At 28.5% G+C, this 230,686-nt stretch carries 232 protein-coding genes, 2 tRNA genes, 1 other RNA gene, 2 pseudogenes, 1 CRISPR repeat array, 3 riboswitches and 1 other annotated feature (2 of these 242 only partly in view); of the genes and pseudogenes, 173 read left to right on the top strand and 64 right to left on the bottom strand.

All coding sequences use genetic code 11. The features are described from left to right. Positions 1-830: the 3' portion of an FAD:protein FMN transferase gene (locus JFY71_RS03975; RefSeq protein ID WP_243661753.1), read on the top strand. The gene continues 256 nt to the left of window position 1, outside the view; 830 of the gene's 1,086 nt are visible here — the last part of the coding sequence; its start codon lies beyond the left edge, outside the window; it ends in the stop codon at positions 828-830. A 2-nt stretch (positions 831-832) separates the two neighbouring features. Here the strand turns inward: JFY71_RS03975 and JFY71_RS03970 are convergent, their stop codons facing one another. The 3 genes from JFY71_RS03970 to treR form a co-directional block, all read right to left on the bottom strand. Further along, positions 833-2,494, bottom strand: coding sequence for an alpha,alpha-phosphotrehalase (locus JFY71_RS03970; RefSeq protein ID WP_243661752.1), 1,662 nt, complete (start codon positions 2,492-2,494; stop codon positions 833-835). A gap of 12 nt (positions 2,495-2,506) precedes the next feature. Then, complete coding sequence (gene treP / locus JFY71_RS03965; RefSeq protein WP_243661751.1) at positions 2,507-3,973, bottom strand: PTS system trehalose-specific EIIBC component; 1,467 nt, start codon at positions 3,971-3,973, stop codon at positions 2,507-2,509. A gap of 141 nt (positions 3,974-4,114) precedes the next feature. Continuing rightward, the gene (treR, locus tag JFY71_RS03960; RefSeq protein ID WP_243661750.1) at positions 4,115-4,822 is read right to left on the bottom strand and encodes a trehalose operon repressor; all 708 of its coding nucleotides are present in this window, start codon (positions 4,820-4,822) and stop codon (positions 4,115-4,117) included. A 380-nt stretch (positions 4,823-5,202) separates the two neighbouring features. After that, a CRISPR array of direct repeats spans positions 5,203-7,196; the repeat unit is 30 nt; unit sequence GTTTTAATAGAACTACAGTAGAATGTAAAT. A 129-nt stretch (positions 7,197-7,325) separates the two neighbouring features. Between treR and JFY71_RS03955 the strand changes: the two genes are divergently transcribed. After that, positions 7,326-7,493 (top strand): hypothetical protein, encoded by a 168-nt coding sequence (locus JFY71_RS03955; RefSeq protein ID WP_243661749.1) that lies wholly within the window; start codon positions 7,326-7,328, stop codon positions 7,491-7,493. A 517-nt stretch (positions 7,494-8,010) separates the two neighbouring features. Continuing rightward, entirely contained in the window at positions 8,011-8,325 is a 315-nt protein-coding gene (locus tag JFY71_RS03950; protein WP_243661748.1) for an NAD(P)H-dependent oxidoreductase, read from the top strand. A 462-nt stretch (positions 8,326-8,787) separates the two neighbouring features. Here the strand turns inward: JFY71_RS03950 and grdD are convergent, their stop codons facing one another. The 8 genes and pseudogenes from grdD to JFY71_RS03910 all read right to left on the bottom strand — a co-directional run bounded on the left by grdD (position 8,788) and on the right by JFY71_RS03910 (position 16,440). Further along, positions 8,788-9,927, bottom strand: a complete 1,140-nt coding sequence (gene grdD, locus JFY71_RS03945) for a glycine/sarcosine/betaine reductase complex component C subunit alpha (protein WP_243661747.1) — start codon at positions 9,925-9,927, stop codon at positions 8,788-8,790. A gap of 10 nt (positions 9,928-9,937) precedes the next feature. Next, positions 9,938-11,470, bottom strand: coding sequence for a glycine/sarcosine/betaine reductase complex component C subunit beta (grdC, locus tag JFY71_RS03940; RefSeq protein ID WP_243661746.1), 1,533 nt, complete (start codon positions 11,468-11,470; stop codon positions 9,938-9,940). A 55-nt stretch (positions 11,471-11,525) separates the two neighbouring features. Beyond that, complete coding sequence (gene grdB / locus JFY71_RS03935) at positions 11,526-12,836, bottom strand: glycine reductase complex selenoprotein B (RefSeq protein ID WP_243661745.1); 1,311 nt, start codon at positions 12,834-12,836, stop codon at positions 11,526-11,528. 32 nt (positions 12,837-12,868) lie between these two features. Beyond that, positions 12,869-13,339: a glycine/sarcosine/betaine reductase complex selenoprotein A gene (gene grdA / locus JFY71_RS03930; RefSeq protein WP_243661744.1), complete on the bottom strand. Its 471-nt coding sequence runs from the start codon at positions 13,337-13,339 to the stop codon at positions 12,869-12,871. A gap of 27 nt (positions 13,340-13,366) precedes the next feature. Beyond that, a complete protein-coding gene (locus JFY71_RS03925; RefSeq protein ID WP_243661743.1) occupies positions 13,367-14,653 on the bottom strand; it encodes a glycine/sarcosine/betaine reductase component B subunit in 1,287 nt (428 codons plus the stop codon). Between the two features lie 54 nt (positions 14,654-14,707). After that, the gene (trxA, locus tag JFY71_RS03920; protein ID WP_243661742.1) at positions 14,708-15,028 is read right to left on the bottom strand and encodes a thioredoxin TrxA; all 321 of its coding nucleotides are present in this window, start codon (positions 15,026-15,028) and stop codon (positions 14,708-14,710) included. Between the two features lie 12 nt (positions 15,029-15,040). Beyond that, positions 15,041-15,969: pseudogene (trxB, locus tag JFY71_RS03915) on the bottom strand (thioredoxin-disulfide reductase). 102 nt (positions 15,970-16,071) lie between these two features. After that, positions 16,072-16,440 carry a GrdX family protein gene (locus tag JFY71_RS03910; RefSeq protein ID WP_243661741.1) on the bottom strand — a complete coding sequence of 123 codons (369 nt, stop codon included), beginning with the start codon at positions 16,438-16,440 and terminating at the stop codon, positions 16,072-16,074. Between the two features lie 71 nt (positions 16,441-16,511). After that, positions 16,512-16,613: riboswitch (glycine riboswitch) on the bottom strand. Positions 16,614-16,957: 344 nt separating this feature from the next. On the opposite strand from JFY71_RS03910, the gene selA reads away from it, so the two are divergent. From selA to JFY71_RS03890, 4 genes are all read left to right on the top strand, one after another. Continuing rightward, positions 16,958-18,361 (top strand): L-seryl-tRNA(Sec) selenium transferase, encoded by a 1,404-nt coding sequence (selA, locus tag JFY71_RS03905; protein WP_243661740.1) that lies wholly within the window; start codon positions 16,958-16,960, stop codon positions 18,359-18,361. A 10-nt stretch (positions 18,362-18,371) separates the two neighbouring features. Then, positions 18,372-20,252 carry a selenocysteine-specific translation elongation factor gene (gene selB, locus JFY71_RS03900; RefSeq protein WP_243661739.1) on the top strand — a complete coding sequence of 627 codons (1,881 nt, stop codon included), beginning with the start codon at positions 18,372-18,374 and terminating at the stop codon, positions 20,250-20,252. Positions 20,253-20,398: 146 nt separating this feature from the next. Continuing rightward, positions 20,399-20,495, top strand: a tRNA-Sec gene (locus JFY71_RS03895). 224 nt (positions 20,496-20,719) lie between these two features. Continuing rightward, positions 20,720-22,141: an alanine/glycine:cation symporter family protein gene (locus JFY71_RS03890; protein ID WP_243661738.1), complete on the top strand. Its 1,422-nt coding sequence runs from the start codon at positions 20,720-20,722 to the stop codon at positions 22,139-22,141. 25 nt (positions 22,142-22,166) lie between these two features. Here the strand turns inward: JFY71_RS03890 and fumC are convergent, their stop codons facing one another. Together fumC and mgtE are read right to left on the bottom strand one after the other, a co-directional pair. Continuing rightward, the gene (gene fumC, locus JFY71_RS03885) at positions 22,167-23,531 is read right to left on the bottom strand and encodes a class II fumarate hydratase (protein WP_243661737.1); all 1,365 of its coding nucleotides are present in this window, start codon (positions 23,529-23,531) and stop codon (positions 22,167-22,169) included. 215 nt (positions 23,532-23,746) lie between these two features. Then, positions 23,747-25,102, bottom strand: a complete 1,356-nt coding sequence (mgtE, locus tag JFY71_RS03880; RefSeq protein WP_243661736.1) for a magnesium transporter — start codon at positions 25,100-25,102, stop codon at positions 23,747-23,749. Between the two features lie 299 nt (positions 25,103-25,401). Further along, positions 25,402-25,561: riboswitch (M-box (ykoK) riboswitch) on the bottom strand. A gap of 63 nt (positions 25,562-25,624) precedes the next feature. On the opposite strand from mgtE, the gene JFY71_RS03875 reads away from it, so the two are divergent. Then, entirely contained in the window at positions 25,625-25,885 is a 261-nt protein-coding gene (locus JFY71_RS03875; protein WP_338041880.1) for a class I SAM-dependent methyltransferase, read from the top strand. Positions 25,886-26,241: 356 nt separating this feature from the next. Then, positions 26,242-27,240 (top strand): GNAT family N-acetyltransferase, encoded by a 999-nt coding sequence (locus JFY71_RS03870; protein WP_243661735.1) that lies wholly within the window; start codon positions 26,242-26,244, stop codon positions 27,238-27,240. Between the two features lie 76 nt (positions 27,241-27,316). On the opposite strand, the gene JFY71_RS03865 is transcribed toward JFY71_RS03870, so the two are convergent. After that, positions 27,317-30,751, bottom strand: a complete 3,435-nt coding sequence (locus JFY71_RS03865; protein WP_243661734.1) for a pyruvate carboxylase — start codon at positions 30,749-30,751, stop codon at positions 27,317-27,319. Between the two features lie 400 nt (positions 30,752-31,151). Between JFY71_RS03865 and JFY71_RS03860 the strand changes: the two genes are divergently transcribed. Then, positions 31,152-32,354 (top strand): CapA family protein, encoded by a 1,203-nt coding sequence (locus JFY71_RS03860; RefSeq protein WP_243661733.1) that lies wholly within the window; start codon positions 31,152-31,154, stop codon positions 32,352-32,354. Between the two features lie 51 nt (positions 32,355-32,405). Here the strand turns inward: JFY71_RS03860 and JFY71_RS03855 are convergent, their stop codons facing one another. Together JFY71_RS03855 and JFY71_RS03850 are read right to left on the bottom strand one after the other, a co-directional pair. Continuing rightward, positions 32,406-33,026 carry a hypothetical protein gene (locus JFY71_RS03855; protein WP_243661732.1) on the bottom strand — a complete coding sequence of 207 codons (621 nt, stop codon included), beginning with the start codon at positions 33,024-33,026 and terminating at the stop codon, positions 32,406-32,408. Between the two features lie 68 nt (positions 33,027-33,094). Further along, complete coding sequence (locus tag JFY71_RS03850) at positions 33,095-34,426, bottom strand: MATE family efflux transporter (RefSeq protein ID WP_243661731.1); 1,332 nt, start codon at positions 34,424-34,426, stop codon at positions 33,095-33,097. A 411-nt stretch (positions 34,427-34,837) separates the two neighbouring features. Between JFY71_RS03850 and JFY71_RS03845 the strand changes: the two genes are divergently transcribed. The 14 genes and pseudogenes from JFY71_RS03845 to JFY71_RS03775 all read left to right on the top strand — a co-directional run bounded on the left by JFY71_RS03845 (position 34,838) and on the right by JFY71_RS03775 (position 47,492). After that, complete coding sequence (locus tag JFY71_RS03845; RefSeq protein WP_243661730.1) at positions 34,838-35,473, top strand: GTP pyrophosphokinase; 636 nt, start codon at positions 34,838-34,840, stop codon at positions 35,471-35,473. A gap of 1 nt (position 35,474) precedes the next feature. Next, on the top strand, positions 35,475-36,152 hold the full coding sequence (locus JFY71_RS03840) for a response regulator transcription factor (protein WP_243661729.1): 678 nt from the start codon (positions 35,475-35,477) through the stop codon (positions 36,150-36,152). Continuing rightward, complete coding sequence (locus JFY71_RS03835) at positions 36,142-37,377, top strand: sensor histidine kinase (protein WP_243661728.1); 1,236 nt, start codon at positions 36,142-36,144, stop codon at positions 37,375-37,377. The genes JFY71_RS03840 and JFY71_RS03835 overlap by 11 nt, the downstream gene beginning before the upstream one ends. A 132-nt stretch (positions 37,378-37,509) precedes the next feature. Continuing rightward, on the top strand, positions 37,510-39,087 hold the full coding sequence (locus JFY71_RS03830; RefSeq protein ID WP_243661727.1) for an NAD(P)/FAD-dependent oxidoreductase: 1,578 nt from the start codon (positions 37,510-37,512) through the stop codon (positions 39,085-39,087). Positions 39,088-39,177: 90 nt separating this feature from the next. After that, positions 39,178-39,795, top strand: coding sequence for an NUDIX hydrolase N-terminal domain-containing protein (locus tag JFY71_RS03825; RefSeq protein WP_243661726.1), 618 nt, complete (start codon positions 39,178-39,180; stop codon positions 39,793-39,795). 14 nt (positions 39,796-39,809) lie between these two features. Then, positions 39,810-40,427 (top strand): NUDIX domain-containing protein, encoded by a 618-nt coding sequence (locus JFY71_RS03820; RefSeq protein ID WP_243661725.1) that lies wholly within the window; start codon positions 39,810-39,812, stop codon positions 40,425-40,427. A gap of 9 nt (positions 40,428-40,436) precedes the next feature. After that, positions 40,437-41,261, top strand: coding sequence for an HAD family hydrolase (locus tag JFY71_RS03815; protein ID WP_243661724.1), 825 nt, complete (start codon positions 40,437-40,439; stop codon positions 41,259-41,261). 78 nt (positions 41,262-41,339) lie between these two features. Continuing rightward, positions 41,340-41,837 (top strand): hypothetical protein, encoded by a 498-nt coding sequence (locus JFY71_RS03810; RefSeq protein ID WP_243661723.1) that lies wholly within the window; start codon positions 41,340-41,342, stop codon positions 41,835-41,837. Between the two features lie 146 nt (positions 41,838-41,983). Next, positions 41,984-43,000 carry an ABC transporter substrate-binding protein gene (locus JFY71_RS03805; RefSeq protein WP_243661722.1) on the top strand — a complete coding sequence of 339 codons (1,017 nt, stop codon included), beginning with the start codon at positions 41,984-41,986 and terminating at the stop codon, positions 42,998-43,000. 62 nt (positions 43,001-43,062) lie between these two features. Next, positions 43,063-43,764: an ABC transporter permease gene (locus JFY71_RS03800; protein ID WP_243661721.1), complete on the top strand. Its 702-nt coding sequence runs from the start codon at positions 43,063-43,065 to the stop codon at positions 43,762-43,764. Continuing rightward, a complete protein-coding gene (locus tag JFY71_RS03795; RefSeq protein ID WP_243661720.1) occupies positions 43,761-44,333 on the top strand; it encodes an ATP-binding cassette domain-containing protein in 573 nt (190 codons plus the stop codon). The genes JFY71_RS03800 and JFY71_RS03795 overlap by 4 nt, the downstream gene beginning before the upstream one ends. 74 nt (positions 44,334-44,407) lie before the next feature. Further along, positions 44,408-45,249: pseudogene (modD, locus tag JFY71_RS12160) on the top strand (ModD protein). Between the two features lie 467 nt (positions 45,250-45,716). Next, the gene (locus tag JFY71_RS03780; protein WP_243661717.1) at positions 45,717-46,490 is read left to right on the top strand and encodes an SDR family NAD(P)-dependent oxidoreductase; all 774 of its coding nucleotides are present in this window, start codon (positions 45,717-45,719) and stop codon (positions 46,488-46,490) included. A gap of 243 nt (positions 46,491-46,733) precedes the next feature. Further along, the gene (locus JFY71_RS03775; RefSeq protein WP_243661716.1) at positions 46,734-47,492 is read left to right on the top strand and encodes an SDR family NAD(P)-dependent oxidoreductase; all 759 of its coding nucleotides are present in this window, start codon (positions 46,734-46,736) and stop codon (positions 47,490-47,492) included. 19 nt (positions 47,493-47,511) lie between these two features. On the opposite strand, the gene JFY71_RS03770 is transcribed toward JFY71_RS03775, so the two are convergent. The 3 genes from JFY71_RS03770 to ilvN form a co-directional block, all read right to left on the bottom strand. Continuing rightward, positions 47,512-47,976: a hypothetical protein gene (locus tag JFY71_RS03770; protein ID WP_243661715.1), complete on the bottom strand. Its 465-nt coding sequence runs from the start codon at positions 47,974-47,976 to the stop codon at positions 47,512-47,514. A gap of 132 nt (positions 47,977-48,108) precedes the next feature. After that, positions 48,109-49,794, bottom strand: coding sequence for a biosynthetic-type acetolactate synthase large subunit (ilvB, locus tag JFY71_RS03765; protein WP_243661714.1), 1,686 nt, complete (start codon positions 49,792-49,794; stop codon positions 48,109-48,111). Beyond that, positions 49,791-50,294 carry an acetolactate synthase small subunit gene (gene ilvN, locus JFY71_RS03760; protein WP_243661713.1) on the bottom strand — a complete coding sequence of 168 codons (504 nt, stop codon included), beginning with the start codon at positions 50,292-50,294 and terminating at the stop codon, positions 49,791-49,793. The genes ilvB and ilvN overlap by 4 nt, the downstream gene beginning before the upstream one ends. Before the next feature lie 170 nt (positions 50,295-50,464). Between ilvN and JFY71_RS03755 the strand changes: the two genes are divergently transcribed. Further along, on the top strand, positions 50,465-51,091 hold the full coding sequence (locus JFY71_RS03755; protein ID WP_243661712.1) for a DUF1269 domain-containing protein: 627 nt from the start codon (positions 50,465-50,467) through the stop codon (positions 51,089-51,091). Positions 51,092-51,131: 40 nt separating this feature from the next. Here JFY71_RS03755 and JFY71_RS03750 read toward each other — a convergent pair whose 3' ends face one another. Then, positions 51,132-51,557, bottom strand: coding sequence for a deoxycytidylate deaminase (locus tag JFY71_RS03750; protein WP_243661711.1), 426 nt, complete (start codon positions 51,555-51,557; stop codon positions 51,132-51,134). 117 nt (positions 51,558-51,674) lie between these two features. Here JFY71_RS03750 and JFY71_RS03745 point away from each other — a divergent pair, with 117 nt between their 5' ends. Beyond that, on the top strand, positions 51,675-52,106 hold the full coding sequence (locus tag JFY71_RS03745; protein ID WP_243661710.1) for a lipoprotein: 432 nt from the start codon (positions 51,675-51,677) through the stop codon (positions 52,104-52,106). 20 nt (positions 52,107-52,126) lie between these two features. Here the strand turns inward: JFY71_RS03745 and JFY71_RS03740 are convergent, their stop codons facing one another. Next, positions 52,127-52,672 carry a CDP-alcohol phosphatidyltransferase family protein gene (locus tag JFY71_RS03740; RefSeq protein ID WP_243661709.1) on the bottom strand — a complete coding sequence of 182 codons (546 nt, stop codon included), beginning with the start codon at positions 52,670-52,672 and terminating at the stop codon, positions 52,127-52,129. Positions 52,673-52,680: 8 nt separating this feature from the next. After that, a complete protein-coding gene (locus JFY71_RS03735; RefSeq protein WP_243661708.1) occupies positions 52,681-54,102 on the bottom strand; it encodes a phospholipase D-like domain-containing protein in 1,422 nt (473 codons plus the stop codon). A 151-nt stretch (positions 54,103-54,253) separates the two neighbouring features. Between JFY71_RS03735 and JFY71_RS03730 the strand changes: the two genes are divergently transcribed. Further along, a complete protein-coding gene (locus JFY71_RS03730) occupies positions 54,254-55,063 on the top strand; it encodes an MBL fold metallo-hydrolase (protein WP_243661707.1) in 810 nt (269 codons plus the stop codon). Between the two features lie 299 nt (positions 55,064-55,362). Here JFY71_RS03730 and JFY71_RS03725 read toward each other — a convergent pair whose 3' ends face one another. Beyond that, the gene (locus tag JFY71_RS03725) at positions 55,363-55,713 is read right to left on the bottom strand and encodes a RidA family protein (RefSeq protein WP_243661706.1); all 351 of its coding nucleotides are present in this window, start codon (positions 55,711-55,713) and stop codon (positions 55,363-55,365) included. 151 nt (positions 55,714-55,864) lie between these two features. On the opposite strand from JFY71_RS03725, the gene JFY71_RS03720 reads away from it, so the two are divergent. Then, positions 55,865-56,497 (top strand): GIY-YIG domain-containing protein, encoded by a 633-nt coding sequence (locus JFY71_RS03720; RefSeq protein WP_243661705.1) that lies wholly within the window; start codon positions 55,865-55,867, stop codon positions 56,495-56,497. A 70-nt stretch (positions 56,498-56,567) separates the two neighbouring features. Here JFY71_RS03720 and JFY71_RS03715 read toward each other — a convergent pair whose 3' ends face one another. Continuing rightward, positions 56,568-57,512 (bottom strand): helix-turn-helix transcriptional regulator, encoded by a 945-nt coding sequence (locus JFY71_RS03715; RefSeq protein WP_243661704.1) that lies wholly within the window; start codon positions 57,510-57,512, stop codon positions 56,568-56,570. Between the two features lie 134 nt (positions 57,513-57,646). Between JFY71_RS03715 and JFY71_RS03710 the strand changes: the two genes are divergently transcribed. The 3 genes from JFY71_RS03710 (at position 57,647) to JFY71_RS03700 (ending at position 61,511) form a co-directional block, all read left to right on the top strand. After that, positions 57,647-59,863, top strand: a complete 2,217-nt coding sequence (locus JFY71_RS03710) for an ATP-binding cassette domain-containing protein (RefSeq protein WP_243661703.1) — start codon at positions 57,647-57,649, stop codon at positions 59,861-59,863. Positions 59,864-59,915: 52 nt separating this feature from the next. Next, on the top strand, positions 59,916-60,554 hold the full coding sequence (locus tag JFY71_RS03705; RefSeq protein ID WP_243661702.1) for a class I SAM-dependent methyltransferase: 639 nt from the start codon (positions 59,916-59,918) through the stop codon (positions 60,552-60,554). Positions 60,555-60,713: 159 nt separating this feature from the next. Continuing rightward, positions 60,714-61,511, top strand: coding sequence for a PGN_0703 family putative restriction endonuclease (locus JFY71_RS03700; RefSeq protein ID WP_243661701.1), 798 nt, complete (start codon positions 60,714-60,716; stop codon positions 61,509-61,511). A 45-nt stretch (positions 61,512-61,556) separates the two neighbouring features. Here JFY71_RS03700 and JFY71_RS03695 read toward each other — a convergent pair whose 3' ends face one another. The 5 genes from JFY71_RS03695 to JFY71_RS03675 are packed head-to-tail and all read right to left on the bottom strand — an operon-like array spanning position 61,557 to position 65,443. Beyond that, the gene (locus JFY71_RS03695; protein WP_243661700.1) at positions 61,557-62,651 is read right to left on the bottom strand and encodes an NADH:ubiquinone reductase (Na(+)-transporting) subunit F; all 1,095 of its coding nucleotides are present in this window, start codon (positions 62,649-62,651) and stop codon (positions 61,557-61,559) included. A gap of 9 nt (positions 62,652-62,660) precedes the next feature. Further along, entirely contained in the window at positions 62,661-63,245 is a 585-nt protein-coding gene (locus tag JFY71_RS03690) for an NADH:ubiquinone reductase (Na(+)-transporting) subunit E (RefSeq protein ID WP_243661699.1), read from the bottom strand. After that, positions 63,245-63,862 (bottom strand): NADH:ubiquinone reductase (Na(+)-transporting) subunit D, encoded by a 618-nt coding sequence (locus JFY71_RS03685; protein WP_243661698.1) that lies wholly within the window; start codon positions 63,860-63,862, stop codon positions 63,245-63,247. Before JFY71_RS03685 ends, JFY71_RS03690 begins: the two co-directional genes overlap by 1 nt. 1 nt (position 63,863) lies before the next feature. Further along, positions 63,864-64,472, bottom strand: a complete 609-nt coding sequence (locus JFY71_RS03680) for an RnfABCDGE type electron transport complex subunit G (RefSeq protein ID WP_243661697.1) — start codon at positions 64,470-64,472, stop codon at positions 63,864-63,866. Next, complete coding sequence (locus JFY71_RS03675; protein WP_243661696.1) at positions 64,472-65,443, bottom strand: RnfABCDGE type electron transport complex subunit D; 972 nt, start codon at positions 65,441-65,443, stop codon at positions 64,472-64,474. Before JFY71_RS03675 ends, JFY71_RS03680 begins: the two co-directional genes overlap by 1 nt. Positions 65,444-66,067: 624 nt before the next feature. Here JFY71_RS03675 and JFY71_RS03670 point away from each other — a divergent pair. Then, positions 66,068-66,277, top strand: coding sequence for a TOBE domain-containing protein (locus JFY71_RS03670; RefSeq protein WP_243661695.1), 210 nt, complete (start codon positions 66,068-66,070; stop codon positions 66,275-66,277). A 194-nt stretch (positions 66,278-66,471) separates the two neighbouring features. After that, on the top strand, positions 66,472-67,254 hold the full coding sequence (locus JFY71_RS03665) for a PGN_0703 family putative restriction endonuclease (RefSeq protein ID WP_243661694.1): 783 nt from the start codon (positions 66,472-66,474) through the stop codon (positions 67,252-67,254). A 38-nt stretch (positions 67,255-67,292) separates the two neighbouring features. Here JFY71_RS03665 and JFY71_RS03660 read toward each other — a convergent pair whose 3' ends face one another. After that, a complete protein-coding gene (locus tag JFY71_RS03660) occupies positions 67,293-68,114 on the bottom strand; it encodes a NifB/NifX family molybdenum-iron cluster-binding protein (protein ID WP_243661693.1) in 822 nt (273 codons plus the stop codon). A 355-nt stretch (positions 68,115-68,469) separates the two neighbouring features. Here JFY71_RS03660 and JFY71_RS03655 point away from each other — a divergent pair, with 355 nt between their 5' ends. From JFY71_RS03655 to JFY71_RS03625, 7 genes are all read left to right on the top strand, one after another. Beyond that, positions 68,470-69,588 carry an ATP-NAD kinase family protein gene (locus JFY71_RS03655; RefSeq protein WP_243661692.1) on the top strand — a complete coding sequence of 373 codons (1,119 nt, stop codon included), beginning with the start codon at positions 68,470-68,472 and terminating at the stop codon, positions 69,586-69,588. Positions 69,589-69,665: 77 nt separating this feature from the next. Further along, entirely contained in the window at positions 69,666-70,100 is a 435-nt protein-coding gene (locus JFY71_RS03650; RefSeq protein WP_243661691.1) for a hypothetical protein, read from the top strand. A 94-nt stretch (positions 70,101-70,194) separates the two neighbouring features. Beyond that, positions 70,195-70,917 (top strand): GntR family transcriptional regulator, encoded by a 723-nt coding sequence (locus JFY71_RS03645; RefSeq protein WP_243661690.1) that lies wholly within the window; start codon positions 70,195-70,197, stop codon positions 70,915-70,917. A 76-nt stretch (positions 70,918-70,993) separates the two neighbouring features. Next, positions 70,994-71,728 carry a sugar isomerase domain-containing protein gene (locus JFY71_RS03640; RefSeq protein WP_243661689.1) on the top strand — a complete coding sequence of 245 codons (735 nt, stop codon included), beginning with the start codon at positions 70,994-70,996 and terminating at the stop codon, positions 71,726-71,728. A 17-nt stretch (positions 71,729-71,745) separates the two neighbouring features. Continuing rightward, positions 71,746-72,027: a PTS sugar transporter subunit IIB gene (locus tag JFY71_RS03635; protein ID WP_243661688.1), complete on the top strand. Its 282-nt coding sequence runs from the start codon at positions 71,746-71,748 to the stop codon at positions 72,025-72,027. After that, on the top strand, positions 72,028-73,365 hold the full coding sequence (locus tag JFY71_RS03630; RefSeq protein ID WP_243661687.1) for a PTS ascorbate transporter subunit IIC: 1,338 nt from the start codon (positions 72,028-72,030) through the stop codon (positions 73,363-73,365). It abuts the gene before it with no gap. 9 nt (positions 73,366-73,374) lie between these two features. After that, complete coding sequence (locus JFY71_RS03625; protein WP_243661686.1) at positions 73,375-73,824, top strand: PTS sugar transporter subunit IIA; 450 nt, start codon at positions 73,375-73,377, stop codon at positions 73,822-73,824. 150 nt (positions 73,825-73,974) lie between these two features. On the opposite strand, the gene JFY71_RS03620 is transcribed toward JFY71_RS03625, so the two are convergent. Then, entirely contained in the window at positions 73,975-74,280 is a 306-nt protein-coding gene (locus JFY71_RS03620) for a rhodanese-like domain-containing protein (protein WP_243661685.1), read from the bottom strand. Between the two features lie 40 nt (positions 74,281-74,320). Next, a complete protein-coding gene (locus JFY71_RS03615) occupies positions 74,321-74,971 on the bottom strand; it encodes a GntR family transcriptional regulator (RefSeq protein WP_243661684.1) in 651 nt (216 codons plus the stop codon). Positions 74,972-75,141: 170 nt separating this feature from the next. Between JFY71_RS03615 and JFY71_RS03610 the strand changes: the two genes are divergently transcribed. Both JFY71_RS03610 and JFY71_RS03605 read left to right on the top strand, forming a co-directional pair. Next, on the top strand, positions 75,142-76,521 hold the full coding sequence (locus tag JFY71_RS03610) for a tyrosine phenol-lyase (protein ID WP_243661683.1): 1,380 nt from the start codon (positions 75,142-75,144) through the stop codon (positions 76,519-76,521). A gap of 130 nt (positions 76,522-76,651) precedes the next feature. Beyond that, complete coding sequence (locus tag JFY71_RS03605) at positions 76,652-77,152, top strand: GNAT family N-acetyltransferase (RefSeq protein ID WP_243661682.1); 501 nt, start codon at positions 76,652-76,654, stop codon at positions 77,150-77,152. 25 nt (positions 77,153-77,177) lie between these two features. Here the strand turns inward: JFY71_RS03605 and JFY71_RS03600 are convergent, their stop codons facing one another. Then, positions 77,178-78,260 carry a helix-turn-helix domain-containing protein gene (locus tag JFY71_RS03600; protein WP_243661681.1) on the bottom strand — a complete coding sequence of 361 codons (1,083 nt, stop codon included), beginning with the start codon at positions 78,258-78,260 and terminating at the stop codon, positions 77,178-77,180. Between the two features lie 188 nt (positions 78,261-78,448). Between JFY71_RS03600 and JFY71_RS03595 the strand changes: the two genes are divergently transcribed. The 24 genes from JFY71_RS03595 to JFY71_RS03475 all read left to right on the top strand — a co-directional run bounded on the left by JFY71_RS03595 (position 78,449) and on the right by JFY71_RS03475 (position 100,117). Continuing rightward, positions 78,449-79,252, top strand: a complete 804-nt coding sequence (locus JFY71_RS03595) for a class I SAM-dependent methyltransferase (RefSeq protein ID WP_243661680.1) — start codon at positions 78,449-78,451, stop codon at positions 79,250-79,252. A 31-nt stretch (positions 79,253-79,283) separates the two neighbouring features. Beyond that, complete coding sequence (locus JFY71_RS03590; RefSeq protein ID WP_243661679.1) at positions 79,284-79,964, top strand: TIGR00266 family protein; 681 nt, start codon at positions 79,284-79,286, stop codon at positions 79,962-79,964. 92 nt (positions 79,965-80,056) lie between these two features. Then, positions 80,057-81,268 (top strand): GspE/PulE family protein, encoded by a 1,212-nt coding sequence (locus JFY71_RS03585; RefSeq protein ID WP_243661678.1) that lies wholly within the window; start codon positions 80,057-80,059, stop codon positions 81,266-81,268. After that, a complete protein-coding gene (locus JFY71_RS03580) occupies positions 81,258-82,343 on the top strand; it encodes a type II secretion system F family protein (RefSeq protein ID WP_243661677.1) in 1,086 nt (361 codons plus the stop codon). Before JFY71_RS03585 ends, JFY71_RS03580 begins: the two co-directional genes overlap by 11 nt. A gap of 10 nt (positions 82,344-82,353) precedes the next feature. Beyond that, a complete protein-coding gene (locus JFY71_RS12085; RefSeq protein ID WP_275955191.1) occupies positions 82,354-82,725 on the top strand; it encodes a prepilin-type N-terminal cleavage/methylation domain-containing protein in 372 nt (123 codons plus the stop codon). Between the two features lies 1 nt (position 82,726). Further along, complete coding sequence (locus tag JFY71_RS03570) at positions 82,727-83,446, top strand: prepilin peptidase (RefSeq protein ID WP_243661676.1); 720 nt, start codon at positions 82,727-82,729, stop codon at positions 83,444-83,446. A gap of 18 nt (positions 83,447-83,464) precedes the next feature. Then, complete coding sequence (locus JFY71_RS03565; RefSeq protein ID WP_243661675.1) at positions 83,465-84,625, top strand: hypothetical protein; 1,161 nt, start codon at positions 83,465-83,467, stop codon at positions 84,623-84,625. 14 nt (positions 84,626-84,639) lie between these two features. Continuing rightward, the gene (locus tag JFY71_RS03560) at positions 84,640-85,065 is read left to right on the top strand and encodes a prepilin-type N-terminal cleavage/methylation domain-containing protein (RefSeq protein ID WP_243661674.1); all 426 of its coding nucleotides are present in this window, start codon (positions 84,640-84,642) and stop codon (positions 85,063-85,065) included. Next, positions 85,046-85,393 (top strand): type II secretion system protein, encoded by a 348-nt coding sequence (locus JFY71_RS03555; protein WP_243661673.1) that lies wholly within the window; start codon positions 85,046-85,048, stop codon positions 85,391-85,393. Before JFY71_RS03560 ends, JFY71_RS03555 begins: the two co-directional genes overlap by 20 nt. After that, positions 85,353-85,928 carry a PilW family protein gene (locus JFY71_RS03550; RefSeq protein WP_243661672.1) on the top strand — a complete coding sequence of 192 codons (576 nt, stop codon included), beginning with the start codon at positions 85,353-85,355 and terminating at the stop codon, positions 85,926-85,928. The genes JFY71_RS03555 and JFY71_RS03550 overlap by 41 nt, the downstream gene beginning before the upstream one ends. Then, on the top strand, positions 85,925-86,851 hold the full coding sequence (locus tag JFY71_RS03545; RefSeq protein ID WP_243661671.1) for a hypothetical protein: 927 nt from the start codon (positions 85,925-85,927) through the stop codon (positions 86,849-86,851). The genes JFY71_RS03550 and JFY71_RS03545 overlap by 4 nt, the downstream gene beginning before the upstream one ends. A 144-nt stretch (positions 86,852-86,995) precedes the next feature. Next, positions 86,996-88,006 (top strand): cell wall-binding repeat-containing protein, encoded by a 1,011-nt coding sequence (locus JFY71_RS03540; RefSeq protein WP_243661670.1) that lies wholly within the window; start codon positions 86,996-86,998, stop codon positions 88,004-88,006. Between the two features lie 170 nt (positions 88,007-88,176). Then, positions 88,177-89,271, top strand: a complete 1,095-nt coding sequence (locus JFY71_RS03535; protein WP_243661669.1) for an ABC transporter substrate-binding protein — start codon at positions 88,177-88,179, stop codon at positions 89,269-89,271. Then, positions 89,261-90,049 (top strand): alkaline phosphatase family protein, encoded by a 789-nt coding sequence (locus JFY71_RS03530; protein ID WP_243661668.1) that lies wholly within the window; start codon positions 89,261-89,263, stop codon positions 90,047-90,049. The genes JFY71_RS03535 and JFY71_RS03530 overlap by 11 nt, the downstream gene beginning before the upstream one ends. Before the next feature lie 15 nt (positions 90,050-90,064). Then, entirely contained in the window at positions 90,065-90,886 is an 822-nt protein-coding gene (locus JFY71_RS03525) for an ABC transporter permease (RefSeq protein WP_243661667.1), read from the top strand. After that, positions 90,870-91,727: an ABC transporter permease gene (locus JFY71_RS03520; RefSeq protein WP_243661666.1), complete on the top strand. Its 858-nt coding sequence runs from the start codon at positions 90,870-90,872 to the stop codon at positions 91,725-91,727. Before JFY71_RS03525 ends, JFY71_RS03520 begins: the two co-directional genes overlap by 17 nt. Next, positions 91,711-92,727 carry a heme ABC exporter ATP-binding protein CcmA gene (ccmA, locus tag JFY71_RS03515; protein WP_243661665.1) on the top strand — a complete coding sequence of 339 codons (1,017 nt, stop codon included), beginning with the start codon at positions 91,711-91,713 and terminating at the stop codon, positions 92,725-92,727. Before JFY71_RS03520 ends, ccmA begins: the two co-directional genes overlap by 17 nt. Before the next feature lie 122 nt (positions 92,728-92,849). After that, positions 92,850-93,800 (top strand): GTP 3',8-cyclase MoaA, encoded by a 951-nt coding sequence (moaA, locus tag JFY71_RS03510; RefSeq protein ID WP_243661664.1) that lies wholly within the window; start codon positions 92,850-92,852, stop codon positions 93,798-93,800. Then, positions 93,801-94,709 carry a cyclic pyranopterin monophosphate synthase MoaC gene (gene moaC, locus JFY71_RS12105; protein ID WP_338041869.1) on the top strand — a complete coding sequence of 303 codons (909 nt, stop codon included), beginning with the start codon at positions 93,801-93,803 and terminating at the stop codon, positions 94,707-94,709. It abuts the gene before it with no gap. Positions 94,710-94,885: 176 nt separating this feature from the next. Then, positions 94,886-96,193: an MATE family efflux transporter gene (locus JFY71_RS03495; protein WP_243661663.1), complete on the top strand. Its 1,308-nt coding sequence runs from the start codon at positions 94,886-94,888 to the stop codon at positions 96,191-96,193. A gap of 114 nt (positions 96,194-96,307) precedes the next feature. Further along, positions 96,308-97,837, top strand: a complete 1,530-nt coding sequence (locus JFY71_RS03490) for a YifB family Mg chelatase-like AAA ATPase (protein ID WP_243661662.1) — start codon at positions 96,308-96,310, stop codon at positions 97,835-97,837. A 141-nt stretch (positions 97,838-97,978) separates the two neighbouring features. After that, a complete protein-coding gene (locus JFY71_RS03485) occupies positions 97,979-98,473 on the top strand; it encodes a PTS sugar transporter subunit IIA (protein ID WP_243661661.1) in 495 nt (164 codons plus the stop codon). 4 nt (positions 98,474-98,477) lie between these two features. Then, complete coding sequence (locus JFY71_RS03480; RefSeq protein WP_243661660.1) at positions 98,478-99,428, top strand: D-2-hydroxyacid dehydrogenase; 951 nt, start codon at positions 98,478-98,480, stop codon at positions 99,426-99,428. Continuing rightward, positions 99,425-100,117: an aspartate/glutamate racemase family protein gene (locus JFY71_RS03475; RefSeq protein ID WP_243661659.1), complete on the top strand. Its 693-nt coding sequence runs from the start codon at positions 99,425-99,427 to the stop codon at positions 100,115-100,117. The genes JFY71_RS03480 and JFY71_RS03475 overlap by 4 nt, the downstream gene beginning before the upstream one ends. A gap of 71 nt (positions 100,118-100,188) precedes the next feature. Here JFY71_RS03475 and JFY71_RS03470 read toward each other — a convergent pair whose 3' ends face one another. Further along, positions 100,189-100,638 carry a GNAT family N-acetyltransferase gene (locus tag JFY71_RS03470; protein ID WP_243661658.1) on the bottom strand — a complete coding sequence of 150 codons (450 nt, stop codon included), beginning with the start codon at positions 100,636-100,638 and terminating at the stop codon, positions 100,189-100,191. Positions 100,639-100,894: 256 nt separating this feature from the next. On the opposite strand from JFY71_RS03470, the gene JFY71_RS03465 reads away from it, so the two are divergent. The 4 genes from JFY71_RS03465 to JFY71_RS03450 are packed head-to-tail and all read left to right on the top strand — an operon-like array spanning position 100,895 to position 103,323. Further along, positions 100,895-101,434 (top strand): QueT transporter family protein, encoded by a 540-nt coding sequence (locus JFY71_RS03465; protein WP_243661657.1) that lies wholly within the window; start codon positions 100,895-100,897, stop codon positions 101,432-101,434. A 29-nt stretch (positions 101,435-101,463) separates the two neighbouring features. Beyond that, on the top strand, positions 101,464-101,883 hold the full coding sequence (locus tag JFY71_RS03460; RefSeq protein ID WP_243661656.1) for a PPC domain-containing DNA-binding protein: 420 nt from the start codon (positions 101,464-101,466) through the stop codon (positions 101,881-101,883). After that, positions 101,883-102,596 (top strand): gamma-glutamyl-gamma-aminobutyrate hydrolase family protein, encoded by a 714-nt coding sequence (locus JFY71_RS03455; RefSeq protein ID WP_243661655.1) that lies wholly within the window; start codon positions 101,883-101,885, stop codon positions 102,594-102,596. The genes JFY71_RS03460 and JFY71_RS03455 overlap by 1 nt, the downstream gene beginning before the upstream one ends. Beyond that, on the top strand, positions 102,589-103,323 hold the full coding sequence (locus JFY71_RS03450; RefSeq protein WP_243661654.1) for a gamma-glutamyl-gamma-aminobutyrate hydrolase family protein: 735 nt from the start codon (positions 102,589-102,591) through the stop codon (positions 103,321-103,323). The genes JFY71_RS03455 and JFY71_RS03450 overlap by 8 nt, the downstream gene beginning before the upstream one ends. A gap of 381 nt (positions 103,324-103,704) precedes the next feature. Here the strand turns inward: JFY71_RS03450 and JFY71_RS03445 are convergent, their stop codons facing one another. Both JFY71_RS03445 and murC read right to left on the bottom strand, forming a co-directional pair. Further along, positions 103,705-104,733, bottom strand: coding sequence for a threonine aldolase family protein (locus JFY71_RS03445; RefSeq protein ID WP_243661653.1), 1,029 nt, complete (start codon positions 104,731-104,733; stop codon positions 103,705-103,707). 6 nt (positions 104,734-104,739) lie between these two features. Next, positions 104,740-106,128 (bottom strand): UDP-N-acetylmuramate--L-alanine ligase, encoded by a 1,389-nt coding sequence (gene murC / locus JFY71_RS03440; RefSeq protein ID WP_243661652.1) that lies wholly within the window; start codon positions 106,126-106,128, stop codon positions 104,740-104,742. A 140-nt stretch (positions 106,129-106,268) separates the two neighbouring features. On the opposite strand from murC, the gene glmU reads away from it, so the two are divergent. The 13 genes from glmU (at position 106,269) to JFY71_RS03380 (ending at position 119,316) form a co-directional block, all read left to right on the top strand. Continuing rightward, positions 106,269-107,657, top strand: a complete 1,389-nt coding sequence (glmU, locus tag JFY71_RS03435; RefSeq protein ID WP_243661651.1) for a bifunctional UDP-N-acetylglucosamine diphosphorylase/glucosamine-1-phosphate N-acetyltransferase GlmU — start codon at positions 106,269-106,271, stop codon at positions 107,655-107,657. A 5-nt stretch (positions 107,658-107,662) separates the two neighbouring features. Beyond that, entirely contained in the window at positions 107,663-108,244 is a 582-nt protein-coding gene (gene pth, locus JFY71_RS03430) for an aminoacyl-tRNA hydrolase (RefSeq protein ID WP_243661650.1), read from the top strand. A gap of 60 nt (positions 108,245-108,304) precedes the next feature. Further along, complete coding sequence (gene mfd / locus JFY71_RS03425; protein ID WP_243661649.1) at positions 108,305-111,823, top strand: transcription-repair coupling factor; 3,519 nt, start codon at positions 108,305-108,307, stop codon at positions 111,821-111,823. A gap of 10 nt (positions 111,824-111,833) precedes the next feature. Next, a complete protein-coding gene (locus JFY71_RS03420) occupies positions 111,834-113,132 on the top strand; it encodes a SurA N-terminal domain-containing protein (protein ID WP_243661648.1) in 1,299 nt (432 codons plus the stop codon). 142 nt (positions 113,133-113,274) lie between these two features. Further along, the gene (locus JFY71_RS03415; RefSeq protein ID WP_243661647.1) at positions 113,275-113,553 is read left to right on the top strand and encodes an HU family DNA-binding protein; all 279 of its coding nucleotides are present in this window, start codon (positions 113,275-113,277) and stop codon (positions 113,551-113,553) included. A 166-nt stretch (positions 113,554-113,719) separates the two neighbouring features. Next, the gene (locus JFY71_RS03410; protein WP_243661646.1) at positions 113,720-114,244 is read left to right on the top strand and encodes an LURP-one-related/scramblase family protein; all 525 of its coding nucleotides are present in this window, start codon (positions 113,720-113,722) and stop codon (positions 114,242-114,244) included. 188 nt (positions 114,245-114,432) lie between these two features. Beyond that, entirely contained in the window at positions 114,433-115,413 is a 981-nt protein-coding gene (locus JFY71_RS03405) for a FecCD family ABC transporter permease (RefSeq protein ID WP_243661645.1), read from the top strand. Continuing rightward, positions 115,414-116,193 (top strand): ABC transporter ATP-binding protein, encoded by a 780-nt coding sequence (locus JFY71_RS03400; protein ID WP_243661644.1) that lies wholly within the window; start codon positions 115,414-115,416, stop codon positions 116,191-116,193. Continuing rightward, positions 116,190-116,873: a methyltransferase domain-containing protein gene (locus JFY71_RS03395; RefSeq protein ID WP_243661643.1), complete on the top strand. Its 684-nt coding sequence runs from the start codon at positions 116,190-116,192 to the stop codon at positions 116,871-116,873. The genes JFY71_RS03400 and JFY71_RS03395 overlap by 4 nt, the downstream gene beginning before the upstream one ends. Before the next feature lie 6 nt (positions 116,874-116,879). Then, positions 116,880-117,425, top strand: coding sequence for an FmdE family protein (locus tag JFY71_RS03390; protein WP_243661642.1), 546 nt, complete (start codon positions 116,880-116,882; stop codon positions 117,423-117,425). Continuing rightward, positions 117,412-117,540 (top strand): DUF4213 domain-containing proteins, encoded by a 129-nt coding sequence (locus JFY71_RS12000; protein ID WP_263457748.1) that lies wholly within the window; start codon positions 117,412-117,414, stop codon positions 117,538-117,540. The genes JFY71_RS03390 and JFY71_RS12000 overlap by 14 nt, the downstream gene beginning before the upstream one ends. Before the next feature lie 3 nt (positions 117,541-117,543). Continuing rightward, positions 117,544-118,161, top strand: a complete 618-nt coding sequence (locus tag JFY71_RS03385) for a DUF364 domain-containing protein (RefSeq protein ID WP_243661641.1) — start codon at positions 117,544-117,546, stop codon at positions 118,159-118,161. Positions 118,162-118,164: 3 nt separating this feature from the next. Next, positions 118,165-119,316, top strand: coding sequence for an ABC transporter substrate-binding protein (locus JFY71_RS03380; RefSeq protein ID WP_243661640.1), 1,152 nt, complete (start codon positions 118,165-118,167; stop codon positions 119,314-119,316). 48 nt (positions 119,317-119,364) lie between these two features. Here JFY71_RS03380 and JFY71_RS03375 read toward each other — a convergent pair whose 3' ends face one another. Then, positions 119,365-120,042 (bottom strand): hypothetical protein, encoded by a 678-nt coding sequence (locus JFY71_RS03375; RefSeq protein ID WP_243661639.1) that lies wholly within the window; start codon positions 120,040-120,042, stop codon positions 119,365-119,367. Positions 120,043-120,195: 153 nt separating this feature from the next. Between JFY71_RS03375 and JFY71_RS03370 the strand changes: the two genes are divergently transcribed. Continuing rightward, positions 120,196-120,636: a DUF1307 domain-containing protein gene (locus JFY71_RS03370; RefSeq protein WP_243661638.1), complete on the top strand. Its 441-nt coding sequence runs from the start codon at positions 120,196-120,198 to the stop codon at positions 120,634-120,636. A gap of 41 nt (positions 120,637-120,677) precedes the next feature. On the opposite strand, the gene JFY71_RS03365 is transcribed toward JFY71_RS03370, so the two are convergent. Together JFY71_RS03365 and JFY71_RS03360 are read right to left on the bottom strand one after the other, a co-directional pair. Continuing rightward, a complete protein-coding gene (locus JFY71_RS03365) occupies positions 120,678-121,238 on the bottom strand; it encodes a chromate transporter (protein ID WP_243661637.1) in 561 nt (186 codons plus the stop codon). Next, complete coding sequence (locus JFY71_RS03360; RefSeq protein ID WP_243661636.1) at positions 121,228-121,806, bottom strand: chromate transporter; 579 nt, start codon at positions 121,804-121,806, stop codon at positions 121,228-121,230. The genes JFY71_RS03365 and JFY71_RS03360 overlap by 11 nt, the downstream gene beginning before the upstream one ends. A gap of 108 nt (positions 121,807-121,914) precedes the next feature. Between JFY71_RS03360 and JFY71_RS03355 the strand changes: the two genes are divergently transcribed. The 3 genes from JFY71_RS03355 to JFY71_RS12100 all read left to right on the top strand — a co-directional run bounded on the left by JFY71_RS03355 (position 121,915) and on the right by JFY71_RS12100 (position 125,014). Next, on the top strand, positions 121,915-122,784 hold the full coding sequence (locus JFY71_RS03355) for a LysR family transcriptional regulator (RefSeq protein ID WP_243661635.1): 870 nt from the start codon (positions 121,915-121,917) through the stop codon (positions 122,782-122,784). Between the two features lie 345 nt (positions 122,785-123,129). Beyond that, positions 123,130-124,803, top strand: coding sequence for a ribosomal protection-like ABC-F family protein (abc-f, locus tag JFY71_RS03350; protein ID WP_243661634.1), 1,674 nt, complete (start codon positions 123,130-123,132; stop codon positions 124,801-124,803). Continuing rightward, on the top strand, positions 124,787-125,014 hold the full coding sequence (locus JFY71_RS12100; RefSeq protein WP_338041879.1) for a hypothetical protein: 228 nt from the start codon (positions 124,787-124,789) through the stop codon (positions 125,012-125,014). The genes abc-f and JFY71_RS12100 overlap by 17 nt, the downstream gene beginning before the upstream one ends. A gap of 112 nt (positions 125,015-125,126) precedes the next feature. On the opposite strand, the gene JFY71_RS03340 is transcribed toward JFY71_RS12100, so the two are convergent. After that, positions 125,127-125,558 (bottom strand): Lrp/AsnC family transcriptional regulator, encoded by a 432-nt coding sequence (locus tag JFY71_RS03340; protein ID WP_243661633.1) that lies wholly within the window; start codon positions 125,556-125,558, stop codon positions 125,127-125,129. A gap of 159 nt (positions 125,559-125,717) precedes the next feature. On the opposite strand from JFY71_RS03340, the gene kynU reads away from it, so the two are divergent. The 12 genes from kynU to JFY71_RS03280 all read left to right on the top strand — a co-directional run bounded on the left by kynU (position 125,718) and on the right by JFY71_RS03280 (position 137,876). Continuing rightward, positions 125,718-127,001, top strand: a complete 1,284-nt coding sequence (kynU, locus tag JFY71_RS03335; protein WP_243661632.1) for a kynureninase — start codon at positions 125,718-125,720, stop codon at positions 126,999-127,001. 154 nt (positions 127,002-127,155) lie between these two features. Continuing rightward, positions 127,156-128,367, top strand: a complete 1,212-nt coding sequence (locus JFY71_RS03330) for a KamA family radical SAM protein (RefSeq protein WP_243661631.1) — start codon at positions 127,156-127,158, stop codon at positions 128,365-128,367. A 153-nt stretch (positions 128,368-128,520) separates the two neighbouring features. Further along, positions 128,521-129,318, top strand: a complete 798-nt coding sequence (locus JFY71_RS03325) for an ABC transporter ATP-binding protein (RefSeq protein WP_243661630.1) — start codon at positions 128,521-128,523, stop codon at positions 129,316-129,318. Next, the gene (locus JFY71_RS03320) at positions 129,293-131,428 is read left to right on the top strand and encodes an ABC transporter permease (RefSeq protein ID WP_243661629.1); all 2,136 of its coding nucleotides are present in this window, start codon (positions 129,293-129,295) and stop codon (positions 131,426-131,428) included. The genes JFY71_RS03325 and JFY71_RS03320 overlap by 26 nt, the downstream gene beginning before the upstream one ends. Further along, positions 131,425-132,111, top strand: coding sequence for a response regulator transcription factor (locus tag JFY71_RS03315; protein WP_243661628.1), 687 nt, complete (start codon positions 131,425-131,427; stop codon positions 132,109-132,111). Before JFY71_RS03320 ends, JFY71_RS03315 begins: the two co-directional genes overlap by 4 nt. Next, the gene (locus tag JFY71_RS03310; protein ID WP_243661627.1) at positions 132,098-133,120 is read left to right on the top strand and encodes a sensor histidine kinase; all 1,023 of its coding nucleotides are present in this window, start codon (positions 132,098-132,100) and stop codon (positions 133,118-133,120) included. Before JFY71_RS03315 ends, JFY71_RS03310 begins: the two co-directional genes overlap by 14 nt. Before the next feature lie 94 nt (positions 133,121-133,214). Next, positions 133,215-133,463: a hypothetical protein gene (locus JFY71_RS03305; protein ID WP_243661626.1), complete on the top strand. Its 249-nt coding sequence runs from the start codon at positions 133,215-133,217 to the stop codon at positions 133,461-133,463. 225 nt (positions 133,464-133,688) lie between these two features. Next, positions 133,689-134,531 (top strand): pirin family protein, encoded by an 843-nt coding sequence (locus tag JFY71_RS03300; protein WP_243661625.1) that lies wholly within the window; start codon positions 133,689-133,691, stop codon positions 134,529-134,531. A gap of 134 nt (positions 134,532-134,665) precedes the next feature. Continuing rightward, on the top strand, positions 134,666-135,832 hold the full coding sequence (locus tag JFY71_RS03295; RefSeq protein WP_243661624.1) for a YncE family protein: 1,167 nt from the start codon (positions 134,666-134,668) through the stop codon (positions 135,830-135,832). Next, complete coding sequence (locus JFY71_RS03290) at positions 135,825-136,628, top strand: hypothetical protein (RefSeq protein WP_243661623.1); 804 nt, start codon at positions 135,825-135,827, stop codon at positions 136,626-136,628. Before JFY71_RS03295 ends, JFY71_RS03290 begins: the two co-directional genes overlap by 8 nt. 204 nt (positions 136,629-136,832) lie before the next feature. After that, positions 136,833-137,333: a YcxB family protein gene (locus tag JFY71_RS03285; protein ID WP_243661622.1), complete on the top strand. Its 501-nt coding sequence runs from the start codon at positions 136,833-136,835 to the stop codon at positions 137,331-137,333. 36 nt (positions 137,334-137,369) lie between these two features. Then, complete coding sequence (locus JFY71_RS03280) at positions 137,370-137,876, top strand: YcxB family protein (protein ID WP_243661621.1); 507 nt, start codon at positions 137,370-137,372, stop codon at positions 137,874-137,876. A gap of 65 nt (positions 137,877-137,941) precedes the next feature. Here the strand turns inward: JFY71_RS03280 and JFY71_RS03275 are convergent, their stop codons facing one another. After that, positions 137,942-139,525, bottom strand: coding sequence for a cell wall-binding repeat-containing protein (locus JFY71_RS03275; protein ID WP_243661620.1), 1,584 nt, complete (start codon positions 139,523-139,525; stop codon positions 137,942-137,944). 155 nt (positions 139,526-139,680) lie between these two features. On the opposite strand from JFY71_RS03275, the gene JFY71_RS03270 reads away from it, so the two are divergent. Beyond that, on the top strand, positions 139,681-140,040 hold the full coding sequence (locus JFY71_RS03270) for an ArsR/SmtB family transcription factor (RefSeq protein ID WP_243661619.1): 360 nt from the start codon (positions 139,681-139,683) through the stop codon (positions 140,038-140,040). Between the two features lie 8 nt (positions 140,041-140,048). After that, on the top strand, positions 140,049-142,145 hold the full coding sequence (locus tag JFY71_RS03265) for a heavy metal translocating P-type ATPase (protein ID WP_243661618.1): 2,097 nt from the start codon (positions 140,049-140,051) through the stop codon (positions 142,143-142,145). A 69-nt stretch (positions 142,146-142,214) separates the two neighbouring features. Here the strand turns inward: JFY71_RS03265 and JFY71_RS03260 are convergent, their stop codons facing one another. Genes JFY71_RS03260 through JFY71_RS03250 form a run of 3 tightly spaced genes read right to left on the bottom strand, consistent with a single transcriptional unit; the run spans position 142,215 to position 145,035 of the window. Next, positions 142,215-142,826: a DUF3841 domain-containing protein gene (locus JFY71_RS03260; protein WP_243661617.1), complete on the bottom strand. Its 612-nt coding sequence runs from the start codon at positions 142,824-142,826 to the stop codon at positions 142,215-142,217. Between the two features lie 20 nt (positions 142,827-142,846). Further along, entirely contained in the window at positions 142,847-144,103 is a 1,257-nt protein-coding gene (locus tag JFY71_RS03255) for an ABC transporter permease (RefSeq protein ID WP_243661616.1), read from the bottom strand. Next, entirely contained in the window at positions 144,103-145,035 is a 933-nt protein-coding gene (locus tag JFY71_RS03250; RefSeq protein WP_243661615.1) for an ABC transporter ATP-binding protein, read from the bottom strand. The genes JFY71_RS03255 and JFY71_RS03250 overlap by 1 nt, the downstream gene beginning before the upstream one ends. Positions 145,036-145,164: 129 nt before the next feature. Here JFY71_RS03250 and rfbD point away from each other — a divergent pair, with 129 nt between their 5' ends. Together rfbD and JFY71_RS03240 are read left to right on the top strand one after the other, a co-directional pair. After that, a complete protein-coding gene (gene rfbD / locus JFY71_RS03245) occupies positions 145,165-146,004 on the top strand; it encodes a dTDP-4-dehydrorhamnose reductase (RefSeq protein ID WP_243661614.1) in 840 nt (279 codons plus the stop codon). Positions 146,005-146,013: 9 nt separating this feature from the next. Continuing rightward, a complete protein-coding gene (locus tag JFY71_RS03240; protein ID WP_243661613.1) occupies positions 146,014-147,273 on the top strand; it encodes a dicarboxylate/amino acid:cation symporter in 1,260 nt (419 codons plus the stop codon). A gap of 128 nt (positions 147,274-147,401) precedes the next feature. Here the strand turns inward: JFY71_RS03240 and JFY71_RS03235 are convergent, their stop codons facing one another. The 5 genes from JFY71_RS03235 to JFY71_RS03215 all read right to left on the bottom strand — a co-directional run bounded on the left by JFY71_RS03235 (position 147,402) and on the right by JFY71_RS03215 (position 152,843). Then, the gene (locus tag JFY71_RS03235; protein ID WP_243661612.1) at positions 147,402-148,073 is read right to left on the bottom strand and encodes a flavin reductase family protein; all 672 of its coding nucleotides are present in this window, start codon (positions 148,071-148,073) and stop codon (positions 147,402-147,404) included. 613 nt (positions 148,074-148,686) lie between these two features. Next, entirely contained in the window at positions 148,687-149,799 is a 1,113-nt protein-coding gene (ald, locus tag JFY71_RS03230) for an alanine dehydrogenase (RefSeq protein WP_243661611.1), read from the bottom strand. A gap of 153 nt (positions 149,800-149,952) precedes the next feature. Next, positions 149,953-150,387, bottom strand: a complete 435-nt coding sequence (locus tag JFY71_RS03225) for a DUF188 domain-containing protein (protein WP_243661610.1) — start codon at positions 150,385-150,387, stop codon at positions 149,953-149,955. Beyond that, entirely contained in the window at positions 150,384-151,763 is a 1,380-nt protein-coding gene (locus tag JFY71_RS03220; RefSeq protein ID WP_243661609.1) for a UDP-N-acetylmuramoyl-tripeptide--D-alanyl-D-alanine ligase, read from the bottom strand. The genes JFY71_RS03225 and JFY71_RS03220 overlap by 4 nt, the downstream gene beginning before the upstream one ends. A 3-nt stretch (positions 151,764-151,766) precedes the next feature. Then, positions 151,767-152,843, bottom strand: coding sequence for a D-alanine--D-alanine ligase family protein (locus JFY71_RS03215; protein ID WP_243661608.1), 1,077 nt, complete (start codon positions 152,841-152,843; stop codon positions 151,767-151,769). 234 nt (positions 152,844-153,077) lie between these two features. Between JFY71_RS03215 and JFY71_RS03210 the strand changes: the two genes are divergently transcribed. Beyond that, positions 153,078-155,438: a glycogen/starch/alpha-glucan phosphorylase gene (locus JFY71_RS03210; protein ID WP_243661607.1), complete on the top strand. Its 2,361-nt coding sequence runs from the start codon at positions 153,078-153,080 to the stop codon at positions 155,436-155,438. 31 nt (positions 155,439-155,469) lie between these two features. Here the strand turns inward: JFY71_RS03210 and JFY71_RS03205 are convergent, their stop codons facing one another. After that, positions 155,470-156,315 carry a putative ABC transporter permease gene (locus tag JFY71_RS03205; RefSeq protein WP_243661606.1) on the bottom strand — a complete coding sequence of 282 codons (846 nt, stop codon included), beginning with the start codon at positions 156,313-156,315 and terminating at the stop codon, positions 155,470-155,472. 109 nt (positions 156,316-156,424) lie between these two features. Between JFY71_RS03205 and corA the strand changes: the two genes are divergently transcribed. The 14 genes from corA to JFY71_RS03135 all read left to right on the top strand — a co-directional run bounded on the left by corA (position 156,425) and on the right by JFY71_RS03135 (position 168,939). Continuing rightward, complete coding sequence (gene corA, locus JFY71_RS03200; protein WP_243661605.1) at positions 156,425-157,414, top strand: magnesium/cobalt transporter CorA; 990 nt, start codon at positions 156,425-156,427, stop codon at positions 157,412-157,414. A gap of 59 nt (positions 157,415-157,473) precedes the next feature. Continuing rightward, on the top strand, positions 157,474-158,853 hold the full coding sequence (locus tag JFY71_RS03195) for an NAD(P)/FAD-dependent oxidoreductase (protein ID WP_243661604.1): 1,380 nt from the start codon (positions 157,474-157,476) through the stop codon (positions 158,851-158,853). 24 nt (positions 158,854-158,877) lie between these two features. Beyond that, the gene (locus tag JFY71_RS03190; protein ID WP_243661603.1) at positions 158,878-159,438 is read left to right on the top strand and encodes a hypothetical protein; all 561 of its coding nucleotides are present in this window, start codon (positions 158,878-158,880) and stop codon (positions 159,436-159,438) included. After that, positions 159,438-159,950, top strand: coding sequence for a dihydrofolate reductase (locus JFY71_RS03185; RefSeq protein WP_243661602.1), 513 nt, complete (start codon positions 159,438-159,440; stop codon positions 159,948-159,950). The genes JFY71_RS03190 and JFY71_RS03185 overlap by 1 nt, the downstream gene beginning before the upstream one ends. A gap of 122 nt (positions 159,951-160,072) precedes the next feature. Next, positions 160,073-161,182 carry a zinc ribbon domain-containing protein gene (locus JFY71_RS03180; protein WP_243661601.1) on the top strand — a complete coding sequence of 370 codons (1,110 nt, stop codon included), beginning with the start codon at positions 160,073-160,075 and terminating at the stop codon, positions 161,180-161,182. Between the two features lie 12 nt (positions 161,183-161,194). Beyond that, positions 161,195-162,106: a 1-phosphofructokinase family hexose kinase gene (locus JFY71_RS03175; RefSeq protein ID WP_243661600.1), complete on the top strand. Its 912-nt coding sequence runs from the start codon at positions 161,195-161,197 to the stop codon at positions 162,104-162,106. A 68-nt stretch (positions 162,107-162,174) separates the two neighbouring features. Further along, positions 162,175-163,008: an SH3 domain-containing protein gene (locus JFY71_RS03170; RefSeq protein ID WP_243661599.1), complete on the top strand. Its 834-nt coding sequence runs from the start codon at positions 162,175-162,177 to the stop codon at positions 163,006-163,008. A 161-nt stretch (positions 163,009-163,169) separates the two neighbouring features. After that, positions 163,170-164,048, top strand: a complete 879-nt coding sequence (locus JFY71_RS03165) for a substrate-binding domain-containing protein (RefSeq protein WP_243661598.1) — start codon at positions 163,170-163,172, stop codon at positions 164,046-164,048. A gap of 14 nt (positions 164,049-164,062) precedes the next feature. Next, positions 164,063-164,950, top strand: a complete 888-nt coding sequence (gene pstC, locus JFY71_RS03160) for a phosphate ABC transporter permease subunit PstC (RefSeq protein ID WP_243661597.1) — start codon at positions 164,063-164,065, stop codon at positions 164,948-164,950. Continuing rightward, positions 164,940-165,776: a phosphate ABC transporter permease PstA gene (pstA, locus tag JFY71_RS03155; protein WP_243661596.1), complete on the top strand. Its 837-nt coding sequence runs from the start codon at positions 164,940-164,942 to the stop codon at positions 165,774-165,776. Before pstC ends, pstA begins: the two co-directional genes overlap by 11 nt. Further along, positions 165,769-166,518, top strand: coding sequence for a phosphate ABC transporter ATP-binding protein PstB (pstB, locus tag JFY71_RS03150; RefSeq protein WP_243661595.1), 750 nt, complete (start codon positions 165,769-165,771; stop codon positions 166,516-166,518). Before pstA ends, pstB begins: the two co-directional genes overlap by 8 nt. Positions 166,519-166,529: 11 nt before the next feature. After that, entirely contained in the window at positions 166,530-167,177 is a 648-nt protein-coding gene (gene phoU / locus JFY71_RS03145) for a phosphate signaling complex protein PhoU (protein ID WP_243661594.1), read from the top strand. A 15-nt stretch (positions 167,178-167,192) separates the two neighbouring features. Beyond that, the gene (locus JFY71_RS03140) at positions 167,193-167,876 is read left to right on the top strand and encodes a response regulator transcription factor (RefSeq protein ID WP_243661593.1); all 684 of its coding nucleotides are present in this window, start codon (positions 167,193-167,195) and stop codon (positions 167,874-167,876) included. A 1-nt stretch (position 167,877) separates the two neighbouring features. Further along, the gene (locus JFY71_RS03135) at positions 167,878-168,939 is read left to right on the top strand and encodes a sensor histidine kinase (protein WP_243661592.1); all 1,062 of its coding nucleotides are present in this window, start codon (positions 167,878-167,880) and stop codon (positions 168,937-168,939) included. A 153-nt stretch (positions 168,940-169,092) separates the two neighbouring features. Here the strand turns inward: JFY71_RS03135 and JFY71_RS03130 are convergent, their stop codons facing one another. Together JFY71_RS03130 and JFY71_RS03125 are read right to left on the bottom strand one after the other, a co-directional pair. Then, entirely contained in the window at positions 169,093-170,394 is a 1,302-nt protein-coding gene (locus JFY71_RS03130) for an ISL3 family transposase (RefSeq protein ID WP_243660222.1), read from the bottom strand. 348 nt (positions 170,395-170,742) lie between these two features. Beyond that, the gene (locus JFY71_RS03125; RefSeq protein WP_243661591.1) at positions 170,743-171,258 is read right to left on the bottom strand and encodes a nitroreductase family protein; all 516 of its coding nucleotides are present in this window, start codon (positions 171,256-171,258) and stop codon (positions 170,743-170,745) included. Positions 171,259-171,385: 127 nt separating this feature from the next. Here JFY71_RS03125 and JFY71_RS03120 point away from each other — a divergent pair, with 127 nt between their 5' ends. The 3 genes from JFY71_RS03120 (at position 171,386) to JFY71_RS03110 (ending at position 175,156) form a co-directional block, all read left to right on the top strand. Next, on the top strand, positions 171,386-172,285 hold the full coding sequence (locus tag JFY71_RS03120) for a zinc-ribbon domain-containing protein (RefSeq protein WP_243661590.1): 900 nt from the start codon (positions 171,386-171,388) through the stop codon (positions 172,283-172,285). A 37-nt stretch (positions 172,286-172,322) separates the two neighbouring features. After that, positions 172,323-172,512: a binding site (T-box leader), on the top strand. 160 nt (positions 172,513-172,672) lie between these two features. Continuing rightward, positions 172,673-174,415: a proline--tRNA ligase gene (locus JFY71_RS03115; RefSeq protein WP_243661589.1), complete on the top strand. Its 1,743-nt coding sequence runs from the start codon at positions 172,673-172,675 to the stop codon at positions 174,413-174,415. After that, entirely contained in the window at positions 174,416-175,156 is a 741-nt protein-coding gene (locus JFY71_RS03110) for a nitroreductase family protein (protein WP_243661588.1), read from the top strand. It abuts the gene before it with no gap. Between the two features lie 41 nt (positions 175,157-175,197). On the opposite strand, the gene JFY71_RS03105 is transcribed toward JFY71_RS03110, so the two are convergent. Next, positions 175,198-176,556: an MATE family efflux transporter gene (locus tag JFY71_RS03105; RefSeq protein ID WP_243661587.1), complete on the bottom strand. Its 1,359-nt coding sequence runs from the start codon at positions 176,554-176,556 to the stop codon at positions 175,198-175,200. A gap of 1 nt (position 176,557) precedes the next feature. Continuing rightward, on the bottom strand, positions 176,558-177,001 hold the full coding sequence (locus JFY71_RS03100) for a MarR family winged helix-turn-helix transcriptional regulator (protein WP_243661586.1): 444 nt from the start codon (positions 176,999-177,001) through the stop codon (positions 176,558-176,560). 186 nt (positions 177,002-177,187) lie between these two features. Here JFY71_RS03100 and JFY71_RS03095 point away from each other — a divergent pair, with 186 nt between their 5' ends. From JFY71_RS03095 to JFY71_RS03080, 4 genes are all read left to right on the top strand, one after another. Continuing rightward, a complete protein-coding gene (locus JFY71_RS03095) occupies positions 177,188-177,865 on the top strand; it encodes a class I SAM-dependent methyltransferase (protein WP_243661585.1) in 678 nt (225 codons plus the stop codon). Further along, positions 177,838-178,086, top strand: coding sequence for a YkoF family thiamine/hydroxymethylpyrimidine-binding protein (locus JFY71_RS03090; RefSeq protein ID WP_243661584.1), 249 nt, complete (start codon positions 177,838-177,840; stop codon positions 178,084-178,086). Before JFY71_RS03095 ends, JFY71_RS03090 begins: the two co-directional genes overlap by 28 nt. Before the next feature lie 39 nt (positions 178,087-178,125). Beyond that, positions 178,126-178,788 (top strand): HD domain-containing protein, encoded by a 663-nt coding sequence (locus JFY71_RS03085; RefSeq protein ID WP_243661583.1) that lies wholly within the window; start codon positions 178,126-178,128, stop codon positions 178,786-178,788. A 322-nt stretch (positions 178,789-179,110) separates the two neighbouring features. Further along, positions 179,111-179,935: a DUF169 domain-containing protein gene (locus JFY71_RS03080; protein ID WP_243661582.1), complete on the top strand. Its 825-nt coding sequence runs from the start codon at positions 179,111-179,113 to the stop codon at positions 179,933-179,935. Positions 179,936-179,985: 50 nt separating this feature from the next. On the opposite strand, the gene JFY71_RS03075 is transcribed toward JFY71_RS03080, so the two are convergent. After that, positions 179,986-180,867, bottom strand: coding sequence for a LiaF transmembrane domain-containing protein (locus tag JFY71_RS03075; protein ID WP_243661581.1), 882 nt, complete (start codon positions 180,865-180,867; stop codon positions 179,986-179,988). Positions 180,868-181,062: 195 nt separating this feature from the next. Between JFY71_RS03075 and gltX the strand changes: the two genes are divergently transcribed. The 15 genes from gltX (at position 181,063) to JFY71_RS03000 (ending at position 192,253) form a co-directional block, all read left to right on the top strand. Then, on the top strand, positions 181,063-182,538 hold the full coding sequence (gltX, locus tag JFY71_RS03070) for a glutamate--tRNA ligase (RefSeq protein ID WP_243661580.1): 1,476 nt from the start codon (positions 181,063-181,065) through the stop codon (positions 182,536-182,538). Positions 182,539-182,615: 77 nt separating this feature from the next. Next, positions 182,616-183,131 (top strand): hypothetical protein, encoded by a 516-nt coding sequence (locus JFY71_RS03065; protein ID WP_243661579.1) that lies wholly within the window; start codon positions 182,616-182,618, stop codon positions 183,129-183,131. 591 nt (positions 183,132-183,722) lie between these two features. After that, positions 183,723-185,129, top strand: coding sequence for a cysteine--tRNA ligase (cysS, locus tag JFY71_RS03060; RefSeq protein WP_243661578.1), 1,407 nt, complete (start codon positions 183,723-183,725; stop codon positions 185,127-185,129). Positions 185,130-185,145: 16 nt separating this feature from the next. Beyond that, positions 185,146-185,508: an MmcQ/YjbR family DNA-binding protein gene (locus JFY71_RS03055; RefSeq protein WP_243661577.1), complete on the top strand. Its 363-nt coding sequence runs from the start codon at positions 185,146-185,148 to the stop codon at positions 185,506-185,508. A gap of 72 nt (positions 185,509-185,580) precedes the next feature. Next, complete coding sequence (gene thyA / locus JFY71_RS03050; protein WP_243661576.1) at positions 185,581-186,411, top strand: thymidylate synthase; 831 nt, start codon at positions 185,581-185,583, stop codon at positions 186,409-186,411. 67 nt (positions 186,412-186,478) lie between these two features. Next, positions 186,479-186,667, top strand: a complete 189-nt coding sequence (locus JFY71_RS03045) for a hypothetical protein (protein WP_243661575.1) — start codon at positions 186,479-186,481, stop codon at positions 186,665-186,667. A 47-nt stretch (positions 186,668-186,714) separates the two neighbouring features. Next, positions 186,715-187,182 carry a hypothetical protein gene (locus JFY71_RS03040; RefSeq protein WP_243661574.1) on the top strand — a complete coding sequence of 156 codons (468 nt, stop codon included), beginning with the start codon at positions 186,715-186,717 and terminating at the stop codon, positions 187,180-187,182. 483 nt (positions 187,183-187,665) lie between these two features. Then, positions 187,666-188,166: a dihydrofolate reductase gene (locus tag JFY71_RS03035; protein WP_243661573.1), complete on the top strand. Its 501-nt coding sequence runs from the start codon at positions 187,666-187,668 to the stop codon at positions 188,164-188,166. Continuing rightward, entirely contained in the window at positions 188,157-188,624 is a 468-nt protein-coding gene (locus JFY71_RS03030; RefSeq protein ID WP_243661572.1) for a hypothetical protein, read from the top strand. The genes JFY71_RS03035 and JFY71_RS03030 overlap by 10 nt, the downstream gene beginning before the upstream one ends. 12 nt (positions 188,625-188,636) lie before the next feature. Further along, positions 188,637-188,909 carry a GNAT family N-acetyltransferase gene (locus JFY71_RS03025; RefSeq protein ID WP_243661571.1) on the top strand — a complete coding sequence of 91 codons (273 nt, stop codon included), beginning with the start codon at positions 188,637-188,639 and terminating at the stop codon, positions 188,907-188,909. Positions 188,910-189,029: 120 nt separating this feature from the next. Further along, positions 189,030-189,380 (top strand): DUF2200 domain-containing protein, encoded by a 351-nt coding sequence (locus JFY71_RS03020; protein WP_243661570.1) that lies wholly within the window; start codon positions 189,030-189,032, stop codon positions 189,378-189,380. A 42-nt stretch (positions 189,381-189,422) separates the two neighbouring features. Further along, the gene (locus tag JFY71_RS03015) at positions 189,423-189,923 is read left to right on the top strand and encodes a dihydrofolate reductase (RefSeq protein ID WP_243661569.1); all 501 of its coding nucleotides are present in this window, start codon (positions 189,423-189,425) and stop codon (positions 189,921-189,923) included. Positions 189,924-190,338: 415 nt separating this feature from the next. Then, the gene (locus JFY71_RS03010; protein ID WP_243661568.1) at positions 190,339-191,397 is read left to right on the top strand and encodes a M42 family metallopeptidase; all 1,059 of its coding nucleotides are present in this window, start codon (positions 190,339-190,341) and stop codon (positions 191,395-191,397) included. Positions 191,398-191,454: 57 nt separating this feature from the next. Next, the gene (locus JFY71_RS03005; RefSeq protein ID WP_243661567.1) at positions 191,455-191,838 is read left to right on the top strand and encodes a hypothetical protein; all 384 of its coding nucleotides are present in this window, start codon (positions 191,455-191,457) and stop codon (positions 191,836-191,838) included. A gap of 46 nt (positions 191,839-191,884) precedes the next feature. Then, the gene (locus JFY71_RS03000; protein WP_243661566.1) at positions 191,885-192,253 is read left to right on the top strand and encodes a hypothetical protein; all 369 of its coding nucleotides are present in this window, start codon (positions 191,885-191,887) and stop codon (positions 192,251-192,253) included. A gap of 165 nt (positions 192,254-192,418) precedes the next feature. On the opposite strand, the gene ffs is transcribed toward JFY71_RS03000, so the two are convergent. The 5 genes from ffs to mnmH form a co-directional block, all read right to left on the bottom strand. Then, positions 192,419-192,684, bottom strand: an RNA gene (gene ffs / locus JFY71_RS02995) — signal recognition particle sRNA large type. Then, a tRNA-Ser gene (locus JFY71_RS02990) sits at positions 192,684-192,775 on the bottom strand. The genes ffs and JFY71_RS02990 overlap by 1 nt, the downstream gene beginning before the upstream one ends. A 237-nt stretch (positions 192,776-193,012) precedes the next feature. Beyond that, positions 193,013-193,957, bottom strand: coding sequence for a DUF4349 domain-containing protein (locus JFY71_RS02985; protein ID WP_243661565.1), 945 nt, complete (start codon positions 193,955-193,957; stop codon positions 193,013-193,015). Then, positions 193,950-194,477, bottom strand: coding sequence for an RNA polymerase sigma factor (locus JFY71_RS02980; protein WP_243661564.1), 528 nt, complete (start codon positions 194,475-194,477; stop codon positions 193,950-193,952). The genes JFY71_RS02985 and JFY71_RS02980 overlap by 8 nt, the downstream gene beginning before the upstream one ends. Before the next feature lie 218 nt (positions 194,478-194,695). Next, positions 194,696-195,721 carry a tRNA 2-selenouridine(34) synthase MnmH gene (gene mnmH / locus JFY71_RS02975; RefSeq protein WP_243661563.1) on the bottom strand — a complete coding sequence of 342 codons (1,026 nt, stop codon included), beginning with the start codon at positions 195,719-195,721 and terminating at the stop codon, positions 194,696-194,698. 356 nt (positions 195,722-196,077) lie between these two features. On the opposite strand from mnmH, the gene JFY71_RS02970 reads away from it, so the two are divergent. The 16 genes from JFY71_RS02970 (at position 196,078) to JFY71_RS02895 (ending at position 210,737) form a co-directional block, all read left to right on the top strand. Then, positions 196,078-196,779 (top strand): ABC transporter ATP-binding protein, encoded by a 702-nt coding sequence (locus JFY71_RS02970; RefSeq protein ID WP_243661562.1) that lies wholly within the window; start codon positions 196,078-196,080, stop codon positions 196,777-196,779. A 1-nt stretch (position 196,780) separates the two neighbouring features. Further along, positions 196,781-200,101, top strand: a complete 3,321-nt coding sequence (locus tag JFY71_RS02965; RefSeq protein ID WP_243661561.1) for an ABC transporter permease — start codon at positions 196,781-196,783, stop codon at positions 200,099-200,101. An 88-nt stretch (positions 200,102-200,189) separates the two neighbouring features. After that, positions 200,190-200,879, top strand: coding sequence for a VanZ family protein (locus JFY71_RS02960; protein ID WP_243661560.1), 690 nt, complete (start codon positions 200,190-200,192; stop codon positions 200,877-200,879). An 8-nt stretch (positions 200,880-200,887) separates the two neighbouring features. Continuing rightward, complete coding sequence (locus JFY71_RS02955; RefSeq protein WP_243661559.1) at positions 200,888-201,643, top strand: hypothetical protein; 756 nt, start codon at positions 200,888-200,890, stop codon at positions 201,641-201,643. Between the two features lie 62 nt (positions 201,644-201,705). Further along, positions 201,706-201,818: riboswitch (guanidine-I (ykkC/yxkD leader) on the top strand. A gap of 61 nt (positions 201,819-201,879) precedes the next feature. Next, on the top strand, positions 201,880-202,584 hold the full coding sequence (locus JFY71_RS02950) for a GAP family protein (protein ID WP_243661558.1): 705 nt from the start codon (positions 201,880-201,882) through the stop codon (positions 202,582-202,584). Positions 202,585-202,828: 244 nt separating this feature from the next. Beyond that, positions 202,829-203,095 (top strand): DUF1905 domain-containing protein, encoded by a 267-nt coding sequence (locus JFY71_RS02945; RefSeq protein ID WP_243661557.1) that lies wholly within the window; start codon positions 202,829-202,831, stop codon positions 203,093-203,095. 45 nt (positions 203,096-203,140) lie between these two features. Next, complete coding sequence (locus JFY71_RS02940) at positions 203,141-203,734, top strand: hypothetical protein (protein WP_243661556.1); 594 nt, start codon at positions 203,141-203,143, stop codon at positions 203,732-203,734. Between the two features lie 22 nt (positions 203,735-203,756). Beyond that, positions 203,757-205,784, top strand: coding sequence for a DUF2079 domain-containing protein (locus JFY71_RS02935; RefSeq protein ID WP_243661555.1), 2,028 nt, complete (start codon positions 203,757-203,759; stop codon positions 205,782-205,784). 108 nt (positions 205,785-205,892) lie between these two features. Next, complete coding sequence (locus JFY71_RS02930) at positions 205,893-206,267, top strand: GntR family transcriptional regulator (protein ID WP_243661554.1); 375 nt, start codon at positions 205,893-205,895, stop codon at positions 206,265-206,267. A gap of 1 nt (position 206,268) precedes the next feature. Then, a complete protein-coding gene (locus JFY71_RS02925) occupies positions 206,269-207,120 on the top strand; it encodes an ABC transporter ATP-binding protein (RefSeq protein WP_243661553.1) in 852 nt (283 codons plus the stop codon). A 14-nt stretch (positions 207,121-207,134) separates the two neighbouring features. Continuing rightward, complete coding sequence (locus JFY71_RS02920; RefSeq protein WP_243661552.1) at positions 207,135-207,767, top strand: ABC-2 transporter permease; 633 nt, start codon at positions 207,135-207,137, stop codon at positions 207,765-207,767. After that, complete coding sequence (locus JFY71_RS02915) at positions 207,768-208,403, top strand: ABC-2 transporter permease (protein WP_243661551.1); 636 nt, start codon at positions 207,768-207,770, stop codon at positions 208,401-208,403. Continuing rightward, positions 208,404-209,048 (top strand): ABC-2 transporter permease, encoded by a 645-nt coding sequence (locus JFY71_RS02910; protein ID WP_243661550.1) that lies wholly within the window; start codon positions 208,404-208,406, stop codon positions 209,046-209,048. It begins immediately after the preceding gene. Positions 209,049-209,059: 11 nt separating this feature from the next. Next, entirely contained in the window at positions 209,060-209,692 is a 633-nt protein-coding gene (locus JFY71_RS02905) for an ABC-2 transporter permease (protein WP_243661549.1), read from the top strand. Positions 209,693-209,703: 11 nt separating this feature from the next. Continuing rightward, positions 209,704-210,336: an ABC-2 transporter permease gene (locus tag JFY71_RS02900; RefSeq protein WP_243661548.1), complete on the top strand. Its 633-nt coding sequence runs from the start codon at positions 209,704-209,706 to the stop codon at positions 210,334-210,336. Between the two features lie 11 nt (positions 210,337-210,347). Continuing rightward, the gene (locus JFY71_RS02895; RefSeq protein ID WP_243661547.1) at positions 210,348-210,737 is read left to right on the top strand and encodes a hypothetical protein; all 390 of its coding nucleotides are present in this window, start codon (positions 210,348-210,350) and stop codon (positions 210,735-210,737) included. Between the two features lie 71 nt (positions 210,738-210,808). Here JFY71_RS02895 and JFY71_RS02890 read toward each other — a convergent pair whose 3' ends face one another. Further along, on the bottom strand, positions 210,809-211,057 hold the full coding sequence (locus JFY71_RS02890; protein ID WP_243661546.1) for a hypothetical protein: 249 nt from the start codon (positions 211,055-211,057) through the stop codon (positions 210,809-210,811). 194 nt (positions 211,058-211,251) lie between these two features. Here JFY71_RS02890 and JFY71_RS02885 point away from each other — a divergent pair, with 194 nt between their 5' ends. Beyond that, entirely contained in the window at positions 211,252-211,797 is a 546-nt protein-coding gene (locus JFY71_RS02885; RefSeq protein WP_243661545.1) for a sigma-70 family RNA polymerase sigma factor, read from the top strand. Continuing rightward, positions 211,790-213,115: a DUF4179 domain-containing protein gene (locus JFY71_RS02880; RefSeq protein WP_243661544.1), complete on the top strand. Its 1,326-nt coding sequence runs from the start codon at positions 211,790-211,792 to the stop codon at positions 213,113-213,115. The genes JFY71_RS02885 and JFY71_RS02880 overlap by 8 nt, the downstream gene beginning before the upstream one ends. A 16-nt stretch (positions 213,116-213,131) precedes the next feature. Here the strand turns inward: JFY71_RS02880 and JFY71_RS02875 are convergent, their stop codons facing one another. Beyond that, complete coding sequence (locus JFY71_RS02875) at positions 213,132-214,082, bottom strand: NAD(P)/FAD-dependent oxidoreductase (RefSeq protein WP_263457747.1); 951 nt, start codon at positions 214,080-214,082, stop codon at positions 213,132-213,134. Positions 214,083-214,262: 180 nt separating this feature from the next. Between JFY71_RS02875 and JFY71_RS02870 the strand changes: the two genes are divergently transcribed. The 3 genes from JFY71_RS02870 to JFY71_RS02860 all read left to right on the top strand — a co-directional run bounded on the left by JFY71_RS02870 (position 214,263) and on the right by JFY71_RS02860 (position 217,336). Continuing rightward, positions 214,263-214,931 carry a DsbA family oxidoreductase gene (locus JFY71_RS02870; RefSeq protein ID WP_243661542.1) on the top strand — a complete coding sequence of 223 codons (669 nt, stop codon included), beginning with the start codon at positions 214,263-214,265 and terminating at the stop codon, positions 214,929-214,931. Between the two features lie 125 nt (positions 214,932-215,056). Then, entirely contained in the window at positions 215,057-215,434 is a 378-nt protein-coding gene (locus JFY71_RS02865; protein ID WP_243661541.1) for an acyl-CoA thioesterase, read from the top strand. Between the two features lie 81 nt (positions 215,435-215,515). Continuing rightward, positions 215,516-217,336 carry an ABC transporter ATP-binding protein gene (locus JFY71_RS02860; RefSeq protein WP_243661540.1) on the top strand — a complete coding sequence of 607 codons (1,821 nt, stop codon included), beginning with the start codon at positions 215,516-215,518 and terminating at the stop codon, positions 217,334-217,336. A 59-nt stretch (positions 217,337-217,395) separates the two neighbouring features. Here the strand turns inward: JFY71_RS02860 and JFY71_RS02855 are convergent, their stop codons facing one another. Beyond that, entirely contained in the window at positions 217,396-218,304 is a 909-nt protein-coding gene (locus JFY71_RS02855) for a DUF975 family protein (RefSeq protein WP_243661539.1), read from the bottom strand. A gap of 161 nt (positions 218,305-218,465) precedes the next feature. Between JFY71_RS02855 and JFY71_RS02850 the strand changes: the two genes are divergently transcribed. From JFY71_RS02850 to JFY71_RS02815, 8 genes are all read left to right on the top strand, one after another. Then, positions 218,466-219,146, top strand: a complete 681-nt coding sequence (locus JFY71_RS02850; RefSeq protein WP_243661538.1) for a response regulator transcription factor — start codon at positions 218,466-218,468, stop codon at positions 219,144-219,146. After that, positions 219,133-220,695, top strand: coding sequence for a HAMP domain-containing sensor histidine kinase (locus JFY71_RS02845; protein WP_243661537.1), 1,563 nt, complete (start codon positions 219,133-219,135; stop codon positions 220,693-220,695). The genes JFY71_RS02850 and JFY71_RS02845 overlap by 14 nt, the downstream gene beginning before the upstream one ends. Before the next feature lie 53 nt (positions 220,696-220,748). Continuing rightward, a complete protein-coding gene (locus JFY71_RS02840) occupies positions 220,749-221,621 on the top strand; it encodes an ATP-binding cassette domain-containing protein (RefSeq protein ID WP_243661536.1) in 873 nt (290 codons plus the stop codon). Continuing rightward, positions 221,621-222,385: an ABC transporter permease gene (locus JFY71_RS02835; protein WP_243661535.1), complete on the top strand. Its 765-nt coding sequence runs from the start codon at positions 221,621-221,623 to the stop codon at positions 222,383-222,385. Before JFY71_RS02840 ends, JFY71_RS02835 begins: the two co-directional genes overlap by 1 nt. A gap of 199 nt (positions 222,386-222,584) precedes the next feature. Continuing rightward, on the top strand, positions 222,585-223,457 hold the full coding sequence (locus JFY71_RS02830) for an SH3 domain-containing protein (RefSeq protein ID WP_243661534.1): 873 nt from the start codon (positions 222,585-222,587) through the stop codon (positions 223,455-223,457). Positions 223,458-223,534: 77 nt separating this feature from the next. Beyond that, on the top strand, positions 223,535-224,299 hold the full coding sequence (locus JFY71_RS02825) for an EFR1 family ferrodoxin (RefSeq protein WP_243661533.1): 765 nt from the start codon (positions 223,535-223,537) through the stop codon (positions 224,297-224,299). Between the two features lie 302 nt (positions 224,300-224,601). Further along, positions 224,602-226,728, top strand: a complete 2,127-nt coding sequence (locus tag JFY71_RS02820; protein WP_243661532.1) for a cell wall-binding repeat-containing protein — start codon at positions 224,602-224,604, stop codon at positions 226,726-226,728. A gap of 123 nt (positions 226,729-226,851) precedes the next feature. Further along, positions 226,852-228,201 carry an aldehyde dehydrogenase family protein gene (locus JFY71_RS02815; RefSeq protein ID WP_243661531.1) on the top strand — a complete coding sequence of 450 codons (1,350 nt, stop codon included), beginning with the start codon at positions 226,852-226,854 and terminating at the stop codon, positions 228,199-228,201. On the opposite strand, the gene JFY71_RS02810 is transcribed toward JFY71_RS02815, so the two are convergent. Then, positions 228,182-228,466 (bottom strand): DUF1294 domain-containing protein, encoded by a 285-nt coding sequence (locus tag JFY71_RS02810; protein WP_243661530.1) that lies wholly within the window; start codon positions 228,464-228,466, stop codon positions 228,182-228,184. The genes JFY71_RS02815 and JFY71_RS02810 overlap by 20 nt on opposite strands. A gap of 200 nt (positions 228,467-228,666) precedes the next feature. Here JFY71_RS02810 and JFY71_RS02805 point away from each other — a divergent pair, with 200 nt between their 5' ends. The 4 genes in view from JFY71_RS02805 to JFY71_RS02790 are tightly spaced (at most 21 nt apart) and all read left to right on the top strand, a layout consistent with a single transcriptional unit that may run on beyond the window. Continuing rightward, on the top strand, positions 228,667-228,975 hold the full coding sequence (locus JFY71_RS02805) for a DUF6506 family protein (protein WP_243661529.1): 309 nt from the start codon (positions 228,667-228,669) through the stop codon (positions 228,973-228,975). Beyond that, positions 228,975-229,538, top strand: a complete 564-nt coding sequence (locus JFY71_RS02800) for a DNA-3-methyladenine glycosylase I (protein ID WP_243661528.1) — start codon at positions 228,975-228,977, stop codon at positions 229,536-229,538. Before JFY71_RS02805 ends, JFY71_RS02800 begins: the two co-directional genes overlap by 1 nt. An 11-nt stretch (positions 229,539-229,549) precedes the next feature. Then, positions 229,550-230,296 carry a glycerophosphodiester phosphodiesterase gene (locus tag JFY71_RS02795; protein ID WP_243661527.1) on the top strand — a complete coding sequence of 249 codons (747 nt, stop codon included), beginning with the start codon at positions 229,550-229,552 and terminating at the stop codon, positions 230,294-230,296. A 21-nt stretch (positions 230,297-230,317) separates the two neighbouring features. Continuing rightward, positions 230,318-230,686: the 5' portion of an Ntn hydrolase family protein gene (locus JFY71_RS02790; protein WP_243661526.1), read on the top strand. It continues 348 nt past the right edge of the window; only the first 369 of its 717 coding nucleotides appear in the window; it begins with the start codon at positions 230,318-230,320; its stop codon lies off the right edge, out of view.

The raw sequence follows: 230,686 nt of genomic DNA, 5'->3' as shown, positions 1-230,686 counted from the left end.
ACGATATGGCAGGAATAGAACCTGTAGAAGTCGATAGGGATATTATTGAATTATTGAAATTTTCTAAAAATATGACAGAAAAATATTCCTATAAAACAAATATTGCCTTTGGTCCGGTACTTAATATTTGGCATGAATATAGGGAAGAAGCCTTAGATGAAAATAATAAGGAAAAACCGGAGGTTCCAAACATAGAGGAATTAAAATCGGCTTCGCAACATACAGATATAAATAAAGTAATTATTAATGAAGAAAATAGCACAGTATTTCTAGAAGACGAAAAAATGTCTTTAGATATTGGTGCAACATCAAAAGGATATGCTTCCCAATTAGTTATGAACAAAGTTAGGGAGGCAGGTTGTAAATCAGCAATACTTTCAGCTGGTGGGAATGTAATTTCTATAGGTAAACCGATGGAAAAAGATAAGGATAAATGGGGAATAGGAATACAAAACCCTAATTCTGAAAAAGGGGATACAGGTAGCTCAATTATAGATATTGTATATGGAAATAATATATCCCTAGTAACTAGTGGAGACTATCAAAGATATTATGAAGTAGATGGGAAAATCTATAATCATATTATAGATCCCGATACATTAGTGCCTGGAGATTTATATAAATCTGTAACGGTTTTAGCAGAAGATAGTGGAGTAGCAGATTTTCTTTCAACAACCTTATTTCTACTTCCAATAGAAGAAGGAAAAGATTTAATAAAGGATATTGATAATGTTGAAGTTATATGGATTGACAAAAATGAAAAAAAACACATAACAGAAGGAATGAAAAATTATTTACAAAGTGAAGGAATAACAGCAAAAGAAGACTAAAACTAGTCTTCTTTTTCACTGTTAATATATGCAATTGATTCATAGGGTTTTAAAACCAATGGATTGGTAAATGTTTTGTCACCGTAATTACTAATTAGTATTTTAGAATTCTTATATTTTTCAAATATATTATTATTAAATTCATAGATTAGTTCTTCATTACTAAAATTATTAATACAGATTAATTCCTCATTGTCTAAATATCTTTCAAAAATAAATAATTTATCGATATCTGTATTTATTTCTCTATAGTTTCCATGAGAAATTAATTTTAAATTCCTTCTTAAACTTATTAATTTTTGGTAATGTTTAAATATGGAATTTGAACTTTCCCTATCTTTTTTAGCGTTAATTTCCAAATAATTCTCGTTAATTTTTATCCAAGGAGTTCCTCTTGTAAATCCGGAATTTTCTGTGTCATCCCAATGTATAGGAATTCGACCGTTATCACGAGAACGCCTTGAAAGAATATTTAAGGCTTCCTCTTTTGATTTTCCTTTTTCAAGTAAAATATTGTAATAATTTATACTTTCATAGTCTCTAAACTCCTCTATAGACTCAAAGTATCCATTAGTCATACCAAACTCCTCACCTTGAAATATATAAGGAGTACCTCTAAAAAGATGAATTATATTAGCTAGTAATTTAGCCGATTGAACTCTATATTCCTTGTCATTGGTAAATCGGGAAACTGCCCTTGGCTGGTCATGATTATTCCAAAACCAAGCACTCCAACCACCACGGTTTTGCATTTCAACTTGCCATGTAGAGAAAATTTCCTTTAGTGATTTATAATTTACAGGAGCAAGTTCCCATTTTTCACCATCCTTATAGTCTACTTTTAAATGATGAAAATTAAAGGCCATATTTAATTCTTTATTTTCCGGTTTTGTGTATTCTATACAATTAGCAATAGAAGTAGAGGACATTTCACCAACAGTAATCATATTTTCAATACCGGCCTTATATACAATTTCCTGTAAGTATTCATTTACCTTAGGACCGTCAGTGTAAAACCTTCGCCCATCACCTTGAAAATCATCTTCAAATATTTTTGGTTTAGAAATTAAATTAACAACATCAAATCTAAAACCTTTAACACCTTTATTTTTCCAAAACTTTAAAACATTTACAAGTTCGTCACGTAACTCTTCATTTTCCCAATTTAAATCCGCTTGGCCTTTATGAAAAAGATGAAGGTAGTATTTATCCAAAGATTCTACATATTCCCATGTAGGACCTCCAAATTTAGAAATCCAGTTAGTTGGTAGATTATTATTTTTTGCAGATTTAAAAAAATAATAATCTTGATATTTCTTATCGCCAGCTAATGCTTTTTGAAACCATTCATGGTGAATAGAACTATGATTAAATACCATATCTAACATTATTCCAATACCATAACTATCGGCTTTTTTTATAAGATTATCGAAGTCCTCCATAGAACCAAATCTTGGATCTACAGAGCAATAATCGTCTACATCGTATCCGTTATCATATTGGTGAGATTTAAAGAAGGGGGTAATCCAAATCATATCTACACCCAATTCTTTTATATAATCTAACTTTTGTTCTATTCCTTTTAAATCACCAATACCATCACCATTACTATCATAAAAGGATCTAGGATATATTTGATAAACTGTCATATTTTTAAAATTCATAAACAACTCCAATTATTTAACTTTATTTTTCTTTCCCCATAGGAAAGTTAAAATGAAAGGTACTACAATTGATACAATCATTGCTATTAAAAACTTAAGCATAAATTGAGTCTTAATAGATAAAATACCTGGTAAACCACCAACTCCAATAGAGTTAGCTTGAACTCCAAAACCAACGGAAATAACAGCTGCTATAGCAGAGCCTATCATACCACATATAAAAGGAGCTCTATATTTTAAGTTAACCCCAAATAAAGCAGGTTCAGTAACACCTAAATAAGCTGAAATAGTTGCAGGTATGGAAACTTGTTTTGCTTCTTCGTTTTTTCTTTGTAACACAACCATAGCAAGTACAGCAGAACCTTGTGCTATGTTGGATAAAGCAATCATTGGCCAAAGAATAGTACCACCAAAATCTGCAACAAGTTGGGTATCAATTGCATTTGTTGTATGATGTAGACCTGTAATAACAAGTGGTGCATATAAAAATCCAAATACAGCAGCAAATAACCATCTGAAATTAGAAGTTAAACCACCGTAAACTATTTTAGATATCCAATTACCTATAACCCATCCAATAGGTCCTAAAATTACATGGGCAAATATTACTGCCAAAAGTAGAGCGAACAATGGTACAAATATCATTGAAATAACTTCAGGTATGATCTTCTTAAAAAATCTTTCCAAATATACCAGTGTAAATCCTGCTAACATTGCTGGTATAACTTGAGCTTGATAGCCTATCATGTCGATTTGAAAGAAACCGAAGTTCCAAAATGGAATATCAGCAGCGGCAGTACCGGCTACAGAATAGGCATTTAAAAGTTGAGGAGAAACTAAAGTAAGACCTAGCACAATACCTAAAATTTGAGTAGTTCCCATTTTTCTAGTAATGGACCAAGTAATTCCTACAGGTAGGAAATGGAAAATAGCTTCACCAATTAACCATAGAAAATCATTTACGCCTGCCCAAAATTGAGAAACATCTACAATAGCATTATAAACTGGAGTACCGTCTTTTAAAGTTTGAGCAACTCCATCAACTACTTTTTGACCTAAGGATTCAAATCCAATTTCTCCTAAAATATTCCTAAAACCTAAAATTAATCCTCCGACAATTATTGCTGGGATAATAGGTGCAAATATTTCGGCTAAAGTTGAAGCGATTTTTTGAAAAATATTTTGATTTTTCTTGGCCTCCTCTTTTACAGCTTCCTTACTTACACCTTCAACGCCTGCAATAGAAACAAAATCATTATAAAAATTTGCAACATCATTACCAATAATAACTTGAAATTGTCCTGCCTGAGTAAAAGTACCCTTTACTGAAGGCAATGCTTCTATTTTTTCAGTATCGGCTTTTTCTGGATCGTTTAAAACAAATCTCATTCTAGTAACGCAGTGTGTAACAGCGCCTATATTTTCTTTTCCGCCAATAAACTCTAAAAGTTTTCGGCTATCTTCTAAATATTTTCCCATTTTCTACCTCCTAATATCCTATACGTACAAGTTTTGTTAAATAGAAGCTTATAAAACAAGATGTATTCCCGACACCTTATACGTATAAGTTTGTACTTAAGTTATATCATATTAATACTAAATTAGCAACTGTTTTCCCAATTATCTTTGTGCAAAATCAAAGAATTTAAACTTATCTGATCTATGTCTAGAGTAGGTAATTTGAAATAATATATTATCTTCCAGATAAGTGAAACTTTCAATATTTGCAATTAAAGTATCCTTCTTCAAATCTAAATATTTAAGATCTTCCTTAGTTGGCTTTTCTACAGTAATTGTTTTTTTGGCAAAATCTATTTTTAAACCAAGTTCATTTTCTAAATATTCATAAATTGAACCACCAGCAATTTCCTTATTTAAATTGCCAATATATTTTTCTAGAAAAAAGTCCTTATCTAATATTATTTTTTCATTATCAATTTCCCTAATACGTATAATTTCTAAAATTTTTTCCGATTTAGGAACATTAAACAAGTTATAAATATAATGGGATTTATTAACTATTTCAAACTTAACGACTTCTGTAGAAGCATTTAAATTTCTTTTCTTAACTAGTTCTTGAAAACTGGTTATTCTAGAAACTGGAAATTCATATTCCTTTCTATTTAAAACTGTAGATTTTTGACCTTGACTTTTTTGAATATACTTCCTTTCAGCAAGAACTGTCATAGCTTTTCTAACAGTATCTCGTGAGCAATTCCATTCTTTCATTAATTCATTTTCAGAAGGAAGAGTATCGCCGGGTAATATATTATTGTTGTCATAATCCTTAATAAAGGAATCGATTATTTTTTTGTATTTTGGAGTCATAAAATATCCTTTCAAAAATAATAGTATTATGTAAATATATTATTACAATAATTTAATAATTTCAAATTTAAATTAGAATTTAAATAATAGTAAGGAACAATAGTCTCATAAAAAAATAGGATTATATTTTGATTCAAGAGATGGGGAAAATCCATACTTATCTTATGAACTAGTTGAATTAAATATTAAAAGCAAATAAATGCCTACTGTCGACCTTGAATAATGCTAGGAAAACGGAAGATCGACAGTAAGGATAAAATAACATAATTAGCCATTCTTTATAAATGGAGTTTTCCTAAGAAGAAAAAATAGGATATAATGTATACATCGACAGAATACAGGACTATAAGCTTGTAAAATACAGGTGTAAAATAGCACCTGTTTTAATAGAACTACAGTAGAATGTAAATAGAGTTGATAGAGGGACAAGTACCTAAAAAAGCTGGTTTTAATAGAACTACAGTAGAATGTAAATATAGCTTCTGACTTTTTAATTCTTCCGTCTTCTTCAAGTTTTAATAGAACTACAGTAGAATGTAAATTTGAAATGGCGATAAGCTCATCATCTCTTATAGGTGTTTTAATAGAACTACAGTAGAATGTAAATGTCAAAAATTCTTAAATGAGTTAATGGAAAGAGGTTTGTTTTAATAGAACTACAGTAGAATGTAAATGAATTTATTTTAGCAAACAAAGAGCTAGGGAGGAAAGTTTTAATAGAACTACAGTAGAATGTAAATTTTTATCTTCTAAATCGTTGTCTATATAATAATCTGTTTTAATAGAACTACAGTAGAATGTAAATATCTTTGAATTTTGTGTTGCTATCTTCTGTGTAAACGTTTTAATAGAACTACAGTAGAATGTAAATTAGAAGATATAGAAAATATCGGTTATGAATTTAAAATAGTTTTAATAGAACTACAGTAGAATGTAAATATTGTCACGGAAAATCTTAACAAGGCAGTTGAAGAAAGTTTTAATAGAACTACAGTAGAATGTAAATTTAAAAGGTATAAAGTCTGATGTAAGTCCACTACAGTTTTAATAGAACTACAGTAGAATGTAAATGGGGCAGAATTGTTCGATACTGGTGGAGCTAGCGTAGTTTTAATAGAACTACAGTAGAATGTAAATATTTCTTTCCAGCCATCATTTTTTATTATTTTAGCTAAGTTTTAATAGAACTACAGTAGAATGTAAATAAATTAGCAAAAGCATTAGATTTCAAAATAGAAAAGTTTTAATAGAACTACAGTAGAATGTAAATAGAGCACATCATTTCAAAATGTAAGAGATGCTGTAGTTTTAATAGAACTACAGTAGAATGTAAATCTAATAAGGGTCAGATGTATCTAATAGGCTGTTTTGTTTTAATAGAACTACAGTAGAATGTAAATTCAGCTATTACAATATCACTGTCCTTGTAAGGACTTCCGTTTTAATAGAACTACAGTAGAATGTAAATGAAGATAAAATTAATAATATCGGAATTACTGATGAAGTTTTAATAGAACTACAGTAGAATGTAAATCCTTTTTCTCTAGCGTCAATAGATTTTTCAGACATGTTTTAATAGAACTACAGTAGAATGTAAATGTGGTAGATATAGGTTTAGATGATGATGTAAAACTACTGTTTTAATAGAACTACAGTAGAATGTAAATATTTTACAATCATTTTAAACTTACAATCATATCTAGTTTTAATAGAACTACAGTAGAATGTAAATTATCTCTATAGACGAATTCCACCGTTCATTTATTCGTTTTAATAGAACTACAGTAGAATGTAAATATATTTAATTTTCTAAAAATCAAATAATTATCACCGTTTTAATAGAACTACAGTAGAATGTAAATTGGAGCTTTGGGAATGAGTTAGAAACGTTGATAGGGTTTTAATAGAACTACAGTAGAATGTAAATAAAACAAAGACAGATTGAAAGAAGCATTAGGACTTAGTTTTAATAGAACTACAGTAGAATGTAAATTTTTTCTGCAGTCTTGGTTTTGTTTTTAAAGAAATGTTTTAATAGAACTACAGTAGAATGTAAATAGAAGATGATTACTTTGCAGGACTAGAATATGAAAAGTTTTAATAGAACTACAGTAGAATGTAAATCAAGAAGATACAACAGACTATTTATTTAAAAATGGGTTTTAATAGAACTACAGTAGAATGTAAATCAGAAACAAGCAGAGTTAGTGAAGAAAAGAAAAGAGGTTTTAATAGAACTACAGTAGAATGTAAATTACTATGTATATACTATATACATAGTTTTAATAGAACTACAGTAGAATATAAATGAGGATGTCATTTGATTTAACTGCGTCATTACTCTGTTTTAATAGAACTACAGTAGAATGTAAATATGTTTTCTATTATTTATAAAAGTTTTTTTGCGTCTAAATAAAAATACAAATATTAGTTATTGAATTTATAATAGAAAATATTGGGTATAATATAAATTGGAATAATAATATCAAATAAGGAGGATTTTATGGATACAAAAGATATTAAGGACAAAGCAAAAGATATAGGAGAAGAAGTAAAAGATAAGGCGAAAGATGCTGGAGAAAAAGTAAAGGATGCCGGGGAAAAAGTAAAAGACAAGGCAAAAGAAGTAGGAGAAGAAATAAAAGATAAAGCTAAGGACATAAAAAAATAAAATAAAGTCCTATTCTAGTTAGCGTAAAGGTGGATTAATTTCCACCTCTTTTTTTATGTAAACAACTAAATTAAGCCATAGTTTACTACTTACTTCCCAAAAAATCGCCTTGTAGGTCCATTTTGGAAGGATTGGCTTGATTTCAATGTTTGTAGCAATAAAATAGGGGATTTATTTATCCTCCTAGACTAAGGGAGAAGACTAAACATCTCTCTTGAACTCTTTTATTCTTTCTTCAATCAAAGCTTTTAATTTTTTAATAGTATCTAGATTTTAATAAATAATATATCTAAATTCGATCAGACAAATATTTAATTCGCTATTATTTGAAATCTTAAAAGCTGGGGAATAATATGAAGGTTTTAATAGCGCAATTTTTATTCTGTGGAAAATAGTTTAAAATCCAACTATAATGTAAAAATTTTTGATTTATAGAAAGAAGAGTCTGACCCTATATTATATTTTGATGAAAATAAAAAACGTAGAAACTTGGATAAAGATTTAGAAACTAAAAAGTATGAAGATGATATTTTATGGTGAATTATCTGTTTTTATAATCACTATAGTAAGTGGTATGCCAGCTATTTCAAAAGGATATATAGATAGAATATTTATTAATGAATTTGCCTATAGTTACAGGAAGATTTTCCCGATAGTCATTAAAAATAAATCTGCTTTTATTATTACTACTTATGATACTCCTATGTTATATGCTAAAATAGCACAACAAGATTATGGAATAATCTTAAAAAACAAGTTTTTAAAAATTTTAAGGAATATCACCAGTGAGAATTTACACAATGTCATTTTAAGAAATAAAAATATAGTATAAAAAAAATTTTCAAGAAATTCGAAAGTACAGTAGAAAATTTATATATAATAAGATTATTGGAAAGGGGAGTGTTTAAGGTTTTTTAAATTTTAAATTAGATATTAATGGTGGTAATTTAATTTCTTCCATTCTTTTTTTGGATATTAAATGTTCTGGTAAATAAAAAATCCAGCTGTTAAACTGTACTTAGTATTCAGGCAATTTTAATTCCGTCAAAAAAGAGTCCGAAAACAACCGAAAAATATCGACTTTGTTAATTTAAAATATTTAGGTAAATATCGTAAATCAGATACTTTGCAACTAAAAACGTAGGTTTTAAAATGATATGCTCTGTTTTAATGGAACTATAGTAGAATGTAAATTTATTTTGGCAAAATAAAACCCTAGACTATTTTTCATCCAGGGTTTGTTATTGAGGTATTTTAATGAATTGTTTGGATTTTTGTTTTTTGTTTATATTTTTTATAAGAAATCTTCGGTCTTTAAGATATCGGTAGCCTTATCTACATTTTTCTCGTTGACCATTACAATAGGACCTGTACATCCCATTCCACTTTCGGCATATATATTATTTTTCCAAAGTGCTGTTACTGCATCTTCTAAATCTAATATATCGATACCGGTTATAGAACCTGTAACTATTTCTTGTGGAGGAGCTTTCACATCCGCACTGTCCTCAACAACTTTTTTAGCAGTTAATGATTCTAAAACTTCTTTAAATTTATGAGAATTTACTTCCTTATATTCCTTTTCAGCAATTGTTTTAATATTTCCAATTACCAATTCAAAAGCGTATTTTATGGCATTTGCTATTACAGGGGCACCGGATGCTCTTGAAATAATCATTATAGTTCTATCGTAGCCTTCACCTATGCCGGGACCATATCCATAGCCTAGGGATTCGTAACTACCGCCTGTTGTAAATGCAGAGAACATTTTCATTAATATATTTCCTGTTAATGAATCCGTTACACATACATCAGGAACTCCTTGTAATAAATCATTGCCACGTAGTACTGCTCCTCCGTCACTTCTTGCGGATTCGCCATACTCAAATTTATATCCATTTGATTTTAAGTTGTTTAAAGCTTTTTCTACTTGTTTTGCACCATCAACATTTAATATTCCTACTGTTGGATTTTCACGACCTAATGCTTTTGCTACAGAAATACCAGCAATGGTATTTTTAACCATACCTTCAACTCTATTAGTTGAACTAGTGCCTGTAGTTGTCGCTATAAGCATTTCTTTGCCTACTCCAGGAGTTATTACTCTACCAATTGTAGAAACGCCAATAGGGAAGCTGTAGTGCATTGTAACACAAGCGTCTATATATTTTGAATCTAAAAGTTCTTCCATTTTATTATGGGCTTCTTCTTCTGTAGATACTTCTACTAATTCAAATTCTGTTTCTACTTTTGGACCAATAAGGATTATTTCATAGTTAATTGATTTAGCTAAATTAGCTGCTTCAAGCATATTGGTTAGACCATGTTCACTACCTAATATGGTTAAACCAATTTTAGGTTTTTTAGCAAATGAGCCACTTTCTATACCATCAGCTATTTCTAATAAGGCTTCTGCAATAATATTTTTTGACATATTATCACCTCTATTCTTGTAGCATATTTGATGCTAATTCTCTTAAGGACTCACCAATTATTTTTTTAATTTCTTCTTTAGATATACCTTGGTCATCTGATTCTTCTCCAGTATTTCTTTCACATATAAAAGATACACCATCGAATAAATTAGTCATTCTACCAAGGAATAAACTACCTTTTCCAACGAACATTACTCTATTTTTATCACCAGAAGTAAGGTCATCTATCATATATCCTATATAAGGTACTCCAGAAGGGATGTGTCCTTGTGTAGGAGCCCAGCCTGGTAATCCTTTTTCTTCGATTAAACTCTTTAATTGAGCTCTTTCAATATCTCCACGTTTTACTGCTAATGCTGCAATCATTTTATAGTTTGCTTCTGGTACATTACCAGCGCCTGCAGGAACGGTAATGTCCGGATTTTGCATTTCTACAGAATAGGTATCAACGTCTGTAATTTTTAAGTTTGCTCTATCTAGTCCTGTTGTAATTAATGAAGTCATTACTGCTTGTGGGGAAGAGCCTGTACCAACATTGTGTTTTCCTGTTAAATCTGTTCTAAATATAGGGCTAACACCATCATTTTCTGAAACTAGTATTGCAAAAGTTCCTAGAACATCTTCTAAAACAGGATGACCTTTTTTAACGTGATCCTTTGCATTCATTCCTAATTTAGCAGTAGATCCACCAGCTACAACTAATACATTTTTATATACTCCTGCTTTAACTAAAGCAGCTGCTTCTATTAAAGAATGGATAGGGGCAGCACAGAATCCTCTAGTGTCAGAGCCGGAAGCGTTAGTTAATTGAGCAACTTCAGCAATGGCTTTAGCAAAGTTACCGCCACCTCTTTGGTTAATATCTCCACAAGCTTCTTCGGAACATTCTACAACATAGTCTATTTCATCTTTATTAACAGATGTATTTCTTAATAGGGCAATTGTTGCTAATACTCCTGATGCTTTAACAACTAGGTTTTCAAACATAGTATGAGCATTTAAGTTAACGTCAACATCGTGAGCGGCTTTTACAATTCCTACTAATTTGCCATCATTATATAATCCTTCAGCTTTTTCTTCATCTAATAGATGTTTGTCTGCTTCTACGTCATATGGTTTTATTTTATTAAAAGCATCTATAAGTTCAGGATAATTTTCTTCAATTTTAGGTTTTATTTCATTAATAAACTCTTCAGTTAACTCTACTAATTCAAAGGAGTCACATATTTTCATTACAGCAATAAACTCATCTTGAGGAGTTATTTCGCCAAACTTACCTTTTCTTTGTCCTTTAAATTCTTTATCATGCCAAGGTAATTCATAATTATTTAGTTCTTCAGGTCTTAAGTTACCAATATATACCTGATTTGGTAAATAATTTACTACTTCTTCGTAGGTTCTTATATGCTTACCTACTTCTTTTAAAAAATCAGAATCCGGATTTACAACTCTTTCTGTTGAAGTTGTAGAACCATTTTGAATAATCATGTCTGGAGTATGAACTAATACATATCCAGCGTTTTTAATTACAGGAAACGACATATTTACCTCCATTCAATTATGGATTCTGCCTATGCAGAATCCATAATATTTTTTATTAACCTTCAAAAACTGTTTGATCTTCAACTTTAGTTTGTAAAGCTTTTAAAGCTTTTTCAACTAATTTTCTTCTTAAAGCTTTTTCCTCATCAAAATCCAAAGCAGGATTTCCTAATGGATGAGGGATAGCAACAGCAGGTACAATTCTATTAGCTCCTACTGTTAATGAAATAGGTACTACTGTACAAATGTGTACTACTGGAATACCTGTTGCTTCAATTTCTTTTACCATTGTTGCACCGCAACGTGTACAGGTACCTCACGTTGAAGTCAATATAACGGCATCTACGTTATCAGCAGCAAGTTTTTCTCCTATTTCATGTGCGTATGCTTTAGCACTAGCTACAGCTGTTCCATTACCTACAGTTGAATAGAAGTAGTCATATAATTTTCCAATTTTACCTTCTTTTTCTAAATCTCTTAAAACATCTACAGGTAAAACTCTATCTGGATCCTCGTTAGCATATACAGGGTCATGTCCACCGTGTGCAGTTTCGAATTCGCCTTCTTTTAAATCATCTATGCCAGCTATAGAATATTCTCCATATTTTGAAGCAGAAGAAGATTCAATTCTGTCTGGGTTACCAAAAGGTACTATACCACCTGAAGTAACTAAAGCTATTGTAATATTTGACAGATCAGCAATTTCAGGACTTGGTTCAACTCTATCGAAAGTAGGCATAGGGTATTCTGTTTCGTAATCTTCGCCTTTAATTTTCTTAACAAGCATATTTACAGCTCTTTCAGAACCACGTACATCACTAAAGTAGTTTACTCTGATTCCTCTTTCAATATAGCTTTCTTCCTTAGGTCCAAGAATTTCTTCTCCTAAAGCTAATTTCTTTCCTAATTTAGCCATTTTAGGTAGAGCTTTTCTCATACCAGCTGCTGAATTAGCAGTTTCTATTATGAAAAGATCCTTCTTAAACATATCAGCACCAGGATTTTCAACATACATTCCTGTAATTGCTGGAATATTTAATTCGTCTTCTACTAATTTTGTAATTGTTCCAGCTGCAACTCCGTAACGACCGGCATTAAAAGCTGGACCAGCGATAAAAAGATCAGGGTTGAAACTTTTTATCATTTCTAAAACTTCTTTACTTGCTGACTCTATATTTTCGTTAAAATAACTATCTCCACATACAACAGTAGCAACAACTTCGAAACCTTCACCTAGTTTAGATTCTAATTGTTTACTTACTGGAGGTAATTCTTCAGCAATGAAAGGCTTAGTGTCGGCTTTTTCTTCTCCACCAATTCCAGCGAAAAACTGGTTAATATAGTGCACGACTTTTTTATTCGCCATTTATCTATCCTCCTAAATAAGAAATTTAAATATTAGTTATTTGCTTCTTCTCTAATGTCATTCATTTCTTCAGCAATTTCGTCAACGTCTAGAACCATTTCCATCATACCGATTTGTTCATCATAAACAGTTGCATCAAATAATTCTTTTACTTCAGGTTCAACTACATGATATACCGCTAAACCTAACGCAACTCCAGCTAAAGGACCAGCAAATGTTGGGTCTCCTAACGTAACTGTTTCAGCTGCAAGACCTGCAGCTTCGGCTTCTGCTGCACCTAGTAAAACCACAAGATTTTCTGCACCATATTTGTCAGATGCATCCTTAACTCTCTTTTGATTTTCTAAGTCCATAGCGCCAGCGCTAGTTCAGACAAAACATTCAGTTGATGAGAAAACTACTTCTGTATTAGGAACTGTGTTAACACATTCTTCTATTGCAGGAGCAGGTATTCCATCACGGTCGCCTATTATGATTAATTTTTTATTTTCTAATAAACTCATGATATCCTCCTAAATTTTTAATATTTATTAATAAGTTTTTGCTGTTAAATAATGGTATCCTGTTTCATTTGTAGCACCTGTTATTGCTTGGATTTCCACTTCAATAGTTCCGTCTTCTCTAAGGGAACCTTGAGCACCACCAGCAATTACATCTACTACTTCTATATGACCAATAATCTTATCTAACTTTGGTAATACTACTATTTGGTTTGCGTTACCAGCTGTTACTACGGCATCAGCTTTTTCATCAGCGTCTGCTAATGATTGAGAAGCTCCGTTTTGTCCAGCATATTCGTCAGTTACTATAACTGTCTTTATACCTTTTTCTTCTATTTTCTTACAGTTCATTATTAAATCTGTATCTGGGTTTCCAAATCCTTCTTGAGAGATTATTACAGCATCTACTCCAAGGTATTCAACTAATTTAGAAGTCCAATTTGAAGATCTTTCCTTATCCATTAAATATACATTTTCATTTGTAATTACTACTCCTACAAAGTTGTAGTCCTTACCATGTCTTGCATATAGATCTTCAATTATACCGTTGTTTAAATGAACGTATGTTGGGTTCTTATCACAAGCAGATACACAGTTACCACTTACAATAGCTCCATCCATTACTTCAGTAGGGTATAGGATAGTAGGTACTATTTGTTTAGCGTCTACACCATATACATATGTGTCATGAAGTAAACCTTGAGTTTGTAACATATAAACATAAGCTACTTTTGGTAAATCAGGGTATTCTTGTAATTGGTCTAACAATGGTTTTGTTTCATAAACAGTTGTTTCTTCAGGAGTTAATTCTCTAGCTAATTCTCCAATATAAGCAGCTGCTTTGAAACCGATCATTCTAACTGCTTTTTCATGGTCATGTTGTTTTAATCCATCAACAGGTTCGCAAATAACAACTAAGTTATTTAATTGTGAGAAAGGAGTATATTTAGCACCTTCTCCAACCATGTCTATAATACCTTCTTGGAAACCAACTATTTTTCCAGTTGTAACAACAGCCATTCCTTTTAATGCATAGGTTTTTCCTTGACCAACAGTGTCAACTTTGTTTAAGATACCAGGAAATATTTGTCCAGGTCCTTCAACTTTAACCCTTGGTTCAATAACGTCTTTAACTGGGGTAATTCTAATACTTTCACCAGGTTTAGCAATATCAAAATCAATAGATTTAATATGCTCGTCTCCGCCAATGGCTTCTAATAATTCTTCCTTATTAACATAAAGAATGCCATTTTCGATTTTTGATGAATCAGCAAATTGTATATCCTTAATAAAAATTTTGCCTAATTCTAATCGCATTATACACCTCCGACTTTTTTATTAAATAATATAAAATACTGGGTATTTTATTTATTAGTTATAGTATTTAAGGATCATTGCTTCTATATTTTCTACAGTAGCATCATCTTTAGTGATTTCGTCAACTTTTTCTCCATCTTTATACATAAGCATAGTTGGTAAGCCTAAAACTTTTTGTTTTATTGCTAATCTTCTTGCTTTTGTAGTGTCAAGAGAACAGAATTTAATTTTATCTCCATATTTTTCAGCTAATTTATGAACATCTGGCATTAAAGCTTTACATGGTTCACAACCTTGGCTCCAAAAATCTACAAATACATAACCTTCAACATTTAATACTTCATCTTCAAAAGTTTTTTTATCTAGTTCTAACATAGTTCCTCCTTATTAAAAATTTTCGTTAATATATTTTTCAGCATTTACTGCGGCAATAGCACCATCAGCAGCTGCTGTTACTACCTGACGTAATGATTTTTCTCTAACATCTCCAGCTGCAAAAACACCGTCTACATTAGTTCTCATTTCTTCGTCTGTTACAACATAACCATTTCTTAAGTCTACTTTATCTTTAAATAATTCAGTTTGTGGATTAAATCCTATAAAGATGAAAACTCCCATAGTTCCATCATCTTCATCTGCGAAATATTCAGAAGTTTCTCCTGTTACAGTGTCTTTTAAAACTACAGATTCAAGGATTCCATCTCCTTTAATTTCAATAATTTCCTTATTTAACCACATTTCAATTTTGTCATTTGCTTTTGTATTTTCTATAACTGTATTACAAGCTTTGAAAGTATCTCTTCTATGAACAAGATAAACTTTTCTAGCGAATTTAGTTAAATAAATAGCTTCTTCTAAAGCGCTATCTCCACCACCAACAACAATTACTTCAAAATCTTCAAAGAAGTCTGCATCACATGTTGCACAGTAGGAAACTCCTTTACCGGTAAATTCTTTTTCTCCAGGGCAACCGATTTTTTTAGGAGAAGCACCTGTTGCAATTACAACTGTTTTTGCCTTATAGGTTTCGTTATCGCAAACTACTTCTTTAATTTTGCTTTCTAAATTTACCTCTTTAACATTTGCCATTTTAATTTCAGCACCAAACTTTTCAGCTTGTTCAGTAAATCTTTTAGTTAGGGAAGGACCAGTAGCGTTTTCAACTGAACCAGGATAGTTTTCAACTTCACTAGTACTTACTATTTGGCCACCCATTTTTTTTTCTCCAAAACTAGAGTTTTCATTTTTGCTCTAGCTCCGTACAAGCCAGCTGCTAATCCACCTGGACCAGCGCCAATGATTATTAAATCATAAATATTGTCCATACTTTTGTATTCCTCCTATATTTTTATATTTTTAAAAGTTAAATAATTATCATATATATTTAAAAATTTTTATAGATTTTACTTTGATTAATGCTATATTCTTGCTAAAGTGTTATCTATTAAATCTTTATCAACAACTTGAAAATCATCTAAGATAGATTCTGTCCATTTATAGTTTTTGTTCATTGCATAAAACTTACTTGCAGTAGCAATAGCTTCTTCAATTAATTCTAGAGAAGTGAAAGAAATAATTTTTCCTTCTTTTAAAATTAAAGTTCTGTATACAGTTTCATAAGGCTTCACACTTCCATATAATGGGTGGGTAAGAAGCTCGTATCCCTTGTGAATGTAGTCCCTTGCATTTTTTAATATACCCAAATAATCTGTATCTACAAATTCTACATTATATTTATTTGTATATTCTAGGTTATTAAATTTTGGGTTATTGGTTACTATTAACATAAAACACTCCTATATAAAACAAAAAACAGAAAGATAATTGCCTTATCTTTCTGTCGAAATCTCCAGATAGTAGTCCAATGCTGGTTCCTTTACCTGAGAATTTCAAATATTTCTTTGGCGAGAAATACTCTTGTCCCTTCGGTTTCGTAATACGAATCTCCCAACACCTTCAACCTATTTTCTTTTGTGCTATTATTTTATCATGGCTTTGATAAATAGTCAACAATGATGATTAGCATGTGATGAAAACTCTATCATATAGTAAATGAATCAAATGTTAAAACCTAGCCGTTATAAAGAAAATACAAACAAAACAACTTAGGAAAACGGTAACAAAAATGGTGTTTTTTATAGCTGTTTTTTAGGTTAAATTATAAAAAAGTGGAATATTTTTTTAACAATAAAAATATATTTATTAAACCACAAATATATTTAAATTTTAAATAAATTTCTTTTAAATATATTTACAGTTATAATATTATTAAATTGACAAATCATTATACAAAGGAGAAATAAGATGAATAAAAATGAATTATTTAGAAAAATACCATCTGTTGAAGAAATATTGATTTTAGAAGAAATTAACGAACTGGATTATCCAAGGGCTTTAAAAACAGAAGCAGCAAGGGAAGTATTAGCTAGTATAAGAAAAAAAATAGCTAATGTTAGAGATGAAGAATTATCTATTGTAGCAGAGGAAATAAATATAAATAGTATTATAAAAAACATCATAACTACTTTGGAAAAAGAATTTTCTTCCTCCTTGAAGAAAGTTATTAATGGAACAGGAACTATTTTACATACTAATTTAGGTAGGTCATTAATAAGCGAATCTATAAAAGATGAAATATGGAAAATAGCTTCAGGCTACTCTAATTTAGAATATGATTTAGATCTAGGGCAAAGAGGTTCGAGATATAGTCATGTAACCAAAATAATTAAACTACTTTTAAATGTTGAGGATGTTTTAGTAGTAAATAATAATGCAGCGGCAGTTTTACTTGTTTTAAGTACTTTTGCTAAAGATGAGGAAGTAATTGTTTCTAGAGGGGAGCTTGTAGAAGTAGGAGGAGCTTTTAGAATACCGTCAGTAATGGCTATGAGTGGAGCTAAATTAGTAGAAGTTGGTTCTACTAATAAAACAAGAATTTCCGACTACGAAGAAGCTATAACTGAAAATACAAAATTGTTGATGAAGGTTCATACAAGTAACTATAAGATGATAGGTTTTACAGAAGCTGTTTCAAATAAAGAATTGAAAAAATTAGGTGAAAAATATGACCTACCTGTAGTTGAAGACCTAGGTAGTGGTGTATATTTTGACTTAGAAGAATTTGGACTAAAACATGAGCCGACAATAAGGGAGTCAATTAACTCAGGAATAGATTTAGTAACATTTAGCGGCGATAAACTTTTAGGTGGACCTCAAGCAGGAGTCATAGTAGGTAAAAAAGAATATATAGATAAGATGAAAAAAAATCAATTATTAAGAGCTTTAAGGGTAGATAAAATAACATTAGCTTCCTTAGAGGCTACTTTGAAATTATATTTTGATGAAGAAAAAGCAAAGAAAGAAATTCCTGCAATGCGAATGATATCCTATACAGTTGAAGAATTAGAAGAAAAAGCAAAAAGGTTAAAAAGTATAATAGAGGAAAAAGAAGTTAATGTAGAACTTGAAATAAAGGATGAGTTTTCTACTGTTGGTGGTGGCTCTATGCCGGGAGAGGAATTTCCTACAAAGGTATTGACTATATCATCGGAAAAATATTCGGTTTCAAAAATAGAAGAAAAATTACGCTTATCAAAAAATCATATAATAGGCAGGGTAAAGGATAATAATTATATGTTGGATTTACGAACAATTCAAAATTCCGAATTTGAAATAATTGCAGAAGAAATAGAAAAAAATCTGAAATAATGGAGGGAATATGAAGAATATAATAGTAGGTACAGCTGGGCATATTGACCATGGTAAAACGACTTTAGTAAAAGCCTTAACCGGTAGGGAGACAGATACTCTATCGGAAGAAAAAGAAAGAGGCATATCCATTAATTTAGGTTTTACCTATTTAGATTTACCAAATGGAAACAGAGTAGGCATAGTAGACGTACCGGGACATGAAAAATTCATAAAGAACATGATGGCAGGTGCAACTGGCTTAGACCTTGTATTATTTATAATTGCAGCAGATGAGGGAGTAATGCCTCAAACTAAGGAACATTTGGATATTTTAACATATTTAAATATTAAAAAGGGAATAATAGTTCTAACTAAAAGCGATATGGTAGAGTTGGATTATTTGGAGCTAGTAAAAGAAGAAGTGCGTGATTTTATACAGGGAACTTTTTTAGAAGATGCAAAAATAATAGAGGTGGATTCAATATCTGGAAGGGGAATAGAAGACTTAAAAAAAATTCTTTCTGAGGAAAGTGAAAAAATTGAAGATAAGGAAAGTAATACTCCAGCTAGAATGAATATAGATAGGATTTTTCCGGTAAAGGGAATAGGTACTGTAATAACCGGCACTTTAATGGAGGGCCATGTAAGTAAAGGCGATGAACTTTTTATATATCCTATAGATGAGAAAATAAAAATAAAATCTGTTCAAGTTCACGGAAAAGATGTTGAAACGGCTTATGCAGGTCAAAGAACTGCCATGAACATTTCATCTATTAAAAAAATTAATGTGTCTCGAGGAGATGTTGTAGCAAAAGAAGGGTCGGTAATTACAACAAATATTATAGATACTAAAATAATCGTTTCAAAAAATAGGGACTTTTCAATAAAACATTGGACAAGATTAAGATTAGCTTTAGGTACTAGAGAAATCTTATGTAGGGCTGTTCCCTTAGAGAAAGAAGAAATTCTACCAGGGGAAGAAGGATTTATACAATTTAGATTAGAAGAACCCTTAGTTTGTAAAAACAGGGACAGATTTGTTTTAAGATCCTATTCTCCAGTTGAAACTATTGGCGGAGGCATTATTATAGATCCTTTAGCCAAGAAACGACACGTAGATGAGGCCTTAATTGAGGAATTAAAAATAAAGGAATCCGGGGATTTAGATAAAATAATTCTACAATATACAGAGTCTGAAAATGCTCTTGTATTATTAAAGGATATAGTTTCATATACCGGAGAAAATAAAGAACAAGTTCTTAATAAGTTAAATGAATTAATAGAAAATAATGAAATAATACTAGTAGATGAAAAATACATCAATAGTAATGTAGCCAATAAAATATTTGATAACATTAAGGAAATTATAGAAAAACACCATAAAGATTCGCCACTTTCCGGCGGATTAACAAAAGATGAATTAAAAACTAAGATTTATTATGATTTAAACTTAAAAGAACTGGAAAATATATTGGAACTGATGATTAAAAATGAAATATTACAAAAAAATAATGAATATTATGGCTTAAAAAACTTTAAAATTGGACTTAATAAAAAACAGGATAATCTTAGAAAAGAAATAATAAGGGAATTAAAAGAAAATTCTTTTGATAAAATAGAAGATTTAAAATCATTATCTAGAAAAGACAAAAATAGAGAACAAATCTTAAAATATATGATAGATAAGGATATAGTAATTTTTGGAAATAATAATATACTATTAAAAGAAGATTTTGAAAAAGCAAAAGAGCTATTAATAGACTATATTGAAAAAAATGGCAGTATTACAATTTCTCAATATAGGGATTTGTTAAAATCAAGCAGAAAAAATATTCTCCTATTGTTGGAATATTTTGACAATATGAAATTAACAAAAAGAGTAGATGATATTCGAGTTTTAGTAAAATAAAGATTAATAAATATAAGGTTAAAGGTAGGTAGAAAATAAGTTATTGAATTAATATATTTAAATAGTAAATAAATTATTAAAAAAACAAATATATATAATCTGTAATTGAAAACAAAAAGCTTTAATGGTACTATTAAATAGTACTTGGGGGTGAATGAGTGCTGGTGTGCTCTCTGGTCTTCAAAACCAGTATGAGGGGTTAGGAGCTTCTTGGGTGGGTTCGATTCCCACGCACTCCCGCCAAATTTTATTTTACAAAGTTAAAAATATACCTATGTGTATGTGTTACGAAAAGGATTTCCGGGTATAAATTAAAGAAGTTGTATGTGTTTGTAACAATTTATTCAAAATAATTTATTGGAAATATAAAAATTATTAAATATATCATAATAATTTTAATATTAGAGAAAGGGGGATAATAATACATATTTTCAATAATATTATAAAATTTAAAAAGGAGTAGTATAATGGATTTTATTTCTAAAATAACTGAATATTTACCAATAATAGTTAAATCAGTAAATGATGTCTTATGGGATAAGGTATTGATTTATGTACTACCAGTTGTAGGTTTGTGGTTTACAATATATTTAGGACTTCCACAGTTTAGAAGGTTAGGTGCAGCCTTTAAGCAGACATTTGGTGGACTATTTGATAAAGAAGCTAACGCTAAAAGAAAGGCTGCTGGAGAAATTTCATCCTTCCAAGCATTAGCAGTAGCAATAGCGGCACAGGTAGGTACAGGAAATGTTGCAGGAGTTGCAACAGCTATTGTTTCTGGGGGACCAGGAGCTATATTCTGGATGTGGTTAGCAGCTTTGTTTGGAATGGCAACTATTTTTGTAGAGGCAATACTAGCACAAAAATATCGTGAAAAAGATAAAAATGGAGAATTAGTAGGGGGACCAGCATATTATATAAGGAATGGTTTTAAACATAAGGGGCTAGCTAAGTTCTTGGCAGGATTTTTTGCCGTAGCAATAGTTTTAGCATTAGGATTTATAGGTAATATGGTTCAATCTAACTCTATTTCTACATCTGTAAATAGTGCTTTTAATGTACCTTTACTAGTTGCGGGTATAGCAATAGCTGTAATAGCAGGATTAGTTGTTATAGGTGGAATAAAGAGAATTGCAAATTTTGCTGAAATGGTAGTTCCAATTATGGCAGCGGTTTATATTATATTAGCTATAGTTATTATGATTAAATTTAGATCTCAAGTAGGTTCTGTATTTTCTTTGATTTTCACAGAAGCTTTTAGTACAAGAGCATTAGCTGGTGGAACGGCAGGAGTTGTAATGAAAGAAGCTATGAGATTTGGAGTTGCAAGAGGACTATTTTCCAATGAAGCTGGTATGGGTTCAACACCACAAGCCCATGCTACAGCTCATGTAAAACATCCTTTAGAACAAGGCTTAACTGCAATGATAGGAGTTATTATAGATACAGGTTTAGTTTGTACTGCAACAGCGTTGGTTATACTTGTAACAGGAGCAGTAGATTCAGGACTTGACGGTGCATTGGTAACGCAAGAAGCTTTTAATTTAGCTTTTGGTAAACCGGGACAAATGTTACTTTCAATTTGTTTAACTTTCTTTGCTTTTACTACAGTAATAGGTTGGTACTATTTTGGAGAAACCAATATTAAATATTTATTTGGTGAAAAAGGATTATGGCCATATAGAATTTTAGTTTTAATATTTATTATTGTTGGTTCATTACAAAAGATTGATGTAGTATGGAATATGGCAGATATGTTTAATGCTATAATGGTAATACCAAACTTAATAGGTATATTGGTGTTATCTCCAAAGGCTAGAGGAATTGTAAAAGATTATGATAGGTGTAAACAATTAGGAAAAATTGAATATCATTATGAATATGAATAAAAAAAAGAGCCAACTGGCTCTTTTTTTAAATCATATTTTCGGGTCTTACCCATAAGTCAAATTCCTCTTCAGTTAAATACCTTAATTCTAAAGCGGATTCTTTTAAAGTTAAATTATTTAAATGGGCATGTCTTGCTATATCTGCAGCCTTGTCGTATCCAATATGGGTATTTAAAGCTGTTACAAGCATAAGGGAATTATCTAAATTAGATTGAATTTTTTCTTTATTGGCTTTTATACCTACTAGACATTTTTCTCTAAAGGATTTAATTCCGTCTGCTAATAGTCTTACAGATTGTAAAAAATTATATATTATAACAGGCATATATACATTTAACTCAAAATTTCCTTGAGATGCACCAAAGCCTATGGTTACATCATTTCCTAAAACTTGGGCAACTACCATTGTTAATGCTTCTGCTTGGGTTGGATTTACTTTACCGGGCATTATTGAACTGCCAGGCTCGTTTTCAGGTATTGTTATTTCCCCTAATCCACTTCTTGGTCCGGAAGCTAACCATCTAACGTCGTTGGCGATTTTTAATAAATCTGCTGCCAAAGCTTTTAAAGCGCCGTGACAAAATACAATTTCATCCTTACTTGTTAGAGAATGAAATTTATTTTCTGCAGTTTTAAATTCTATTCCTGTTAAATTAGAAATTTCTTCTGCAACAATTACATCAAAGCCTTCAGGACAATTAATACCGGTACCAACAGCTGTGCCACCTAATGCAAGTTCATGCATACCTAGGACGCTTTTTTTAATATTATCAATAGATTTTTCAATCATAGCAGACCAAGCGCTAATTTCTTGTCCTAAGGTTAAAGGGGTAGCATCTTGTAAATGGGTTCTACCAATTTTAATAATGTTTCTATTTTCAATAGAAAGACCATAAAGTACATCTAAGGTTTTTTCTAGCTCAGGAATAAGATAATTTTCTACAGCAACAGTTCCGGCAATATGCATTGCAGTAGGGAATGTGTCATTTGAACTTTGAGATTTATTTACATCATCATTTGGATGAAGTATTTTTTTCCCTGCAAGTTCATTTCCTCTATTAGCTATAACTTCATTAATATTCATATTACTTTGTGTACCACTTCCTGTTTGCCATACGACAAGGGGGAAGTTATCATCTAAATTTCCTTCTAATATTTCATCTGAAGCCTTAGATATAAAATCTTTTTTTTCATCTGAAAGAATGCCTAATTTATTATTTGTAATAGCACAGGCCTTTTTTAAAATAGCAAAAGAGTCAATTATTTCTACCGGCATCTTTTCTGTTCCTATTTCAAAATTATTATAGCTTCTTTGAGTTTGAGCTCCCCAATATTTGTCTGCAGGAACCTTTAATTCACCCATACTATCCTTTTCAATTCTGTAATCCATGGAGTCACCATCCTATTATTTTTATAATATGTATAATTGGTTACATTAAATAAAAATCTAAATATTATTTAAGCACCAACTATATAAAAATATAATACATACTAGGAAAAATATCAAAAATACCATTATAGATTATTAGTTTAATATAGTTGCTCTTGAAATAAAAAAACAATTAAACTGTGAATATTCACAATGTTAATTGTTTTTTAATCTACTTAAGCTCCTAAAATTGTAATTGCTATATTTAAATATACTAAAATAGCTAAGGCATCTACTACAGTTGTAATTAATGGACTAGCCATAACAGCAGGGTCAAATCCTAATTTATCAGCTATTATAGGCAAAACAGAACCAACTGCTTTTGCGATTAGCACTGTAGAAAAAAGTGTCATACTAATAACTAAAGAAACTCTTGCACCGAGTTTATCAAGTAAGGTTAGTTTTGCAAAATTGAACACAGCTAATGTAAGACCGCAGGCAATAGCTACCCTAAATTCTTTCCACAGAACATAGAAGAAATCATGAAAATCTATTTCTTTTAAGGAAAGGCTTCTAATTATTGTAGAAGCAGATTGAGAGCCGGCGTTACCACCAGTATCGGTTATCATAGGAATAAATGCTGTTAAAACAACATATTTTGCTAAAGCATCTTCATATTTCATTATGATTAAACTTGTAAAAGTTGCTGAAAGAAGAAGAACCAATAACCATGGAAATCTATTTTTCCAAAGGGTAGTTACAGATAGTTGTTTATATGGTTTTTCAGAAGGGGTAACAGCTGACATGATTTCCATATCTTCGGTTGTTTCCTCTTTAATAATATCAATAACATCATCTACTGTTATAATTCCGACTAATCTATTTTCGCCATCGACTACAGGCATAGTAGTAATATCATATTTTGAGAACATATGAGCAACTTCTTCTCTGTCAACAGTTGTAGTTGTTTTAACAAAATCTTTTTTCATAATAGATGTTATAGGAACCTTAACATCGGCTAGAATAATATCTCTTAAAGATACTTCACCTATTAAATGTCTAGTTTCATCAATAACATAGCACATATCGATAGTTTCTTTATCGGAACCAACATCTCTTATATAGTCGATTGCATCATTTACAGTCATATTTGGTTTAAGGCGTAAATATTCTGTTGTCATTACAGAGCCGGCACTATCTTTAGGGTAGTTAAGCATAGTATTTATTATGGCCCTATCTTTAGGATTTGAATTTCGCAATACTTTCTTAACAAGATTTGATGGTAACTCTTCTATCATATCAACCTTGTCGTCCATTCTAATCTTATTAATAATTTCTTCAAGTTCTAAATTTGAAAATCCCTCAATTAATAATTTTTGTTGCTCAATATCCATTTCAGGAAAAACCTTAGCACCATTATCCTTAGTTAAGAGATTAAAACTCAAAGTTAAATTGGTTTTGTCGAGGGTGTCGAAAAAAGCGGCTATATCAAAAATATTCATACTATTGAGAATTTTTTTTACCTCAACTAGATTTTCCTCCTCTAGTAAACTTAACAATGCTTTTTCCATAAGGTTTAATTTTCTGTTCATTTATATTACCTCCGTTTTTAAATTTGATTCGAGTAATATAAGCTTTAATTAAGAATAAAGTTTTATTCTTAAGATCGATACTAATATATAGTTGAAACTAAATAAATATTAGTTGATTTTTTATAATAGTCTGATATCTTCAATATAGGATAAATAATTTAAAAATAAATACTGTAAATTTAACAGATAATATAAATCACTTTCAACTGATTATTTAGTTTGCTTGGAATTAAATAAATATTAATTTAATTCAAAAACATTAAAAAAACACACAGAAGGTGATCTGTGTGGTAAAAATTAATTTAGTACCGTTTGAGCTTTAGCTTCATAGGGCAGTGAAATTACATTAAACTATACCTTAATATTCGATATAGCTTGTTCAAACCATCTCATAGTGTCTCCACTATTTTGCGGCAGTAATCCATATCCCTAGGGTAGCCTTACCTACCGGATCATCTAAAACTATGATACATTATAGTTATAATGTTGTCAAAAAATTGAACTGAAAACAAAACTTAAAATATATTTGATTTTATAGTTGATGGAATTGAAAGTTTAGAAAATTTTAAAGCTAATTCATTAGATGGAGTAATATTATCAAATATGATGGATAATTTGTACCCAAAGGGTGTAGAATTGCTTTTAACGGAATGTTACAGACTATTAAAAAATAATAGAAGAATTTTAATAAATTTGAATCCGAATTTAATTGAAAAGGAAATAAAAGAAATGAATATTAAAGTTATGGGGGAAAATTTATTAGATAGTCGGTTTGTTCTATAAAATAATACGACAGATAGGTGGAAAGGGATATTGTCTGAGTATTATAGTATCAAGGACTATAAGGAAATTTATTATCCTGAATATAATTTAACAAACAGAATTTTTTTAGTTGAAAAAAATCTGTAGTATTTATGTTATAAAATGTTTAACATTTTACAGGGGAATTAATTTTTTAAATATAGATGAGTAGTTTTATTTAAAGAAAATAGTTTGGAATATAGATAATTTTAAGTATAAACTACTTCGCTTATAATGGAATATTGAAAGGAGTGATTTTTTATGAAAATAAAAGTATTTAGGAAAGCTAGAGTGATGGAGGTCCAACTATAAAATGGCCTCTAGTGTATAGGGGGGTAATGAAAGAAAACAATTTAGAAATAAAAATTATTAATTCTCGCGAAGAATTAGATTTGCTTTGGAATATGCGTGATGAGTACATGTATAGAGATATATTATCCAATGATAAAATTGGTTTAGAAATAACAGAAAAGGATCGTGAATGGTTGCTTTCGCCTGAATATAGGGACTATATGGAGAAACTTTTTTTTAGAAACATTAATAAAGCCTATCCAGTTTTACTAAAAAAAGAAAAGAAAGTCGTGGGGTTTTGCATATATTGTACTTATCATTCAGAAGATGGTAAATGTTTTATAGTTGAGTATTGCATCTTACCAAAATATAGAGGTAATAAATTAGGTACGGTTTTTTTTAACATGATTAAAGAAACTGAAGTTTTAAAAGGGGCAAAATACTTTGAACTTAATGTATCCAATAAAAGAAATATGAGTTTTTGGATGAAACAAGGTTTTAATTTTAAAGGAATAGATAAATATGGCTCAGTAATACTAACGACTGAAAAAGATAGTATATTATTATTCAATCTAGATGAAAATAATTGGCTTGATATTATATCTTTAAAATTATCAGAAGAACAATTGAGATATGTTTCTAGTCCTTTAGGTGTTTTAGCAAGGGGGTATATTTATAGAAAGTATAATCCCATTATCTTTGGAATTCAAAAAGGGAAAGAAACTATAGGGGTTTTGATGGTTCGAGATATATATGAAAGACCTGAATGTTATGAACTTCAGCAGTTTCTAATAGACATTAAGTATCAGAATAAAGGATATGGATACAAAGCTTTAAAATTAATTCTGGATTATCTTTATATAGAGCGAAAATATGATAAAGTAGAGGTTTGTGTAAAAAAAGATAATACAAATGCTATTAAACTTTATAAAAAAATTGATTTTATAGATACTGAATATGTTGATCCAAAGGTAGAGGATACTTATAATTTAGTATTTAATTTCAAAGATTTAGATAAGATAATTCAGGGAAATAAGGATTACTAAAGAATGTAACGGTAGTGTGAAAAGGCATTTATATTTAACAGTAAAAAAGTGTAGCAATTCTTGCTACACTTTTTAGCTATTCTAGTCTTAATAGTAATTGGCCAGCTTCTACCATTTCGTCATCTTTTACCGTTATGGATTCAACTTTCCCATCTACAGGAGAAACTATATTTGTTTCCATTTTCATTGCTTCTACAACAGCTAAAGGATCTCCAACTTTTATTTCGTCTCCTACTTTTACAAGGACTTTTAAAATTGTGCCCGGTATACTGGAGCCTATTTCTAATTCGTTGTTAGGATCAGCTAGTTGAGTATAGGCATTGGCAGCTGTTTTTTTACTGTCTTTGTCATATATTTTAATTTCTCTTCTATTTCCGTTTATTTCAAAGGCTAAAGTTACGTAACCTTCATCATCAGGTCGGCTCATTTCAACTAATTTTACAATTAGTGTTTTTCCTTCTTCTATTTCTACTTCTCTTGTTTGTCCAACATTAATTCCATGGAAGAATACTAAACTACTAACATGGGATAAAGATCCGTTTACTTTTAAATTGTCTAAATAATCTTCAAAAACTTTAGGATATAATGCATAGGCAAGTAAATCTTTTTCACTTGCATCTATTCCATATTTTTCGTCAAGATATTTTTTATTTGCTTCAAAATCTTCATCAGGAAGTAATTCTCCAGGACGGACAGTAATAGGCTCTTCACCTTTTAATACTATTTTTTGAATATCTTCAGGGAAGCCTCCTAATGGTTGTCCCATCATACCTTTAAAATATGTTACGACAGAATCCGGATAATCTAAATGACTTCCTTTTTCTACTATATTTTCAGGAGTTAAATCATTTTGAACCATAAATATAGCAAAGTCACCAACCATTTTTGATGATGGAGTAACCTTAACTATATCACCAACCATTTCGTTAACGTTTCTGTACATATCTTTAACTTCTTTAAATCTATGTCCTAATCCAAAACTTTCAACTTGAGGTTTTAGGTTGGAATATTGTCCACCAGGTATTTCATATTTATATATTTCAGTAGAGCCTGATTTTAAGCCGGATTCAAAATTAGCGTATATCGGTCTTACACTTTCCCAATATTTTGAGATAATTTCGGCATTATCTAAACTTATTCCCGTATTTCTTCTTGTGTTTTCTAATGCAGCTACAACGGAGTTTAAGGCAGGTTGACTTGTTAGCCCACTCATTGAGTTAAAAGCAGTATCTACAATATCCACTCCTACTTCTGCAGCCATAAGAACTGTAGCAACTCCATTGCCTGTAGTGTCATGGGTGTGGAGATGAATAGGAACAGAAACCTCGTTTTTCAATGCTTTTATAAGTTTAGCACTAGCATATGGTTTTAATAAACCGGACATATCTTTAATACCTATTATATGAGAACCGGCTTTTTCAAGTTCCTTTGCCATATCTACATAATATTGTAGTGAGTATTTATCTCTGGTTTCATCTAGTATGTCGCCAGTATAACAAATTGTACCTTCTAGTATTTTTCCGCTTTCAAGTACTTGATCCATTGCATATCTCATACCTTCTATCCAGTTTAAAGAGTCAAATACCCTAAAAATATCTATTCCATTTTTAGCAGATTCTTTAACGAATCTTTTAACTACATTGTCAGGATAATTTTTATATCCAACGGTGTTATTTCCTCTAAGCAACATTTGGAAAAGAATATTTGGAATATGTTTACGAAGTTCTTCCAGTCTTTTCCAAGGGTCTTCTTGTAGGAATCTATAGGCTACATCAAAAGTTGCACCGCCCCACATTTCAAGAGAAAATAAATCGCTCATATAGTTTGAAACAGCTGGAGCAACTTTTAACATATCTACTGTTCTAACTCTAGTTGCAAGTAGGGATTGGTGAGCATCTCTATAGGTAGTGTCAGTAAGAAGTACCTTTTGTTGTCCTTTAATCCAATCCAATAAACCATCTACTCCATTTAAATCAAATATTTGTTTAGTACCGGATTTAAAAGAAGAAGTGTCTAGGTCATCAAAATTAATAGGTATGTCAAATTCTCCATTAATTCTATTTTTATTGTTAACAACATTTTCACCAATAAAATTAAGAACTTTTAATTCTCTGTCATTTCTTGGTTTTACATCAAATAGTTGTGGATTGTTTTCTATAAAACCAGTATTACAAGTTCCTTGTTGAAACTGTTCAGAGTTTAACACATTTACTAAAAATGGTATATTGGTTTTTACTCCACTGATTTTTAGCTCTTTTAAAGCTCTTTTTGATTTGTTTATAGCATCTTTAAATGTTCTTGACTTAGAAGTCATTTTTACTAAAAGACTATCGTAAAATGGAGTAATTACAGAGCCAACATATCCATTTCCTACATCAAGTCTAACTCCAAAACCCGAGCCGGACCTATAAACATCAATCTTTCCAGTATCAGGTGCAAAATTGTTGGCAGGGTCTTCTGTAGTAACTCTACATTGTATTGAATACCCATTTAGAATAACGGAGTCTTGAGATTCAATTCCAATTTCTTCACTGTCTAGTCTATAGCCTTCAGCAATTAAAATTTGGGATTGTACTATATCTATACCTGTAACTAATTCAGATACTGTATGTTCAACTTGTATTCTTGGGTTAACTTCAATAAAATAATGATTTAAGTCAGAGTCTACTAAAAATTCAACAGTTCCTGCATTATAATATTTTACGCTGTTTGCAATTTTTAAAGCATCTTCGCAAATTCTTTCCCTAACTTCAATAGGTAAAGAGAAAGCTGGTGTAAATTCTATAATTTTTTGATGACGTCTTTGAATAGAACAATCTCTTTCATATAGATGTACAATATTTCCTTCCTTATCACCAAGGATTTGAACTTCTATATGTTTAGGTTTTTTTAAGTATTTCTCTATGAACATATCGTCAATTCCGAAAGCTTTTTTAGCTTCCGATTGAGCGTTTCTAAAAGCAGGAATTAAATCCTCCTCTTTTTCTACTATTCTCATACCTCTACCACCGCCACCGGCAGCAGCTTTTATCATAACAGGATAACCTGCTTCTTTAGCAAAGTCCAAAGCGTCTTGCTTAGTGCGTATAGGTTTGTCTACACCTGGAATAGTAGGGACCTTAGCTTTTTTAGCTACTATTTTTGATTTTATTTTATCTCCTAAACTATCTAAAACCTCATAACTAGGACCAATAAAAGTGATTCCGTTTTCCTCACACCTTCTAGCAAATTCTTTATTTTCAGACAAGAAGCCGTATCCAGGATGGATAGCATCTACTCCTTTACTCTTTGCTAGGGATATTATTTCATTCATATCTAAATAAGCTTCTAAAGGAGTTTTTCCAAATCCTACTTGATAAGACTCATCAGCTTTTGTTCTAAAAAGAGCTGTGTTATCTTCTTCAGAATAAATAGCTACAGATCTGATTCCTAGTTCTGAACAAGCCCTAAAAATTCTTATAGCAATTTCTCCTCTATTAGCGACTAATATTTTTTTAAATTTTCTAGCCATAAATTACTCCTTTCAATTTGATTAATTCTAAGTATTATATCATAGTAAAGTGACTTAGTGCAAGGGTAAATGGTATAATTATAAATAAATAATATTTTTCAAATAATTTTACAAAAAAATATAATTTCAACTTGAAAATTTATTTATAAATTGAAATTATTTAAGAGAAGTTTATTTGTATCATATTAAATACAAATACAGTAAAAAATTATAGAATAGTTAAAAGATATTCTATATAACTACATGTTTATATAACTATAGGTATAAACCTATACTATAAAAAACAACAGAATTCATATAATGGAATAATATAAATAAAAATTAATATTAATGCTTATAAATGAAAAAAATTTTAGAATAAGCTATACTATATATAATTAAAAGGAAAGAGGGAGTAGGAATGAAAAAATATTTTGTAAAAATAATGTATACATTATTTTTATTGTCGTTTTTAGTATCTTGTAATAGTAAAACAGAGGCTGTAAAAACAACTGAAATAGAAAATAAGGAAAAAGTTGAGTCAGAACAGGTTGAGTCAGAACAGGAAGATAGAATTGAAACTGTTAAAATAACTGCAACAGGTGACATTATGTACCATCCTGGAACATTTAATAGCAATGTAAATGCAGAAACAGGTAAATATGACTTTAGATTTTTCTATAATGATATGGAAAAGTATATACAAGCAGCGGATTTAATGATAGGTAATTATGAAACCACCAGTACTCCAACAAGGGAACTATCGGATTATCCTATGTTTAATACTCCGGAAAACTCCATAGAGGATTTAAAAAATGCAGGTTTTGACATATTGACTACGGCAAATAATCATTGTTTAGATTCAAGGGTACAAGGAATAATAGACACAATAGATGCCTTGGACAAATATGGAGTAAGACATACAGGAACCTGGAAAGAAGGAGAAAAGGATTATTTAATAGAAGAAGTAAATGGAATAAAAATAGGAGTATTAGCCTACACAGAAAGATTTAATGGAATGGAAGTAATACTAGCAGATAATGAAAAAGAAATGGTAAGTCCTTTAAATGAAGAACAAATAGAAAAGGATATAAAGGAATTAAAGTCTAAAGATGTGGATATAATATTGGTTTTTCCTCATTGGGGTGAGGAATATATGACAATGCCTACGGAAAAGCAAAAAGAATTAGGCCATAAAATATTAAATTGGGGAGCAGATATGGTTTTAGGAAGTCATCCTCATGTTGTTCAGCCAGTTGAAAAAGTAGAAGTAGACGGTAAGGACAAATACATAGTCTATTCTTTAGGAAATTCAATTTCAGGTCAAAGGAAAGAATTCTTGGGAATTGAAGGAGTAGAAGGTGGATTATTTGTAGAAATGGAGTTTACAAAGGACTTTAAAAACAAGACTACAGAAATTAAAAGTATTAATTTTGTACCAACTTATGTAAGAGATGACAGGAGTAGCGGAAAAATACAATATAAAACACAACCTATAGTTGAATATTTGGAAGGTGGAAGCTTAAGAGAAACTGTTTCCAGTGGAGAATTAAATGAGATTTTAAAACTTAGAACAAATATGATAAATGTTTTAGAATCAATGGAATATAAATTAGATTCATAAAAGAAAATTTTATAAAAAGGACCATATACTAGAATTGTATATGGTCTTTTACTATTTAGAAAAATTATCTATAAGATTATCCATTGAGCCTTCATTATCTGTAGTAAAAATAGCTATAAAGGCGTCATTACCCTTTACAAGAGCTATTTCTGTATAAAAAAGCTCTTCCTCTTCTAAATTCAATTTATATTTTGTTAAATTAGCAGGAATACCTTCTATTTCTATTTTTTCAACAGTAGTTTCCTCAGCTAAAGGATTAGATAGAATTTCTGTAAATTCCTCTAAGGTGATTTCACCGACAGTACTATCAAGCATTAACTGTATAGAGTTATAGTTTTCACTATTTTCAAAAACCAATGTAGAATCTAAATAAAGTGTCTTTTCCTCTTCAGTCATTTCTGAACTTAAAGCCTCATTGCCGTATTCTAACGTTTCAAGCACCTCTTCATCAGAATATTGTACATAATTTTCAGGAATGGTAAATTTCAATCCGCTTTCACCAATTAATACATCATTACCGTTAATTTCCAATACGGATTTTTCCACAGGTTCTATATTTTCTGTAGTTTTAGTTTCTTTTGTGTCCGTTGGTGGTAATGTTTCTTCATTGTTTTTAGCACATGAAGTTAATAATACAGTAAAAACAAGTAATAAACCTAATATTTTTTTCATTTTTAAATCTCCTATAATTTTATATAAATATATTACACTATTACATTAAAAAATAAAAGTAATATATATTATTCTAAAATCCTATTTTTATTTATTTTATAATATATGAAACCAAATAGATCTGCCAGCAACCAACCAATAGGTATTGAAATCCATATTCCAATAATTCCTATATTGGAAAAAGAAGATAGGAAATATGACAGGAATACACGAAGACCTAGAGATATAATAGTTAGTATTACAGCAATTCCCGGTTTGCTTATTCCTCTATAAAAACTATATAGAATAAATAAAATTCCTATTAATATATAAAAAGAGCCTTCTATTTTTAAATACTTACTTCCAATTGCTATTATTTCAACCTCACTGGACTTTACAAAAATTCTCATTAAAGAAGAAGAGAAGATAAAGACAATAAAGGATATGGCAATACAAAATAAACTGGAAATTAGTATTGACAGTTTAACTCCCTTTTTTATTCTACCAATTTCATTAGCTCCATAGTTTTGGGCAACATATGTAGACAGGGCATTTCCAAAATCCTGTACTGGCATATATGCAAAAGCATCTATTTTTACTGCTGCTGCAAAAGCAGCTGTAACTTGCAATCCAAAACTATTAACTAGTCCTTGAACCATTAATATTCCTAAATTCATAATAGATTGTTGAATACTTGTAAGTATAGAATTAGAAGCAATAAGTTTCAATAGTGGAAGGTCCAATCTAAAATGTTCTTTACCCGGCCTTAAACTCTTGTTTTTCTTAAAGAAGTAAATAACCGAACATAAGGCAGATATAAATTGTGCAATAATAGTTGCTAATGCTGCACCGGCAACTCCCAGTTGAAAAGGAATAACAAAAATAATATCTAAAACAATATTTGTTATTGCTGCAATTGCTAAAAATATTAATGGTGCTACTGCATTTCCTACACTTCTAAGAACTGCTGAAAAAAAGTTATATATAAAGGTAAACATTATTCCAATAAAAATTATTTTAAGATATATTTTTGTTTCATCAATAGCTTCTGCAGGAATATTCAGCAATATAATAATTTTATTTAACAATAGAAAAGCAAGTATATTTATTATAAGACTTAGGATTCCAATAAAAACAAAGGAATTGAAAATTCCAACTTTTAATGTATCTAATTTTCCCGCACCGTATAGTTGAGAAAACACTACACTACTACCCATACAAAATCCTAAGGTTATTGCTGTAATAAAAGTCATTAAAGCAAAAGAGGAACCTACAGCAGCTAAAGCAGTACCTCCAATAACTTTTCCAACTATTAAAGTATCAACAACATTGTATAATTGTTGTAGCATATTTCCTACAATCAAAGGTAGGCTAAATAATAATATGGCCTTTAGTTCGTTTCCTTTTGTTAAATTTCTCATATCTACACCTCCTTATTTATATAGAATACATCTCTTGTAATATATACAATATTACTAAAATCTAAAATTATTTAAAGAGATATTAATAGGTTAAATATTTTATGAAGTAATTTACTTTATAAAAATGGATTTGTAGCCTGTATTCTTTATTTACAAATTAGTTTTAATCTTTTACTTATGTTTTAATAATAACATAGATATTTCATAGGAAGATTTTAAAACTGTAGATTTTAAAACTGTAGTAATTAAAGAGAGTAGTAAAATTTTGTAAATGAAACTTGTTAATTTAGTTTAGATTCTTATTAACAATACCTTTATATTATTGTTTTCTGATTTGAAATAAATATAATTATTTAATAGATTAAGAAAAATTTAACTTTAATAATATATAATAAGTAGAGGAGGTTTAAGATGGAATTAGATTACATAAATAACGAAGAGTATTTGGATTTTTATAAAGAGAATTTACCCTATATAGAAAAAACGATGAAATCAATATATGAAATAATAAAAATTAGTGGAGAAGATTATTCTTCTTTTGAAGATAGAAACCCAGTTGAACACATAAAATATAGAGTCAAACACCCACAGAGTGCAAGGGAAAAATTAATTAAATTAGAATATGAGCCTACTTCCGATAACGCAATGAAATATTTACATGATATTTGTGGATTTAGAATTATTTGTACTTTTATTAGTGATGTTGAATTTATTGTAAAGAAGATAAAGGAAATTGAAGACGTTAAGATTGTTGTAGAAAAGGATTATATTAATAAGCCTAAAAGCAATGGTTATAGAAGTTATCATATAATAATAATGTTGCCTATTGAAATAGATGGAAATATTAAAAACATATATGTAGAGGCACAAATTAGAACAATTGCAATGGATTGTTGGGCCAGTTTGGAACATCAGTTAATGTATAAAAAAGATATACAAAACAAGGAACTATTTAAGGAAGAATTAAAAAAATGTGCAGATGAAATGGCTACAACGGACTTAAATTTAGAAACTATAATGTCTTTTATTAAAAATGAAGGAGCATAATATGAAGTTATTATATGCAGAGGATGAGAAGCAACTATCAAGGGCGATATCAACAATACTGGAATATAGTGGTTATGAAGTAGACAATGCCTTTGACGGTGAGGAAGCCTTAAATTTAGCAATAAATAATAATTATGATGTAATTATTTTAGATATTATGATGCCAAAGCTTGATGGCATCCAGGTACTTAAGGAGATTAGAAATAAAAATATCTCTACACCAATTATTATGGTAACAGCTAAAAGTGAAAATGAAGATAAAATAAACGGTTTAGATTCGGGAGCTGACGATTATTTGGCAAAACCTTTCCAAACAAATGAACTAATAGCCAGAATTAAAGCCTTAATAAGAAGAAATAATAAATTTATTGAAACATATAATTTTGGAGATGTTCTATATAATATTGCTGATAGTAAATTAGAGAAGGAAAACAAATCTTTAATTTTAAATAAAGAAGAGGTAAAAATTCTAAATAAATTTATTACAAATATAGATGGAAAAATTGAAATTGAGCAATTGCTTTCAACCTTAAAATATGAAAATAAAGAAGAAAATCATTCAAAGATTAGGCTATATATTGCATATATTAATAAAAAATTTCAAGAATTAGAATCGGATTTTGAAATTTATGGCGATATAGAGTATGGTTTTAAATTAGGAATAAAAAATGTACAATAGGTTACGAAGAAATTTTATTTTAATTACAACTATTGCTATTTTGTTTATTTTAGGTTTTACAATATCTACTATTAATATAGTTACTATAAATAGAACAAGAGAGCAAGCGGATAAGATGATTTCTTTTTTATATGATTATTATGAACTAATTGAAATTAAGGATTTAAGGAATATATCAGAAATATTAAATAGAAATGAAGATTTAGATACAACCTTGGATTCTGTGTATAGGCAGAGGTTTTTTTATGTAGAATACGATAAGGACAATAATGTAATAAGATCAAATACCGATAGAATAGTAACAAAAAACAAAGAGGAAGCTATAGAATTAGCCGATAGAGTTGTAAAGCGAAATAAAACAGAGGGTTATTATGATATTTACAGATACAATATAAAGAAAATTAAAGACGGGAAAATAGTAATATTTTTAGATATATTTGATGAATTACAGTCTCAAAGGTCAGTTCTTAGAACATCTATTTATATTGGAATACTACTTACTTCCTTAGGGTTGGTTATTGTGTCGGTATTTTCAAAGAAGGCACTTAAACCCTTTATTGACAATGAGGAAAGACAGAAGCATTTTATAGCAGATGCTAGCCATGAGCTTAAGACTCCAATTTCCATAATTTCTGCAAATACCGAAATGATAGAAATATTAAATGGTAGAAGTGAGTGGACTGAAAGCACTAAAAATCAACTGGCAAGAATGGATAAGTTGATTAAAAATTTTATAACACTATCAAAAACCGATGAAACTAGTCAAGATGCTATGGAAAAAATCAATTTATCAAAATTATTAGTTAATACCTGTAAGGACTTTAAAGGGCGGGCTGAAATTGTTGGAAAAACACTAAAGACAGAAATACAAGATGATATTATGATTTTAGCGGACTATGAACAAATACAACAAGTTGTTAATATTTTAATAGATAATGCTATAAAGTATTCACAGGATGACAATGTAATATTGGTAAATTTAAATCGAGTTCGAAAGACCGCTTCATTAAAAATAGGAAATAAAATTAAAAACTTTACTAAGGAAGATGAACAACAAATATTTAATAGATTTTACAGGGCCGATGAATCCCGTTCAAGGGATACAGGTGGTTTTGGACTTGGGCTTTCCATTGCCGGAAAAATAATAAAGGCTCATAATGGGAAAATTACAACAACATATAAAAATGATTGGCTGTTTTTCAATGTAGAGTTTCCAATAGCTTAAGAACAGAGAAATCTGTTCTTTTTTTATAATAGCGGTGGTTATAACAAAGAATAGAGAGTTTTTATAATTTAAAATAATATAATAGTAAAAATTGACAATTTACTTTAAGCTACATTAGCAATAGGAGAAAATATGATTATTATAAATAATATAAAATTAGGCATAGATGAAGATACTGGTAAAATTAAGGAAAAAATAAAGAAGAAATTAAAAATAAAATATGATGATTTTTCCTATGAGATTTATAGGAAATCAATAGATGCAAGAAAGAAAAACAATATTTTATTTGTCTATCAAGTATTGGTAGATATTGAATTATCGGAAAAAAGGCTTTTAAAATTAAAAGATAATGATGTAAAAATCTATGAAGAGAAGGTTTTTGAAATTAATCCTATAAAAAAATTTAAAAAAAGACCAATAGTTGTAGGACTTGGTCCTGCTGGATTATTTTGTGGATATATGCTGGCTAAAAATGGCTATAAACCAATTATTATTGAAAGAGGAAAAGATGTAGATAGTAGGGCTGATGATATTGAATATTTTTGGGAAACAGGCAAGCTCAACTATGAATCAAATGTTCAATTTGGTGAAGGGGGAGCCGGTACTTTCTCCGACGGTAAGTTAACAAGTAGATCTAATAATTTTAGAATTAGGGAAGTGCTTAAAACATTTGTAGAAAATGGCGCTCCTGAAGAAATTTTGATACTGCAAAAACCACATATTGGAACGGATTTATTAAGGGAAGTTGTAAAAAATATTAGGGAAAAAATTGTATCCTATGGTGGAAAAGTACATTTTGAAACAAAACTGGAAGATATTAAAATTGAAAATAAGAAGGTAGTAGGAATTAAAACAAGTAAAGGTGATTTTGAAACAGAGGACTTATTTTTAGCAATAGGTCATAGTGCTAGGGATACTTTTAAAATGATTTTAGATAGGGGAATAGAAATAGGAAACAAGGCATTTGCAGTAGGATTTAGAATAGAACATCCTCAAATATTAATAGATAAATCCCAATATGGAGAGTCTTTCGCATCACCTAAATTATCGGCAGCAGAGTATCAATTAACATATAAATCAAAGGAAGGCAGGGGAGTCTATACTTTTTGTATGTGTCCTGGCGGAAGGGTTATATCAGCATCTTCCTTTAAGGATGAATTATGTGTTAATGGAATGAGTTACCATGCCAGGGATTTGGAAAATGCAAATAGTGCAATTATAGCCAATGTTTCCGAAAGGGATTATGGAGAAGAATTACTTGCCGGAATGTATTTTCAAGAGGGAATGGAGAAAAAAGCCTATGAACTTGGTGGAGGTAAATATTTCGCCCCTGTTCAATTAATAAGGGATTATATAGATGAAGTTCCATCAAGGGAAATTGGAAAGGTAAAACCAAGCTATAAACCAGGTTATAAATTAACGGATTTAAATAGCATATATCCTAAAAATATAAATGAAGCAATTAAGGAAGCAATAATAAATTTAGATAAAAAATTAAAGGGATTTTCTCTGGAAGATGGAGTTTTAACGGGAGTAGAAACCAGGTCATCATCACCTATAAGAATATTAAGGGATAAAGAAAATTACCAGTCAATAAATACAAAGGGGCTTTATCCAATTGGAGAAGGAGCTGGTTATGCCGGTGGAATAATGAGTTCTGCAGTAGACGGAATAACAGCAGTGGAGAAAATTGTAGGGTCAGAAGATTAGAAGTATAAAAGTAGTTTATTTTTCTATATAATATAAAATTATTTATATGAGCTATATTATAATTTAAAGCATCGTTAAGAAAGGTAAGATATGAATAAATTTCAATGGTTAAACTGGGCTAATGAATTAAGGTCGTTAGCACTTTCAGGACTTTTTTATTGTAAAGATGAAAATTTATTAAAGGAATATGAAAAAATAAGGGATTTATCCTATGATATTATTGAAGGATACTCCAGCCATAGCTATGAGGAAATAGAAGAGTTTTTTTCTAAGGATGCTGGATATCAAACGCCTAAATTAGATAGTAGGGCAGCTGTATTTAATGAGAACAAAATTTTATTAGTACAGGAAAATAACGGCTTATGGACTTTACCTGGTGGCTGGGTAGAGCCGGATTTATCAATAAAGGAAAATATTATAAAAGAAGTGAAAGAGGAAGCGGGTCTTAGGGTTAAACCAACAAGATTAATTGCAATACAGGATAGGAAAAAACATAATAGACCAATTTATATATATGATTTATGTAGGTTTTTTGTTTTATGTGAATATATAAATGGAGAATTTGAGGAAAATGAAGAAACTATTAAAAGTGGATATTTCAAACTAGACAATCTTCCTCAATTAATGACAAGTAAGACAAATTACAAACAAATTGAAATGTGTTTTAATGCTTATAATAATTTAAGTTCAGATGTTTTATTTGACTAATAGGTGGTGTTTTAATGGGCAGTTTAAATTGGAATAAGGTTACAAAAGAGCTAGAAGATATTTATAAATATGGAGTTAATAGGACTAAAGATGTTTTTGATATAGACAGACTCAATAGAATAAGAGAAATATCAGAAGAAATAAAAAATTATAAAAACAAAGATGATTTTGAAAATATAGACAGATTATTCTTTACGAAAATAGGATATGAAACCCCTAAGCTAGATTGCAGAGCGGCTGTTTTTAAAGAAGATAAAATCCTACTTGTTCAAGAACTAAATAAGCTTTGGACAATGCCGGGAGGCTGGGTTGACCATAATCTTTCCTTAAGGGAGAATATTATTAAGGAAACAATGGAAGAGGCCGGAGTAGATGTAGAACCTGTAAGTATTATTTCTGTACAGGATAGAAAAAAACATAATGAACCGGAATATATTTATAATATTATAAAGGTATTTGTTTTATGTAAATTAAACGGGGGGAGATTTCAAAAAAATATTGAAACTTTAAAAAGTGGATATTTTGGAATTGATGAAATTCCTGAAATGTCAAGGGACAGAACAACAGTTGAACAGGTGAAAATGTGTTTTAAAGCTTACTATAATAAGGATTTTAAAGTGGAATTTGATTAGGAGTAAAAGATGAAATATAAATTAATAGCAAGTGATATGGATGAAACTTTTTTAAATGATAAAAGTGAAATTCCCAAAAATAATTTAGAAATAGTTAAATTATTAGATGAGGATTATGGAATAAAGTTTGTTCCGGCATCAGGAAGAGGGCAAAATTCCCTACAGAATGAAATCAAATGGTTAGGCTTCGATAAATTAGATGATGAATATATAATCGGGTTAAACGGTGCTGCAATAACTAAAGCAAAAGATGGAGAGATTTTATACTTTAAAGGTTTGGATTTTATAACAGCAGAGGAATTATTTAAGTATGGATTAAAAAAGGATGTTGGCATACAAGTTTATACTAACGATAATCTTTATGTATATAATATTAACGAAGATGAAGCTAGGTTAATGAAGGAAAAAGGTATAAAATGGCAAAGTATTCAAGAGAGTATAGATTTTTTAAAAAATCAAAATATTGCAAAAGTAATCTTCCAAAATACCAATATGGATTATTTAAAGGAAATAGTTAAAGACCTAGAAGGTAAAATTCGTTCTAAAGCAGGTTATACTTTTTCATCTAACAGATATTTGGAATTTAACTCACCAGAGGTAAACAAAGGAGAGGGAATTAGAAACCTATGTAAAATATTAGGAATTAATGTTGAAGAGGTTATAGCTATTGGTGATAACCATAATGACCTGGAAATGTTAAAAGTCGCAGGACTTTCTGTAGCAGTATCAAATGCTATTGATGAAATAAAAAATGTAGTGGATTATGTAGCAGATTCTAGTAATAATGATGGGGTATTAGAGGAGATTTACGAAAAGTTTATAAAAGCTAATTAGAAATTACTTAATTATATATGAATAATATGGTATAATAACCTTTGTATTTTAAACATTATAATCGATTTGGAGGAATAAATGAAGAAATTTTTTATAGTTATGGGAGCTTTAATTGTAGCCCTTTCTATATTCGGAATATGGGATACAGCTAAGACAAAAAAAGAAGACGCAGAAAGAGCTAAAATGACAAGTGTATTTTATGCAGATGTAGAAAAAATAGAAGAAGTAGAAGGAAAGAAAAAATTCACAATTGTTGGTATTGAAGGTGAAGCAGGCAGTGATGAAAAATTTGTAGGTAAAAAATATACTTTCACTGAAAATAAAGATACAAAAGCTTTAAATGAAAAAGGTGAAGAGGCAAAACTTGCAGATTTTAAAGAAGGTTCAAAAATAGTAATTCAACATATAGGAAAAATAAAAGAAGGGGATATAAATGAATTAACAGGAGAAGTGACTATAGCTCCATATAACCCTGCACCAGTTGATGCTACTGAACCTATAGCAGAAACATCACCAACGGATACAACAGGTGAAACTTCAACAGAAGCACCAACAGAAGCTACAGCAGCAGAATAAACTCAACAGCTATTAATGGAGTAATTTCCATAATAGCTGTTTTTTATTTGAAAGATTATATTTTTAAAAGTATAATGATAATATGCACACGAAAGTGTGTGATTTTTTTATAAGGCGATATATTCTTAAAAATATAAGGAGGAAAAATGAAATATTTAAAGAAAATAGCATTGCTTTTAATTTTATCGGTTTTATTGGTAGCTTGTAGTAATGGAGAAGATAAGGTAAAAAAAGAAACTGAAATTACTGAAGAAACAGTTGTAGAAGTTGAAAAAACAAAGGTTAAAGTTGGAACAATTAAAGGCTTTCCAGGAATAGGTATTGTGAATTTAATGAATGAAAATGAAAAGGGAAATACTAAAAATAACTATGATTTTATTATTGGAGGAGCACCGGACGAATTAAATGCAAAATTAATTTCCGGAGAATTGGACATAGCAACTATTCCTACTAATATGGCAGCAACGCTATATAACAAAACCAATGGCGAAATAGAAATATTAGCAGTTAATACTTTAGGAGTAATTAAGCTAGTATCAACAGATGAGTCAATAAAAACTCTTGATGACATTAAAGGTAAAGAGATTTCTGCTAGTGGTAAGGGAGCAATACCACAGTATACCCTTGAATATATTTTAAATAAAAAGGGAATAGATCCAAAAAATGATGTAAATATTACATATTATCCCGGTCATGAGGAAATATCCGGTTTACTTGCAGCTGATCAAGTGTCAATAGCAACCATTCCGGAGCCAACTTTAAGTAAAGTTATGGCAGAAAATGAAAATATAAAAATAGTATCGGATTTAACAGAGGAATGGAACAAAATCGAGGAGGATATTATATTATCTCAAGGGTGTACAGTAGTAAGTAAAAAATTTGCTGAAGAAAACAAGGAAGTTTTAAATAGCTTTGTAGAAGAATATAAAAACTCTTGTGAATTAGTCCATAGTGATTTGGAAAATACAGCAAAATATTGTGGAAAATTCAATATAGTTCCGGAAAAAATAGCATTGGAGGCAATACCAAAAAGCAATCAGGTTTATATTGACGGAGAAGAGATGAAAACAAAACTAAAGCCATTTTTTGAAATTCTCTTTGCTGCAAATCCAGAGTCTGTAGGTGGAAAATTACCATCTGATGATTTTTATTTTACTAAGTAAATATGAAAAAACTAATTAAAAATCTATTAATATTATTCTTTTGGATTTTTATTTGGGAAATTATGTATCTAGTAGTAAATAAACCTATTGTGCTACCGTCACCTAGAAATGTAATTACGAAATTACTGGAATTAATACAGGAAAAAAACTTTTATATTTCAGTATTAAATTCAGTTAAAAGCATAGGTTTTGGTTTTACAATAGCCTATATCTTAGGAGTTTTCTTTGCAGTATTAAATTTATTAATTCCTATAACAAAAGATATATTTTTACCTATTTTCAACATATTAAGAGTAACTCCCATAGCTTCTTTTATTATACTTGCCTTGGTGTTTATGAAAGTTGAAAAATTGCCAATATTGGTATCTGTTTTTATGGTATTGCCCTTAGTTTGGCGTAATGTAACAGAGGGATTTAAAGCCGTAAACTACAATTTAATTGAAATGTCAGAATTTTTTAAAGTAAGTAAAGTAAGTCAATTAAGAAATATCTACTTGCCACATTCCCTACCGTTTTTACTGGCGGCAGTTCATACAGGATTTGGCTATGCATGGAAATCTGTAATAACAGCAGAAGTCATGGCATCAGCAACTATGACAATAGGTAGCCATATAGCTGATGGAAAAATATATATCAATACAGATGAAATATTTGCTTGGACAATAGTTGTAATAATTATGAGTATATTAACAGAAAAAATAATATTGCTTTTAACTAGTATATATTCAAAGAAATCATATAAGGTAAAAGGAGATTCTAATTGATAGAATGTAAAAATATTTCAAAAGAATTTAATAAAAAAATACTCTTTAAAGATTTGAATTTTAAAATAGGTTCCAGAGGCATATATTCTATTATAGGACCTTCCGGTTGTGGAAAAACAACTTTAGCAAGAATAATAATGGGTTTAGAAGAATTAACATCAGGAGTAATAGAATATAGTAAAAAAATAAAATTTTCTACAGTTTTTCCGGAAAACAGATTAATTCCCAATTTAAATACTTTTCAAAATATTAATTATGTGGTAAATAATAAGAATAGAACTAGAGAATTATTAAAAACAATAGAAATGGAAAATGATGGTAACAAATATCCTAAGGAGCTTTCAAATGGAATGAAAAGGAGAGTTTCATTTGCTAGAGGATTTGGATATAAATCCGATTTATTTGTACTAGATGAACCCTTTAATGGATTGGATTTAAAGTTGAAAAATAAAATTATTGAATTATTAAAAGACGATTCTACAAAAAGAGCTATACTATTAATAGACCATGATATTGAAACTATAAGGAAAATATCAAAAGAAGTTTTAGAACTAGATAAATATAAATAAATTATAATAGTTACTGTTTTATAATATTAGAACAAGTAAAGGGTCATTAGTATTTTTATTTATTAGGAGGGAAAATGTTTTTTAAAAGAGAGGAACTGGAAAAATTTATTGAAGAAGATATACCATATTTTGATCTAACGAGTTTTTCTTTGGGAATAGAGGAAGGGGAAGCGAGAATTTCTTATTTTACAAGGGAAAACTGTATAGTTAGTGGAACTGAAGAAGTTAGGGGAGTATTTGAAATATTGGGAATAAAAACTGAAAATTTTGTTAAATCAGGTGTAGAAGTTGAAAAAGACTCTGAGTTAATATCGGGACTTGGAAATGTGAAGAATGTTCAGTATGCTTGGAAAGTTGGACAAAATCTTTTAGATAACAGTTGTGGAATAGCAAGTAAAACTAGAAAGTTGGTAAATTTACTTAAAAATAACGGGTTTAATATTCCTATATTAACAACTAGGAAGGTTTTTCCGGGAACAAAAAAACAGGTTACAAAAGCCATATTAATGGGAGGGGGGTTCCCCATAGAATGGGACTATCTGAAACAATACTTGTATTTGATCAACATAAGGAATTTTTAGGTGGAATAGAAAATTTTGTAAAAAAATTAGATATGGTAAAGCTAAAATGTTGTGAGAAGAAAATAGTAGTAGAGGTAAAGGACTTTGAAGAAGCTAAAATTCTTACAAGGGCAGGAATAGATGGATTACAGTTTGACAAGGTAAAAGCTTCGGAACTTACGAAATTAATAAAGGAGTTAAAATTAATTAATCCAAGTATAATAATTTTAGCAGCAGGAGGAATTAATGAAAATAATATATTGGAATATGCTCAAACCGGTGCAAATGGACTTGTAACAACGGCTATGTACCATGCAAAACCAATAGATATAGGAGTGAAAATAGAAAAAGTCTAGATTTTCTAGACTTTTTCTATTTGGATTTTTAATTTCTAAAATTCTTTTTTTTAATTTTCTTTTTTCAAAACTTCTATTTTATTTCTATCATCCATGGTAAGATGTTTATACTCTAAAGAGTAGACCTGACTCATAACATTCTCCTTCGTGTGTGTTTTTGTGATTATTAACATTTTACACGAATATCGGAATTTGTTATGAGTTTTTTTATTTTAGGTGTTGCATTTAATTTTACAATCTATCCCATATAAAACCTCTTAAAAACATAGCGAAATAAAACATGCAAAAAGTCAAGTATAGTTTACTTTAATGGTATTTAAAATTACACTTATAAAAAATATGAAAAAAAGAGAGTAAAACCTTTTCAAAAGTGATATAATTGGTTATAATATCTATAATAGGTAGTATGAAAACGTTAAATAGACGAATAAGTATTATCTATAAAAAAAGTGCATATTGGAGGAGTTATGAATTTTTTTGATTTTACAGATAAAGTTGCAGTAGTATTTGGAGCTTCTTCCGGAATAGGTAAGGCAGCAGCTTTAGGTTATGGTGATTCTGGAGCAAAGGTAGCTGTTTTAGCGAGAAGAAAAGAAAAACTTGATGACCTTGTTAAAGAAATGCATGATAAAGGTTATATAGCTACTGCATTCGAATGTGATGTTACAAGTGAAGACAGCATTAAAAATGCAGCAAAAGAAATAGTTGAGAAATATGGGAAAATAGATATTTTATTTAATAACGCAGGTATTGCTGTACCAGGCTCTATTGAAAATATTACTGTTGAGCAGTGGAATAAGTCAATGAATACAAATGTTAGAGGAGCTTATATGACTATGAAGTATTTGATTCCAGAGATGAAGAAAAATCATTATGGAAAAGTTATAAATACAGCTTCTGTAAATGCAGTATTATTTGATAAAAATGAAGATTTAGTTAGACATGCATATAATGTTTCAAAGTCAGCAATGGTAGGTTTAACAAAAGCAGCTGCGGCTACATATATGAAAGATGGTATTACTATTAATACTATTGGGCCGGGACTATTTGAAACCGAAATGACTGAGGGAACTCTATTTAAGCATGAGGGTTTTATGAAAGCTTATAATGCGTCAAATCCTGCAGGTAGACCGGGTAAAATGGAAGAATTAATTGGTACAATAATGTATCTGTCTTCAGATGCGTCAAATTACGTAACAGGACAATTAATTTTAGTAGATGGTGGAATTACATTAGTATAATATAATATAAGATAAAAATAGACATGATTTTCATGTCTATTTTCTGTAAAAGGATAATTTTAATATTACATTATTTTATGGGAAATGTTTTCTGTTTATATGTTCCCCTATATTTAAGTATAAATAGAATTTCTTGAAAAACATTTTCAAAACATTATTTATTGTATATAATGGTATTAATATAATAATAAATTAAAAGGATAATTTAATATTTGTTTAAATTATCTATACTAAGGAGGAAATATGAATTATTTTGATTTTAAAGACAAGGTTGCAGTAGTATTTGGGGCAGATTCAAGAATAGGAAAATTAGCAGCTTTAGGTTATGGAGATTGTGGAGCAAAGGTAGCTATTTTAGCTAAAAATAAAAGTGATTTAGATGATCTTTTTAAAGAGATGGGAGACAAGGGCTATATAGCAGCTGCCTTTGAATGTGATGTAACCGATGAGGAAAGTATTAAAAATTCAGCAAAGGAAATAGTTGAAAGATTTGGTAGAATAGATATTCTATTTAATAACTCTGGTGTAATTCAACACGGTTCTGTTGAAGAATTAACAGAAGAAGAATGGAATACCTCTATGAATGTAAATGTTAGATCTGCATATTTAGCTATGAAATATTTAGTTCCGGAAATGAAGAAAAACAATTATGGAAAAATCGTAAATACTTCATCAGCAAGTGCAATTTCATTTAGTAAAGATGATGTTTTAGTTAGACATGCCTATAATGTATCTAAGGCAGCAATGGTTGGTCTTACTAAAGCAACAGCAGCTACCTATATGAAGGACGGTATTACTGTAAATGCTATAGGATTGGGAATATTTGAAGATGAATTAAAAGAAGAAAAAGATTTAATTAAGAACTATCTTGCAAATAATCCTTCAGGACGTTTAGGAAAAATGGAAGAATTAATAGGTACAATTATGTACTTATCATCAGATGCATCAAATTATGTAACAGGGCAATTGCTACTAGTTGATGGTGGTGTTACATTAGTATAATATTTAAAGGAGAGTTTAATTACTCTCCTTTTTTTATTTTTGTTTCTTTAGTTATATCTTTAAATTTTAAAGACAACTCACTATCATTTTTATCTTCACCGTAGATATAATATACATGTCCGGGTTTGACAGTATAAATTGAAGTAATTTCATCTGTTTGCACAGATTTCTTTAAAGCATGAAGTTCTACATATTGGTATTTTAATTCCAACACATTTGTATATTCAAAAATATATCCTTTTGATTTATCGGGAATTTTTGTAAATACATCAAAATCATCTTTAATCATAGGAACAGGTATTTTTCCATTAATAGATAGTATATTTACATAGGCGTTTGAAAATAAATAACAAATTTTTTCATCTTCAATCTTAGATAGTCTCTTTCTTTCCTTATGTCTTTTATCGTATTTTGAATAAGCGTATATTGTAAGTATTGCAACAAAAGCAATAGATATAATATTCATAATATTTGAATCAGCCAAAACAACCTCCGTTATTTTTAGATATTTATTTTTTAGTCTATATAAATTATACATCATTATATAAAAAAAGATTAATAGTGTTACACTACTAATCTTTTATAAAAACAAAAATACTATTTTAGAAATTTCAACTTAATATAAAATCTCCTCTCCGTCAAAATAATCAAGCTTTTTCACACCTAGTCTTGCAGAAGCAACAGGATAAACTATTTCCGTTGTTTGGGTATTAACTTCTACCAATGTAAATTTTCCGTTATTTAAAGCCTTGTTAATTACATCATCTATTTGTGAAATATCATCTATTCTATAGGCTTCGGTATTAGGGTAGGATTTTACTAATTTGCAAAAATCCGGATTACATGTAAATTCTATACCACTATACCTTTTATTGCTGCCAAAATATTGTAATTGTCTTACTAAATTTAAGGATGAATTATTAAATAAAAATAATTTAATAGGTAAATTTTGCTCTAAGGCTGTGGCAATTTCGGCAAAATTCATTTGTAGAGAACCATCACCACAAATATTTATAACAGTGGCATCAGGGTTGGCTTTAGCTACTCCAATAGCAGCTGGTAGTCCATATCCCATTGTACCTAATCCACCAGAGGTAACAAAGCGGTCAGGCTTTGAAAATTTATAAAACTGAGCTGCAAACATTTGATGTTGTCCAACTTCAGTACAAATATAGGCTTCACCCTTAGTTAAGTTACATAATCTATCTATAACCATTGGTGGATTTATATTTTCTTTATTGTATTTCATTGGATATTTTTCATCTAGCTTTTTAATATCATTAATCCAGTTAGAATAATCTAATTTTTCAATAATTGGATTAAATTCATCTAGAAAATTTTTAATGTCTGAAACTACCGGGTAGTGAGTAGTGATGTTCTTTCCTAATTCAGCAGGGTCAATATCAACATGAACAATAGTTGCATTTTTAGCAAAATTATCTGTAAGCATAGTTGCTCTGTCATCGAACCTTGCTCCAAGACTAAGAATTAAATCACATTGGTTAATGGCATAATTTGAAGCTGCTGTGCCATGAAGTCCTAGCATGCCGAAATAATTTTCTAAATTATTATTAATAGCCGATTTACCCATTAGAGTAGTTAATATTGGAGCATTTACTTTTTCAAATAATTCTTCTAATTCTTTAAAACATTTTGAATAAACAGCGCCTCCTCCTATTAACAAAAGAGGTTTTTTAGACTTTTCTAAAATTTTTTTAATTCTTGCTACTTGTTTTATATTAGGGTAATAATTTGGATTATAGCCCATTAATTTTGGCTTAGTTGGTTCAACATATTCAAAGCTAGTTAATTGAATATCCTTAGGAATATCTATAAGAACAGGTCCCTTTCTACCTGTATTTGCTATATGAAAGGCATTTGCAAAAATTTGTGGAATTTCAGAAGCATCTTTTACTAAATAGCTATGTTTAACTATTGGTAAAGTTATTCCTGTAATGTCAACTTCCTGAAAGGCATCTGTTCCAACCATTGAAGTGGACACCTGTCCTGTTATAGCTATTAAGGGAACAGAATCCATAAACGCTGTAGCTATACCTGTTACTAAATTAGTAGCTCCAGGACCGGATGTTGCTAAACAAACTCCAACAGTATCCGAAGTACGGGAGTGACCACTGGCAGCATGGGCGGCAGATTGCTCTTCTCTTACTAATATATGCTCAATATCCGTATTTAAAAGTTCATCGTAAAGGGGAGTTACAGCTCCTCCAGGATAACCATAAATATATTTGATATTATTGTCTTCTAATGCTTTAATTACAGCTCTTGCACCGGTTATTTTCATTTAATGGATACCCCCTTACTTTTTTTAGCACCTCTCGATAATGCTATCATACCTGTTCTAACTATTTCCTGTATACCATATGGTTGTAAAGCCTTTTCCAAAGCGGAAATTTTGCTAGTTGTTCCTGTTGCTTCAATAACAAAGGAATTAACATTCATATCAATTACTTTAGAACGGAAAATATCTACAACTTGTAGAATTTCAGTTCTTGTGCTTTTACTAACATTTAACTTAATCAGTACCAGTTCTCTTTCAACAAATTCCTCATCAGTTAAATGGATGACTTTAATAACATCTATTAATTTATAGAGTTGCTTCTCTACTTGTTCAATCGTTTTCTCATCACCGTTTACAACAATGGTCATTCTAGATATTCCCGGAACATCCGTTTCACCAACTGCTAAACTTTTAATATTATATCCTCTTCTTGAGAAAAGACCAGAGACTCTTGTAAGTACACCGGCTTTGTTCTCTACAATAACAGAAATTGTATGTTCCATCTTATGTCCTCCTTTGATGAATAAAAAAATGTATTACTAGAAATAGTATTATATTAAAGTATAAAAGTCAATTGTATTTTTAATGAATTAGTATTTATTTGAGAAAAAACAATTATTGATAAACAAAATAGTTTAAAGGGTATAAAATTATTATAGAGGGGGGATACACTATGAAACAAAATGTAGATTTAATAAATTTTAAAAATAGTGAGGATGCTCATGAAGTATTTGACAAATTAAGTAATAACCCTATGAAAGATAATTATACAATTAATCAAATGGTTATAGTAAGTAAAAGTAACGGTAAAATAATTGTAGAAGATATTTATGATTCAGGCTTAGACACTAGAGATGATATGATAAAAGGAGGCCTAATAGGAGGCCTTGTTGGTATACTAAGCGGTCCAATAGGAATACTATTATTTAGTGGTTTAGGCGTTTTAATAGGAAATAGAATGGATATTGCAGATGCTACTAAGAATATGTCCTTAATAGAACAAGTGGGAATTTTAGTAAATGAAGATGAGGAAGCTATTATTCTTTTAATAGAAGAGGAAATAGATGGCATAGACAAAGAAATAGAAGAATATGACCATGTTCTAACAAGATTTAAAGCATCTGAAGTTCAGTATGAAGTTGAAGAAGCAAAAGAGCTTGAAAAACATTTAGAGAGGGAAACAAGATATAAAATAAGGGAACAAAGAACAGGTGAAAGAAAAGCCAAGGTTAAAAAATATAGGGAAAGAATTACAAAAGAATTTGATGAATTAAAGGAAAAAATAAAAAAGAGATTTTAAAAAAATATAAAAATCCAGAATTTCTGGATTTTTATATTTACTAAAACTTTAATTCAATATGTTCAATATTATTTTTTTCCAATAGTTCAATAGCGTAATCATCAATTCTATAACCGTTTAAATAGTATATTTTTGATATTCCGGCTTGGATTAATGCTTTAGTACAATTGAGACAAGGAAAATGAGTTACATAGCATTTACATCCTTTAACGGAAATACCTTCTTTAGCACAATACAGCAAAGCGTTCATTTCGGCATGTATTGTAGCTATACAATGGCCATCTCTCATAGTGTGACCAATTTCGTCACAATGAGGGTTTCCTGAAACGGATCCGTTGTAACCTGTAGAAACAATTCTATTATCCTTATTAACTAAAACACAGCCAACGTAAGCTCTGTCACAGGTGCCTCTTTCAGCAACACCTTTTGCTAAATTAATAAAATATTCATTCCAAGATTTTCTCATAAAATACCTCCAACAGTTAAAAATATTATATCATAGTATAAATATATATTTTATAGTTTCAGCAATATTATGACTATGTTATAATAAGTACAAGTAATAGAGTTAGAGGTGTGTTTTATGAAAAAGATTTTACTAATAATTTCATTTATATTTATTTTAACATCCTGTACTAGTGGGAGAAAAACTACAGTAATGGAATTGAATATGAATAATGAGAAATATAATGAGATTTTAGAATTTTTCAATTCAATAGATGAAAATGAAGAAATTAGCGGAATTATTAAAGGAGAAGAAAATTATACGTTAATATTTAATAATCCAAAATTTAAAATAGATAAAGTAAAGGTTGATTATTCAAGTGATTTAATGAAAATCAACTTACAAGGGGAGGACTCTGAAAAAGAACCTATAAAGATTTATAATATAATTCTAGGTGATGATTATAGAAAAAATATAGATACAGAATCTAAAAATCATTCTGTAGTCGTTGAAAGAAGTGGAAAAGAAATAAAAACTGTAATAATTGATGCATTAAATATGGAAGATTAAAAAAATGTAGACCTTAAAGTCTACATTTTTTTGTTTTTAGAATATATTTCCTTTTGTTTATTTATATATTCTGGAATATATAAAACTGCAGATATAATAGCAGTAACAGTTGCAATAAACAACAAGGAAACAACAATAAAGTTAGGCATATTTGGAATAAATAAAAGTAATATCATTACTGCATAATATACAAAAGTTGAAATTTTACCAAACCATTTTGCTCCTTCTAATTTAATTCCATTTTTCATTAAATATCCGCCAAGTACAAGCATTATCAGATCCTTTAAAATCATAATTATAAAAAAATATTGGTATTTTTTTATAGAAATAATCATTGTAATGGAAATTGCCGCTTGAGTTAATTTGTCAGCAATAGGATCTAAGATTTTTCCTAAATCAGTTATCCAATTAAATTTTCTAGCTAAATTCCCATCTAAAAAATCTGTAAAGCCGGATAATACTAAAATTAAACCTGCATTAGTTGTGTTACCCTTAAGCATTTGCCATACAAAAAAAGGAATTAAAAATATTCTAAATGTAGATAATATATTAGGTATATTTTTCATTTTTTCTCCTAAATTAAGAATTGAAAAGGACGCATAACTATAAATACTGTCCAAATTAAAAGTTTTTTATACTTAGGAACTTCCTCTAAGTTTACCGTATTTGAAACTTCATATTCATTATTATTGTCTAGTTTTAATGAATTATTTTTTAAATTATCAATATGATTTGTTAATTCAGATGCAAGGGGCTTGCTATCCACAACTAACATGGTTTCAGTATCTAGGTAAAAACTACGATCGTCCATATTACAAGAGCCTACAATAGCTAAATTATCATCAATTACAATGGATTTTCCGTGAATTGAATCTTTACTCTGATATTCATAAATAGATGCTCCTGTTTCAATAAATTTCTTTCTATGTCCGTAATAGTTAGAAAAAGCAGCTATATTAGGAGTAGAAGCTGGTGAATTTGTTTGCATTACTAAGGGTACATTATTTGAAACTTCCTTCATTACAGAAAGTAGGTCTTTATTTCCCGTAGCATAAGGTGTTTGTAAAATAACTGACTTCTTAGCCTTTAATGCTAATTCACGTAATTGATAAGCAACATGAGGTTCTTTTTTTGTCACATCTATTGGATTATAAATCAATGTAATTTTATTTGTTTCTACAGTTCTATTTAAAAAATCATCTAGGGTTTTTTCGAAAAACTTACTATTTGATTTTTTAAAAGTTTCAAATGAGTTTTCCAATAATGAAAGATGTTTATCTTTCCCACTATCTTTAATTAAAGATGTATGTTCAAAACTCCATAAACTGTCAAAGTAATTCTCTACCTGTTTAACAGCTGTTTCTTCTTCTTTAATATCCTTATTATAATGCCATATGAAAATTTCCCTATCATGGGTTATTGGTCCTTCAAATTCTTTCGGTGCAAAATGCCGTTCATCAATATTTCTACCTCCAAGTAATAGGAATTCATTATCGGCAATTATTATTTTATCATGTAATAATAATTGTAAATTCCATGGTTTAAGAGGATTTACAGGATTATAGACCCTACATTCTATGTTAGGATGGTCATTTAAAACATTTAAAAAATTCTTTGCATTTATTCCATAGAAATATGATTTTCCATCGAGAAGTAGTTTAACATTTACCCCTCTATTTGCTGCTTGCATAATTTCATCTAAAAAAGCCCTAGTGCTAAGACTATCCTTAATTTTATAGGTGGTAATATATAGGGATTTTTTTGCATTGCGAACCATTTCCATTCTAATATTAAGAGCATCGGTAGGTGTTTCGATAATTGTTGCTCTATCGGGACCAACTTCAGAATTTGTAAACTTGGTTTTTGAAAAAGCTTCCTTGTTTTCTGCACTAACCTCCTTTGTGAAAAAACAAGGTATAATTGAACCAATTATTAAGTATAAAATTATTAAAAACAAAATTATTAATAAATAATGTACTAATTTATTTAAAGACATATTATTTCCTTTCTTTCTTTAAATTATAACTATCTATTATTCAGCATTTTAACACATTCTAGGGAAAAATTATATAATGGCTTATTTTGTAATATAAATTTTTTTGTATTAATATATTATATAACAAGTCTTAATATAAATTGGAGGAAATATGAAATTAAGAGTTTTAGTAGATAATAATACATATATAAATCATTATTATTTAGGAGAGCCGGGAGCTAGTTACTATATGGAAATAGATAATGAAAAAATACTGTTAGATACAGGTTATTCAGGAATAGTAGTGGAAAATGCAAAGAAAATGGATGTTGATTTATCTCAATTAAATAAAATTATTATTTCCCATGGCCATGATGATCATACAAAGGGCCTTATGAAAATAATAGAAAAATTCAACACTTCGAATATGGAATTAATATCCCATCCGGATGCTTTTTATCCGAAAAGAGCTAGAGATGAGGACGTCGGTTCTCCTTTAAGCCGTAGTGATATTTCAAAAGAATTTAAGTATAATCCTTCAAAAGAACCTTTAAATGTAACGGAAAACTGTATATTTTTAGGTGAAATACCGGAATATTTTGATTTTGAAAAAAGAAGGGTTTTAGGGGAAAGAGAAGTAGATGAAAAACTAGAAGATGATTATATGATAGATGATTCTGCACTAGTATGTAAATTAAAAGATGGCATTTTTATAGTAACTGGCTGTTCCCATAGTGGAATTTGCAATATAGTAGAACATGCTAAAAAAATATGTAATGATGACAGAATACTAGGAATTATAGGAGGCTTTCATCTTTTTAAAACAGACGAAAGATTAAAGAAAACTATAGATTATTTTCTAGACAACAAGGTAAAAATGGTTTATCCTTGCCATTGTACTTCATTAGGAGTTAAAGCTGAAATCTTAAAAAAATTTGATTTTAATGAAGTAGGCGTAGGATTTAAATTGGAAATAGAATAATATTAAAGGAAATAACATAAGAGAAAAAATTCTGTTTTGTAGAAAAGATTGTAAATATAAAGGAACCTTGTAAAATCTACAAGGTCTTTTTATATATTACTAATATTATTTATATAAATTCTTATGCTTCTACTACAAAGGAGTTTATAAAAAGTTTCAAAAAATCACCCTATATTAATTTCTTTTATGATTAATTTCAATATAAGGTGACTTTTATTTATTCTAATTATTTTAGTGACTTTACTTCAATATTTTTAATTAAAACACACTTAAATATTAGATAAAATTTTTACTGTTTTCTAATCTACTGCAGCCGTTACTATTATTTCAACTAGTTCAGCCGGGTTATTTGCAGCTCCTTCTATACAGGCTCTTGCAGGTGCAGCTCCTTCTGCAACCCATTCATCCCAAGCCTTGTTCATTTCTTGGAATTTAGTTACGTCTTGCAAATAAATTGTTGCCATTAGTATTTTAGATTTGTCTGAACCTAAATCTGCTAATATTTCATCAATTTTTTCTAAGGTTTGTTTAGTTTGCTCGTAAAGATTAGAACTTGTGTCCTTTGCAGTTTGTCCTGTAATATAAGCTACACCATTGTGGACTGTAGCAACTGACCATCTATGACTTGTTTTGTATCTTTTAATTTCCATTTAATAATCCTCCTAAATTTTGTCTAGGATTATTGTATCAAAAGATAGGCTTATTTATAATAGTTTTTTTATTTAATATCGGTATTATATTTTTGTGTTTAAAGATTATATATTAATTACAATGTGAATATTAAGGGAGTGTTTTTGTTATATGGATAACTGTAAAGAAATACATAAAATAGTAAATAATATGAAAAGATTTTATTTTCCTTTTAATTTAGAGGAAATTCCAAAAAATGGAATATATATTCTTTTTGAAAAGGGGGAGAAAGCTCACAACGATTTGGATAGAATTGTGAGAGTAGGTACTCATACAGGAGAAAATCAACTTAGACCAAGAATTTCACAACATTTCATTAAAGAGAATAAGGATAGAAGTATTTTTAGAAAAAATATCGGAAGAGCCTTGCTCAATAAAGATAACAATGACTATCTTGAAGTTTGGGATAAAAAACTGGTAAAAAAAGTTGATAGAGAGAAATATGGACATTTAGTAGATAAAAATTATCAAGAGAAAATAGAAAAAAAGGTAACTGAATATATGAGGGCGAATTTTTCCTTTGTGGTTTTTGAAGTAGATAAAAAGGAAGATAGATTGCTTTATGAGTCAAGGCTGATTTCAGAAGTATCCAATTGTAAAGAGTGTAGGGCTACTGAAAATTGGCTTGGCAGATTTTCACCAAAGAAGAAAGTAGTTGAGTCTGGTATGTGGCTTGTCAATGAATTATATAAGGATAATTTCACAGATGAAGAATTTCAAGAGTTTAAGAAATACTTATTATAAAGCTACACATATTAAAATCTACAGTTGATATAAAGACCCTGTAAATTTTACAAGGTCTTTTAAAACCCCATTAATATTCTCCATATAAATCCTGTATTTCTTTAGCTTTTTCGTAAATATATTTTTTCATCTCCATTGGTTCTATAACAACGGCATTTCTAGAAAGCTTTATAAAAAAATCACTGAAAAATTCAATATCTTTTTTGTCAATCAATTCATCAATAAATCCAGTTTCACCATTATTCTCTATTTTGATATTTTCATTAGTATAGGGATTGTCTTGACAGGCACGAATTCCTATTTTGTTTAGCTTTACATAAAGACGAGTTGGTTCATCAAAGCTGTTAAAGTCAAAACTTTTTTCTACTAATCCATCTATATTTTCATATTCTTGATTTGTACTTGTAATATTTTCAACTCTATCTACTCGATAATGTTTGATTTTGTTTTCTTTTAGGTCAAGAGATGGCACATACCAAAAGCCATTTTCACTGTATAGACATATAAAGACAACCTTGTATTTTTTTACTCCTGATAATGTATCGTAATACATTTCAAATACATTCTTAGTTCCAGAGTATTTTAATAAATCTTTTAAATGGTTATTGGAAATATTCCTCTTTTTATTTTTTAAAAATAGTTTTGTCTTTAAGCTATCTACTGTTTTTTGACTGTCTTCTGGTAAGTTGAAATATAGTTTTCTTAAGACTGACTTTAAGTCTATTTCAAAAGGAAGAGAACTATAAAATGTTAGTGAATGGCTGGCAAAAAATACTGCAAATGCTTCATTTTCAGTTAAATTAACCGGTGGCAATAATTTTGTGGATAGTAATTTATAGCCACCATTATTTCCTTGCTTGGTATCATAATATACTCCCAAATCAGACAATTCAAGCATATCTCTATGAGCAGTTCGTACAGAAATATTAAATTCATCGGCAATTTCCTGTGCAGTAAATTCTTTTTTTGTATTTATGTATCGCTGAAGTTCAATTAATCGTCGAGATTTTTTCATTTAGTAACCTTCTTTCTCCTAAACATGACAATATATGACATGGTTAAATGATACACTTTATTTAATACTTTTACAAGGAGGCTATTAAATGAAACAGGAATATATAAAGGTTTTTGGTGCTAGAGAAAAAAAATTTGAAAAATATAACTGTTAAAATTCCAAAAAAGAAAATTACAGTCTTTACAGGTGTTTCCGGTTCCGGAAAAACATCTCTTGTTTTTGATACTATTGGCGCTGAGTCGCAACGTCAATTAAATGATACTTACAGTAGTTTTATTAGACATAGATTACCTCAGTACAGTCAACCAAATGTTGATAAGATAGAAAATCTACCGGTTTCTTTTGTTATAAATCAAAAGCGTTTAGGAGGAAATGCTCGTTCAACTGTAGGGACCGTTACAGATATTTATTCTCTTTTACGTTTGTTATTTTCTCGTATTGGAAAGCCTTTTGTTGGATATTCAGAGGTTTTCTCTTTTAATAATCCAAAGGGAATGTGTAAAAAATGTGAGGGTATTGGGAAAATAAATAATATTAATATCAATAAATTAATAGATTGGAACAAATCATTAAATGAGGGAGCTATTTTATTTCCGGGATTTGCTTTAAAAGGTTGGCGTATTTCCCGGTATCTTAATTCGGGTTTATTTGATAATAATAAAAAATTAAGGGATTTCAGCAGGGAGGAAATAAATCTGTTATTATATAAAAATAATTACAAGTTACCAAATCCCGGTTTAAAATATCCGAAAAATGGAATTTATGAAGGTCTTATTCCACGAATTGAAAGAAGTTTTTTAAAGGGAGAAAGCAAAGAGGCAAAGGTAAATAAAAAAGAGATTAATAAAATTGTTTCCAAGGATATTTGTCCTGTATGTAATGGTAAGCGACTTAAGAAAAATATTTTATCTTGTAAAATTAAAGGTTTAGATATTTCAGACTGTACTTTTATGGAAATAAACAAGCTACTTGATTTTATATCTTCAATTGATAGTCCTAAAGTCAAGTCGGTAATTGATGAAATTAAACAACAATTGGAACAATTAATTTCTGTAGGCTTGGAATATTTAAGTTTAAATAGAGAAACTTCAACTCTTTCAGGAGGAGAATCCCAAAGAATTAAAATGGTAAAGCAATTGGGAAGCAGCCTTTCAGATGTATTATATATTTTTGATGAACCAAGTATTGGACTACATCCCTATAATGTAGATAAAATTAATAATTTATTACAGTTGTTAAGGGATAAAGGAAATACTGTTTTAGTTGTTGAACATGATCCAGATGTTATAAAAATAGCAGACCATATTATAGATATGGGGCCCTTTGCAGGAAAAAAGGGTGGAGAAATAGTTTTTCAAGGAAATTATAGTGAATTACAAGGTGCAAATACTATTACGTCTAAAACTATTTTTCGTAAATTGGATTGTAAGAAAACTGTAAGAAAGGCTAAGGGTTATATTAATATAAAAAATGCGAATTTGCATAATTTAAAAAATATTAATGTTAAAATTCCTAAAGGAACTTTTACTGTTGTAACAGGAGTTGCAGGTTCCGGTAAAAGCAACCTTATTAATGGAGTTTTAATGAAACAATGCGATAATTGTATTAGTATAGATCAAAAAGGGGTGCATGGTTCAAAACGCTCAACAATTGCAACATACACAGGAATTTTTGATTTTATTCGAAAATTATTTTCGTCGGAAAACAAGGTAAAGGCCTCTATTTTTAGTTCTAATTCTGAAGGAGCTTGTCCTACTTGTAAAGGTTTAGGTAAAATTTATACAGACCTTGCTTTTATGGACATAGTAGTAACTGTATGTGATGTTTGCGAAGGAAAAAAATATAAGGAGTATGTTTTAAACTATAAGTTAAAAGGAAAAAATATTAATGAAGTTTTAAATATGACTATAGATGAGGCGAAAAACTTTTTTATTAATAGTGAAATTACATCAATGTTACAAAAATTACAAGATGTAGGTATTGGATATATTACTTTAGGACAAACATTGGACACTTTGTCCGGTGGAGAACTTCAAAGGATAAAATTAGCAAAAGAATTGGAAAAGAAGGGTAATTTATATATTTTAGATGAGCCAACAACCGGTCTTCATATATCTGATATTGAAAAATTGCAGAAGGTCTTAGATAATTTAGTAGACAAGGGTAATACAGTAATTGTTATAGAGCATAATATGGATATTATTGCTAAAGCTGACTGGATAATTGACATAGGTCCAAAAGCCGGTGAAGATGGAGGTGAAATAGTTTTTGAAGGTACTCCTTTAGAAATTATAAAATCAGAAAAATCTTTAACTGGGAAATATTTGAGAGAATATGTAAATAAAGAGTGAATACTTTAGATGGTATATAATAGAATAAATTATAAATAACAAAGAGGTAATTATGAGTACAAAGAATACATCTCAATTTAATATGTATGGTTACAAGGATCTTGTTACTAATGTTTTTAATAAAATTTACCCTGTTATTGCCAAGCAAGTTATAGAATATACTGAAATAAAAAAAGGAGTTTGTTTGGATATTGGCTCAGGAACCGGGGATTTAGGTGTTGAAATTGCTAAACTAACCAATATGACGGTGTACTTAATGGATATTAGTTTAGATGGGAAAAATATTGCCAATGAAAAAATCAAAAATGAAAACTTGGTAAATAGGGTAATACCAATAGTTGGAGATGTTCATAATATTCCTTTTAATAATAATTCTATAGATTTAATAGTAAGTCGTTCTTCTTACAGGTTTTGGAAGGACAAGACCAAGGCTTTTAAGGAAATATATAGGGTTTTAAGAAAAGGTGGCAAGGCATATATTGGTAAGGGGTACGGTAATGAGATTTTAAAGGAAGAAATAGAAAAAACTATGTTTAAAATAAATCCCCAAAAATGGTATCCTGGAAAAAAAGAAATGAATTTAGAAGAGTTTAAAGAGTATTTTTATAAGGCTTTAGAGGAAAACCAAATAGGCAAATATGATTTTATTAGTAACAAGTCAGGTAACTGGTTGGTAATAGAAAAAGAATAGATTAAGAGAACAGGTTTAATTACCTGTTTTTCTTGGGTATATTTATATATAAGAGAGCTGTTGTTTTTAAATAATTTGTTTTGGTTAATTCATCTATTTTTAGATTCCATAATAAGAAGGATTATTAAATATTATAGAGTAATATAGAGGAGGTATATTATGAAATATGATGAATTTAAGAAAAGAGTAACAAAGCACCTAGGTAAGTACATGGAAAAGAATTTAGGAATTGAAAAAAATGGATTGTTTAAAAATAAGGAATACGGTCATGTTCTCTCCGATGAGTTAGTAGCTGAAAATTTTATTGGCGAAACCTACCCACTATATGAGAAGTATTGCCCCAATAAAGAACTTCATGTATATTCTAATCATTTAAATTCTTCACAGGTTATGGGAATGAATTTCTTTTTACCACTACTTGAAAATAGGGATATATTAAATAGGGTAGTAGAAAAAATAATAAACAAGGAAGAAGGGACTTTAACAAACTTAGTAACTGTAGATTTTGAACATAGATGTGGGCAGGATGAAAAAACGGGAATTGATTTATTTTTAGAATATGCAAATGGAATAAGAGTATTTTTTGAAATGAAATACAGTGAAAATGGTTATGGAATTTTTTCAGGATTTAACAGGGATGAGGTATGGGAGACTAAATATTCTAATTTTGTTACAAACAGTCTTTACCTAAAAAATATTACAAAGGAAGAGTTTTTCTATGATTATCAAATAAATAGAAATATTGGAATGATAAATAGCTTAAATGACTATGCTGTCTTTATACTTCCTTATGAAAATGAAAGTTTAGTTAAGGAGATTACTAAATTTAACTACAATAATGTAAAAACGGTTGATTGGAACTATTTGGCATATTATGTTTATAATTTAGTTGCAGGTAAAAATAGAGAATTGGAAAATCATTATAGGGAATTTATTCTAAAGTATTTAGAATATTAATAGAAAAAGGATAGCGGCTGCTATCCTTTACCTATTTCTAATTATCTAAAATTCATCAAAGTAAATTTTATCATCCGGTATATTTTTCTTATTTAGTGATTCTACAATGGATTGTATCATTACAGGACTACCACATAGGTAGGCTGTATAATTTCCGGAATCCTGTAAATATTTATCTATTGAGTTTGTAACTCTGCCTCTGTCACCGACCCAGCTGGAATCTTCCGGAACTCTAGACAAGGTTGGCATAAATTTAAAGTCATATAATTCTTCTTCAAACATTTTCAACTCGTCTAATAAGAACAGGTCATCTTCTGTTCTAGCTCCAAAGTAAAATCTTGCTTTTCTTTTTATATCGTTATCCTTCATATGGTAAAGAATTGAACGTATTGGTGCAAATCCTGTTCCGGCAGCAACCATTACTATTTCACTGTCATCATCGTGGTAATAGAAATCGCCATAAGGACCGTTTAAATCAAGTTCAGTTCCTACTTCTACGAATTTGTGCATATAGGTTGTACATATTCCGCCGGTATATCCAATTAAAACCTCCAGATGATTTTCATCTTTTATGGATGATGCAACAGAATAGGCCCTGTAAACCTCTTCTGTATTACCTTCGTATTCTGGTGCTTTAATTTGTATATATTGACCGGGTTTGAAACTGATTTTTTCTCCTTCAGGTAATTGAAATCTGAATTTTTTAATTTTATCGGTCATTTTTTGAATATCTACAACTGTAACCTTATATTCTTTTACATTAAATAATTCTTCAGGTATTTCGATTTTTATATTTTCCTTTACCTTACATTGACAGGAAAGTCTTATATTGTCCTGTAATTCCTCTGGTGAAAGCCAAGGTTTTTCTGTTGCTAAAACCTGTCCTCCTCCTTCAAGAACTTTTACCTTACAATAACCACAAGAGCCTTTTCCACCACATGCTGAAGGTATAAAAATCTTTTCGTTTCGGAGTGTGTCCAGTAAACTGTTTCCTCCATCAACTGTATACTCTTTTTCGTCGTTTATAATTAAATTTACTTCTCCATAATCTGCAATATATTTGTCTGCAATGGTTAATATAATGGCGAAAAGAGCACACAAACCGGAAATTATTGCTGTTGTTGTTAAAACTGTACTCATTTTCTCCTCCTATGATATTTGTACTATACCAGAGAATCCTATAAATGCCATTGCCATTATTCCTGTTATTATAAGGGTTATTGGAGCTCCTCTAAGTCCTTCAGGTAATGCATTTTCATTTATTCTGGACCTTATTCCAGCCATAGAGATTATTGCAAGAGCCCATCCTAAACCTGACCCTATTGCAAAGCCAACTGTTTGTAAAAAGTTATATTGTCTTATAACCATAAATAAAGAAACTCCAAGAATTGCACAGTTAACTGTAATTAATGGTAAAAATATTCCTAGTGCATAATATAAATTTGGTATGTATCTTTCTAATACCATTTCCAAAAATTGCACAAAGGCAGCAATGGAAATTATAAATACTATAAATCTTAAGTATTCAATATTGAACATTACCATTAATTCGTATAGGAAATAATTTATTATTGTTGTTACCGTTATAACAAAAGTTACGGCTACTCCTAGCCCTGTAGCTGTTTCAACTTCTTTACTTACAGCAACAAAGGAGCACATTCCCAAGAAATTACTAAATATCATATTGCTTGTAAATATAGAAGCAAAGAATATTACTAATGGATGTATTGTCATTATTTTTTAGCTCCTTTCTTTTTATTTCGTATATTATAAGCTATCCACATAATTATAGGTAATATGAAGAAAGCTCCAGGTGGCATTACCATCATTGTCCAAGGAGTAAAGGATTGTGGAAGTATTCTTATTCCAAATAAAGAACCAAATCCTAGTAATTCCCTAACAAAAGCAACTAGTAAAAGTACAATTGTATAGCCAATTCCTGAAATAAAACCGTCTACAAAAGAAGGTATTGGTTTATTAGCTATGGCAAAGGCTTCTGCTCTACCCATTATTATACAGTTGGTAATTATTAAACCAACATAAGGTCCTAAAGTTTTACTCATTTCCGGCATATATGCTTTTAAGAAAATATCTACTATTATTACATAGAAGGATATTACAAATACCTGTACCATCATTCTTATATGTTTAGGTGTAATATTTCTCAACAAAGATATTGTTAGGGAAGAGAAGGCTGTTACTACAGCTAATGCTATTCCCATTACCAATGAATTCATAGCAAGATTAGTAACTGCAAGGGTTGAACAAAGCCCTATAACTTGTACTAAAACAGGATTATCATATAATAATGCATCGGAAATTATTTTTTTATAATTGGTTTTTCCTGCCATACTACACTTCCTTTCTTGTATTTATAAAGTTCATTATATCTTCGTTAATCATATTTGTAACAAAGGTAGATGTTTGAGTTGCACCTGTAATAGCATCAATATTTCCGCCAGGAGCAGGTTTGTTAATTACAATTTCTCCTGATGAAGAATCAGAAATATCGAGATTTCTAAATTGCTCTTTATATTCAGGTTCGGAAATCCTACCTCCTAGTCCAGGAGTTTCCTCTTGTTTAATAAATTCAATTCCTGTTACTGTTTTTAAATCTGATTTTATTCCAAGATATCCGTCAATACTACCCCAAAGTCCAGGTCCGTCAAAGGGAACTGCATAGGCAACGTTTTCACCGTTTTCTTCTTGGATATATAATTTTTTACCTTCATAATCTTCTTCTTTAATATTTTCATTAAAAATAGAATCTATTTCCTGAGGTGTTGCTTCTTCCGGCAAAATATTAAATACAGAAAGTATTTTTTCTTGTAATTCAATTTTTTGATTAAATTCAATTACCGGTAAAGATACTTCATTTATTACTGCCAAAAGAAATGTTAGTATTCCGGCTAAAAGAACCATAAAAACCACAGGAAAAATCATGCTTTTTTTCTTAGCCATTATACCACCGCCTCTTTTGATTTTTTATTAGCTTTTCTTTGTCTTACAACATAGTCAATTATTGGTGCAAAGGTGTTACCCATTAAAATGGCAAACATCATACCACCGGAGAATAGTGCAAAACCTCTAATTATTACAGTTACTATTCCTATAATAAGTCCATAAATCCACTTTCCAGGAACGGTTTTTGCAGCAGAAATAGGATCTGTTGCCATAAATACTGTACCAAGTAAAAAACCACCAAGTAACATTCCATAAATAGGGTTAGGTATTGTTTCTACTCCCATAAGATTTAAAATCCCAGATAAAACTGAAAAACCTAATACAGAACCTGCCATTATTTGCCAAGAAGCAACTTTTTTATAAATTAAGTAAATAGCAGCTAAAATTATTAGAACTTTTGAAGTTTCTCCAATAGCCCCTGAAACATTTCCTATTAATAAATCGGAAATATTTGTTAAAACACCTTCATTTCTAAAAGCTAACATTGGCGTAGCTGTTGATAAGGCATCGATATGAGGTAAGGTAAAAGCACCGAAACCTCCAGGTAATCCTTTAGCAGCTTCATTCCAAGCAATTGTTAATGGGTTTGGAAAATTAATATAGATAAAAACACGACCAACTAAGGCAGGATTAAAAATATTTTTACCAAAGCCACCAAAAACCATTTTTCCAAAGAATATTCCGAAAGCGATTCCTACTGCGGAAATCCAAAATGGTAACGATACCGGCAATGTCATAGTATAAAGAATACTGGTAATAATTACCGCTTCAGAGATTTTTTTCCTTTTATACAATTTAACTTCACACAAATATTCAATAACCATTGCAACAAATAAGTTTAATAATAGCAAGGCCAATACTCTCCATCCAAAATTATAAATAGAAAAAAGACTTATAATTATTAATGGAATTAATACTGTACGCATCATTTTTTGTTTAGTAAAGTATTTTTCATATAAATTTTTCATATTATTCACCTCCTAAATTAATATAAGTAAGTTAATTAATACTATTAGTAGAAAATATATTAATAATAACCATACCTACTTAAAATAATTGTATCATGATTATCATAAATGTTAAGATTTCAATAGGTTAAATTTTAAAATTCAAGTAATTAAAATAGTTAATAAAAGATGAAAAAATTTAAATTAAAGTAATTTTTTTATATTTTTATTAAAATTAAAGTTTAAAATCTATTTTAAATATAGAAAAATCAAATTAAATTTAAGTCTTTAATATAGATTCTTTAAAATACAATAAAGAAAAAGAAAGTAGGAAAGCTTTAAAAACCAATGTTATATGAAAGATAAGAATATTATTTTCAATTAGATTTTGGAAGATTGTTAATTACTGTAATAAAAAAATATATAAAAAAATAAATCTTAATTTTTTAATATAAAAATCTGCTTTTTAAATAAATGAGAAATTTTTACATTTTTGAAACAATTACAAAACTAATAAAATATTAATAATACTAGCTAAGGTCTATTATTAAATTAAAACTATTAAATTTAAGGAGGTGTAGGGTTTATAAAAAAATATTTGAGGTATGAAATATATGTATACTAAAGAAAGAGAGGAGAGATTTAATGAAGTTAAGTGCAAGAAATCAATTAAAGGGAAAAATAGTAGAAATAGAAAAAGGTGCCGTAAATGGAATTGTAAAAATTGATATTGGTGGGGGAAATATTGTTTCTTCAACAATTTCCATGAGTGCAATTAAGGAGCTAAATTTAGAAGTAGGAAAAGAAGCTTATGCTATTATTAAGGCAACTTCTGTTATGGTAGGAATTGATTAAAATAAAACTTATAAAGCAGTCTGAAGAAAAATTTCAGACTGCTTTTTTTCGTGGGAACACTTCTCTAGTGGTAAATAATATTTTTTTGTCTTATAATTATATAAGGTAGTAATTTTTGAATTTAATTTGGGGTAATAAAATATTTTGTTATTTTAAAATGTTTTATTTTGCTGCGTTAATAATTGGAGAATAATATGAGATATACAGAATTTAACAAGAGAGTTAAAAAACATCTAACAAACTATAAGAACAATGTTTTAAGAATTAAGGAAAATGGTTTATACAAGGGAGAAGAAAAAGGACATATTCTACCAGGGAAAGTAGAGAGTAATTTTTTAAGTGATACATATTCTCTGTATACAAAATACTGTAATGAAAATAGATTAAATACATATTCAAATCACTTAAATTCATCACAAATAATGTGCATGAACTTCTTTTTACCTTTATTTAATGAGGAAGAAATCTTTAATAGAATGATTTCGGAAATACTAGGGGTTAATCAAGAGGATTTAGGAAAAATCGTAGATATTTTCTGTAATGCTATGCATAATGAAAAGTATCAATTTGATATATATATAGAATATTCCGGTGGATATAAGGTATTTATTGAAACAAAATATAGTGAAGAAAATTTTAGAACTTTTCAAGGGAAAGACAAAGACCAAGCTTGGGAAGAAAGATACAAGGATTTATTAAATAGTAGTCTATATTTAAAGGATTTAGAAAAAGAAGTTTTTTATAAGGACTACCAAATTTATAGAAATATTGGTTTAATAAAAGATGAAAAGGATTATGTTATATTTTTGTATCCTTTTGATAATGAAAGAATAAGAAATAAATTAAAAGAATTCAAACTAGAGCAAGTTAGAGAAGTTGACTGGAATTCTATTACTTATGATGTATTAAAATTATTAAAGGATACGGACCTTGAAGAATATTATAAAGAATTTTCAATGAAATATTTAAATTATTAAAAAATAGTCCAACATATTTAAAGTTGGACTATTTTTCTTTATTTGTTGTTATTACAATTACGCATTCTTTCAGATCTTCTTTCATGACGATGTTCTTGGCGATTATCTTTTCTTTGATTATGTCCGTGACAACCTTCTTCACCATGTTGGTGTTTGTGGTTATGACATCCGCCTTCACCATGTTTATGTTGGTGATTATGTTCATGGTGATGGTTGCAATTCGCCTTGCCAGTTAAAGGAAGTTGTCCTTCTATAAAGGATTTAACCTGAGCATCTGCTTCGCCGGAAGCTCCAGAATAAATTGCAATTCCTGCTTCTTGTAATGCATTTACTGCACCACCGCCAATACCTCCACAAATTAAGGTATTAACCTTATTTTCTACTAGGAAATCAACTAAGGCACCATGACCACTTGCAGGTGTTTGTACGATTTCCTGTTTAATAATATTTCCATTTTCTATTTCGTATATTTTAAAATTAGGTGTTCTTCCAAAATGAGGAAAAACTTGGTTGTTTTCATAAGTTATAGCTACTTTCATTTTATTCATCCCTTCAATATTTTCTATTTCTGTACTATAATTTCCGCCTTTAATTATCAGTGGTAAGGATTCAACAATTGACCTTGAAACCTTTTTTCTTGCTGCTTGTAATAGAGTTTGAACTGTTTGTCGTGACACATCCATAGACTCTGAAGCTTCTTGTTGGGAAAGACCTAAATAATCTACAAGTCTTAAGCTTTCCCATTCCTCTAAATGTAAATGAATAATAGATTCAGAAGAAATTTCAAAATCCTCTACTGGACTTAACATAGTGTAACGAGGTTTTGCTCTTACAATTTTATTACTAATTTTTCTAGCCATAATCACCTCTTAGACTTTATTATTGGCATATGCTAATAATAATACCTTTATTGGTTTTTGTCAAGTAAATTTTCAATATTTGACTTTTGCAACATAAAAAAATTTCTTTATGTATATAATAGTAATACTAGATATAGATATTTTAGAAGAAATATTTATAAATATAGGTGTAGATATTTAATTTTGGGTATAATAATAAACTATGCTAGAAAAATAATTATAATATTATTTAATAGTTTAAAAATTGTATGTAAAAATAATATGGAACAAAAGAGGGTTTTAGCTGTTTTAGATTGTTAAAAAGATGTATAATTGTATTTAAATAGATTTTAGTAACATTACTATGGAGGGGAAAATGAAACTAGGTTTAATAATAAATCCTGTTGCAGGAATAGGTGGATCTGTTGGTTTAAAAGGCAGTGACGGTGAAGAAGTACAAAAACTTGCACTAGAAAAAGGGGGAACTTATCAAGCTAATAAAAAAGCTAAAATAGCTTTAAATCAAATTAAAGATTATATTGATAAAGTTACTTTTATTACAGGTTTTGGAGAAATGGGAGAAAATGCTTTAAAAGAATTAGGCTTTTCCTATAAGGTAGTTGGAGAAAATAAAGAAAAAACAACCTTTGAAGATACTGAAAATTTAGCAAAAGAAATGGTTAAAGAAAATATAGATTTACTTGTTTTTGCAGGTGGAGATGGTACAGCAAGAAATATATTTAATGCTGTTGAACTTTCTGTTCCATGTGTAGGTATTCCTGCAGGTGTTAAAATTCATTCTGCAGTATATGCAAATAATCCTAAAGATGCAGGTCTTGTTATTAAGGAATTTATAAAAAACCCTAAGGATTTAAAAATAGAAAACTCCGAAGTAATGGATATAGATGAAGATAAATTTAGGCAAAACATAGTAGAGGCTAAATTATATGGTTATTTACAAGTTCCTAGAATACAAAATTTAATGCAAGGTTCAAAATCGCCGGGAAGTTCAAGTGAAGATGAAATAGAGGGAATGTCAGCCGAAATAGAAGACCGTATAAAAGCCGGAAATGAAGATACTTGTTATATATTTGGGACAGGTGGTACAACCTATGCTATTTTAAAAGATTTAGGCTTTGAGGGAAGTTTACTAGGAGTAGATATTTTATATAAAAATGAACTTGTTATTAAAGACGGAACAGAAGGAGAAATCTATGATTTTATTAAGGACAAGGAAGTAAAATTAATAGTTACTGCAATTGGTGGTCAAGGACATATTTTTGGAAGAGGTAATCAACAACTTAGTCCAAGAGTATTAAGAAAAGTTGGAAAGGACAATATTTGGATAGTTGCCTCCCATAGTAAATTATATGGAATACCCGACAGCTTTTTAAGAATAGATACATCAGACGAAGAACTGGACAAGGAACTTTCAGGTTATTACAAGGTAATAATGGACTGGAAAAGAATAATAGTTTATAAAGCTCAAGGATAAAAGGGACCTTTTGGTCCTTTTTTTAATATTAAAAATGATATACTATAAATAATAAATACTAAAAGGGAGAAAATTATATGGAATATGTTTTTATTTACAGTATTGCTTTAATACTGGTATTAATTACAGAAATATCTAATTCTAAAATTGAAATACCAGGAAGAAGATTTAACCTTAAAAGAATAATTGCTTTTATTTTTCTAATGGGATTTACCTTAGTTATATATTATTTTTCAAGAGATGTTTATTTATTAATGCCAATTGCATTTATGGCTTCTGTAATTAGTTTCTTTAAAATTGGAATTAGAAAAGATGGAATACAGGGCTATAGTAGGGTGTTTTTAAAAGCAAAAAATATTTCTAAAGCTATTTTAAAATATGATAATAAAAATATTTATTTAGTTGCCTTGGGGAAAAAGGGGTCTGATGCTACATTAGAATTTAGTATAAAATATAAAGAAGAAGTTATTAACTGGTTTAAAAAACATAATATTGCTTTAGATATAAGATAAATTATAAGGGAATTAATATTGATTAGATATAAAACATATTGACAAATAAAACAAAAGGTTATATCATCATTATGAGTAGAAGAAAGGTGTAGGTATGGTGAACTTAAATTTAAAAATTCCAAGATATGCAAAAGTAGCAGCTGATATGGAAGAAAAGATAAATTCAGGAGTATGGGAGAAAGGTAGTATAATTCCATCAGAAAAAGAATTAGAAAAAATATATGGAGTTTCTCGCACAACTATAAGAAAAGCTGTTTCAGAATTAGAAAGCAATAATAAATTGAGAAAAGTACAAGGTAAAGGAACTTTTGTAACGTTAGGAAGTATTATACAAAATCTTAAACAAATATATGTTTTTTCAGAAGAAATGCGTAAATTGGGGAAAGTTACATCAACTGTTTTTGTAGGAATTGAGGTTATTAAAGATCCTAAGATTGCGAAAAAGTTGTCTTTAAATGAAAATGAAGAAATAATTGAATTAAAAAGATTACGGTGTGATGAAAGTGATGAGGCATTAATGTATGAAAGAACTTATTTTTCAAAATTAGAACATGAGTATTTGTTAAAAGTAGATTGGAACAGTAGACAACTATACAAATTTCTTGAAGAAGAAGCTAACATACATATAGATAGGGCAACTGAAAGGTTCAAAGCATGTTCTCTAACAGTTGATGAAGCAAAAAAATTAGGTGCAAAAGTGCAAGATTATGGGCTATTAATAAGAAGATTATCATATTCAAACAATAAAATTATTAGTTATTCTATAATCACGGCTAAAGGTGATAGTTTTGAATTTGAAGTAGAATTAAAAATATAAAATCTTACATAATAACATCATTACGACACGATGTTATTATGAGATATACAATTATAATATAATAGGGGATGATGTAATGTTAAATGAGAAGTATTTTGAAATTGTAAAGAAACAGCTAGAAAAACAGTATATTGAGGAAAAAGAATCTGTGGAAAAAGCGGCTGAAATATGTGCAGAATCTATAATGAATAATAGATTAATACATGCATATGGATGTGGGCACTCACAAATGTTTTCTATGGAAATTTTTTATAGAGCGGGTGGGTTGGTTCCTGTTAATGCTTTATTAATACCACACTTAGCTTTATTTCCAAAAGCGAAATTATCTACATTACAAGAAAGGATAGAGGGTTTTTCTGATGAATATTTAAAATTAGTTAATACAAATGAAAACGATTCAATAATAATAGTTTCAATTTCAGGAAGAAATGCTGCAGTAATTGATATGGCCTTAGCATGTAAGGAAAGAGATATTAAAGTTATAGCTTTAACTTCAAAGAACTTTTCTGAAGGTGTAGAATCCAGACATTCTAGTGGTAAAAAACTTTCAGATGTTGCAGATGTTGTAATCGATATAAAATGTGTAAAGGGTGATGCTGTGTTAGAGAAAGATGGGTTAGGGACAAAATTTTGTGGAACATCTACAGTGCTTGGAATGTTTACTATGCAAAGTATAATAGCAAGAACAGTAGAAATTTGTGTTGAAAATGGATTTAAGCCTCCTATATATGTGAGCTCAAACTTAGATGAAGGAGATGAAATTAATAAACAATATATTAAAAAATATTCTTCATTAATAGAAAATCTATAATTAATAAGGAGGAAAGTATGTTATATATAATTACAGTTTGTGGATTAGGAATGGGCTCAAGTTTAATTATGAAAATGACAGCTGAAACAGCGTTAAAAAATCTAGGATTAAAAGCAAATATTGAACATTGGGATATGGGGACAGTAAAAGGTAAGCCAAGAGATATACTAATAACAACTTATGAATTTAAAGATAATTTTAAAGATGAATCAGATGTTGTATTTGTTCATAATATTGTGGATGTAGAAGAAATGCAAGAAGGTATACAAAACATACTTGAGAAAAAAGGAGAAAAATAAATGTTGGATTTTTTGTTACAATTAATACAAACCCCTGCAATTATTCTTGCTATTGTCGCATTAATTGGATTAGTACTACAGAAGAAGAATGCCAGCGAGGTATTTTCAGGAACAATAAAAACTGCATTAGGTATGCTTATGCTATCAGCAGGTTCATCAATTATAGTGCAAGAGATATCACCTTTTGTAGACTTATTTCAAACAGTTTTTAATCTAGATGGATTTGCAACATCATCAGAAGCTGTTGTTGGAGCAATGCAGACAGCTATTCCAGTAATTGCAAGAACTTCTGCATTAATTATGGCAGTAGGATTTATTGTTAATGTAGTTTTAGCTAGAGTGACTCCATTAAAATACATATTTTTAACCGGGCATATGATGTGGATTTTATCAGTAACTATAGCTTATGGATTTTATATAAATGATTATAATGAATCTATAACAATTTTAGCAGGTTCAATTTTACAGGGAATGTTAATGGTTATTTTACCAGCAATAGCACAACCAATTGTTAAAAAAATTACAAAATCAGATAATATTGCTTATGGACACCTAACGACTGTTGGAGTAGTTGCATCTGCATATATAGGAGGTGCCTTAGGAAACAAGAATAAGGATGCTGAAGAAGTTGAGTTACCAAAATCATTAAGTTTTTTTAAAGATACATCTATATCAGTATCGATAGTGATGTTAATATTCTATTTGTTCATCATTATAAGTGCAGGTCCAAAAGTTGTTTCAGAAATGGCGGGTGAACAAAATTATATAGTATATGGAATTTTAAAAGCCTTAGGTTTTACTGTTGGAATTTTAGTGTTACTACAAGGTGTAAGATTGTTTTTAGGGGAATTAGTGCCTGCCTTTAAGGGTATATCAGATAAATTAGTACCGGGTGCAAGACCTGCTTTAGATGTTCCAGCTTTATTTGGATTTGCTCCAAATTCACTAATGATAGGTTTTATTTCCTCAGTAATTGGTATGTTAATAGCAATGTTAGTTTCATCTATAGTATTTAAAGCAGTACCATTGGTTTCTATAATAGGTGGATTTTTTACTGGAGGTATAGCAGGAATAATGGGGAATGCTACAGGTGGACGTAGAGGTGCTGTAATATCAGGATTTGTATATGGCTTTATATTAATTATTTTATCTGCATTTGTATATGGGATATTTGATTTTGGAGCTGTAGGTTCTACAGGTGTAGGACAAGATTGTATAGATGCTATGATATTGATGATTTTATTTAAACAACCAATAATTGGCATAGGTATAATAATTGCTTCCTTTATATTGTTAAGTATATTGGAGATTAAACGAAAGAAAAAAAACAATAAGTAGGAGAAATGAATGTTATCTTTAAAAAATATAGGTATAGAGGATGTAAGTATAAATATATATGCTAAAAACTGGGAGGATGCAATAGAAAAGGCATCTAAAAAAATGCTTGATAGGGGGGATATAACTAGAGAATATGTTACATCTATGATTAATAATGTAAGAAAATTTGGACCTTATATAGTTATGACAAAAAATGTTGCATTAGCACATGCTAGGCCAGAAGATGGAGCAAAGGTTACATCATTACATTTTTCAACTTTAATACCAGAAATAGAGTTTGGTAGCAAAGAAAATGATCCCGTTAAATTATTAATAGTATTATCTGCGAAAGATACAGATAGTCATATTAAATTATTGGCTGAATTATCAAAAATTTTAGCAAATTCAGAAGTAATAAAAATGTTAATAAATACAGATAGTGATGAAACTTTTGTTAAAATAATAAAAGATTATGTATAATTCTAAAGATTCAAATAGATAAGAATTTAATTTGTTTTAAATAGATTATAAAAGATATTCCTGAAGAATGTAAAGTAAAAGAATCTGTGAAATAGTTTTTCATGCACAAACTATTTCACAGATTCAATAATTATCTACCTCCCACTCTATTTAATCCGAAACTAATTCACCTTTCCAGGACATAATTCCACCATTTAAATTAATTGCTTTAAAATTCTTTGAATTACAAAGGAACTGACAAGCCCTACTAGACCTCATACCACTTTTACATATAATATAGTAAATTTCATCTTCTTTAAAATCCATACATTTCTCTTCAATATACTTTAAAGGAATATTAATTGAGTTTTTAATATGTCCTCTTTTAAATTCATTTTCATCTCTGACATCAATTATATTTATTTTTTTTTTTTCCATTAATAATTCTAAATCTAAAGCCGATATTGTATTGTCCATTTTGTCTCCTTAGGTTATTAATTTTCTAATAATTATAGAATTAATAGTATTTTTTAAATATTTCATCTGCATGATCATAATGTTTTTCTATAGATAACAATGTTTTATTTAAATTATTATCTATAAAATTTTCGGAAATTTCTTCATGGCATTCTAGAGATTGTTGCCTGTGAATAATTTTTGCTTCATTATTATAAATTGCATCTAAAGATCGTACAGCCATTTCAAATAAAACATTGTATTGGTTATATATTTTAATTAAAAATTCATTATTGGAATATTCAAAAAACAATTTGTGAAAACAATAGTCATAATAAAAATATTTGTCTGTATTTAAATATTCTTTTTGAATTTTCAAAAGCTCTATTAATTTCTTATCCAGTTCCTTTTTGTTTTTATGTTTTATAGACAGGGTAATAGACCCGGATGTAATTATTTGCATTAATTCATTAATTTCCTTTGTTTTATCGTAGTCTAAAGTTATTACTTCAGCACCGGCACGAGTAATTTTATAAATTAATCCATCTTGTTCTAATCTATTAATTGCATCTCTAATTGGACTGGAACTAACATCAAAACGTTCCTGTAAATCCTTGTTTACAAGAATAGAACCATTTTTTATTTTATTTGTAAAAATATCTTTTCTTATTGCTTCATATATTTGTTCATTTAAGCTAAGTTTATTAATCATATTTACTCCAATCCTTTATTATATAGAATTATAGCATTAGAGAAAATGCAAATCAATTAATTATAATATTAATATCTATTGATTATTTTAAATTTTATGATATTATAAGGACATAAGTATAATGCATTATGCATTAAAAAAGATTTTATAATTACATAGGAGGAATTTATATGGACTATTCAAAATATCCAGCAGAGCCGTTTAAAATTAAAATGGTTGAACCAGTGGCAGTTGTTGACAGAGAAGAAAGAGAAAGAGTGGCAAAAGAAGCAGGCTATAATACATTTTTAATACCTTCAAAAGATGTATATATTGATTTACTTACAGATAGTGGAACTAATGCTATGAGTGACAGACAATGGGCTGGTATGATGTTAGGAGATGAAGCCTATGCTGGAAGTAGAAATTTTGAGCATTTAGAAGAAACCGTTAAGGAACTACTAGGTGTAAAACATATTATTCCAACCCATCAAGGTAGAGGTGCTGAAAATATATTATCATCTATAGCAATTAAACCGGGACAATATGTTCCAGGAAATATGTACTTTACTACTACAAGATATCATCAAGAGCATAATGGTGGAATATTTGTAGATGTAATTAGAGATGAAGCCCATGATGCAGCAATAGATATTCCTTTTAAAGGGGATATAGATATAAGTAAATTAGAAAAGTTAATAGATGAAAAAGGTGCTGAAAACATTGCCTATGTTTGCCTAGCAGTAACAGTAAACCTAGCTGGTGGACAACCGGTGTCTATGAAAAACATGAGAGAAGTTTCAGAACTTTGTCATAAACATGGAATAAAAGTATTTTTTGATGCTACAAGATTTGCAGAAAACGCATATTTTATTAAAGAAAGAGAAGAAGGCTACGAAAATAAAACAATAAAAGAAATCGTTCACGAAATGTTTAGCTATTCAGATGGAGCTACAATGAGCGGGAAGAAAGATGGTATTGTAAATATTGGAGGGTTCCTAGCTTTAAACGATGAAGAATTATTTATGGATGCTAAAGAATTAGTAGTTGTTTATGAAGGTATGCCATCATATGGTGGAATGGCTGGAAGGGACATGGAAGCTTTAGCAATAGGCCTAAGAGAATCTATGCAGTATGAATATATAAGATACAGAGTTTTACAGGTAAGATATTTAGGCGAAAGATTAAAAGAAGCAGGTGTTCCTATTGTTGAGCCAGTAGGTGGTCATGCAGTTTTCTTAGATGCTAGAAGATTCTGTCCTCATTTAAGTCAGGAACAATTTCCGGCACAAGCCTTGGCAAATGAGTTATTTTTAGAATCCGGTGTAAGATCAATGGAAAGAGGAATTGTGTCTGCCGGTAGAGATATTAAGACCGGTGAAAACCATAAACCAAAATTGGAAACTGTTAGACTTACTATTCCAAGAAGGGTTTATACCTATAAACATATGGATGTTGTGGCTGATGCAGTAATTAAATTATACAATCATAAAGAAGATATAAGAGGCTTAAAATTTGTTTATGAGCCTAAACAATTAAGATTCTTTACTGCAAGGTTTGACTATATATAATATTATAAAAAAATAAAACAAAACACATTTCTAAGGAAAAATAAATTAACTTGGAAATGTGTTTTTTATTTGTGAAATTTTATATTCTTTTGCTGTATAATATTATTAAATATTATATAGGAGATTTAATATGTTAAGATATACAAATGCAAAGGATGTAGACAGTGTTTTAGAAATATATAAAATGGCTTCAGAATCGTTAAAAACTGATGGTGTAGACCAGTGGCAAAATGAAGGACCTAACAAATCCACTTTAATTAAGGATATGGAAATGGAATATTCCTATGTATTAGAGGAAAAGGGAGAAATAAAAGGTACGGCAGCTATTATTTTCGATGGAGAAAAAACCTACGATTTGATTTTTAATGGTAACTGGTTAAATGAAGAGGAGTATTGTACAATACACCGTTTTGCTGTAAATGTTAATTATAGACAAGAAGGCAATGCCGGAAAAATGTTAAGGAAAATTGAAAAAATATGCCTTTCAAAAGGTATTTATAATATTAGAATTGATACCCATGAAGATAATTTTAAAATGAGGAATTTTTTAGAGAAAAATGGATTTTTAGAATGTGGGAGAATTTTCCTAAGAAATGGTGATTTAAGAGTAGCCTACCAAAAGGTCTTATAAAATTTAAAAGGAAAAGAAAGTAGCCTTAATTGCTACTTTCCAGTTTTTCTAATTCCTCTTCATATTTATTTATTAATTCATCAAATTCTATACTATTTCTTAAAAAATCATATTCTTTTGAAGTTTTTAATTCATTTAACATGGCATTTAAAAATATATTCCTAAATTCCTTACTATTGTAATTCTCTTTTATCGGTATATTTTTATATAGTCTGGAGTTTTTGAAGTCGATGATTTCACTGCCTAAAGTAACTAAAGAGTTTAAATATTCTAAAGTTTTTTCAATGTTTTTTTCTTCCATTGCCAGTTCTAAAAAGCCTGATTTCATACAGCTATTTGGCATTTCCAAAAGCTCCATTAATTTATCAGCGAGTTTAGCAAAGTAATTTGCATCTTCCATGTTATTTTGTAAGGCGGAAATTTTCATTAGTGAAGAAATATACAATTGTAGATTCATGGCCGTGTAGTAGATTTTAGACTCCAGTGTTATTAAGGCCTTGTTATAGTTTTTTTGTTTTACATAGAGTTCAGTTTGTAATATTGTCTTATTAACTGAAGGGTTTTCAGTATGGAGTTTGTTTATTAATTCCTCAGCTTTTTCTAATTCATCATTGTCTATATATTTTGGAATTAACATTGCATATACTATTTCTCTAATTTGTATATCCTTACTATTAATTAGCTTATATAACAAATTATCCAGTTCTACTTCATATTTTTTGGAATTTTCATTAGGATAACTCATTAATGCACCTTTTAACATAAGTATTAAATTAAATAATAGTAGTTCACTATTAGGATATTCTGAAATTTTATCCATTGCCATTTCATAGCCCTTGTCAAATCCTTCCTTGTCAATTACTTGCATTATTTCATTTCCTAAAATGATAATTTCTTCTTCTGTTAAACTATCCTTAAAGGAAAGTAAGGTATTCATATCCACTCCAAGTAGTCTACCTAAGGCTGGAAGTAGGGTAATGTCAGGATGACTTATTCCACTTTCCCATTTATTTACTGCTGGAGTAGAAATATTTAAAATATTAGCTACTTGTTCTTGGGTAAGTCCTTTTTCTATTCTTTTACTTCTAATAATTTCATTAATTTTCATCTTGAACCTCCTAAAATCAAATAGCTATTTGTTAATATAATCTTATCAACGAAGAGAATCTTTTACAATTGAAATAAAATTAACTTTTAATATAATAATTTAACTAAAAGTTAACACATAGATAATAAAAATGAAATAGTATAGAATAGAGGTGTTTAAATAAGTTTTAGGGTAGGAGGAAATGGAAAATGGAAATGGATTTTGACAGTATTTGTAAAGTAGAGGATGAACAGGAAAAAATTAATAGGATATATGATGCTTTTGATGAGGATAAGAGACTAAGTAACAAGTCTGGAAGTATAGAATTTTTAACAACGGTAAAATACATAAAAAAATATTTAAAGTACTCTGATAATATTTTAGACCTAGGGGCAGGTACAGGTATTTATAGTCTTTATTTTAATAAACTTGGTCATGAAGTTACCGCTGTAGAATTAGTTGAAAAACATTGTAACATTATTAATGAAAAATCAAAGGAAAAAATAAAAGTCGTTAATTCAGATGCCTTATCCTATATGAAAACTCTACCAGACGATTCTATGGATATAATTTTTTGCTTTGGACCAATGTACCATATGGAAGATTATAATGAAAGATTAGAATTATTAAAGGAATGTAAAAGAGTAATAAAAGAAGAGGGGAAAATATTTATTTCCATTATTAATAACGACATGGTAAATATTACTGAAACCTTTATTTACAGAGGTCCAAGGCATTTAACAGAAGATAAATTTTACCAAAAGGATTTCAAGTTAAAGAACATTCCCTTTGTATTTCACACAATAGACGAATTTAAGGAAATGGTCTTAGATTCAAATCTTAAGCTTTTAAATATAATAGCACAGGATGGAGTTATGGAATTATTTGTAAATGAAATTAATGAATTTACTGAAGAAGAATTTAATAAATGGTTAGAATATCATTTTTATATTTGTAAAAAACCAGAAATGCAGGGAATTTCAAATCATAATCTATTTATTTGTGAAAAATAATATAAATATAAATTAAAAAAGGGAGAGTCTTATGGAATATGAAATTTTAGGTGATAATTTACCGGTAGTTGTATGTAATTTGGAAGATGGTGAAAGTGTAATTTCTGAAGGTGGTGGTATGAGCTGGATGTCACCTAATATGAAAATGGAAACAACTACTAGAGGGGGAGTTGGAAAAGCCTTTGGAAGAATGTTTTCCGGAGAAAAGATGTTTCAAAATAGATATACTGCTAAAAATGGTCCGGGAATGATAGCTTTTGCATCAAGTTTTCCAGGAAGTATTATGACATTTAATATTTCTCAAAATAAAGATATAATTGCACAAAAAAGAGCTTTTTTGGCTTGTGAAGAAGGAGTAGAACTTTCAGTGTTCTTTAACAAGAAAATATCTGGTGGATTTTTTGGCGGTGAGGGTTTTATAATGCAAAGACTTTCAGGTGAAGGATTGGCCTTTATTGAAATTGATGGTCATGCAATAGAATATACACTAGAAGAAGGACAATCTATTGTTGTAGATACAGGTCATTTAGCCACTATGGATTCAACCTGTAGTTTAGAGGTGAAATCCGTACCGGGAGTGAAAAATATTTTGTTTGGCGGAGAAGGTCTTTTTAATACAATTGTAACTGGACCAGGTAGAGTTATATTACAGTCTATGCCTTTAAGTAATATTGCAGGTGCAATAGGTTCTGTACTTCCTTCAAGTAATTAAATATTTAAAATAAAAACACAAAGCTTTCCTTTTATTGTGATAGTATTATATTAAAAGGCTTTTGTGTTTTTTACTTTTTATTAGGAGGAAAAATGTTTTCAAAAAAGATTTTAGAATCCAAAGAAGAAATTAATATTGTAGAAGAGATAAATGATTTAATAAACAATGCAATTAAACAAAATGCTTCAGATATACATATTGAACCTTTAAAGGATAAAGTTCGTATTAGATACAGGGTTGATGGAAAATTATTTACAACAAAAAGTTACGATTTAAAAGAAATATCTAAAATTACAACAAGAATTAAAATTATGTCAAAATTAAATGTAGCAGAAAAGAGAATTCCACAAGATGGAGGTTTTAAATACAGCCTTACTAACAGGGATGTTGATATTAGAGTATCTACTATTTTAACCATATATGGAGAAAAAATAGTTTTAAGGATTTTAAATAAAGATGAGGCTAATGTTAGTTTAGATAAATTAGGAATTAGTAAGGAGGATATATCTTTAATAAGAAATATTTCCAATGTAGAAAATGGATTAATCTATTTAACAGGGCCAACCGGTTGTGGTAAAAGCACGACATTATATTCTGTTATTAAAGAACTAAATAAAGAGGACATTAATATTATTACTGTAGAAGATCCTGTTGAATTTAAAATAGATGGGGTTAATCAAATTCAAATAAATGAAGCAGCAGGGATAGGTTTTTCAAATACTTTAAAGTCCATACTTCGTCAGGATCCGGAAATAATTCTAGTTGGAGAAACAAGGGATAGGGAAACTGCAGAAATATCTGTTAGGGCAGCTATAACAGGCCATAGGGTTTTTAGTACCTTACATACAAGTGATTCCTATTCAGCAATAATCAGGTTGTTAGATATGAATATAGATGACTATTTAATTAAAGCATCTTTAAAGGGAGTGTTATCTCAAAGGTTAATAAGAAATCTTTGTAATAACTGTAAAGAAAAAGTTTTAGTAACAGAAGAACAAAAGGAGATTTTGAAAAATATAGATAGAGTTGAAGTTCCTAAATATATTTATAAACCGGTTGGTTGTAGTAAATGTAATAATGGATACCTAGGAAGAAAAGCCGTAATGGAAATACTTCCAATAGATAGTGATTTTAGAAATATTATAAGAAAAAACATTGACTTAGATAAATTAAGAAACTTAGGAAGGGAAAAAAATATTAAAAATTTACTACAAAAAGCCCTAGTACATTTATATAATGGAACTACTTCTTTTGATGAATTAATGAATTTGTCATTAAATATGGAGTTTAAAAATGGAGATTAGCAAAATAAAGGAAATTTTAAACAAGCCAATTTACTTTTCTTTAAACAAAAGACATTTGTCAATATTTCTAAAACAATTTGCTGTACTTTTAACAAGTGGTATTACTCCGGATCAAGCTATTTATATTTTAAAGGACCAAAGGGAAATAAAGAGTTTAAATTACTCCTTAAATATTATTTATAATGATTTAAATAATGGTGATTACTTAAGTTTAGCTTTTTCTAAACATAAAATATTTGACGATTTTTTAATTACAATGATAAAAACAGGGGAAGAAAGTGGAAAGCTTTCTACAGTGTGTGATAAATTAGCAGAATATTATGAAAAAGAAGATGAAATATCAAAAAAGATTAGAGGAGCTTTAACCTATCCGCTTATTTTGTTTATTACTAGTATAATAGTGTTGTTTTTTGTTTTTAAATATGTAATGCCAACGTTTACAGCATTATTTGAAAGTAGTAATATGGCCTTACCATTTTTAACTAAGTTGTTAATTAAGATAAGTGAATTTATTAATAAAAATTTTATAATAATTATTATTGTTGCAGTATTAACAATAATTTTGTTTATTGTTGGTTTAAGGAAGAACAAAGCCTTTAAAAAAAGAATTGATTATATAAAAATAAAATTTCCAATTATAGGGAAAAATTATATAAAAATATTAACAGGAAGAATAGCAAGAGCCTTGTCTATTTCCTATTTAAGTGGAGTGGACTTTATAGAGTCTTTGGAAATTATTTCTTTAGGAACAGATAATCTTTATTTACAGGAAAAATTAGAAAATGCAATTTATGAAATAAAACAGGGTACAAGTATTAATGAGGCTTTTAATAATACTAATATTTTGCCACAATTGTTTAATTCTATGATTGAAGTAGGAGAGGAAACAGGACAGCTAGGTGAAATATTAGAAATAATATCAAAATATTATAAAAATGAGTCGGATTATGCAATAGATTCCTTGCTAAGAATTTTCGAACCAATAGTTATAATAGTAATGGCTTTATTTGTAGGGGCTATAGTTATATCCATAGCTGTACCGATGTTTGACATAATAAATAATTATAATTACTAGGAGGATTTTTGTGAATAGATTTAAAAATAAGAAGTTCAAAGGGTTTACATTAATAGAACTAATAGTAGTAATAGCAATACTTGCAATTTTAGCTGCAATAGCAATTCCAAAATACAAGGAATCAAGACAAAAAAGCCTTGTAACTGCTCACAATTCAAATGTAAGAATACTGGAGTCGGCTGCATTAAATTACATAGCAAATGATGGTGGCAAGGATGTAACTTGGGAAGGACCAGACAGTGCCAAGGAATACATTGCAGAATACCCTAAAGTTCCAAAGGGAATTAAAGGATTAGAGGGAAAAGGAGACAATTACTATATAGTAAAAATAACTGCTACTGGCGATGTTACAGTAGATCCTGGTAAAATAAAAGAAGAATAAGATGATGTTTGTTTTTTATTTTTTAATAGGTATAGTAGTAGGTTCTTTTATTAATGTTTTTATTGACAGAACAATAGCCGGAAGGTCTTTAATATACCCTCCATCAATTTGTGACAATTGTCATAAAAAATTAAAGGCATATAATTTAATACCTATTTTTAGTTATATATTTCAAGGGGGAAGATGTAGCTTTTGTAAAAATAAGATAAAAATACAGTATCCTATAATTGAAATTATTTGTGGTCTAATATATGTAATCATTATTTATTTAGTGGATAATTTTATATTAGGGATAGTTGTTTCTACGGTTATTTCCTTATTACTGGGTATGTCTATAATAGATATTAAAACGAAAAACATATACATTAAGCATTTAGTAATACTTTTTATCCTGTGTTTTGGAATGGGTTTTAGTAGATACTGGATAAAAATAGATATAGTAATAAAGTCTATTTTTTTAGTAATAACACTATTATTAGGTTATATTTTATCAATAAAAAACAAGGCAGGTTTTGGAGATTTTATTTTAATAGCCATTTTAACCACAAGTATGTACTTTAATGAAATATCGATTTTTTTCCTTAACATAGGAATAATAGGCTTAATAATAGGTGTAGTTTTAATTACAAAAAAGAAAAATCTGAAATATGAAATACCCTTTGTTCCAATTATTTCATTATCATATTTTTCTACTATATTGCTGGAGTTGTTAAAATTTTAAGAATAGGACGGAACTACAATGAGAAAATCCATTAAAATTCTATTAATAATTATAATTTCTGTTGGGTTATTGGTTTCATGTAAGTCAAAAGAAAAAGTAAAAACAGTAGAAAAAGAAGAATCAACAATAAAAGAAGGAAAAATAGAATATTCTGTATCAGAATATAAACTTCCTCTTATAGAAAACCGGGAAAGTTATGTATTTAAAGCCTTTAAAAACAAATTATATATTCTAGTAGATTATCCAACAACTGAAAGTGACGAGGAATTAAATTCAGATACCCGTATTAATGAAAACGAAAGGCTAATAATATATGACTTTCAAAATGAAACAGTTATAAGGACAATAGAACTAGAACGTAATATAAAAATTTTGGATTTAATAGTAGACAGTGGTGATATTTTTATTTCCTATGAAGTATTAAATTTTAAAGATGAAAATACGGTAAGAGAAACGACGGAATATAATCCTACGGATATAACTTCAAATACAATAAATAGATATAAAACCAAAAATAATATAGCAAGAATAGAAGAGGATGGAACATTTAAAATTATAGATGAAAATTATATAGATAGATACCGTTCAAAACTTGTAAAAATAAATGGCGATATTTATTATTCCTATGAAAATGAAGGTTATCTAGGAATAAGAAAAATAAAAGACGATAGGCCAGTAGATTTTTATCAATTTGAATATGAAGTAGATAATAATATCTATTCAAACACCAATAATATTTTTGCACTAGTCAATGAAAGCAAAGGTTCCTATTTCTATTCTATAGATGAAAATGGGGAAATAGAAAAAGCCTATATTGAAGGACAAGAGCAACTTTATGACTACAACTTTCTTGAAAATGGAATACTAGCATCCTATACAGATTTAAACGATGGGGAAAGAACTAAATTTATGTTTATAAATTTAAGAGATGAAAGAGCTAGGAAAAAAATATATGATAAGGAAATTCTCTATGGGTTTATTACTAATAATACCGACAATTGTCTAATGTTGGATACGGCTAGAAAACTACATTACTTGTATATAAAAGAGGATAGATTATATGAGGTCTTATTAGACGAGTTTAGTGGAAACCACCTACAATTATTAGAAAATGAAAGTACAAGATATGGCCTAATAGATACAGATAGAAATATTTATTTGGATATATATTTTGAATAAATTTAGGAAATACTATGAAAAAATTAAAAGGTTTTACTTTAATTGAATTATTAGCAGCCTTATTGTTGCTTGGTATAATTTTAGGAATTGGAGTAATTAAATTTGATTTTATAGGACAATACAAGGAAAAATTAGAAATAAATTCAATTGTAGATAGTCTAAACTTTGCAAGAAATAATGCAATTAATACTGGATACATTAATAAATTTAGTTTTAATAAAAATAGTGAAGCAATAAAAATATCATCAGATAAGGAAAAACATTTTATTTATTTTGAAAGATTGAACTATAATGGTGACGATATTACCATAGAATTCAGTTCTACGGGAGCGCCAAAAAAGGCAGCAACAATTTATTTTATAGGTAAAAACAAAATATATGAAATTACAGTAGAAGTTGCAACGGGGAAGGTGAATCTTAGTGAAGAAAAAAGAAAATAAGGGATTCACCTTGTTAGAGTGCATAGTTGGACTTGCTATAATTGGAATACTTGCTGCTTTTCTGTTACCGTCATTAGCAAATGCATTAAGCTTAGAAATAAAAACCGATAATGATAAAGAATTAATAAGCTATAGTAAACATATAATGGAAAGCATAAAATCCGATATTTACAATGAAAAAACTATAGGTATTACAAATGATTTAAAGAAAGAATTTAAATTTGAATATAGCATTAATAAAACTGAAAATTTAAATAAATTAAAATTAGATGTATGGAGAGTTGGAAATGAAGAGGATATTATTAGTTATGAAGTCCTTTTACCGTAAAAAACAAAAAGGATTTACCTTAATTGAATTAATAGTAGCCTTAGGAATATCTTCAATATTAATAATAGTAATTTCCTATATAATGGCAACATCGGGGAAAATAATGGAATCCAATATATCTAGAAATAAGCTAAACAATAATGGTGGCTATGCAATAGATTATATTGAAAAGGAAATAAGGCGAAGTATAAATATTTATAATATAGATGATTTTATAGCAAAACCTAAAGACAATAACCTGGGATTTTTACTAGAAGTAGTTCCTTACCAAGCAGAAAAAAATCCCTATCAATATATTTATTACTATTTAGATAAGGGAAATTTAATAAGATATTCAATAGGAATAGAAAATCCAATAGAAGAAGGAATAAAAAGTTCAAATATAGGTACAAATAAAATTGCAGAAAATATTGTAAGTATAAAGAAAACCTATTTTAATATTAACGAAAAATTTATACATTTAAATTTCCAATGTGAAAATAATGGAGTAAAGAAAGAGTATGAAAGTAGTATTTATGCAGGGTTAGGAATGTGAAAAGCAAGGGATATATATCGGTATTTGCCCTAGTAGTATCGATATTGGTGTTTACATTAATAACGGTAATTTTAGTAGGGGTGGATTTAGAAAATAATGTAAATAAAAACCAAAAGGATTATTATCAAAATTGTTTAATTTCAGAATCTATTGCAAATAAAATAAAGAGTAGCGAAGAATATAACAGTAAATTAAATGAAATATTTTCTAAAATAAAAAATACTGATAATAAAGAAACCATTAATGTAAATTATAATGAAATATTAAACGGAGGAAACATTACAGCAAATGTTTCAAACTACAAGGAAAATAAATTTATAATAAACTATAATTTGGAATATAAAAATACATATACCAGTTCAAGTATAACTTACTCATTAAAAGACAACCCTCTACTAAATGATGATGAGCTTATAGAAATACAAGAAGATGACGAAAACTATAAATTGTTACTAGATAATGATTTTGAAAAAATAGTAGGGGATATTGTTTTTTTCAAAAAAAGTAATGAAAGTTATTATATTGAGTTTTCAAAATATAATGAATTAGTAGAAGAGTACCAGAATAGTGAAGATGAAGAAGTAGATTTTAATAAATTATTAGTAGATAATGGAATAAAAATAGAAGAAGATAAATTGTATTTTATTAATGCAGACTTGGTAACAATAATTGGTAATGAAGACATTAATGTTTCAGCTGTATTTGTAAATAACAAATTAGAATCAGAAGGTGGAGTTGTAAATTTAAAGGGAATACTAATAAACAATAATGAAGATTCTAATAGTTTTAATGTAGAAGGTAAGGTGGTTGAAAATATAGACTTTAAAGGTCATGTAAAATATAATAAAAAAATCCTAGAAGAAATAATTAATCTATTAGAAATAGAAGAAGAATATATATGGGATAAATTTTGGATAATGTAAAACCCCCTTAGTTTGGAATTAAGGGAGTTTTTTGTTGATTTTATTTAAATTGTAACTATTATGTAATAATTTATTAACTATTTTGTAAATTACTTATCATTTATTTATACTACAATATTATTATAGGAATATGGGAGGTAGTATATGAAAAAGATTTTTGTTACATTGATTTTTACAACGGCTTTATTAATAACTTCATTAAATAGTCTTTCAAATGCAGATATTTTACAAGAAGGTGAGGATGGTTTAGATATTGTTAGAATAGCAGGGACTAATAGGTTTAACACCTCTGTAGAAATAAGTAAAAATACTTTTGAAAGTTCTAAATATGCAATAATAGCAAGTGGAGAAGGCTTTGCCGATGCATTAGTAGGTGGTACTTTAGCGGCACAAATAGATATTCCAATGTTATTAGTCGGTAGTTCGCCATTAAACGAAGAAGTAAAAAATGAATTGAAAAGATTAAAAGTTGAACATGTTTATATTTTAGGTGGAGAAGAAACCGTTCCTTTTATTATAGAAGAGAGTATAAAAGAGTTAGGAATAAACATAGAAAGACTAGCTGGAAAAAATAGGGTTGAAACAGCTGAAATAATTGGTGCTAAAAGAGAAGAATTAAAAGGAAGTACAGAATATATGACCCTATACGCAGGAATGGATGGAAATTATTTTGCTGATGCCTTAAGTGCAGGACCATTTCTAGGAGAATGGGCAAATGTTTATGGCATAGTAAAACTTATACCGAATATGAATAAGCAAAAACAAGATATGGATTTTATGCATGTTTTTGGTGGAATTAATAGTGTTCCGAAAGGTAAAGATGAAAATAGATTTGCAGGAAACACCAGATATGAAACTGCCGTTGATGTTGCAGAAAGTTATTATACTTTTTTAAGAATGGAAGTTGATACAGTAATAATTGTAAATGGTGAGGACTATCCGGATGCATTAGCGGCCTCATCAATTGCCGGAGTAAAAAATGCTCCAATACTTTTATCAAAGCCAAATAATTTGCCGGTAGCAGTAAAAAACTACATACAAAACGAGGATTTACATGATTATAAAAATATTAAAAATATTAAAAATATAATAATAATCGGAGGAGAAAATTCCATATCTACAAATGTAGAAAATGAATTGAGAAATTTAAAATAAAATAATTTGGTTTACAGTCTTGTTTTTAGCAAGGCTGTTTTTTTTATTGAATATTTAACATAACTTTAACATTATTTTATTTTTTTACTTCAATATAACATTAATTAAATATGAATTTAAAAAATTATAGTTAATCTTAAAGAAGTGAAAGAATGAAAGGGGAGAAGAAATTGAAAATAACAAAGAGATTTATTTCTATATTTTTAGTTTTCACAATGATGATAGGAGTTTTATCTGGTTGCTCAGATAATAAATCGAAGGCACAAAATGTTTCAGAGGACGATAGTTTAGAAACCATTATTGAAAAAGCAAAAAAAGAAAAAGAGCTAGCAAGTGTTGGAATGCCGGACACATGGGCTAATTGGGTAGGTACATGGGAAGATATTGAAGAAAAATATGGTATAAAACATTCCGATACTGATATGTCAAGTGCTGAAGAATTAGCAAAGTTTGAATCAGAAGGAAAAAATGGAACAGCAGATATAGGTGATGTTGGAATTAGCTTTGGTCCTATTGCTACAAATAAGGATTTAACTCTGCCTTATAAAACCAGCTATTGGGATGAAATACCGGACTGGGCTAAAGATGAAAAAGGTCATTGGCTTTTAAGTTATACAGGAACTATAGCTTTTATGATAGATAAAAATAATGTAAAAGATATACCTAGTTCCTGGGAAGAATTACTGGAAAGTGATTACAAAGTTGCCGTAGGAGATGTTACAAAGGCAAATCAAGCTCAATTTGCAGTTTTAGCTGCTGCAATTGCTAACGGTGGAGATGAAAAAAACATTAAACCGGGATTGGATTATTTTAGAAAAATAGCAGAAGAAGGCAGACTTTCTTCTGTAGATGCAAGTCTTGCAAATTTAGAAAAAGGTGAAATAGATATTGTAATAGTTTGGGATTTTAATGGACTTAATTACAAGGACCAACTTGATTCTGAAAGATTTGAAGTTTTAATTCCGTCCGATGGCTCAATTATTAGTGGATATACTACTTTAATTAATAAGTATGCTCCTCATCCTAATGCTGCTAAATTAGCTAGAGAATATATTTTATCAGACGAAGGACAAATAAATTTAGCTAAGGGATATGCAAGACCTATAAGAACAAATGTAAAGTTACCTGAAGATGTAGCAAGTAAGTTATTACCTGATTCTGAATATAAATCAGCAGAACCTGTAAAAAGTAATGAAGAATGGGATAAAACTTCTGTAGAATTACCTGAGCTATGGCAAAGTGAGGTTTTAAGCTATGCAAAATAAAAAGACAGGAAGGACTTTAATTCTTGTTATATTAGATGGATGTAGATACGATACTTCAATTGAACAAATGGGACTGTTAAATCACTATGTAGAAAATGGCTTGGCAACAAGGATAAAAGTAATATCTGAATTGCCAAGTAATTCCAGATCCTTGTATGAGGTATTAATGACAGGAGTACCGACTTATAAAAATAAAATTTTAACCAACGGTCACAATAGTTTATCTGGTGAAAAATCCATTTTCGAAAAAGTTAAGAACAATGGAGGAAGAACGGCTGCAGCAGCTTATTATTGGTATAGTGAATTATATAATGAAAGTCCATTTAATGAAAAAAAACATAGAATTCAATTAGATACTGAAAATCTAATTGAAAATGGTGTTTTTTATTATGAAGATAATTATCCGGATACACATTTATTTGCCGATGCAAATTTTTTATTACAGTATAAAAAACCGGATTTTTTATTAATACATTCTATGAATATTGATGATATTGGTCATAAATTCACATCGGACTCAAGGGAATACAAGGCTGTAATAAATAGGGCGGATTATATTATTGGACAGTATTTGAACAATTGGTTAGAGTTGGGTTATCAAGTAATGGTTACATCTGATCATGGTATGGATGAAAATGGACTTCATGGAGGTACACTAAATTCCCATAGAGAAGTACCCTTGTATATTTTTTCTAAGTACTATAGAAACAATGTTGATGAAATCAGTCAAATAGAAATAGCCGGACTAATAGAGAAGTTGTTACTATTACACCATTAGTAGAAAGGAAGTTTTATGAAGAAAAAAATTGGCTTATTGCCACTAATAATTATTATGATGGCATTTTTAATAATACCTTTAATAATAATGGTTATAAAAAGTTTTAAACTAGACGGAATAGAAGTTTTTTCTTTAGATAATTACAAGGAATTTTTCGCGAATAAATATTATTATGAATCCTTTATAAACAGTATGATTATAGGATTATTTTCAGCAGTCTTAGGTTTTATAGGAGCTTATATAATAAGTTATTCTCTACTGGGCTTGTCGTTTAGAACACAGGAAAAGATTATTACAATATCAAATTTAGCTGGAAATTTTGCAGGTATACCATTAGCATTTTCATTTATAATTTTACTTGGAAATGCCGGTGTACTAAAAATGATAATTCCATTATTAAAGAATTTTAATTTATATTCTTGGTGGGGACTTTCTTTAACTTATATGTATTTTCAAATACCATTGGGAATATTATTTTTGTATCCTAGTATGAGGGAAATAAAAAAGGAATGGAAGGAATCGGCCGATATACTAGGAGCTTCAAATTTCTATTATTGGAGAAAAGTAGTATTTCCATTTTTAAAACCAACAATGGTTAGTACCTTTATTATTTTACTGGCTAATGGTATAGGAACATATGAAACAGCTTATGCTTTAACAGGTAGCAACATAAATTTATTAACAATAAGAATATCTGCATTGGTAGCAGGAGACGTTTTTGCTAAGCCGAATATGGGTAGTGCATTAGCAACGATTTTTGGTGCTTTTATGGTTATAATTATGTGGCTTTCTCAGCGATATAATAGAAAGGAAGAAAATCTTGAAAAAGAATATTAGAAAAATACCATTAATAATTTTTGGGATTTATTTCATAATACCTATAATAGGTACATTTTTATATAGTACATCTACAAAATGGGATAATAGTATTTTACCAAAGGACTTTACCTTAAAATGGTTTTTAGAATTATTTAAAGATACTGCCTTTATTCAAGCAGTCGCAAGATCTTTTGTACTGGGACTTGTAACATCAATGGTGATTTTAATTATAATGATACCTACATTAATACTGGTACGATTATATTTTCCTAAAGTTGATAGGATTTTACAATCCATAGTTCTTCTTCCCTATGCCATACCGGGAGTAATACTTGTAACTGCTTTACTTGGAACATATAGTATGTTGAGTATTCCTATGTTTATTGTTTTAGTAGGAGCATTATTTATAACATTACTACCTATAACATATTTGGGAATTAATAATCAACTTAAATTAATTAATATAGGGGAAATGATAGATGCAGCATCAACATTAGGTGCATCTATGGTACAGATTGTAACAAAAATAATAATACCTAATATTAGATTAGGTACTACACTGGTGTTTTTAATGGTTTTTTCAGCATCTTTTGGAGAATATATGTTAACGAATTTACTTATAGGTGGAAGATTTGAAACTATAAGAATATATATGATGAGAAGAATGAATGAAAATGGACATTTAGCAAGTGCCGTAATGATACTATACTTTGTTTTTTTACTTATTGTAGCGATATTTGTATTTATTATTAATAATAAACAAAAGAAAAGATATATTGAAAAATCAAAAATTGAAGAAGTTAATAAACAAAAGCTATACGGAAGAAAAGAGGATTTAGAAAATGTATTTAACAGTTAAAAACCTAACATTATATTTTGGAAATAAAAAAATATTGGACTCTATTGATTTTCATGTTCAAAAAGGAGAAATTGTAACATTACTTGGACCTAGCGGTTGTGGAAAATCAACCTTACTTCGTACAATAGCAGGCTTGGAAAAGCAAGAAAAGGGGAAAATATTATTAGATGGAGAAGAAATAGACAGTATTCCAACTAAATATAGAAATATTGGATTTGTATTTCAACAATATGCATTATTTCCAAATATGACGGTCTTTGAAAATATAGCGTTTGGTTTAAGAGTTAAAAAACTATCTGAAAAGGAGATAGGGGATAAGGTTGATAATATATTGGAAATAGTACAATTAAAGGAGTTTTCCAACAGAAATATTCAGACCTTGTCAGGAGGTCAACAACAAAGGGTCGCCTTAGCTAGATCATTGGTAACAGAACCAAAAATACTATTATTAGATGAGCCCTTAAGTGCATTAGATGCAAAGATTAGAAAACAACTTCAAACGGATTTAAGAAGAATACAGAAGAAATTGAATATTACTATGATTTTTGTAACTCATGACCAAGAAGAGGCTATGGCCATAAGTGATAGGATTTTTGTATTAAATAAAGGGAAAATAATACAATCCTCAACACCAAACGAACTATATGCTTATCCAAAAAGTAACTTTATAGCAGAATTTATTGGCAGCTTTAATAGATTTAATTCTTCAGAATTAGAAATAAATAATTCCAATAGTCTTAAAGAAGAATATATTTACTATGTAAGACCGGAAATGATAGAATTAGAAAAATCAGAAAACTCAATTGAAATTAATGTTGAACTTGAAAAAGTAATAATTTTAGGAGCTATAAAAAGATATATATTTAAAAGTGAAAAAGGCAAGAGTTTAATTGTCGACAAAATAAACAATTATTCTAACAAAGAGGAAAAAATAGATAAAATATATATAAGCAAAGATTCAATTATTAGTATTCCTAAAGAGAAAAGACTGGTATCTTAAAATATAATAAAGATAGAAAAATATCTATCTTTATTATATTTTTTTATTGAGATTACAAAACAAATTTTATTAAAATATATGGGAAAATATACCGTTATGTTATAATAAAAATAGGTGATTAAATGAAAGATAATTTCGGTAGAGATATTAACTATTTAAGAATCTCTATTACAGATAAATGTAATTTAAGGTGTAAATACTGTATGCCGGAAAAAGGTATTCCTAAAGTAGAACATAAGGATGTTTTAACTATTGAAGAATATTTAAAAATAGTTGAGGTTTTTAAAAGACTAGGAATTACAAAAGTACGAATTACAGGTGGAGAACCTTTAGTAAAAAAAGGAGTTATAGATTTAATATCGGGCTGTAAAGAAATTGGTATTAAAGAAATCGCTATGACAACAAATGGAATTCTTTTAAAAGACAAAATAAAGGAATTAAAAGAAGCCGGATTAAGTAGAGTAAATATTAGTTTAGATTCCTTAGACCAAGAAAAATATTCACAAATAACAAGAGGTGGGAATTTACAAGATGTACTTGACTCTATAGAAGCTTGTAAAAAATATAACATTACTCCAATAAAAATAAATACGGTTATGATGAGAAATTTTAATTTAAATGAATTTAGGGATTTTGTTAATTTAACAATGGATAAGGATATTTCTGTAAGATTTATTGAGTTAATGCCAATAGGAGAAGCTATTAAATATAAGGACAACTTTATTTCAAATGAGGAATTATTAAAATTATATGATGATTTAATTCCAATTGAAAATAAGGACCTTTCCAGTCCTGCAAAATATTTCAAATTGCCAAATGCAAAAGGAAATGTTGGATTTATAAATCCTATGTCTTGCAAATTCTGTGGAAATTGTAATAGAGTGCGACTAACAAGTAAGGGTAAACTTTTAATGTGTTTACATTCAAATATATTTATTGATTTATTAGAGCCCTTAAGAAAAGGCGAAGATATAGAAAAAATAATAGTAAATGCAATACAGGAAAAACCGGAAAAACATCATCTTCTAGATGGAGAATATAATACAACAGATATGAACGAAATTGGAGGATAAATGGAATTAACACATTTTAATGAAGAAGGTAGGGCAAAAATGGTAGATGTTGGTAAAAAAGATGATACCAAAAGAGTTGCCACAGCTACCTGTACAGTTGTAATGAAAGAAGAAACCTTAAATAGAATAAAAGAAGGTCAAATAAAAAAAGGAGATGTATTGGCAGTTGCACAAGTCGGTGGAATAATGGCTGCTAAAAACACAGCGCAAACTATTCCAATGTGTCACAATATATTTCTTACAGGTGTAGATATAAATTTTAATTTAGGAAAAAATACCGTTGATATTTTTGCAACAGTAAAAACAGTAGGAAAAACCGGTGTTGAAATGGAAGCTTTAAATGCTTGTTCAACAACAGCCTTAACTATATATGATATGTGTAAAGCGATGGATAGGGGAATGAGAATAGAAAATATGAGATTACTAGAAAAAGAAGGCGGAAAGTCCGGCCATTTTATAGCAGACAATAAAGAAGGAATGGTACTAGATGTTAATATTAGTGAAACCAAGGGAGTAATAAAAATCCCTATAGAAGTAGGAGAATTGAAAGTTGACCATGGTCTTGTAGGTGATGCACATGCAGGAGATTGGCATAGACAAGTTAGTTTGTTAGCAGTTGAAAGTATAGACAAAATGAAAGCCATGGGACTACCGGATTTAAAAGACGGAGATTTTGCTGAAAACATTACAACAAAGGGACTAGTACTTCATGAGATTCCGGTTGGTACTGTATTTACAATGGGAACAGCTGTTTTAGAAGTAACCCAAATTGGCAAAAAATGCCATTCGGGTTGTGCAATAAAACAAAAGGTTGGAAATTGTATAATGCCAACAGAGGGAATATTTGCCAAAGTTTTAAAAAATGGACAAGTAAAAAAAGGCGATAGGATTAAAATAATAGAATTATAAAAACATATATTTTTAATTTGAACATAAGGAGCTTAAGGCTCCTTTTTGTTTTTCTTTTAATTGTTATAATTATAAGGAAAGACTATTAAAATTTGAAGAAAGGGGGAAATATTATGAAAAAAATAATTTATTCTTGGAGGAGTAATAGAAATTAGCCTTTAAGATATGGAGGATAAGTGATAAATAGGTCTAATAAATTTAAAATAATAAAAGAATTAAATACTTTTGCAGCACCACTAGTTATTAACAATTTATTTAATACATTAATTTCTATAGTTTTAGCTTCTATAGTAGGAAGAATTTCTATAAATGCTATATCTACTTATGGCATAGTTGATAATTTTATATATTCTCTAATAGGGGTATTAACAGTAGGAGTAATATCTTTTAATATATATGCTTCAAGAGTTATAGAAAAAGACTATAGTCAATTTCTAAATTGGTTTAAGTCCATCTTTATATTAAATTTTATAATAGGTGTTTTTGCATTAATTATAATATTTTTATTTAGTGAAAATATAATGAGATATATTTATGATTTTGAAGGTAGAGAATTAATAGTTGGAATAAAGTTCTTAAGAATAATGTCATTAACTATATTGTTAAATGCAATAATATTTTCCATGACTAATTTGTTAAAAGTTAGGAAAAAGACAAATGAGATATTGAAAATAGGAGTAGTATCATCTATTATTCAAGTAATATTATCATATATTTTTACTAAATACATATTTAGTGGAGATTATAAATTAACAGGAATAGCTTTAGCTTCAGTAATGTCATTAATATTAAATGTAACATATTATATTTATATATTATGGGATGATTTTAAATTAATAACAAATATTAAAAGTAGTAAAAAACTTATACTTATAAAATTAAGTATTCCTTTAGTATTCCAGGAGATTTTAGAAGGAGCCTTGTTTTCCGTTGTAATAATGGCATTAATAAAACGATCAGGAACTGATATACTTTCTGCGTATAACATAAACTATGTTATGGTAGGGGTATTTTTAACGCCAATGTATATGTATTGTAATGGGTTAATAGTTCTTATGGGGGAAGCTATAGGAAGAAAAGACAAGGAATCTGTAAGAAATTTGCCTAGAGTAGCAACATTTTTAACCTTGTTTTTTTATGTTATTCTAGCAGTCTTATTTTATATATTTAAGGATATAGTAGTTGCTTATTTTACTGATGAAATTGAACTAAAGGAGATTGTAAAAAACATTATGATTCCAGTATTTTTTCTAAGTGGATTCCAAATATTTTTTGAGATTTCAAAGTATTCCTTACAAGCTATAGGAAAAGAAAAAATCACCTTATATTCCACAGGGGTTATTAATATTTTTACTATTTTAATCTTGTTATTTATATATAATTCAAATATTTTTAATTTGTATACAATACTTTTGTTTGTGGCTTTTAATTATTTGAGTTTAGCAATTGTATTTAGAATATTATTTTTTAAAAGTTTAAAATAGATTATAAAATACATCCATCAATCCTAATATGGATGTATTTTTTATTTCCTAAAATAAAATAAGCTAAATTTGATATACTAGTAATAGATTAAATTAAATCAATTGAGGTATTTTATGTATTCAAAAATAATGACTTGTGTTTTAGAGGGACTTCAAGGTTATGCTATTGAAGTTGAAGCGGATATTGCAAGAGGACTTCAAGCTTTTAATATTGTAGGACTTCCTGATATTTCTATAAAAGAATCTAAGGAAAGAGTTCGTTCGGCTATTACAAATTCCGGCTATACTTTTCCAATTGGTAGAATAACTATTAATTTAGCTCCAGCTAATTTAAAAAAAGAAGGTTCTCAATTGGATATTTCCATAGCTGTTGCTATTCTAACTGCCTTTGGCGTAGTTTATAATGTACCAAGTAAAGACATTGCCTTTATTGGTGAGTTGTCTTTAGATGGAAGAATTATGAGCATTCAGGGTGCGTTACCTATGGCTATTTCCTTAAAGGAGCTAGGATTTAAAAAGGTCATAGTACCGGATGATAATAAGGAAGAATGTTCTTTAGTTAAGGGAATTGAAATTATTCCTGTAAAAAACTTAAAGGATTTAGTGGATTATTTAAATAACGAATTGAAAATAGAAAATTATAATGATGAAATTTTTACTTTGGAAAATTTAAATCCAAGTTACAATGTGGATTTTAGTGAAATAAAGGGGCAGGAAAAATTAAAGCGTGCAATGGAAATTGCTGCAGCCGGTGAACATAATTTAATTATGATAGGTCCACCAGGTGCAGGAAAGACCATGGCAGCAATGAGATTGCCAACTATTTTACCTCCTTTGAATTTTGAGGAAGCAATTGAATGTACTAAGATATATTCAGTTAGTGGTAATTTAAGAGAAAATAAATTAATTATGGAAAGACCTTTCAGGGCACCACATCATAGTAGTTCCTCTGTTGCAATTATTGGTGGCGGAAGAATTCCAATGCCGGGAGAAATTTCCTTAGCCCATAATGGAGCCTTGTTTTTAGATGAGTTACCTGAATTTAATAAAAGCACTATTGAAGTTTTAAGACAGCCTTTAGAGGAAAAAAATATTACTATTTCAAGAGCCAATGCAACACTAACCTATCCGGCTAATTTCATATTTATAGCCGGCATGAATCCATGTCCATGCGGATACTATGGAGACGAAACCCACGAATGTAATTGTACTTTACCACAAATACAAAAGTACCTAGCTAAGGTTAGTAGACCAATTCTCGATAGAATAGATATACATATAGAAGTTGAACCGGTAAAATTAGAAAAATTAACTTCTAATGAGGAAACGGAAAATTCTGAAAATATAAGAAATAGGGTAGTTAATGCTAGAAATATTCAGGCTAAAAGATATAGGAAAGAAAAAATAAAAACCAATGGTCAGATGAATAATAGGCTTATTAAGAAATATATTAAATTAAATAATGAATTAAATATTATTTTGGAAAAAGCCTACGATAAATATAAATTCTCTGCAAGAACTATTAATAAAATCCTCAAATTAAGTAGGACTATTGCAGATTTAGACAATAAAGATAATATTACTGCTAATCATTTACTGGAAGCTATTAGATACAGAACAGTAGACAGTAAATATTGGGGATAGTCTATATTATTTAACATCTAAGCGAGTATACTTTAAAAAAGAGGGAATATTATAAGAAAGGCACATAATATTCAATTATTAGCTGAGTAAAAAATCAATATAAATAAAAAATTATTAAAATGAAATATAAAGGAGAAAGCTATGTTTAAAAAATTATTTAAAAAAGATAAGGAATCAAAAACAGGGGAAATTTTTGCAATTCAATCAGGTGAAGTAGTAGCTGTAACAGAAGTTCCGGATGCTATGTTTGCACAAAAAATATTAGGTGATGGAGTAGGACTTATTCCAGAGGGAAATAGTATTTACAGTCCTGTATCAGGTACAGTTGATGTTGTGGCAAATACTTCCCATGCTGTTGGAATTAAAACTAACGACGGATTGGATGTTTTAGTTCATATTGGTTTGGAAACTGTAGGACTGGAAGGAAAAGGATTTGATGTAAAGGTTAAAGTTGGAGATAAGGTAAATGTAGGAGATTTACTAGCAGATGTAGACTTTGACTTTTTAAAGGAAAAAGGATTTGAAATTATAACTCCAATAATAATTACAAATATGGACGATATTAAGGAGCTTAAAATTAATACCGGAAAAGCAACAGCAAAAGAAACAGTAGTTATAGAATATACTAGAAATTAAGAAAATGAATATAGTAATATTAGATGGATATTTAGTAAATCCCGGAGATTTAAGCTGGTCAAATATTGAACAGTTAGGAAATTTAACCGTATATGACAGAACTCCAAAAGAACTTGTATCGGAGAGAATAAAAGATGCAGATATAGCTTTAATCAACAATACTTTTGTAGAAAAGGATTCAATTAAACAGGCTAAAAATTTGAAATATATTTCTATGTTAGCTACTGGATTTGACAATGTAGATACAGAGGAATGTAAAAAAAGAGGGATAGAAGTTTCAAATATTCCTTCTTATGGAACAGAAACAGTGGCTCAATTTACCTTTGCCCTATTACTGGAACTGTGTAACCATGTAAAAATACAAAGTGATTCGGTTTTAAAGGGAGAATGGACTAATAACGACAAATATGGTTATTGGTTAAAGGAACAGTATGAACTACATGGAAAAACAATGGGAATTATAGGCTATGGAAAAATAGGTAGAAAAGTTGGGGAAATAGCTAAGGCTTTTGGCATGAAAGTTTTAGCCTATAGAGGAGAAAATAAGGCTAAGAAATATGAAGAAGAAGTTTCTTTGGATTATTTATTGGAAAATTCCGATATTATTTCACTTCATTCAAATTTAAATGAAAAAAATAAAGGGATAATAAACAAAAACACTATAGCTAAAATGAAAAAGGGAGTAAAAATAATAAATGTAGCTAGAGGTGGACTAATAGTAGAAGAGGATTTAAAGGAGGCTTTAAATTCCGGTTATATTTCCGGAGCTGGAGTAGATGTAGTTTCTGAAGAGCCAATAAGAGAAAATAATCCACTTTTAAAAGCTAAAAATATAATTATTACTTCCCATATTGCCTGGACAACAAAAGAGGCAAGACAAAGAATTATAGATATGGCTACAGAAAACATAAAATCATTTCTAAATGGAAATACTATAAATGTGGTGAATAAATGAAAACCATAGGATTAATTGGCGGTATGAGTTGGGAAAGTACTACCTTGTACTATGAAATAATAAACAAGGTGGTTTCTGAAAAACTAGGAGGGCTACATTCTGCAAAAATCTTACTTTATTCTGTAGATTTTGCAGAAATTGAAGAACTTCAAAGAAAGGGGCAATGGAACAAATCTGCCGATATATTGGCTGAAATTGCTATGAACTTGGAAGTAGCAGGTGCAGATTTTATATTAATCTGTACAAATACCATGCATAAAGTAGCAGGTAAGGTTCAAGGAAAAATAAATATTCCAATTTTGCATATTGCTGAAGCAACAGTTGCAAAGTTAAAAGAAAACAAGATAAGTAAAGTATTATTACTTGGTACAAAATATACTATGACAGAAGATTTTTACAAGGGCAAATTAAAAGCAAAGGGCATTGATGTAGTAGTTCCAAATGAAGAGGATATTGAAATAGTCAATGAAATAATTTTCTCGGAATTATGCCTAGGAAAAATCAATGAAAAATCAAAGGAAAAATATATTAAAATAATAAATTCCTATAAGGACAGGGGAATTGAAGGCGTAATATTAGGCTGTACTGAAATTGGATTATTAATAAATCAAAATGATTTAGAAATTCCGGTTTTTGACACAACAATAATACATTGTGAACAAGCAGCTAATTATGCAACAATGAAATAAAAATATAAAAAAGTGCATTCAAAAATAGCCTTGAGTGCACTTTTATAATTAAATATATTTTAAATATTAAATTAGCCTTTTTTTACATATAAATTATCAATATTTAAATTTTTATCCCTATAATATAAATCTTTTCTTGGATGGTATCCTAAATTATCCCAAAATTTATTTCCAACAATATTATCACAAAAAGCAACTAAGGCAACTCCGTTAATATTTTTTGCTTTTAAAACATCTTCAAGATGTTTTATCATTTGGCGTCCTATGGCCCTTCCTTTGATTTTTTCTGAAATGGCAACATGATATAAATATGCTCTTTTCCCATCGAATCCACAAAGAACAGTTCCCTCAACCCTTCCATCTTCCTCATATACAATTGAAAGTTCAGGATTGTATTCTAAAAAGAACTTAATACCTTCAAAAGTGTCATCTAAACCTCTTAGTCCCATTCCAGGAGTATTTTGCCAAAGATTTGAAGCTTCAAAATAATCTTCAATAGTCATAGATCTAATAAAACCCATAAAATCACCTCATTACAATAGTTAAGAAAAATTATATAAAGTATATCATATAAAAGTTGAATATATAAATATAATATGGTATATTTTATTGGCATAAAGTGTTTCTTGGCACCCACTTTAAAAATCAAGATGTGATAGGGAACCTATCTCGTCTTTTGGCGAGTAGGTTTCCTATTATTTTTTTTATTAGATTAAGAGTCTAGTAAAATCTTTTTTTCTGGATGTCATAACACAATTCTATTTAGGAAGGTGTTTTATGAGTAAAAAATTTAATTCAAAATTTATTGTTCGACAAGGTGTAATTGCTGCCCTATATGTTTTAATGACAGTAGTTCCACCACTATCTAATCTTTCGTATGGACCTATACAACTTAGGTTGTCGGAGGCTTTAACATTACTTGCATTTTTTAATGGAGAATATATTTGGGGACTTACTATAGGTTGCTTATTTGCCAATATATTTAGTCCTTTCGGAGTTCTGGATATTGTTGTAGGAACTTTTGCTTCTTTTCTTGCAGCATATTTTATGAGTAAATGTAAAAATATTTGGCTTTCCAGTATTATTCCGGCAATTGCAAATATTTTAGTTGGAATTCAGCTATATTTTATTGGTGTTTCTAAGGCAGGGGTTTTAATTGTAACAGGTCAAATAATGGTATCCGAAATAATAGTTGTATCATTAATAGGCGTTCCTATATTTAAAATGTTAATTAAAAATAAAGTTTTAGTGGATTATTTAAAGTTAAACATTAAGAATAAAAACTTAACAATAAATTTTAAAAAAATGGGTAAATAACTTTAAGAGGATTTTAATTGGAGGATATTATGAAAACTACAAATTTAAAAACCCATTTAATTATAAGGTTGGAAAAGGGAGAAGAAATAGTTTCTAGTATTATTAAGGCCTGTGAAGAAAATAATATTAAACTTGGAATTTTAACAGGCATAGGAGCTATGAGTCATGTTGAAGTAGGATATTTTGATACGGATAAAAAGGAATATTTTTCCAATGAATATAATGGTCATCTGGAAATTCTTTCTTTAATGGGAAATATTACTACAAAAGATGAAAAATTATATCTTCATCCCCATGTTACTTTTTCAGATGAGGAAAACTTTGCTAAAGGCGGTCATTTAAATAAAGGTATTATATCAGCAACAGGTGAAATTATAATACAAATAATAGATGGTAGAGTTAACAGATTCTTTGATGAAGAAATAGGATTAAATTTAATGGAGCTATAATGAAAAAATATAAAATAGGAATAGTAGGGGGAGTAAATAGAGGAAGTTTTGCAAATCTCTTATATGCAAAGGAATCGTATATAAAGACAATAGTAGAAAATCAGCAAATTCCAATAATACTACCAATAACTAAAGATAAAAATATTATCGAATCGTTAATAAAAAAGGTTGATGGACTAATATTTCAAGGAGGAGTAAATATTTATCCCTTTCATTATGGAGAAAATCCTAAAACCGAAATATTAAATTTTGATTTAGACAGGGATTACTCGGAGTTTTCTTATTTGGAAATGGCTTTAAAATATAAAAAGCCGGTACTTGGAGTATCAAGAGGTTGTCAACTTATTAATGTTTTTTTTGGAGGAAGCTTAATACAAGATATTAGTAAAGAAATTCAAAAATCCATTTATCATATTGGGCGAGATTATTCTGAAACTAGGCACTATATTAATCTAAGGGACGGTAGCAAATTAAAGAAGGCCTATAATACAAATAGGACTGTTGTAGTTTCTTCCCATACCCAGGCAATAGATGTATTAGGCAAGGACTTAGTAGTATCTGCTAAAGCTGATGATGGTGTTGTAGAAGCTATTGAATATAAGGGCAATAGTTATTTAATGGGAGTTCAATTCAATATAGACAGAATGTTAAATGAAGAAAGTAAGTTGTTGTTTAATCAATTTATAGAAAGCGCAGGTATTCAAAATGAATAAGTTTATAGGAATACCATGTTGGTTGGAAAATAGGGGAAAATTTATAAGTCATGAAATCAATAATAATTTTTCCAAAATGGTACTTGATTCAGGGGGAATTCCAATAATTATTCCTCAAATTTATGATAAGTCATTTTTAGATGAGTATATTAATATGATAGATGCCTTAATATTAGTTGGTGGTTCTGATATTTCACCTTATCTTTATAAGGAAGGACCAAACAGATATTTGGAAAGTACCAGTCCAATAAGAGATGAAGTTGAAATATATCTATTGGAAAAAGCAGTTGAAAGAAAAATTCCTATATTTGGTATTTGTAGAGGAATGCAATTAATTAATATATTTTTTGGTGGAAATTTATATCAGGATATCTATTCCCAAAGAGAAGATGTATTTAACCATAGTGATAGAGAAAACAAAAATATTATTTATTATCACGATATAGAAATAAAAGAAAATAGTAGACTATATGATATTTTTGGCCCGTCATTAGTTGTAAATACCTTTCATCATCAGGCTATAAAAAAAGTAGCAAAGGACTTTAAGGTTACAGCGACTGCAGATGATGGAATAATAGAGGCAATAGAATATGAAAAGAATCAGTTTATTATGGGAATTCAATTCCATCCGGAATTTCCGGAACATAATAAAAATTTCTACAAACTTTTCGACTATTTTATAGGAAATATTAGCTCCTTAGCAAATAGTATCGATGAAGAAAAATAATAATATTTTGCGGTTTAAGTTAAGTAACTTGAGCCGCTTTTTCATTTTCAAAATCCTAATTCTTTCTTTATTAAAATAGCTTTCATGAATAAAAGTCTTTCGTTGAAGCAATACCAATAATATTTATATTAGCTCTACCAATGAAAACAAAATTTGTTACAGAGTCTACAGCTTTAATGGGTTTAAATTTATGACAAGACAAAATAGAGGATATAGGTACTGCAGAAAGTTCTTAAAATAATAATAACACCAACCTTAACTTCATTGTCTTCAGCAGAAGATTTAATATCCATAAAATATGAGTATCAGGATATTTTTTCCAATAAAAAATAGTGCTAGTGGATTTATTTCCATTAACACTATAAATTATAGAAGCGATTTTTATAATTTTTCTATTAGTTTATCAATATATTCTTCTTTTGTATTCCAACCGGTAGCAATTCTTATAACCTTTTGATTTTCATCGTATTGTGACATTGTTTCAAAAGCAAATTCCTTAGATAATTCATCTAACTTATCCTGACTCATAACTACAAAGGTTAGATTTGTAGGTGAGTTTATGGTTAATTTATATCCCCTTTCCACTAGAGCTTTTCGTAATTTTGTTGACAGATAATTAGCATGTTTAGCTAGTTTAAAATAGAGGTCGTCTTTAAATAATTCAGAAAATTGAATTCCTAAAAATCTTCCCTTAGCTAGTAAAGCCCCTCTTAGTTTTAAATTGTATTGAAAGTCAACTCTGAGTTCAGGGTTTATAACCACTAATGCTTCTCCATACATTGCACCTAATTTTGTTCCACCAATATAAAACATATCACAATGACTTGCAATAAATTCTAAATCTAAGTCATTATTTTCGGCTGAAAGTGCATAGCCTAATCTTGCACCATCAATATATAAAAATAGATTTAACTCTTTACAAACATTATAGAGTTCTTCTATTTCTTTTTTACTATAGATTGTACCAAATTCTGTTGAGTTGGAAATATATACCATTTTCGGTTGAACATCATGAATTTTTGACATTCCTTGAATATGATGGGCCTTAATCATGGCTTTTATATCGGAAGGTATAAGTTTTCCGTCATGATTAGGTAGTGTTAATATTTTATGACCACTATTTTCAACAGCTCCACATTCATGGGTGTTAATATGGCCTGTGTCTGCCGATATTACAGCTTGATAATGCATTAATGCTGCAGATATTGCTATGACATTTGTTTGAGTACCACCGGAAATAAAATATATATCTAAGTCCTGGTTATTGCATAAATCTTTAATTTGTTTTTTTGCTATTTCTGAAAATGAGTCAAATCCGTAAACTCCTGTTTGGTAGTCATTGGTTTTAATTAGTTTTTCTAGGATATTAGGATGAACACCATCAGAATAATCACAATTTAAATATATCATTATTTATCACTCCACTATCATTTTAGCTAGAACATCTGGGTTACCACAGCCTGTTGTTATAACAACATCTTGATTTTTAACTTCATTTTGTATATGGTCTTTAGCTTCTTCAAAGGTTTTTAAATAAATTGCATTAACTCCATTTTCTCTAAGTTTTTCGACAAGATCAACAGAGTGAATTGTCGGGTCAAATTTTTCTCTTGCAGCATAAATTTCTGTCACGATTACTTCGTCACAGTCGTAAAAAGAATTTGCGAAATCATTTAATAGATGTTTTGTTCGACTATAGGTATGTGGTTGAAAAACACATACGAGTTTTTCTTTTTTATGTTCTGCTAATGCTGACATAGTCGCCTTTATTTCTACAGGGTGATGACCATAGTCTGTCATTATTATTGCATCTTTATATTTTCCAATAACTTCCATACGCCTATGGAGATTTTTATATTCATACATACTTTCTTTTATTGTTTCCAAATCTATTCCAGATTCAAAGGAAGCAATAATTGCAGCTGCAGAGTTGTAAATATTGTATCGTCCTATTATATTTAGTGAGAAATGTTGAGTTCCAAAACCTTCTTTTTCACTAACTATATCAAAACTTGGATGACCTATTTCATCAAAGGAAATATTTTTTATATTGTAAACTGCCTTTTCATTTTCTATTCCAAAACTTAAAACTTCACCTTTAATATGATCTAAAAGTGGTAGACAATTTTCATCGTCAATATTTATAACGGCTTTGGAATTTTCATCTAAATTTTTCATATATCCTATAAAGGTACTAACAATATGATTTATATCTTTATAAAAATCTAAATGATCTTCGTCAATATTAAGTATTATGGCCATTGAAGGATAATAATTTAATATATTGGCTTTAAATTCACAAGCCTCAGTTAAAAGATAATCACTTTTTCCGCAATGAACATTTCCATCAATTTCATCTAATTTTCCTCCTAGAAGAATATTAGGATCGACTTCGGAGTTTACAAGAATTTTTGAAATCATACTTGTTGTTGTAGATTTTCCATGAGAACCGGACACTCCTATTGAGTATTTGTAGTTTCTCATAAGAGCTCCTAGGAAAACTCCTCTGGAAACACAGGGTACACCTGCATTTTTTGCAGCAATTAACTCTTCGTTGTCTGGAAGAATTGCATCTGTATATATAATTAAATCTGGGTTATTAATATTTTCTTTTTTTTGTCCTATGGATATTTTTATTCCTAATCCTCTTAAATGATCTAATGTATCTGAATCGTCTCTATCGGAACCTGACACATCAAAGTTATGAAATTTAAGTAATTCAGCAATTCCACTCATGCTTACTCCACCTATTCCAATAAAGTGAACTTTTTTTATATTTTTATCGTATAAATTAAAATTAAACATAGAAAGCCTCCTAAACATAAGTATTATATCATGCAAAGTTAATTACTACAAAAGAACTAAGAAATGAAAAAAGATAGACTTTAAAACTGGTTTTAATATAATATAAAGTAGTATAATTCTTACTAATATGGAGGAAAAAAATGAATATTTGTATAATTCTTGCAGCAGGCGAAGGAACTAGGATGAAATCTAAAAACTCTAAGGTTCTTCATAAGTTAATGAATAAGTCTATGATTGAATATGTACTTAATGCAAGTGATAGTGTTAATGTTGGGAAAAAAATTATTATTGCAGGTAAAAATAAAAATGATTTAGAAAATATTTTATCAGATACAGATGTTATTATAAAAGAGCAAAAGATTGGAAAGGAATATCCTTACGGAACAGGTTATGCCGTTAGTCTTGCTTTAGATGAAATAGATAATAATGATAATGTTTTAATTTTAACTGGAGATACTCCATTAATAAAGGGACAAACATTAAAGGAATTTATGGATTTTCATAATAAAAACAATAATATTGCTACGGTTTTAACGGCAAATATTGAAGATCCAACAGGATATGGTAGAATTATCAAGGACCATAATGGTAATTTAATAAAAATTGTTGAGCATAAGGATTGTACAGAAGAAGAATTGAAAATTAAGGAATTTAATTCAGGCTTTATTGTAATTAATGGAAAAGCTTTAAAAAATAGTATAAATAAATTGGACCAAGACAACATTCAAGGTGAAATGTACTTAACGGATATTTTTGAAATTATAAGGGAAGAAGGGGATAAAATCTCTACTTTTCTTATAGATGATGTAGAGGAAGTTTATGGAATTAATTCAAAGTTACAACTTTCCATTGCACAAGAAGTGTTAAGAAAGAGAATAAATTCCTATCATATGTCAAATGGAGTTATTATGGAAAATCCTAATAATATTTTTATTGAAGATTCTGTAATAATTGGTAAAGATTCAGAAATTAGATCAGGCGTTAGAATTACCGGTAATACTATAATCGGAGAAGATTGTTTAATTTATGGAGATACTGTAATAGATAATACTAAAATAGGAAATAATGTTACAATAAAGTCATCTACTATTGAAAATAGTGAAATAGGAGATGGTACAGATATAGGACCTTATGCACATATAAGACCAAATTCTAAATTAGGTAAAAATATTCATATCGGAAATTTTGTTGAAGTAAAAAATTCAAATATAGATAATGGAACTAAGGCAGGACATTTAGCTTATATAGGCGATGGTGATTTAGGTAAGGATGTGAATATTGCTTGTGGTGTTATATTTGCAAATTATGATGGTAAATTTAAACATAGGACAAGAATAGGAGATAATGCTTTTATAGGAAGTAATGTAAATTTAGTAGCACCTTTAACTGTTGAAAAAAAGGGTTATGTTGCAGCTGGATCTACAATTACAAAGGATGTAAGAGAGGGGGAACTCTCTGTTGAAAGAGCAGAACAAAGAAATATCTCCGGTTGGGTAAAGAAAAAAGAAGAAAGGGATAGTAGGAAGTAGATATTTTGAAATTAATAGTTGGACTGGGAAACCCTGGTAAAAAATACGAGGGAAATCGACATAATGTTGGCTTTATGGCTATTGATAAATTAGCAGAAGAAAACAACATTAGTATAAACAAAGCAAAATTTCATTCAATTTACGGTGAAGGAAGAATTAATTCTGAAAAAGTAATTCTTATGAAACCAGTAACATATATGAATAATTCAGGAATTGCAGTTATGGAATGTTCTAATTACTATAATATTCCAATAGATGATATTGTTGTAATTTGTGATGATATAGATATACCCTTTGGAACAATACGAATTAAGAAAAAAGGCTCTGCCGGTACTCACAATGGTTTAAAATCCATAATATACCATTTAAAAAATGATAATTTTCCAAGGATTAAAATATCCGTTGGAGAAAAAATACCACAGATGAGTTTAGCGGATTTTGTTCTAAGCAATTTTACTAAGGACGAAATTGTAGTATTGGAAAAGGAAATAGAGGATTCTGTTAAGGCAGCTGAATTGATAATTGGAAATAATATTGAAGAAGCTATGAACAGATTTAATGGAAAAAGTCATTTAGAAGTAAATTAAAAGTTGTAGCCCAGAGAAATCTGGGCTTGTTTAAGTTCCAATTAAGGAAGGAGGTGTAGAATGAACTACGTAACAGACCCAATTAAAAACCTGCAAGGATATAAGAATTTAAAGAAAGCAATAGATGATAAGATAAATTCAATTTATATGCATGGTTTAATAAAAGATAGTATGGGACATTTTTTATATTCTTTATATAATAACGAGAAAAGAAATATTTTAGTTGTTGTAGAAGATGATATATCTGCAAGAAAATTATATGAAAATATATTATCCTTTGACAAGGATATAGTTGAAATCTTTCCAAGTAGTGAGATAAATTATTATAATATTAGCAGTTTGGAAAAAAACAATGAAGATAGTCGTTTAAAGGTTATAAATAGATTATTCAATAAGGAAAAATTTATAACTGTTGCCAGTTCTAACGCATTACAAAGAAGAATTACCAGTAAATCCAATTTTAAAAAATTTAGTTTAAAAATCAATATTGATGATTTAATAGATCTTGAAGAAATTACTGAAACATTAACATATTTACAATATGAAAGAGTAAGTATGATAGAGGGGAAAGGTCAATTTGCCATTAGAGGTGGTATTTTAGATATTTATCCTATGCAAATGGACAATCCTGTAAGAATAGAGCTATTTGATGATGAAATAGACTCTATGAGATTATTTGACATAGCAACACAACGTTCTATTGAAAATATTCAAGATTTTTCCATATCTCCTTCAAGGGAGTTAATATTAAATGATAAACAAAGAAAAAAAATTATTGATGGACTTTGTAAAGATTTAGATAAAATAGAAAACAAGGCACTTTATGGTATAGACAAAGAAAATTTACTTAATAAGTTTTCTGGAATATTGGAATATTTAGAAAATAATTTGTTTATTTCCAATATGGATTTAGTTTCCCCTTATTTAGGAAAGGGAGACTTCAGTCTTTTAACTGATTATTTAAACAAGGATTCTATTATATTTATAGATGACATAGCTAAAGTCTATGATAGAAATAGTGAAATATCAGCAATGGCAGCAGAGGACCTAGCCTATAAAGAGGAAAAGGGAGAGGCTTTTGAACGACATGAAAAAATACTCCTACCTTTTAAGAGTGTTTTAGAGAATATAAAACCATTTACAGTAATAAATTCAACCTCTCTAATGAAGAAGACAAGGCTACTAAGTCCTAAAATAGAAGTAAAAATAGAATCGATGGAAGCGCCAAATTTTAATAGAAATTTGACGGTGTTAACAGAATATATAGAAAACAATATATATAATGGTTATAAGATAGTTGTATTTGCTGATTCTAAAGAAAAGGCAAAATTCTTAAGGGATTTGTTTGAAACAGAAGGAATAAATTCCGTTATTACCAAGGACTTTAATCATGAAATAAAAACAGGCCAAGTATTTATTATAGGTAGTTCATTGCCTTCTGGATTTGAATACAGAAATATAAAGTATTTATTTTTAACTCATAAAGAAATTTATGGCAAGGCAAAGCAACTTACAAAGAAACGAGTTAAGAAAAAAACTGCAAAGGATATTATAAATTATTCAGATTTAGTAATAGATGATTTTGTAGTTCACGAAAACCATGGAGTTGGTCAATATAAAGGCATTGAACAAATTGAAGTTCAAGGAATAAAAAAAGACTATATTATTATTCAATATAGGGGTAATGATAGATTATTTATTCCTACAGATCAAATGAACTTGGTTCAAAAATATATTGGTGGAGAGGCTGTTAAACCAAGGCTTAATAAATTAAGCGGCATTGAGTGGCAAAAAGCTAAACAGAAGGCTAAAAAATCCGTAGAGGTTATAGCAGAGGATTTAATAGAGCTATATGCTGAAAGATCTAAAATAAAGGGATTTAGTTTTTCAAAGGACACTGAATGGCAAAGGGAGTTTGAAAGTTCCTTTATATATGAGGAAACCCCTAGTCAAATTAGAAGTATTGAAGAAATTAAAAAGGACATGGAGTCGGAAAAACCAATGGACAGACTTCTTTGTGGTGACGTTGGTTATGGTAAGACAGAAGTAGCAATTAGAGCTGCTTTTAAAGCCATAATGGATGGTAAACAGGTAGCCTTTTTAGTGCCAACAACTATTTTAGCACAGCAACATTATAATACTATTTTAGAGCGTTTCAAGGATTATCCTATGAAAGTTGAGATGCTTTCAAGGTTTAGAACAGCAAAAGAACAAAAACAAATCCTAAAGGATTTAAATAGAGGCTTAATAGACATAGTAGTAGGAACACATAAAATACTTTCAAAAGATTTGGTTTTCAAAGATTTAGGCTTGCTTATAATTGATGAGGAACAACGTTTTGGAGTAAGACATAAAGAAAAACTAAAGGATTTAAAGAAAAACATAGATGTACTTACTCTATCAGCAACACCAATTCCAAGAACTTTACAAATGGGGCTAGTAGGAATTAGGGATATGTCTACTTTAGATGAACCACCAGAAGAAAGATTTCCTATAAATACCTATGTAATAGAATTTAATCCTCAAATTATTAAAGATGCAATAGAAAGAGAAATACTTAGAGGTGGACAAATATATTTTGTATATAACAAAATACACGATATTGATGAAGTAAGATTTAAACTTTTAGACTTAGTTCCAAATGCAAAAATTGCAATTGCTCATGGAAGAATGTCTGAAAGGGAATTAGAAAATGTAATGCTGGATTTTGGCGATGGAGAATATGATGTTTTACTTTGTACAACAATTATAGAAACAGGTCTTGATATTGCAAATGTAAACACTATGATTGTTTATGATGCAGATAAAATGGGACTTTCTCAACTTTATCAACTAAAGGGGAGAATTGGTAGAGGTGACAGAACCTCCTATGCCTATTTTACCTACGAACAAAATAAATCATTAACAGAAATTTCTGAAAAAAGACTTATGGCAATAAAGGATTTTACAGAGTTTGGCTCAGGATATAAAATAGCCATGAGAGATTTGGAACTTCGAGGAGCAGGAAATATTTTAGGAGAAGTTCAAAGTGGACATATTTCTGCTGTAGGTTATGATTTATATGTTAAACTATTAGAGGAAACTCTTGGAGAAATTCGAGGTGAAGCTCCAAAAGTAAAGGCATCTGAAGTTGAAATAGATATAAAAATAGATGCATATATTCCATCTAGCTATATTGAGGACTCTAATGAAAAAATTGATATGTATAAAAAGATTGCATCAATTGATACAGAAGAAGACTACGATGAAATAGTAGAGGAGTTAATAGATAGATTTGGTGACATACCAAAAATGGTACAAAACATAATGGATATATCATTAATGAAGTCCTATGCTTCAAAATGTAACTTTGAAAGAATTTTTGAAAAATCAGGTAATTTAGAAATAATATATAGTGACAAAAAAGAATTGGACTTTAAAGAGCTAGAATTTATAAGTGAAAATTATAATGGTGAAATGAACTTTGATTTATCTGACAAACCTATAATTTCAATAGAGTTTAAAGATAATAATCTAAAAAATATAATTGAGCTATTAAAAGTTATAATGACTTTTAAAATAAATAATGATAAAAATTAGGAGGATATTTTTGAAAAACAAGATAATAAAAATTGCAGCAGGGATAATGACGCTTTCATTAATTTTAACCGGTTGTGGTGGTTCCAAACCAAAAAATGCCATAGCTAAAGTTGGAGATAAGTATATAACAGCAGAAGATGTTAATACTAATTTTCAAGGGGCAGTATCACAGCAGATGATGTACACAGGTGTAAATCCATTTGATGAAAGTACAGAAGAAGGCAAGGAAGCAGCATTAAATCAAAGAAAAGAAATATTAGAAGGTTTGATTTTTAATGAAACAGCTTTAAAACTAGCAGAGAGTAAAAAAATAAATATAGAAGAAGAAGAAGTTGAAAAAGCTATTGACGACCAAGTAGAACAAGCTGGTGGAAAAGAAGCAGTAAATGAAATGTTAAAAGCTCAAGGCATGACAGAAGAAGAATTTAGGGAAGAAATGAAAGAATATTTCAATATTCAAATGACATTTTCTAAGTTGCAAGAAAAATTAGAAGAAGAATTAACTCCTTCAGATAAAGAAATAGATAAGAAATTAGAAGAAGATAAGGATAATTACCTACCGGTTTATAATGCAGACCATATTTTATATTCAACAAAAGATGATACAAATGAAACTATAACAGATGAAGCTGAAATAGCTAAAATAAAAGAAGAAGCTCAGGCTGTTTTAGAACAAGTTAATTCAGGTGAAGTTTCTTTCCAAGATAAATTTGATGAAATTAAAAATAAAAATGATGCATCAATGGAAAATCCTTCAGAAGAAGGAGAAGGGGAAATTGCAAAAACAGTAGGAAACACAGCTTTACTTGCACAACCATTAGGTGACTTTGGAGAAGAAGCAATGGTAGAAACATTTACAGAAGCTGTAAAGAAAATGGAACCGGAAACTATTAATTCTGAACTAGTTGAGACTGAATTTGGTTACCATATAATAAGATTAAATTCTAAAGCAACAGAAATTTCAGAAGCAAGTGAAGATTATCTAAAAAATGTTAAGGCACAAATATCTACAAATTTATTAAATGAAAAAATCAATGAAGAAATAGAAAAAGAAGAAAAAGCTTTAAAAATCAAATATTATGATAAAGATGGTAAAGAAGTAGATGATATGGAAAAAGCTTTAAAATCTTTTGACTTTAATAAAATAAGTGAGGAACAAGCAAAAGAAGCAGAAGAAAAAGCTAAGAAAAATGAAAAATCTACAGAAGCTAAAGAAGAGGAAAAATCAACAGAAAGTACTGAACAATCCTCTACTGAAAATACTGCAGAAACAACAGAATCAACAGAAAATACTGAGAAATCTGAGTAAAATATAACATATTTGTATTTATTGTAAATAAATTAGCGAAAAATACAAGAAAACCTTGAAACTTTAACATAAGTTAGATATAATCAATATCATGAATACGTGAAGTATTTAATTTTTACAATTTCAGGAGGATAATAAAATAATGAATAAATCAGAATTATTAAGTAAAATGTCAGAAAAAAGTAATCTTACTAAAGTAGAATCAGAAAGAGCATTAAATGCTTTTATAGAAACTGTTACAGAAACTTTAGCAGCAGGGGATAAGGTACAATTAGTTGGATTTGGTACTTTCGAATCAAGAGCTAGAAAAGCAAGAGAAGGAAGAAATCCAAGAAATCCAGAACAAAAAATACAAATACCTGCATCAAATGCACCAGTATTTAAAGCTGGAAAATCATTAAAAGAAGCGGTTAATAAATAATTTTACTATTATTAGGCAAGTCGAATATGACTTGTCTTTTTTTATGCCCAAATAGATATTAATGCAAATAAATTGACAGAGTCTATAAATTATATTTAGGGGATAAAATAATTAATTATACGTGATATAATTAAAACATATGAAGAATATGTTAAGGGGGTTTTTTATGAAATACAATATAAAAATTGATAAATACGTTAAAGATAGATTTAAAATATTTGATGAAGAAAATGAAGAACCGATTTATATAGGAGAAAAAGTCGGGGATTCTACTTCTTATTTTGATGCTTTTATAGGAGAAACTTTTTCCAAGGGAGCAAATTTTATTTTTTTTGATAAAGATAATAATGAAATATTAAAAGTAGAGAGAAATTTTTATGACCTTAATAAAGAGTATAAATTATTAAGAAATCAAGAGGACTTAGGAAGTATAAAATCTAAAGTAGAGGACAAGTTTATAGAAATAGATATTAAATTTCATAATTTTAATAAGCACATATCCTTTAATAAAGAAAACAAGGTATTTGAACTAGAAAATGTTGGAAAAATACAATCTTTAAAACAGGGCTTTAGAAATTATGAGGAAATGTCAATAGAAATTATTAATAAGGAATACGAAATATTGCTTATAGCTATAGCAGTATATATTTGGGATGTATTTATAAAAAATAAAACAGCATTTGTATTTTAGATTTAATTAAAAAACAATGGAAGGAAGAACTTTATATTGAACAAGGTATAGGGTTCTTTTTTTATTTCTTAAAAGTATTATAAATTGACATAGAAACTGGAAAAGGTTATACTAACATACACATAACGATTATATAGTTTGTTACATAGTAGGGAGGGATTATTATATCTAAAAGAGAAAAGAAAATAATGTATCTACTATTTATTTTTTTGATTATTTTAATAATAATATCCTTTACAATAGGAAGATATCCTATTTATCCTAAAGAATTATTTAAATATTTACTGTCGATTTTTAATGGAAATATAGAAAACATCCCATCGGAAATTATTACGATTATTACACAAATAAGAGCTCCTAGAATTATAGCTGCGGTTTTTGTTGGAGCAGCCTTATCAATAGCGGGTTCAAACTACCAAGCTTTATTTCAAAACCCAATGGTTTCACCTGACATTCTTGGAGCTAGTCAAGGTGCAGGATTTGGAGCAGCACTGGGGCTGTTTTTCACTTTAGGATATTCTACCACTTCCTTTTTAGCATTTAGTATGGGAATAATTGCTGTAACTATTACATATCTTGTAAGCTTAAAATTTAAAATAGATAGAATTCTAGGTTTGGTTTTATCGGGAATGACAATAGGTTCTATTTTTTCTGCCCTAATTAGCTTTATTAAATTAATTGCCGATACTGACAACACGCTACCTTCTATTACCTATTGGTTAATGGGGTCTTTAGCATCAACTAAAATAGGGGATTTAAAACTAATAATACCTCCAGTAACATTGGGAATAGTTATTTCTATGATATTAAAATGGAGGATGAACCTACTTACAATGGGAGAGGAAGAGGCTTTAACCATGGGTGTAAATGTAAAAGTAGTTAGATTATTGGTAGTTGTATCAACTACTTTAATGACTTCTGCTTGTGTTTCTATAACAGGAATGATTGGTTGGGTAGGGTTAATAATTCCACATTTTTCTAGAATATTAGTAGGAAATGATTATAGATTTGTTGTACCAACATCGGGTTTAGTAGGAGCGACTTTTTTATTGATTATAGATAATATTGCCAGAACTGTTGCTACTTCTGAAATACCAATTGGCATTTTAACATCTTTTATAGGTGCACCATTATTTTTATATTTAATTTTTAAGAAAGGTTACGATTAAATGTTAGAAATAAAGAATTTATCCTTTGCTTATAATGAAGAGTTAGTACTTGAAAATATTTCGTTTAAGGTAAAAGAAGGTACTGTTTTAGGTTTATTAGGAAAAAATGGAGCGGGTAAAACAACCTTATTTAAAATAATATTTGGTATGTTGAATATTACAAAGGGAGAGGTTTTAGTTGATAACATTGAAATTAACAAATTGAATCCTTTGGAAAGAGCAAAGTTAATTGCCTATATTCCTCAGTCCCATTATCCAACCTTTAACCATAGGGTACTTAATGTTGTAGAAATGGGAGCAAATACTAGGGCAAATAAATTTACAGGAGTAAGTAAAGAGGAAAAGTATAACGCCTACGAAAAACTAAAGCTACTTGGAATTTCTCATCTTGCCAATAGAGGTTATAAGGAGATTTCTGGTGGTGAAAGACAACTTGTTTTAGTTGCTAGAGCATTAATGCAGGACGCAAAAGTTCTTGTAATGGATGAACCAACATCTAATTTAGATTACGGCAATCAAATTTTAATATTAAACAAGTCCAAGGAATTAGCTAGCTTAGGATACACTATTATACAATCAACTCATCATCCCCAGTTTTCATATATGTTCTTTGATGAAGTATTAGTACTTCATAATAAGAGGATATTAATAAAAGGAAATCCTAAAGAAGTATTGACAGAGGGGGTTTTATCAAAAATATATAATATTAATCTCCATATAGAAAAGTTGAAATATAATGGCAGGGAAGAATTTATGTTAATACCGGAGTATAAAAAATGAGTTTTGCATGGACAGAAGAAAAAATAAAGCTTTATAAAAGAGCGTCGGAGTTTACTTTATTCAACAAAGGCTTGGCAAAAAAATTAATAGAAATAATAGGAAAAGAAAGAACCATTTACGATATTGGTTGTGGCTTATCATATTTAGCTATGAGTTTATCAGAATATTCTAAAAGAATATACTGTATAGACACCAGTAAAGAGGTTTTACAAAAGCTAAATAAAATAATACTAGAAAAAAATATTACTAATATAAAAACAATAAATACAGATTATAAAAAATTATTAAGCAAAAAGAAATTTGTTGATTGTATTATAGCAAGTCATTTTTTAGATATGCATAATAATCTAGAGTTTTTAACAAGTAGATGTAATACTTTAGTAATAATTAAAAATACAGGTAAAAGAAAAGGATTATATGATTTTAAAAAACAAAAAATAGAGGATGTTGAAATAATTTTACAGGATAGAAAAATAGATTATAAAAAATTTATTTACAATGGGGAGTTTGGTCAACCCTTAAAAAGTCTTAAAGAAGCTAAGGAATATTATAATTCATACAGTAGTATTAAAATAGACGAAAATAATATAAAAAGAAAATTAATAAACATAGACAATAAAAAATATCCTTATTACTTACCTAAGTATAAAAATATAGGAATAGTTGTAATAGGCAGGTGAATATTAGTGAATAATTTTTACGAAGATTTAAAAGAGGCTTCTAATTATCATGGTCATTTATGTTCTGGTCAAGTTCTAGGTGTAAGAATGGCACGTTTAGGACTTAAGCTATTGGAAATAGATAAGCCTAAAAACTATAAGGATCTAATTGTGTATATTGAAACCGACAGATGTTTAGCTGATGCAATTGGAACGGTAACAGGATGTAAGATAGGAAAAAGAACCTTAAAGGTCAAATCCTTTGGTAAAATGGCAGCAACTTTTTTTGATATTAGAACTAAGAAGTCCTTTAGGATTTATAAAAAATTTAATGAATATGCGAAAGAAGGAGAGGATATTGTAGAGTTTTTTAATAGATTTTCAGATAAAGACCTGTTTAATATTGAAGAAGTAAAGTTGAACATAAAAAAAGAAGACTTACCAGGACCTCCATGTAAAGTTGCAAAGTGTAGTATTTGTCATGAGGAAATATTAGACGGTAATGAAATAATAAAGGGAAATAGAACTATTTGTAAAGCATGTAATGGAGAACAATATTATGAGAAAATTTGATTTTTTTGATATTTATGATGAATTAATAGAAAATATTCCTTCTAATTTAATTGTAAGGGATTATTTTATAGGTAGACATTGGAGTTGGATTAAAAGCGATGAAAATCTTGGTTGAGGAATGACCATTAATATTGACTCAATAGAATATAGCTTTAATAAATCATTAATTGGAAAAGAGTTAAAAGATGTAGCTAAACTTATTAAATCCTGGAATTTTAGAGAAAGTTCATTAGGGCTTGCAGCAGTAAATACATATTATAATACTTTTAAAAAGGCAAAAGAAAACAATGTTGATTTTAGTAATAAAGATGCTTTTGATGTATACAGGGAAATAGTAAAAGGAAAGGATGTTTCTGTAATAGGACATTTTCCATTTTTAGAAAAACAAATAAAGGATATTTGTAATTTATATATAATTGAAAGAAATCCAAGAAAAGGAGATTATCCTGATTCAGCGTGTGAGTATTTACTACCTAAATCCGATTATGTATTTATAACTTCATCAACTATTGTAAATAAAACATTCCCACGATTAATTGAACTTAGTCAAGGCAAGAAGGTAATAATGGTTGGACCGAGTACGCCAATAACACCAATATTATTTAAATATGGCATAAGTGATTTGTCAGGCTTTATTGTAGAAAATAAAGATGGAGTAATTAATACGATAAACTCAGGACGTCATAGAGAGTTTTTCAAATATGGGAACATGGTTAGTTTAAAAAATAAGGAGTAAAATATGAAAAATTTTAGAAAAAAATTATCGTTATTATCGCTACTACTAGTGTTTGTTATTGCAGTAACAGCATGTAGTAATAATGGTGGAAATAAACCAACTAGTGAAATAAAGGAAACAGATAAAACAAAAGTCACAGAAGAAACCCAAAAAACAGATAGTTCATATTCTTTTAAATTTGCTGAAAAAGGTAAGGTAATAGACTCAATAGGTAGGGAGGTACAACTACCAGAGAAAATTACTAAAATTGCGGTAGCCGGTAATCCTGCTCAGATGATGATGTTTACAATAGCACCGGAAATGCTAGTTGGATGGGGAAGTGAACCATCAGAAAGCTTGAAGAAATATTTACCAGATGATTTAGTAAATTTACCTGTAATAGGAACCTTTTATGGTAAAAATGCCAGTATGAATTATGAAGAGATGATAAAGGCAGAGCCAGATGTAATAATTGATGTTGGTGAAGTTAAGGAATCTATGAAAGAGGATTTAGATGGCTTACAGGAGCAAACCAATATTCCAGTAATATTTGTAGAATGTATGTTAGAAAATACAGCAGATGCTTATAGAACCTTGGGGAAATTATTAGACAAAGAAGAAGGTACTAATGAACAAGCTGAATATATAGAAAAAACCTTAGAAGATGTAAAAGAAAAAAGAGAAACTATTAAGGATAAAATTACTGTCTACTACGGTAGAGGAGATTCCGGTTTACAAACTAACTCAGAAGGTAGTATTCATGCAGAGGTAATTAATTTTATTGGAGCTGAAAATGTTTATAAAGACGATTCTAAAAGTAGTCCAAGCTGGGAGGAAGTGTCAATGGAACAGATTGCTGTTTGGAATCCCAATATAATAATGTTTTTAAATGATAGTATTTATGATACAGTTGGAAATGATCCTGTTTGGAAGGATTTACAGGCTATTAAAGATAATAAATATTATGAAGCTCCAGGCGAACCATATGATTGGTTAGGTTCTCCACCAAATGCAAATAGGATTATAGGTATAAAGTGGTTAGGGAATTTAGTTTATCCAGATATTTATAAGTATGATATGGTAAAGGAAACAAAGGAATTTTATAAATTATTTTATCATTCAGATTTAACAGATGAACAGGTAAAAGAACTTTTAGCAAAGTCTACATTTAAATAGATGTCCTTTTTATAAAGAAGCTATACTCATATAGCTTCTTTTAAATTATTATAAGGATTTATTTTCAATAAAATTCATTAGGTTTTTCTTGGTTTCTATAGTTTGGACTATTATTTTAAAATCTCTATTTTCTTTGTCATTAAAATCATTTTTCCCATAAATATATAAATCATTTCCCTTTTCTTCAATATAATTAATATGAGAGTATTTAAAAATATATGTTTCTATAATAAAACCCTCTTCAAAAGTTCCTAAATTTACTGTATAAAGGTCAACTCCGGAAAAACCATCGCTTATTAGATATATATTTGTATTATTTCTAGTATAGGTTTCTACCATTGCTCCTAAAAACGTTGAAAGTCCAAGTATCATAATAAGAATTAAAGGAACTAATCCATACATTGGATACGTATGTAGTAAATCTATTAAATCACTTTCAAAATATATAGCAATAGGTATGAATATTATGAAGAAAATAGCTGATAAAAAATAGAGTATATTTTTTTTAGAATACATTTTAAAACTTTTTAATTGTTTTGATTTGCTATAGAATTTTACAATTCTTATAATATCATTAATGCAAGTTACAAGTATTATCCATGAAAATAGAGGAACAAGAATTTTATCTAAGGTAAAGCCTTTTAAAACTATACTTAAAACTGAAATAAGGGCTAAAAACACGCCTACAGTTAAAATTAATAATTTGTTGTTAAAATGTTTTTTCATATTAGCCTCCCGTATTTTATTATACTGGAGTTTCATATTTGCAAAAATTGCAGCATTAATTATTTTTATATTAATAAGTATAAATATAAAAAACAATTGTTATAAAAATATAAATATGCTAACATTAATTAGAATTAAAAAAAGGAGAAGTATATGAAAAAAATTAAAAAGGTACAACTACTTATTTTAGTATTTGCAGTCTTAATGACTCTAGTAGCCTGTGGTTCAAAAGGTGGTAAAGTTGTTTACGTAGGCGAACAAAATGGGGCAGAAAATATTATTACTATTGAATATGATGGAAAAGAAAATGTTCAAAAGATAATTTCAGAAACTGAAGGCGAATATAATGGTACTGAGATTGAAAAACAAATGGTAGAAGCCATGAAATCCGAATTTGAGAAAATTAAAGGCACTAAATTTAATGTAGACTATAAAGATAAAACGATGAAAGCGACCTTTACTATTGATATGCCGGTGTTTTTAAAGGAAAATGAAGATTCCGAATATAAGGCTTTAGCAGATAAAGATGGAAATGTCCCATTAAAAACAGTAAAAGAAAATTATGAAAATGCAGGATATAAAGAAAGAGAATAAGGCTATAAAAAACTATAATTCTAAATAGAGTTATAGTTTTTTTATGCATATACAAGCAAGCCTACAAAACCGGTTATAATCATCATAATTATAGGGCTTATTTTAAATTTTCTTATTATAAATAGTGAAATTACTGCAATTAATACTGCTATAACATCGATATTTTCAATAGAGGAAATAGCTCTAAAATCGGAGTTGTTAAAAAATGCTAGTAAAAGCATAGTAAAACCGGCAGACATTATTAATCCTAAAGATGAAGCTTTTAGGCTATTTAATACTTGGAAAACATATTGTGAACTCTTATATTTAGCAAAGAAATTATATAAAACAATGGAAATAATAATTCCACCTATAATTGAGCCGAAGGTAGCTACAATTGCACCAATTGGTCCTGAAATTTGCATTCCTACAAAGGTAGAACTATTAACAACTAAAGGGCCTGGTGTCATTTGAGAAATAGTAATAATATCTGTAAAGGTCTTTTCTGTAATCCAATGTTGTTGATTTACAACCTGTTCTTGTATTAAAGGCATAATAGCATAGCCGCCGCCAATACTAAAAGAACCTATTTTGAAAAAAATTAGAAATAATTTAAAAATCATTAACTTTTACCCCCTTCTTCATTTTGAAAAATAAGGTAAAAAAGCTAACAAGACAGCTTGAAACCAATACTAAAATTACGTTAATATTAAAAAATGCTGAAGCTACAAAAGACAAGGGTGCTAATATTTTTAATAGTCTAGAGTTTTCTTTAATAATGGATTTATACATATCTATTACTAAATCTATTATTAAGGCTATAACACAAGCTTGCATTCCCTTAAGTGCAGCATTAATATAAATATTATTTGAAAAAGCTACATACCATTTTGAAATTAATCCTAAAATTATTACAGGAGGAATAATACAACTAATAAGGGTTATTATTATTCCGGGAACTCCGGCAACTTTTTTTCCAGCTAAAATACTTAAATTCACAGCAATAGAGCCGGGGGATGATTGAGCAATAGCGGCCATTTCCATTAATTCATCTTCAGATATTAAATTTTTATCTTCCACAAAATACTTTTTAATCATTGGAACTACTACATATCCTCCTCCGAAGGTAAAGGAGCTAATAAAGAGGTTAACATATAGAAGCCATAGATAAAGTTTTAAATTTTTTTTCATAATACCACTCTCCAAATGTATGCTTCCTATTATAAATATTGTTTTATCATTTGTGAAATGATATTATACTAACAATAGTATGAATATAATTCATGACAAGGAGGAGCAATGGATTTAAAACAATGTATTATTTTTAGGGAAGTATCTAAAACTGAAAACTTCACACAAGCAGCTAATAATTTATATATAACTCAGTCAGCTGTTTCTCATTCTATGAAAAAACTAGAAGAAGAGGCCGAGACAAAACTTTTTGAAAGACTACACAAATCTGTAAAATTAACTAAAACCGGAGAAATATTTTTGGAGGAAATATTACCTATATTAGAAAGTGTAGAAAGATTAGAGTCCAGGATGAAAATATTAGAACAGGATACTCCATTACATATAGCTTGTTGTATAACTTTTTCTCAGAAAAAATTGCCTGAGTTAATTAAAAAGTTTAATATTTTATATCCTAACACAAAGGTAATTGTAAAAATACAAAAGGCAGAGTCTTCACTGGAATTATTAAGGCAGGGAAAAGTGGATTTAGCATTTATAGAAGGAAATATATTAGTAGATAATTTTGAAGTAAGACAAATATCATCCTATAAATTAATAGCCATTAGCTCAAATGATTACTATAGGAAGGGTAAAATCTCAATAGAAGAATTAATTAAAAAGGATTTACTATTAAGGGAAAAGGGGAGTTCTGTTAGGGATGAATTTGATGCAGCCCTTTCATTAAAAGGCTATAGGGTAAATCCGGTATGGGAATCTGTAAATACAGATTCATTAGTTGAAGGAGTAAAAAATGATCTAGGAATTTCTATTTTACCTAAAATTTTACTTTCAAATGAGTTGGAAAAAGGTCATATTAAGGAAATAGAAATAGAGGATTTTGAAATATTCAACAATATAAGTCTTGTATTAAATAAAAATAAATATAAAACGGATTCATTAAATAAATTTTTAGAATTAGTAGATTTAGATAGGTAAACTCGAAAAATCCTATTTGAAATTGATTTTAGCTTTTTATTTTGATATACTTGTATTATTATTAAGGAAAGGTAGAAAAATGGCGACTTTAGTTAATGTTAATTATGACAATTTATCTCAATTAATTAGAATTACAGGCTATGTAAAAATAGTTAAGGGGATAGGTGTGTCTAAAATTAAATTTAACTAACTAAAGTAAAATGATTTACCAATAATAATTTATATTAATAAATTAGCCTAGGTATATTTTACTTAGGCTTTTAATATCTATAGAAATATGTCTAGGCCTAAGTATGTTTTACTTAGGCTTTTTTATATATAATTTCAAATATAAGGAGAATTAAGATGATAGAAATATCTTTAAATAATATAGAGAAAAACTTTGGAATAAAAAACGTTCTAAAGGATTTGGATTTACAGATAAATAAAGGGGAAAAAATAGGAGTTGTAGGAGAAAATGGTTCAGGAAAAACAACTATATTTAAAATAATTTCAGGCTATGAATTCATTGACAAGGGAACGGTTTTTATTAGTAAAAATAGCAGAGTAGGATACTTAGAGCAGGTACCTAATTATTCATCAAATAGTACAGTAAGAGATATTTTAAATTTAGCCTTCAAAGAAGAAGAGAAAAAAAGAGAAGAACTTAGGCTACTGGAAAATAAAATGAAGGACTTAGATGGAGTAGAATTAGAAAAAATTCTTAAAGAATATGGAGAATTACAGGAGGAATTTGAATTAATAGGCGGCTATAATATAGAAGAAAAGTTAAGTAAAATAACAGTTGGTCTTGGAATAGACGAAAATATTATAAATTCAAAATTTAATACTTTAAGTGGAGGGGAAAAAACTACAGTATTACTTGGGAAAATATTATTAGAGTCTCCGGATATTTTATTATTAGATGAGCCAACAAATCATTTGGATATGGAGTCAATAGATTGGTTGGAAAACTATATTTCCAATTATAATGGAACTGTCATTACAATATCCCATGACAGATATTTTCTCGACAAGGTTGTTTCAAAAATAGTAGAAATATCCAACAAAAAAGCAAATATATTCTTCGGAAATTATACCTATTACTCAAAGGAAAAAGAAAGACTTTTTGAAGAGGAATTAAAGAAATTTGAAAATCAACAAAAAGAAATAAAATCCATGGAGGAATCCATAAAAAGAATGAAGGATTGGGCAGCTAGGGGAGACAATGAAAATATGTTTCGTAGAGCTTTTAGTATGGAAAAAAGGCTTAACAAAATGGAAGTTCTAGACAAACCTTCAAAGGAAAGCAATATAAGGTTAAATTTCGAAATTAAGGATAGGTCAGGAAAGGAAGTTTTAAATATTAGGGATATTTCTAAAAGCTATGGGAACAAGCTTCTTTTTCAAGATTTGAATATGAATATTAAATTTAAGGACAAGGTGTCCATAATAGGGAAAAATGGCACTGGTAAAACTACTATAATAAAAATGATTCTAGGTAAAGAAAAACAGGATAAGGGAGAAATCAAAATAGGTTCCAATGTTAAAATAGGTTATTTAGAACAAAATATTACATTTAAAGATGAAAACAAAAATATTTTAGATACCTTTAGATATGATTTCTTATTTTCAGAAGAAGAGGCTAGGAGAATTTTAGCTAAATTTTTATTTTATGGAGAAGATGTTTTCAAAAAGGTTAAAGATCTTTCAGGAGGAGAAAGGGCAAGACTTAGACTTTGTCAATTAATGCATAAGGAAATAAATACACTAATATTAGATGAGCCAACAAATCATTTAGATATTTTGAGCCGAGAGATGTTAGAGGATACTTTAATGGAATTTAAGGGAACTTTAATTTTTATTTCCCATGACAGATACTTTATAAATAAACTAGCCAATATAATTTATGAGCTATCAGATAAAAGATTTAAGCAATTTCTAGGAAATTATGATTATTATATTGAAAAAAAGACAGAAGAAAAAACAAGAGTAGAAAACATTGAAATAAAAGAAAAGAAAAATTTTTCTAAAAAATAATAAAAATATAAAAAAGAAAAAGAATCCTATAAAAATAAAATTAATAGAAGATGAAATCACTGTTTTTGATGAGAAAATTGAAAAAATAGAAGAAGAGATGGAATTATTTGCAAGGGATTTTGTAAAATTAAATGAATTATTAAATGAAAAGAGTAGTATTGAAGAAAAACTTAGTGAATTAATGGAAGAATGGATAAGGTTAAATGAGTAGTAGTATTATTTTAAGCTTGAACCTTAGTAATAAAGTCCATTTTTATTTATACAGTTAGCTAACACCTGCATTTGCAGGTGTTAGTTTTTATAGTGTTGTACTGGATTAGAAATTATAATAGATTATTATTTTTTATTTCATCTAAAATTAAATAGGTTTCAGCTTCACCATGTTTTTTTAATTCAAGTAGAATTTCTTCAAGTTCTTCAAGGTTTTTGCAATATCCTTTTAAAAAGTAGTTATATTTACCGGTTAAGGAATATATTTTGCTAATATTGGAATATTTTTCTAGATTTTTTGAAAAATCATCATAATGAATTTTCAAATCCTTTAAGGCAATGAAAAAGGGCAGGGAAAAACCTAATTTTTTAAAATCAATATTAATGGTATATTCCTTAATAATATTATTATCTTCTAATTTTTCAATTCTTTGTTTTACTGAAGGTTCTGACATATTTACTTCTTTAGAAATTTGCCTAATAGGTAAACGACTATTTTTTTCCAATAATTTTAATATTTTTATATCTGTAATATCTAAATTCATAAATTGCTCCTAAATATAATAACTAAATTTTATCATATTAAATAAAATAATAAATAAACTTTTATTTTAAAAGGAAAAGGACAAATAAGCTAATATTATATATGTATTTATTTTTTTAAAACCAATAGAATTAAAGTAAGAAGAAATAGGAGGTAGAAAATGGAATATAATTTTAAAGACGGATTGGATTTTGCCAAAGAATTAGATGAAAAGGATGATTTAAAAGAATATAGAAATCATTTTTATTTAAAGGAAGATGAAATTTACATGGATGGTAATTCCTTAGGTTTAGCTTCAAAAGAAGGGGAAAAGTCCTTACTTAAAATGCTTGATATTTGGAAAGAGGAAGCTATTAAAATTTGGAATATAGAAAATGGAAAATACCATCAATACTCTAAACATATAGCAAAAAAAATGGCTCCTTTAGTTGGGGCTAATGAAAATGAAGTTGTTATTACAGGAAGTACTACTTCCAATATTCATCAGGCAATAAGTACCTTTTATAAACCTACAAAGGAAAGATATAAAATATTAGTCGATGATTTAAATTTTGCCTCAGATAGATATGCAGTAGATAGTCAAATTAGAATTCACGGTTTAAAAGTGGAAGATGCTGTAAAAGTTGTAAAATCCGATGATGGAAAATATATTAACGAAGATAAGATTATAGAAGCAATGACAGAAGATGTTTCCTTAATACTATTACCAACTATTCTGTACAGATCATCACAAATATTGGATATGAAAAGATTAACAGAGGAGGCACATAAGCGTAATATCATTATAGGCTTTGACCTGTGTCATGCTATAGGAGCAATCGAAATAGACTTTTCAGACATAAAGCCGGATTTTGCAGTATGGTGTACCTATAAGTATTTATCAGGTGGACCAGGTTCTATTGCAGGCTTATATATAAACGAAAAACATTTTGAAAAACTACCGGGAATGGCCGGTTGGTATGGAAATAAGTTGGAAACACAATTTCAATTAAAACAAGAATTCGATCATCAAGAAGATGCTAGTGGATGGCAAATAGGTACCCCTTCTTTATTTTCTATGGCACCCTTAGATGGAGTACTAGATATTTTTAATGAAATAGGAATGAAAAAAATCAGGGAAAAATCTTTAAAGCTAACGGCTTATTTTATGTATTTAGTAGATAATAAATTAAGCAAATATGGATATAAAATCGACAACCCTCGAGAAGACAGAAAAAGAGGTGGACATATTTGCCTAACTCATAATAAGGCCTATCAAATAAGTGTTGCCTTAAGGGATTTAGGGGTAATTCCGGATTTTAGAGAACCAAATGTAATAAGAATAGCCCCTATTGCCTTATATAATACCTTCGAAGAGGTTTATAAGGTAGTAGAAATATTAGAAAAAATTGCTGCTGAAAAAATATATGAAGAGTACAGCGAAATTAGAAAAACAGTAATATAAATATTTTAAATCTATTAATAGGAAGAAGTTTTAATATTGTATAAAAACGTTTATGTTATAATATTATTGTGATTAGTTAAAGATATAAAAAACAAAACTATAGTACTTGTTTATTAAGGAAGTTGTAATTACTACTAGAAAGGGGAATACAACTATGGACTATAGAAAACATTTAAAAAGCACAATTAATGATTATTTAAATATTAAGGACAATATTAAAACAGGAATTGAAAGAAAAGAAGAAATAGAAAAAAACAAGAAGGTAATTTTAGAAAAACTCAATGGAAGAGAAGAGGATTGGAAAGATTACAAGTGGCAATTAAAAAATAGAATAGATAATGCAGAAAAATTAAAAAAAATATTTCCATTAACAGATGAAGAAATTAAAGAAGTAGACAAGGTAGCAAGTGTTTATAGATTTGCTATATCGCCTTATTATCTTTCACTTATTGACACTAAAGATTTTAAAGATCCAATAAAATTACAAGCCATACCATCAGGGAAAGAATTAATTGGCCATGGTGATTTAGACCCTATGGATGAAAAAGGAACAACACCGGTAGAAGGAATAACAAGAAGATACCCTGACAGATTAATTGTAAAGGTAACGAATCAATGTGGAATGTATTGTAGATTTTGCCAAAGAAGAAGGTTAATTGGAGAAACTGATCACCATATAGACAGAAACACATTAGAAAAAGATATTGAATATATTAGAAACAATGAAGAAATAAGGGATATATTGTTAACTGGTGGTGACGCTTTTATGTTGTCAGACAGTACAATAGAATGGCTTTTACAAGAGTTGCGTTCTATTCCTCATGTTGAAATTATACGTTTTGGAACAAGAACACCTGTTACTTTACCTCAAAGGGTAACAGATAATTTAGTTAATATTTTGAAAAAATATCATCCAATCTATGTAAACACGCACTTTAATTCACCGGCTGAAATAACAGAAGAATCCAAGGAGGCTTGTGAAAAACTGGCTAATGCAGGAATTCCTTTAGGAAATCAAATGGTTTTATTAAATGATGTAAATAATGACCCGATGGTTGTAAGAAAACTAAACCAGGCACTTTTAACTATTAGGGTAAAACCATATTATATCTTCCATACTAAACCAGTAAAAGGTACAGAACATTTTTGGTGTAAAGTAGAAGAAGGTTTAGATATTATGGAATCCTTAAGAGGAAGAACGTCAGGAATGGCAATTCCTACATATATTGTAAATGGTCCAGGTGGACTAGGAAAAACTCCGGTGTTGCCAAATTATTTACAATATATAGGTAGAGATAAGGCCTATTTTAGAAATTGGAATGGAGTTCCTTTTGAAATAGAAAATAAATTTGATGATATTGAATGATTATTTAGAAGATTATATAATAGGCCTAGGTTAATTAACGTTAATCTGAGAGATACCTAATTAGGTATCTCTTTTTTAATTCTTACATTCATTGTAACTGTTATTTTCTTAGTTTCGATTATAGAATAAAGATAATAGCAAATGGAGGTTATTATGAAAAATTTAAATAAATTACTTCAAATAAGGAATTTAAAGAAAGTCTATGGTAGTGGGCAGAATAGCACACATGCTTTACGAGGCATGAATTTAGATGTTATTCCAGGGGAGTTTCTAGGAATTATGGGGCCCAGTGGTTCAGGGAAGACGACTCTCCTCAACTGTGTCGCCACGATGATAAAGCCTACTTCCGGTGAAATTATATTAGATGAGATGGATATTACAAAGCTATGGGGAGATGAGTTGTCTAACTATAGAGGAAATAAAATCGGATACTTGTTTCAAGAATTTGAATTGCTGGATAATTTAACTTCTGAAGAAAATATTATTTTACCTCTATCTATCCACAATGAATCTCGTAAAAAGATGGATATGAAGTTAAAAAGAATAGCTGAACAATTAGATATTGTAGATATTTTAAAGAAATTTCCATCCCAGCTTTCAGGTGGCCAGAAACAAAGGGTAGCAGCATCTAGGGCCTTAATTACAAACCCGGCAATAGTCTTAGCCGATGAGCCTACAGGTTCTTTAGATAGTAAAAACGGTAGGATTTTAATGGAGAAGCTAAGCTATATTAATAAGGAGGAAGGGAGCAGTATTTTAATGGTAACTCATGATGCAAATGCGGCAAGTTACTGTTCAAGGATTTTATTTATACAAGATGGTTTGGTCTTTCATGAATTAAGAAGGGAAATTCCTGAGGAATCTCAGGAAAAATTTTATGAGAGAATTATAGATATAATGGGACAGTTAGGAGGAGGTAGTAAGAATGTTCTCACATTTAATAAAGGGTAATAGCAAAAGGCTAAGAAGGGAAAATAGAATATATTTTTCTACTTTAATTATAGCAATTATAGCCTTTTATATAATTTTATCTCTAGGAGAACAAAATGTGGTTAAATTTTTAAGGACCATGGAAACTGATGCTATTGAAAGGTTTCTTGCTATTATATCCGCCTTATACCTAGTATCCCTAGTAATAATGTTCTTTCTAACGTATTTTGCCAACAAACACCAGTTGGATAATAGGAAGAAGGAATTTGGCATCTATTTGATGATGGGTATGAAGAGGAGAAGATTATTCTCCATGATATTGTTGGAGAATTTAAGAAACGGCCTAATCGCATTGATTATAGGAATTCCCATATCAATTTTGATTACGGAGATGATAAGTCTAGCTAGCTCCAAATTGGTAGGGATGGGAATAGTAGGCTATAGCTTTAGCATATCCCTATCGGGACTTATGTTTACGATTATAGGTTTTATAATAATTCAATTATTGGCCTTGATCATATTGAGCTTTAAAATTATAGAAATGGAGCCCTATGTATTAATAAATGGGAAAAAGGAGGAGAATCAAAAAATATCCTCTAGGAAGAGTAGAGGTCTCAACTTTATTATAGGGATTATATTTCTAGGGATAGCCTACATTCTAGGGATGAATTTTTATAATCCAGAGTCAGGAAGTTTAGGAGGAGTTATTATATCCTATATATCCATTCTAGGTGTATTCTTCTTTGGAATATTGGGAGTGTTTTTGTTCTTCAAGGGATTTGGAGGATTTATGGGAAATTATATTAGGAGAAAATCCATGAATTCCTCGGGGTTATATATTTTTACAGGAAGGCAATTACAGGAGAATGTTCTAAAGGAATATGTTTCTATGGCAATATCATCCTTGTTAGTCCTAATATCAATACTGTGTTTTATATATGGGATATCCGTAATCTCTGGAAGAGAAACAGAACCAAAAAGAGTTGTCGACTTTACCTTTGAAGTATTGGAAGAAGAGAGCAAGTCAAAGCAAGAAGAACTCGAGAATATAATGAATGCAAAGGGGATAAAACCCTATATAAAGGATTATTATCCTATGAAGATAAGCAATATATCCTTTTCGTTACTGGTAGATGGTGCAGAGCAAGAGGATTTTATAGGAGAATACGAGCATAGCATAGATTGGTCTAATCCTTTGGAATTATTAAAAAAAGAGGAGGATTCTGTAGCCAAGGAGAATCTATTGGAATCTCTGAAGAATAATTATGTAGACCATGGAATATCCCTTGAAAGTTACAACGGATTATTGAAATCCATAGGACAGGATGAAATACTTCTTAAAGAAGATGAAATTGCAATTTTTGTAGGTCCGGTTGGAATAAATAGTAAGGAGATTTGGGAAAATATCCTAAAAGATAGTCCTACTATAAAAATAGATAATAGGGAATATAGATTGAAGCCAAAATTATTTACAGATAATGTAGTTGCAGATAGAAAGATAAATCTGATAACGGCACTAATACTTCCCGATAAATTGTACAATGAGTTGGTCCATAATCCGGACCATGTACCTTACTGGAATATGAATATAAGGGATGAAATAATAGAGGAAAAGGGATTGATGCAAGCAGTTATGGAAGTGGATAATATACTTAAAGATCACAATCTTGAATATGAATCCTTTCTTTCAAGCATAGGTCGCAGCTTGTTCTTTACGGTGGCAGGATCCTATACATCCCTATACTTGGGAATACTTTTTTTAATAGTAGCTAATACGGTTCTAGCCATTAAATTTTTAATGCAACAGGAAAATACTATAAATAGATATAAAATCGTATCCTACTTGGGAGCAAGTCGGGATATTTTAAAAAAATCCGCTAGAAAACAGATTTGGGTTTACTTTCTTATGGTTATAGGACTTGCTATAGTGAATTCCGTCTTTGGAACTATAACATTATTTGGAGATTTCTTCATGGATTCCAAGGAGATGAATATGGATAAAGTTATTATTATGGCGATAGTCACCGGAATACTCTTTATTATTTTAGAATTTTGTTATATAGTAATAATTCAAAGAAAAAGTGATAAAGAGGTGGAAAAGGCAGTAGACAATTTTGGGAGGCAGGCATGAACAGGATTGTTATAGTTGAAGATGATATTTTTCTACGGGATGAAATTGAGAATATTTTAATAAAACGGGGATACTCAGTAAAGAGTATCTCTTCTTTTCATAATATAGTCGAAGATATTGAAAGTGAATATCCGGACTTGGTAATATTGGATATAAATCTTCCGGGAATATCCGGTTTTGAAATTTGTAGAAAATTAAAGGCCAAAGGAATAGGGCCTATTCTAATTTTAACTTCAAGGGATTCCTTAGAGGATGAGTTACAAGGCTTGGATTTAGGAGGGGATGATTATTTAATAAAACCATGTCATCCAGACAGGTTGATTGCAAGGGCGAATAACTTGATTGAATTATATTCTAATATGAAGAGAGTATTGAAATTGGAGGATTTGAAGATAGAAGAAGATACAAATACTTTACACTATAAGGATAATTCCATAAATTTAACGGAAAATGAGAGTATTATTCTAAAGGAGTTAATAAAGATTTCTCCATCAGTTTTAACTAAGGAGGAATTGTACAAAATTCTCTGGGGAGGCTCAAAATATGTTGACGAAAATATAATTCAAGTCAATATAACAAGACTTAGAAGAACTTTGGAGAAAGTTGGGCTAAAAGATATAATTATAAATATTAGAGGTATAGGCTATAAATTGGAGTTGGAGAATAAATATGAAGATAAATAGGTTGTTTGAATCTATAAGGGATAATTTACTATGGATAACTATAATAGTCATAACAAATCTTTTTTTTATATTCCTTGGCTGGATATCCTATCCGGAAAATTTTGTTGAATTGGTCTATGTAATGATATTATTTTCAATAATAGTAATGGGAATAGTATTTGTTGTTATATTAATGAATAAGAAGAAGGTTGAAGAATATTATTTTCAAATGTTGTTGAATCCGTCAGAAGAAAATGAAAGAAAGTTGTTGAATCTTTCTCCTAAAAGTGAATGGCATAGGATAATAGAATTAGGAAGTAGATTGAGGGAATATAGGGATAAGGTAGAAAAATCTAAAGAAGATTTAGAGGGTTTTAAGGAATTTATGGAGAAATGGGTTCATGAAATAAAAACTCCTATATCTTTAATGACTTTTGTATTGGATAATAGAAGAGATGAAATCTCCCAAGAGGTTTATAAAAAACTTAATTATGCAAGAATTTCAATAGATGATAATGTGGAACGGATTATGTACTATGGAAGGCTTGGAGGAGATCACAGGGATTATAGATTTGAAAGAATTGATTTAAAAACAACTATTGGGGATATTCTAAAGGGATTAAATGAACTTATAGAGGTTAAAGGAATAAATATTCGGTTGAATTTAAATTGTGAGTATATATTTAGCGACGAGAAAAATCTAAGGTTTATAATTCATCAAATTATAATCAATTCTATAAAATACTTGAATAAGGAAAATGAAAATCTCATAGAAATCTCATCTGGAGAATTTGAAGAAGGTTATTATCTTAAGATAGAAGATAATGGTCAAGGGGTGTTAGAATCAGATATTCCCTTCATATTTGATAAAGGTTTTACAGGTTATGACTTAAATCAAAAGAAGTCTACAGGAATAGGACTTTATCTTGTAAAGAGGATTTGTGATGAAATGAATATAGGTTTGGAGTGGAGTTCAGAAAAGGACAGGGGATTTAGTATAGGATTATACTTTCCCAAAATTGATAAGTAATAGTTTGTAAGTTGTAGAGTTTAATCTAACTATTTTAGTTAACTAGCTATTAAAATATTAAAGGTAAAAACTTCTAATTAAATAAGAGGCAAATATGAATTATTTTAAAATATCAGATAAATTTACTGTTAAGAAACTAAATATGAAAAATATCAATGAAATTTATAGGCTTTGTAAAACAAATCCCCAATATTATGAATACTCTAAGGGAAAACTAAGTAGGGAATTTGTTCTGAAGGATTTAAAGGCCTTACCTAAAGGTAAAGATTACAATGATAAATATTATTTAGGATTTTATGAGGGTAATAAGTTAGTTGCAGTAATGGATTTAATAGATAAATAGCCGGATTTAATAAGGTTTTTAATTAAAGAAAATTTTATAAAAATAAGATTAGGTATAATTGAAAATAATATTGAAGCTATAAAGTTTTGGGAAAAGATAGGCTTTATATATGAAAATCAAAAAATAGAAGATAAAAAATATAATATTTTAATATATGAAATGAAAATTAATACTAGATAGTGATATTTTTCAAGAATTTGGGTATATAGTAGCGGAGGTGATAAAATGAAAAAAAGGGAAGTTATAGATACAGTAAAGGGTTTTAGAACTCAAGATGGAGCAGGAGTTAGTCTAGTAAGGGTTTTAGGTCACAGTACAGTTGGGGATTTTGATCCGTTTTTAATGTTAGACTCTTTCGATTCAGAAAATCCAGATGATTATATTGCAGGTTTTCCAACCCATCCTCATAGGGGAATAGAAACGATAACTTATTTAGTAAATGGTGAAATGGACCATGAGGATACTTTAGGAAATAAAGGAAAGATTTTATCGGGAGATGCTCAATGGATGACAGCCGGTAGCGGAATTTTACATTCAGAAATGCCAAAACCTACAGATAGATTATTGGGTTTACAATTATGGATTAACCTACCAAAAGATGATAAAATGACAACTCCTAAATATTTTGATATTAAAGCAAAGGATATGCCTACTAAGGATTATGGTGATTATACGGTTAAGGTTATATCAGGAGAATTTGATGATTTAAAAGGTGCAACACCACATCATCTTCAAGCGACCTTATATGATATTGCTTTAAAAAATGGTAAGAAAATTGAAATACCAACTAAACCAAATGAAAAGGTGTTTATTTTTACTTTACTTGGTGAATGTAAAATAGATGGTAAACTCTATGATGAAAAAACAGCTATTTTATTTAATCAAGGAGATTCTATTGAAGTAGAAGGAGCGTCAGATGATTTAAGATTTACATTTTATTCTGCTCCAATATTAGATGAAGATGTAGCTTGGGGTGGTCCTATTGTTATGAATACTCGTGAGGAACTAAATCAAGCTTTTATTGAGTTAGAAGAAGGAACTTTCATTAAAGAAAGACCAGAAGAATAATTCCATTATACACTAGTAGTATTATGGTGTTGTTAAAATAAAATATATATAAATAAGGGCTAAGTATTGAATGTTTTAACCAATATTAATGCCCTTATATTTTGTTAGTATATTAAAACTTAAGGGGAATTATATTGGATAGAAAGTTAAATAAAGAAAGTATATTTATTTTAATAGCTACTTTTGTTTTAACATTAATATTTTTATTAGTGTTTGGATGGGGTGAAGCTAATATTGAAATATATACATATGAGCCAAAAACAAATTTAGTTGAAACAAATTCTGATCCTGTATATTCGGAAGAAATATTTGCAAAAACCTTGCAAGAATATCCTGAGGTAAATGATTTGACTTTATTTGAAGATATTGTTAATAATGATAAGGCAACTATAGACTACAGTGATATTCCCGTTATGCCAGGATTAAAAGCAACTAAAACACTAAATAATTTAAATGAAAAAACAGAAATGTGCACTTCCATGACTCCTCAAGGAGTTACTATTGCAGAAGATTATTTAATAACTTCAGCATATGATAGTCATGGTATTCATAATTCTGTTTTATATGTGCAGGATATTAATACAAATGAATTAATTAAAACAATTGTCTTAAAAGGTAAACCTCATGTTGGTGGAATAGCTTATAATCATAAATCTAAGGAACTTTGGGTTTGTGGAAGAAGAAAGAACAGGGCGGAAATTTTTTCAATTAAATTGGAAGATATTGAAAAATATGATTTTAATAAAAAGAATAAACCTATTAAATATAATCAAAGGGTATTGTTAAATAATATTAGTAGAGCTTCCTATATAACATATTTTGAAGATGCCCTTTATGTTGGATTCTTTAATCCTTTAGGTAAGGGTAGTGTTAAACAGTATTTACTAAATGAAGATGGGGAAGTAGAAGGACAATACTCTTTTGAAAATTTAATAGATAAATTCAATATATTAGCAGATGCAATTTCCAGTGAAGATACCTTAGAAAAAGTCCAAGGTATAGCCTTTTTTGAAGATTATAGTATTTTAGCTCAATCCTATGGACCGGGGGAATCTAAGTTATATATTTTCAATAAGGATTTAAATAAGAGCATATATCATAGTTCAGATGCCTTGGCAGAGTTTACAATGCCATCCCACTTAGAACAAATTTATGAAAATGACGGATATTTATATATGGTATTTGAATCAGCAGCAAATAAATATCGTAAGTCCAGTAAAAATAAAATAGATAGAATTATTTCAATAGATTTAGAGGGATTTATTAGATTGGTTTTAGAGGAGGAGGTAAGTAATGAATAAGTATACTAGTAAAGAGTCTGTAGACTGGCCTTATCTTTTTTCTAAAAACAATTATAGATTAACCATAAACCAATGGATAAAAGTCTTTTCTGTAATGTGGTTGACCTATCTTTTATTTAATACAATAAATCCCATAACTAAAATAATAGCAAGGGCAGAGGCGAATTTATTATTTGATTCAGGCATTAGTGATATTGTTATTATTTTGTTAACGGGCTTTGTATACTTGTCTTTGATAACTTTAGGTGTAGTTTGGGCAAGTGGTTTTCATGGACTAAAAAGATTATTTGCAAAACCAAGACTAGGAAATATTTGGTATATTATTTTATATGGGCTGTTATTTATAATTTTTACAAATATAGGAAATATAATAGCGGAATTTATTCCCTATTCATTTGAAATAGACATAACAAATACTTTAGAAGCAGCTCAATTTGAAAGTATAGCTTTGTTTATTATTACTTCAATATATTATTTTTTCATATATTTTGCACATCAAATAATAAATATAATGATATTTTTCGCCATGTATCAACTGTTATGCAAACTAATACCAAAAAACAAAAAGATAATAATGTTTCTTACCTATATTTTTTCAAGTATAATAGCAGGAGCTTTAACAACAACACCGGTAAACGGATTTGTTTTTCACAATATACTTATAGGTGGATTAGGTCAAATTCCCTTATATTGGGCATTTAGAAAATCAAAAAATATTTTAATACCAACTATTTCAGTTTTTTTAGCAAATGGTATAACAATGTTTTTTATACTGAAGATGGTATCCTTTTTTTAACAATTAAATAAAAAAACTTAATACACTATTTAAGCAAATTGACCATTTTAAATAGTGTATTTTTGTTTATTAGAAAAACTATAGGGTAAAATCAATATAATTGCTTTAATAATATAAAAAGATATAGTTAGGTTTTTATTTAAACAAGAGAATTATTTATAAGAACATATCCTACAAAAAGAGTAAGAAATAGAAGGTGATTTTATGGAACCGGAACTTTTATATAGAAATGAATATATATTAAAAAAAGAAGATTTGAAAAAGTTTTATAATTTAATATTTGCAAAATATAAGATTATACTTTTTACAATAGGAATTGTTGGAATAATTATTGGATTTTTATTTTTAAGGGCCAAAGAAGAGATTATTGGTATTATTTTATTGCTTGTAAGTATATTTGTAATGGGAATGTCCTTTTATATAGTTAGGTATTTGGTAAAAAAGAGACATCTTAATTTACAATATATTATAAAATTTTATAATACTAATTTAATATTAACAGTTGGTGAAAATAAAGAAAATATAAGGTATGAATTAATTGAGAAGGTATTAGAAGTAGATGATGCTTTTTATCTTATGATTTCTAGTAGGGATGGAATAATAGTAAAGAAGAAGTCTTTTGTTAAAGGAAGTTATAACAAATTTTATGATTTCATAAATAAAAAGGTAAAAACAGAGGAAATAATAGAAGTAAAAGGAGGTTGAGGAATTTAATTAAACAGTTTGTTTAGTTAAAAAATTATGAGCAATCAAGTATTATTTGAAAATAAGTACGATTTTGATGATAAATCATTAAAAAAATATGTAAAAACAATAACTAAAGGTTCGAGAATATCGGCATTATTTGTAACTGTTGCAGGTGTAATATTCGCAATTATGGAATATAGGAATAATAGTAAAATATTTAGTGCTGTTTTAGGTGGGATAGCCATTGTAGGATTATTGGCTTATTTTATAACTGTACCTAGGACTTTGAAAAATATAAGAAATCAAGAAAACATACTTTCTGAAAAAATTATACAGATTACCTTCAATCATATGAATATTTTTGAAAATAATAAAGAAAGAAAGGTAAAATTTGGAGAGATAGTTAGTGTTTTGGAAGATGATGAAAGTATGTACCTTATGGTAGATAAAACCAAGGGTGTAATAATAAAAAAATCGGGTTTCACCAAGGGAACTTTTGAAGAATTTAAAAAATTTATAGATAAGAAATTTATTAGACAGCAGCCAACAACTGGTGGCTGAGGACTTTGTCGTTAAACAGTTTGTTTAATAAAAAAAATCGATATTGCCTTGCAATATCGATTTTTTTATTTATCTAAAAGACTTTTAATATTAGATTCAAGTTTTTTACTTATAGAGCTATTTCCACCTAGTATATATAGTGTATTAATTTTATTAGATTCTAAATAATTAATTTGAGAGTTTGATAGTTTATCTCCATTAACCAATATGATAGGAGCCTTAAGTCTATTGGATAAAGTAGTTCCCATTAAAGCATCTGCATAGTTATTACCAGAAGCAGTTAAAACGAAATCCGTGTTTTTAAAATATGAGTTAGCTATTGAAATAGATGTTGCATATCTATCTGTACCGGAAATACGGGATACTTTCTTACCTGACTTTTTAAGATTATCACCTATGGAAGCACTTATGGTATTTGTTCCACCTACTATAATAACTTCCTTTGCATTATTTAAAACCTTTCTTACAGAATCCGTTATTCTATTACCGTCTGTTAAAACTAAAGAATAATCATTTTGTAAGGCTACCGGTGTCATACTTAAGGAATCGGCAAAGATGTTACCATTTGCTAAAATCACTTTTGAATTATTATCTGATTTTTCAGCAACTAAAGCAGATGTGTCATATCTGTTAGGTCCTACTAAATTAATTAATTCAATACCCTTACTTTTCAAAGTATTTTTAAAACTATTTGGTAAAGCATTTCCGCCAACAGTATATATGGTTTTAATGCTACCGGATTCAACTGCAGAATTAATTTCTGAAGTAACTGTATTTGGTTTATTTATAAATAATTTTCCTTCTAATTGACCAGCTAATATAGATGCAATAATTGTATCGGGAAAACTTTGACCAGAAGAAATTATTGCTGTACTTGAATATACTCCTGCAGCCTTATTTATTAGCTTAGCTGTTTCATACCTGTCTGAACCTGCATATCGTATAACTGTTGAATAAGGAAAAGTATAAAGTTCATTCATATATTTTACTATATCTTCACCATATGTTTCACTAGGAGCCCAATTTGCACCAAGGGATTCAACAGTTGGACATTTACCAAAAATAGATGAAAAATGTCTAGGATCTGTAGTAGTTCCATTTCTCTTTAAGGCTGTAACATTATAAGAGTTTCCGTTTCCTTCTTCAAGATACCAATTATGCAAATCTGCAGAATATTTAGGATAACCGGATTTTCCGGCATACAATGCTAAGTGATCTACTTGAGCATAAATTCCATCAGACCAAGAATTAAACCTTTTATGAGCTTCTCCGTCATAGTCACCACCGCCAGCAGAATTTTTCATTCCACATGGATTGTTATAACTTGCATCTAAAACACCTGTAAATTTCATAAAATTGGTTTCCTTAGCTGATTGAGTATAGGTTACAGCCGGATCAACACCTCTTGCAAGGGATATATTATAAAAATCATTTGCTAAATCTATAAATAATTGATTAGCGCCTTTACTTTTAGCCCATTGCTTCATTTGATAAATAGTTGTAGTTGGTTTTCCAATTATGGGAGTTGAAGTAGTTGGTTGACTACCATTATCATTAGTAGTTTCATTAGCCAAGGAAATACTTGGAATTGAAATTAATAATGAAAAAATCATTAAATAACTTAAAAATCGTTTTATTTTTTTGTTCATAAAGTCCTCCTTCTAAAACTATATTATAATTTAAAAAAATATGCAAAAAATATATATATAAAAATAATTATAGTAGATATTGACAAAGTGAAATTAATATATTAAAATTAAATTAACAAATGAACAAGTATTCATATATTAAAATGAGGTGACTTATGAACTGTAAAAAAATATTGTCGGAAAATGGAAGTTTCATAGATAAGGATACTTCATTAAAGGTTTTTGAAAATTTACCTATTGATGAAGATATCTATGATTTAGCTGACTTTTATAAATTATTTGCCGACTCAACAAGATTAAAAATATTAATTGCTTTAGAGGAAGAAGAATTATGTGTAAGTGATTTAGCTACTATTTTAGATATGGGTCAATCGGCTATTTCCCATCAACTACGTGTATTGAAACAAGGAAGGCTTGTAAAAAACCGTAGGGATGGAAAGGTAATATATTATCAATTAGATGATGACCATATTAAAGAAATAATTAGTAGTGGTTTAGATCATATAAGAGAGTAGGTGGGAAAATGGTTGTATTTTTAAGGGGACTTAATTGTGCAAATTGTGCAGGAAAAATTGAAAGGGAAATAAAGAGTTTACCTAAGATTAAGTTTGCTAATTTAAATTTTATAAATAAGACCCTATTAATAGAGGCAGCAGACGGGGAAATGGAAGAAGTTTTATTAGAGGCTCAAAACATTGTAAAAAGAATAGAGCCGGATGTTGGTTTTGAAGTTTTAGAAGAGGATTACGATATAGATGAAGTTGAAGAGGAGAAAGATAACTCTTCAAAATTTGAAATTGCAAAAATGATTGTATCAGCAGCTTTATTACTTATATCCATATTTTTAAAAAACAGGAATATAGTTGCATCAATAGTTATAGGAATAATTTCATATATAATTGTAGGTTATAAAATTTTATATACAGCGTTAAGAAATATTTTAAAAGGGGAAGTTTTTGACGAAAACTTTTTAATGTCAATTGCTAGTTTGGGAGCAATTTTTATTGGGGAAATAACAGAAGGTATAGAGGTTATGTTGCTATATTCTGTAGGAGAATATTTACAGGATTTAGCTGTTGATAAATCTACAAGATCAATAAAGTCATTAGTTAAAATGAAACCTACTTTTGGTAATTTAGTAACCGGAGATACTGTGAGAAAAGTAAATCCAAAAGTATTACAAGTAGGAGATATAATAAAAATTTTACCTGGTGAGAAAGTTCCTGTAGATTCCGTTGTAACAAAAGGTAGCTCCTCCTTGGATACATCATCTATAACCGGTGAATCCATTCCTGTATATGTAGATATCGGTGATGAATTGGTTTCCGGTTCAATTAACAGTGAGGGTGTTTTAGAAGCAAGAGTTGAAAAAAGCTTCAAGGACTCAACAGTTAGTCAAATACTTGAAATGGTACAAAATGCAAGTAGTAGAAAATCTAAAACAGAAAACTTCATTACTGTATTTGCTAAGTACTATACTCCAATTGTAGTTGTTTTAGCAGCTGTAATTGCAGTTTTACCACCACTTATTACAGGTGCTGCCTTTAAGGATTGGATATATACAGCTTTAACATTTTTAGTTATTTCCTGTCCTTGTGCAATAGTTTTATCAGTACCACTAACATATTTTGCAGCAATTGGTGTTGGTTCAAGACATGGAATACTAATAAAGGGCTCAAATTATGTAGACACTATGTCCCAAGTTGACACAATTATATTTGATAAAACCGGAACTTTAACAAAGGGAGAATTTAAGGTTACTAATATAATAGGTAAAAATAATAACGAAGAATTAATTATAAAAATAGCCAAAAAACTAGAGGAACATTCAAATCACCCTATTGCAAAATCCATAAAGGAATACTATACAAAAGAAGTGGATTTAAATATTGAAAATATTACAGAAGTTCCAGGTAGGGGAATATCAGGTAAATTAAATAATCAAAAGGTTCTTTTAGGAAATGAAAGACTTTTGGTGGAAAATGGTATAAAACCGGAAAAAGTAAATTCTATTGGAACAGTTTTATATTTAGCAGTTGGAAAAGAATATATGGGCTCAATAGAAATAAATGATTCAATTAAAGATGATACAGTTAAATCATTAAAGGAATTAAGAGAGCTTGGTGTAAAAAAATTATTGATGTTAACAGGCGATAGGGAAGAAGTAGCTAAAGATATAGCCAATAAACTGGAACTAGATGGTTTTAAAGCTGGATTATTACCACAGGATAAGGTAAATAATTTTGAAGATATAAAAAATAGAGCAGAAGGTAAAGTTGCCTTTGTTGGAGATGGTACTAACGATGCACCTGTTTTAAGACTTTCAGATGTAGGCATTTCAATGGGGGAATTCGGGTCAGATGCAGCAATAGAATCCAGCGATGTTACAATTATGGGAGAGGAAATGAATAAGGTTCCTCTATTCATGAAAATTTCTAAAAAAACAAAAACCATAGCTATAGAAAACATTGTTTTTTCACTAGGGGTTAAAATAATAGTTATGATTTTAGGTGTAATTGGATATGCTAATATGTCTATGGCTGTTTTTGCAGATGTAGGTGTAGCCTTACTAGCTGTTTTAAATGCTATGAGAGTAATGTTAATAAAAGAGAATATATAGATTTTTAGATAAGTATATAAGAAAAAAAGGAATGAATTTCATATAAAATGATATCCACTCCTTTTTTTACTATATACTTAGATTTTTTTCCTTTAAATAGTATTTCATAGGAATACTATTGCCATATTCTACTATTTCTAGAATATTTTCCTTTTTTATTTCCCAAATATTTCCCTGTAAAGAAAAATTTGTAGAGTCCTTAATATCAAAAATTCGATGCCAACTCGATACTATTTCCTCTTGTTCTTCCTTGTAGAAATTTGAAATATTACTATGAAAAATATCGTATTGGTTATTTATGCCTTTTAGCTTAAGTTTTTCCCTGTATTTAATTAAATCCTCTTCATTTTTCGGAAGATAAATAAGATTTAGAACATAGTCCCATTTACCACCATCAAAGAGTATAATTTTATCATCAGGAATATCGAGTATATAGACTATTTCTGTTTCAGTAGGCCTAAAAGTAGCTTCAACACTTGTACTACACCATATTGGATACTCTACATCAGAAGGTTTGGAAACTATTTTATCTGCTTCTTTTACAAACCAATCATAACATCTAAGAAAAATATCGGAAATATCGTCAAAATGGTCTTCTATATATTTTTTCTTGTTAATAAATCTTCCGTTTTTTTCAATTAATTCTAATGATTTAATATCTTGACATGTATATAAAAGCATAATAACTCCTTTATATAATTTTAATCTTGTTTTTGGAATAATTTTGTTACTGTTTTAAAAAATCCCATTTTATTTCCATAATTTAAAGTTCCCATACGGTATATTTTTATAGATATAAAGGCTAAAATAATTGTCGTTATTATTAATAGGGCAATAGAAAGTAGCATTTGATATATAGGAACTTCAGTCATTGTGTATCTTACAAAAAATGACATAGGTGATGAAAAAGGAATAATAGATGCAATTTTCATAACCATGCTTTCAGGCATTTGAATTCCAAAAGAGGTTACAAGGAAACTTGCAACAAATATTATTTGTATTGGTCCTGTTGCATTTCCTACATCTTCAACCCTACTAACTAAGGCACCAAAAGCAGCGTATAAGAAGAAATACATTAAACATCCTAATACGATAAACAATAGGAAAACTGCAATGGCTTCAAAGCTAAGTCCTTCCTTTAACAATTCTACTATTTCTGCTGGATAGTAGGATTTGTTAATTGTAAAACCAAGAAAGCCTGCTACTATTATAATAAATAATTGTAAAAAGCTAGTTAATGTTGAAGCAAATACCTTACCAACAATTAGGTTTTTAGCAGAAGTATTGGTAATAAGTATTTCCATTGTACGGTCATTTTTCTCCCTAGCTACTAAAGTCGCTACAGAATTACCAAATAGAAGAACTACCATATATACAATAAACATTCCAACATAGGCAAATATAAAACCGGTTATACCGTTTTTTCCTAAATTAACTATTTCAAAGGATATTTCCTGGTTAGAAGCGGAATCGACTTTCATAGGGTCAATTCCTTCAGAGGCAAGTTGTTCGTCCCTAAGTACCTTATTTAAACCTTCTTGAACCAGTATATTGTTTTGGCTGTATAGTGAAATGTTCTTAACTATTTCCTTAAAGGAGCTTTTTGATTCAAAATAATATCCGGATTCTATTTCCTCATTATTAACAGCTTCTTCTAATTCCTTTACAGAATTATATTTAATAGGTTCTCCAAAATAAATAAGATTTCCAACAATACTTTCATCTATTACATTATTATTAATAGCGTAACCAATTTTGTCCAAATCGTCATTTTCTTCAATATTCTCAACAGCATTTTCTGTAGAATCAACTGATGAAGAATCAAAAACATCAAAAAATCTTGGAATAAAAGTTAGTAGTAGGACTAATACTGCAAAAATTAAAGTTGTGTAAATTATGGATTTCTGTTTTAATCTATTTAAAAATTCAAATTTAAAAACCGAAAATAAATCTCTCATTAATTATTTCCTCCTTCATTATCAAAATTATATTCCTTGTCTAATTTTATGAAAATATCCTCTAATGAAGGGGTATATTTTGTATACAGATCTATTTCATAATCTTTATTCAATATATCCTGCAAAAGTTCCATAGGTTTATAATTGCCTATAAGTTCAATAATTGCCGATTTGTCATCATAGGAAATATTTATATTTTTATTTTCATTTAAGCTTCTTTCTAATTGGTCAGGACCAAGATTTTTTATATTAAGTCTAATTTTATTTTCACCTAATTTATTTTTCAATACATTTAAATCACCGGTTTCAATAATACGACCATTTTTTATAAAGGTAATATCGTCGCAAAATTCTTCAACATAACCCATTTGGTGACTTGAAAAAATAACCAGCTTATTTTTAGCTATAAGCTCCTTAATTAAATCCTTGAATATTTGAGAATTAACCGGGTCAAGTCCGCTAAAGGGCTCGTCTAATATAACAATATCAGGGTCATCTATAACAGCCTGTATAATTTGAATCTTTTGTTGGTTTCCCTTTGATAAGGTTTCTAAATTTTTGTTTCCATATTCGGAAAGGCCCATATAATCTACCCAATATTCTGCAGATTTTTTAGCTTCTTTAGAGGACATTCTCTTTAGTTCGCCTAAATATGCTAGCTGGTCTATTATTTTTATTTTTCCATATAGTCCTCTTTCTTCAGGCAAATATCCGATTTTATAATTTTCCCTTATGAATTTTTTACCATCAATAATAAATTCACCGAAATCAGGCTTAAAAACATCCATCAATGTTCTAATTGTTGTTGTTTTTCCAGAGCCATTTCTTCCAAGAAAGCCCATAGCACGTCCACTTTCAATAGAAAAATTAACATCATGTAATATATGTTTTCCGGAAAAACTCTTGTTAATATTAACTAATTCTAATTTCATACTTCCTCCCACTTTACTGAATTACAGTATAGATTTTACCAGATATAAATAAATTAATATATAAATTATTATATAAATTGATTTTATTGTATAATAAACATTATATTGTAATTAAAGGAGGAGAATATTATGGCTTATGGAACGCAGGTTTGGATAACAGGAGCTAATGGAAGAATTGGTAGAGAACTAACTAAGTTATTAAATCCAATGGATTATGAAATATTTGCAACAGACATTGATGAAGTAGATATTACAGATTCAAAAAGGGTAAATATTTTTGTCGATATTAATAGACCGGATGTAATAATTAATTGTGCCGGTTTAACAGATATTGATAATTGTGAAAAAAATATAGAAACAGCATTTAGGGTAAATGCCATAGGGGCTAAAAATTTGGCAATAGCTGCTAATAGAATTAATGCAAAAATTATTCAGTTATCAACAGACGATGTATTTGGAGGGGATAGTAAAACACCCTATAGAGAATATGATTTAACTAATCCTCAAACCGTATATGGAAAGTCAAAGGCCTTAGGTGAGGAATATATTAAAGAGTTTTCCCACACATACTTCATATTGAGAAGTTCTTGGTTGTATGGAGGGGGAAATAAATATGTGGAAAACATTATTGAAGAAGGTAAGAAAAATGGGAAGGTAGTTGTGGCTTCAAATCAAATAGGAAGTCCAACCAGTTCAACTGAACTTGCTAAATTTATTTTAAGGATTATAGATTCCTACGATTATGGCTTGTATCATACTGCCTGTGAAGGAAAATGTAGTAGAAAAGAATTTGCTGAAAAAGTATTAGAGTTAGCTAATATTAAGGCTGATGTAGAAGAAGTAGACAATCATCTTGATTTTAACAAAAGACCAAGTTATTCAGCATTGGATAATTTTCTTTTAAGTATTACAAATATCTATAAATTTCCTAAATGGGAAGATGCATTAAAAGACTATATTAATAAGTAGGGAGAGAAAATGGAAAAGAAGGAAAGAAAAAAATTAGGATTGACCAGTAAAATATTTATAGCATTAATAGCTGGAGCAATTCTAGGAATTATTATAAATAAATTTTCGACTAGTGAATTTATTAGTGAATATATTGTAGAGGGAGTATTTTATGTAATAGGGCAAGGGTTTATTAGAGGAATGCAAATGCTTGTTGTACCACTTGTATTCGCTTCTTTAGTTACAGGAAGTATGAGTATGGGAGACACGACTAAGCTTGGGAAAATTGGAATAAAAACCATGGCATTTTACCTTGTAACGACGGCTTTAGCTATAGCTATAGCCCTAGGTGTAGCTAATATAATAAATCCTGGATTGAATTTAAATTTACCATTGCCGGAAGCGGGAACCGGGGAAGTTGTAGAAAGTATGGATATGAGGGAAACCATTCTAAATATTATTCCGACAAATCCAATATCCGCAATGGCTAACGGAGAAATGCTGCAAATTATTATCTTCGCATTAATTGTAGGGGTAATTCTTGCAAAATTAGGGGAAAAAGCAAAGGGTTTTGCCAATATAATGGTGGAATTAAACGATATAATGATGGAAATGACAATGTTTGTTATGAAATTTGCTCCTATTGGGGTATTTGCTTTAATAACCAGAACTTTTTCAAATATAGGTTTAGACGCTATTACACCAATATTTAAATACATGATTTCAGTAGTAACCGGATTGGGAGTACAATTATTCCTAGTATACTTGGTATTATTATTTATATTAGCTAGGGTAAATCCATTTAAGTTTTTAAGGAAATTTGCTCCGGTTATGGGCTTTGCTTTTTCAACAGCAAGCTCAAACGCCACTATTCCACTTAATATAAATAAATTGGAAGAAATGGGAGTTTCAAAAAAGGTATCATCTTTTACAATTCCTCTTGGTGCTACTATAAATATGGATGGAACTGCAATAATGCAAGGTGTTGCAGTAGTTTTTATGGCACAGGCTTATGGAATAAACCTTACTATAGCTGATTATGGAACAGTTATTTTAGCAGCTACACTAGCATCTGTTGGAACAGCAGGAATTCCTTCAGTAGGGCTAGTAACCTTGACTATGGTATTAAGCTCTGTAGGACTACCAACAGAAGGTATCGCTTTAATAATGGGAATAGACAGAATACTGGACATGGCTAGAACAGCTATTAATATTACAGGAGATGCTGTTTGCTCAACTGTAATTGCAAAACAAGAAGGATTACTTAATTTAGACAGGTTTAACTTGTAAGTATTTTAAGATAATCAATTATAACATCTAAAAAGGTTCTGTAATAAAAATAGTGCTGATGAGAATAAAACTCGTCAGCACTATTTTATTGGAAATAAATGAATAGATAATTCTATTTGTTTTGTAATCTAGGGAATTGGGTCGCCCTGCTCCAATATTCCAGGTCCGAAGGGAGTTATTTCTCCTGTTTCCGGATTGGTAGGTTGGTCAATATAAAATAAAAAACCTTTCTTTCCGTATCTGCCTAGTTTAGTTTGGTCATAGTGCTGGCTATCCATACAAATATTGACGGCTCTCACTGCAATCGCCACTTCTTTACTTCCTTCGAAAAGTTCATGTTCCCATAAATATTCGCATTCTATATTCAAAAAGCATTCCTTGATTTGCGGTGCATTGACTTTTGAGGCTTTCTCTGCCGTTAAGCCAGATGCGGTGATTTCATCTGTTTCAAACTGATTATTATTAATTGTTTTAACACATCGGTCATAAATATCATTTGAAGGGAAATTTAATACACAGACTTTTGTTTCTTTTAGTGATTGATACATATGTCCGTCTTTATTGACTTTTCCCAAAATACAGATAAAGTTGTCAATTCCGCTTCCCATAAAGCTAGACCAAGAGTGTAGACAGGCATTTTCCTTTCCGTTCGATTTCCAGCCAGTAACAACGAATACCAATGATGGAATGGATGTAACAAAATCATACCATGATAAATTGCCACAATACTTCATGTATTGCTCAATATCATATCCGGCAAGTTTTTCCGGTCTTTTAAAAATAGAAATTTCCTTTTTCATAATGAATTCCTCTCTTTTTAGACATAACAACAGTATATTACATTACTTACATTGGTCTAATATGTTTTTTGCATTTAGGTAAACTTTATCGACTTACTCAAGAGTTTTATAACCTTTATTGTATTTCTGTAACTTAGTATCCATTAGAGTAAGTAATTACTATTAATTGTGAATGCGTTACCCTTACTTTTATAAAAGAATTGTAATGATAGCGATTAGACGGTCTATTTTATGTGATTAGCTTTACATCATTATAACATTAGGATAAGCGTAAGTCTTCTTTATTTTCTAGCCTTTCCTCGAAGTGAAGAAACTAATGAAAAATACCGTCTATTTGTCCTTTTAAACGGTATCTATTGTGTCTTGGTGCTTTGATTTGTGTTGAATATTGTAAAAGAGAGTAACAAATCTTTTACTATATAGAATTGATTTCACCTTGTGCCCTTTAGGGGTTTATTATCTAGTAAATATTTTTATCTTGAATCACTCTTCTTTTTCGGTTTTCTTTCATCAAGACTATTTAATGAAAAATCCCATAAAGAAGGAGCTTTTATCAAATAAAGATAAAAGCCCCTTTTTATTTTAGGTGTTGCATTTAATTTTAGAATCTATCTTATAATAAACTAGATAAAGGTGTATATATTTTTTGTTGGTCATCAGCTACTTGTTTAATTGTTAATTTTCCATTAATTGTGTTTACTCCCTTATAAATAGCCGAATTTTCCGAGGCTGCTTTTAGTATTCCCTTATTAGCAATTTCCAAAGCATATGGTAATGTGCTATTAGTTAAAGCGTAGGTAGAAGTACGTGGAACAGCTCCAGGCATATTTGTAATAGCGTAATGAATTATGCCATGTTTAATATAAGTTGGATTGTCATGGGTTCCAACCCTGTCTGTAGTTTCAAAAATTCCACCTTGGTCAATTGCTATATCGACAATAACAGAACCGGGTCTCATACTTTTTACCATTTCTTCAGTTACTAGTATAGGTGCTCTTTTTCCAGGTACTAAAACTGCACCTATTACTAAGTCCGCTTCAGCAACGGATTTTTTTATAGTATAGGGATTGGAAATAAGTGTTTGGATTCCATTTCCAAAAATGTTTTCCAGCTCTGCTAGACGAGAGGTTTTTATATCTAATATTGTAACTCTAGCTCCTAGTCCTATAGCAACTTTAGCTGCATTTAATCCGGAAACACCACCGCCAATAATAGTTACCTTTCCACGTTCAACACCGGGAACGCCAGCTAAAAGGATTCCTGAACCCTTATTTGTTTTTTGAAGGTATTGAGTACCAATTTGTGTTGCCATACGTCCTGCAACTTCGGACATAGGTGTTAACAAAGGTAGGCTACCATTAGGTAATTGTACAGTTTCATAGGCAACGGTTGTAATTTTTTTATCTAAAAAAACATCGGTTAATTCACTGTTAGGGGCTAAATGGAAATAGGAAAATAAAATTAAACCTTCACGTAAAAATTTATATTCTTCTTCTGTTGGTTCTTTAACTTTTATAACCATTTCAGTGTTCCAAACTATTTCGGGATTATCTATGATTTTAGCTCCTACTTCTTCATATTCTTTATTTGGAAAACCTGATTCTAAACCAGCATCTTTTTCTATTAATACTTCGTGTCCAGCATTAACTAATGCCATAGCACCAGCAGGTGTTAATGCTACACGATCTTCGTTATTCTTTATTTCTTTTAAAACTCCTATTAGCATATTGTTAAAAGCTCCTTCTTTTTATTGTATTTACATATTATACAATATTGTAAGGCTAAAAGCATAGCTTTATATAAAAAAATTTAATTTTTTTCAAAATAATTTTATATTTAATATAAAAACAGAAATATTTTTTTGAAAAATACTTCTGTTTTAAGCTTCACTTATTAATTTGTAAAGAGACTTTTCAAAAGTTAAGTCATCATTTTTATTTCTTTTTTTAATTCTAGTATTGAAAATGTTGTTTTTTCTATTTAATTTATTAATATGTCTATTAAATAGAAGAAAATCTATATTATTGTTATTGATTATATTACCACTAAAACCAATGACCTTAGCTTTTTTACTTAAAGCTATTGAAGCAAGTCCAATATCGTTAGTTACAAGTATGTCTTTTTTTGATATATTATTTAAAATGTAAATATCGGCAGCATCCGGCTCTTGTGAAACAGTTACTATATTGCCATAGTCTATATTTAATTGGTGATTATAATCTTTAACAATGGTAGTTTCAATATTATTTTCTTTTGCAATCTTTATTGTGTTTTTTATTACAGGACAACTATCTCCATCTATAAATATCATCATAGTTTAGAGTATTCTTTTAATGATTCTACTATATATTCCAGACGCATACCCCTTGAAGCCTTTACCATTACAAGGGTATTAGGAATTATATATTTAGTCAGGGTTTTAATTAATTCATCTCTACTGTCAAAGTGAAAAGCGTGGTCCTCAGGAAAATTATCCTTTGCTTTTTTAAATATATTATAGGCTAGGTCTCCGACAACGAAGAGAAAGTCTATTTTATCAGGATTTATTTCTTCTCCAATTTTTTCATGTATTACAACTTCATTTTTACCTAAGTCCAACATATCCCCAATTACTGCAATTTTCCTGTCATAATTTTTTAAAGTATAGACAATATCTAAACAGGAATCCAAACTTTGAGGATTTGATTTATAGCTATCGTTTAAAATATCAAAGCCTGGAAGGTGAATTAATTCGTTTCGCATACCTGTTAAATTAATATCTTTTAAACCCTTGGCTATAGTGGAATAATCAAGTCCAAAGAATTCAGATATAATAATGGAAATACCACCGTTATAAACTTGATGATTTCCAAGTAGTGGAACGGTATACAGATGATCTTCTAGGGAAAAAGTTACTCCAGAACCGTCATAGCTTAAAGGTTCTATTACATAGTCATTATCTTGGTTAAGTCCATAAGTAAAGGTTCTTTCCGGTAAAATAAATTCTTTTACAACTTCTTTTAATGTAACATCATCGCCATTATAAAAGAATATGCCGTCAGCCTTTAAGCCTTCTAAAATTTCCAGTTTAGCCCTGGCAATATTTTCCCTGGTTTTTAATTTTAATAAATGAGAGTCTCCAATATTTGTAATTAAGGCTATATCGGGTTTACAAATATCGGTTAAGAAAGATATTTCTCCAAAATCTTCAGTACCAAGTTCAAGTACTGCAACTTCTGCATCTTCATCTAATGCTAAAATTGTTTTAGGTAAACCTATTTCATTATTAAAGTTTTTTTGAGTTTTTTGTACTTTAAATTTTTCCTTTAATATACTTGATAAAATATCCTTTGTAGTTGTTTTTCCATTAGAACCTGTAATAGCAATAACTTTACAATCTAAAGACAATCTATAATTTTTAGCAAGTTCTATCATGGCCTTGTAAGTATCATCAACTAAAACTACTGGAATATTATTGTCTGGTAAAAATCTTTTTTTCTCCCAAAGTATAGCTGATGCTCCTTTTTCAATAGCTGAAAGAGCATATTCATGGCCGTCAAAATTATCACCAACTAAAGGTATAAATAAATTTCCCCTTTCAACAGTACGTGAGTCGGTGGAAATTCCTTTAATAGGTATTTCATTATGGGCTACATTATATATTTTTCCTGAGCACATATTTGCAATATCAATTAGATTTTTTTCTATCATATTCTATATTTCCTTAACTAAAGTTTTATTTTTTTCGTATCTTTTAATAGCGTAAGCTATTAATCTATCAAGTAAATCTGAAAATTCAGAATTATCTGTTACTTTCCACAACATAGTTGTCATTGAGTGGTTAGTCATACCAGGCGAGGTATTTATTTCGTTTACCAGCATTTTTCTATCACTATCTCTTAAAAATATATCCACTCTTGCTAGTCCTGAACAATTGCATGTAGTATATACTTTTTTTGCAAGGTTTTGAACAAATTCCGTTTCTCCTTCTTCTAATTCGAAGGGTACTATATGAATTGTATTATCATCAAAATATTTGCCTTCATAGTTATAGAACTCCTGTTGAACTCTGGAAATACCAGGTAAGGAGGCAATAGGCTCTTCATTTCCTATAACAGAAATTTGTAATTCATCTCCAAAAACAGCTTCTTCCAACAGTATTTTATTATCGTATTTAAAGGCAGTTTCAATTGCTGAATATATATTTGATTTTTCTTTTACACAAGTTACACCAATTGATGATCCTGCATTACAGGGTTTAACGTAAATTGGAAGTCCTAAGTATTCTATAATAGAGTTGATATTTTCTTCGTCATTTTCGTCATAGTATTCCTTTACCAATAGACGATATTTTGCTTGAGGAATATTATTTTCTTCAAAGAGTTGATTAGTTATGGCCTTGTCCATACATAAGGCTGACGAAAGAACTCCATTTCCTACATAAGGTACCTTTAGCATTTCTAAAAAGCCTTGTAATACACCATCTTCTCCATAGGTTCCATGGATAATTGGAAATATTACATTATCTTCATTTTCTTTGTAATAAGAATTTAAAAATTGACTTATTGAATTTGCTAAAGAAAGCTCAGTTTCAACAAATAGGTCTTTATAATCCTCGATTTTTTTATCACATTTACCATAAGGAATCCATTTTCCTTCTTTATTGACATAAACAGGGTAAACATTATATTTATTTCTGTCTAAACTGTTAATTACATTAGTGGCACTTAAAAGTGAAACCTCATGTTCAACACTAATACCACCATAAATAACATAAATATTTTTTTGCATTTAATAATCTCCAATCTAAGAATATGTTAATAATACTATAACATTATACTATTTTCAAATTAAGTCTTTAATATTGCACTATTTTCGAATTAAGTATATTATAAATAGTGATTTATTATACAATACAAAGGAAACTGTTTATAATATAACTAATAAGCTATAAAAAATATATAAATATAAAGAATATATAAATATTAAAGAATATATAAATATAAAGAAACTAGGAGATTTATAATGGAGAAAGACAGAATAGTTGAACAAATAAAGGACATAGTTTTATACAAAACGGGAAAAACTATAGATGAGGTTAGTCCTCAAGCAAAATATGAAGCATCATCTATTATGATAATGGATGATATAAAAGAAGATTGGGCAAAAACCACTAAAAAAAATAAAGATAGAAGAAATGCTTATTATTTTTCAGCAGAATTTTTAATAGGTAGATCATTTGGAAATAATATTTTAAATTACGGGTTAAATCATGAAGCAGAAGGAGTGGCGGAAGAATTAGGAATTTCTCTTTCAGCATTAGAAGAAATGGAAGAGGATCCAGCTTTAGGAAATGGTGGACTAGGTAGACTTGCTGCTTGTTTTATGGAATCGGCTGCTACTGAAAATTTACCATTACAAGGTTATGGAGTAAGATACTCCCAAGGTCTTTTTAAACAGTATTTTAATCAGGGTTTTCAAATGGAAGAAGGCGATGATTGGACAGCCTTAGGAGACCCTTGGTCATTAAGAAAACAAGCGGAAACAAAAATAGTCAATTTTAAAGATCAAAAAGTTCTTGCTGTACCTTACGATACTCCTGTAATAGGATATAGAAATAAAAATATTAACACCTTAAGATTATGGCAAGCGGAAGCTATTAACGGATTTGATTTTTCTAAATTCAATAATTCCCTTTATGATGACAGCATGTCTACTAAAAATAGAGCAGAGGACATTACAAGGGTACTTTACCCAAATGATAGCCAAAAAGCAGGGAAAATTTTAAGATTAAAACAACAATACTTTTTCGTTTCTGCATCAATACAAGATATTGTAAGTAAATATAAGCAACATTTCCCATTGGATATAAAGTTTAAAGACTTTAGCAAGTATCATATATTTCAATTAAATGATACTCATCCGGTTATGGCAATTCCGGAACTAATGAGACTTTTATTAGATGAAAATTTCTTGTCATGGGAAGAAGCTTGGAAAATTACTAAAAAGGTATTTGCTTTTACAAATCACACTATTTTACAAGAAGCTATGGAAAAATGGAGTGAAGATATTGTAGAAACTGTAAATCCAAGATGTTTTGAAATTATTAAGGAAATAGATAGAAGATTTATAGCAGAATTAAAAGAATCAAAATATACAAATGAAAAAATAGAAGAATTGCGAATAGTATCTAAGGGTACTGTAAGAATGGCGAATTTAGCTATACGAACATCAATTAAGGTAAATGGTGTTGCAGAACTTCATACTGAAATTCTTAAAAAAGACACATTAAAGGATTGGTATGAATTATATCCAAGTAAGTTTTTAAACAAAACAAATGGAATTACACCGAGAAGATGGTTAGTTTATAGTAATAAAGAATTATCTAATTATATAACTGAGCTACTTGGTAGTGATGATTGGATTTTAGATTTATCTAAACTTAAGGAGCTTGAAAAATATTTAGATGATGAAACAGTTTTAAAAAGAATTAATGAAATTAAGTATAATAATAAAGTAAGACTAGCAAAATATATTAAGGAAAATGAAGGGGTAGATATTGATCCTAATTCAATATTCGATATTCAAGTAAAAAGATTACATGAATATAAAAGACAATTACTAAATGCGCTTCATATTGTTTATTTATATAATAAAATAAAAAGCAATCCTGAAATTGATATAGTTCCAAGAACATTTATTTTTGGAGGTAAAGCAGCTCCAGGGTATTTTAGAGCTAAGTCCATAATTAAATTCATAAATGAAATTGCTAAATTAGTTAACAACGATCCTATTGTATCTAAGAAAATCAAGGTAGTATTTGTTGAAAATTTTAGAGTTTCATATGGTGAGAAAATCTATCCTGCAGCAGATGTATCAGAACAAATATCAACAGCAGGTAAGGAAGCCTCAGGTACTGGAAACATGAAATTCATGTTAAACGGAGCATTGACATTGGGAACTTATGATGGAGCAAATATTGAAATTTTCAAAGAAGCCGGTGAAGATTCAAACTTTGTGTTTGGAGCAACAGTAGAGGAATTAAAGGAAATTGAAAGCACCTATGACCCTGAACAATTATATTTAAATGATGAAGTTATTAAAGAAACAGTGGATATTTTAAAATCAGATATAATTAATGACAATGGTTCATATATGTTCTTAGAAATTTATAATAGTTTAATTGCAAATAAAAATGAAAAACCGGATGCTTATTTTGTTCTTAAAGATTTTCATTCCTATGTAAAAGCACATGAAAAAATAGACAAAGAATATAGGGATAGTTTGTCATGGGCAAGAAAATCATTAAAGAATATTGCAAATGCTGGTAAGTTTTCTTCAGATAGAACAATAAAAGAATACGCTAATGAAATTTGGGATATTTAAATAAAAAATAATCTTTGTGGAAACACAAAGATTATTTTTTATTTAAATTTTTTATTTTATTTTTTAAAAGGTTAAAGGATTTATTTTTATCTAGTGGTTTTAAATTAGGAAAGGCTTTTATAAATCTTTTGTGTATAAAATTTAGTTTAAAATTCTCTTTTTTAGAAATCATTTTAATTATATTATCGCTTTGAACTTTTATTGTATTTCTTAAATATTCTGTTTTATCACCTATATTGTTTTTAATAGATTCACCTTTAGACTCTAAACTATGTACAAAGTTTCCACCCTTGTATTCAAGTTCTTCTATAAATCCATTTCTAACAATTGTAAGTTCATCTAAATTTAAAGTTGTATTTGATAGTTCTCGAATATCCAATACTGCCATTACCGTTAGAATTAAATCTATGGTAAAGGCAACTAAAGAAATTACAAAAATTACAAATACTGAAAATTCTGAAATAGTAGAATAAAAGATTTCAATTACAGGATTAATAACCTTAATAACTAAAATGGCTAAAATACCAAATAAAATTAGATTTTTCAAACATATTCTACCATTTAAGTTGAATTTATGGCTACTGTAGTCCCATAGGGAAAGTTTGAAAATTCTTTCAAGAACATAACTTGTAATATATTCAATTATTCCAGAAAAAAGAACACTTAAGGAAAATAAAAGCAAAATATTATTATTGTACTTAGATAAGAACACAACAATCAACACTGCTGCAAATCCATAGATAGGACAATATGGACCAATTAAAAAGCCTCTATTAATAATTTTCCTTTCTCCAATAGAGCAATAAACACTCTCAATAATCCAACCGAGAAAGCTGTAGGTTATAAATGTTAAAAACAGATCCGAAAAAATTTCCATATAAACTCCTAACATATTCTGAATACATATATTTTAGCATAAACATGGCTATTAATCATTAGAATCTATTATAATATATAGTATGAATTATAAAACATAGGAGCTAGCCATGAATAATAATAACTTAAGTGGTTGTGTAGAATTATTAACAATAGAAGATAAAATAAAACTGGAATCTTTCAATAAGATAGGTGAACTGAAAGTTGATGTAGAAACTATTTCTTGGATTAACTTACAAGGTGGAGATTTTCAAAAGAATATTGAAGTTTTAAATGAAAAATTAAATATTCATCCCTTAATATTAGGAGATATTTTTGAAAAGACTCAAAGAACGAAGGTTGAGAAATATGATGATTTAATTTTTATGGTCTTACATTTGGTTAAATTAGATGAGAAAAATGAAAATTTAATAGCCTATGATGATTTATATTTATTCGTTAAGGATAAAATAATAATTACTCTAACTAGGGAAAATAACCAATTATTTTCCAAACTAAACAAAAAACTGCTAATAAGTAATAAGGAAAATTTTAATTCAGCAAATAAACTTTTGTTTTCTATAATATATGAAATAGTAGAAAATTATTATGATGTCTTTGAGGAAATAGAAGTAAAAATCGATAAATTAGATTCTGAACTTATAAAAAATAGTGATTATGATATAATAGATGAGCTATATTTATTAAGAAGAAATATGATTTATATGATTAAATATGTTACACCTTTGAAAAATTTAGTCGAATATATATATGATATTAGTGAAGAAAAAAAGGAAAGACAAACCAAATATTATTATAGAGACATTAATGATAGTATAGATGATATTATTGAAAGTATTGAAGTATATAAGGAATTAGCTTCTAATATGATAGATATAGTCAATAATATGGTTAGTGACAAAACCAATGATATTACAAAAATACTTACAATTTGGTCAACTATATTTTTACCTACAACATTTTTATCTGGTGTATTCGGAATGAATTTCAGATATATGAGAGGATTGGAATGGGAGTATTCTTATCCGATATTTTGGTTGATTTCTATAATCTTAATGATTATAATGATAATTTACTTTAAAAAGAAGAAATGGTTTTAAAGTGCTTGCTTTTATAATATAAAGAATATATAATACTGTGGGTGTAAATGGAGGATAATATGGATAATAATTATGATATAGTAATTGTTGGAGCAGGGGCAAGTGGAGTTTTTGCTTCTTATGAATTTACAAAATTAGATATAGACGCAAAAATATTAATGATAGATATGGGTAATCCTATAGAAAAAAGAATATGCCCTATAAAAGCTGGAAAAGTAGAAAAGTGTATAAGTTGTGTTCCTTGTAACATAATGAGTGGATTTGGTGGAGCAGGAACATTATCTGATGGTAAATATAATATAACAAATAATTTTGGTGGAGATTTACACAACTTCGTTGGAGATGAAAAAGCAATAGAGTTAATGGAATATGTTGACTCGGTTTTATGTAAATTTGACGAAGGGGATTCAAAATTATTTACAACAGCGTCAAGTAATTTAAAAACCTTAGCATTACAAAATAATTTACACTTATTAGATGCAAAAGTAAGACATTTTGGAACAGATAGAAATATAGAAATATTAAAAAAAATTTGTAAATATATAGAACCAAAAATAGATATGATTTGGAGAACTACTGTAGAAACTGTAAAAAGAACAGAAACGGGTTTTACAATAATTACCAATAAAGGACAAGAATACCATTGTAAAGATTTAATTCTTTCAGCAGGAAGATCCGGTTCAAAATGGATTTCAACAATCTGTGAACAGGAGAATATAAATCTACAAAGTAATAAGGTGGATATTGGAGTAAGAATAGAAATACCAGCAGAGGTATTTAAACATATAACAGACCAGGTATATGAAAGTAAAATTGTATACCAAACGGAAAAGTACAATGATTTAGTAAGAACTTTCTGCATGAATCCTTATGGAGAAGTAGTAGCAGAAAATACAAATGGAGTAATTACAGTTAATGGTCATGCTTATTCTGATCCGAAATTACAATCGGAAAATACGAATTTTGCATTACTTGTTTCCAATACCTTTACAGAACCATTTAGAGATTCAAATGAATATGGTGAATCTATAGCAAGGCTGTCGAATATGTTAGGTGGAGGGGTATTACTACAAAGATTTGGAGATTTAATTAAAGGTAGAAGGTCCGATGAACGTAGAATGAAGAAATGTTTTACAAGACCTACATTAAAAGCAACTCCAGGGGATTTATCCTTAGTAATTCCAAAAAGACAATTAGACGATATTATTGAAATGATTTATGCATTGGATAAAATAGCACCGGGAATGGCAAATGAAGATACTCTATTATATGGTGTAGAAGTGAAATTTTATAATTCAAAAGTTGAAGTAAATGAAAATCTTGAAACAAGCGTTAAGGGAATGTACTGTGTTGGAGATGGCTCAGGAGTAACTCATTCCTTGTCGCAAGCTTCAGCAAGTGGAGTTCATATTGCTAGAATTTTAAATGGAAAGTATTAAGGGAGACTTGTTTTAGGAGGAACTATGGCAAACAGTATATTTGTAAGAAGAGAAGAAGAGAAGGTACAAATAGAAGCCTTGAAAAAATCTATAAGAATTTATTTTGAAGGAGATGTAGATTATAATCAAAGGTTTAATTTTATAGACTATGATATATCAAAGGACGAAGACATTAAAAAAGTATTAGATGCCTTTGATAATAGGTATACTATAGAGGATTTAAACAATCTTAGAAAAGATATAATGCTAACTGCATTTAACAAGGAAAACAAATTGATTTTTGTATATGACGGATTAGGGAAATTCACTAAGGAAAGAAAAATTACCTTGGAAAACTATCCGGAAAATATAAAGTTGGGTTTTCCAATAGATTATTGGATAGAGAAGAGTGAAACTATAAACGATAGCTCTACCATAGCCTTACCAACGGCATTAAAGGATAGTTTAGTAGATATAATCAGCGCTAAAAATGGATTTATGGTTATAAGAATTATGCATAATGAATTTAACTGGCTAGAAGAAGGCGCTATGGAAAGATTAACTAAGATTATTGAGAATTCAAAAAAGGGTACGTTTATATTATAATGAAATTAACTTTAATAGTAGCAACAGACAAAAATTTTGGAATTGGTATTAATGGCGATATGTTGTTTTATATAGGTGATGATTTAAAAAGATTTAAAGAATTGACTATGGACAATATTGTAATTATGGGAAGAAGAACTTTTGAAGCTTTGCCAAATTCCAAGGAGTTGCCAAATAGGACAAATATTGTTTTATCAAGAAACAAACTGGATTTAAAGGAAGGTATTTCAGTGTCTTCAATTGATGAATTGGAAGACAAATTAGGGGAAATTAACCCTAACAAAGAAAAAGAAGAATTTTTAATTGGTGGAGGGAACCTAGTAAATACCCTATGGAATTATATCGATAAGGCGTTAATAACAATTGTTAATAAAGGGTATGAGGAAGTAGATACCCATATACCAAATTTATTTAATGATGAAAATTTTGAAGTAGTTTCAGAATCGGAAGAGTTTTTTGACGATAAAAATCAATTAAAATATAAATTTTATGAATTTAAGAGAAGGGTCTAACTTTAGTTAGGCTCTTTTATATTAATATTAGAAATATAGGTAACTAATTATTACAAAAAATCTACAAAATCTTTTCAATAGAAATGCTATGTTATAATAGTTTTATTAAAAGAGGTGATAGAATGTATTGTCCAAATTGTGGAAAAAAGATACCTTCGAAATCTAAATTCTGTCCAATGTGTGGATTTAATATAAAAGAATTTTTTGATTCAGCTTTAAATGACAATGAAGATATTGATTTAGAGGAATCAAAAGTTAAAAATACGGAAAATACCAAGATAGAAGATATTGAAAAAAACAATATAGACGAACTTAACAATAAAGAAAAAACCACTAGCAATAGATTAGAGGATCTTTTTGTAAGTAAGGAAGATTCTAAGGAAGTTGTAGAAGACAATAATGAAGAATCTAAAAATATAGATTATGAAGAGGATTATGGTAGTACAAGAATAGTCAGTGATTTATTTAAAGAGACCAATTCGAAAGATACAGAAGACAATAGTGTAGACAATAACAATATAGAAAACAATAATACAGAAACTAGCACAGAAACTAATACAGAAAAAAGAAGTTTTAAAGAATATATAAATGTAATAAAAGAATATACAAATAAGATTATATTTCAAATAAAGAAAAGTCAGGAATTCATTTATAATAAGACTCAAAAGTCAATGCAGCAAATGGTTTTAGGTGAAAGTAAGTATTTAAACCTGTTTATAATCCTAACAACAATAGCCTTAATTATTCCTACATTTTCAATAGTGCGGGTTTTTTTAGCAGGAAAAACCGTTGGGAAATTCATAGGTTTTATAATTATGCTTTTAGGAACTATATTAAATTTGTGTATTACAGCTGCAGGGCCTCTAGTATCATTAAAGGCATTGAGCTTTAACTATGTACCCAATATGGACAAGGCGTCAATAAAAACCATTACAATATACACAACTACCCTAATATCCATATTAAAACTATTGGCTTATTTTTTAGGCAATATAGTTATTAGTATGCAAATTATATTATATGATCAATTTAGCTTTAGAATTATCTTAACAACCATTATAATATTATTAATAGAAGCTTTTTTTATACAAGCATTATTGTGGAATAAATTTAAAAAAGATAATTATCTGAAGGTATTTTCTACAATTATTATATCTGTAATAATAGCAGAATTACTTTCTGTATTAATATCTAAACCAATAATATTTATATTATTAGACATAGTAAAATAGCGTGGAGGTATTATGATTTATACAGTAACCTTAAATCCTTCTATGGATTTATTAGTAGAAATTGATGGAATAGAACCGAATATTACAAATAGAATGAATAATGATTTGAGAGTTCCGGGAGGAAAATCCATAAACGTAGCCAGAGTTCTCAGAAGATTAGGGATGCCTTCAGTAGCAACTGGATTTATTGGAGGGTATACTGGGGAATTTGTAAAGGATTGGTTGAAAATGGAGGACATTAATACTTCTTTCATAGAAATAGATGATGAAACAAGAATTAATATTAAACTCCTTAATCAAAACATTGTTATTAATGGTAGGGGACCTAACGTATCCATAAATGAGGAAACGGAATTTTTGTATTTTATGTCTAGAATACAAGAAGGGGATACGGTTATAATGATGGGAACAATGCCACCTTCCCTTGATGATGATCTACAGGATAGGATTATATCCATTTGTAAAGCTAATAAAGCAGAGTTTATAGTAGATGCAGAGCCTAAACAACTAAAGGAATTTATAAAAAGAGGGCCATTATTAATTAAGCCTAATTTATCTGATGTTGAAAAAATGTTTAATGTAAAACTAGATACACGAGAATTAATAGTTGAATATGGATTTAAATTATTAGAACTAGGTGCTAAACATGCAATAATTTCAGTTGGTGAAAAAGGGGCGTATTTATTTAGCGGTGGACATGCCTTTAAAGGCGAAGGTGTTAAGGGTAAAGAAGTAAGAAGCGAAGGCGTTAGAGATGCAATGATAGCTGGTTTTATTGCAACATATATAAGAACTTCCAACTTAGAAGAGTCTTTTAAAGTTGCAATGGCATCTGCTACAGCAACGGCTTTTTCAAAAGATTTAGCAAAAAGACATCAAATAGAGGATGTTTTAGATAAAATTATTGTTCAAAAATTAATATGATATTTACTTTGTATATTGATATGTAGTATATTATACATATTGATAGTAAATAAATGGAAGGTGTAGAGATGGCAAGTAAAGATAGACAGAAGATATTAATTGCTATAGCCAGTATAATTGGAATAATAATTTTTGCTTTAATGCTGTCGTTTGGAATTAATAAGTCTGGTGAAAAGGGACTTATTAAAGATGCTGAAAAATATATGGAAGAGGAAGAGTACAAATCTGCTGTAGAAATATATTCCAGATTAATTTCAAAAACAGGAGATAAAAAATATAAAGATAAAAAAGAAGAAGCTAAAAAACTGGAAGTTGAAAAAAATTATTATGAAATTGGTATGAAAAAAATAAAAGCAGATGAATATATTTCTGCCATAAATAGTTTTTCTAAAATTGACAGGGAAGATTCTATTTATTATGAAAAAGTAAAGAAAGAATTATCCAAAATAGAAGAATCAATAATAAACGAGGCTAAGATAAATATTAACAATGACAACACCTACTTGGCTTCATCAATATTAAACGATTATTTAAGAGCTGTTGGAGATAGTGAGAAAGCTAAAAAACTTCTACAATCCATAGAAGGAGACGATGTTGCACAAGTTGATCCAACAGATAAAGATGACGATAAAAAGAACAAGACCAATTTAAAAACAGAAGAACTACCTAGGGATTCAAGTAAATGGGTAGGGAAAACCGTAGAAATAAAAAGCGGGAAAGCCAATTTAAGGGATGATTCCAGCATTAATGGTAAGGTTGTAGGAATTGCTGTAGAAGGTGATGCTATTACTATTACTAAAATCTATGATGATGGTGGAAGAATTTGGTGTTATGGAAAAATAACCAGTGCTAAAACCGGTAAAACAGAAACAGCGTGGATATCCAGCAAAAACTTGCAATAATTATATTTTTAAACAGGGTAAGTGAAAAACTTACTCTGTTTTTTTATTTGTTGAAATTAATAATAAATATTTTACATAAATTTAACATAGATACTGTTTTTATTTAACATAGTTAGATTAAAGTAATATTGTGAAGAATTAATATTAATACGGAGGATAGTATGAAAAAAATATTTAAGATATTGGCAATTAGTTTAGGTTTAGTAATGGTGTTAGGAGCATGTGGTAATTCAGAGAATGATTCAAAGGAAAGTGGAGCAGGTTCATCATCTGCATCCGGTGAAATAACAGTTATATCAAGAGAAGAAGGGTCTGGAACAAGATCTGCCTTTGTTGAACTTGTTGGAATTCAAGATGAAGACAAAAATGATTTAACTTCAGAAGAAGCTTTTATTCAAAACAATACAGAAGCAGTTATGACAGCTATATCAGGAGATAAAAATGCTATAGGTTATATTTCACTTGGTTCATTAAAGGATTCTGTTAAAGCATTAAAAATAGATGGTGTTGAAGTAAGTAGTGAAAATGTAGCAAATGGAAGTTATAAAATAGCAAGACCATTTAATATAGTTACTAACGATGATACAAATGAAGTAGTTAATGATTTTATAAATTATATTCTTAGTAAAGATGGACAAAATATAGTTGAAGAAGAAGGATATATAAAAAGTGAATCTGAAGAAAAAGAATATACTCCAGCAGATGTAGAGGGAAATATTACAATAGCAGGTTCATCATCTGTAACGCCGGTTATGGAAAAATTAGTAGAGGCTTATGGAAAAGTTAATTCAAATGTAAAAATACAAGTTAACCTATCTGACTCAACAACAGGAATTCAATCAGTTAATGATGGAGTTGCTCAAATTGGTATGGTGTCTAGAGAATTAAAGGATAGTGAAGAAAATTTAAATAAAACAACTATAGCTCTAGATGGAATAGCAGTTGTTATTAATAAAGAAAATCCAATAGAAGATGTTAAATTGGAAAGTATAAAGGATATATATACTGAAAAAATAATGGATTGGAAAGATGTTAAATAAATAGGAAGGGAATTATGGATAAAGAGAAAAATAAAAAAATATTTTATTTTAAGGAGAGATCTTTTAAAACAATAGCTTTGATTTCTACCTTTGCATCAATAATAGCCGTAGCAATCATTTGTATATTCATTTTCTCAAATGGTCTACCAGCTATTAAAAAAATAGGAATATCCGAATTTCTCTTGGGGACCAAATGGTCCCCTACTTCTAGTCCAGCGAAATTCGGAATTTTACCTATGATTATTTCGAGTTTTTACGTTACTCTAGGAGCAATTATAATAGGAGTACCTACTGGGATATTTACAGCGGTTTTTATGGCTAAATATTGTCCTAAAAAAGTATATTCCTTTTTGTCTTCCGGAATTAGTTTAATGGCAGGAATACCATCAATTATTTATGGTTTTTTTGGGCTAATAGTAGTAGTTCCTATAATAGGAGGTATTATAGGAAGAAGTGGATTAACTATGATTTCTGCAATTATTATTTTAGGAATTATGATATTACCTACGATTATTTCTCTTTCAGAAGCAGCAATTAGAGCTGTTCCAAGAACTTATTATGAAGGGGCTGTTGCACTGGGAGCAACAAAGGAAAGAGCAATTTTTACAGTAGTACTTCCGGCGGCAAAGTCTGGAATTATCTCTGCAATAATTTTAGGAATAGGTAGAGCAATAGGAGAAACTATGGCTGTTATTTTAGTTGCAGGAGGGCAACCTCGTCTTCCTAGAGGACTTTTCAGAGGAGTTAGAACAATGACTATGAATATAGTTTTGGAGATGGGCTACGCTGCAGATTTGCACAGAGAGGCATTAATTGCAACAGGAGCAGTCCTATTTATATTTATTCTTTTAATTAACCTATTATTTGTTATAAGTAAGAGGAGGAATAAAAATGAAAACTAAAAGTAAAATAGTAAAAGGGCTAGTGTATCTATTTACAGGAATTACATTTTTTTCCTTGTTTTTTATAATAGCTTTCATTTTAATAAAAGGAGTTCCTCATTTAAACTTAGGCTTATTTCAATGGAAGTATACAAGTGAAAACCTATCGATGATGCCAGCAATTATAAACACATTAATTATGATAGTTTTAGCATTGATAATTTCCGTACCATTGGGGATTTTAACGGCGGTTTATCTATCTGAATACGCTAATCAAAAAAGTAAAATTGTAAATTTAGTAAGAATAACAGCTGATACGCTTTCAGGAATTCCATCTATTGTTTATGGCTTATTCGGCATGTTATTTTTTGTAATTTATTTAAAATGGAATATGAGTATATTAGCCGGTTCAATGACAGTTGCAATTATGATATTGCCACTTATTATGAGAAGTACAGAAGAAGCTTTACTTGCCGTTCCCCAACCTTTAAGAGATGCCAGCTTTGGTTTGGGAGCAGGAAGAGTTAGAACGATTTTGAAAATTGTTATTCCATCAGCAATGCCTGGGATTTTAGCAGGGGTTATTTTAGGGATTGGTAGAATAATTGGAGAAACTGCAGCATTGTTATATACTTCAGGTACAGTTGCTGAAGTACCTTCACGAATAGTTGGTGAAGCCAGCGGTGGAAGGACCTTAGCCCTTCATATGTATGCTTTATCTAGCGAAGGTTTAAATGTTAATCAAGCATATGCTACGGGAGTAGTTTTATTAATAGTAATATTAGCAATAAACTTTATATCAACAAAACTGGCGAAAAAATTAGGAAAGGATACAATTGATGAGTAAAATTGAAATATCAAATTTTAATTCTTATTATGGGGATTTTCATGCTATAAAAAATATTAATATGAATATAGAAGAACATGAAGTTACAGCATTTATAGGACCATCAGGTTGTGGGAAGTCAACGTTGTTAAAAAGTTTAAACAGAATGAACGACCTTGTTTCTTCCTTTAGAAAAGATGGAAATATATATTTAGATAAAAAGGAAATATTTTCAGAAATAGATGTTTACGATTTAAGAAAAAGAGTTGGAATGGTTTTTCAAAAGCCTAATCCATTTCCAATGTCAATTTATGATAATATTGCATATGGACCAAGAACACATGGTATTAAGGATAAAAAAACACTAGATGAAATAGTGGAAAAATCATTAAGACAAGCAGCAATTTGGAATGAAGTAAAAGATAATTTAAAAAAATCAGCTTTAGCATTATCGGGAGGACAGCAACAGAGAATTTGTATAGCAAGGGCTATGGCTGTTGAACCGGAGATTATACTACTAGATGAACCAACATCAGCTCTTGATCCTATATCAACAGCTAAAATAGAGGATTTGCTGGAAATTATAAAAAAAGAGTATACTATAGTTATAGTAACTCATAATATGCAGCAAGCAACAAGAGTGTCAGACAAAACAGGATTCTTTTTACTGGGAGAATTAGTTGAATTCGACAAAACTGAAAAACTATTTTCTTTTCCTAGTGATAAAAGAACAGAAGATTATATTACAGGACGTTTCAGTTAATTGGAGGAGATATGAGAAATAAATTTGATAGGGAATTAGATAAATTAAATGGTGAACTAACTGAAATGGGAGAATTGATTTCAGAAAGGATAATAGATGCTATTAGTGCTTTTAAACACAAGGATTTAGAAAAAGCGAAAATGGTATTAGAAGGTGATGATGAAGTAAATGAAATGGAAAGAATCATTGAAAAAAGAGCTTTAAAACTATTACTTCAGCAACAGCCGGTAGCATCTGACCTAAGACTTATTTCTGCAGCCTTAAAGATGATTACAGACATGGAAAGAATAGGCGACCATGCAGCAGATATTGCAGAAATTACATTAAGTATGCCTAAATTTACAAAGGATGATACATTTGATACCATAATGCAAATGGCGGCTTTATCCATAGAAATGGTAAAAGAGAGTATAAAGAGTTTTGTTACAGGAGATTTGTCCTTAGTAGATAACATAAGAGAACATGACGATAAAGTAGATGCATATTTCAATGAAGTAAAAGAAGACGTTATTAAGGAATTTAAAAGTTCCGATACAAATCCTGAATATGCAGTAGATGTTTTAATGATAGCAAAATACTTAGAAAGAATAGGAGATCATGCAGAAAATATTTCTGAATGGGTGGAGTTTTCCATAACAGGAAAACATAGTAATAACTAATACAATAGGTGAAATATGTATAATATCTATGTAGTTGAAGATGAAGATAATATTAGGGATTTAGTAGTCTACGCTTTAAATAACAGTGGATTTAAAGCAGTAGGTTTACTTGGATACAAAGAATTAGAAAAGGAACTGTTGAAAAAAACACCGGATTTAATTATTTTGGATATAATGTTAGAAGAAGAAGATGGTTATACAATATTGGAAAAATTGAAATCCAGTGATAAATACTGTGAAATTCCCGTTATAATGCTTACAGCTAAAACTGATGAAATGGATAAGGTAAGAGGTTTAGATATGGGAGCCGATGACTATATAACAAAGCCTTTTGGAGTTATGGAATTAATTTCAAGAATAAAAGCTGTTTTAAGAAGAGCAGGGGTTTCAAAGAAAATTGACGAAAATAATATAGTGGAATTTAAAAATATAGTAATAGATTTAAATAAAAGAATAGTAACAGTAAATAATGAAATTATAAAATTAACCTACAAGGAATTTGAACTATTATTATATCTTATTGAAAATAAAAATATAGTATTGACAAGGCAAAAATTAACAGAGGAAATTTGGGGATTTGATTACGAGGGTGAAACTAGAACTGTTGATGTTCATATAAGAACATTAAGACAAAAATTAGGTGAATTAAGTAGCTATATAGTAACAGTGAGAAATGTAGGATATAAAATAGTGGACTAAGATGAAAAAATTAAATAAAAAAGCATTACAAATAATACTTGGTATTTATATAGTTTTAATAGTGGTATTTGTAATTTTTTTACTTGTATTAAACAACTCTTTACTAAATAAAATATTATTAGAAAATATTTATATAATACTTTTTTTATTAATAATTACTTTTGTAGTCAATTATTTCATATTAAGTAAAAAAACAAGTACAACTAACTTAAATCACTTGGCTGATATTATTATTTCAGAAGTATTTAATGAAAACAAACTAGGCATAGAATATGAAGAAGATTTAAAACAAATGTTGAAGAAGTTAAATAAAGAGAAAAAAACAAGCATGTATTCTATGGAAAAATATAAAAATGCTGAAAAAATCAGATCTGAATTTACAGCAAATGTAACCCATGAATTAAAAACCCCATTAACTTCAATAATAGGTTATGCAGAGTTAATAGAACTTGGATTAGCGAAAGATGAAGAAGCAAAAACTTTTGCCAAAACAATTGGTGAAGATGCAAATAAATTATTAATGACTATTAATGATATTATAATCCTTTCAAAATATGATGACCCTACATCAATAAAAATAGAAAAAATACATTTTTATATAGGTGATTTTATAGACGAATTGGTAAAAAGCATAGAAAATGTTGCTTCTTTAAAAAAAGTAAAAATTCTAAAAGAATTGGATAATTTTGAAGTTTATGCCGATAAAAATAAAATAAAGGATTTAGTAAATAATCTGTTATCCAATGCCATAAAATACAATAAACCATATGGTTTAATCAGTGTAAAACTATATAAAAAAAATGGAAATTGTGTAATAGAAATTTCAGATACAGGTATAGGAATAAAAGAAACAGATATAAATAGAATTTTTGAAAGGTTTTATGTTGTAGATAAAGCCAGAGGGAAAAAATCGGGAACAGGACTTGGACTTGCTATTGTTAAACATGTTGCCCTAGTCCATAATGGTACAATAGAAATAAAGAGTAAGTTAGGTGAAGGAAGTACATTTAAATTTAGTTTCCCATTAAATGAAAATAATGATTTAAATCAAAAAGAACACTAAGGTGTAAGGCCCCTAAAAGTTAGACCAAAAACTAGGATTAGGAGGTTATACAAAAAAGTGTTCTTTTTCTGTTTAAAACAATTATAAATAAAGGTTCTTTGTCAAATGGTGTTGGTATACAATAAAATAACAAACTACTTTTATATCAGGCAGCTATATAGCTGCCTGATAATTTTCTATTGGCTTCATTAAATTTTTAATTATAAAAACTCTATTTCTAAAATTATAAAATGACCTATATCCAAAAGCTATTCTTTTTATACTTTTAATAAGATTATTAGTACCTTCCAAGGGTCCATTTGTAATGTTCGTACTTAAAGTGTTTTTCACATATTCAAAATATTTTAACAAGGTGTTTATAGCTACTTCCATTTGTTCACTTACTGTATCCTTAAATAAAGTTAAATGTTCCCTTAATCTTTTAGAATTTTCACATCTAATATCAGATAAAAGAATTTGATAAACCTCATATGTTTTCTTTAAATTATCATCAACGGCTATAGTTTCATTTACTACATCAGATGTGCTTTTCCACTTATTAAAATGTGTCCATTTACTAAAGTGGATTATATCAAGTTTAGAAGAATCCTTTTGAATTAGCTTCCAATATCTTTTTAGTCTTTTATATTCAATAGAGGAAGTACTAAAGTTTTTCATTATTTCAATCCTTGTTTTTAACAAAGCCCTGCCAATAAGATTTACAATATGAAACTTATCTAAAACTATTTGAGCATTAGGAAAAACATCCTTAATTAATGACATATAAGGTTTATATATATCTATACAAATATATTTCACATTTGCTCTTGCTTTATAGGTAAACTTTCTAAAATATTTAGTTAAATAAGGGAGAGTACGATTTTCAACAATATCTATAATATTAAAATTCTTCCTATCACCATTACAAAAGATAAAGCTCATACTGCCCTTAGCATCTTTAGTGGATTTGAATTCATCAAAACACAAAGTTTCAGGCAGATATGACTTGTTAACTCTAAAAGCCTTATAATTAGCCTCTAAAGAACGACTAACAGTATTAGAAGATACGTAATTTAACCTAGCAATATCCTTTTGACTTATTTTCATAGTTAGATTTTCAGTTATATGTAATTTTACCCTATTTGAAATAAAACAATTTTTCTCTACAATATTGGTTTTTGCTGTAAAAGTATGAGAACATTCTTTACAAAAAAATCTTTGTTTTCTTAATTTTAAAATAGTAGGATCTCCATTTAGTGGAAGAAGTTTAATATTTGATATTTTATTTCCGTGCTTAATAATTGCATTCTTGTCCATATTTCCACAAATTGGACAAACATTAGGAGTATAAGAAAGTTTAGCGTCTATAACTTTATATGTTACATTGTTCTTTCTCATGTTATTGCTGAATTTAATAAATTTAATATTCTTATCTTTTATTCCTAAGAAATCTAAGATATAATTACTTGTAGACATAATGACCTCCGATTGGTATTTTGTAGTGAATTTATTGTATCGGAAAAATGGTTGTTATGTCTCTTTTTTTATAAAAAAATGGTGCTGGAGAAGATTTTCATTTTTCTTCACCAACACCATAAATTATAGAACCTAAATAAAAACAAAAAATATATTATAGAAATTATTAAAAAGTCTATAATATATTTATAATTATTATATATTATCTGATAACTAATATCAACAGATGGACATTAATTTTTTATAATAGTAACTTAATGTCCAATTAATTACAGGCTGTTGATACTTTATTGTCAACAGCCTGAATTTAGTATAATTTACTGGGTTTTTGTTAATTGTATTATCTTTTTAATACTTGTTAAAATGTACTTTATTCATAGGTAGATTTTTAATATCATGAGGTTCTTTATCTTCATCACCATAACCAATTCCTATAGTACAAAGTATATTTTTATTTTCAGGAATATTTAGTACTTCTCTAATTTTTTCTTCTACATTTTCGCCTTTTAGATTGATTTTTTCAAAGGCATGTCCCCAACAGGTATTTAGGCCCTCCAGTTCAGCAGCAAGCTGTATATAGGAAGCAATAATGGCTCCGTCGGCAATAGCGGTGCCTGACTCTAGGTCCATAACAACAACCATGGCTAAAGGTGCAGTTTTAAGAAAACTAATAGCTTCAGGTCTGGCATCTGCAATTTTATTAATAAGCTCCCTTTTATTTACAACAATAATATCCCATGGCTTTCTATTTCTTCCGGATGGTGCTGTTAATGTAATTTCCAATATTTTATTAATTTTTTCCTCTTCAACTTTCCTATCTTTAAATTTCCTTACAGAACGTCTATTTAGAAATAAATTATTCATGAAATCACCCCTTATTATAGTATTTTATCAGTTTTTCAATATTTTTTGAAATAATGTAACAATTTATAAAAGATTCATATGATATAATTACTTAATATCAAATAATTGTTTATTATAAGGAGTTAATATGCGTTGCAAATACTGTGGCGAAAAAATAGAAAAAGATTATAAGTTCTGTATTTCATGTGGGAAACCAATTGAGAATTTTACAGAAAATAATAAAGAGAAAAGTCAAAGTACACAAACAATTGAATATTATGAAATAGAAACGGATATGGAGAAAAAAGAAGGGAAATATGACTTTAGTCAGTTTTTATCGAAGGATGAAGTTGAAGAGGAATTAGAAGAAATAGATATTAGTACAGATAAAAACAAAAAAGTTCACGCTGAATATCAGGACGAAACCAGTAGATATAATGTTGAAGATGATGATTTAGAGGATACAAAAAAAAGAATTTTATTTGAAAGGTCAGATTACAACCTCTTTGATAGTATTAAGAAGAACAAAGAAAAGAAAAAAGAATATTTTGACAAATCTTCCATAAATGACGAACCAAGAAAAAATAATGATGAAGAAAAAGAAAAACCAAGAAGTAGATTTTCTAATTTTCGAAAGGAAGATAATAGAAAAAGGAAGGAAGATTATTCTAACGAAAAGCTAGAAGAAGAGAGAATAGAAAAGAAAAAAAGACGAAAACGAATTTGGAAAAGAATAAGAAATATTATATATAATATTTTAGTGACAATTATGTCTTTAGTCTTATCAACGGTTTTGGTAGAGCCTGCAAGGTATTACTTAATGGAAATTTTTTCTATTGATTTATCCTTTTTAGGAGATAAAATAATTAATATTGGCATATTATTTATTATATTGTTTTTATTGCTTCCATTTTTCAATTGTAAGGGTAATGCTAAAATTCCATTATTCTTTTTATGTATCTTATTAAGTTGGACAATAATTGGATGGATAATTTTATTAATTGTTTCCATTATGAGTAATAGAAAGTGGAAAAGGAACTATTGGTAATTAAGTTTACAAAAATATTTACCTATGATAAAATCAATTTATTCCAAAGAAGAGAAATAGTAATTAATGGATTTTTTTAGAGAGAAAGTGGTTGGTGAAAACTTTTAAATGAAGTTAATGAACCTATCTTAGAGGATGTATGAAAACATACAGGGTTGTGCCTTATAGCTTTAGAGATAATCCATAGGATTAAATGAAGTGGTACCGCGTAGTCTTTCGCCTTCTGTTAGGTGAAGGACTCTTTTTTTATGACCTACCAATTTTACCTAATAAGTTGTAGGTAGGTCAAAGGAAGCTGTTTAAACTATAAGATATTATAAAAATTATATTAATTTGTAGATAAGTAAGAAAATAGAAATGAATTGTAAATAATAGGGGGTTATTATTATGAAAATGTCGAAATTTTATATGCCAACACTTAGGGAAGATCCGGCTGACGCAGAAATAGCCAGTCATAAATTATTATTACGCTCCGGTATGATAAGAAAATCAGCAGCCGGTATTTATTCATACCTACCTTTAGGATATAGGGTCGTAAGAAAAATAGAAAATATCGTTAGGGAAGAAATGGATAATTTTGGAGCTCAGGAAATATTAATGTCTGCTTTACAGCCAAGAGAAATTTGGGACCAATCTGGTAGATGGGACACCTTTGGTCCGGAAATGTTTAAGTTACATGATAGAAATTCAAGGGAATTTTGTTTAGGACCAACGGCAGAAGAATATTTTACAACTTTAATTAAGGGAGAGATAAAAAGTTATAAACAACTTCCTTTAAATATTTATCAAATTCAAACAAAATACAGAGATGAAAAAAGACCTAGATTTGGAATAAATAGGGCTAGAGAATTTTTAATGAAGGATGCATACTCCTTTGACACAGATGAAGAAACTATGAAGGAAGCATATATGAATATGTGGAGATCCTATGAAGTTATATTCGATAGACTAAAGTTAAATTACAAAGTAGTGGCAGGAGATGCAGGAGCAATGGGAGGAAATAGCTCTCATGAATTTATTGCTCTTTCAGATGTTGGAGAAGGGGTAATATTTTATAGTGAAGATAGTGACTTTGCCGCAACTGATGAAAAGGCAGAAGTTTATTATTCTGTTGACGATTCAAATATTACTGTTTTACCTATGGAAAAAGTAACAACACCTAATTGTAAGACAATAGAGGATGTTGCAAATTACTTGGAAGTTCCAAAAAGTCATTGTGCAAAAGCAATTGATTTAATTGTTGAAGGAAAACCTGTATTAGTTTTTATTCCAGGTGATAGGGAATTAAATATGTCGAAATTAGTTTCATATTTAGGAGCTCCGGAACATGAAATTGCTATGATGAATGATGAAGAAATCGTAAATCTTTTAAATTCCGCTCCAGGATTTACAGGACCAACGGAAAAAACACCGGAGGATGTAAGGGTTATAATAGATTCTAGGTTAACGGAAATGCGAAATGTTGTTATTGGAGCAAATGAAGAGGATCATCATTATAGATATGCGAATTTCGGCAGGGATTTTAATGGAGAAATTGCAAAAGATTTATTGATGATTCAAGAAGGGGACATTGATCCTAATACAGGCTCTGTATTAAAATCTGCAAGGGGAATAGAAGTTGGTAATATTTTCCAATTAGGTACTAAATATTCCAAAAGTTTAGATGCAAAGTATTTAGATGAGAATGGAAAAGAAAAATATTTTTATATGGGTTCCTATGGAATAGGAGTTACAAGATCTGTTACAGCAGTGGTTGAACAAAATCACGATGAAAAAGGTATAATTTGGCCATTGGTCGTTGCACCTTACCATGTGATTGTAACTGTTATTAATAGCAAAAATAAGGAACAAATAGAAGTGGGAAATAGAATATATGAAGAATTGGTTTTAAAAGGAGTAGAAGTTCTTTTAGATGATAGAAAGGAAAGAGCTGGAGTAAAATTCAACGATAGGGATTTAATAGGTATACCTCTTAGAATAACCGTTGGAAAAGGTGCAACGGATAATATAGTTGAATATTCAACAAGAAAAGAAATGGTAAATAAAGAAATTTCATCAGAAGAAGCAATAGAAGAAGTAATGAAGGAAATTTCATCAGAATTAAAATACTTAGATACATTTTATAGATAGATGAACGAAATAATAAGACAAATTAAAAACAGAAAATCTGTAAGACAATATATTGAAAAGGATATTCCAGAAGAAATAACAAATGAAATTTTAAAAGCAGCAATCGAAGCGCCTTCAGCCGGAAATCAACAACTTTATTCAATAATAAAAGTTACAGATCAAAAAATAAAGGATGAACTGGCTATTCTATGTGATAATCAACCATTTATAGCAAAAGCTTCCTTGGTATTGGTTTTTTGTTCAGATTATAAAAAATGGTATGATCTATATGAATATGGAAATTGTCAACCTAGAGAATTAGGATTTGGCGATATGCTTCTTTCAATTTCAGATACGGTAATAGCAGCACAAAATACCGTAGTGGCAGCAGAGAGTTTTGGAATTGGCTCTTGTTATATAGGAGATATACTGGAAAATTACGAGAAGGTAAAGGCACTTTTAAAACTACCGAAAAACGTCCTTCCAATTACAATGGCAGTATATGGTTATCCTACAGAAAATCAAAAAGTAAGAAATAAACCAAAAAGACCTAGTATTAAAACAATAGTTCATGAAAATAATTATAAGGAATTAAAAGATGAAGAGCTGGTAGATTTAGTTAGACATAATATAGGAAATAATACTTTTGAAAATTGGATAGGAAAATTTTGTAAAAGAAAATATAATTCTAAATTTTCAGAGGAAATGAATCGTTCCAGTGAAAAATATATAAATGAATTTAAAAAAGACGATGGTTTTTAAACTATCGTCTTTTTTAAATTCATTTATATAACCGAATATAATTATATTTTATCCAAGGCTTTTTTAAATTGTTTTCTAAAGAGTAATACTGTAAAGGTAACAGCTAAAATATCTGCAACCGGTTCTGCTGCATATACTGCAAAAGCCTTATTAGATGTAAAGACTCTAGGCATTATATATATAAAAGGAATTAATAATACAAATTTTCTAGTAATTGCAACCATTATTGACTCTTTAGCATTTCCTAGGGAAGTAAAGGTCATTTGGCATGCTATTTGAATTCCAAATATGAAAAGCACTGCTAAATAAATACGTAAGGCAGTTTTAGTATAGTTAATTAGTTCAATATTATTTGTAAACATGCTGGCAAATAATTTTGGGAATATCATTACAAAAGCCCATAGGGATAAGGAATATATTAAACTGTATTTTAAAAGTAATTTAAAACCACCTAAAACTCTTTCCTTGTTCTTTGCTCCATAATTATAGGAAATTATAGGTTGAGCCCCTTGTCCTAAACCTTGTAAAGGTAACATTGCAAACTGCATTACAGAGGTTAAAATAGTCATTGCTCCTACAGCTATATCACCACCGTATTTCAACAAAGATGAGTTAAAGGCAACAAATATAATAGATTCACTTGCTTGCATAATAAATGTAGCTAAACCTAAGGTTAAACTAGGTATTATTATATTAGCTTGAAGTTTAAAGTATTTAGGTTTAATTTTCAAGAAGGTCTTTTTGCCAAGTAGGAAGGACACCACCCATATACAAGATAAAGCTTGGGATATTATTGTAGCTAAGGCTGCTCCCTTAACGCCCATATTAAAAGCAAATATAAAAATTGGATCTAAAACTATATTTGTTACAGCACCAATAAGAACAGAATACATTCCTATTTTTGCAAAGCCTTGGGCAGTAATAAATGCATTCATTCCTAAAGTAAGTTGGACAAAAATTGTACCTATGGCATATATATTCATATAATCTACAGCGTATTCAATGGTGTTTTCACTAGCACCAAAGGCCATAAGAAAATCCCTGTTCCAAATTAATAATACAATAGTTAGAACTATGGAAACTATTATTTGTAAAAAGAAGGAATTGCCTAATGTTTTTTCTGCCGATTCACTATCGCCCTTTCCCATAAAAATAGATGCCCTTGGAGCACCACCGTTACTAACTAAAGCAGCAAAGGCTGAAACTATCATTATAATAGGCATACATACACCAAGACCTGTTAAAGCGAGATGGCCTTCCTCCGGAATATGACCTATGTACATTCGGTCTACTAAATTGTATAGCATATTGATTATTTGGGCGACAACTGTTGGAATAGCTAGTTTTCGTAGTAGCTTTCCAAGAGGTTCAGTACCTAAAAAATCTCTGTCTTCATTCATTTTATTCATCCTTTCCCAGTTCTGTTTTTACATTATTAACAATTTTATTATTTAAGTAATTGTAGGTGTCTAATTCTTCAGTTGTAAAATCTTTAAAAATCTGTTGTTTAAACTTTAATTTAGCATTGGAAATTTCCTCAGTTATATTATTTGAATTTTCAGTTAAAATTAAATGGATTTTTCTTTTATCTAAAGCATCTGTTTTTTTTATCAAAAGTTCTTTTTTTATTAAGAGGTCCACAGCTTGGGAAACATTTCCCTTTTGTAGCATACGTAACTCTACAATATCAGATGCAGTATCATAACTTGGATTATTAAATAAAAAACTTATAATATCCATTTCTATTTTCGTTAAATTATATTTTTTTCTTATATCTTGTAGACTAAATTCAAAAAATTTTATTATTTGTCTAAAATTTACTAACATATTAAAATCTTTATCCATAATACACCTCAAATTAGTTCTAAAAAGAACCATATCTTTAATTATACTATTAGCTATAAATTAGTCAAGATACAGTATAATAATATTAATTGAATAAGAGTTAATAATGATATAAATTTGAAATTGAGATTAAATATATATTAAAACAGTAAGGTGATTTTAAATTTAAAAATGAAGAGGAGAAAAATGGGGAAAATTATTTTTGATGAATTTTATGAAGGGTATGATGAATGGTACACTACAAAGATAGGTAAATTTGTAGACCAAATAGAAACCGACCTGTTATTTAATTGCTTAAATCCTAAACCGGGAATGAAAATTTTAGATATAGGTTGTGGGACTGGAAATATTAGTTATAAATTGGCAAATTTAGGTTGTAAAGTAGTAGGAATAGATATATCTAAAAAGATGTTAGATAAGGCGAAAAGTAAATACAAGGGTGAAAGCGTTGAATTTTATAATATGAGTAGTTATAATATAGATTTTTCAGATATTTATTTTGATGCAGCTATATCTATGACAGCTTTTGAATTTATTTATGAGCCTAGAAAAGCTTATAATGAAATTAAAAGGGTTACAAAAAATAATGGAGCAATAGTAATAGGGACTATTCAAAAAGGTGGAGAATGGGAAAAATTCTATAGTAGTAATGTTTTTAATGAAACAGCTTATGAAAAAGCAAGGTTTAAGACAGGAGAAGACATAAAAAGGTTGGATAAAAATAGCTTTGTTAAAAAAGAGGAGTGCCTATATATTTCACCAACAGCTAGAGAAGATGAATTTAATTTTAAAAATGAGCTTATTGAAAAAGAAAAAGGAAAAATAGGTGGATTTGTATGTGTGAAATTCAAGAAGAAAAATTAATATCATGTCAACTTAGTTTTTATCCCTTAGGAAAAGATAAGGTAAATACGGAAGTGGAAAAGGTACTGGAATTAGTGGTAGAATCCGATTTAGATTACAATATTGGAGATATGTCCACAGTGTTAAAAGGTGAAACAAGTAAAATATATGATTTATTAGAGAGAATAACAAATATAACCAATAGTGATTTTACTATGGTTATTACTATATCAAATACTTGAGGTATAAATTAATCTAATATGGATATATTAGGAGGTAAAATGGTAAGGGAAGAAGAAAAAACTATAGAGGAATTTATGTTAAAATTCATGGATGATTCCGCCCATGATATTGAACATGTTTATAGAGTTTTAAATTATTCTAAAATAATTGCTAGTAAGTATCAAAATGCTGATAAGAGAATTGTAATTGCATCTGCTTTACTACACGACATAGGAAGAAAAGTTCAGTTTAAAAATCCTGAAAAATGTCATGCAAAAGAAGGTGGAGAAATTGCTTATGCTTTTTTAAAGAAAATAGGATGGAATGAAAGAGACTGTCAACATGTAAAGGAATGCATAGTATCTCATAGATACAGAACAAAAAATAAACCTGTTACAATAGAGGCTAAAATAATCTTTGATGCGGATAAATTAGATGTAACAGGAGTTATAGGCATTGCAAGGACCTTTCTATACCAAGGTTATGTAAATATTCCTATTTATACAGTTAATGAAAACAATATGATACATACTGGAAAAAAAGAAGATCCCAGTTCTTTTTTTAGAGAATATAATAATAAATTAAAAAAAGTTTACAACTTATTTTATACTGAAGAAGCAAGAGAAATTGCAGAAATTAATAAAAAGCATTCTGAATGTTTTTACAATAATTTAGTAGAGGAAATTACAGTTGCTAGAAATATGAAATTTGAAGGAATATAAATAAAACAAAGACTTAAGAAATGAACTGAATTTCTAGATTAAAAGAGGGGTTGGGATGTCAAAATATAGTTGGAGTTTTAAATTAATACAAACATAATAAAAAACTCATGATAAAATTATATTTTGTGTAAATCTTAAGAACTACTGAAAAATTTTATACGGATTAAATAATTTTTGCTAGTTTACAATTGTTATTGCAACTCACATTTATTTAAGATATAAATAAAATATAACAATAATTGATAAATAAAAACAATTATGATAGAGTAAATTTTTAGAAAGATAGAATTTTAGTTTTTATTTAAGTGTGAGGGGGATATAGATGCCGTATATTTATAAGAAAAAAAGTGTTGATAATCCAGGTGCACCTTATGATTTTGATTTAATTAAGGATTATAACGATATTGCAGAAGGGGTTTTAGAATTACAAAGGAAGATAATTGGAGTTAAAATTGTATATGATAAAGAAGTTTATGATAGTTATAAGATAGATGAACCTGAAAGAAAATACTCATATTGTCAGATGATAAGAGATGCAGGTAATGGAATAATAAAAAAATCTAGGTTAAAACATCATATGTGTGATGGTGGAACGACAGCATTGGCCTTAGAGCCAAGTAATGCTCATATAGAAAATGGGTCAGAATATTTTTCCTATGACCTTTATGCTACAGCTCCTTCAGCAAAGAGAATGAGAAAAAGTATTAAAAGTTTGCATAATGACATGGGAACTACTTACGGAGTAGTTACAGGACCTTTAGTTAAGTTTAAAGACCTAGTACCGGATATAGTACTTATAATTGATAGACCATATGTTATTATGAGATTAACTCAGGGATATGTATATAATACAGGTATTAAACCGGAAATAGATTATGGTGCAATGCAGGCAGTTTGTTCAGAATTGACAGTTACTCCCTACTTAACCGGCTCAATGAATATTTCTGCCCTCTGTCCTAGTACTAGAATGTTGTGTTCCTGGAAGGAAGAGGATATGGGATTGAGTTTGCCATATGAAGAATTTATTAACACTATAGATGGTGTTATTGCAACATCAAAAGCTACGGATTCTGCACCTAAAAGAAGAAGTATAGTAAAGAGATTAGAGGAAGCAAATAAGGAACTGGCTGAATTTTTCAAAAAATAAGCATTGATAAAATAAAAGAAGCTTGTGTAATTTTCAAGCTTCTTTTTAGATTATTGATTAATTATTAATTCACCTAGAATATTTTTATAAAAAATTCTTAAAGTACATTTTTCATTGTTGCTTTTGTATTCTTCATGGGTTTTTCCAATAATAACATAGGACCAATCCTCTGGTATTATTAACTCTAAATTTCCAACATATACATTACAATAAAGTTCAATAATTTGTGATGCAGGGTAAACTTCTTGTAAATTCAAAATTGTTTCACCGAAAGTTGTAGAAATATCTCCACCTGAAAAGGAAGGACTTAAAATTTTTATGTTATTTTTTCCAAAGGTATAGGACAAGTCAATTAGATTACTTTCTATTTCAGTAAATTCATCTTCATATACTTGAGAATTACTCTCCCTATAATCATAGGTAGTGTCGTTTCCATGATTATTTCCATAGCTATAATTGGAATAGGAATAACTTTTATTTTCATAATTTTTCTTGTTTTCCTTAGAATTATAGTTCTTATTTTTGTTTTTATTTATATCATCATAATAATCGGAAGTTTCATAATAATATTTATTTGAAGAATTATATTTTGAGTTTTTTTCATAATTATTTCCGGCATTATTTTTGTTTTTTCTTGATTTACTAGGAAATATTAAAATAACACCAATTAGTATTAAAGTAGCAGCCCAAATTAAAGTAGATAATTTTGGAGTTAAAAGATGTAAATTATCGAGCTGGAATAATACTCCAAGTCCTATTAATAAATAGGAGGTAACTGTGGACTTTTGTTTTTTAATAATTCTATAAATTCCATAAACAATTAATAATATTGGCCAAAAATCGTATAGGCCATACCACATATTAATATCTGTAAATATACCTAAAATGGAGAATACTCCAATTAGAACTAAAATAATTCCTATAAATTGCATAACATACCTCACTTTTATTGATTAATCAGTTAACAAACTATACAATATTTATATTATATACTATATAATATTTTATCATGTAATCATTTGTGCAAAATATACAATAATATTAAGATTTTATAATGGTAATTTATTGCAAAAATGCTTATTAACCGATAAACTATTATTATATGATTATTTTTAAAGGAGAAAATTATGAGCGATGTAAGATTACGTTTTGCACCTAGTCCAACAGGATATTTGCATATTGGCGGTTTAAGAACTGCTTTATATAATTTTTTATATGCAAAACAAAATGGTGGGAAATTTTTATTAAGAATAGAAGATACAGACAGAACAAGATATGTAGAAGGAGCAATTGAAAATTTACTCCATGAACTTTCTTGGGCAGGCATAACTGTAGATGAAGGTGTTGTTCTAGATGAAGAAGGTAAACCTGTAAGTAAAGGTGATTGTAAACCATATATACAATCTGAAAGAGTTGAAAAAGGTATTTATAATAAATATATTGATAAGCTATTAGAAGAAGACAAAGCTTATTATTGTTTTTGTACTCAAGAAAGATTAGATAAATTAAGAGAACAGCAAAAAGCCGATGGAAAAGTTCCGAGATACGATGGACTTTGCAGAGGCATATCACTAGAAGAAGCTAAAAAACGAGTTGCTGCAGGAGAGTCTCATGTAATTAGAATGAAACTTCCGGCTAATAAAGATATTACCTTCCATGATGCAATAAAAGGTAATGTAACAATTAATACTAACGACATGGATGACCAAGTTTTAATAAAATCAGACGGATTTCCAACCTACCATTTTGCAGTAGTAGTAGATGACCATGAAATGGGAATAACCCATGTAGTAAGAGGGGACGAATGGCTTCCTTCAACTCCAAAACATGTCTACCTATATGAAGCCTTTGGATGGGAAGCACCGGAATATGTTCATTTACCAACAGTGTTAAGTAAATCCGGTAAAAAACTATCTAAAAGAACTGGAGATGTATCAGTTGGAGATTTTAGAGAAATGGGATATTTACCTGAAGGCTTAATAAATTATTTGGCCTTAGTAGGTTGGTCACCGGAAACAAATGAAGAAATTTTAAGTTTAGATGAATTAATTAAACAATTCTCTTTTGATAGAGTATCAAAATCCGGTGGAGTTTTCGATAAGGAAAAACTGGACTGGGTAAATGGTCACTATATAAGAGCTATGGAAATACCGGAATTAGCAGAAAAAGTAAAACCATATTTAGTAAAGGCAGGTTTTATTAGTGAAGATATATCTAAGGATAAATTAGAATTAATAACCTTAACCTTCCAAGAGTCCATCTCTAAATTATCGGACATAGTAGAACAATCTGAGTTCTTATTTGCAGATAAAATTGAAATTGTAGAAGAAGATGCAAAAGAAATGGCTAGTGGAGAACAAGTTCCAGCCTTAATTGAAGCATTTAAAAATGAATTAGAACAAGTTGATGAAATAGATGAAGAATTTGCTAAAACTGTAATGAAAAGAATTCAAAAGGCTACAGGTGTAAAAGGTAAGAATTTATTTATGCCAGTAAGAGCTATACTAACAGGAAATGTCCATGGCCCTGAGCTTGTTCATGTTATACAAATATTAGGAAAAGATGGTATATTAAAAAGATTAAATGATTTTCAAATAGCATAAGTATCTATAGATAATAATATTTGTGCTACTTTATAAATAAAACGGGCTATTTTTTAACAATTATTAAGGATGAGTATATGGAAAATAAAAAAAGGATACTTAATGTATTAATAGTTATATTAATTTTATTTAGCATATACATTGGTTTGCGCTTAAAATCCTTATATGATCAGACTTATAGTTTTGAATATATTGCAGTAAATGGTCCAACACAACAACAGAAATTTGAATTTTTAAATAAAGAAAGAGATAATTATATATTTTCTGTACAGACAACTTCAAAAATAGAGAAAACTACAAATGTAACTATTTGGGAAGAAAATAAATTTTTTAAAAACAGGTATAATTATATAGAATCAATAATGCCGGAAAATGAGGAGAATAATATTTTAATAGATTATTTTCAAGGAAGAGATAAGGGCTATGTTGTTGTCTATGGATATAATAAACCTGAAGAACTAATAGAAATCGTTGAAATAAATGTAAATGGAGAACTTAAGAGAGAAGAATTAGAAGCTGGAATATTTTTGGAAATTTATGAAACAGACGGAAATTCCTATAGTTTAGAAAATATAAAATATAAAGATAATTAGGAAAAAACAGAAGCAAATATATTTAGAGAGGGATTGGTTGGTGAAAAATCCATATATTTTCTGCATATGCGCCTAATTAAATGATTTAATAAATCACGGTTGAACCGTTAGAACTATTAAGTGGATATTTAATAATATCAATTAGAGTGGAACCACGGATTGTATTCGTCTCTTGCATTTGCAGGAGGCGATTTTTTTAATGACCTAACCCGATTTATGAAATAAATCGCAGGTAGGTCAGATGCAGCGAAGTCCAAATCTGTGATTTGGCAAACGAAGCCTGCTAATACCTAACCCGATTTATGAAATAAATCGCAGGTAGGTCAGATGCAGCGAAGTCCAAATCTGTGATTTGGCAAACGAAGCCTGCTAATACCTAACCCGATTTATGAAATAAATCGTAGGTATTAGCAGATAGTTGAAGCCAAGTCAACTTGGTCACCAGATTGCATTAGACCTGTAGCAAATGAACAATGTCAAAGTTATAATTTGGATAATAAACAATCTAATTTAAATTTAAGATTATTTATAGATGATGAAAAGATTTTTAAATATTTAAATGGCAGAACATAATAACGAAAGGGAGGAAAAATGAAAATATATAATACTTTAACAAGAAAAAAAGAAGAATTTGTTCCAATAGAAGAAGGAAAAGTAGGTATATATGTTTGTGGACCAACGGTTTATAATTTTATACATGTTGGAAATGCAAGACCTATGGTTGTATTTGATACCTTAAGAAGATATTTCTTATACAAGGGTTACGATGTAAAATATGTAAGTAATTTTACAGATATTGACGATAAAATAATAAATAAAGCAAAAGAAGAAGGAGTAGAATTTTCAGAAATAACTAAAAAGTATATAAATGCTTATTTAGAAAATTCCAGAGAATTAAATTTTTTAGAAGACAAGACAATTCACCCCAAAGCAACAGAATATATAAATCCTATGATAGATTTTGTTTCAGGCTTAGAGAAAAAAGGTGCTGCTTATAACGTAGATGGAGATGTTTACTTCGACATTACAAAAGCTAAGGATTATGGTAAGCTATCTAAAAAAAATATAGATGAATTACAAGCTGGTGCTAGAATTTCTGTAACAGATGAAAAGAAAAATCCAATGGATTTTGCCCTATGGAAAAAAAGAAAAGAAGAAACAGAACCTGCATGGGAATCTCCTTGGGGAATGGGTAGACCAGGCTGGCATTTAGAATGTTCAGTAATGGCTGGCTCAATTTTAGGAGAAACTATAGATATTCATGCAGGAGGGGAAGATTTACAATTTCCACATCATGAAAATGAAATAGCACAGTCAGAAACATTACATGATGCAAAATTTGCGAATTACTGGATGCATAACTCAATGATAACAGTAGATAATGAAAAAATGAGTAAATCAAAAGGTAATTTTTTCCTTTTAAATGATATAAGAAAATCCTATGATTTAGAAATCGTAAGATTTTGGTTGCTTTCAGTTCATTATAGAAAGCCAATAAACTTTAGTGAAGAAGTAATGGAACAAACTAAAAATGGACTAGAAAGACTTTACAATGGAAAGAAAAACTTACAGAAATTATTAAAAACTGCTAGCGGACAATTGTCAGAAGATGAAAAGGGAACTATTGAAAAGGTAGATGAAATTGTAAAGGACTTTGAAGTAGCTATGGATGATGATTTGAATACAGCTGATGGAATATCTTCAATTTATGAATTAGTAAAATTAGCAAATAGTACCTTAAACGAAAAATCATCAAAAGAATTAGTAGAATATATTTATACTTCCTTAATGAAATTAGCAAATGTAATTGGAATTTTATACAAAGAGGATAAAGAAGAGTCCCTAGATGAACAAGTAGAAAAATTAATAGCAGAAAGACAGGAAGCAAGAAAAAATAAAAACTTCCAAAGAGCAGATGAAATTAGAGATGAATTAAAGGAAATGGGAATAACCTTAAAAGATACCAGGGAAGGTGTTGAATGGAGTATAGATAAATAATCTACAAGGAAAAATAATGGATATTGAAAATAGGAAAAAAGAATCTATAGAGTTTGGAAAAAACCTACAAGGAGCAGATGTATATTACAGAGACTCTTGGGAATGTGATTATTTTTCTATAAATGGAAAATGTTTTGGCATGATGACTAAAGATTTAATTACTTTAAAAAACAAACCTGAGGATATTTTAGCTATGAGTGATTTATATTCAGATGTATCTCCAGGTTATTATGCAAGTAAAAAACATTGGAATTCTATTAAGTTAAATGCCAAGCAATTATCAAATGAGGAAATTAGAAATTTAATAGAAATTTCTTATAATTTAGTATTGGATAAGCTAACTAAAAAAGAAAAAAATTCAATTTTAGAAGGTAAATAGTTTTTTTAATATTTATTAATGGTATATAATTATATAGGATAATTTAACAAATATTTGAAAACAGGAGTGGCAATGAGTAAAGCAGATAAAATTTTTGTAGAAATGTGTCAAGATATTATTGATAATGGTTTTTCATCTGAAGGACAGAAGGTTAGACCTGTTTGGGAAGATGGAACTCCGGCCCATACAATAAAAAAATTTGGTGTTGTTAATAGATATGATTTATCTGAGGAATTTCCAGCTTTAACACTAAGGCGAACTGCATTTAAATCGGCAATTGATGAAATTCTTTGGATATGGCAAAAAAAATCAAACAGAGTAGCAGATTTAAACAGTAAAATTTGGGATAGTTGGACCGATGAAAACGGAACTATTGGAAAGGCTTATGGCTATCAACTGGGAATTAAACATAAGTATAAAGAAGGCGAGTTTGACCAGGTTGATAGGGTTTTATACGATTTAAAGAACAATCCCTATAGTCGTAGAATTATGACTAATATTTATACTTTTGAGGATTTACATGAAATGGAACTCTATCCCTGTGCCTATTCCATGACTTTTAATGTTACGGGAAATAAATTAAATGGAATACTCAATCAACGCTCACAGGATATTTTAGCAGCAAATAATTGGAATGTTGTACAATATTCGGTACTTCTTCATATGTTTGCACAAGTTTCAAATTTAGAAGTTGGGGAACTTGTTCATGTAATTGCAGACGCCCATATTTATGATAGACATATTCCATTAGTTAAAGAACTAATATCAAGAAAACAATATGAAGCACCAAAATTTATTATAAATAAAAATATAAAAAACTTTTATGATTTTACAGTAGATGACTTTAAATTAGAAAATTATGAATATGGTCCACAAATAAAGGGGATTCCTGTTGCAATATAGGTAAATAAGGGGATATATTAAAAAATATATCCTTTTATTATATTTGAAACTATAAAAAGGAGTTGTTATGTTTAACAGACAAATTATAAGATATGTTTTGTATCTACTATTAGGTGTCATTTGGATATTCCTATATTTTACTAAAAAAAATGAAGGACTTGCATATACAATAATGCTTATATTGGGGATTATATTAATATTATTTTCAATTCTTGGAATAATAAATTGGTTTAAAAACAAAAATAATACTAATTAGTTTTAAATCTGTATTTTTGGATATATAGTATAGGTGAGGTGAATAATGTGATTGTAATTAATAGATATGACGACGATTGCGAAAATGAATATAGGAATTTAAGGGATAATTATAAAAACATTGTAGATTATTTAGAAGAAAATACTGAGTATATAGAACTTGTTAATTTTAAATACGAAGGTCGAGAAAGTGAATTCGATACTCGTTTTTTCAATATAATCTACGACGATATTATTGAAAAATCCTCTGTTATGAGATGGGCAGGAACACCTAAAGGACCGGATGATTCAAATATGTATAAGGTTAAGGCAAGTAAGGAATTATTTGACTTTATGAGAGAACAAAAATTCTTCTTTAGAGCTAAAAAAGGTGGATTTTTGTTTGATAATTTAGAAAGTCAGGCAGACATTGCCTTTTATAATAAAAATAATATATGCTTGCTTTATACAACTACTGAAGAGGCCATTGTAGGTATTTATGATGAAAAAATTGAAAAAATAGCTAAAGGTAATTAGTAAAAGGAATTTAACTTATATTAATATATATTTAAGAAATGGAAAATTAGATAAAATATTCAAAAAAATATATGATTTTAATACAGGTAAATTTATAAGACTGTATTTAATCTTATTGAATTAGTAAAAACTGGGTAATTATTAACTACCCGGTTTTTTTATTAACTGGATAACACTTTTACTAATTATAAATTATATTACCTATAAAGATGCTTCTAGTATTAAAAGTTTAGAAGGAAAGCTTTATCCATTTTATTCGATAATACATATAATTTAGAAAATCGAGAGAATAATCAAAAAGAAATTGAAAATCTTATAACAAGTCGTAAAGAATTATACAATTCAATTAATACATCATCTAAAAGAGCTGAAAAACTAGCATTAAAGAATATTAAAATAAATATTGACAATGAAGATGAAGATAATGCTTTAATTTTAAAAGAACTTAGGGAAGTAAGGGTTAAGGCGGCTTAGGGAGGATTTATGAGGGCTATTGTAGCAGTTGATAATAATTGGGGAATAGGAATTAAAAATGAATTATTAATATCCATTCCCGATGATATGAAACACTTTGTTAAATATACAAAGAATAAAATTGTAATAATGGGTAAAAATACATTAGATTCTTTTCCCGGGGGAAACCCCTTAAAGGGAAGAGTAAACATTGTAATAAGCAGGAAAGAAAAAATAGACAAGGATGTTGTTCTAGTTTCTTCAATCGAAGAAGCCCTAGAGGAAAGTAAAAAATTTAAGGAAGAAGATGTTTTTGTTATAGGTGGTGAATCTGTTTATAAACAGCTTTTACCATATTGTGAAAAATGCATTGTTACAAAAATTAATAAAACTTTTAAAGCAGATGCGTTTTTTCCTAATTTAGATGAAAAAAGTAATTGGGAATTAATAGAAGAGTCGGAAAATTATAATTATGATGGAATAAATTATAAATTTTTAATTTATAAAAATATAGATGTAAAATGTTTTTAGATGTTGAAAGTAATATGGAAATTTCTTTAAAAACACAAAATAAGGATTATAATAAAATATTGAAAGCTCTATATGAATATTGTGATTATTTTATTCTTGCAGATAGTACTTTCTCATATTGGAATAGGGAATTAAAAAATAAATTTAATGATTATATAAATAATTTTAAAGAAGATATTCTATTGGAAGAATATAGCAATAGTTGGCCTGGAACTATATCTGAAGGAGAAGCAAGAATAGTAAAAATAAATTTTTCTAAAGAAGCTTATAATTTTTTGAAGAAAAATGGACCATTTATAGTAGAGAATAATTATTATTCTTTTCAGAATACAGATTTTCAATTAGATATTAGCTTTTTTAAAGAATTAGGAAATAATAATTTTACAAAAGATGAATTAGTTTTTTATACAATTACACATGAAGGAATAATTAATATTTCAAATAAATTAAATTATTAACAGGAGGATATTATGGAAGTAAAAAATAATGGACAGATATTTTATATAGGAGATGAAGAAAATCCTGACGCTAAAATACATTATAGCATAGGGAAAAAGGGTATTAATGTAAAGAGTACCCAAGTAGATCCTGAAAAAAGAGGACAAGGTCTAGCAGGTTATATAACTAAATATGTTATTGATTATGCTAGAAAAGAAGGCTTAAAAGTAAACCCTGTTTGTTCATATACAGTTAAGTATTTTGAAAAACATCCGGAAGATGAGGACGTTTTATACAAAAAATAGAATTTAAATATATTAATCTTATAATTTCTAAAAAAAGTTAAGCCCCTGTTTATTATTACTGGAATAACTTTAGTAAATAAAATCTATAAGGAAAATAATCTTTAAGCAAAGTAGGAAAATATGGAAAAACCAAAAATATATACAATGAAATTTAATAAAGTATATCCACTTTATATACAAAAAGCTGAAAAGAAAGGTCGAACAAAGGCCGAGGTTGATAAAATAATATTTTGGCTGACAGGCTATAATGAAAATACATTACAAGAACAGTTAAACAAAGATGTGGATTTTGAAAATTTCTTTAAAGATGCTCCAAGTATCAATGAAAATGTTTCCTTAATAAAAGGAGTGGTTTGTGGAATTAGAGTAGAAAATATAGATGACGATATTACACAAAAAATTCGATATTTAGATAAATTAATTGATGAATTAGCTAGAGGAAAGTCCTTAGATAAAATACTAAGAAAATAAGTACTATATTTTCAAGGAATGGCTTAGTTAAGGAGGTTTCTAATGTTAGACTTAGTTGCTGTTGATAATAAATGGGGTATAGGGAAAAACAATGATTTGCTAATTAGAATACCAAAGGATACTAAATTCTTTAAAGAAGTAACAGTGGGAAATATAGTTTTTATGGGGAAAAATACCCTAGATTCACTTCCAAGAGGTAAACCTTTAAAAAATAGAGTAAATATAGTGTTAACTTCCAAGGAAATAGAAATGGATAATTTAATAGTAGTCCATTCAGTAGAGGAATTGCTTAAAGAACTAAAAAAATATGACACTGAAAAAATCTATAATATTGGTGGAGGTAAGATATTTGAACAAATGCTAGACTATATGGACTATAGTTTAGTTACGAAAATAGAGAAAGATTTAGATGCAGATACATTTTACCCAAACTTAGATGAAATGGATAATTGGGAAGTAGTAGCAGAATCTCCAGAACATGAATATAAGGGCATAAAGTATAAATTTTTAAAATATAAGAACAATAATGTAAAGAAGTTTTAACAACACATTGGTTGAAATAATTAAATGGATACAAAAAAATAGTAAGATTTTTACATTGGAGATAAGATAGGCCAAATAATTAGATTTCCTATAATATAGTAGATAGAGTTAGGGAAATTAAAATTACATTTGTAAAAGGAGTATAAGCGACGAGGTGTTTTTAGAAATACTAACAAAATGCCTTAAGGACTAAGTAAAAGGGTTTAAAAGTAAAATTAATTTGTTTATATATAATAGTTTATTTTGAAAAATATAAATAATATTAAAAAGAAAGCCGCTCTAGGTTTTATTATTATAAATTTTCTATAAAAAATTGATTAATAAGCAGTAGAAGTTTCTTTGTAAATAGTATAAGGTATTTATTAGGAAAGTCTACTGCTTTTTGTTATTAAATTAAATTATTGAGGGAGGCAAAATGTTAAAATTAATTGAAGAACTTTCAAATGCATATGGAATTTCAGGCTACGAGGATGAAATTACAAATATTGTAAAAAAACATGCAGGGGATTTAGAAGTAACTACAGACAAATTATTTAATACATATTTAAAAAATAAGAAGAAGGATCCTAGTAAAATTACAATAATGCTAGATGGGCACTTAGATGAAGTAGGATTTATGGTTCAATTTATTGATGAAAAAGGATTAATTAAGTTTATACCAATAGGTGGATGGGTTGTAGAAAGTATACCGGCTCAGCTGGTAGTAATAAAAAATTCTCAAGGAGAATACATTAAAGGAGTTGTTTCTTCAAAACCACCGCATTTTATGTCTGAAGAAGAGAGAAAGAAAAAACTAACAATTGAAGATTTATCTATTGATGTAGGAGCAAATTCAAGGGAAGAAGTTATAAATGATTTTAAAATTGAAGTTGGAAATCCAATAACGCCCTTTGTAAATTTTGAATACAATGAAAAAAATGGAACAATGTTAGGAAAGGCTTTTGATAATCGACTAGGCACAGCATGTGTTATTGAGGCCATGAAAGAATTATCGAAAGAAAATTTAGATGTTAATATTGTAGGCGCACTAGCAGTTCAAGAAGAAGTTGGACTAAGAGGTGCAAAGGTTACTGCCCAAAGAGTTAAACCTGATTTAGCAATAATAATAGAGGGAAGTCCGGGAGATGACAATTTTAGCGAAGAATATAAAATACAGTGTGGACTAAATAGAGGACCTCAATTAAGATATAGGGACAATTCCTATATTACAAATTACAAATTTGTAGATTTTGCAAGAAAAATTGCAGATAAAAACAGTATACAGTATCAGACTGCAGTAAGGACAAGTGGTGGAACAAATGCTGGAAATATCCATTTAGTAGAACATGGTATACCTTGCTTAATAGTAGGTATTCCAGTACGATATGTTCATACACATCATTGTTATGCCAATATAAATGACTATAAAAATGCACTAAAATTAGTTTGTGAAGTAGTTAGAAATATAGATGGTTCAACAATAGAAAATTGGTAAAAATTAAGGTTATAAGCATATTGTTTATAACCTTTTAAATTAATTATGGTGAAAATTATGAAGAAAAGAAAAAAGAATAAAAAAATAAAGAAAAACAATCCTTTACTACATTATATGGTAGTTATATTGGGTTTAATAATAGTACTATGGATAGATGCTAAATGGAATATTAAGGTGTTAAAGGGCATTAATTCAGGATTTTATTTTGCGATTATAGGTTTATTATATTTCATATACGGCTTCTTAGTTTTCGGGTATAAAAAATTTAACAGTATAAAAACTATGGAGATTATTAGATTTGGATTTTTTTATATTGTGACATTATTTATTATAGTTAAGGGATTTATTTATCCGTCTTTTTCAACAATATTGGACATGGATAAACTCTTTAAAATGTTTTATCTTTTAACAGGTATATTATTGGGATACTACAAAAGGTAAAAATCAAATTATAGTAAGGAAACATAATATTAGGAGGTGTAGTATTATGATAAGAGTGAAAAAACTGATGCATTATGTACTTGCGATAATAGGTATTTTGATATTGACTCAAATAGATTTTAAATATAGTAAATATGTAAGTAGGACATTTGAAGGAGGATACTATCAAATTCTTATGGGGCTCATATATTTTATATACGGATATTTGATATTTGGATATAAAAAAATAAAAAATCTAAAAATCTTAGACCTTGTAAAGTTTTTAATATTTTTTGTAATTTCTATTTTATTTTTTACTAGAGCTTTAATATATCTTCCGGAAATTTTCTCTAAACTACTAATACTTAATTATGATATGACTTTTAAATTATTCTATATAATTACAGGGGTAATTGCAGGAAATAATAGTTATTAATACTTAAAAGATAGAAAAAAAGAATGAAAGGAAATATAGTGTATAAAATACTGATAGTAGAGGATAATACCTCAATTAGAGATGAGTTGGTAGTGTTGTTGGAAAATTAATACCAATAAATAAAATAAAAAACCATTGAGATTACCTCAATGGTTTTTACTATGTAAGCACACCCAGCTTCGTCATAGCAAACTTTAACGTTACCTAAATAGTTAGCTCGAAACAGGCTTCCTTGCGGCACACAAGAGTGACTACTTATGGCTGCTTCATTCCTGATCTGACCAGGTTCATAGGTTCCTGTTGCGCAAGACCCATTTGTCAACACCACTTTTTTAGGGCAGACTTAAGATTTACTATGCCTAGGCTGGGAATTCAACCCTGCTGTAGCGATTGCAGGTTACAGGGCATCGCTAGTTCCCCGTCTAGTGCATGGCGGAGAATAAGGGATTTGAACCCTTGAGACGCTCATCACGCCTACACGATTTCCAATCGTGCTCCTTCAGCCAGCTCGGACAATTCTCCATGTTACAGATTATTATTATAAGGTAAAAGACTGTAATAGTCAAGGACTTGATTGAATTAATACTTTCTATTTATCAAAAGATAGATTGTATAATTACATGTAAGTTCATAAAGAAGTCATAATAAATTTTGTAATTTGCCTATTCTTTTATATTCAAGCAAGAAATAGTGCTAATGGATTTATTGCCATCAACACTATAAATTATAGAGCTATTAAACTAAGGTGGTTTTATATTATTATTTTCTTTTTCTAAAAAACACAAAGACTATTATTCCAATTACCAAAACTATTGTTATAAAAGGAAGCAAGGTTATAAATCCTAAAATAGTATTTTGGATTGTTCTTATAAATATGATTTTTGAATTTTTAAAGGCTTTAGTGATTCTTTTTCCGAATCCTTCATTGATATTTTCTGTACCGGAATATTTTGTAACTTCATTAATACTTATATATACAGTAGTAAAGTCTATTTCTTTGCCAAGATATTCTAAATTTTCCTCATAGGAGTTCTTTTCAGATTCCGCTTCTTGTATTTTTCCTTCAATTTCTGTTATTTCCGTTAAACTTGTAGCTTCTTTTAGAAGCTCTTTAAGTCTTTCCAATTTTGTATTAACATTATTTAAATTTTCTTCAATATTTTTAACTTCATCTGTAACATTATAGGATGATTTATTTGTACTGGTTATATTAACAGTTAATTTTTCAAAATCTTCTATAAATTTATCTGCATCTTCATCTGGAATTTTTATGGAATAAGTAGCGTATCTTCCGGTATTTTCATTTTTCAAGTTGCTAATATCTTGATTTTCTATTTTACCTTTATATTTTTCAATTAGTTTTTCAGTGTCTTTAATGGTGGTCTTAAAATCCAATGTTTCAGCATTTATATTTAAATTATCTATATAAGCACCTTCTGAGTCAGCTCCTTTGGTTATGCCTTCTTCAGCGTCTACTAGTATTTCCCTTTTTGAAATATTATTTTGATTATTGTAAATATTTGAACCTATAAAGATGGAAGGAATTAATATTACAAAAATAGCGGCAGCTGTTATATATTTTCTTAAGTTTCTTTTAAAATGTATGGTATTGTTTTTTGTGGAAATTTGTTCTGTATTTTCAACGATTTCTCTTTCATATTCGGTTAAGGCTTTTTTTAATAATTCGTTAAATTTATTACTCATAATTTTCACCTTCTAATTTATCCTTTAAAGCTTTTCTTGCCCTTTCAACTCTTTTTCGAGCATTTTCTTCGGTAATATCCAATGTTCTAGCTATGTCCTTATATTCCATATCATGAACAAAACGCAACATTAAAATATTACTGTATTCAATTTTTAAATTTCTAATTAAATTAAGTAAGTTTTCATAATACATATCCTCTAAAGGATTTATTTCAACACTATTGTTTTGGAAAAATTCATCTTCAACGAAGGTAATATTCTTATTTTTATTATGAATATCTATTGATTTGTTTCTAGCGATAATAGCAATATAACCTTTTGTTCTATTGGAGTTATAGTCATCGATGTTCTTTAGATTATTATGGACTGCTAGAAATGTTTCCTGTAATGCATCTTCAGATAGATTTATATCCTTTAAAATATTATTACAGATGACAAAAACATAATTTTTATATATTTTATATAGTTTATTAAATTTTTTAATATTATCTTCAATAATATTAAGTAGAAATAATATCATATTTATCCTCCTTATAAATACAAACCAATAAAAAGTATTTGTTGTGACATTTGTATTAAGTATATATTAAACAAGATATAAATATGGAATTAATTAATTTTGATAAATAAAATATGAATACAAATTAATGGGATAAAAGTAGATGGGAATGATAAATAAAAAAAGCAATATTTGGAGATTATTTCTAAAATCCAAATATTACTTTCTAATTTATTAAATCATTTAAATAAATGTTTAGTTTTTTCTATAATTTCTTCTGTAACCTTATCTACATTATTATTTGTAAATTGAAAATCAAATTTATTTACCCTATTACTATATTTTTTATCGTAGTAGTTAATGCAAAGTTCTTTTGCAATATAATCATATTCATTGTTTTCTAAAGCTTCCAGTAGATTGTTAGCAGCTTTATTTGAAATGTATTTTCTCATATAGTTTATAGAATTTTTTATATCATCTTTATTTTGCGGTATGGCATATTCCCCAACTAATCTTTTAACTCTTTCTTCAATAGGAGCGTCTATTTTTATATTTATTGAATTTGCCATCTTTTTATAAAGTAATTCAGGAAGAGAAATTTTACCAATTCTCTTTGATTCTCCTTCTATAAAAACATATTTATTTTCATATTTGGAAATTTCTTCAAAGAGTAAAGAATCGAACATTTTTTGTTTAGGTTGTTCATTTAATCCTACTGCTCCAAGAATGGAACCTCTATGAACGGCTAAGTTTTCTAAATCAATTACAGGGTAACCCTTTAATTTTAAATTTTGTAAAATTTCCGTTTTACCACAACCTGTATTTCCATATAGGACAATAGGTGTTATTTTAGATATAAAATAGTTCATATTATTGATTATATAATTCCTGTAGCCTTTATATCCACCTTCAATACGAATATTGGAAATATCAAGAGAATCTAAGAAACTGGAAAGTGACCTACTTCTGTATCCACCTCTAGCACAAAAAATAACAATATTTTCAAATTTGTTTTTTAATTCTAAAAAATTGCTAAAAATAGTTGGCAGTCTTTTTGAAATTGATTCTACAGCCAATAATTTAGCCTTATCTATTTCACCCTTAGAATACAAAGTACCAACTTCTTTTCTTTCATCATTTAATAAAACCGGAATGTTTATTGCATCAGGAATTGTTCCTTCTTTAAATTCCAATGGACTTCGTACATCTATAAGTATTTTGTTATTAAGTTTTCTAATACTTGTGTAAGTAAAAGTATTTGTCATAAAATCCTTCTTTCATTTCTCTAACATTATACTACTACAATTTATTTTAGTCTATTTGTAAATAAAAGAACAACTATAATGTACTAAATTCATAGTTCTGTATTTAGAATTAAAGTTTGGTCAAAATAGTTGTTTCAAAAGATTTAATTTATTATAAAGCTGTGTTTAGTTTCTCATATACTTTCTTTTACAGGAATATTTAATAAATATATTTTACGGATAATCTTTTAAATTAATCAAAAAAATTATAGTATATAAGATATTTAATATTTAAAAATATATTTGTATTAGGATTATTTTCAGTTATATAGTGTATAATTTTAATAGTATGAAAAAATATGTTTGGATGTGAAAATATGAGTTTTGTTGAAATGATTGACAGTTATAAAACTTATAAAATGGGAGACACAACTATATATGCTAACAAGGGAATTGATTTTACTATTGAAAAAGGAGAACTAGCTATAATAGTTGGACCTAGTGGTGCCGGAAAGTCTACTGTCTTAAATATATTAGGTGGAATGGATAAAAATGACAAGGGCCAGGTAATAGTAGATGGAAAGGATATTTCGAAATATAACGAAAAAGAGTTAACAAAGTACCGTCGTTATGAAATAGGTTTTGTTTTTCAATTTTATAATTTAGTTCCAAATTTGACTTCTTTAGAAAATATAGAATTAGCTTCACAAATTGTTGAAAATGCGAAAGATGCCGAAAGCGTTTTAATAGATGTTGGTCTTGGTGATAGACTTAATAATTTTCCTGCTCAATTGTCCGGTGGTGAGCAACAAAGAGTTGCAATAGCAAGGGCCATAGCTAAAAATCCCAAGTTGCTTTTATGTGATGAGCCAACAGGTGCTTTGGATTATAAAACAGGTAAATCAGTCTTAAAATTATTACAACAAACATGTATAGAAACAGGTACAACGGTTGTAATAATCACCCATAATAAAGCTATTGCTCCAATAGCCAATAGAGTAATAGAAATAAATGATGCAGTTGTAAGAAATATCACTTTAAATGAAAATCCGGTTTCAATTGACGAAATAGAGTGGTAGTATGAAGGCTTTAAATAAAGATATTCTCAGGGAGATAAGAAAGAGTAAGGGAAGAGTTATATCCATACTACTAATGGTTTCAATTGGGGTTTTAATTTTTGTAGGACTTAAAATAACAAGCCCTATTATGGCTGAGAGAGCAGATGATTATTTTAAGGAAACAAATGGGGCAGATATAATTGTTTCTTCTACTTATGGTTTAGAAGATGAGGATATTGAAATAATAAAAAACTCTCCTAAGATAGATAAAATTGAAACAGGATATAATTATGACGTTGAAACAAAGGATAAGGAAAAGTTAATTAGATTAAATTCTATTACTAAAAATATAAATACAATTAAAATTACAAAAGGAAGACTAGCTAAGTCGGATAAGGAAATAGTTTTAAATGATGATTTAAAAGAAGAATACTCAATTGGAGATTATGTATCCTTTGCTAAAGAATATGTTGAAGATGACGAAGAATATTCTTTAAAAAATTATAAGTATAAAATTGTTGGTTTTGCTACAAGTCCTGACTATGTTGACAGTATAAATTTAGGTAATAGTTTAATTGGTGATGGAGTAATAAAGGGGTTAGGATTTATTAATGAAAATAATTTTAATTTAGATAATTATTCCCTAGCTAAAATAACTTTTAAGGATTTAAAGAATTTAAATTTCAGTGATGATAACTATAAAAAAATAGCAAAAGAGCATAAAAACAATTTAGAAGAGGCTTTATCTTCAAGAAAAAGAGAAGCTTTTGACGATAAAAAAGCAGAAGTATCTGAAAAAATCAAGGAGGGAGAACTTGAAATTCTTGATGCAAAAAACAAAATTTCGGATACAGAAAAAGAATTAAAGGATGCTAAGAAAAAAATTGAAGATGGATATTCTGAATATAATAAAGGAAAATTAGATTTAATTTCTTCAATATCTAAGGCTAAACAGGATTTAATTGCTGCCCAGTCTGAAGTTACTAAAAATAAAACCGAGCTTGAAAGTAAAAGAACAGAGCTAAATTATGGTGAAACAGAAATATTAAAAGCTCAAGCAGAAATTGATTCTGGCAGGGCACAATTGGATTCTGCTTGGGAAATATACAATAGTCAAGTTGAAAATTTAAACGATCTTATAGCCATTAGTAATGCTGAAATAGAAAGAATAAATGCTAGAATAGAAGAGTTGTTAGATAGTATTTCTAATTTACCCGGTGTAGATAATAATAGAATAGAAGAGTTAAAATCTTCAATAAAGAAAGAGCAAGAAAAAATCGATGATTTTAAAAAGTCTTTAAATGAATTAAAACCTGTTAAATCCTTATTAGAACAACAGGAAAAAACTTTTGAAGAAGGCAAGAGAGAGTTTGAAGTAAAAAAGGCTGAATTTGAAGCAGGTAAAAGAGAATTTGAAAAAGGTGAACAAGCTTTAATTGAAGCCCAGGCGCAAATAGATTCCGGCTATGTATCATTAGAAGAAGAGCAGTCTAAGGGAGAATTAAAGCTGGAACAAGGACTTAGTGAACTAGAAGAAAATGAAAAACTTTTAGAAGAAAATGAAGAACTTTTCAAAGAGGAAAAAGAAAAAGCTGAAAAAGATATTGCAGATGGAGAAGAAAAACTTAGTGAAGCAAGAAGGGCCCTAAACGCTTTAATGGCGCCAAGATATACAATTGACTCTCGAGAAAGTAATACAAATATATATACTTTTTACGATGAAGCAGAAAGACTTGGCATAATTAGTAATGTATTTCCGGTATTTTTCTTTTTCATAGCCTTACTTGTATCATTAACAACTATGACAAGAATGGTAGATGAACAAAGGTTGGAGATAGGTACTTTAAAGGCTTTAGGCTATTCAAATGCCCAAATTATGAAAAAATATTTCATATATGGCGGAGTAGCATCTATATTAGGCTCTATATTAGGAATATTTTTAGGACATAAATTAATATCGCCTTTAATATTTACAGCCTACGCCTCTAATTATGTTTTTGATACTGTTAATATACCTTTTAATTTCAAATATAGTCTACTTGCATTTTTAATAGGGGTTCTGTGTACGGCAGTGGCAGGAGCTATAGCTTCCAGAGATAGTTTAAGGGACAATGCTGCAATTTTAATGAGAGGGAAACCTCCAAGAAGCGGTACCAGAATATTTTTAGAGAGAATAACAGTTATATGGAAACGTCTAAGCTTTATGCATAAAGTAACTATGAGAAATTTATTCCGTTATAAAAGAAGAATGTTTATGACTATAATTGGTATTTCCGGTTGTACCGGATTAATTTTTATGGGATTTGGAATTAAGGATTCCATAACCAGTATGGAAAATAAACAGTATCATCAAATATTTAATTACGATATTATTTCTGTTTATAACGAGGACTTTAGTCCCTCAGGCTTTGAAGAATATAAGAAAATTATATCTAATGGAAAAAAAGTTAAGAAAGAAACTCCAGTTAACTTAAACATTCTAACGGTGGATTCAAAGGTTGGTCCGGATAATTCTGTAACCTTAATAACACCTGAAGAATCAAATAAACTGGATGAATTTATAAAGTTAAGAGGAAGAAAAAACCAAAAGGAAATTAAATTAACAGACAAAGGTGCTATAATTTCTGAGAAATTAGCTGATTTATTAGATTTAAAGACCGGTGAGGAAATTTCAGTTAAGGACGAAAATGGAGACAAGTTCAAAATTAGAATTGTAGATATAACAGAAAATTACGCAGGTCATTATTTATATATGACATCGGGATATTATGAAAATGTGTTTAATAAGGATTATGAAGTAAATGGAAATATACTTCAGTTTAATACAAATAAAGAAGAAGAGAAAAGCGAAATCACTGAAGAAATAAATAACAATGATGCAGTTCTTAGTGTTTACAACAACAATCAATTAAAGAATATGATAGACAATCTACTAGGAACACTAGATGTATTGGTTTTTGTAATAATAAGTTGTTCTTGTATATTGGCCTTTGTAGTACTATATAATTTAACAAATATAAATGTATCGGAAAGGATTAGAGAGCTTTCAACTATAAAGGTTTTAGGTTTTTACGATAAAGAAGTGACGGCTTATGTTTACAGGGAAACATTTATATTAACAATATTCGGTATTTTCGCAGGATATTTAATAGGCTTTTTAATGCACTATATAATAATAAACAACTTAATACCTGATACAGCCATGCTAGACCCACATTTGTTTTTAACAAATTATATTATTTCAGGTATAATAACCATAATGTTTGCTGTAATAGTAATGTTTGTAGTTCATAGAAAACTTAAAAATATAAATATGGTGGAAGCATTAAAAGCAGTTGAATAAAAATTAGAGAGCCTTAATAGTTTTACTATTGAGGTTTTCTGTTGTAAAAACAGTTGTAAATATAAAGTAGAAACGGTAAGGTAGTACTATGAGAGAAAAAATTGGAAAAATATTTCAACTATTTGTAACAGGGTTAATAATATTAACCTTATTTCTGATTTTTAAAATCATAATAAGCGACTTTGAATATATAGTGGATTTTAAAAAGCTTATTTTAATTGGAGCATGCAGTGGTGTTTTTAACATATTATCTTCTTTGTGCTATATAAGGTCCTTAAAAAACAAATCAGATAAATTTATGTTAGTAAGGCAAAATATAACAATATTATTTATACAGTATTTATTAATATTAATTATAGCCATATTTTTAAAAAAGGGTATGGGATTATTTTATGATACAGACGATTTTGTTCTATATATAAAAAATAATTATAATTTAAAGCCCTTTGCTATTATTAAATATTATATTTTAGGATTTAATAATAAAGTCTTAAGTTTTTCAAATATGTTTTACAATATATTTGGTAATTTAATAATATTTATGCCCTTTGGATTTTTTATCTATATATTATTTGATAATATGAAAGAATTTAAAAACTATTTTATAACCATGTCTATAATAATTATTTTTATAGAAATTATGCAAGTTTTAACAATGACAGGATTTATGGATATAGATGATTATATATTAAATATAACAGGAGCTATAATCACTTACCTGTTTCTAAATAATAAAACAATAAAAAACATATTAAAGAAATTTTATATTATTAAGTAGGAGAAAAAATGAACTTAAAATCAATTAAAAATAGAATATATGCTGATTATTTTATGCCAAGTAGACTAGATGAATATAATGAAATGTTAAAGGAATTTATTAATAATGATTTTAAATTTATTACAATAGATGATTACCATAAAAATAGATATGGCAATGATGAAAAAATAATAATTTTACGTCATGATATAGATAGTGACCTTAAAATAGCAAGAAAAATGTTTGAAATAGAAGACAGGTATAATATTAAGTCAACATATTATTTTAGATTAAAAACAATAGATATAGAATTTATGAAACACCTTAGTAAAAAGGGTATAGAGGTAGGTTATCATTTTGAAGAAATAGCAACATTTGCTAAAAAAAACAAATTAAAAACTAAAGAAGAAGTTTACAGCAATCTAAATAGAATAGTAGAAGAATTTGAAAAGAATCTTATGTATTTTAAAGATTTAGGTATTGATGTTAAATCGGTGTCTTCCCATGGAGATTGGAAAAATAGAGAATTAGATGTTAGAAATTTGGAGTTAATAAATGATAATTTATTAAAAAAATTTCATATTATTGAAGCCTATAGCATAGAGGATGATTTAGATTTTAGAATAATGGATAATCCATATCCAACAAAATGGGTCGGTGGAAATCCTAGAGAAATATTACAAAACAACTATAAAAAAAGCCTACTATTAGTACATCCAAGAAGCTGGGATAGTTGTTTTCACACTAGACTAAAGGAGGATTTAGGAAGATTATTAAGAAAATAATATTTTATAAGTATATTTGACTTTTGAAAATAGTGGTGCTAGAATAGGCATTAACTGAATAAATATTAGTTTTCTAGGGTTCCGTAATATAATTATTAGTCTGGTCCAAGGGAAAACACATGTTAAATATTAAATATATTAAGCGTGGACACGGTGGGATAAAAGCCTGGGAGTTAGTGATAACTCCTAGGCTTTTTTTGTTTTTTATTAAAGAAATATAGTAAAGGGGGAAGATTATGTTTAATTTATTGATTATGACAATTATGACAGGAGCTGCAGATAGTATTAATCCTATTGCTATAACTCAGCAGTTTGTATTACAAGGAATGGTAAAAAAGGCTAAACATATTTGGTTTTTTATAGTGGCCATAGGATTAACTAATTTTGCAGGAGGTTTGTTGGCTTATTTTGGATTAATATCAATAATTAGTGAATTTATGAAAAGATTAATACACAAGTTTGGAACAGGCATATACGTAGTGGAACTTATATTAGGAATTATATTTTTATTTGCAACTATATATATAATATTTAAAAACAGAATTAACAAAATAAAGAATACAGAAAATTCAGAAGGGGATTCAAATGAAATTGCCAAAAAAATAAAATCCGTTTCACCTGTATCTTTATTATTTTTGGGAATAATAGCAACAATTTCTGAATTGACTACAGCCTTACCATACTTTGCCTTTTTAACAATTTTATTTAATTACAAGTTAAATATTTTAACTATACTATTTATTTTAGTACTTTACAATATAATATATTCAACGCCTTTAATAATAATGTATTTTATTTATGTAAAAGCACAAGATAAATTTGATAAAATGTATATTATTATAAAAGAAAAAATGAACAAATGGGCCGGTATTTTAGCACCTGCAGCAACAACTATAGTTGGTGGTTTATTAATATATCATCCCTTGTCACTGTTGTTGTAAAAGATTAGACTAAAGCATCTGTTATTAATATAATTTAGATTTTAATAATAGATGCTTTATTTTAATGTAAAACACAAATAAGACTATTTAGTAACTAGAATTGTTAAATAGTTTTTATATATTGTATAATTAGTAAAGAAAGCCTTATTCATAGAATTTAAAAATAAAACATTAAAGGGCTTAGTAACCTAAAAAGTCTTACTGTTAGAAAATTTAAATATAGAAATTAAGAGGATAAAATACAATGAATAAAATATATGAATTTGAAGCTATAATACAAAAAGTACCGGATATTGACGGTGCATATGTGGAATTCCCCTATAATGTAAAAGAAGAATTCGGAAAAGGAAGAGTAAAAGTTCATGCTACCTTTGATGGCGAGCCATATGATGGTAGCCTTGTTAGAATGAAAACCATCAACCATATTATAGGTATAAGAAAAGACATAAGGAAGAAAATAAATAAACAGCCCGGTGATAGGGTAAAGGTTACAATTAGGGAAAGAGAATAAAAATATTTAATTTTGATAGAAATTTGTGGAGAAAAACAAAAGTAAATGGAAATAATAAGAGCAAGGGATAAATATAAGGATTTATTTGATTCAGATACTATAAATAAAAATTTAGGGTTTATTGTAAAAAATGGAGAGGAAATTTTTAAATATGTATTTCATCTTAACAAAACTCATGCACAGTTAGAATATACTAATGAAAATTATATTGAAGATGTTATTAGTGAATTTAAATTTTATAATGGATTTGTTGATAAAATATATAGTAGAACAGGAAAAGTTTTAGCAGAATTTCCTCAAAAAGAATTTATAAGAAAAGAAATCTTAGATTTATATCCTAGCCAACTATATTTAAATAAGAGAAAAATAAAAAATATTTCAAAATGGATAGATAACAATATAGTATGTATACCTGTAAAAAAAGTAAAAGGAAATTATTATATCTTAGATGGTCATAGTAGATTATTTGTTTTGTTAGAAAAGGGAATAAATAAGGTTTATATATACGAGGAAGAATGTGAAGATTGGATATTCAAATATATAGCTTTATGTGAAAAAAACAAGGTTTTTTCTATAAATGACCTAGAGTTATTAAATAATAGAGAGTACGAAGAAAAATGGATTAAATTTAATATATAAATATTTTAAAAAAGGTGGTAATATGAATAAATTTTTAAAAACAATAAAAAATGAAATAGTATTAATTTTTTTTACCGCTTTTTTCTTTTTTCAAATTATATATGTATTAAATAATCCGGTAGAAAATCTTTATACCTTAAACTTATCGCTAAATGCGTTAATTATGCAAGCAGTTTCAATATCTCTATTTATGATATTTATAACAATAGCCATAAGAATAAATGAAATAAAAATTTCTTGGACTATTTTTTATATAACTTTACTTGTCTATTTAACAATCTTTATGTTAAAGGTTAATATACCAATAATAAGTTTAGGTTTGATTTTTATTATAGGAGTAATTTTATTTTTCATAAAGGGAAAAACAAGTAAAACCTTTATTAAACACACCACTATAACAATAGCCATATTGTCAATTTGTAAAATGGTCTTTATGTTTTTTGTAAGGTATAGGAGTAATTTTGTAGCTAATATTGTAAATGATTATTTTTATATAGATTTTTTTAACTATGAGAAGTCTAATTTTATTTTATTTGGAATTATAGCGGTTTTAATATTTTCCCTATTATATTTATTATTAAGAAAAAAATTATGGGAAAATGAAGATAGAATTTTTAAATACATATTGATTTTTGTAATACTAATAGGAATAGTTCAGGTGTTATATTTAACAACTATAATGGTAAGTAGGGTTTTAACTTTTAAAATACCAACATATGATATGGGTATTTTTACACAGATGTTTCACAACATGGACAGGGGACTGGGACCTGTGACAACTGTAGAAAGGGATGGGTTACTATCACACTTTAAAGTTCATGTTTCACCAATTTATTATTTAATGTTACCAATATTTAAAATTTGGCCTTCAGCAATTACATTACAGGTATTACAAATTTTAATAGTAGCTTCAGGAACAATACCGCTATATAAAATAGCTAAGGAATTAAAAATAAAGAGAAGTTTAGCCGTTTTAGTAATAGGACTGTACTTAGTATTACCTTCTTTAAATGGAAGTAGTATGTATGATTTACATGAGAATTGTTTTTTAGCACCACTACTATTATGGCTATTTTATGCAGGCTTAAGGAACAATAAACTCCTACTTGTTCTATTTACAGCCTTAGCATTGGCTGTAAAAGAAGATGCAGGACTTTACGTAGTTTTTATAGGGCTATATTTTTTATTTAGGAAAAATGAAAATATAAGAACAAAGGATAAAATTTTCAACCTAATAGTATTAATTATTATTCCTATAATAGTGTTTTTTATTTTAATAAGTTATTTAAATAATTTTGGCGATGGAGCAATGCTTAACAGGTATGAAAATCTATCGGCCTATGAGAATATGGGAATTATTGGAATTTTAATTAGTTTTTTACAGAATTTCAGTTACTATATTTCCTTAATATTTAAAACAAATAAGGTTTATTATTTAATAGTAGTATTAGGTTCAATGGCATTTTTGCCGGTTTTACAAAAAAGATGGTATAATTATTTTTTAATTTGTCCTTTAATAATTGTAAATCTATTATCGGATTATCAGTATCAGCATTTTTTGATTTTTCAATATAATTATGGGACATCTGCATTACTAATGGTAATGTTACTATTATCAATAAATTATTTTGAAGAAAAGACAGAAAATAAGTTGAAAACAAATAGGAATTTTAAAGTTCTACTTTTAGCAGCTTTTATATTTTCAACTGTAATAGTTTTTAATCTTGATTATAATAAATCCTATGCAATTAGTGATTTAAAAAACATAGAAAAATATGAAGAAATTGAAAATGCTCTAGATAAGATTCCTCATGACTCAAAAGTTTTAAGTCAAACCTTTTATACAACTTATTTAAGTAAAAATATTTTTGAACTATATGATTTACAATACCATAATAATTTAGAAGTGGATGAGGAAATTGACTATATAGTAATACCAATAGAATTATATATTGAAAAAGAAATTTTAATGAAGGAAAAATATTTAGAAAGTGGATATAAACTATCCAAATTTAGTAATGAATATATAGAAATTTACGAAAAAGAATAGTTTTGAAATAGATTTTTTATTTCAAAGCTATTTTTTTGTTGACAAAGTGTATATAAGGGTATACAGTGTATATAAACAGTATATACACTATTCTAGAAGAGGTATAAAATGAATATTATAATAAGTAATTCAAGTAATTTGCCTATTTATGAACAAATTACACAACAAATAAAAACTCAAATTCTTAAAGGAGAATTAAAAGAAGGGGACGCCCTTCCGAGTATGAGAGCTTTAGCAAAGGATTTGAAAGTTTCGGTAATAACAACAAAAAGAGCCTACAATGACTTAGAACAAGAGGGTTTCATTGAAACAATTGTAGGAAAGGGAAGTTATGTTGCAAGTAAAAATCTGGAACTTGTAAGAGAAGAAAAATTGAAGTTAATAGAAGAGAAGTTTGAAGAAATAATTGAAATAGCTACAATATCAAAAATATCTTTAAAAGAACTAAAAGAAATACTGGAGATTTTATACAAGGGTGATTAATATGACAAAAATTTTAGAAATAAATAATTTAAATAAAACATATGATAAATTTCAACTTAAAGATGTGTCCTTTAATTTAGAAGAAGGCGCCATTATGGGACTAGTTGGAAGAAATGGAGCAGGAAAAACCACAGTAATAAAGTCCATAATGGATTTAATAAAAATAGATAGTGGGGAAATTAAGGTTTTTGGTGGTCCATTAAATAAAGAAGCCAAAGAAAATATTGGAATAGTATTTGATGACGGTTTTTTTAGCGAGCAGTATAATGCAAAGCAAATAGGAAATATTTTAAAAAATATCTATAAAAACTGGGACAGTGGAAAGTATTTAGGTTATTTAAATAAAATGGGACTTCCTGATGATAAGTTAATTAAGGATTTTTCCAGGGGGATGCAAATGAAATTATCCTTTGCCATAGCAATTTCCCACAATCCAAGACTACTAATACTAGATGAGCCAACAAGTGGACTTGACCCTGTTTTTAGAAATGAAATTTTGGAAATGTTTTTGGACTTTATACAGGATGAAAGAAATTCGATTTTAATTTCCAGTCATATAACAACGGATTTAGAAAAAATTGCAGATTATATAACCTTTATAGATGACGGAGAAATAATATTTTCAAAAGAAAAGGACGACTTTATTTATTCCTATGGAATTTGTAAATGTAGCTTAAAGGATTTATATGAAATAGACAGAAAATATGTAGTTAAATATTTAAAAAATTCTAATTATATAGATGTAATAATAGAAAATATTGAAGAATTTAGAAGAGAGTATCCAAATCTTGTAACGGAGAAAATGAATATAGATGACTATATGGTTATATTTACAAATGGTGAAAGTATATAATTTAGGAGATCGTTATGAAAGGGTTAATTTTAAAAGATTTATATTATATGAAAAATAATTTTAAGTTATTGGCTGTGGTGTTTTTGCTTTATGGAATAATGTTTATAAATCAAAAAAGTTTTATGTTTTTTCCTGCAGTTATGACTATGTTAATAGGGTTTATGACTTTGGGAATTATAACTGTAGATGAAAAAAATAACTGGGATAAATATGCTTTAACCATGCCCTTAAGTAGAAAGAATTTAGTACAGGAGAAATTTGTTTTTATAAATGGATTATGTAGTTTAACATTCTTAGTTACTTTTGGAGTTTCCATTATTATTTTAAAAAAATTTGAAATTAATTTATTAATAGAATCAATTTTGTTTCTATTAGCCGTATTGGTATTTTTAAATTTAAATATATTTATAGGAATAAAATTTGGAGCAGAAAAAGCCATGATTTATGTTTTTGGAATAATAGCTGGAATAGCAGTAATAGTATTTGGTATCCAAAAGATATTTCCGGAAATAATAAATAAATCTGTAGAATTAATTCCTAAACTTAATATGACAATGGTAGGAATAGTTTTTGCTCTTATAGCAGTTTTACTTATCTCATTATTTTACCTTTTATCCATTAAGACAATAAATAAGAAGGAGTATTAAATGAAGGGATTAATATTAAAGGATTTGTATTATATTAAAAATAATTTAAAGATTTTAATACCTTTTACAATACTTTGGGGTGTTTTATCTTTAAAACAAGATTCAAGTTTTACTGGAATTATTGAATTTATATTACCTTTTATTGTAGGTATGAATATAGTTTCAACAACTTTAGAAGAGGAAAGAGGGAGTTGGAATAGGTATTTTCAAATAAGTCCAATTAGTAGAAAAAGTATTATATTAGAAAAATATTTAGTACTAAACATTTTAACCTTATTAACATATTTTGCAACTTCATTTGTATTTGGGGTATTATCTAAATCATTAGATTTTAATAATATTTTGTTAGGAAGTAAAAGTGCAATAATAATATTGTTTATGTTAAATTCCTATTTAACATTTACTTTAATATTTGGATTTAGGAAATCTCAAGCGTATCTTTTTTCAGCAACAATAGCAGTAATTGCTTTGTATTTAGGAGTAAAAGAGATATTTCCTAATCTATTAAGCAGTATAAGTTATTTAATTAAAAATAAACCATATTTAAGTCTAGGTATTATGATGATGTTTTTTACAATATATCTTATAGTTTCTATAGTTTTATCTTATATATTTACAAAAAATAAGGAGTATTAAATGAAAGGTTTATTGTTAAAGGATTTGTATTATTTAAAGAGTATGAAAAATGCTTTAATAGTATTTATGGGACTTTGGATTTTGAATTTTATGACAAGATCTAATTATTTTGCATCTCTTTTAATGATAAGTTACATAAATGGGGTAATGTCAATACAGACAATTTATGAGGAAGAAAAAAGCAACTGGAACAAATACTCTTTAACCATGCCTATAAATAAAAGTGAAATAGTAATGAGTAAATACCTACTAACATTTTTCACTATTATAGTATCTATTTTAATAGGTATAATATGTTTAATGCTCTTTAATAATTTTTCAATTAATATTAATACATTATCAACAGTAGCAATGGTAATAGGTTTAAATTTAATGTTCTTTTCCCTATATATGTTAATTGCAATTAAATATGGTATGGAGAAATCTACAATTATGCTATTTGTTTTTATTGGAGTAATGGTGTTAACAATTTTATATTTATACAATAAGTTGCCCTTAGTAAAAGAAATGTTTCAAAATATTTTCTATAGATTTAATTCAATAAATGAAGTTGGAACAATATTTTTAAGTATTGGAATAGGACTATTTTTATATATTTTATCTATGCTAGTATCAATTAAAATATTTAAAAACAAGGAGTTTTAAAGGAGAAAGAAATGAAGGGATTAATTTTAAAAGATTTATATTATATGAAAATAGAGGGGAAGAGATTAATCCCTATGTTTATTGTGCTACTTATAATGTTTTTTAATGATAAAAACTTTAATATATTTACTTTTGTTATAGTGTTTTATATGGGAATGTTAAGCATTGGAAATATTTTTATAGAAAAGAAAAATGATTTTAACAAGTTTATTATTTCAACTCCAGTAAATAAAAAAGATATAGTATTTGGAAAATATATTTTCCTTAACTGCACAGTTATAATCACCTTTTTAATTCTATTACTACTTTCTAAATTAGTATTAAAAATAGATGTTAATATAATTTTGAAAGAAAGATTGATAATTTTCGCAGTTATATCAATATTATTAAATTTATATCTTTTCTTATCACTAAAATTAGAAAATGATAAAGTGGCTACATTATTTTCAATAATAACAATGGGAGGTTTAGTAGTACCGGCTATAATATTTACAAATCATCCGGAAGAAATGCCGGTTTTTATAAAAAATATATTTTTGATGAATAAAGAAAAAACAAGCGTACTTAGTATGATAATATATATATTTTTTGTATTATTGTTTAGTATATGGTCCTATAGAGATTTTAAAAACAAGGAGTTTTAAAGGAGAAAGAAATGAAGGGATTAATTTTAAAAGATTTATATTATATTAGAAATAACTTTAAAATAATTTTTATTATGATAGTATTTTTTGGAGCAATTTTTATTAGGGAAGAAACTATTACTATGGGAATTGCCATGATTTCCTTTATTTTAGCAAATATTGGTGTAGGAACAATAACAGTAGATGAAAAAGGAAACTGGAACAAATACGCATTAACAATGCCCTTAACCAGAAAGAATGTTGTAATAGAAAAATTCCTTTTTATTAACTCCCTTATTCTACTATTTTTCTTTCTAACATCAATTATTGCTTTCCCGATTTTTAACCTACTTAATTTAGAGATGATTATTACAATGGTAATATTATTGTCAATATTATTGATAATAACTAATATGCAAATTTTCATAGCCTATAAATATGGTGGTGAAAAAACAGTTATTTATATTTTTGGAGTTTTTGGAACCATAGCTGTACTAGGTTTTGTATTAAAAAAATTATTTCCTAATCTACTGAAAAGTATTATAAATTATATAGATTCAATAAATTTAAAGGTATTGGGATTATCATCTATAACATTTGCTCTTATATGTGTAGGAATATTTTTTATACTTACTTTAAATACAGTAAATAACAAGGAGTTTTAAAGGAGAAAGAAATGACTAGTCCAAAAAGGATTTTTACAATTTTATTAGGGCTTATATTTATAGGCATTGGAATATATTATGGAATGTTGTCAAAAATAAAAATCAAAAATCCTAAAACTGCAAAAGGAATAATTAAAAAAATAGATATAACCATTAACGAAGAAACCAAGAAAAATAACAGTAAATTTGCAACAGTGGAAATAAATGTAAAAGGAAAAACCTATATTTCTGACAAATCAATTCAAGTCTCAATGAATAATGAAGTAGGAGATATGGTTGATATAGTTTATGAGAAGGATAAGCCAAGTAATATGGTACTAAAAAACAGAAAAGGTATAACCATAATGTTTATCCTATTGGGTATTTTTGTTATAGGCTACGAGATTTTTATAGGTAATTAATAGAAAAACTATTAAAATGAGAGAAAAATTTAAATCTTTCTCTCATTTTTTGATATTATTAAATAAATTTTTTAAATTGAAAATTGTTTTGTAATTAAGAATAAGTCTATGGCAACTAATATGGCACCAAGAATTATAAAAAACAATCCACGTTTTAAATTAGGAAGGGTTTTTCCTCCCCAAGCTTTTTTATTAGTAAATGCTCTCCAGTCATAGCTAAAAGAGGAAATAATTAAAGAGAGAATTCCTATAGCAATAAATACACAACCAATCATAAAAACTGGTCTTTCAATAAAGTAACCCTTTATTTGTTCTATCATAATTTTCACCTCTACTTTTTAAAATAACATATTTATATGGAAAAGTATATATTAAATAGGATTTTAAAGGAGAATAAATATAATTGAAAAGCATAAAAAATAAAATAAAATTATAAAAAGTGTTTAAAATGTCAAAAAAATATATAGCCTAACGTAGTATATATTAACCGGTAATAAAACAGGGGAGGAAAAAATTGAATGTAAATGAAAAAAACTTTATAAAAAAGCTTAGAAAGAAAGATGAAAAAGCTCTTATATATGTTATCGATAACTACGGCTGGCTTTTAAAGAAAATTATAAATAAATATCTCTTTAATTTAGAAGCTTATAAGGAAGATTGTTTAAATGAAGTATTTTTGTCAATTTGGAATAACATTGAGTCCTTTGATGAAAATCGTTCAACTTTTAAAAATTGGATTTGTGTTATTGCTAAATATAAGTCAATTGACTATTTAAGAAAATATTTAGAAAAATCCAAAACTGAAAATATAGATGAATTAAACATATCAGAAGAACCAAAAAAATTAGAAATAGAAATTAAAGAGGAGTTTGAAGAATTAATATCTCCTTTAAAGGAAAAGGACAAGGCTATTTTTAGAAAAATATTCTATGATGATATTTCCTATGAAGACACAGCTAAGGAATTTAATATGTCCAAACAAGCTGTATATAAAAGAGTTTCAAGAGGAAAGGGTAAAATTAAGGAATATGTGGAAAATGGAGGCTATAAAAATGAATAAATACGATAAATTCAACGATATGAAGGTAGATTTAAACGAATTTAACATAACTCCTAAAGATGAAGAAAGCTTTAAAATAAACGACATAGAAAAGAAAAAGATTTTAAATAGCATAAAAGGAAAAAAGAAAAAGATTTGGAAAAAAATTGCTACTGTAGCTGTTGCAGCAGTATTTGGTCTTGTGGTTTTTGGTCAGACTAATATGGGGAAAGAAGTTTATGCTAAGACGAAGGAATTTGTTCTAGAAACCTTTAATTTTAAGCAGGAAGAAGCTTTTGACAGCAAAGCTGAATTAGATAAATATGCCCAACACATAGATAAAACCATTTATGGAGGGGATTATAAAATAAAGACTAGCTCAGTTATGTTATATGGTAACGAATTAAATATAACTTTTTTAATTGAATATGATAAAGAACAAAATGAAAATCACTATATTCAAGGTTTATGGATGACTGGAATGAAAATTGGAGATAAAGATATTGACATTACTAAAAGTGGCGGTGGTGGTGGTCCAATAAAAGAAAACCCTAAAGTACAATCTGATGTATTTCAATATATTTTGACAGATGATGAAGTTAAGCTTTTAGAAGATAGCAAAAAAATCACTTTAAATGGAGATGGACTGGCTTTAAAAGTAAATGGAGTACCGGAAGTGCATGGAGAAAAATTTGAAATTGTATTAGATGAGTTGGATTTAGAAAATCTTAAAGAACAGTCAGAAATAATTGATTTAGATATAAAATTGAGAGATGAAGAAAATAATGTTAATTACAGAATAACAGGATATGAGTATAATCCTTATAAAACAAAAATATATGCAGAATTAGATGAAGATGTTAAAAATAGAGACAATGAATCACATAGATTAAATTCTAGGGAGATATCATTAGATGGAGAACTGAACAATGGTAAAAAAGTTCATTTTAATGGACACTATACTTCAGATGAAAATTATCAACCAACAGATAAAATTATTTTTGAAATTGATATGTATCAATATGAAGATAGGAATGGTATTGTATCCATGGAAGAATTAAAGGATGCTAAAGAAATTACATTGAATTTTAATATAGTAGAGGAAGATTTAGTAGGTAATGTTTCAGAAGAAGAAAAAGACAAAGTTATAACTCAAATAATAGAAAGACATGGAGATGAATTTGCAAAAGAATTAGATTTAGAGAATTTAACTATTGCTGAACGCAATAAAAGAATTAAAGAAATTTTAGTGGAAGACTTAAAAACTTTGGATAAAAGTTCTAATATGATAGTAAGAGATGAAAATATAGGAGAACCGTTTACTATAAAATTAAAATAAAACCTCAAAAGAGGTTTTATTTTTTTGCATTAATATATTTACTTGCATCTATGGCAGCAAGGGCACCATCAGAAACGGCTGTTGAAATTTGGCGTACTTCTTTTACCCTAATATCTCCAACAGCATAAACGCCGTTAATATTAGTTTTCATTTTTTCATCGACAGTAATATATCCCTTATTTAATTCTACTTCTTTGAAAACTTCTGTATTTGGTTTTGAACCAATATAGTAAAAAATTCCACAATTATTAAAGTTTAAAATTTCTTCTTCGCTAGTAAGGGTATTTTTAATTTTAATTTCTTCAATATTTTTCCTCCCGCTTACCTTGGAAATAACTGAATTAGTATGAATATTAATATTATTTGAATTTAAAATAGGTTGGGAAAATTCTGGAACAGCTCCAAGTTTTTCCTCCCTAATAATTAGGTCAACATGTTTATTATTTTGGGATAAAAACAAGGCTTCTTTTGCAGCTCCATCAGATCCGCCAATTACAATAACATTTTCATAATCCTTGTAATATTTTCTAGCATCGTTATGTAGATGCTTGTTTTTTAATTCTTCTAATATTTCAAAATCAGGTGTATTTTGACTTGTTCCGGCAGCAATAATTACTGCTTTGGAAAGGAATTTTTCCTCATTGCAAATTATTTCCTTATCTTCTCCTTTTAAAGAAGCAGCTGTAACTTTCTTTTGTAAAACCTTAGCACCACATTGTTTCAATTGCTCATCTAATGTTTTTGAAAATACAGACCCGGTTTCTCCTGTCATAAAACCTGTAAAATGTGTAATATTTGATACCTTCTTTAAAGTTCCGCCTGCATTTTCATCTTGTTCTAAAACTAGGGTTTTCAAACCTCTACTAGTAGCATATAAGGCAGAACTTACTCCTGCTGGACCTGCTCCAATAATAATTAAATCGTATTTCATTTTATTCTCCTTTTTCTTTAAATATCTCACTGGCATTTAAAAGTCAGGAGGAGATAGTAACTAAACTAACTACAATAAAATAGTAACTCTAATATTTTATTATTTCAAGGACGTGAGGCTCTTTTAAATTCTAAATATTAAAAATATAGTGGAAATTATGAAATGCTTATTTATAAATTAAAAGGGTATATAGATACAGCGAAGAAAGGTGATATTATGGAAAATAAAAAAATTACAGTTGATATTTTTTCTGATTTTACATGTCCTTTTTGTTATATGGGAAAGAAAAATCTATACGATGCAATAGATAATTTAAATGCTAGGGATATTGTAGAAATTAATTATAGAGCCTATGAGCTAGATGAAAATGCTTCAAAAAATGAATCTGTATTAAAATATGATTATATGCAAAAACAAGAACCTAATAAACCATTGGGAATTATTATGGCAGAAACAAGGGATATAATTGACCAAGGTAAGGATTTAGGACTTGATTTTAACTACGATATTATGCTTACAGGAAATACAAATGCAGCTCATAGATTAGCAAAATATTCCAAAACAAAAGGTAAAGAGAAAGAATTTATTAATAAAGTTTTTGAAGGTTATTTCACCAAGGGTTTAAATTTAAATAAGGAAGAGGAGCTTCTAAAAATTATTGAAGAAGTAGGATTAAATAAAGAGGAAGCAAAGAAAATTATTGATTCAAAGGATTTTAGTGAAGAAGTTGCACAGGATAAATATGATGCTTTTCAATATCAAGTCCAATCTGTACCATTTTTCCTTTTCGATAAAAGGTATGGAGCTTCCGGAAAACAAGATGTAGAGACTTTTGAAGAGGCTATAAAAAAATTGGCAGATTTTAATAAAATAGATTTACCTTAAGGGAGATGTTCAATCTCCTTTTTTAATTTATGGAAAAAACTTCAAAAAGTTACCTATGTCCTGTAAAATATTTAAGTTTTTATATTATAATAAAAGATGAAATAGTTTAGTGAAATAGGTGAAGTATGAATAGAATAAGTAATAATAAATTTGAAAAGAAAATAACTGAAAATATGTTAAATTACTATGACCTACTACATGGTGGAGAGGCTTTTAAAATTATGGATGCTACTGCCGGCTATATTAGTAGGGAGTTTGTTAATGGAAAAACTGTAACAAAGGCAGCAAAAGAAGTGGTTTATCATAATTCTTCTTATTTAGGCGAAACCGTAGTGTCCCAAGGGGAAATTGTAAAAGTCGGTAGAACCTCTATGGAAGTATACGTTGAAAATAGAATAAGAGAAAGAGACAATATTTTAATAACATCAGCAACATTCGTAATGGTTTCAGTTGATAATGATTTTAGGCCAAAAGAAATAAAGAAAAGGTCTAAGGTAAACTAGGTTTTAACTTAACTTTAGCTATTTGAAATCATTACAAATATGTGGTAGACTGTAATGATGCGAAAAAGGAGGTAATGGATAATGGCGTATGATAGTAGTAATGTTAAGACTCATTCTAATATGACGTTAATTAAAAGGTTTGTTCCATATTTTAGCAATTATAAATCAATTTTATTTTTTGATTTATTCTGTGCAAGTTTAACTACTGTTAATGAAATGGTGCTTCCTTTAATTTTACGATATTTAACTAATACCGGAATGGAAGATATAAGTTTAATTACATTAAGTACTATAGGAAAACTAGGTGCTTTATTTTTTGTTTTAAAGATTATAGATGTACTTTCAGGTTATTATATGCAAAAGACCGGACATATAATGGGGGCTAAAATTGAAACAGATATGAGAAAAGATGTATTTAATCATCTTCATAAATTATCTGACAGTTATTTTAATGACACAAAAGTTGGTCAAATTATGACAAGAATAACAAATGACCTTTTTGATGTTACAGAATTTGCCCATCATTGTCCTGAAGAATATTTTATAGGTGCAATAAAAATAATTGTTTCCTTTATTCTTTTAATTAATATTAATGTTCCTTTAACTTTAGTTATATTTGCAATAATTCCAATGATGATTATTGCTTCAGGAAAATATAGAAAAAGAATGAGAAAAAGCTTTAAGGCTCAAAGAAATCATATTGGTGAAATTAATTCACAAATTGAAGACAGTCTTTTAGGGGTAAAAGTTGTAAAATCTTTTACTAATGAGGAACAAGAAATTAAAAAATTCGAAGAAGGCAATCAAGAATTCTTAGATATTAAAAAGGAAACCTATACTCATATGGCAGGTTATCAAATGATAACAAAAATATTTGATGGTTTAATGTATTTAGCTGTTATAGTATTTGGTGGAATTTTTATGATGAGAGGGACTTTACTTCCAGGGGACTTAGTAGCCTATGTGTTATTTGTAAACACTTTATTGGCTACAGTAAGAAGAATTGTAGAATTTGCTGAGCAATTCCAAAGAGGAATGACAGGTATTGAAAGATTTACCGAGTTAATGGATCAAGATATTGAAATATTTGATGAACCTGATGCAGTAGAATTAAAAGATGTAAAAGGTGATATTTTAGTAGACCATGTAACTTTCAAATACCACGATAATGACGATATTATATTAGATGATATAACTTTAAATATAGAGCATGGAGCAAATGTTGCCTTAGTTGGACCATCCGGTGGAGGAAAAACCACCTTATGTAATTTAATTCCAAGATTTTATGATGTTACTGATGGTAGAATTACTATAGATGGAAAAGACATAAGAGGCTTAACACTTAAAAGCTTACGTTCCAATATAGGAATGGTACAACAAGATGTATATCTTTTCTCAGGTACTGTACTTGATAATATTGAATATGGTAAGCCGGGAGCAAGTAAAGAAGATATAATAAAAGCTGCAAAACTTGCAGGAGCTTATGATTTCATAATGGGACTTCCTAAAGGCTTTGACACCTATGTTGGTGAAAGAGGAGTAAAACTTTCAGGAGGACAAAAACAAAGAATTTCAATAGCAAGGGTATTTTTGAAAAATCCACCAATATTAATTTTAGATGAAGCAACATCAGCCCTAGATAATAGAAGTGAAAAAATTATTCAAAAATCTTTAGAAAAGCTTGCTAAAGGAAGAACTACCTTAACAATTGCCCATAGACTAACTACAATACAAAATGCAGATAAGATTATTGTACTAACAGAAGATGGCATTGTTGAAGAAGGTAACCATAAAGAATTAATGAAGAAAAAAGGTTACTATTATAACTTATATACTCAAGGAAACATGGATTTAAATAAAATGGGTTTAGATGGATTTCTAGACAATTTAGTTACTGCATAAGTTCAGTAACAAAAGCTGTACTAAAAACAATTGTTTTTAGTACAGCTTTTTCTTTTAGTCTAATTTTTTATTTCATCAAAATAATCATATTTAGCTTTTATTTGAAATTGCTCTTTTTTAAATAGGTATAGTCTAGTATAAGTTGCTTTAGTATAAGGAATTAAAAGCAAGTGCCCTAATGAAAAAGTAAATAAGGACAATAATTCCCATCCAATAAAGGAAAGTTGTAAAATGAAAATATCAAACTTCTCTCCATCTGTCATTTCTTTACTTAATCCTATAGCCTCGGAAAGTGGCATTTCAGGATTTTCAGCAAGAATATATTCTACATAATAGTATTGAAAGTATTTAATAACTCCAGGAATAATAAATAATAAGGTCCATAGAGACAGGTAAAGGTTCATTAAAAATAATTTTCCCGATAATTTAAACCACGTTCCATCTTTAAAAGGTATAAATATATTTATAAGTTTATTTTCCTTCTTATATGCTTTTAAAAAATATTTGTTAACACCTATACTAAGAGGTTGAATAAAAAATATATTTAAAATAAAAAACAATGAAATTATTCCTGAAAGGATTATAGATGGCATTTTAAAATTAAAGTTACCATTAATAAAATCTATGTATAAATTATTATTTAGAAAGTTTCCATCTAAATTAAAAAAATAGTTGTATATACTATTCCATAAATTTATAGAAAAAACGCCTTCTCCTTCGTTTATATTTTCATAAAATAATCTTTCTTTTTCTGAATTATATAACAGGTCCGGTGTATACAGTTCTTCATTTATTATATCTTCATTAAATTGTGAAATACTTTTATCGGTTATAATATTAACAACTGTAGAATTCCATGAAATAATACTTGCAAATATAAGGAATACTAAACATGCTAATATAGCATTTTTCATATTTTTCCTTAAAAAAACTTTAGCATCAAACTTTAATTTATCTCTTGTCCACATAATATTCTCCTCTTTTAATAGTATGATTTTATTTTAATCTTATCTATTAATTATAATACCCTTAATTTTATAATATTCTACTTTTTTATGTCCTATATACAAGACTTATTCATACAAAATACATATTTTAATTGTATAATCTACATAATAGAGGTGAGTATATGAAAGCAAAGATTTTGTTTATGGAAGATGAATTAAATATTAGGGAAGTTTTATCTGAATATATGAATATGGCAGGAATGGAAGTTGTTGCAGTAGAAAATGGAGAAGAAGCTATTAAAAAATTAAATACAGGTATATTTGATATTGCTATTTTAGATATTATGGTTCCTAAAATTTCAGGTCTTGAGGTTTTAACTTATATTAAAGAAAAAAATATTGAAATAGGAATAATTATGTTAACGGCCTTAGGTGACGAAAAAACTCAATTAGAAGCCTTTAATAATTATGCCGATGACTACATAGTAAAGCCTATTTCTCCAATTCTACTTCTTAAAAGAATAGAAACACTTCTAAGAAGACTGAATTATAGCAAGGTAAAGGAAGAATATACAAAGGGTCTTTATATTAACAAGGACAAATACCAAGCCTACTATAACCAAAAATCCTTGGAACTTACTTTAACGGAGTTTTTACTTTTAGATTGTCTAAGGGAATATCCGGAAAGGGTATTTTCAAGAGAACAGTTAATTTATAGGATTTTTAATGAAGATTATATAGGAAACGATAGAATAATAGATAGCCATATAAAAAATTTAAGAAAGAAATTACCTAAAAATTACATAAAAACCGTTATTGGTATTGGATATTCCTTTAGGGAGGAAGTAGATGAAATTAAATAGAAAGACCTTCGTATATAGTATTGTTCTTTCCCTTATAATAATAATTTTATTTTTAGGATATATGCTTTTAATGTTGCCATCATTGTATGTTGAGCATACTAATAGAAAAAATGAAAGGGATATTTTAGATGTTCATTTCAACTATGTAGAAGATAAAAAATATATAGATGAGTTAGGAAATAATCCTATTAATTCCATAAGTTTATTTTTAAAAGAAAGCAGCTATAAATTTGAATTTAATAATTTCTTCTTTGAAGGAGATATTAGTATTCAAGATGAAAAAACAAAAAAAGAAATTGATGATTTTAGAAATAAGCTGGATTCAAAGAATTTTGAATTTGAAGAAATTAAGAAGAATACTAAAGAATTCAAAATTCCTAAAAAAGTAGTAGATGAAATAAATAAAAGTTTAGAGGAATATGCTTATGTAAATTTAAAAACTTCAGAATTTGCAAGGAACTATTTTAATAATATCAAAAGCTATAATGAAGTTGAAAATTTAGGAGAAAATACATTTTTATTAATTAATAAATCCGATATAGATAAAAATGCCTATACAAATTATATGATTATTACAAGTGGAGATGAAGGCGTGTATTTATCATTTTTCTCTTTACTAACTCCCTTAATTACCGATATTCAATCAGCGATTTATACCAGTATTCCCATGATAGTCCTTGTAATATTACTTTTAGCTTTTTTTATTTCAAGATACTTTTCAAAAAAAATAGTAAATCCCATTTTGAAAATCTCAAAACATATAGAAGAACGTAAAAATTGGGATATTAAACCACTGGAAATAAAAACCAATGATGAAATTGAACAATTATCAGAAAGACTTAATGAACTTCATCAACAATTAAGAGAAAATTATGAAAAGCTAAAGGATGAAAATAAGCGAAGAGAGGTTTTTATGAGAGCTTCTTCCCATCAATTAAAAACTCCGGTAACTTCTGCCTTATTATTAACTAATGGAATGATAGATAGTATTGGAAAATATGAAGATAGGGACAAATATTTAGTTGAAGTAAAAAAACAATTGATGGAAATAAATAATATTATTTCAGAAATTTTGGATTTAAATCATATTAATGAAAATTTAGAATTTAATAATATTTCTTTAAATTCACTTATAAATACTATTTTAGATAAATATTCTATTCTTATAGAAGAAAAAAATTTAAATATAGAGCCATTAAATTCGGATAAAGTTATATTTACAGACTATGAAATAATCTATAAAATTTTAGACAATTTAATTGGAAATGCTATTAAGTTTTCACCAAATAATTCTAGTATTAAATTTATAATAAAAGATTATAGGCTTAAAATCATAAATACAAACACCTTTATTCCGAAAGAATTGGAAGGTATTATATTTGAACCTTTTGTAAGTTCAAATATCAGGGAAAAAGGTCATGGTCTAGGACTTTATTTAGCCCTATATTATGCTGAATTACTAGGATTTGATTTAATTGTAAAAAATATAGATGAAGGGGTACTTGCAGAAGTTGATTTTTCCGGTAAGTATATTAAATCCTCACTATAAATTCATATGAAATACATATGGTTAATTTATTATATTAATAGGGAGGAAATAATATGATAAAAATAAAAAATATGTCTGTAACTTATAAAAATAAGACAGTGCTTTCTATAGATGAGGAAATAGTAATTAACAAGCGAGAAAGAATTGGAATTATAGGTTCAAATGGAGCCGGCAAAACTACATTAGTAAATGCGATTTTAGGCCTAGCACCCTTTAAAGGTATTATTGACACAGATATTTCCCATAGTCAAATGGCGGTTCATCTTCAATTTAACAACTATGTAAATACTATGAAAATAAAATATATTATAGAGATGATTTGTAATACAAAATTAAGTAAAAATAAAAAGCTGTTGGAATTAATTGATTTTTTTGAATTCAAAGAAAGTTTAAATAAGAGATTTCAAAATCTTTCAGGAGGACAAAAACAAAGGCTAACCTTGATTTTGGTTATGTATCAGGATGTGCCCTTAGTGTTTTTTGATGAGGTTACAACAGGACTTGATTTTGTAACAAGGGAAAGATTAGTGGAGAAAATAGAGCGATGGTATAGGCATAAGGACACTACCATTTGTATGGTTTCCCATTATTATGATGAACTGGAAAACCTGGTAGACAAGCTTTTAATATTAGATGAGGGTAAAGTTGTAGCCTTTGATTATACTGAAAAATTATTTAAAAAATACTGTGGTAATAATTTAATTATCTTGGAAAACAATGAGGAAAATAGGAAAATTATAAATAATTTTACCAAAATTCTTTCGCCGGAACATTCCATAGCTATTAGCACCAATAACAAAGAAGAAGAAAAGGAAGTAATAGATTTATTAATTAACCAAAACATCGATTTTAAAAGAACAAGTAAAGACATTGAACTTTTATCGATTAATGCAAAAGAGGATTTTAAGAAAAGGAGTTTACAGTAATGGAAAAGGGCTTATCGATTAATTTAATAAAATATGAATTAAGAAACTCCATTAGTAATTTTATGCAATTGTTCTTTGGTATAGTATTTCCAATTTTTATGGGATATTTAATCTATATAGGTGGAATTAAGGATATGCCGAAAGAAATACATTCAACCTTTGGTACTATCTTGTATACAGGTATGCCATTAATTATTTGTAATGCAATAATTCTTATTGGTTATGGGGCAAACTTTAGTTTGGAATTATCTGAAAAAACAATCTTAAGGTTAAAGTTATTTGGTTTTTCTGAAAAAACCATTATATTAGGAAAATTAATATCACAATTTATTATTTTAATATTAGGATTTTTTATTTATTCCATAGCCATGTTTATGTTAATTGAAATTAAAACTCCAACAATTAGCGGGGCAATAATCTATTTTATTTCAGTATATTTATTAGCAATTATTATTTTTTTACTTAGTCATGGCATTGCAAATATATTTCAAAAATTTGGACCAACTTTTGCAGTTAGTATGACGGTTTTTTTCTTAACTCAAACTCTAGCCGGTCTTATGGGATTGCAACCAAACATTTTTCCTAGGTTTTTACAAAATATAGCCCATTCAATTCCCTATTACTACATAGCACAGGATTTTCATAAAGTTTGGCTAGGAGAAAGCTACAATTTTGTACCATTTATTCAATCTATGATATTTTTTGCAGCACTATCTACAACAGTATTATTAATAAGTTTTTATTTAAGAAGAAGGAGAAAATAAAGAATTTAATAATATAATAAAATATTTGTAAAAAACCATATGAAAATAGGCGAAGATTAGTTTATATTCGCTTATTTTTTATTTATAAAAACCTATAAAACTTAATTAAGTAGTATAATTTTATTTAAGGCTAGAATTTAGATTTTAAATTTGAAAGAATGAAGCTTATTTAATATAATTATCCTATATGGGAGGAAGTATGGAAAAAAATAATAAAAAAATAATATTAGGCATTGTTCTAATAGCTGTTATTATTATTGGTGCTATTATATTTGTTTTTGCTCAAAAACATATTAAAATTAGCAAATTGGAAAAGACAGCTGAAAAGTACATAGAGATAGGTGATTATGAGAATGCTATTACTACTTATAATAAACTTATACTTAAAAAAGATGATGTTGAATATATTGAAAAATTGGATTTAGCTAAAAAATTAAAAAAATCTGATGAAAGCTTTCAAGAGGGGGAAAAACAATATAAAAACAGTAATTACAGCAAGGCAATTCTATCTTATTCTGAAGTTATAGAAAAAGATAAGGACAATTACAAGGCTGCAAAAGACAGAATTAAAAGTATTAAGGAAATATATATATCTGAAATAGACTCTACTATAGAAGATTTGGATTTTGAAAAGGCTGAAAGTAAATTAGCAGAATATAAAGATGTTTTAGATGAAGAAACAATAGTATCTTATAAAGAAAAAATAGCTAAAAATAAAGAAGAGGAAGAAAAAGAACAGCAAGAGCAAAAAGAAAAGGAAGAATTAGCCTTAGCAAAGGCTGAATTAGAGGAATTAATGAAGGAAGCAGCTAGGATAAGCAAACAAAATCTAGCAGCAAACCCGGACTATAGGAGCGTATATTATGTTACTAGCAACAAAGCCAATATTCGTTCAGGTCCAAGTATAAATTCGTCTATTATAACCTATGTTTCCCAAGGCTCTTCTGTATATATTTATGATATAGTTGAAGACATTGGAAGAACTTGGTGTAGGGCTATTATAACCAGTTCAGTTACAGGAAATTCCTATGACGGTTGGATTTCAAGTAGGAATTTAGATTATTCATTATAACAAAATAGCTTTTTATGATATAAGTATTATCATAAAGAGCTTTTTTATTTTAAATTAAGTAATTACAGGGGGGAATTATGAATAAAAATATAAGAGAAATATACTTTAGTCCAAGTGGGAGGACAAGGAAATTATCCCAAATATTTGTAGGTAATTTTAAAGGAGATATTAAAACATTTGATTTTTTATTAAAGGAAGAAGTTAAGGAGCAAAATCTTGGAAAAGAGGAACTATTGGTTGTAACAATGCCTGTTTATGCCGGTAGAATTCCTGAAATATGCATAAGTAAATTAAAAAAATTCAAAGGAAATGATACACCTGCTATTGCTCTTGTCGCTTATGGAAATAGGGAATATGATGACGCATTACTGGAACTAACAGATATTTTAAAAGAACAAGGGTTTAAAATTCTAGGAGCAGCAGCCTTTATTACAAGACATTCAATCTTTCCGGAAGTAGCAAACAATAGACCGGATGAAAAAGATGAAATTAAATTAAAGGACTTTGCTAATAAATGTAAAAATAAATTAGAGAGTTTGGAATTTAATGAACTTAAAATAAAAGGAAATAGACCATATAAAGATGAAAACAAAAAAGCCTTAATGCCAACTGGAGATGACCTATGTATAAACTGTGGAAACTGTGTAAAGATTTGTCCAGTAGAAGCTATTTCAATAGAAAACCCTAAAGAAACTAATGAAAGCAAATGTATTAATTGTACTGCTTGTATTTATAATTGTCCAACGGGTTCAAGAAACTATCATATGGAACAATATAATATGGCCTATGAAAAATTTAAAACAGATAATGCAGAAAGAAAAGAACCGGAAATATTTATTTAAAAAACATATACCGACTATCAAAATTTAGTGGAAACTAATGATTGCTAGTCGGTTTTTTTGTGAAGATTTCTAATAGTTGTGGTAATTAAATTGAAAAACAATTAACAAGAATTACAAAATTCAAATCATTTGTTTTAAAAATAATATATTAAATTATTTAAATAAATTATGGTAAATATATATAAAAAAATATATATAATAAATTTAATATTATTAATATACTTGATTGAAACTTAAAAATCTCTCTGATAATATCTATAGGTACTTAAATAATTTTAACTATATATTGAGAGGAGAGGGACATGAAAAATAAAAAGGGAAGAAAAATACTATCATTAATATTTATTTTAGCAATATTAATTAATAGTAGTGGTGTTGCCAAGGCAGATAATAGTTTACCAAAAGAACCAACAGAAATTACTATAACACCATCTAATTTTGTACCAAGGATAGGGCAGGAAGTAACTTTTCAAATAGATAATTTTGGATTTGAAAATATAAAAACAGGTATAGGCATGGATTACCGCATACAAGTAAATAGTTTTGAAAATGGAAAATATAATGCTCAGCAATTGAAAAAAATTGAAGTTCCTGAGATAACTGTGGAAAAATATAAGGATAATAATTGGATAAACAAAGGTGTGAAGCTATCAGGAAGAATGATGTTAAATAATTCTTTTGTAGGTATAGGTGTAGAAGATAAAATATATAAACCTAATGAAGAACAAAATTTCATTATTAAAAGAGAAAATATTCAAAAAGAATTAGAAAAAGAAAAAAGCAACTGGAATAAAATTAATTTTTTTAATATTTATTTTGAATTATTAAATGATAAAGGAAAACCAGATTATGGTGAGTATATAAATAGATTATCTCATAAAGGAACAGTAAATTTTACTTATAATATTTTGGATGAATTAATGGTAAATCCATATATAACATTACAAGGCAAAGCGGAATGGTACACAAATGATTTACAATTAAATGGAGGAGTTGAAAGACATCAAAAGGATTATCCAATTAATTTTTTATATTTGGAATCATCAGATATTTCTTTAACAGTATTGGAGCCAAAAGAAAGTTATGAACCTGGAGAAAAAATCAAGTTAAAAGTGGAAATTAAAAATACCAGTAAAAATCTACCTAATACAAGGTTAGTTTCCGGATTGGATTTTGGTGAAAAGGAAATTATAAAAAATCCGACGATGACAGTTGGTAAACCTGATATAATATTTGAATTACCGGAAAAATTGGGAAATAAGAGTGTTTTATCAAAAATGATAAATCCTAATGAGAGTTTAGAATTTATAACAGAAATTACCTTACCTTTAGATTTTACAGATTGTTTAAATTCTACTGGAGACAAAATAATACTAACACCATATTTATATACTTCTAATATTTACAAAGATGACGATGGACAAAAGTCATATATGCATTATGAAGAAAGAGAATATAATAAGGCGTTAGAACTTTCAATAAAAAAAGAAGTAGATGCACCAAAACCAACAGAACCAAATAAACCAGCAAGGCCTGTAGAAATAATTAAGGAAATAACCTTAGTAGGTGGTAGAGATACTTTAACTGAAAGAGTAAAAAGTCAATTAATGGACTTTGTACAATATAGATTGTCTGGAAAGGATCGTTATGAAACATCTGTAGAGGTATCAAGAGAATATGATAGCTCTAATATAGTATTACTAGCAAGTGGAGAAAAATATACAGATGAATTAACAGCAACAGTACTTGCAAATAAACTAGATGCACCAATAATGCTAACAAGAAAAGATTCTATTCCGGCAGAAGTAAAAGCTGAAATAAATAGACTTGGAGCAACTAAAGTAATAATAATAGGTGGAAACTCTTCTGTATCTAAGAAAGTAGAGGAAGAATTATCTAGCTATACTTTAAAGAGAATTGGTGGTTCTGATAGATATGACACAGCTATACTTGTAGGAAATCAAGTTAGAAACTTAACTGATAGTAAGTCAGAAGCAATATTAGTAGATGGAACAAATTTCCCAGATGCTATAGCAATGACATCTATGGCAGTTGAACAAGATATGCCAATATTGTTAACAAAACCAAGTCAATTACCGGAAAATATAGAAAAAGCAATAAAAGATTGGGAATTAACCGAAGTAACAATTGGTGGAGGAAGTAATTCAGTATCAAATAAGGTAGAAAAAGAAGTTAAGGAATTAACCGAAGTAAATAGAGTAGCAGGTTCTGACAGGTATGAAACATCAGTATTAATAGCAGAACAAGTATATGGAAAAACACAGCACATAGTAATAGCAAGTGGAGAAGTATTCTCAGATGCTATAGTTGGTGCACCATATGCAGCGAAAAATGGTTATCCAATATTATTATCTAGAAGTAACAATTTGCCGGAAGTTGTTATGAATTATATACTTGGTAACAGATAATTAAATAGATTAGAAAAAGATAATATTTTTTGATATATTTTAAAAAGTATTATCTTTTTTTGTGTTATTAATGAGGTGAAAATATTATTCTATTATAAGGGTAATTATATAAAGAGGTGTAAAATGAGTTTATCAGAAATAGTAAAATCACAAAGAGATTTCTACAACTCCGGAAATTTATTAAGTGTTAATAAAAGAATAGATTTTTTAAAAGAGTTAAGAGATAAAATAAAAAATTCTAAAGGTGAAATTTTAGGTGCAATAAAAGAGGATTTAGGTAAACATAATTATGAGAGTTTTTTAACAGAATATCAAGTTGTTATTGGTGAACTAGAATATTTAATAAATAATTTACATAAATTAATTACTATAAAAAACACAGGAACTTCTTTAAATATTTTACCGGGTAGGGGAATAGTATTAAAAAAGCCTTTTGGACAAGTTTTAGTACAATCACCATGGAATTATCCTTTTCAACTTGCAATAATTCCTACAATAGGTGCTATAGCTGCAGGAAATACAGTTATATTAAAAACTTCTAGAAAAGTTCCTCAAACTAACAACATTATTAAAGAAATTACCAAGGTACTTCCAAATGAGGTGCTATATTTTGCTGATGATTATTCTCATAATGAAATTCTAGATGAAAGGTATGATTTTTATTTTTTTACCGGTAGCAGAAAAGTAGGGGGAATTATATATAAAAAGGCAGCAGAAAATTTAGCTCCGGTTGTTTTAGAACTAGGAGGGAAAAGTCCATGTATAGTTGATGAAACGGCTAAAATAAAAGATGCTGTTAAAAAAATTGCATGGGGTAAGTTTTTAAATGCAGGTCAAACCTGTGTAGCACCGGACTATGTTTTTATACACAAGAAAAAAAGGGAAGAGTTTATTGATTTTTTCAAAAAAGAAATTAATTTAAATTATAATAACAGGGAGAATTTAACGAAAATAATTACAGAGGAAAAAGTAGAACAATTATCTTCATTAATTAAAGGAAGAAATGATATTTATGGTGGAGAATTTAATATTGAGGACAGAGCCTTCATGCCAACTATTTTAACTAATGCAAGTTTTGATGATGAAATTATGAGAGATGAAATATTTGGTCCTATTTTACCGATTATTGAATATGAAAATCTTAGTGATATAATTGAAAAGGTTAAAACTAAACCAAGTCCTCTAGCTTTATATATTTTTAGTAATAAGAATGAAAATGTAAAAAAAATAGTAAATTATTTAAACTTTGGTGGTGGTTGTATAAATGATGTTATAGTACATGTGTCTGAAATTAAACTGCCTTTTGGTGGAGTTGGAGGAAGTGGACTAGGTAATTATCATGGAAAATACAGTGTTGATACTTTTACCCATGAAACGGGAGTCGTTGTATCTAAAAGTGGATTATCAAATTTTTTAAGATATCCACCTTATACAGAAAAAAAGTTTAAAATTATTAAAAAGGTTTTAGGTTAAAAACATAAGCACCAATTAATAATATATAGAATATTGTAGCTATAATTATAGTTATAATAAATTTCTTTTTAGATAGTTTATGTTTAAATAAGAGCATTCCAAAAGCACTGCCTAAAAAACCTCCAATTACTACTAATAATAGAAGGAAAAATTCAGATATTCTGTATTGGTTTTTAGTAGCTTTATATTTATCTACTCCATAAAAAACAAATGTTAATATATTTATTAATACAAAATAGCTATAAATTAATTTAATAAATTGCATATTTACTCCTTGTTAATAATAAATTTAGTGAATAAATCTTATTATAGGAGTATACCATAATTATTTAAAGTAAAAAAATTTTATAGTAGATAAGGGTATAAGTAATATAAGTTGAAGGTTATTAAAATTGTATTAATATTTTTATAACTAATTTAAGAAAGTTTAATTTCAAAAAGATGGTTTTGAAAGAGAGGTATAGAATGAAAAAATCCGTTACACTAATAATGGGGAAAATTTATAATCCGGAAACAGATAGAATAGAGTTTGGAAGTAAAAATTTTAAAACTATTGTACAAACTGTAAGAGATTTTAATGAGGCTAAAGAATATGTTTTAAAATTTGTTGAGGAAGGTGTAGAAGATTTTGAACTATGCGGTGCATTTGGTAAAGAAAAGGCTAGAGAGTTAATTGAATTAACAGAGCACAAAGTAGGAATAAGCTATGTTGTTACTGATGAGGATATGAAGCCCTTAGTAGATGAATTTTATACATTTGGAAAGAAAAAATAATGTCAAAAGAAAATCGAATATGTGATTGGGCAGAAAATTCTAAAATTGAAAGGGAATACCACGATAATGAATGGGGTATTCCCAATCATGATGATAGGTATCTTTTTGAAATGTTAATACTAGAAGGTGCTCAAGCTGGACTTAGTTGGTCAATTATTTTGAAGAAAAGAAATGAATATAAGAAGGCTTTTGATAATTTTGAGCCTAGTAAAGTAGCAAAATATGATATTAAGAAGAAGGAAGAACTTTTAAAGAATAAGGGAATTATAAGAAATAGAAGAAAAATTGAATCGGCAATAAATAATGCAATAAGATTTTTAGAAGTGCAGGAGGAATTTGGTACTTTTGATAAATATATTTGGAGTTTTACTAATGGAAAGCAAGTTATAAATCAATGGACTGATACTACAAGTATTCCTTCAAGTTCAGACCTTTCAAAAAGCATAAGCAAGGATTTAAAAAAGAGAGGTTTTACTTTTGTAGGTGAGGTAATAATTTACTCTTATTTACAAGCAATTGGAATAATTGATGATCATTTAATTTATTGTCGCAAGAATAGGTAATAGGAGAGAATATGACATTAATATTTGCTCATAGAGGAAGTAAAGGAACTCATCCGGAAAATACATTGGCTTCAATAAAGGAAGCGGTAGAAATTGGATCTGATGGCGTAGAAATAGATGTACATTTAAGTAAAGACAAAGAACTAATAGTAATTCATGATGAAACTGTTGACAGGACAACAGATGGCACCGGTGCTATTAAAAAAATGTTTTTAAAGGAGATAAAGAAATTAGACGCCGGTAGTTGGTTTAATCCTATCTATAAAAACGAAAAAATTCCAACATTAGCTGAGGTTGTTAATTTATTAAATGAAATGGAGTTTAAGGGAGTTTTAAATATTGAAATAAAAACAGATAAAATAAGATATTGGGGAATTGAAAGAAAATTAGCTAAATTTTTAAAATCTCAAGAACTATCTTTTTCCTATATATATTCCAGTTTTAATATAAAATCCCTTATTAAGATTAACAGATTTGACAAAAAGTCAAAAAAAGCCTGGCTAATAAAAAATATAGATTTAGAAAGCCGAAATATGATAAGATTTAAAAATAGTGATATTTTTGAAGGATTACATCCCAATATTAAAAAGCTAAAAAGCAAAGATGAAATTATAAAATTTATTACTAAAAAAATAAGGCCTTGGACTGTGAATAATAAGGAGGATATGACCTATTGTTTTAAAAGAAATTTAGATTCAATTATAACTGATTATCCTAAAGAGGCTTTGATTCTTAGAAAAGAATATAACAACAAGTAAAATTTTTAATTAGGAGGAATAATGTCATTTATTATAACAACTTACTGTAATGAAGGTATTGTTATGGCCTCAGATAGTCGTATAACATACAATAATACCAGTAAAGGACAAAATGATGAAATAATAAACAATGTTGGAATAAATCTAAGTGACAATGTTAATAAATTATTTCTTACAAAAAATGGAATAGGAATTAGCACTTGCGGAACAGCTGCAATTGTGAACTTTGAAAGCAATGTTGCTGAACCAATTTCCGGACATGTGGAAAAAATAATCAATGAAGAAATTTATGAAGAGGATAATGTAGACATTGTTGTTGAGAAAATTATTAAGTATTTTGATAAATTCAATAATAATTTAGATACGACTTTCCATGTAGCCGGTTACGAT

The sequence above is a fragment of the Miniphocaeibacter halophilus genome (assembly GCF_016458825.1).
GTDB lineage: Bacteria > Bacillota > Clostridia > Tissierellales > Peptoniphilaceae > Miniphocaeibacter > Miniphocaeibacter halophilus.
This window is presented reverse-complemented; position numbering and strand designations above follow the sequence as displayed.

What these genes read in the sequence shown, in the direction of transcription:
- JFY71_RS03970 (WP_243661752.1), bottom strand. Translation starts at nt 2,494, where the DNA reads ATGAATTTTAAAAATATGACAGTTTATCAAATATATCCTAGATCCTTT.
- treP (WP_243661751.1), bottom strand. Translation starts at nt 3,973, where the DNA reads ATGGGAAAATATTTAGAAGATAGCCGAAAACTTTTAGAGTTTATTGGC.
- treR (WP_243661750.1), bottom strand. Translation starts at nt 4,822, where the DNA reads ATGACTCCAAAATACAAAAAAATAATCGATTCCTTTATTAAGGATTAT.
- JFY71_RS03955 (WP_243661749.1), top strand. Translation starts at nt 7,326, where the DNA reads ATGGATACAAAAGATATTAAGGACAAAGCAAAAGATATAGGAGAAGAA.
- JFY71_RS03950 (WP_243661748.1), top strand. Translation starts at nt 8,011, where the DNA reads ATGAAGATGATATTTTATGGTGAATTATCTGTTTTTATAATCACTATA.
- grdD (WP_243661747.1), bottom strand. Translation starts at nt 9,927, where the DNA reads ATGTCAAAAAATATTATTGCAGAAGCCTTATTAGAAATAGCTGATGGT.
- grdC (WP_243661746.1), bottom strand. Translation starts at nt 11,470, where the DNA reads ATGTCGTTTCCTGTAATTAAAAACGCTGGATATGTATTAGTTCATACT.
- JFY71_RS03925 (WP_243661743.1), bottom strand. Translation starts at nt 14,653, where the DNA reads ATGCGATTAGAATTAGGCAAAATTTTTATTAAGGATATACAATTTGCT.
- trxA (WP_243661742.1), bottom strand. Translation starts at nt 15,028, where the DNA reads ATGTTAGAACTAGATAAAAAAACTTTTGAAGATGAAGTATTAAATGTT.
- JFY71_RS03910 (WP_243661741.1), bottom strand. Translation starts at nt 16,440, where the DNA reads ATGTTAATAGTAACCAATAACCCAAAATTTAATAACCTAGAATATACA.
- selA (WP_243661740.1), top strand. Translation starts at nt 16,958, where the DNA reads ATGAATAAAAATGAATTATTTAGAAAAATACCATCTGTTGAAGAAATA.
- selB (WP_243661739.1), top strand. Translation starts at nt 18,372, where the DNA reads ATGAAGAATATAATAGTAGGTACAGCTGGGCATATTGACCATGGTAAA.
- JFY71_RS03890 (WP_243661738.1), top strand. Translation starts at nt 20,720, where the DNA reads ATGGATTTTATTTCTAAAATAACTGAATATTTACCAATAATAGTTAAA.
- fumC (WP_243661737.1), bottom strand. Translation starts at nt 23,531, where the DNA reads ATGGATTACAGAATTGAAAAGGATAGTATGGGTGAATTAAAGGTTCCT.
- mgtE (WP_243661736.1), bottom strand. Translation starts at nt 25,102, where the DNA reads ATGAACAGAAAATTAAACCTTATGGAAAAAGCATTGTTAAGTTTACTA.
- JFY71_RS03870 (WP_243661735.1), top strand. Translation starts at nt 26,242, where the DNA reads ATGAAAGAAAACAATTTAGAAATAAAAATTATTAATTCTCGCGAAGAA.
- JFY71_RS03865 (WP_243661734.1), bottom strand. Translation starts at nt 30,751, where the DNA reads ATGGCTAGAAAATTTAAAAAAATATTAGTCGCTAATAGAGGAGAAATT.
- JFY71_RS03860 (WP_243661733.1), top strand. Translation starts at nt 31,152, where the DNA reads ATGAAAAAATATTTTGTAAAAATAATGTATACATTATTTTTATTGTCG.
- JFY71_RS03855 (WP_243661732.1), bottom strand. Translation starts at nt 33,026, where the DNA reads ATGAAAAAAATATTAGGTTTATTACTTGTTTTTACTGTATTATTAACT.
- JFY71_RS03850 (WP_243661731.1), bottom strand. Translation starts at nt 34,426, where the DNA reads ATGAGAAATTTAACAAAAGGAAACGAACTAAAGGCCATATTATTATTT.
- JFY71_RS03845 (WP_243661730.1), top strand. Translation starts at nt 34,838, where the DNA reads ATGGAATTAGATTACATAAATAACGAAGAGTATTTGGATTTTTATAAA.
- JFY71_RS03840 (WP_243661729.1), top strand. Translation starts at nt 35,475, where the DNA reads ATGAAGTTATTATATGCAGAGGATGAGAAGCAACTATCAAGGGCGATA.
- JFY71_RS03835 (WP_243661728.1), top strand. Translation starts at nt 36,142, where the DNA reads ATGTACAATAGGTTACGAAGAAATTTTATTTTAATTACAACTATTGCT.
- JFY71_RS03830 (WP_243661727.1), top strand. Translation starts at nt 37,510, where the DNA reads ATGATTATTATAAATAATATAAAATTAGGCATAGATGAAGATACTGGT.
- JFY71_RS03825 (WP_243661726.1), top strand. Translation starts at nt 39,178, where the DNA reads ATGAATAAATTTCAATGGTTAAACTGGGCTAATGAATTAAGGTCGTTA.
- JFY71_RS03820 (WP_243661725.1), top strand. Translation starts at nt 39,810, where the DNA reads ATGGGCAGTTTAAATTGGAATAAGGTTACAAAAGAGCTAGAAGATATT.
- JFY71_RS03815 (WP_243661724.1), top strand. Translation starts at nt 40,437, where the DNA reads ATGAAATATAAATTAATAGCAAGTGATATGGATGAAACTTTTTTAAAT.
- JFY71_RS03810 (WP_243661723.1), top strand. Translation starts at nt 41,340, where the DNA reads ATGAAGAAATTTTTTATAGTTATGGGAGCTTTAATTGTAGCCCTTTCT.
- JFY71_RS03805 (WP_243661722.1), top strand. Translation starts at nt 41,984, where the DNA reads ATGAAATATTTAAAGAAAATAGCATTGCTTTTAATTTTATCGGTTTTA.
- JFY71_RS03800 (WP_243661721.1), top strand. Translation starts at nt 43,063, where the DNA reads ATGTATCTAGTAGTAAATAAACCTATTGTGCTACCGTCACCTAGAAAT.
- JFY71_RS03780 (WP_243661717.1), top strand. Translation starts at nt 45,717, where the DNA reads ATGAATTTTTTTGATTTTACAGATAAAGTTGCAGTAGTATTTGGAGCT.
- JFY71_RS03775 (WP_243661716.1), top strand. Translation starts at nt 46,734, where the DNA reads ATGAATTATTTTGATTTTAAAGACAAGGTTGCAGTAGTATTTGGGGCA.
- ilvB (WP_243661714.1), bottom strand. Translation starts at nt 49,794, where the DNA reads ATGAAAATAACCGGTGCAAGAGCTGTAATTAAAGCATTAGAAGACAAT.
- ilvN (WP_243661713.1), bottom strand. Translation starts at nt 50,294, where the DNA reads ATGGAACATACAATTTCTGTTATTGTAGAGAACAAAGCCGGTGTACTT.
- JFY71_RS03755 (WP_243661712.1), top strand. Translation starts at nt 50,465, where the DNA reads ATGAAACAAAATGTAGATTTAATAAATTTTAAAAATAGTGAGGATGCT.
- JFY71_RS03750 (WP_243661711.1), bottom strand. Translation starts at nt 51,557, where the DNA reads ATGAGAAAATCTTGGAATGAATATTTTATTAATTTAGCAAAAGGTGTT.
- JFY71_RS03745 (WP_243661710.1), top strand. Translation starts at nt 51,675, where the DNA reads ATGAAAAAGATTTTACTAATAATTTCATTTATATTTATTTTAACATCC.
- JFY71_RS03740 (WP_243661709.1), bottom strand. Translation starts at nt 52,672, where the DNA reads ATGAAAAATATACCTAATATATTATCTACATTTAGAATATTTTTAATT.
- JFY71_RS03735 (WP_243661708.1), bottom strand. Translation starts at nt 54,102, where the DNA reads ATGTCTTTAAATAAATTAGTACATTATTTATTAATAATTTTGTTTTTA.
- JFY71_RS03730 (WP_243661707.1), top strand. Translation starts at nt 54,254, where the DNA reads ATGAAATTAAGAGTTTTAGTAGATAATAATACATATATAAATCATTAT.
- JFY71_RS03725 (WP_243661706.1), bottom strand. Translation starts at nt 55,713, where the DNA reads ATGGAAATTAAAAGATACAAAACAAGTCATAGATGGTCAGTTGCTACA.
- JFY71_RS03720 (WP_243661705.1), top strand. Translation starts at nt 55,865, where the DNA reads ATGGATAACTGTAAAGAAATACATAAAATAGTAAATAATATGAAAAGA.
- JFY71_RS03715 (WP_243661704.1), bottom strand. Translation starts at nt 57,512, where the DNA reads ATGAAAAAATCTCGACGATTAATTGAACTTCAGCGATACATAAATACA.
- JFY71_RS03705 (WP_243661702.1), top strand. Translation starts at nt 59,916, where the DNA reads ATGAGTACAAAGAATACATCTCAATTTAATATGTATGGTTACAAGGAT.
- JFY71_RS03700 (WP_243661701.1), top strand. Translation starts at nt 60,714, where the DNA reads ATGAAATATGATGAATTTAAGAAAAGAGTAACAAAGCACCTAGGTAAG.
- JFY71_RS03695 (WP_243661700.1), bottom strand. Translation starts at nt 62,651, where the DNA reads ATGAGTACAGTTTTAACAACAACAGCAATAATTTCCGGTTTGTGTGCT.
- JFY71_RS03690 (WP_243661699.1), bottom strand. Translation starts at nt 63,245, where the DNA reads ATGACAATACATCCATTAGTAATATTCTTTGCTTCTATATTTACAAGC.
- JFY71_RS03685 (WP_243661698.1), bottom strand. Translation starts at nt 63,862, where the DNA reads ATGGCAGGAAAAACCAATTATAAAAAAATAATTTCCGATGCATTATTA.
- JFY71_RS03680 (WP_243661697.1), bottom strand. Translation starts at nt 64,472, where the DNA reads ATGGCTAAGAAAAAAAGCATGATTTTTCCTGTGGTTTTTATGGTTCTT.
- JFY71_RS03675 (WP_243661696.1), bottom strand. Translation starts at nt 65,443, where the DNA reads ATGAAAAATTTATATGAAAAATACTTTACTAAACAAAAAATGATGCGT.
- JFY71_RS03670 (WP_243661695.1), top strand. Translation starts at nt 66,068, where the DNA reads ATGAAGTTAAGTGCAAGAAATCAATTAAAGGGAAAAATAGTAGAAATA.
- JFY71_RS03665 (WP_243661694.1), top strand. Translation starts at nt 66,472, where the DNA reads ATGAGATATACAGAATTTAACAAGAGAGTTAAAAAACATCTAACAAAC.
- JFY71_RS03660 (WP_243661693.1), bottom strand. Translation starts at nt 68,114, where the DNA reads ATGGCTAGAAAAATTAGTAATAAAATTGTAAGAGCAAAACCTCGTTAC.
- JFY71_RS03655 (WP_243661692.1), top strand. Translation starts at nt 68,470, where the DNA reads ATGAAACTAGGTTTAATAATAAATCCTGTTGCAGGAATAGGTGGATCT.
- JFY71_RS03650 (WP_243661691.1), top strand. Translation starts at nt 69,666, where the DNA reads ATGGAATATGTTTTTATTTACAGTATTGCTTTAATACTGGTATTAATT.
- JFY71_RS03645 (WP_243661690.1), top strand. Translation starts at nt 70,195, where the DNA reads ATGGTGAACTTAAATTTAAAAATTCCAAGATATGCAAAAGTAGCAGCT.
- JFY71_RS03640 (WP_243661689.1), top strand. Translation starts at nt 70,994, where the DNA reads ATGTTAAATGAGAAGTATTTTGAAATTGTAAAGAAACAGCTAGAAAAA.
- JFY71_RS03635 (WP_243661688.1), top strand. Translation starts at nt 71,746, where the DNA reads ATGTTATATATAATTACAGTTTGTGGATTAGGAATGGGCTCAAGTTTA.
- JFY71_RS03630 (WP_243661687.1), top strand. Translation starts at nt 72,028, where the DNA reads ATGTTGGATTTTTTGTTACAATTAATACAAACCCCTGCAATTATTCTT.
- JFY71_RS03625 (WP_243661686.1), top strand. Translation starts at nt 73,375, where the DNA reads ATGTTATCTTTAAAAAATATAGGTATAGAGGATGTAAGTATAAATATA.
- JFY71_RS03620 (WP_243661685.1), bottom strand. Translation starts at nt 74,280, where the DNA reads ATGGACAATACAATATCGGCTTTAGATTTAGAATTATTAATGGAAAAA.
- JFY71_RS03615 (WP_243661684.1), bottom strand. Translation starts at nt 74,971, where the DNA reads ATGATTAATAAACTTAGCTTAAATGAACAAATATATGAAGCAATAAGA.
- JFY71_RS03610 (WP_243661683.1), top strand. Translation starts at nt 75,142, where the DNA reads ATGGACTATTCAAAATATCCAGCAGAGCCGTTTAAAATTAAAATGGTT.
- JFY71_RS03605 (WP_243661682.1), top strand. Translation starts at nt 76,652, where the DNA reads ATGTTAAGATATACAAATGCAAAGGATGTAGACAGTGTTTTAGAAATA.
- JFY71_RS03600 (WP_243661681.1), bottom strand. Translation starts at nt 78,260, where the DNA reads ATGAAAATTAATGAAATTATTAGAAGTAAAAGAATAGAAAAAGGACTT.
- JFY71_RS03595 (WP_243661680.1), top strand. Translation starts at nt 78,449, where the DNA reads ATGGAAATGGATTTTGACAGTATTTGTAAAGTAGAGGATGAACAGGAA.
- JFY71_RS03590 (WP_243661679.1), top strand. Translation starts at nt 79,284, where the DNA reads ATGGAATATGAAATTTTAGGTGATAATTTACCGGTAGTTGTATGTAAT.
- JFY71_RS03585 (WP_243661678.1), top strand. Translation starts at nt 80,057, where the DNA reads ATGTTTTCAAAAAAGATTTTAGAATCCAAAGAAGAAATTAATATTGTA.
- JFY71_RS03580 (WP_243661677.1), top strand. Translation starts at nt 81,258, where the DNA reads ATGGAGATTAGCAAAATAAAGGAAATTTTAAACAAGCCAATTTACTTT.
- JFY71_RS03570 (WP_243661676.1), top strand. Translation starts at nt 82,727, where the DNA reads ATGATGTTTGTTTTTTATTTTTTAATAGGTATAGTAGTAGGTTCTTTT.
- JFY71_RS03565 (WP_243661675.1), top strand. Translation starts at nt 83,465, where the DNA reads ATGAGAAAATCCATTAAAATTCTATTAATAATTATAATTTCTGTTGGG.
- JFY71_RS03560 (WP_243661674.1), top strand. Translation starts at nt 84,640, where the DNA reads ATGAAAAAATTAAAAGGTTTTACTTTAATTGAATTATTAGCAGCCTTA.
- JFY71_RS03550 (WP_243661672.1), top strand. Translation starts at nt 85,353, where the DNA reads ATGAAGAGGATATTATTAGTTATGAAGTCCTTTTACCGTAAAAAACAA.
- JFY71_RS03540 (WP_243661670.1), top strand. Translation starts at nt 86,996, where the DNA reads ATGAAAAAGATTTTTGTTACATTGATTTTTACAACGGCTTTATTAATA.
- JFY71_RS03530 (WP_243661668.1), top strand. Translation starts at nt 89,261, where the DNA reads ATGCAAAATAAAAAGACAGGAAGGACTTTAATTCTTGTTATATTAGAT.
- JFY71_RS03525 (WP_243661667.1), top strand. Translation starts at nt 90,065, where the DNA reads ATGAAGAAAAAAATTGGCTTATTGCCACTAATAATTATTATGATGGCA.
- ccmA (WP_243661665.1), top strand. Translation starts at nt 91,711, where the DNA reads ATGTATTTAACAGTTAAAAACCTAACATTATATTTTGGAAATAAAAAA.
- moaA (WP_243661664.1), top strand. Translation starts at nt 92,850, where the DNA reads ATGAAAGATAATTTCGGTAGAGATATTAACTATTTAAGAATCTCTATT.
- moaC (WP_338041869.1), top strand. Translation starts at nt 93,801, where the DNA reads ATGGAATTAACACATTTTAATGAAGAAGGTAGGGCAAAAATGGTAGAT.
- JFY71_RS03490 (WP_243661662.1), top strand. Translation starts at nt 96,308, where the DNA reads ATGTATTCAAAAATAATGACTTGTGTTTTAGAGGGACTTCAAGGTTAT.
- JFY71_RS03485 (WP_243661661.1), top strand. Translation starts at nt 97,979, where the DNA reads ATGTTTAAAAAATTATTTAAAAAAGATAAGGAATCAAAAACAGGGGAA.
- JFY71_RS03480 (WP_243661660.1), top strand. Translation starts at nt 98,478, where the DNA reads ATGAATATAGTAATATTAGATGGATATTTAGTAAATCCCGGAGATTTA.
- JFY71_RS03475 (WP_243661659.1), top strand. Translation starts at nt 99,425, where the DNA reads ATGAAAACCATAGGATTAATTGGCGGTATGAGTTGGGAAAGTACTACC.
- JFY71_RS03470 (WP_243661658.1), bottom strand. Translation starts at nt 100,638, where the DNA reads ATGGGTTTTATTAGATCTATGACTATTGAAGATTATTTTGAAGCTTCA.
- JFY71_RS03465 (WP_243661657.1), top strand. Translation starts at nt 100,895, where the DNA reads ATGAGTAAAAAATTTAATTCAAAATTTATTGTTCGACAAGGTGTAATT.
- JFY71_RS03460 (WP_243661656.1), top strand. Translation starts at nt 101,464, where the DNA reads ATGAAAACTACAAATTTAAAAACCCATTTAATTATAAGGTTGGAAAAG.
- JFY71_RS03455 (WP_243661655.1), top strand. Translation starts at nt 101,883, where the DNA reads ATGAAAAAATATAAAATAGGAATAGTAGGGGGAGTAAATAGAGGAAGT.
- JFY71_RS03450 (WP_243661654.1), top strand. Translation starts at nt 102,589, where the DNA reads ATGAATAAGTTTATAGGAATACCATGTTGGTTGGAAAATAGGGGAAAA.
- JFY71_RS03445 (WP_243661653.1), bottom strand. Translation starts at nt 104,733, where the DNA reads ATGATATATTTAAATTGTGATTATTCTGATGGTGTTCATCCTAATATC.
- murC (WP_243661652.1), bottom strand. Translation starts at nt 106,128, where the DNA reads ATGTTTAATTTTAATTTATACGATAAAAATATAAAAAAAGTTCACTTT.
- glmU (WP_243661651.1), top strand. Translation starts at nt 106,269, where the DNA reads ATGAATATTTGTATAATTCTTGCAGCAGGCGAAGGAACTAGGATGAAA.
- mfd (WP_243661649.1), top strand. Translation starts at nt 108,305, where the DNA reads ATGAACTACGTAACAGACCCAATTAAAAACCTGCAAGGATATAAGAAT.
- JFY71_RS03415 (WP_243661647.1), top strand. Translation starts at nt 113,275, where the DNA reads ATGAATAAATCAGAATTATTAAGTAAAATGTCAGAAAAAAGTAATCTT.
- JFY71_RS03410 (WP_243661646.1), top strand. Translation starts at nt 113,720, where the DNA reads ATGAAATACAATATAAAAATTGATAAATACGTTAAAGATAGATTTAAA.
- JFY71_RS03405 (WP_243661645.1), top strand. Translation starts at nt 114,433, where the DNA reads ATGTATCTACTATTTATTTTTTTGATTATTTTAATAATAATATCCTTT.
- JFY71_RS03400 (WP_243661644.1), top strand. Translation starts at nt 115,414, where the DNA reads ATGTTAGAAATAAAGAATTTATCCTTTGCTTATAATGAAGAGTTAGTA.
- JFY71_RS03395 (WP_243661643.1), top strand. Translation starts at nt 116,190, where the DNA reads ATGAGTTTTGCATGGACAGAAGAAAAAATAAAGCTTTATAAAAGAGCG.
- JFY71_RS12000 (WP_263457748.1), top strand. Translation starts at nt 117,412, where the DNA reads ATGAGAAAATTTGATTTTTTTGATATTTATGATGAATTAATAGAAAAT.
- JFY71_RS03385 (WP_243661641.1), top strand. Translation starts at nt 117,544, where the DNA reads ATGACCATTAATATTGACTCAATAGAATATAGCTTTAATAAATCATTA.
- JFY71_RS03380 (WP_243661640.1), top strand. Translation starts at nt 118,165, where the DNA reads ATGAAAAATTTTAGAAAAAAATTATCGTTATTATCGCTACTACTAGTG.
- JFY71_RS03375 (WP_243661639.1), bottom strand. Translation starts at nt 120,042, where the DNA reads ATGAAAAAACATTTTAACAACAAATTATTAATTTTAACTGTAGGCGTG.
- JFY71_RS03370 (WP_243661638.1), top strand. Translation starts at nt 120,196, where the DNA reads ATGAAAAAAATTAAAAAGGTACAACTACTTATTTTAGTATTTGCAGTC.
- JFY71_RS03365 (WP_243661637.1), bottom strand. Translation starts at nt 121,238, where the DNA reads ATGATTTTTAAATTATTTCTAATTTTTTTCAAAATAGGTTCTTTTAGT.
- JFY71_RS03360 (WP_243661636.1), bottom strand. Translation starts at nt 121,806, where the DNA reads ATGAAAAAAAATTTAAAACTTTATCTATGGCTTCTATATGTTAACCTC.
- JFY71_RS03355 (WP_243661635.1), top strand. Translation starts at nt 121,915, where the DNA reads ATGGATTTAAAACAATGTATTATTTTTAGGGAAGTATCTAAAACTGAA.
- abc-f (WP_243661634.1), top strand. Translation starts at nt 123,130, where the DNA reads ATGATAGAAATATCTTTAAATAATATAGAGAAAAACTTTGGAATAAAA.
- JFY71_RS03340 (WP_243661633.1), bottom strand. Translation starts at nt 125,558, where the DNA reads ATGAATTTAGATATTACAGATATAAAAATATTAAAATTATTGGAAAAA.
- kynU (WP_243661632.1), top strand. Translation starts at nt 125,718, where the DNA reads ATGGAATATAATTTTAAAGACGGATTGGATTTTGCCAAAGAATTAGAT.
- JFY71_RS03330 (WP_243661631.1), top strand. Translation starts at nt 127,156, where the DNA reads ATGGACTATAGAAAACATTTAAAAAGCACAATTAATGATTATTTAAAT.
- JFY71_RS03325 (WP_243661630.1), top strand. Translation starts at nt 128,521, where the DNA reads ATGAAAAATTTAAATAAATTACTTCAAATAAGGAATTTAAAGAAAGTC.
- JFY71_RS03320 (WP_243661629.1), top strand. Translation starts at nt 129,293, where the DNA reads ATGTTCTCACATTTAATAAAGGGTAATAGCAAAAGGCTAAGAAGGGAA.
- JFY71_RS03315 (WP_243661628.1), top strand. Translation starts at nt 131,425, where the DNA reads ATGAACAGGATTGTTATAGTTGAAGATGATATTTTTCTACGGGATGAA.
- JFY71_RS03310 (WP_243661627.1), top strand. Translation starts at nt 132,098, where the DNA reads ATGAAGATAAATAGGTTGTTTGAATCTATAAGGGATAATTTACTATGG.
- JFY71_RS03305 (WP_243661626.1), top strand. Translation starts at nt 133,215, where the DNA reads ATGAATTATTTTAAAATATCAGATAAATTTACTGTTAAGAAACTAAAT.
- JFY71_RS03300 (WP_243661625.1), top strand. Translation starts at nt 133,689, where the DNA reads ATGAAAAAAAGGGAAGTTATAGATACAGTAAAGGGTTTTAGAACTCAA.
- JFY71_RS03290 (WP_243661623.1), top strand. Translation starts at nt 135,825, where the DNA reads ATGAATAAGTATACTAGTAAAGAGTCTGTAGACTGGCCTTATCTTTTT.
- JFY71_RS03285 (WP_243661622.1), top strand. Translation starts at nt 136,833, where the DNA reads ATGGAACCGGAACTTTTATATAGAAATGAATATATATTAAAAAAAGAA.
- JFY71_RS03280 (WP_243661621.1), top strand. Translation starts at nt 137,370, where the DNA reads ATGAGCAATCAAGTATTATTTGAAAATAAGTACGATTTTGATGATAAA.
- JFY71_RS03275 (WP_243661620.1), bottom strand. Translation starts at nt 139,525, where the DNA reads ATGAACAAAAAAATAAAACGATTTTTAAGTTATTTAATGATTTTTTCA.
- JFY71_RS03270 (WP_243661619.1), top strand. Translation starts at nt 139,681, where the DNA reads ATGAACTGTAAAAAAATATTGTCGGAAAATGGAAGTTTCATAGATAAG.
- JFY71_RS03265 (WP_243661618.1), top strand. Translation starts at nt 140,049, where the DNA reads ATGGTTGTATTTTTAAGGGGACTTAATTGTGCAAATTGTGCAGGAAAA.
- JFY71_RS03260 (WP_243661617.1), bottom strand. Translation starts at nt 142,826, where the DNA reads ATGCTTTTATATACATGTCAAGATATTAAATCATTAGAATTAATTGAA.
- JFY71_RS03255 (WP_243661616.1), bottom strand. Translation starts at nt 144,103, where the DNA reads ATGAGAGATTTATTTTCGGTTTTTAAATTTGAATTTTTAAATAGATTA.
- JFY71_RS03250 (WP_243661615.1), bottom strand. Translation starts at nt 145,035, where the DNA reads ATGAAATTAGAATTAGTTAATATTAACAAGAGTTTTTCCGGAAAACAT.
- rfbD (WP_243661614.1), top strand. Translation starts at nt 145,165, where the DNA reads ATGGCTTATGGAACGCAGGTTTGGATAACAGGAGCTAATGGAAGAATT.
- JFY71_RS03240 (WP_243661613.1), top strand. Translation starts at nt 146,014, where the DNA reads ATGGAAAAGAAGGAAAGAAAAAAATTAGGATTGACCAGTAAAATATTT.
- JFY71_RS03235 (WP_243661612.1), bottom strand. Translation starts at nt 148,073, where the DNA reads ATGAAAAAGGAAATTTCTATTTTTAAAAGACCGGAAAAACTTGCCGGA.
- ald (WP_243661611.1), bottom strand. Translation starts at nt 149,799, where the DNA reads ATGCTAATAGGAGTTTTAAAAGAAATAAAGAATAACGAAGATCGTGTA.
- JFY71_RS03225 (WP_243661610.1), bottom strand. Translation starts at nt 150,387, where the DNA reads ATGATGATATTTATAGATGGAGATAGTTGTCCTGTAATAAAAAACACA.
- JFY71_RS03220 (WP_243661609.1), bottom strand. Translation starts at nt 151,763, where the DNA reads ATGATAGAAAAAAATCTAATTGATATTGCAAATATGTGCTCAGGAAAA.
- JFY71_RS03215 (WP_243661608.1), bottom strand. Translation starts at nt 152,843, where the DNA reads ATGCAAAAAAATATTTATGTTATTTATGGTGGTATTAGTGTTGAACAT.
- JFY71_RS03210 (WP_243661607.1), top strand. Translation starts at nt 153,078, where the DNA reads ATGGAGAAAGACAGAATAGTTGAACAAATAAAGGACATAGTTTTATAC.
- JFY71_RS03205 (WP_243661606.1), bottom strand. Translation starts at nt 156,315, where the DNA reads ATGGAAATTTTTTCGGATCTGTTTTTAACATTTATAACCTACAGCTTT.
- corA (WP_243661605.1), top strand. Translation starts at nt 156,425, where the DNA reads ATGAATAATAATAACTTAAGTGGTTGTGTAGAATTATTAACAATAGAA.
- JFY71_RS03195 (WP_243661604.1), top strand. Translation starts at nt 157,474, where the DNA reads ATGGATAATAATTATGATATAGTAATTGTTGGAGCAGGGGCAAGTGGA.
- JFY71_RS03190 (WP_243661603.1), top strand. Translation starts at nt 158,878, where the DNA reads ATGGCAAACAGTATATTTGTAAGAAGAGAAGAAGAGAAGGTACAAATA.
- JFY71_RS03185 (WP_243661602.1), top strand. Translation starts at nt 159,438, where the DNA reads ATGAAATTAACTTTAATAGTAGCAACAGACAAAAATTTTGGAATTGGT.
- JFY71_RS03180 (WP_243661601.1), top strand. Translation starts at nt 160,073, where the DNA reads ATGTATTGTCCAAATTGTGGAAAAAAGATACCTTCGAAATCTAAATTC.
- JFY71_RS03175 (WP_243661600.1), top strand. Translation starts at nt 161,195, where the DNA reads ATGATTTATACAGTAACCTTAAATCCTTCTATGGATTTATTAGTAGAA.
- JFY71_RS03170 (WP_243661599.1), top strand. Translation starts at nt 162,175, where the DNA reads ATGGCAAGTAAAGATAGACAGAAGATATTAATTGCTATAGCCAGTATA.
- JFY71_RS03165 (WP_243661598.1), top strand. Translation starts at nt 163,170, where the DNA reads ATGAAAAAAATATTTAAGATATTGGCAATTAGTTTAGGTTTAGTAATG.
- pstC (WP_243661597.1), top strand. Translation starts at nt 164,063, where the DNA reads ATGGATAAAGAGAAAAATAAAAAAATATTTTATTTTAAGGAGAGATCT.
- pstA (WP_243661596.1), top strand. Translation starts at nt 164,940, where the DNA reads ATGAAAACTAAAAGTAAAATAGTAAAAGGGCTAGTGTATCTATTTACA.
- pstB (WP_243661595.1), top strand. Translation starts at nt 165,769, where the DNA reads ATGAGTAAAATTGAAATATCAAATTTTAATTCTTATTATGGGGATTTT.
- phoU (WP_243661594.1), top strand. Translation starts at nt 166,530, where the DNA reads ATGAGAAATAAATTTGATAGGGAATTAGATAAATTAAATGGTGAACTA.
- JFY71_RS03140 (WP_243661593.1), top strand. Translation starts at nt 167,193, where the DNA reads ATGTATAATATCTATGTAGTTGAAGATGAAGATAATATTAGGGATTTA.
- JFY71_RS03135 (WP_243661592.1), top strand. Translation starts at nt 167,878, where the DNA reads ATGAAAAAATTAAATAAAAAAGCATTACAAATAATACTTGGTATTTAT.
- JFY71_RS03130 (WP_243660222.1), bottom strand. Translation starts at nt 170,394, where the DNA reads ATGTCTACAAGTAATTATATCTTAGATTTCTTAGGAATAAAAGATAAG.
- JFY71_RS03125 (WP_243661591.1), bottom strand. Translation starts at nt 171,258, where the DNA reads ATGAATAATTTATTTCTAAATAGACGTTCTGTAAGGAAATTTAAAGAT.
- JFY71_RS03120 (WP_243661590.1), top strand. Translation starts at nt 171,386, where the DNA reads ATGCGTTGCAAATACTGTGGCGAAAAAATAGAAAAAGATTATAAGTTC.
- JFY71_RS03115 (WP_243661589.1), top strand. Translation starts at nt 172,673, where the DNA reads ATGAAAATGTCGAAATTTTATATGCCAACACTTAGGGAAGATCCGGCT.
- JFY71_RS03110 (WP_243661588.1), top strand. Translation starts at nt 174,416, where the DNA reads ATGAACGAAATAATAAGACAAATTAAAAACAGAAAATCTGTAAGACAA.
- JFY71_RS03105 (WP_243661587.1), bottom strand. Translation starts at nt 176,556, where the DNA reads ATGAATGAAGACAGAGATTTTTTAGGTACTGAACCTCTTGGAAAGCTA.
- JFY71_RS03100 (WP_243661586.1), bottom strand. Translation starts at nt 177,001, where the DNA reads ATGGATAAAGATTTTAATATGTTAGTAAATTTTAGACAAATAATAAAA.
- JFY71_RS03095 (WP_243661585.1), top strand. Translation starts at nt 177,188, where the DNA reads ATGGGGAAAATTATTTTTGATGAATTTTATGAAGGGTATGATGAATGG.
- JFY71_RS03090 (WP_243661584.1), top strand. Translation starts at nt 177,838, where the DNA reads ATGTGTGAAATTCAAGAAGAAAAATTAATATCATGTCAACTTAGTTTT.
- JFY71_RS03085 (WP_243661583.1), top strand. Translation starts at nt 178,126, where the DNA reads ATGGTAAGGGAAGAAGAAAAAACTATAGAGGAATTTATGTTAAAATTC.
- JFY71_RS03080 (WP_243661582.1), top strand. Translation starts at nt 179,111, where the DNA reads ATGCCGTATATTTATAAGAAAAAAAGTGTTGATAATCCAGGTGCACCT.
- JFY71_RS03075 (WP_243661581.1), bottom strand. Translation starts at nt 180,867, where the DNA reads ATGCAATTTATAGGAATTATTTTAGTTCTAATTGGAGTATTCTCCATT.
- gltX (WP_243661580.1), top strand. Translation starts at nt 181,063, where the DNA reads ATGAGCGATGTAAGATTACGTTTTGCACCTAGTCCAACAGGATATTTG.
- JFY71_RS03065 (WP_243661579.1), top strand. Translation starts at nt 182,616, where the DNA reads ATGGAAAATAAAAAAAGGATACTTAATGTATTAATAGTTATATTAATT.
- cysS (WP_243661578.1), top strand. Translation starts at nt 183,723, where the DNA reads ATGAAAATATATAATACTTTAACAAGAAAAAAAGAAGAATTTGTTCCA.
- JFY71_RS03055 (WP_243661577.1), top strand. Translation starts at nt 185,146, where the DNA reads ATGGATATTGAAAATAGGAAAAAAGAATCTATAGAGTTTGGAAAAAAC.
- thyA (WP_243661576.1), top strand. Translation starts at nt 185,581, where the DNA reads ATGAGTAAAGCAGATAAAATTTTTGTAGAAATGTGTCAAGATATTATT.
- JFY71_RS03045 (WP_243661575.1), top strand. Translation starts at nt 186,479, where the DNA reads ATGTTTAACAGACAAATTATAAGATATGTTTTGTATCTACTATTAGGT.
- JFY71_RS03035 (WP_243661573.1), top strand. Translation starts at nt 187,666, where the DNA reads ATGAGGGCTATTGTAGCAGTTGATAATAATTGGGGAATAGGAATTAAA.
- JFY71_RS03030 (WP_243661572.1), top strand. Translation starts at nt 188,157, where the DNA reads ATGTTTTTAGATGTTGAAAGTAATATGGAAATTTCTTTAAAAACACAA.
- JFY71_RS03025 (WP_243661571.1), top strand. Translation starts at nt 188,637, where the DNA reads ATGGAAGTAAAAAATAATGGACAGATATTTTATATAGGAGATGAAGAA.
- JFY71_RS03020 (WP_243661570.1), top strand. Translation starts at nt 189,030, where the DNA reads ATGGAAAAACCAAAAATATATACAATGAAATTTAATAAAGTATATCCA.
- JFY71_RS03015 (WP_243661569.1), top strand. Translation starts at nt 189,423, where the DNA reads ATGTTAGACTTAGTTGCTGTTGATAATAAATGGGGTATAGGGAAAAAC.
- JFY71_RS03010 (WP_243661568.1), top strand. Translation starts at nt 190,339, where the DNA reads ATGTTAAAATTAATTGAAGAACTTTCAAATGCATATGGAATTTCAGGC.
- JFY71_RS03005 (WP_243661567.1), top strand. Translation starts at nt 191,455, where the DNA reads ATGAAGAAAAGAAAAAAGAATAAAAAAATAAAGAAAAACAATCCTTTA.
- JFY71_RS03000 (WP_243661566.1), top strand. Translation starts at nt 191,885, where the DNA reads ATGATAAGAGTGAAAAAACTGATGCATTATGTACTTGCGATAATAGGT.
- JFY71_RS02985 (WP_243661565.1), bottom strand. Translation starts at nt 193,957, where the DNA reads ATGAGTAATAAATTTAACGAATTATTAAAAAAAGCCTTAACCGAATAT.
- JFY71_RS02980 (WP_243661564.1), bottom strand. Translation starts at nt 194,477, where the DNA reads ATGATATTATTTCTACTTAATATTATTGAAGATAATATTAAAAAATTT.
- mnmH (WP_243661563.1), bottom strand. Translation starts at nt 195,721, where the DNA reads ATGACAAATACTTTTACTTACACAAGTATTAGAAAACTTAATAACAAA.
- JFY71_RS02970 (WP_243661562.1), top strand. Translation starts at nt 196,078, where the DNA reads ATGAGTTTTGTTGAAATGATTGACAGTTATAAAACTTATAAAATGGGA.
- JFY71_RS02965 (WP_243661561.1), top strand. Translation starts at nt 196,781, where the DNA reads ATGAAGGCTTTAAATAAAGATATTCTCAGGGAGATAAGAAAGAGTAAG.
- JFY71_RS02960 (WP_243661560.1), top strand. Translation starts at nt 200,190, where the DNA reads ATGAGAGAAAAAATTGGAAAAATATTTCAACTATTTGTAACAGGGTTA.
- JFY71_RS02955 (WP_243661559.1), top strand. Translation starts at nt 200,888, where the DNA reads ATGAACTTAAAATCAATTAAAAATAGAATATATGCTGATTATTTTATG.
- JFY71_RS02950 (WP_243661558.1), top strand. Translation starts at nt 201,880, where the DNA reads ATGTTTAATTTATTGATTATGACAATTATGACAGGAGCTGCAGATAGT.
- JFY71_RS02945 (WP_243661557.1), top strand. Translation starts at nt 202,829, where the DNA reads ATGAATAAAATATATGAATTTGAAGCTATAATACAAAAAGTACCGGAT.
- JFY71_RS02940 (WP_243661556.1), top strand. Translation starts at nt 203,141, where the DNA reads ATGGAAATAATAAGAGCAAGGGATAAATATAAGGATTTATTTGATTCA.
- JFY71_RS02935 (WP_243661555.1), top strand. Translation starts at nt 203,757, where the DNA reads ATGAATAAATTTTTAAAAACAATAAAAAATGAAATAGTATTAATTTTT.
- JFY71_RS02930 (WP_243661554.1), top strand. Translation starts at nt 205,893, where the DNA reads ATGAATATTATAATAAGTAATTCAAGTAATTTGCCTATTTATGAACAA.
- JFY71_RS02925 (WP_243661553.1), top strand. Translation starts at nt 206,269, where the DNA reads ATGACAAAAATTTTAGAAATAAATAATTTAAATAAAACATATGATAAA.
- JFY71_RS02920 (WP_243661552.1), top strand. Translation starts at nt 207,135, where the DNA reads ATGAAAGGGTTAATTTTAAAAGATTTATATTATATGAAAAATAATTTT.
- JFY71_RS02915 (WP_243661551.1), top strand. Translation starts at nt 207,768, where the DNA reads ATGAAGGGATTAATATTAAAGGATTTGTATTATATTAAAAATAATTTA.
- JFY71_RS02910 (WP_243661550.1), top strand. Translation starts at nt 208,404, where the DNA reads ATGAAAGGTTTATTGTTAAAGGATTTGTATTATTTAAAGAGTATGAAA.
- JFY71_RS02905 (WP_243661549.1), top strand. Translation starts at nt 209,060, where the DNA reads ATGAAGGGATTAATTTTAAAAGATTTATATTATATGAAAATAGAGGGG.
- JFY71_RS02900 (WP_243661548.1), top strand. Translation starts at nt 209,704, where the DNA reads ATGAAGGGATTAATTTTAAAAGATTTATATTATATTAGAAATAACTTT.
- JFY71_RS02895 (WP_243661547.1), top strand. Translation starts at nt 210,348, where the DNA reads ATGACTAGTCCAAAAAGGATTTTTACAATTTTATTAGGGCTTATATTT.
- JFY71_RS02890 (WP_243661546.1), bottom strand. Translation starts at nt 211,057, where the DNA reads ATGATAGAACAAATAAAGGGTTACTTTATTGAAAGACCAGTTTTTATG.
- JFY71_RS02880 (WP_243661544.1), top strand. Translation starts at nt 211,790, where the DNA reads ATGAATAAATACGATAAATTCAACGATATGAAGGTAGATTTAAACGAA.
- JFY71_RS02875 (WP_263457747.1), bottom strand. Translation starts at nt 214,082, where the DNA reads ATGCCAGTGAGATATTTAAAGAAAAAGGAGAATAAAATGAAATACGAT.
- JFY71_RS02870 (WP_243661542.1), top strand. Translation starts at nt 214,263, where the DNA reads ATGGAAAATAAAAAAATTACAGTTGATATTTTTTCTGATTTTACATGT.
- JFY71_RS02865 (WP_243661541.1), top strand. Translation starts at nt 215,057, where the DNA reads ATGAATAGAATAAGTAATAATAAATTTGAAAAGAAAATAACTGAAAAT.
- JFY71_RS02860 (WP_243661540.1), top strand. Translation starts at nt 215,516, where the DNA reads ATGGCGTATGATAGTAGTAATGTTAAGACTCATTCTAATATGACGTTA.
- JFY71_RS02855 (WP_243661539.1), bottom strand. Translation starts at nt 218,304, where the DNA reads ATGTGGACAAGAGATAAATTAAAGTTTGATGCTAAAGTTTTTTTAAGG.
- JFY71_RS02850 (WP_243661538.1), top strand. Translation starts at nt 218,466, where the DNA reads ATGAAAGCAAAGATTTTGTTTATGGAAGATGAATTAAATATTAGGGAA.
- JFY71_RS02845 (WP_243661537.1), top strand. Translation starts at nt 219,133, where the DNA reads ATGAAATTAAATAGAAAGACCTTCGTATATAGTATTGTTCTTTCCCTT.
- JFY71_RS02840 (WP_243661536.1), top strand. Translation starts at nt 220,749, where the DNA reads ATGATAAAAATAAAAAATATGTCTGTAACTTATAAAAATAAGACAGTG.
- JFY71_RS02835 (WP_243661535.1), top strand. Translation starts at nt 221,621, where the DNA reads ATGGAAAAGGGCTTATCGATTAATTTAATAAAATATGAATTAAGAAAC.
- JFY71_RS02830 (WP_243661534.1), top strand. Translation starts at nt 222,585, where the DNA reads ATGGAAAAAAATAATAAAAAAATAATATTAGGCATTGTTCTAATAGCT.
- JFY71_RS02825 (WP_243661533.1), top strand. Translation starts at nt 223,535, where the DNA reads ATGAATAAAAATATAAGAGAAATATACTTTAGTCCAAGTGGGAGGACA.
- JFY71_RS02820 (WP_243661532.1), top strand. Translation starts at nt 224,602, where the DNA reads ATGAAAAATAAAAAGGGAAGAAAAATACTATCATTAATATTTATTTTA.
- JFY71_RS02815 (WP_243661531.1), top strand. Translation starts at nt 226,852, where the DNA reads ATGAGTTTATCAGAAATAGTAAAATCACAAAGAGATTTCTACAACTCC.
- JFY71_RS02810 (WP_243661530.1), bottom strand. Translation starts at nt 228,466, where the DNA reads ATGCAATTTATTAAATTAATTTATAGCTATTTTGTATTAATAAATATA.
- JFY71_RS02805 (WP_243661529.1), top strand. Translation starts at nt 228,667, where the DNA reads ATGAAAAAATCCGTTACACTAATAATGGGGAAAATTTATAATCCGGAA.
- JFY71_RS02800 (WP_243661528.1), top strand. Translation starts at nt 228,975, where the DNA reads ATGTCAAAAGAAAATCGAATATGTGATTGGGCAGAAAATTCTAAAATT.
- JFY71_RS02795 (WP_243661527.1), top strand. Translation starts at nt 229,550, where the DNA reads ATGACATTAATATTTGCTCATAGAGGAAGTAAAGGAACTCATCCGGAA.